Source organism: Sulfurospirillum diekertiae (assembly GCF_011769985.2).
GTDB classification, from domain to species: Bacteria; Campylobacterota; Campylobacteria; order Campylobacterales; family Sulfurospirillaceae; genus Sulfurospirillum; species Sulfurospirillum diekertiae.
In genome coordinates, this window is the sequence record NZ_CP039734.2 from 863,330 (window position 1) to 1,094,015 (window position 230,686).

229 protein-coding genes, 2 tRNA genes and 3 pseudogenes (2 of these 234 cut by a window edge) are annotated in these 230,686 nt (G+C 39.3%); 127 read left to right on the forward strand and 107 right to left on the reverse strand.

Annotated features, from left to right (window positions below):
• The 12 genes and pseudogenes from FA584_RS04410 to FA584_RS04465 all read left to right on the forward strand — a co-directional run.
• A pseudogene (locus tag FA584_RS04410) lies at positions 1-277 on the forward strand (4Fe-4S dicluster domain-containing protein) (its annotated part extends 200 nt beyond the left edge of the window); the annotation flags it as partial.
• Between the two features lies 1 nt (position 278).
• Complete coding sequence (gene nrfD / locus FA584_RS04415) at positions 279-1,241, forward strand: NrfD/PsrC family molybdoenzyme membrane anchor subunit (RefSeq protein WP_167750346.1); 963 nt, start codon at positions 279-281, stop codon at positions 1,239-1,241.
• Positions 1,242-1,271: 30 nt separating this feature from the next.
• Positions 1,272-3,965 (forward strand): cytochrome c biogenesis protein, encoded by a 2,694-nt coding sequence (locus FA584_RS04420; protein WP_167750347.1) that lies wholly within the window; start codon positions 1,272-1,274, stop codon positions 3,963-3,965.
• A gap of 74 nt (positions 3,966-4,039) precedes the next feature.
• Entirely contained in the window at positions 4,040-4,879 is an 840-nt protein-coding gene (locus FA584_RS04425) for an SEL1-like repeat protein (protein WP_167750348.1), read from the forward strand.
• Positions 4,880-4,901: 22 nt separating this feature from the next.
• Entirely contained in the window at positions 4,902-5,762 is an 861-nt protein-coding gene (locus FA584_RS04430) for a nitrous oxide reductase accessory protein NosL (RefSeq protein ID WP_167750349.1), read from the forward strand.
• A complete protein-coding gene (locus FA584_RS04435) occupies positions 5,759-5,947 on the forward strand; it encodes a hypothetical protein (RefSeq protein WP_167750350.1) in 189 nt (62 codons plus the stop codon). The genes FA584_RS04430 and FA584_RS04435 overlap by 4 nt, the downstream gene beginning before the upstream one ends.
• Positions 5,937-7,049 (forward strand): ABC transporter permease, encoded by a 1,113-nt coding sequence (locus tag FA584_RS04440; RefSeq protein WP_167750351.1) that lies wholly within the window; start codon positions 5,937-5,939, stop codon positions 7,047-7,049. The genes FA584_RS04435 and FA584_RS04440 overlap by 11 nt, the downstream gene beginning before the upstream one ends.
• Entirely contained in the window at positions 7,046-7,723 is a 678-nt protein-coding gene (locus FA584_RS04445; RefSeq protein WP_167750352.1) for an ABC transporter ATP-binding protein, read from the forward strand. Before FA584_RS04440 ends, FA584_RS04445 begins: the two co-directional genes overlap by 4 nt.
• Positions 7,720-8,673, forward strand: coding sequence for a hypothetical protein (locus tag FA584_RS04450; RefSeq protein WP_167750353.1), 954 nt, complete (start codon positions 7,720-7,722; stop codon positions 8,671-8,673). The genes FA584_RS04445 and FA584_RS04450 overlap by 4 nt, the downstream gene beginning before the upstream one ends.
• A complete protein-coding gene (locus FA584_RS04455) occupies positions 8,670-9,179 on the forward strand; it encodes a hypothetical protein (protein WP_167750354.1) in 510 nt (169 codons plus the stop codon). Before FA584_RS04450 ends, FA584_RS04455 begins: the two co-directional genes overlap by 4 nt.
• Before the next feature lie 171 nt (positions 9,180-9,350).
• On the forward strand, positions 9,351-10,181 hold the full coding sequence (locus tag FA584_RS04460; protein ID WP_167750355.1) for a phosphate/phosphite/phosphonate ABC transporter substrate-binding protein: 831 nt from the start codon (positions 9,351-9,353) through the stop codon (positions 10,179-10,181).
• Between the two features lie 117 nt (positions 10,182-10,298).
• Positions 10,299-12,626 (forward strand): EAL domain-containing protein, encoded by a 2,328-nt coding sequence (locus tag FA584_RS04465; protein ID WP_167750356.1) that lies wholly within the window; start codon positions 10,299-10,301, stop codon positions 12,624-12,626.
• A 31-nt stretch (positions 12,627-12,657) separates the two neighbouring features.
• On the opposite strand, the gene FA584_RS04470 is transcribed toward FA584_RS04465, so the two are convergent.
• Positions 12,658-13,329 carry a response regulator gene (locus tag FA584_RS04470; protein ID WP_167750357.1) on the reverse strand — a complete coding sequence of 224 codons (672 nt, stop codon included), beginning with the start codon at positions 13,327-13,329 and terminating at the stop codon, positions 12,658-12,660.
• Between the two features lie 170 nt (positions 13,330-13,499).
• The gene (locus FA584_RS04475; RefSeq protein WP_167750358.1) at positions 13,500-14,489 is read right to left on the reverse strand and encodes a sensor histidine kinase; all 990 of its coding nucleotides are present in this window, start codon (positions 14,487-14,489) and stop codon (positions 13,500-13,502) included.
• A 229-nt stretch (positions 14,490-14,718) separates the two neighbouring features.
• Between FA584_RS04475 and FA584_RS04480 the strand changes: the two genes are divergently transcribed.
• The 11 genes from FA584_RS04480 (at position 14,719) to FA584_RS04530 (ending at position 38,865) form a co-directional block, all read left to right on the forward strand.
• Complete coding sequence (locus tag FA584_RS04480; protein ID WP_167750359.1) at positions 14,719-16,125, forward strand: TolC family outer membrane protein; 1,407 nt, start codon at positions 14,719-14,721, stop codon at positions 16,123-16,125.
• Positions 16,126-16,136: 11 nt separating this feature from the next.
• Complete coding sequence (locus tag FA584_RS04485; RefSeq protein WP_228448125.1) at positions 16,137-18,335, forward strand: type I secretion system permease/ATPase; 2,199 nt, start codon at positions 16,137-16,139, stop codon at positions 18,333-18,335.
• Positions 18,332-19,666 carry an HlyD family type I secretion periplasmic adaptor subunit gene (locus FA584_RS04490; RefSeq protein WP_167750360.1) on the forward strand — a complete coding sequence of 445 codons (1,335 nt, stop codon included), beginning with the start codon at positions 18,332-18,334 and terminating at the stop codon, positions 19,664-19,666. Before FA584_RS04485 ends, FA584_RS04490 begins: the two co-directional genes overlap by 4 nt.
• Before the next feature lies 1 nt (position 19,667).
• Positions 19,668-20,249, forward strand: coding sequence for a response regulator transcription factor (locus tag FA584_RS04495; protein WP_167750361.1), 582 nt, complete (start codon positions 19,668-19,670; stop codon positions 20,247-20,249).
• 76 nt (positions 20,250-20,325) lie between these two features.
• Positions 20,326-29,088: a beta strand repeat-containing protein gene (locus tag FA584_RS04500; RefSeq protein ID WP_167750362.1), complete on the forward strand. Its 8,763-nt coding sequence runs from the start codon at positions 20,326-20,328 to the stop codon at positions 29,086-29,088.
• Positions 29,034-29,297, forward strand: coding sequence for a hypothetical protein (locus FA584_RS04505; RefSeq protein WP_167750363.1), 264 nt, complete (start codon positions 29,034-29,036; stop codon positions 29,295-29,297). Before FA584_RS04500 ends, FA584_RS04505 begins: the two co-directional genes overlap by 55 nt.
• 19 nt (positions 29,298-29,316) lie before the next feature.
• Positions 29,317-29,964, forward strand: a complete 648-nt coding sequence (locus FA584_RS04510; protein WP_167750364.1) for a transglutaminase-like cysteine peptidase — start codon at positions 29,317-29,319, stop codon at positions 29,962-29,964.
• On the forward strand, positions 29,964-31,919 hold the full coding sequence (locus FA584_RS04515) for a bifunctional diguanylate cyclase/phosphodiesterase (RefSeq protein ID WP_167750365.1): 1,956 nt from the start codon (positions 29,964-29,966) through the stop codon (positions 31,917-31,919). The genes FA584_RS04510 and FA584_RS04515 overlap by 1 nt, the downstream gene beginning before the upstream one ends.
• 211 nt (positions 31,920-32,130) lie before the next feature.
• Complete coding sequence (locus FA584_RS04520) at positions 32,131-35,490, forward strand: transglutaminase family protein (RefSeq protein WP_167750366.1); 3,360 nt, start codon at positions 32,131-32,133, stop codon at positions 35,488-35,490.
• Entirely contained in the window at positions 35,491-37,971 is a 2,481-nt protein-coding gene (locus tag FA584_RS04525) for a circularly permuted type 2 ATP-grasp protein (protein ID WP_167750367.1), read from the forward strand.
• Positions 37,972-37,974: 3 nt separating this feature from the next.
• Positions 37,975-38,865 carry a transglutaminase family protein gene (locus FA584_RS04530; protein WP_087438264.1) on the forward strand — a complete coding sequence of 297 codons (891 nt, stop codon included), beginning with the start codon at positions 37,975-37,977 and terminating at the stop codon, positions 38,863-38,865.
• Between the two features lie 67 nt (positions 38,866-38,932).
• Here FA584_RS04530 and FA584_RS04535 read toward each other — a convergent pair whose 3' ends face one another.
• The 7 genes from FA584_RS04535 to FA584_RS04565 form a co-directional block, all read right to left on the reverse strand.
• Positions 38,933-39,361: a hypothetical protein gene (locus tag FA584_RS04535; RefSeq protein WP_088437289.1), complete on the reverse strand. Its 429-nt coding sequence runs from the start codon at positions 39,359-39,361 to the stop codon at positions 38,933-38,935.
• 38 nt (positions 39,362-39,399) lie between these two features.
• Positions 39,400-40,353: a M14 family metallopeptidase gene (locus FA584_RS04540; protein WP_087438266.1), complete on the reverse strand. Its 954-nt coding sequence runs from the start codon at positions 40,351-40,353 to the stop codon at positions 39,400-39,402.
• Positions 40,350-41,303: a M14 family metallopeptidase gene (locus FA584_RS04545; RefSeq protein WP_087438267.1), complete on the reverse strand. Its 954-nt coding sequence runs from the start codon at positions 41,301-41,303 to the stop codon at positions 40,350-40,352. Before FA584_RS04545 ends, FA584_RS04540 begins: the two co-directional genes overlap by 4 nt.
• Positions 41,300-42,070 carry a transglutaminase family protein gene (locus FA584_RS04550; protein WP_087438268.1) on the reverse strand — a complete coding sequence of 257 codons (771 nt, stop codon included), beginning with the start codon at positions 42,068-42,070 and terminating at the stop codon, positions 41,300-41,302. The genes FA584_RS04545 and FA584_RS04550 overlap by 4 nt, the downstream gene beginning before the upstream one ends.
• On the reverse strand, positions 42,060-42,722 hold the full coding sequence (locus FA584_RS04555) for an alpha-E domain-containing protein (protein WP_087438269.1): 663 nt from the start codon (positions 42,720-42,722) through the stop codon (positions 42,060-42,062). Before FA584_RS04555 ends, FA584_RS04550 begins: the two co-directional genes overlap by 11 nt.
• Positions 42,719-44,092, reverse strand: coding sequence for a circularly permuted type 2 ATP-grasp protein (locus FA584_RS04560; RefSeq protein ID WP_087438270.1), 1,374 nt, complete (start codon positions 44,090-44,092; stop codon positions 42,719-42,721). Before FA584_RS04560 ends, FA584_RS04555 begins: the two co-directional genes overlap by 4 nt.
• Before the next feature lie 134 nt (positions 44,093-44,226).
• On the reverse strand, positions 44,227-45,582 hold the full coding sequence (locus FA584_RS04565; RefSeq protein ID WP_167750368.1) for a hypothetical protein: 1,356 nt from the start codon (positions 45,580-45,582) through the stop codon (positions 44,227-44,229).
• A gap of 200 nt (positions 45,583-45,782) precedes the next feature.
• Here FA584_RS04565 and FA584_RS04570 point away from each other — a divergent pair, with 200 nt between their 5' ends.
• The 3 genes from FA584_RS04570 to FA584_RS04580 all read left to right on the forward strand — a co-directional run bounded on the left by FA584_RS04570 (position 45,783) and on the right by FA584_RS04580 (position 47,620).
• A complete protein-coding gene (locus tag FA584_RS04570) occupies positions 45,783-46,256 on the forward strand; it encodes a bacteriohemerythrin (protein ID WP_167750369.1) in 474 nt (157 codons plus the stop codon).
• Positions 46,257-46,367: 111 nt separating this feature from the next.
• Positions 46,368-47,153: a threonine/serine exporter family protein gene (locus FA584_RS04575; RefSeq protein WP_096046309.1), complete on the forward strand. Its 786-nt coding sequence runs from the start codon at positions 46,368-46,370 to the stop codon at positions 47,151-47,153.
• Positions 47,153-47,620 carry a threonine/serine exporter family protein gene (locus tag FA584_RS04580; RefSeq protein WP_096046310.1) on the forward strand — a complete coding sequence of 156 codons (468 nt, stop codon included), beginning with the start codon at positions 47,153-47,155 and terminating at the stop codon, positions 47,618-47,620. Before FA584_RS04575 ends, FA584_RS04580 begins: the two co-directional genes overlap by 1 nt.
• Positions 47,621-47,714: 94 nt before the next feature.
• Here FA584_RS04580 and FA584_RS04585 read toward each other — a convergent pair whose 3' ends face one another.
• From FA584_RS04585 to FA584_RS04600, 4 genes are all read right to left on the reverse strand, one after another.
• A complete protein-coding gene (locus tag FA584_RS04585) occupies positions 47,715-49,700 on the reverse strand; it encodes a heavy metal translocating P-type ATPase (RefSeq protein WP_167750370.1) in 1,986 nt (661 codons plus the stop codon).
• Positions 49,687-50,064, reverse strand: coding sequence for an ArsR/SmtB family transcription factor (locus FA584_RS04590; protein ID WP_096046313.1), 378 nt, complete (start codon positions 50,062-50,064; stop codon positions 49,687-49,689). Before FA584_RS04590 ends, FA584_RS04585 begins: the two co-directional genes overlap by 14 nt.
• Before the next feature lie 173 nt (positions 50,065-50,237).
• Positions 50,238-51,293, reverse strand: a complete 1,056-nt coding sequence (locus tag FA584_RS04595) for a hypothetical protein (protein ID WP_096046314.1) — start codon at positions 51,291-51,293, stop codon at positions 50,238-50,240.
• A 200-nt stretch (positions 51,294-51,493) separates the two neighbouring features.
• Positions 51,494-51,967: a pyridoxamine 5'-phosphate oxidase family protein gene (locus FA584_RS04600; protein WP_096046315.1), complete on the reverse strand. Its 474-nt coding sequence runs from the start codon at positions 51,965-51,967 to the stop codon at positions 51,494-51,496.
• A gap of 148 nt (positions 51,968-52,115) precedes the next feature.
• On the opposite strand from FA584_RS04600, the gene FA584_RS04605 reads away from it, so the two are divergent.
• From FA584_RS04605 to FA584_RS04625, 5 genes are all read left to right on the forward strand, one after another.
• Positions 52,116-53,378, forward strand: a complete 1,263-nt coding sequence (locus FA584_RS04605) for a serine hydroxymethyltransferase (protein ID WP_096047801.1) — start codon at positions 52,116-52,118, stop codon at positions 53,376-53,378.
• 83 nt (positions 53,379-53,461) lie between these two features.
• The gene (locus FA584_RS04610) at positions 53,462-54,712 is read left to right on the forward strand and encodes a methylated-DNA--[protein]-cysteine S-methyltransferase (protein ID WP_096046316.1); all 1,251 of its coding nucleotides are present in this window, start codon (positions 53,462-53,464) and stop codon (positions 54,710-54,712) included.
• A 199-nt stretch (positions 54,713-54,911) separates the two neighbouring features.
• Positions 54,912-56,792 carry a methyl-accepting chemotaxis protein gene (locus FA584_RS04615; protein ID WP_096046317.1) on the forward strand — a complete coding sequence of 627 codons (1,881 nt, stop codon included), beginning with the start codon at positions 54,912-54,914 and terminating at the stop codon, positions 56,790-56,792.
• Between the two features lie 89 nt (positions 56,793-56,881).
• Complete coding sequence (thiE, locus tag FA584_RS04620; RefSeq protein ID WP_096046318.1) at positions 56,882-57,508, forward strand: thiamine phosphate synthase; 627 nt, start codon at positions 56,882-56,884, stop codon at positions 57,506-57,508.
• Between the two features lie 10 nt (positions 57,509-57,518).
• Positions 57,519-58,505: an acyltransferase family protein gene (locus FA584_RS04625; RefSeq protein WP_167750371.1), complete on the forward strand. Its 987-nt coding sequence runs from the start codon at positions 57,519-57,521 to the stop codon at positions 58,503-58,505.
• Positions 58,506-58,551: 46 nt separating this feature from the next.
• Here FA584_RS04625 and FA584_RS04630 read toward each other — a convergent pair whose 3' ends face one another.
• Together FA584_RS04630 and trhA are read right to left on the reverse strand one after the other, a co-directional pair.
• Positions 58,552-59,061 carry a ferritin-like domain-containing protein gene (locus tag FA584_RS04630; RefSeq protein ID WP_096046320.1) on the reverse strand — a complete coding sequence of 170 codons (510 nt, stop codon included), beginning with the start codon at positions 59,059-59,061 and terminating at the stop codon, positions 58,552-58,554.
• An 87-nt stretch (positions 59,062-59,148) separates the two neighbouring features.
• A complete protein-coding gene (trhA, locus tag FA584_RS04635) occupies positions 59,149-59,790 on the reverse strand; it encodes a PAQR family membrane homeostasis protein TrhA (RefSeq protein ID WP_096046321.1) in 642 nt (213 codons plus the stop codon).
• 123 nt (positions 59,791-59,913) lie between these two features.
• Between trhA and FA584_RS04640 the strand changes: the two genes are divergently transcribed.
• Complete coding sequence (locus tag FA584_RS04640; RefSeq protein WP_096046322.1) at positions 59,914-60,540, forward strand: LysE family translocator; 627 nt, start codon at positions 59,914-59,916, stop codon at positions 60,538-60,540.
• A gap of 119 nt (positions 60,541-60,659) precedes the next feature.
• Here FA584_RS04640 and FA584_RS04645 read toward each other — a convergent pair whose 3' ends face one another.
• Entirely contained in the window at positions 60,660-61,565 is a 906-nt protein-coding gene (locus FA584_RS04645) for a DMT family transporter (protein ID WP_096046323.1), read from the reverse strand.
• An 82-nt stretch (positions 61,566-61,647) separates the two neighbouring features.
• Between FA584_RS04645 and FA584_RS04650 the strand changes: the two genes are divergently transcribed.
• Positions 61,648-62,298 carry an arylesterase gene (locus FA584_RS04650; protein WP_096046324.1) on the forward strand — a complete coding sequence of 217 codons (651 nt, stop codon included), beginning with the start codon at positions 61,648-61,650 and terminating at the stop codon, positions 62,296-62,298.
• Here FA584_RS04650 and FA584_RS04655 read toward each other — a convergent pair.
• Entirely contained in the window at positions 62,281-62,532 is a 252-nt protein-coding gene (locus FA584_RS04655) for a hypothetical protein (protein WP_096047802.1), read from the reverse strand. The genes FA584_RS04650 and FA584_RS04655 overlap by 18 nt on opposite strands.
• 132 nt (positions 62,533-62,664) lie before the next feature.
• On the opposite strand from FA584_RS04655, the gene FA584_RS04660 reads away from it, so the two are divergent.
• The 6 genes from FA584_RS04660 (at position 62,665) to arsB (ending at position 67,919) form a co-directional block, all read left to right on the forward strand.
• Positions 62,665-64,482 (forward strand): putative nucleotidyltransferase substrate binding domain-containing protein, encoded by a 1,818-nt coding sequence (locus tag FA584_RS04660; protein ID WP_096046325.1) that lies wholly within the window; start codon positions 62,665-62,667, stop codon positions 64,480-64,482.
• 1 nt (position 64,483) lies between these two features.
• Entirely contained in the window at positions 64,484-65,095 is a 612-nt protein-coding gene (locus tag FA584_RS04665) for a 3'-5' exonuclease (protein WP_096046326.1), read from the forward strand.
• Between the two features lie 65 nt (positions 65,096-65,160).
• Positions 65,161-65,442: a nucleotidyltransferase family protein gene (locus FA584_RS04670; RefSeq protein WP_167750372.1), complete on the forward strand. Its 282-nt coding sequence runs from the start codon at positions 65,161-65,163 to the stop codon at positions 65,440-65,442.
• Positions 65,435-65,803, forward strand: a complete 369-nt coding sequence (locus FA584_RS04675; protein ID WP_096046328.1) for a HepT-like ribonuclease domain-containing protein — start codon at positions 65,435-65,437, stop codon at positions 65,801-65,803. The genes FA584_RS04670 and FA584_RS04675 overlap by 8 nt, the downstream gene beginning before the upstream one ends.
• The gene (locus FA584_RS04680; RefSeq protein ID WP_096046329.1) at positions 65,804-66,442 is read left to right on the forward strand and encodes a hypothetical protein; all 639 of its coding nucleotides are present in this window, start codon (positions 65,804-65,806) and stop codon (positions 66,440-66,442) included.
• Positions 66,443-66,863: 421 nt separating this feature from the next.
• Positions 66,864-67,919: an ACR3 family arsenite efflux transporter gene (arsB, locus tag FA584_RS04685; RefSeq protein WP_096046330.1), complete on the forward strand. Its 1,056-nt coding sequence runs from the start codon at positions 66,864-66,866 to the stop codon at positions 67,917-67,919.
• 54 nt (positions 67,920-67,973) lie between these two features.
• Here the strand turns inward: arsB and metE are convergent, their stop codons facing one another.
• Together metE and FA584_RS04695 are read right to left on the reverse strand one after the other, a co-directional pair.
• Complete coding sequence (metE, locus tag FA584_RS04690; RefSeq protein ID WP_167750373.1) at positions 67,974-70,172, reverse strand: 5-methyltetrahydropteroyltriglutamate--homocysteine S-methyltransferase; 2,199 nt, start codon at positions 70,170-70,172, stop codon at positions 67,974-67,976.
• Between the two features lie 57 nt (positions 70,173-70,229).
• Positions 70,230-70,628, reverse strand: coding sequence for a hypothetical protein (locus FA584_RS04695; protein WP_096046332.1), 399 nt, complete (start codon positions 70,626-70,628; stop codon positions 70,230-70,232).
• A 134-nt stretch (positions 70,629-70,762) separates the two neighbouring features.
• Between FA584_RS04695 and htpX the strand changes: the two genes are divergently transcribed.
• Entirely contained in the window at positions 70,763-71,614 is an 852-nt protein-coding gene (gene htpX / locus FA584_RS04700; protein ID WP_096046333.1) for a zinc metalloprotease HtpX, read from the forward strand.
• Between the two features lie 152 nt (positions 71,615-71,766).
• The gene (locus FA584_RS04705; RefSeq protein WP_096046334.1) at positions 71,767-72,141 is read left to right on the forward strand and encodes a cupin domain-containing protein; all 375 of its coding nucleotides are present in this window, start codon (positions 71,767-71,769) and stop codon (positions 72,139-72,141) included.
• Between the two features lie 25 nt (positions 72,142-72,166).
• Here FA584_RS04705 and FA584_RS04710 read toward each other — a convergent pair whose 3' ends face one another.
• Complete coding sequence (locus FA584_RS04710) at positions 72,167-72,703, reverse strand: RBBP9/YdeN family alpha/beta hydrolase (protein ID WP_096046335.1); 537 nt, start codon at positions 72,701-72,703, stop codon at positions 72,167-72,169.
• 99 nt (positions 72,704-72,802) lie between these two features.
• Between FA584_RS04710 and FA584_RS04715 the strand changes: the two genes are divergently transcribed.
• Complete coding sequence (locus FA584_RS04715; RefSeq protein ID WP_096046336.1) at positions 72,803-73,351, forward strand: isochorismatase family protein; 549 nt, start codon at positions 72,803-72,805, stop codon at positions 73,349-73,351.
• A 22-nt stretch (positions 73,352-73,373) separates the two neighbouring features.
• On the opposite strand, the gene FA584_RS04720 is transcribed toward FA584_RS04715, so the two are convergent.
• The 11 genes from FA584_RS04720 to folD all read right to left on the reverse strand — a co-directional run bounded on the left by FA584_RS04720 (position 73,374) and on the right by folD (position 82,112).
• The gene (locus FA584_RS04720; protein WP_096046337.1) at positions 73,374-74,216 is read right to left on the reverse strand and encodes a CheR family methyltransferase; all 843 of its coding nucleotides are present in this window, start codon (positions 74,214-74,216) and stop codon (positions 73,374-73,376) included.
• A complete protein-coding gene (locus FA584_RS04725) occupies positions 74,216-74,785 on the reverse strand; it encodes a CheB methylesterase domain-containing protein (RefSeq protein ID WP_096046338.1) in 570 nt (189 codons plus the stop codon). The genes FA584_RS04720 and FA584_RS04725 overlap by 1 nt, the downstream gene beginning before the upstream one ends.
• Before the next feature lie 96 nt (positions 74,786-74,881).
• Positions 74,882-76,333: a leucyl aminopeptidase gene (locus FA584_RS04730; protein WP_096046339.1), complete on the reverse strand. Its 1,452-nt coding sequence runs from the start codon at positions 76,331-76,333 to the stop codon at positions 74,882-74,884.
• Positions 76,299-77,012, reverse strand: coding sequence for a DedA family protein (locus FA584_RS04735; RefSeq protein ID WP_096046340.1), 714 nt, complete (start codon positions 77,010-77,012; stop codon positions 76,299-76,301). The genes FA584_RS04730 and FA584_RS04735 overlap by 35 nt, the downstream gene beginning before the upstream one ends.
• A gap of 4 nt (positions 77,013-77,016) precedes the next feature.
• The gene (gene trpB, locus FA584_RS04740; RefSeq protein WP_096046341.1) at positions 77,017-78,222 is read right to left on the reverse strand and encodes a tryptophan synthase subunit beta; all 1,206 of its coding nucleotides are present in this window, start codon (positions 78,220-78,222) and stop codon (positions 77,017-77,019) included.
• The gene (locus FA584_RS04745; RefSeq protein ID WP_096046342.1) at positions 78,222-78,779 is read right to left on the reverse strand and encodes an adenine phosphoribosyltransferase; all 558 of its coding nucleotides are present in this window, start codon (positions 78,777-78,779) and stop codon (positions 78,222-78,224) included. The genes trpB and FA584_RS04745 overlap by 1 nt, the downstream gene beginning before the upstream one ends.
• Positions 78,780-78,928: 149 nt before the next feature.
• The gene (locus FA584_RS04750) at positions 78,929-79,261 is read right to left on the reverse strand and encodes a hypothetical protein (protein WP_087438315.1); all 333 of its coding nucleotides are present in this window, start codon (positions 79,259-79,261) and stop codon (positions 78,929-78,931) included.
• Positions 79,262-79,263: 2 nt separating this feature from the next.
• Positions 79,264-79,692: a ribose 5-phosphate isomerase B gene (gene rpiB, locus FA584_RS04755; RefSeq protein ID WP_096046343.1), complete on the reverse strand. Its 429-nt coding sequence runs from the start codon at positions 79,690-79,692 to the stop codon at positions 79,264-79,266.
• 87 nt (positions 79,693-79,779) lie between these two features.
• The gene (locus FA584_RS04760) at positions 79,780-80,430 is read right to left on the reverse strand and encodes a site-2 protease family protein (protein ID WP_096046344.1); all 651 of its coding nucleotides are present in this window, start codon (positions 80,428-80,430) and stop codon (positions 79,780-79,782) included.
• On the reverse strand, positions 80,430-81,257 hold the full coding sequence (lepB, locus tag FA584_RS04765; protein ID WP_096046345.1) for a signal peptidase I: 828 nt from the start codon (positions 81,255-81,257) through the stop codon (positions 80,430-80,432). Before lepB ends, FA584_RS04760 begins: the two co-directional genes overlap by 1 nt.
• Before the next feature lie 12 nt (positions 81,258-81,269).
• Positions 81,270-82,112, reverse strand: coding sequence for a bifunctional methylenetetrahydrofolate dehydrogenase/methenyltetrahydrofolate cyclohydrolase FolD (gene folD / locus FA584_RS04770; protein ID WP_087438319.1), 843 nt, complete (start codon positions 82,110-82,112; stop codon positions 81,270-81,272).
• A 70-nt stretch (positions 82,113-82,182) separates the two neighbouring features.
• On the opposite strand from folD, the gene FA584_RS04775 reads away from it, so the two are divergent.
• From FA584_RS04775 to recG, 7 genes are read left to right on the forward strand one after another with little or no spacing between them, the layout of a single operon-like run.
• Complete coding sequence (locus tag FA584_RS04775) at positions 82,183-82,527, forward strand: cytochrome c (protein ID WP_167750374.1); 345 nt, start codon at positions 82,183-82,185, stop codon at positions 82,525-82,527.
• 55 nt (positions 82,528-82,582) lie between these two features.
• Complete coding sequence (gene hemL / locus FA584_RS04780) at positions 82,583-83,869, forward strand: glutamate-1-semialdehyde 2,1-aminomutase (protein ID WP_096046346.1); 1,287 nt, start codon at positions 82,583-82,585, stop codon at positions 83,867-83,869.
• The gene (locus tag FA584_RS04785; protein WP_167750375.1) at positions 83,866-84,162 is read left to right on the forward strand and encodes an AtpZ/AtpI family protein; all 297 of its coding nucleotides are present in this window, start codon (positions 83,866-83,868) and stop codon (positions 84,160-84,162) included. The genes hemL and FA584_RS04785 overlap by 4 nt, the downstream gene beginning before the upstream one ends.
• Entirely contained in the window at positions 84,140-84,646 is a 507-nt protein-coding gene (locus FA584_RS04790; RefSeq protein ID WP_228448596.1) for a hypothetical protein, read from the forward strand. Before FA584_RS04785 ends, FA584_RS04790 begins: the two co-directional genes overlap by 23 nt.
• On the forward strand, positions 84,630-85,679 hold the full coding sequence (locus tag FA584_RS04795; protein ID WP_087438323.1) for a dehypoxanthine futalosine cyclase: 1,050 nt from the start codon (positions 84,630-84,632) through the stop codon (positions 85,677-85,679). The genes FA584_RS04790 and FA584_RS04795 overlap by 17 nt, the downstream gene beginning before the upstream one ends.
• Before the next feature lie 44 nt (positions 85,680-85,723).
• Complete coding sequence (locus FA584_RS04800) at positions 85,724-86,974, forward strand: M16 family metallopeptidase (protein ID WP_369806285.1); 1,251 nt, start codon at positions 85,724-85,726, stop codon at positions 86,972-86,974.
• A complete protein-coding gene (gene recG, locus FA584_RS04805; protein ID WP_167750378.1) occupies positions 86,961-88,778 on the forward strand; it encodes an ATP-dependent DNA helicase RecG in 1,818 nt (605 codons plus the stop codon). Before FA584_RS04800 ends, recG begins: the two co-directional genes overlap by 14 nt.
• A 31-nt stretch (positions 88,779-88,809) precedes the next feature.
• Here the strand turns inward: recG and hpf are convergent.
• From hpf to fliW, 6 genes and pseudogenes are all read right to left on the reverse strand, one after another.
• Positions 88,810-89,323, reverse strand: a pseudogene (hpf, locus tag FA584_RS04810) (ribosome hibernation-promoting factor, HPF/YfiA family).
• A 90-nt stretch (positions 89,324-89,413) separates the two neighbouring features.
• Positions 89,414-89,851, reverse strand: coding sequence for a type II secretion system protein (locus FA584_RS04815; RefSeq protein ID WP_167750379.1), 438 nt, complete (start codon positions 89,849-89,851; stop codon positions 89,414-89,416).
• Positions 89,851-90,807: a type II secretion system protein gene (locus tag FA584_RS04820; protein ID WP_167750380.1), complete on the reverse strand. Its 957-nt coding sequence runs from the start codon at positions 90,805-90,807 to the stop codon at positions 89,851-89,853. Before FA584_RS04820 ends, FA584_RS04815 begins: the two co-directional genes overlap by 1 nt.
• Entirely contained in the window at positions 90,804-91,481 is a 678-nt protein-coding gene (locus tag FA584_RS04825) for a type IV pilus modification PilV family protein (RefSeq protein ID WP_167750381.1), read from the reverse strand. The genes FA584_RS04820 and FA584_RS04825 overlap by 4 nt, the downstream gene beginning before the upstream one ends.
• Entirely contained in the window at positions 91,481-95,578 is a 4,098-nt protein-coding gene (locus FA584_RS04830) for a Calx-beta domain-containing protein (protein ID WP_167750382.1), read from the reverse strand. Before FA584_RS04830 ends, FA584_RS04825 begins: the two co-directional genes overlap by 1 nt.
• A gap of 69 nt (positions 95,579-95,647) precedes the next feature.
• Positions 95,648-96,043, reverse strand: coding sequence for a flagellar assembly protein FliW (gene fliW, locus FA584_RS04835; RefSeq protein WP_167750383.1), 396 nt, complete (start codon positions 96,041-96,043; stop codon positions 95,648-95,650).
• Positions 96,044-96,209: 166 nt separating this feature from the next.
• Between fliW and FA584_RS04840 the strand changes: the two genes are divergently transcribed.
• Together FA584_RS04840 and lon are read left to right on the forward strand one after the other, a co-directional pair.
• Positions 96,210-96,857 (forward strand): outer membrane protein assembly factor BamD, encoded by a 648-nt coding sequence (locus tag FA584_RS04840; RefSeq protein ID WP_167750384.1) that lies wholly within the window; start codon positions 96,210-96,212, stop codon positions 96,855-96,857.
• A gap of 116 nt (positions 96,858-96,973) precedes the next feature.
• Positions 96,974-99,397 (forward strand): endopeptidase La, encoded by a 2,424-nt coding sequence (gene lon / locus FA584_RS04845; protein ID WP_167750385.1) that lies wholly within the window; start codon positions 96,974-96,976, stop codon positions 99,395-99,397.
• Between the two features lie 45 nt (positions 99,398-99,442).
• Here the strand turns inward: lon and rpsR are convergent, their stop codons facing one another.
• The 6 genes from rpsR to FA584_RS04875 form a co-directional block, all read right to left on the reverse strand.
• Entirely contained in the window at positions 99,443-99,709 is a 267-nt protein-coding gene (rpsR, locus tag FA584_RS04850) for a 30S ribosomal protein S18 (protein WP_012856656.1), read from the reverse strand.
• A gap of 106 nt (positions 99,710-99,815) precedes the next feature.
• Positions 99,816-100,325, reverse strand: a complete 510-nt coding sequence (locus tag FA584_RS04855) for a single-stranded DNA-binding protein (protein ID WP_087438333.1) — start codon at positions 100,323-100,325, stop codon at positions 99,816-99,818.
• A 13-nt stretch (positions 100,326-100,338) separates the two neighbouring features.
• Positions 100,339-100,746 carry a 30S ribosomal protein S6 gene (gene rpsF, locus FA584_RS04860; protein ID WP_088437302.1) on the reverse strand — a complete coding sequence of 136 codons (408 nt, stop codon included), beginning with the start codon at positions 100,744-100,746 and terminating at the stop codon, positions 100,339-100,341.
• 72 nt (positions 100,747-100,818) lie between these two features.
• Positions 100,819-101,805 carry a DNA polymerase III subunit delta gene (gene holA / locus FA584_RS04865; protein WP_096046358.1) on the reverse strand — a complete coding sequence of 329 codons (987 nt, stop codon included), beginning with the start codon at positions 101,803-101,805 and terminating at the stop codon, positions 100,819-100,821.
• Entirely contained in the window at positions 101,798-103,744 is a 1,947-nt protein-coding gene (locus FA584_RS04870) for an RNB domain-containing ribonuclease (protein ID WP_096046359.1), read from the reverse strand. The genes holA and FA584_RS04870 overlap by 8 nt, the downstream gene beginning before the upstream one ends.
• Entirely contained in the window at positions 103,741-104,553 is an 813-nt protein-coding gene (locus tag FA584_RS04875) for an HDOD domain-containing protein (protein ID WP_096046360.1), read from the reverse strand. Before FA584_RS04875 ends, FA584_RS04870 begins: the two co-directional genes overlap by 4 nt.
• A gap of 140 nt (positions 104,554-104,693) precedes the next feature.
• Between FA584_RS04875 and ilvC the strand changes: the two genes are divergently transcribed.
• From ilvC to FA584_RS04915, 8 genes are all read left to right on the forward strand, one after another.
• Positions 104,694-105,716, forward strand: coding sequence for a ketol-acid reductoisomerase (gene ilvC / locus FA584_RS04880; protein WP_096046361.1), 1,023 nt, complete (start codon positions 104,694-104,696; stop codon positions 105,714-105,716).
• A gap of 89 nt (positions 105,717-105,805) precedes the next feature.
• Positions 105,806-106,615 (forward strand): septum site-determining protein MinD, encoded by an 810-nt coding sequence (minD, locus tag FA584_RS04885; RefSeq protein ID WP_088437305.1) that lies wholly within the window; start codon positions 105,806-105,808, stop codon positions 106,613-106,615.
• The gene (gene minE, locus FA584_RS04890) at positions 106,612-106,851 is read left to right on the forward strand and encodes a cell division topological specificity factor MinE (RefSeq protein WP_096046362.1); all 240 of its coding nucleotides are present in this window, start codon (positions 106,612-106,614) and stop codon (positions 106,849-106,851) included. The genes minD and minE overlap by 4 nt, the downstream gene beginning before the upstream one ends.
• 8 nt (positions 106,852-106,859) lie before the next feature.
• Entirely contained in the window at positions 106,860-108,002 is a 1,143-nt protein-coding gene (locus FA584_RS04895) for a divergent polysaccharide deacetylase family protein (RefSeq protein WP_167750386.1), read from the forward strand.
• The gene (locus FA584_RS04900) at positions 108,002-108,772 is read left to right on the forward strand and encodes a DNA-processing protein DprA (RefSeq protein ID WP_096046364.1); all 771 of its coding nucleotides are present in this window, start codon (positions 108,002-108,004) and stop codon (positions 108,770-108,772) included. Before FA584_RS04895 ends, FA584_RS04900 begins: the two co-directional genes overlap by 1 nt.
• A gap of 9 nt (positions 108,773-108,781) precedes the next feature.
• Positions 108,782-109,585 carry a sulfite exporter TauE/SafE family protein gene (locus FA584_RS04905; RefSeq protein WP_096046365.1) on the forward strand — a complete coding sequence of 268 codons (804 nt, stop codon included), beginning with the start codon at positions 108,782-108,784 and terminating at the stop codon, positions 109,583-109,585.
• A 24-nt stretch (positions 109,586-109,609) separates the two neighbouring features.
• Positions 109,610-110,077 carry a YbaK/EbsC family protein gene (locus tag FA584_RS04910; RefSeq protein WP_096046366.1) on the forward strand — a complete coding sequence of 156 codons (468 nt, stop codon included), beginning with the start codon at positions 109,610-109,612 and terminating at the stop codon, positions 110,075-110,077.
• Between the two features lie 30 nt (positions 110,078-110,107).
• Positions 110,108-110,632: a hypothetical protein gene (locus FA584_RS04915; protein WP_167750387.1), complete on the forward strand. Its 525-nt coding sequence runs from the start codon at positions 110,108-110,110 to the stop codon at positions 110,630-110,632.
• Positions 110,633-110,653: 21 nt separating this feature from the next.
• On the opposite strand, the gene FA584_RS04920 is transcribed toward FA584_RS04915, so the two are convergent.
• A complete protein-coding gene (locus tag FA584_RS04920; RefSeq protein ID WP_167750388.1) occupies positions 110,654-111,844 on the reverse strand; it encodes an L-serine ammonia-lyase in 1,191 nt (396 codons plus the stop codon).
• 269 nt (positions 111,845-112,113) lie between these two features.
• Between FA584_RS04920 and ruvX the strand changes: the two genes are divergently transcribed.
• Genes ruvX through thiS form a run of 5 tightly spaced genes read left to right on the forward strand, consistent with a single transcriptional unit; the run spans position 112,114 to position 115,587 of the window.
• Positions 112,114-112,521 carry a Holliday junction resolvase RuvX gene (gene ruvX / locus FA584_RS04925; RefSeq protein WP_167750389.1) on the forward strand — a complete coding sequence of 136 codons (408 nt, stop codon included), beginning with the start codon at positions 112,114-112,116 and terminating at the stop codon, positions 112,519-112,521.
• Entirely contained in the window at positions 112,514-113,122 is a 609-nt protein-coding gene (locus FA584_RS04930) for a trimeric intracellular cation channel family protein (RefSeq protein ID WP_167750390.1), read from the forward strand. The genes ruvX and FA584_RS04930 overlap by 8 nt, the downstream gene beginning before the upstream one ends.
• 39 nt (positions 113,123-113,161) lie before the next feature.
• On the forward strand, positions 113,162-114,352 hold the full coding sequence (locus FA584_RS04935) for an aspartate aminotransferase family protein (protein ID WP_167750391.1): 1,191 nt from the start codon (positions 113,162-113,164) through the stop codon (positions 114,350-114,352).
• A gap of 9 nt (positions 114,353-114,361) precedes the next feature.
• Positions 114,362-115,387, forward strand: a complete 1,026-nt coding sequence (locus FA584_RS04940; protein WP_167750392.1) for an SAM-dependent methyltransferase — start codon at positions 114,362-114,364, stop codon at positions 115,385-115,387.
• Positions 115,387-115,587, forward strand: coding sequence for a sulfur carrier protein ThiS (gene thiS, locus FA584_RS04945; protein ID WP_167750393.1), 201 nt, complete (start codon positions 115,387-115,389; stop codon positions 115,585-115,587). The genes FA584_RS04940 and thiS overlap by 1 nt, the downstream gene beginning before the upstream one ends.
• On the opposite strand, the gene acpS is transcribed toward thiS, so the two are convergent.
• The 5 genes from acpS to FA584_RS04970 form a co-directional block, all read right to left on the reverse strand.
• The gene (gene acpS / locus FA584_RS04950) at positions 115,584-115,958 is read right to left on the reverse strand and encodes a holo-ACP synthase (RefSeq protein ID WP_167750394.1); all 375 of its coding nucleotides are present in this window, start codon (positions 115,956-115,958) and stop codon (positions 115,584-115,586) included. The genes thiS and acpS overlap by 4 nt on opposite strands.
• The gene (gene fliL / locus FA584_RS04955) at positions 115,955-116,494 is read right to left on the reverse strand and encodes a flagellar basal body-associated protein FliL (protein ID WP_167750395.1); all 540 of its coding nucleotides are present in this window, start codon (positions 116,492-116,494) and stop codon (positions 115,955-115,957) included. Before fliL ends, acpS begins: the two co-directional genes overlap by 4 nt.
• A gap of 63 nt (positions 116,495-116,557) precedes the next feature.
• Entirely contained in the window at positions 116,558-117,913 is a 1,356-nt protein-coding gene (radA, locus tag FA584_RS04960) for a DNA repair protein RadA (RefSeq protein WP_167750396.1), read from the reverse strand.
• On the reverse strand, positions 117,906-118,793 hold the full coding sequence (ftsY, locus tag FA584_RS04965) for a signal recognition particle-docking protein FtsY (RefSeq protein WP_167750397.1): 888 nt from the start codon (positions 118,791-118,793) through the stop codon (positions 117,906-117,908). Before ftsY ends, radA begins: the two co-directional genes overlap by 8 nt.
• Positions 118,793-119,341: a TlpA family protein disulfide reductase gene (locus tag FA584_RS04970; RefSeq protein ID WP_167750398.1), complete on the reverse strand. Its 549-nt coding sequence runs from the start codon at positions 119,339-119,341 to the stop codon at positions 118,793-118,795. Before FA584_RS04970 ends, ftsY begins: the two co-directional genes overlap by 1 nt.
• Before the next feature lie 64 nt (positions 119,342-119,405).
• On the opposite strand from FA584_RS04970, the gene FA584_RS04975 reads away from it, so the two are divergent.
• From FA584_RS04975 to FA584_RS05000, 6 genes are all read left to right on the forward strand, one after another.
• Entirely contained in the window at positions 119,406-120,065 is a 660-nt protein-coding gene (locus FA584_RS04975) for a 5-formyltetrahydrofolate cyclo-ligase (RefSeq protein ID WP_228448134.1), read from the forward strand.
• Entirely contained in the window at positions 119,971-121,527 is a 1,557-nt protein-coding gene (rny, locus tag FA584_RS04980) for a ribonuclease Y (RefSeq protein ID WP_167750400.1), read from the forward strand. The genes FA584_RS04975 and rny overlap by 95 nt, the downstream gene beginning before the upstream one ends.
• Positions 121,528-121,584: 57 nt before the next feature.
• The gene (locus FA584_RS04985; RefSeq protein ID WP_167750401.1) at positions 121,585-123,390 is read left to right on the forward strand and encodes an ABC transporter ATP-binding protein; all 1,806 of its coding nucleotides are present in this window, start codon (positions 121,585-121,587) and stop codon (positions 123,388-123,390) included.
• Positions 123,371-124,039, forward strand: coding sequence for a lipid-binding SYLF domain-containing protein (locus tag FA584_RS04990; RefSeq protein ID WP_096046382.1), 669 nt, complete (start codon positions 123,371-123,373; stop codon positions 124,037-124,039). The genes FA584_RS04985 and FA584_RS04990 overlap by 20 nt, the downstream gene beginning before the upstream one ends.
• 8 nt (positions 124,040-124,047) lie before the next feature.
• Positions 124,048-124,611, forward strand: coding sequence for a DedA family protein (locus tag FA584_RS04995; protein ID WP_096046383.1), 564 nt, complete (start codon positions 124,048-124,050; stop codon positions 124,609-124,611).
• Positions 124,612-124,853: 242 nt separating this feature from the next.
• A complete protein-coding gene (locus tag FA584_RS05000) occupies positions 124,854-125,513 on the forward strand; it encodes a LexA family transcriptional regulator (RefSeq protein WP_096046384.1) in 660 nt (219 codons plus the stop codon).
• Between the two features lie 9 nt (positions 125,514-125,522).
• Here the strand turns inward: FA584_RS05000 and FA584_RS05005 are convergent, their stop codons facing one another.
• The 4 genes from FA584_RS05005 to FA584_RS05020 all read right to left on the reverse strand — a co-directional run bounded on the left by FA584_RS05005 (position 125,523) and on the right by FA584_RS05020 (position 130,545).
• Positions 125,523-126,452: a bile acid:sodium symporter family protein gene (locus FA584_RS05005; protein WP_096046385.1), complete on the reverse strand. Its 930-nt coding sequence runs from the start codon at positions 126,450-126,452 to the stop codon at positions 125,523-125,525.
• A gap of 117 nt (positions 126,453-126,569) precedes the next feature.
• Positions 126,570-127,064: a peptidylprolyl isomerase gene (locus FA584_RS05010; protein ID WP_096046386.1), complete on the reverse strand. Its 495-nt coding sequence runs from the start codon at positions 127,062-127,064 to the stop codon at positions 126,570-126,572.
• Between the two features lie 62 nt (positions 127,065-127,126).
• The gene (locus FA584_RS05015) at positions 127,127-129,280 is read right to left on the reverse strand and encodes a hypothetical protein (RefSeq protein WP_096046387.1); all 2,154 of its coding nucleotides are present in this window, start codon (positions 129,278-129,280) and stop codon (positions 127,127-127,129) included.
• Positions 129,256-130,545, reverse strand: coding sequence for a hybrid sensor histidine kinase/response regulator (locus FA584_RS05020; protein WP_167750402.1), 1,290 nt, complete (start codon positions 130,543-130,545; stop codon positions 129,256-129,258). The genes FA584_RS05015 and FA584_RS05020 overlap by 25 nt, the downstream gene beginning before the upstream one ends.
• A gap of 126 nt (positions 130,546-130,671) precedes the next feature.
• Between FA584_RS05020 and FA584_RS05025 the strand changes: the two genes are divergently transcribed.
• Positions 130,672-131,367: a response regulator transcription factor gene (locus FA584_RS05025; protein ID WP_167750403.1), complete on the forward strand. Its 696-nt coding sequence runs from the start codon at positions 130,672-130,674 to the stop codon at positions 131,365-131,367.
• Here FA584_RS05025 and FA584_RS05030 read toward each other — a convergent pair.
• From FA584_RS05030 to FA584_RS05055, 6 genes are all read right to left on the reverse strand, one after another.
• The gene (locus FA584_RS05030) at positions 131,348-133,087 is read right to left on the reverse strand and encodes an EAL domain-containing response regulator (protein ID WP_228448597.1); all 1,740 of its coding nucleotides are present in this window, start codon (positions 133,085-133,087) and stop codon (positions 131,348-131,350) included. The two genes, FA584_RS05025 and FA584_RS05030, sit on opposite strands and share 20 nt — an antisense overlap.
• Positions 133,077-135,227: an ATP-binding protein gene (locus tag FA584_RS05035; RefSeq protein WP_167750404.1), complete on the reverse strand. Its 2,151-nt coding sequence runs from the start codon at positions 135,225-135,227 to the stop codon at positions 133,077-133,079. Before FA584_RS05035 ends, FA584_RS05030 begins: the two co-directional genes overlap by 11 nt.
• A 7-nt stretch (positions 135,228-135,234) precedes the next feature.
• Entirely contained in the window at positions 135,235-136,452 is a 1,218-nt protein-coding gene (locus tag FA584_RS05040) for a sensor histidine kinase (protein WP_167750405.1), read from the reverse strand.
• Positions 136,453-136,543: 91 nt separating this feature from the next.
• The gene (locus tag FA584_RS05045) at positions 136,544-137,596 is read right to left on the reverse strand and encodes an FIST signal transduction protein (RefSeq protein ID WP_167750406.1); all 1,053 of its coding nucleotides are present in this window, start codon (positions 137,594-137,596) and stop codon (positions 136,544-136,546) included.
• A gap of 82 nt (positions 137,597-137,678) precedes the next feature.
• Positions 137,679-138,158 carry a Cys-tRNA(Pro) deacylase gene (ybaK, locus tag FA584_RS05050; RefSeq protein WP_167750407.1) on the reverse strand — a complete coding sequence of 160 codons (480 nt, stop codon included), beginning with the start codon at positions 138,156-138,158 and terminating at the stop codon, positions 137,679-137,681.
• Positions 138,155-138,769 (reverse strand): hypothetical protein, encoded by a 615-nt coding sequence (locus FA584_RS05055; protein WP_167750408.1) that lies wholly within the window; start codon positions 138,767-138,769, stop codon positions 138,155-138,157. Before FA584_RS05055 ends, ybaK begins: the two co-directional genes overlap by 4 nt.
• A gap of 155 nt (positions 138,770-138,924) precedes the next feature.
• Here FA584_RS05055 and FA584_RS05060 point away from each other — a divergent pair, with 155 nt between their 5' ends.
• Positions 138,925-139,389 (forward strand): hypothetical protein, encoded by a 465-nt coding sequence (locus tag FA584_RS05060; protein WP_167750409.1) that lies wholly within the window; start codon positions 138,925-138,927, stop codon positions 139,387-139,389.
• A 76-nt stretch (positions 139,390-139,465) separates the two neighbouring features.
• Here FA584_RS05060 and FA584_RS05065 read toward each other — a convergent pair whose 3' ends face one another.
• From FA584_RS05065 to FA584_RS05085, 5 genes are all read right to left on the reverse strand, one after another.
• The gene (locus tag FA584_RS05065; protein ID WP_096046396.1) at positions 139,466-139,804 is read right to left on the reverse strand and encodes a hypothetical protein; all 339 of its coding nucleotides are present in this window, start codon (positions 139,802-139,804) and stop codon (positions 139,466-139,468) included.
• A 160-nt stretch (positions 139,805-139,964) separates the two neighbouring features.
• Positions 139,965-140,474: a thermonuclease family protein gene (locus FA584_RS05070; RefSeq protein WP_167750410.1), complete on the reverse strand. Its 510-nt coding sequence runs from the start codon at positions 140,472-140,474 to the stop codon at positions 139,965-139,967.
• A gap of 10 nt (positions 140,475-140,484) precedes the next feature.
• Positions 140,485-140,844, reverse strand: coding sequence for a hypothetical protein (locus tag FA584_RS05075; protein ID WP_167750411.1), 360 nt, complete (start codon positions 140,842-140,844; stop codon positions 140,485-140,487).
• Positions 140,845-141,120: 276 nt separating this feature from the next.
• Positions 141,121-141,195 (reverse strand) — tRNA-Gln (locus tag FA584_RS05080).
• A gap of 18 nt (positions 141,196-141,213) precedes the next feature.
• A tRNA-Met gene (locus FA584_RS05085) sits at positions 141,214-141,289 on the reverse strand.
• A 168-nt stretch (positions 141,290-141,457) separates the two neighbouring features.
• Between FA584_RS05085 and FA584_RS05090 the strand changes: the two genes are divergently transcribed.
• From FA584_RS05090 to FA584_RS05100, 3 genes are read left to right on the forward strand one after another with little or no spacing between them, the layout of a single operon-like run.
• Positions 141,458-142,480, forward strand: a complete 1,023-nt coding sequence (locus tag FA584_RS05090) for a bifunctional 3,4-dihydroxy-2-butanone 4-phosphate synthase/GTP cyclohydrolase II (protein ID WP_096046399.1) — start codon at positions 141,458-141,460, stop codon at positions 142,478-142,480.
• A 22-nt stretch (positions 142,481-142,502) separates the two neighbouring features.
• Positions 142,503-144,191 carry a monovalent cation:proton antiporter-2 (CPA2) family protein gene (locus tag FA584_RS05095; RefSeq protein WP_167750412.1) on the forward strand — a complete coding sequence of 563 codons (1,689 nt, stop codon included), beginning with the start codon at positions 142,503-142,505 and terminating at the stop codon, positions 144,189-144,191.
• 33 nt (positions 144,192-144,224) lie between these two features.
• Complete coding sequence (locus FA584_RS05100) at positions 144,225-144,722, forward strand: META domain-containing protein (RefSeq protein ID WP_167750413.1); 498 nt, start codon at positions 144,225-144,227, stop codon at positions 144,720-144,722.
• On the opposite strand, the gene FA584_RS05105 is transcribed toward FA584_RS05100, so the two are convergent.
• Genes FA584_RS05105 through FA584_RS05120 form a run of 4 tightly spaced genes read right to left on the reverse strand, consistent with a single transcriptional unit; the run spans position 144,713 to position 147,392 of the window.
• The gene (locus FA584_RS05105; protein ID WP_167750414.1) at positions 144,713-145,393 is read right to left on the reverse strand and encodes a HAMP domain-containing protein; all 681 of its coding nucleotides are present in this window, start codon (positions 145,391-145,393) and stop codon (positions 144,713-144,715) included. The two genes, FA584_RS05100 and FA584_RS05105, sit on opposite strands and share 10 nt — an antisense overlap.
• The gene (locus tag FA584_RS05110; RefSeq protein ID WP_191342084.1) at positions 145,380-146,144 is read right to left on the reverse strand and encodes a metallophosphoesterase; all 765 of its coding nucleotides are present in this window, start codon (positions 146,142-146,144) and stop codon (positions 145,380-145,382) included. Before FA584_RS05110 ends, FA584_RS05105 begins: the two co-directional genes overlap by 14 nt.
• A gap of 11 nt (positions 146,145-146,155) precedes the next feature.
• Complete coding sequence (locus tag FA584_RS05115) at positions 146,156-146,695, reverse strand: YceI family protein (protein WP_167750416.1); 540 nt, start codon at positions 146,693-146,695, stop codon at positions 146,156-146,158.
• Entirely contained in the window at positions 146,685-147,392 is a 708-nt protein-coding gene (locus FA584_RS05120) for a hypothetical protein (RefSeq protein WP_167750417.1), read from the reverse strand. The genes FA584_RS05115 and FA584_RS05120 overlap by 11 nt, the downstream gene beginning before the upstream one ends.
• A 46-nt stretch (positions 147,393-147,438) precedes the next feature.
• Between FA584_RS05120 and FA584_RS05125 the strand changes: the two genes are divergently transcribed.
• Both FA584_RS05125 and FA584_RS05130 read left to right on the forward strand, forming a co-directional pair.
• Positions 147,439-147,900, forward strand: coding sequence for a transposase family protein (locus FA584_RS05125; RefSeq protein ID WP_025343414.1), 462 nt, complete (start codon positions 147,439-147,441; stop codon positions 147,898-147,900).
• On the forward strand, positions 147,822-148,286 hold the full coding sequence (locus FA584_RS05130) for a transposase family protein (protein ID WP_084613060.1): 465 nt from the start codon (positions 147,822-147,824) through the stop codon (positions 148,284-148,286). The genes FA584_RS05125 and FA584_RS05130 overlap by 79 nt, the downstream gene beginning before the upstream one ends.
• Here the strand turns inward: FA584_RS05130 and FA584_RS05135 are convergent.
• Genes FA584_RS05135 through FA584_RS05150 form a run of 4 tightly spaced genes read right to left on the reverse strand, consistent with a single transcriptional unit; the run spans position 148,249 to position 151,861 of the window.
• Positions 148,249-148,605: a hypothetical protein gene (locus tag FA584_RS05135; RefSeq protein WP_167750418.1), complete on the reverse strand. Its 357-nt coding sequence runs from the start codon at positions 148,603-148,605 to the stop codon at positions 148,249-148,251. The two genes, FA584_RS05130 and FA584_RS05135, sit on opposite strands and share 38 nt — an antisense overlap.
• A complete protein-coding gene (locus FA584_RS05140) occupies positions 148,598-150,175 on the reverse strand; it encodes a heme-copper oxidase family protein (RefSeq protein WP_167750419.1) in 1,578 nt (525 codons plus the stop codon). Before FA584_RS05140 ends, FA584_RS05135 begins: the two co-directional genes overlap by 8 nt.
• A complete protein-coding gene (locus FA584_RS05145; RefSeq protein WP_228448142.1) occupies positions 150,159-150,785 on the reverse strand; it encodes an ABC transporter ATP-binding protein in 627 nt (208 codons plus the stop codon). Before FA584_RS05145 ends, FA584_RS05140 begins: the two co-directional genes overlap by 17 nt.
• The gene (locus FA584_RS05150; protein WP_228448144.1) at positions 150,782-151,861 is read right to left on the reverse strand and encodes an ABC transporter permease; all 1,080 of its coding nucleotides are present in this window, start codon (positions 151,859-151,861) and stop codon (positions 150,782-150,784) included. Before FA584_RS05150 ends, FA584_RS05145 begins: the two co-directional genes overlap by 4 nt.
• 266 nt (positions 151,862-152,127) lie before the next feature.
• On the opposite strand from FA584_RS05150, the gene FA584_RS05155 reads away from it, so the two are divergent.
• Together FA584_RS05155 and FA584_RS05160 are read left to right on the forward strand one after the other, a co-directional pair.
• Complete coding sequence (locus tag FA584_RS05155; protein ID WP_167750421.1) at positions 152,128-153,012, forward strand: 3'-5' exonuclease; 885 nt, start codon at positions 152,128-152,130, stop codon at positions 153,010-153,012.
• A gap of 232 nt (positions 153,013-153,244) precedes the next feature.
• Positions 153,245-153,715, forward strand: a complete 471-nt coding sequence (locus FA584_RS05160) for a hypothetical protein (RefSeq protein WP_167750422.1) — start codon at positions 153,245-153,247, stop codon at positions 153,713-153,715.
• Positions 153,716-153,738: 23 nt separating this feature from the next.
• On the opposite strand, the gene FA584_RS05165 is transcribed toward FA584_RS05160, so the two are convergent.
• Positions 153,739-154,476: an HAD family hydrolase gene (locus tag FA584_RS05165; protein ID WP_167750423.1), complete on the reverse strand. Its 738-nt coding sequence runs from the start codon at positions 154,474-154,476 to the stop codon at positions 153,739-153,741.
• 241 nt (positions 154,477-154,717) lie between these two features.
• Here FA584_RS05165 and ercA point away from each other — a divergent pair, with 241 nt between their 5' ends.
• Both ercA and FA584_RS05175 read left to right on the forward strand, forming a co-directional pair.
• Positions 154,718-155,869: an alcohol dehydrogenase-like regulatory protein ErcA gene (ercA, locus tag FA584_RS05170; RefSeq protein ID WP_167750424.1), complete on the forward strand. Its 1,152-nt coding sequence runs from the start codon at positions 154,718-154,720 to the stop codon at positions 155,867-155,869.
• Positions 155,859-157,622 carry a putative bifunctional diguanylate cyclase/phosphodiesterase gene (locus FA584_RS05175; protein WP_167750425.1) on the forward strand — a complete coding sequence of 588 codons (1,764 nt, stop codon included), beginning with the start codon at positions 155,859-155,861 and terminating at the stop codon, positions 157,620-157,622. The genes ercA and FA584_RS05175 overlap by 11 nt, the downstream gene beginning before the upstream one ends.
• A 23-nt stretch (positions 157,623-157,645) precedes the next feature.
• Here the strand turns inward: FA584_RS05175 and FA584_RS05180 are convergent, their stop codons facing one another.
• From FA584_RS05180 to FA584_RS05195, 4 genes are all read right to left on the reverse strand, one after another.
• On the reverse strand, positions 157,646-158,434 hold the full coding sequence (locus FA584_RS05180) for a methyltransferase domain-containing protein (RefSeq protein WP_167750426.1): 789 nt from the start codon (positions 158,432-158,434) through the stop codon (positions 157,646-157,648).
• Between the two features lie 62 nt (positions 158,435-158,496).
• Positions 158,497-158,937: a methyltransferase family protein gene (locus FA584_RS05185; RefSeq protein ID WP_167750427.1), complete on the reverse strand. Its 441-nt coding sequence runs from the start codon at positions 158,935-158,937 to the stop codon at positions 158,497-158,499.
• Between the two features lie 64 nt (positions 158,938-159,001).
• A complete protein-coding gene (locus FA584_RS05190) occupies positions 159,002-159,313 on the reverse strand; it encodes a DUF6172 family protein (RefSeq protein ID WP_167750428.1) in 312 nt (103 codons plus the stop codon).
• Positions 159,314-159,376: 63 nt separating this feature from the next.
• Positions 159,377-159,769: a thioredoxin fold domain-containing protein gene (locus FA584_RS05195; RefSeq protein WP_096046418.1), complete on the reverse strand. Its 393-nt coding sequence runs from the start codon at positions 159,767-159,769 to the stop codon at positions 159,377-159,379.
• 143 nt (positions 159,770-159,912) lie between these two features.
• On the opposite strand from FA584_RS05195, the gene def reads away from it, so the two are divergent.
• Together def and FA584_RS05205 are read left to right on the forward strand one after the other, a co-directional pair.
• On the forward strand, positions 159,913-160,440 hold the full coding sequence (def, locus tag FA584_RS05200) for a peptide deformylase (protein ID WP_167750429.1): 528 nt from the start codon (positions 159,913-159,915) through the stop codon (positions 160,438-160,440).
• A 25-nt stretch (positions 160,441-160,465) separates the two neighbouring features.
• On the forward strand, positions 160,466-160,840 hold the full coding sequence (locus FA584_RS05205; protein WP_087438392.1) for a YbgC/FadM family acyl-CoA thioesterase: 375 nt from the start codon (positions 160,466-160,468) through the stop codon (positions 160,838-160,840).
• Here the strand turns inward: FA584_RS05205 and FA584_RS05210 are convergent.
• From FA584_RS05210 to FA584_RS05245, 8 genes are all read right to left on the reverse strand, one after another.
• On the reverse strand, positions 160,837-162,012 hold the full coding sequence (locus tag FA584_RS05210) for an MFS transporter (RefSeq protein WP_167750430.1): 1,176 nt from the start codon (positions 162,010-162,012) through the stop codon (positions 160,837-160,839). The two genes, FA584_RS05205 and FA584_RS05210, sit on opposite strands and share 4 nt — an antisense overlap.
• 133 nt (positions 162,013-162,145) lie before the next feature.
• Positions 162,146-163,492, reverse strand: coding sequence for a type 1 periplasmic-binding domain-containing protein (locus FA584_RS05215; RefSeq protein ID WP_167750431.1), 1,347 nt, complete (start codon positions 163,490-163,492; stop codon positions 162,146-162,148).
• Positions 163,489-164,151 carry a uracil-DNA glycosylase gene (locus tag FA584_RS05220; protein ID WP_167750432.1) on the reverse strand — a complete coding sequence of 221 codons (663 nt, stop codon included), beginning with the start codon at positions 164,149-164,151 and terminating at the stop codon, positions 163,489-163,491. The genes FA584_RS05215 and FA584_RS05220 overlap by 4 nt, the downstream gene beginning before the upstream one ends.
• Before the next feature lie 35 nt (positions 164,152-164,186).
• Positions 164,187-165,182, reverse strand: a complete 996-nt coding sequence (locus FA584_RS05225) for a leucine-rich repeat domain-containing protein (protein ID WP_167750433.1) — start codon at positions 165,180-165,182, stop codon at positions 164,187-164,189.
• Positions 165,175-165,432: a hypothetical protein gene (locus FA584_RS05230; RefSeq protein WP_087438397.1), complete on the reverse strand. Its 258-nt coding sequence runs from the start codon at positions 165,430-165,432 to the stop codon at positions 165,175-165,177. Before FA584_RS05230 ends, FA584_RS05225 begins: the two co-directional genes overlap by 8 nt.
• 4 nt (positions 165,433-165,436) lie before the next feature.
• A complete protein-coding gene (nifV, locus tag FA584_RS05235) occupies positions 165,437-166,549 on the reverse strand; it encodes a homocitrate synthase (RefSeq protein ID WP_228448150.1) in 1,113 nt (370 codons plus the stop codon).
• Positions 166,550-166,656: 107 nt separating this feature from the next.
• Positions 166,657-168,087: a nitrogenase cofactor biosynthesis protein NifB gene (gene nifB, locus FA584_RS05240; RefSeq protein ID WP_167750435.1), complete on the reverse strand. Its 1,431-nt coding sequence runs from the start codon at positions 168,085-168,087 to the stop codon at positions 166,657-166,659.
• Between the two features lie 91 nt (positions 168,088-168,178).
• On the reverse strand, positions 168,179-169,270 hold the full coding sequence (locus tag FA584_RS05245) for an HD domain-containing phosphohydrolase (protein WP_167750436.1): 1,092 nt from the start codon (positions 169,268-169,270) through the stop codon (positions 168,179-168,181).
• A gap of 119 nt (positions 169,271-169,389) precedes the next feature.
• On the opposite strand from FA584_RS05245, the gene FA584_RS05250 reads away from it, so the two are divergent.
• From FA584_RS05250 to FA584_RS05265, 4 genes are all read left to right on the forward strand, one after another.
• Positions 169,390-170,058, forward strand: coding sequence for a response regulator transcription factor (locus FA584_RS05250; RefSeq protein WP_167750437.1), 669 nt, complete (start codon positions 169,390-169,392; stop codon positions 170,056-170,058).
• 95 nt (positions 170,059-170,153) lie between these two features.
• Positions 170,154-171,935 carry an EAL domain-containing protein gene (locus FA584_RS05255; protein WP_167750438.1) on the forward strand — a complete coding sequence of 594 codons (1,782 nt, stop codon included), beginning with the start codon at positions 170,154-170,156 and terminating at the stop codon, positions 171,933-171,935.
• Entirely contained in the window at positions 171,923-173,137 is a 1,215-nt protein-coding gene (locus tag FA584_RS05260) for a PAS domain-containing sensor histidine kinase (protein ID WP_167750702.1), read from the forward strand. The genes FA584_RS05255 and FA584_RS05260 overlap by 13 nt, the downstream gene beginning before the upstream one ends.
• Positions 173,134-173,553, forward strand: a complete 420-nt coding sequence (locus FA584_RS05265; RefSeq protein WP_096046430.1) for a response regulator — start codon at positions 173,134-173,136, stop codon at positions 173,551-173,553. Before FA584_RS05260 ends, FA584_RS05265 begins: the two co-directional genes overlap by 4 nt.
• On the opposite strand, the gene FA584_RS05270 is transcribed toward FA584_RS05265, so the two are convergent.
• From FA584_RS05270 to FA584_RS05280, 3 genes are read right to left on the reverse strand one after another with little or no spacing between them, the layout of a single operon-like run.
• Positions 173,518-174,753: an FprA family A-type flavoprotein gene (locus FA584_RS05270; protein WP_167750439.1), complete on the reverse strand. Its 1,236-nt coding sequence runs from the start codon at positions 174,751-174,753 to the stop codon at positions 173,518-173,520. The two genes, FA584_RS05265 and FA584_RS05270, sit on opposite strands and share 36 nt — an antisense overlap.
• Entirely contained in the window at positions 174,725-175,108 is a 384-nt protein-coding gene (locus tag FA584_RS05275) for a NifB/NifX family molybdenum-iron cluster-binding protein (RefSeq protein ID WP_096046432.1), read from the reverse strand. Before FA584_RS05275 ends, FA584_RS05270 begins: the two co-directional genes overlap by 29 nt.
• Positions 175,109-175,111: 3 nt before the next feature.
• Positions 175,112-175,489 (reverse strand): DUF362 domain-containing protein, encoded by a 378-nt coding sequence (locus tag FA584_RS05280; RefSeq protein ID WP_096046433.1) that lies wholly within the window; start codon positions 175,487-175,489, stop codon positions 175,112-175,114.
• A gap of 292 nt (positions 175,490-175,781) precedes the next feature.
• Between FA584_RS05280 and FA584_RS05285 the strand changes: the two genes are divergently transcribed.
• From FA584_RS05285 to FA584_RS05325, 9 genes are all read left to right on the forward strand, one after another.
• Positions 175,782-177,134, forward strand: coding sequence for a nitrogenase component 1 (locus FA584_RS05285; RefSeq protein ID WP_226372259.1), 1,353 nt, complete (start codon positions 175,782-175,784; stop codon positions 177,132-177,134).
• Between the two features lie 18 nt (positions 177,135-177,152).
• Positions 177,153-178,442, forward strand: a complete 1,290-nt coding sequence (gene nifN, locus FA584_RS05290; RefSeq protein WP_228448152.1) for a nitrogenase iron-molybdenum cofactor biosynthesis protein NifN — start codon at positions 177,153-177,155, stop codon at positions 178,440-178,442.
• Positions 178,443-178,705: 263 nt separating this feature from the next.
• Positions 178,706-180,286 carry a flavocytochrome c gene (locus FA584_RS05295; protein WP_096046434.1) on the forward strand — a complete coding sequence of 527 codons (1,581 nt, stop codon included), beginning with the start codon at positions 178,706-178,708 and terminating at the stop codon, positions 180,284-180,286.
• Positions 180,287-180,721 carry a cytochrome c3 family protein gene (locus tag FA584_RS05300; protein ID WP_096046435.1) on the forward strand — a complete coding sequence of 145 codons (435 nt, stop codon included), beginning with the start codon at positions 180,287-180,289 and terminating at the stop codon, positions 180,719-180,721.
• A complete protein-coding gene (locus FA584_RS05305) occupies positions 180,718-181,350 on the forward strand; it encodes a cytochrome c3 family protein (RefSeq protein WP_167750440.1) in 633 nt (210 codons plus the stop codon). Before FA584_RS05300 ends, FA584_RS05305 begins: the two co-directional genes overlap by 4 nt.
• A 98-nt stretch (positions 181,351-181,448) precedes the next feature.
• Positions 181,449-182,846 carry an OprD family outer membrane porin gene (locus tag FA584_RS05310; protein ID WP_167750441.1) on the forward strand — a complete coding sequence of 466 codons (1,398 nt, stop codon included), beginning with the start codon at positions 181,449-181,451 and terminating at the stop codon, positions 182,844-182,846.
• 162 nt (positions 182,847-183,008) lie between these two features.
• Positions 183,009-183,767 carry a winged helix-turn-helix domain-containing protein gene (locus tag FA584_RS05315; RefSeq protein ID WP_167750442.1) on the forward strand — a complete coding sequence of 253 codons (759 nt, stop codon included), beginning with the start codon at positions 183,009-183,011 and terminating at the stop codon, positions 183,765-183,767.
• A gap of 151 nt (positions 183,768-183,918) precedes the next feature.
• The gene (locus FA584_RS05320; protein ID WP_245394677.1) at positions 183,919-184,173 is read left to right on the forward strand and encodes a homocysteine S-methyltransferase family protein; all 255 of its coding nucleotides are present in this window, start codon (positions 183,919-183,921) and stop codon (positions 184,171-184,173) included.
• 212 nt (positions 184,174-184,385) lie between these two features.
• On the forward strand, positions 184,386-186,911 hold the full coding sequence (locus tag FA584_RS05325; protein ID WP_167750443.1) for a chemotaxis protein CheW: 2,526 nt from the start codon (positions 184,386-184,388) through the stop codon (positions 186,909-186,911).
• Here the strand turns inward: FA584_RS05325 and FA584_RS05330 are convergent.
• Positions 186,908-188,761 (reverse strand): mechanosensitive ion channel family protein, encoded by a 1,854-nt coding sequence (locus FA584_RS05330; RefSeq protein WP_191342085.1) that lies wholly within the window; start codon positions 188,759-188,761, stop codon positions 186,908-186,910. The two genes, FA584_RS05325 and FA584_RS05330, sit on opposite strands and share 4 nt — an antisense overlap.
• Positions 188,762-188,984: 223 nt before the next feature.
• On the opposite strand from FA584_RS05330, the gene FA584_RS05335 reads away from it, so the two are divergent.
• The 10 genes from FA584_RS05335 (at position 188,985) to FA584_RS05380 (ending at position 194,116) form a co-directional block, all read left to right on the forward strand.
• Positions 188,985-189,341 (forward strand): NifB/NifX family molybdenum-iron cluster-binding protein, encoded by a 357-nt coding sequence (locus tag FA584_RS05335; protein WP_096046442.1) that lies wholly within the window; start codon positions 188,985-188,987, stop codon positions 189,339-189,341.
• Positions 189,342-189,345: 4 nt separating this feature from the next.
• Complete coding sequence (locus FA584_RS05340; protein ID WP_096046443.1) at positions 189,346-189,777, forward strand: NifX-associated nitrogen fixation protein; 432 nt, start codon at positions 189,346-189,348, stop codon at positions 189,775-189,777.
• Between the two features lie 12 nt (positions 189,778-189,789).
• Positions 189,790-190,305: a flavodoxin gene (locus FA584_RS05345; protein WP_167750445.1), complete on the forward strand. Its 516-nt coding sequence runs from the start codon at positions 189,790-189,792 to the stop codon at positions 190,303-190,305.
• Positions 190,306-190,393: 88 nt separating this feature from the next.
• Positions 190,394-190,726 carry a nitrogenase-stabilizing/protective protein NifW gene (locus FA584_RS05350; RefSeq protein ID WP_087438418.1) on the forward strand — a complete coding sequence of 111 codons (333 nt, stop codon included), beginning with the start codon at positions 190,394-190,396 and terminating at the stop codon, positions 190,724-190,726.
• The gene (locus FA584_RS05355; protein WP_096046445.1) at positions 190,716-191,081 is read left to right on the forward strand and encodes a nitrogen fixation protein NifZ; all 366 of its coding nucleotides are present in this window, start codon (positions 190,716-190,718) and stop codon (positions 191,079-191,081) included. The genes FA584_RS05350 and FA584_RS05355 overlap by 11 nt, the downstream gene beginning before the upstream one ends.
• 68 nt (positions 191,082-191,149) lie before the next feature.
• Positions 191,150-191,488 (forward strand): hypothetical protein, encoded by a 339-nt coding sequence (locus tag FA584_RS05360; protein WP_087438420.1) that lies wholly within the window; start codon positions 191,150-191,152, stop codon positions 191,486-191,488.
• 10 nt (positions 191,489-191,498) lie between these two features.
• Positions 191,499-191,795, forward strand: a complete 297-nt coding sequence (locus FA584_RS05365) for a 2Fe-2S iron-sulfur cluster-binding protein (protein ID WP_087438421.1) — start codon at positions 191,499-191,501, stop codon at positions 191,793-191,795.
• Positions 191,796-191,993: 198 nt separating this feature from the next.
• Positions 191,994-193,220: an RNA polymerase factor sigma-54 gene (locus FA584_RS05370; protein ID WP_096046446.1), complete on the forward strand. Its 1,227-nt coding sequence runs from the start codon at positions 191,994-191,996 to the stop codon at positions 193,218-193,220.
• Positions 193,217-193,579, forward strand: coding sequence for a nitrogen fixation protein NifQ (locus FA584_RS05375; protein WP_167750446.1), 363 nt, complete (start codon positions 193,217-193,219; stop codon positions 193,577-193,579). Before FA584_RS05370 ends, FA584_RS05375 begins: the two co-directional genes overlap by 4 nt.
• A gap of 24 nt (positions 193,580-193,603) precedes the next feature.
• Positions 193,604-194,116, forward strand: a complete 513-nt coding sequence (locus FA584_RS05380; protein WP_167750447.1) for a GNAT family N-acetyltransferase — start codon at positions 193,604-193,606, stop codon at positions 194,114-194,116.
• A 47-nt stretch (positions 194,117-194,163) separates the two neighbouring features.
• Here the strand turns inward: FA584_RS05380 and FA584_RS05385 are convergent, their stop codons facing one another.
• Together FA584_RS05385 and FA584_RS05390 are read right to left on the reverse strand one after the other, a co-directional pair.
• Positions 194,164-194,574 (reverse strand): VOC family protein, encoded by a 411-nt coding sequence (locus FA584_RS05385; RefSeq protein WP_167750448.1) that lies wholly within the window; start codon positions 194,572-194,574, stop codon positions 194,164-194,166.
• A gap of 23 nt (positions 194,575-194,597) precedes the next feature.
• Complete coding sequence (locus FA584_RS05390) at positions 194,598-195,830, reverse strand: DUF711 family protein (protein WP_167750449.1); 1,233 nt, start codon at positions 195,828-195,830, stop codon at positions 194,598-194,600.
• A 133-nt stretch (positions 195,831-195,963) separates the two neighbouring features.
• Between FA584_RS05390 and blaOXA the strand changes: the two genes are divergently transcribed.
• Positions 195,964-196,734 carry a class D beta-lactamase gene (gene blaOXA / locus FA584_RS05395; protein WP_369805692.1) on the forward strand — a complete coding sequence of 257 codons (771 nt, stop codon included), beginning with the start codon at positions 195,964-195,966 and terminating at the stop codon, positions 196,732-196,734.
• A 24-nt stretch (positions 196,735-196,758) separates the two neighbouring features.
• On the opposite strand, the gene FA584_RS05400 is transcribed toward blaOXA, so the two are convergent.
• The 3 genes from FA584_RS05400 to FA584_RS05410 form a co-directional block, all read right to left on the reverse strand.
• The gene (locus FA584_RS05400; protein ID WP_167750450.1) at positions 196,759-199,035 is read right to left on the reverse strand and encodes a bifunctional diguanylate cyclase/phosphodiesterase; all 2,277 of its coding nucleotides are present in this window, start codon (positions 199,033-199,035) and stop codon (positions 196,759-196,761) included.
• A 107-nt stretch (positions 199,036-199,142) separates the two neighbouring features.
• Positions 199,143-200,216, reverse strand: a complete 1,074-nt coding sequence (locus FA584_RS05405) for an OmpA family protein (RefSeq protein WP_096046451.1) — start codon at positions 200,214-200,216, stop codon at positions 199,143-199,145.
• Positions 200,216-201,376 (reverse strand): MotA/TolQ/ExbB proton channel family protein, encoded by a 1,161-nt coding sequence (locus FA584_RS05410; RefSeq protein ID WP_167750451.1) that lies wholly within the window; start codon positions 201,374-201,376, stop codon positions 200,216-200,218. The genes FA584_RS05405 and FA584_RS05410 overlap by 1 nt, the downstream gene beginning before the upstream one ends.
• A gap of 216 nt (positions 201,377-201,592) precedes the next feature.
• Between FA584_RS05410 and FA584_RS05415 the strand changes: the two genes are divergently transcribed.
• Genes FA584_RS05415 through FA584_RS05430 form a run of 4 tightly spaced genes read left to right on the forward strand, consistent with a single transcriptional unit; the run spans position 201,593 to position 204,918 of the window.
• Positions 201,593-202,480, forward strand: coding sequence for a CHAD domain-containing protein (locus tag FA584_RS05415; RefSeq protein ID WP_167750452.1), 888 nt, complete (start codon positions 201,593-201,595; stop codon positions 202,478-202,480).
• A gap of 2 nt (positions 202,481-202,482) precedes the next feature.
• Positions 202,483-202,986 (forward strand): M48 metallopeptidase family protein, encoded by a 504-nt coding sequence (locus tag FA584_RS05420; RefSeq protein ID WP_096046454.1) that lies wholly within the window; start codon positions 202,483-202,485, stop codon positions 202,984-202,986.
• A 44-nt stretch (positions 202,987-203,030) separates the two neighbouring features.
• Complete coding sequence (locus FA584_RS05425) at positions 203,031-204,077, forward strand: DUF4917 family protein (protein ID WP_167750453.1); 1,047 nt, start codon at positions 203,031-203,033, stop codon at positions 204,075-204,077.
• Positions 204,078-204,111: 34 nt separating this feature from the next.
• Positions 204,112-204,918 (forward strand): PhzF family phenazine biosynthesis protein, encoded by an 807-nt coding sequence (locus tag FA584_RS05430; protein ID WP_191342086.1) that lies wholly within the window; start codon positions 204,112-204,114, stop codon positions 204,916-204,918.
• A 19-nt stretch (positions 204,919-204,937) separates the two neighbouring features.
• Here the strand turns inward: FA584_RS05430 and FA584_RS05435 are convergent, their stop codons facing one another.
• The gene (locus FA584_RS05435; RefSeq protein WP_167750454.1) at positions 204,938-205,834 is read right to left on the reverse strand and encodes an EamA family transporter; all 897 of its coding nucleotides are present in this window, start codon (positions 205,832-205,834) and stop codon (positions 204,938-204,940) included.
• Positions 205,835-205,985: 151 nt separating this feature from the next.
• Here FA584_RS05435 and FA584_RS05440 point away from each other — a divergent pair, with 151 nt between their 5' ends.
• On the forward strand, positions 205,986-206,867 hold the full coding sequence (locus FA584_RS05440; protein WP_167750455.1) for an AraC family transcriptional regulator: 882 nt from the start codon (positions 205,986-205,988) through the stop codon (positions 206,865-206,867).
• Between the two features lie 33 nt (positions 206,868-206,900).
• Here the strand turns inward: FA584_RS05440 and FA584_RS05445 are convergent, their stop codons facing one another.
• The 4 genes from FA584_RS05445 to FA584_RS05455 form a co-directional block, all read right to left on the reverse strand.
• Positions 206,901-207,815, reverse strand: coding sequence for an alpha/beta fold hydrolase (locus FA584_RS05445; protein WP_167750456.1), 915 nt, complete (start codon positions 207,813-207,815; stop codon positions 206,901-206,903).
• A gap of 99 nt (positions 207,816-207,914) precedes the next feature.
• On the reverse strand, positions 207,915-208,790 hold the full coding sequence (locus FA584_RS05450; protein WP_167750457.1) for a DMT family transporter: 876 nt from the start codon (positions 208,788-208,790) through the stop codon (positions 207,915-207,917).
• 53 nt (positions 208,791-208,843) lie between these two features.
• Entirely contained in the window at positions 208,844-209,026 is a 183-nt protein-coding gene (locus tag FA584_RS14430) for a cyclic nucleotide-binding domain-containing protein (RefSeq protein ID WP_228448598.1), read from the reverse strand.
• Positions 209,007-209,450: a Crp/Fnr family transcriptional regulator gene (locus FA584_RS05455; protein ID WP_228448599.1), complete on the reverse strand. Its 444-nt coding sequence runs from the start codon at positions 209,448-209,450 to the stop codon at positions 209,007-209,009. The genes FA584_RS14430 and FA584_RS05455 overlap by 20 nt, the downstream gene beginning before the upstream one ends.
• A gap of 139 nt (positions 209,451-209,589) precedes the next feature.
• On the opposite strand from FA584_RS05455, the gene FA584_RS05460 reads away from it, so the two are divergent.
• Positions 209,590-210,540 carry a DMT family transporter gene (locus tag FA584_RS05460; protein ID WP_167750458.1) on the forward strand — a complete coding sequence of 317 codons (951 nt, stop codon included), beginning with the start codon at positions 209,590-209,592 and terminating at the stop codon, positions 210,538-210,540.
• Positions 210,541-210,588: 48 nt separating this feature from the next.
• Positions 210,589-211,113, forward strand: coding sequence for a hypothetical protein (locus tag FA584_RS05465; protein WP_096046462.1), 525 nt, complete (start codon positions 210,589-210,591; stop codon positions 211,111-211,113).
• On the opposite strand, the gene FA584_RS05470 is transcribed toward FA584_RS05465, so the two are convergent.
• The 3 genes from FA584_RS05470 to pdxR form a co-directional block, all read right to left on the reverse strand.
• Positions 211,110-212,258, reverse strand: coding sequence for a GGDEF domain-containing protein (locus FA584_RS05470; RefSeq protein ID WP_167750459.1), 1,149 nt, complete (start codon positions 212,256-212,258; stop codon positions 211,110-211,112). The genes FA584_RS05465 and FA584_RS05470 overlap by 4 nt on opposite strands.
• A 112-nt stretch (positions 212,259-212,370) precedes the next feature.
• Positions 212,371-213,225 carry a D-amino-acid transaminase gene (locus FA584_RS05475; RefSeq protein ID WP_167750460.1) on the reverse strand — a complete coding sequence of 285 codons (855 nt, stop codon included), beginning with the start codon at positions 213,223-213,225 and terminating at the stop codon, positions 212,371-212,373.
• A 288-nt stretch (positions 213,226-213,513) separates the two neighbouring features.
• On the reverse strand, positions 213,514-214,911 hold the full coding sequence (gene pdxR / locus FA584_RS05480; protein WP_167750461.1) for a MocR-like pyridoxine biosynthesis transcription factor PdxR: 1,398 nt from the start codon (positions 214,909-214,911) through the stop codon (positions 213,514-213,516).
• A gap of 99 nt (positions 214,912-215,010) precedes the next feature.
• Here pdxR and FA584_RS05485 point away from each other — a divergent pair, with 99 nt between their 5' ends.
• Positions 215,011-215,610, forward strand: a complete 600-nt coding sequence (locus tag FA584_RS05485) for a pyridoxamine 5'-phosphate oxidase family protein (RefSeq protein ID WP_167750462.1) — start codon at positions 215,011-215,013, stop codon at positions 215,608-215,610.
• Positions 215,611-215,804: 194 nt separating this feature from the next.
• Here FA584_RS05485 and FA584_RS05490 read toward each other — a convergent pair whose 3' ends face one another.
• Complete coding sequence (locus FA584_RS05490; protein ID WP_167750463.1) at positions 215,805-216,281, reverse strand: GNAT family N-acetyltransferase; 477 nt, start codon at positions 216,279-216,281, stop codon at positions 215,805-215,807.
• A 64-nt stretch (positions 216,282-216,345) separates the two neighbouring features.
• Between FA584_RS05490 and FA584_RS05495 the strand changes: the two genes are divergently transcribed.
• The 3 genes from FA584_RS05495 to FA584_RS05505 all read left to right on the forward strand — a co-directional run bounded on the left by FA584_RS05495 (position 216,346) and on the right by FA584_RS05505 (position 218,714).
• The gene (locus tag FA584_RS05495; protein WP_191342087.1) at positions 216,346-217,485 is read left to right on the forward strand and encodes a sensor domain-containing diguanylate cyclase; all 1,140 of its coding nucleotides are present in this window, start codon (positions 216,346-216,348) and stop codon (positions 217,483-217,485) included.
• A gap of 336 nt (positions 217,486-217,821) precedes the next feature.
• Positions 217,822-218,214: a DUF4160 domain-containing protein gene (locus FA584_RS05500; protein ID WP_167750465.1), complete on the forward strand. Its 393-nt coding sequence runs from the start codon at positions 217,822-217,824 to the stop codon at positions 218,212-218,214.
• A gap of 182 nt (positions 218,215-218,396) precedes the next feature.
• Positions 218,397-218,714: a hypothetical protein gene (locus FA584_RS05505; RefSeq protein ID WP_191342088.1), complete on the forward strand. Its 318-nt coding sequence runs from the start codon at positions 218,397-218,399 to the stop codon at positions 218,712-218,714.
• Positions 218,715-218,925: 211 nt separating this feature from the next.
• On the opposite strand, the gene FA584_RS05510 is transcribed toward FA584_RS05505, so the two are convergent.
• From FA584_RS05510 to FA584_RS05520, 3 genes are read right to left on the reverse strand one after another with little or no spacing between them, the layout of a single operon-like run.
• Complete coding sequence (locus tag FA584_RS05510) at positions 218,926-221,067, reverse strand: methyl-accepting chemotaxis protein (protein WP_167750466.1); 2,142 nt, start codon at positions 221,065-221,067, stop codon at positions 218,926-218,928.
• A gap of 42 nt (positions 221,068-221,109) precedes the next feature.
• A complete protein-coding gene (locus FA584_RS05515) occupies positions 221,110-221,574 on the reverse strand; it encodes a transposase family protein (RefSeq protein WP_084613060.1) in 465 nt (154 codons plus the stop codon).
• Positions 221,496-221,957, reverse strand: coding sequence for a transposase family protein (locus tag FA584_RS05520; protein WP_025343414.1), 462 nt, complete (start codon positions 221,955-221,957; stop codon positions 221,496-221,498). Before FA584_RS05520 ends, FA584_RS05515 begins: the two co-directional genes overlap by 79 nt.
• A gap of 702 nt (positions 221,958-222,659) precedes the next feature.
• Here FA584_RS05520 and FA584_RS05525 point away from each other — a divergent pair.
• The gene (locus FA584_RS05525; protein ID WP_228448158.1) at positions 222,660-222,944 is read left to right on the forward strand and encodes a putative quinol monooxygenase; all 285 of its coding nucleotides are present in this window, start codon (positions 222,660-222,662) and stop codon (positions 222,942-222,944) included.
• Positions 222,945-223,045: 101 nt separating this feature from the next.
• On the opposite strand, the gene FA584_RS05530 is transcribed toward FA584_RS05525, so the two are convergent.
• Complete coding sequence (locus tag FA584_RS05530; RefSeq protein ID WP_167750468.1) at positions 223,046-223,510, reverse strand: hypothetical protein; 465 nt, start codon at positions 223,508-223,510, stop codon at positions 223,046-223,048.
• Positions 223,511-223,689: 179 nt separating this feature from the next.
• On the opposite strand from FA584_RS05530, the gene nifH reads away from it, so the two are divergent.
• From nifH to FA584_RS05570, 8 genes and pseudogenes are all read left to right on the forward strand, one after another.
• Complete coding sequence (gene nifH, locus FA584_RS05535; protein WP_087438453.1) at positions 223,690-224,601, forward strand: nitrogenase iron protein; 912 nt, start codon at positions 223,690-223,692, stop codon at positions 224,599-224,601.
• 115 nt (positions 224,602-224,716) lie between these two features.
• Positions 224,717-225,076, forward strand: a complete 360-nt coding sequence (locus tag FA584_RS05540) for a hypothetical protein (RefSeq protein ID WP_096046472.1) — start codon at positions 224,717-224,719, stop codon at positions 225,074-225,076.
• A 30-nt stretch (positions 225,077-225,106) separates the two neighbouring features.
• The gene (nifD, locus tag FA584_RS05545) at positions 225,107-226,561 is read left to right on the forward strand and encodes a nitrogenase molybdenum-iron protein alpha chain (protein WP_025344429.1); all 1,455 of its coding nucleotides are present in this window, start codon (positions 225,107-225,109) and stop codon (positions 226,559-226,561) included.
• A gap of 10 nt (positions 226,562-226,571) precedes the next feature.
• The gene (gene nifK, locus FA584_RS05550) at positions 226,572-228,125 is read left to right on the forward strand and encodes a nitrogenase molybdenum-iron protein subunit beta (protein WP_167750469.1); all 1,554 of its coding nucleotides are present in this window, start codon (positions 226,572-226,574) and stop codon (positions 228,123-228,125) included.
• A 151-nt stretch (positions 228,126-228,276) separates the two neighbouring features.
• The gene (locus FA584_RS05555) at positions 228,277-228,561 is read left to right on the forward strand and encodes a response regulator (RefSeq protein WP_167750470.1); all 285 of its coding nucleotides are present in this window, start codon (positions 228,277-228,279) and stop codon (positions 228,559-228,561) included.
• Positions 228,562-228,655: 94 nt separating this feature from the next.
• A complete protein-coding gene (gene istA / locus FA584_RS05560) occupies positions 228,656-229,771 on the forward strand; it encodes an IS21 family transposase (protein WP_167750471.1) in 1,116 nt (371 codons plus the stop codon).
• Positions 229,762-230,581: pseudogene (gene istB, locus FA584_RS05565) on the forward strand (IS21-like element helper ATPase IstB). Before istA ends, istB begins: the two are co-directional and overlap by 10 nt.
• A gap of 73 nt (positions 230,582-230,654) precedes the next feature.
• Positions 230,655-230,686: the start of a lipase family protein gene (locus FA584_RS05570; RefSeq protein ID WP_167750472.1), read on the forward strand. Its footprint extends 826 nt past the window's final position; only the first 32 of its 858 coding nucleotides appear in the window; the start codon lies at positions 230,655-230,657; its stop codon lies beyond the right edge, outside the window.

Genomic DNA, 230,686 nt, shown 5'->3' on the forward strand with positions numbered 1-230,686 from the left:
CTGCATTGTAGCGTGTCCGTATGATGTTCGTTTTATCAATGAAAAAACAAAAGCAGCGGAGAATTGTAATTTCTGCCTCAATACCAATTTGGCAAAAGGGCAAGCACCGGGCTGTGTGGAAGCTTGTAAATATAAAGCACTGGTATTTGGTGATTTAAACGATGAAAATGCGTACATCAACCAAATTTTACAGGTTAAAGATTCGGTACGTATGAAGCCGACGTATGGAACAAAACCGAGCTTGCGATACATACCTGTTGTAAAGGTGGGGGTGTGATATGAATGGAGCTATTAATTTTACACATGGATTTTCACATGGCGTTGAGTGGGGATGGCCCATCGCGGTGTATCTTCTCCTTGCGGGTATCTCAGGGGGTGCATTGATCGTTGCTTTGTTGGTACGTTTCTATAAAAAACAACATGAAGATACGCCACTGCTCAAAGCGGCTTCTTTAGTCTCCTTTGTGACGATTGCGTTTGGTATGGTCTTTTTGGTGGGTGATCTTGAAAAACCACTCTATTTTTGGAAAATTTTGATTCATTATAATTTCACATCGGTCATGTCCATTGGTGTTATGGCGATTTCGATCTATATTCCCTTAACACTCATTATGTGTCTTTATATGTTTGAGAAAGAAATTTCAGTGGTGCTGGCAAAGAAGAGCCAACTGGTAAGCTATTTTGCGATGATTATGGCTGTATTGACGCGATTTCGCCCTTTCATTGAAGTGTTAAGCGTCATTTTTGCAGTCGTTATTTGTGCTTATACCGGTTTTTTAATTTCAGTTTTGGTACGCTTTCCTATCTTAAATACAGCGATTTTACCAGCCCTTTTTGTGGTTTCTGGACTTTCTGCTGGAACGGCGTCAGCGAGTATGGTAGCTTCGTATCTATTCAAAGAAGATACGCACTCCTCTGATCTTAAAACACTCCATACGATTGAATGGCCTATTATGGCAGTTGAGATTATGTTGATTGCGATGTTATTTGTCTCTTTATTGGTGGGCAATGAGTTTCAACAAACGACCACGGTTGCCTTTAAAAGTGGTATCTATGCAACGTTGTTTTGGGTCGGTGTCATGGGAGTTGGTTTTGGACTTCCTCTTGTTCTCAACTTTGTTTTAGGCAAAAAAATTGCTTCGACACACATGGCGTTTTACCTTTCTGGGTTGGCAAGTGTTTTAGGTGTTTTGTGCCTTAGAATGTTTATTATTTACGCAGGACAAACGTTTGGCGTGTAAGATGTATCAATTTGATTTTAAAGGTTTAGCATGAAGTTCATCAGCATTTTAGGAAAACTCTTTTTTTCGTATAAGTTTATCCTCTTCATGTTATTTCTCTTAGGTTTGGGTGCGGGTGTTGCGACGTTTATTGAGAGTGTTTACGACACCCAAACCGCCAAAATATTAGTCTATGATGCTTCATGGTATGAAGCCGTGATGCTTTTGTTGACGCTTGCCCTTATAGGGATTATCTACAAAAATAAAATGTGGAAAAAGCTGGGTGCTTTTATCTTGCATCTTGCATTTGTTGCCATTCTCATTGGTGCAGGATTGACGCGTTATACGGGATATGAGGGCATTATTCACATCAGAGAGGGACTCAGTGAAAATGAGATGCTCAGTGTTAAAGCCTACTTACAAATTAAAACAGAGAAAGAATCCTTTGAATATCCGCTAGCCTTAGCGCAAATGGGCAATAATAGCTTTTCCTATCGTGAAATAATCGATGGGAAACCTTTACATGTAAACTACAAAAGCTATCATGCAGGCTCCAAAGGGGAACTTGGTACGCTGATGGTGGAAGTCACCTATGATAATAAAACAAAAACAGCCAAGATAGAAGGTGGAGCAGGGTGGATAGAACCTCCAACACTGCTTCATTTTGATAATGTTGAAATAGCGCTCGCTTGGGGTTCAAAAGTGGTCGAACTTCCTTTTGCCCTTAAATTGGTTAATTTTCAACTAGAGCGATATGCTGGCTCACAAAGTCCCTCTTCGTATGCCAGCGAGATTGAAGTGCACGATAAAGCAGAAGAGCGCACCTTGCCTTACCGCATTTTTATGAATCATCCTTTGCACTATAAAGGGTATACCTTTTTTCAATCTTCCTACGATACCGATGAAAAAGGAACGATTTTGGAAGTCAATAAAGACCCTGGCAAATGGCCAACGTATTTTGGGTATTTACTGCTTTGCGTAGGATTTATCGGTAACTTTTTTACCAAAGGAAGCCGATTTTTAAAATTGCGCTCTTTCCTTCAAAAAAGCGCTTTGACCCTTTTCTTACCGCTACTTCTTTGTTCATCTACTTTTTTAAAAGCAGATACCGCCGATTCGCTTGAGCAGTTTCGCAAAAACTCACGTGATCATGCCAATGGAGCGTTTAGTGCTTTATTGGTGCAAGATTATATGGGACGCATTAAGCCTATTAGCACCGAAGCGGTTGAAATTGTCAATAAAATAGCGGGCAAAAGCTCTCTTTTTGGACTCAGCCCTGAGCAGGTGATCTTAGGGATGAGCTCCAACGCCGTTCTTTGGCAAGAGCTTCCTATCATCAAACTCTCCAACGCTAACATTAAAAAAGCGCTCAATCTACCCCCTGAAACAGAGTATGTAAGTTTTGCTTCTATGTTTGATGCAGAAGGCTACTATAAACTGGCAAAACAGGTGGCAAGTGCCAATCAAAAAACGCAAAAAAGACGGGATACCTTTGATACCGATGTCATTAAATTTGATGAAAAACTCAATGTCGCTTACCTTACGTTAAAAGGTGTCTTTTTTAAATTTATTCCGATTCCCAATGATCCTGCGCATAAATGGATCGCTCCGAATGACGCCTTTGACCATCCGATGATTAGTAGTGACGTTAAAAGCATGCTGAATGACTACTTTGTAGCGCTTCAAGACGGTGTGACAAATAACCACTGGGAGAGTGCCAACATAGCACTTGCGAAGCTCAAAGAAAATCAACGCAGTACCAGTGGCGATATGTTGCCAAGCGATACACGCGTACAGGCTGAAGTGCTTTATAACCATATGGGGCTGTTCCAAAAACTTGTTGGATTTTACTTTGTGCTTGGCATTGGTGCATTCATGTTGGCTGTCTTTTCCATCTTTACATGTAAAAGTTATCCAAAGCTTGAAAAAGGTGTTCTATACCTCTTTTTGGCAGGATTTATCGTGCATACATTAGGGTTGGCATTGAGGTGGTATATCTCAGGACATGCCCCATGGAGTGACTCGTATGAGTCGATGGTCTATATCGGTTGGTCAGCAAGTTTTGCAGGTGTGATGGTCTTTCGCAAATCCATTCTCTCCCTCTCAGCAGCTGCCATACTCGCTGCCATCGTGATGCTGGTCGCACACATGAGTTTTGTCAACCCTCAAATCACCAATCTAGTTCCTGTTTTAAAATCGTATTGGCTGACGATTCATGTCTCGGTGATTACGGCAAGTTATGGCTTTTTGGGCATGGGTGCACTGCTTGGTTTAATGGCTTTAGTATTGATGCTCTTTAAAAATAAGAAAAATGCGTTACGCATTAACGAGCAGATCAGGCATATCGCCGCAATCAATGAAATTAGCCTTATCATCGGGCTTTCCATGCTTACGGTTGGAAACTTCTTTGGGGGAATTTGGGCAAATGAGTCATGGGGACGTTACTGGGGTTGGGATCCTAAAGAGACATGGGCATTTGTCTCTATCATTGTGTATGCCATGATCGTACATCTTCGTTTTATCCCAAAACTGAACTCCATCTATGTCTTTTCCATTGCGTCACTTTTGGGTTATACGTCCATCATTATGACTTATTTTGGGGTTAATTTTTACCTGACGGGTATGCACTCGTACGCCGCAACGGGTGAAAGTCCTGACGTTCCAAGTTTTGTTTATTATACGTTGATCATGCTTCTTAGTCTTTGTGCGTTAGCGTATAAAGGTAGAGATGTTAAGGGCATTTAGTTTTACATGTAAAGGATGCGTGATATGATCTTGTCAAAAATTGAAAATACAGCAGGGATTAAAAAGGAAGAAAAATGAAAAAAGAGCTACTGATCTTAATAGCGTGTGCCGTGATGGCTCAGGCAGGTTTTATCAAAGAAGGTATAGAAGCCAAAGAGAGTGGTGATCATCAAAAATTGGTTGAAATTTACGACAAAGCGTGCAATGAAGGCAAAGCTTCAGGGTGTTATAACCTTGCGGTACTTTATGCTGAAGGTACTGGCAATGTCACCAAAGATTTTACAAAAGCGGTTAAACTGTATGAAAAAGCGTGCGATGGCAACTTTGCTTCTGCTTGTTACAACCTAGCGCTCTTATATGCAGGTGGCACGGATGGTGTGAAGCAAGACTTCACAAAAGCAAGCGAACTGTATGAAAAATCGTGTGCGGATAATGAAGGATGTACCAATTTAGGACTCTTGTATGCCAATGGCGCGGGTGTCAAACAAAGCTATACCAAAGCGGCAGAACTGTACACCAAAGCGTGTAAGAATGAAGATTTGATGGGATGCAATAACCTAGGCTTCCTGTATGCTGGTGGAAAAGGGGTGACACAAGATTATAAAAAAGCAAGTGAATACTACCAAAAAACCTGCGATGGTAATGTGGCGGTAGGATGCGATAATCTAGGGCTTTTATACGCAGCAGGAAAAGGGGTTGCGCAAGATTATAAAAAATCAAGTGAATTATACGAAAAAGCCTGCAAGAGCGGTTACGATCAAAGCTGTAACAATCTTGGTATTTTATACGCAGAGGGTAAAGGGGTAAGCGTGGATAACGCAAAAGCCAAAGAGCTCTTTAAAGGTACCTGTGACAAAGGACTTCAAGTCGGTTGTGAAAATGCTCAACTCTTAGAGAAAATAACCAAAAAATAAGTTTACATGTAAGGAAGAACAGATGATGTTACGAGCGGTTTTCATTTTATCTATTTTACTCAATATTTCCTATGCGCAGATGTTTCAAACCGTTCCTGAAGTCAATGCAACCCTTATCCAATCTGGAAATGACAAATACGCGTGTCCGAATTGTGGGATGCATTTGGTCAAGTTTTACAAAACCAGTCACACCCACGCCAACCATCAGTATTGCTCCATTCACTGCCTTTATGAAGCGACCCAAGGGGTAATCCCCGAAGATGCCAAAGTGGTCGATACGATCACGCTAGAGCTCATTGATGTGAAAAAAGCGTTTTACGTTGTGGGGAGTAAAGTGCGAGGTACGATGACGCGCACGAGCAGTTACGCCTTTGGAAGCGAAAAAGACGCACAGACGTTTGCCACAGACAATGGCGGTAAAATCATGAATTTTGAGCAAGCGTATGCGGTTGCGGCAGAGGATTTTCCCAAAGATTTTGCCAAACCAACACCTTCCAAATTAGCGTCAAGTGCTAAAATCGAAGTACCTCAAGATGCCAAATGCCCCGTGTGTGGCATGTTTGTTGCCAAATACCCGCAATGGGTTGCGATGATTGAGGGTGAAAAAACGTACTATTTTGATGGCGTGAAAGATATGATGAAGTACTATTTTGCGCAAAAGATCAGTGCGGAGAAGCTTTTTGTGAGTGATTATTACAAGCTTTTAAAACTCGAAGCCACCAAAGCGTTTTACGTCCAAGGCTCGAATGTGTATGGACCAATGGGCAGTGAACTAATCCCTTTTGCCACGCAAGAAGAAGCGCTTGGTTTTGCACATGACCATGATGGTCAAAAGGTGCTTCCTTTTGAAGAAATTACCGAAATGATGGTCAAAAACCTATGAAATTTTTAGCAATGCTTGCCGCCTCTTTCTCCATCATTTATCTGGTGTTGGTGGTGCATGCATTGCATTATCCAAGTCAGCAAAAAGCCGAAGAGATTGAAGTACTCTCTTTACATGTAAAAGATACCAAAGCTTCTTTGAGCTTTCCAACACCTGCGTATCAAAGGTTTGTGTATGCCCAGTAAAAATTTTATAGAGTATGCGATTTTACTGCTCTTTAAAGACCGCAATGATCATCTTTTTAGCTTTTTGATCTTCTCTTTTATTGTCTTTATTTTAAGTTCGGTGCTCTTTATCTCTGATTCGCTGCAATACGATCTGATTCAAAGTATCAAATCACATCCGCAGATTGTGGTCGAAAACACCAGAGCGGGGCGTGCGTATGAGATGCACGATGGTTATGTCTATGATATTACGCAGATCACGGGAGTGAGCAACGTCGAGGGCGTTGTGGACGGGTACTATTATTTTGCGCAAAAACGGGTGTGGTTTCACGTCATTGGCGATGCTCATTTGGCTAAAGATGAGATGGTCATCGGGCAGGGCGTGCAAAAAGAGATGGCGGAGCTTTACTATAAAGATGTGTTTCATTTTCTCAACGAAGAGCGCATGATCGCCGTCAAAATCGATAAAATTGCTCCCAAAGGCACCAACATTATCTCCAATGATGCGATTTATCTCAATCCCAACACGGCGCGTGCTGTTTTGGGCATGGAGATGGATGAGTACTCAAAGCTCTATGTCACCGTTCCCAATCCAAATGAAGTGAGCGAAATCGCACTCAAAATTGTCGAGCTTTACCCCAGTGTCAAAGCCACTTCGCAAGCCGATGCCATCGGTGCCGTGCGCCATTTGTACTACTACAAAGGGGGCATTTTTATGATTCTCTACGTGATTGCAATGGTTTCGTTTTTCATTCTGCTTAAAAATCAGGTCGGGTTGGTTTATGGTGAGAAGAAAAAAGAGATTGCGATTTTGCGCAGTCTTGGTTTTTGCATTAAAGACATTATCGCGCTCAAATTCATTCAAAATGCCGTGGTTTCGATCAGTGCTTATCTTTTGGGTGTGGCGCTGGCGTATGTTTATGTTTTTGTCTTCAATGCGCCTTATCTGCGCAATATTTTTCTTGGAAGCGAGCTTGAAAACAGCGTCTTGCTCACCCCTGTGGTCGATCTGAATCTGCTCTTTTTGATCTTCCTTTTTGGCGTGATTCCGTTCTTGGCATTTGTCATTTTACCTGCATGGAAAATCGCCATCAGCGACATGAGTGAGGCGGTGAAATCATGAGTAACATTGTCATTAAAAACCTGCATAAACTCTATAACCTGGGCAAACCCAACGCCTTTTCAGCACTTAAAAATATCAACTTAAGCATCGACGATGGACAAATCGTCATCTTAAAAGGGGTGAGTGGCAGTGGTAAAAGTACGCTACTTTCACTCATCGGCGGGCTAAGTAAACCCAGCGAAGGGGAGATTTTGATTCATGAGCAGAACATCGCTAAGTTGCCTGACATCATGAGCTCTGCCTTTCGTCATAAAGAGATTGGTTTTATCTTTCAGTCGTTCAACCTTTTAGAAGGTCTCAGCGTTTATCAGAACATTTTAGCCCCTTTGTCGTTGACGTCTTTGAGTAAAGAGGCGATCCATGAGAGCATAAATCGTGCGATGAGCCTTGCCAATATTGAACACAAAAAAGATCAAAAAGTGGGCAGTCTCAGTGGTGGTGAGAGACAACGTTGTGCGATTGCACGCGCTGTTGTCATGAACCCTGAAATCATCTTAGCCGATGAGCCAACGGCGAATTTGGACAAAGAAAATTCACTCATGTTCATTGAGATTTTGAAAAAATTTAAAGCGCTTCATAAAACGGTCATCATCGCCACACACGATATTTTGTTTGACGACCTTGAGTGCATCGACAGATACGTGCATATGCGCGATGGTGAGCTGGTGGAATGAGTATCTTTTTATCCAATGAGATCATCGTTTTTTTACTGATCGAGCTTGTTCTCATTGTGTTAATGGCCATTTCGCAGGTGAACATTGTAAGTATTGTGCGCCATTGGGATTTTAACGCGACCACACCGTTACAATACGCGCTTGAGAAAAAGAACTATCTGGTCAATACAATTCTTTATTTTACTGTTACATGTAAAGTGATTTTATTCCTCTTTTTCATCCAATCGCTCAATGCTCTCTCAGGCATCGTGCCAGGTGCGATGTGCTCAGCAGGTGTTGTGGGCTCAAACCATTATGGCAATGCGCTTTTGCTGTTAAAATTACTGCTCATTTTTGGTTTTGGACTCTGGTTGATTGTCAATAAGCTGGACCTTTCTTCCATCACGTTTCCCTATTTAAAGCGCAAATACCTTCTGTTTACACTGCTGTTTGTCGGTGTTTTGGGAGAATTTGTACTGGAGCTTCTCTACTTTTCCAACATTCCTTTAACCGTTCCTGTCTTTTGCTGTTCGGTGGTGTTTCAAGCGCCCAGACTGCCTTTTGGTTATACGCAAACACTGTTAGTCCTTTTCTTTTACCTTCTCTTGGGTTCGATTTTACTTCTAAACTTTCTCAAACAGACGATGGCAAGCTTTACATGTAATCTGCTTTTTTTATTCATCGCGTATTACGCCATCACCTATTTTTTCGGGCTTTACATCTACGAAATGCCCAATCACAAATGTCCGTACTGCATGCTTCAAAAGGAGTATTACTACATCGGGTATCTCATTTGGGGTTCGCTCTTTTTGGGAATTTTCTTTGGGATTATGCCGTTTTTGATTGAGCGAATTACGAAAAAATCGTATGTGCATCTGCTCAAATACTCTTCTATTTGCCTCATCATTACTGCGATTGTGTGTAGTTTTTACGTGGTGCGTTACTACCTTATGACGGGTGTACTGCTATGATGAAATCTAGCTTTGCAACCTTGTTACTTTTAGGGGTTGTCGCACTGCTGATTGTAACGATGGACATTAGCGATACGCGTGTTCTAGTACGTCATGGCAATATGCAAAAAGAGCCTTTGGAAATTGTGTTAGATCAGTACCTTTGCTCGGAGAGTAAGCTTCCTATCAAAGAGCTGTTTAATTCCGCACAAGCGGTTTTACCCAATGGCGATACATACTTTTTTAATGACATTGGCAATGTTCTCCTGTGGCTAGAGCGCCAAAAAGATCACGAGAAAATTGTCGTGTGGGTCTATGCACAAGATACCAATCGCTACATTTTAGCGAAAAACGCATGGTACTCACGCGTGGAAATCACCCCGATGGGATATGGCTTTGGTGCGTATGAATACCGCCTTTACGGGCAATCGGACTACTACTTCAAAGAGGTACAACTCTTCGCACTGCGCGGTGAAACCTTGCTCAATCCTTTCATTAATGAACTTCTAACAAACAATAAACTCTAACACTATTCTCTTTACATGTAAAGCTGTTTTGGCAAATACACTTTCATGATTGCATTCAAATTTTTTTGTTACGGAACTAAACTGCCTATGAGATACATGTAATTAACGTGTGACATTTTAAGGATTTATTGGATAAAATCTATATAACAAATTCTATAGAATGGTTTTAGTATGTCTTTTATTCGCACTTTTTTGATTCTTTTTGTAACATTTAGTTTTAGTTCAGCTCAAGATTTGAGTAATGTACCTCTTCGTGTTGGGATTGCGCCTCACTCCTCTCCAAGGATTATCTTTGAATCGCATCAAGATTTAAAACTCTTTTTAGAAGCGTATTTTCATAGACCTGTTCAAATTATGACAGCCAAAAGTTTTAGTGAGTTTTCTAAAAAATGCAATCAAGGTGAGTCGTATGATATGATTTTGACGTCTCCTAATTTAGCACTTTTGGCGCAAAGACTCGCTTCGTATGTGCCTTTGATGACTTATACGAAAGGGCTTGAAACGATTATTTTAAGTCGTTCTCAAGATGTGCTTATCAAAGCGCCAAAACCTTTAAGAGTCGCAGGACAAGATCCTGTTTCTTTTGCAACTCTTTGTGCAGAAGAGTGGCTTGAGAGTCAAGGTTTGCATGAAGATCATGATCTAAATTATGTCTATTATATTAGTGCATCGGATAGTTTGGCAACTATTTTGGTGAGGGACGAAGTGGATTTGGCGATTATGTCTTTGCCTAATTATTTAAAGCTCACGGATGAACTTCGATCCCACGTCACGATTTTGTACCATAGCCCTGCACGACCAAGTAGAATTTTTCTAGCAAAAGAGTCTAATGGTGTGAGCGTAGAAGAGTGGGGCAAAGCTTTGAGTGCATTTTCGAAGAGCCCTGAGGGTTTAAAACATTTGGAAGCGACACAATTAGAGGCATTTAAAATGCTCACGCCTGATGCATTAGAAGATTTAAACGGTATTGCCAACAAAACATTAAAGAGATTGGATCATTAAAGACGCATGAAGGTATCTCTCTCTTGGAAATGGCTCGTTGCAAGCTTGTGTATTGAAAGCCTTATGCTTTCGGTATTGGTCTATAGAAATGTTCAACAGTTAAGTGAAAGCTTATTGGTGCAAACCAGCATGCGATTGGAAACGCAAAAAACACTTTTACAAAGCGCTTTAATCGCCCCTTGGTTACAGATGGACTATGCCACCATTCAGTCTGTTTTAGAAGAATCCCAACAGGTTCAAAGTATCAATTACCTCGTCGCACTTAACACTCAAGCTCAGCCTATTGCAAGTGTTGGTTGGTCTTTAGATCAAGAACTTCCACCTATCAACACGAAGCCTTTTGGTCAAAGCTCCCTTCTCAATGGACGTTATGATACAAGCATTGACATTGTCGTATCAGGTCAAAAATTGGGCTCGGTTCGTATTGGATTATCGACTCTTTTTTATTCTCAGGCGCGAGACTCAATGATCTTAAAAAGTATTGGCATTGCCCTCATTGAAATCTTTTTCTCGGCACTGTTACTGATTACCCTGAATCGATGGATTATTCGCAATTTAACAAAGTTAATGCAGAGTGCTAATGCAATCGCACAGGGTGATTACAGTAAAAGACTAGAACTTAGTGGAGACCAAGAGACAGCAGAACTTGCATGTGCCTTTAATGCGATGGCAAATACAATCCAAGAGAGGATTCATTCCCTTGAAGAAGTGCATCAGGAAGAAAAAAAACTTTCGGATAAATTGGAGCGTATTGCACACTATGATACATTAACCAATCTTCCTAATCGCGTTTTATTAGCGGATAGATTACAGCAAGCGATGGCGCAATCAAATCGCCATAATCGTTCATTAGCCATTATCTATCTTGACCTTGATGGGTTTAAAAGCATTAACGATACCTATGGACATCATATAGGCGATATTCTTCTCGTAACGCTTGCGGGGCGCATGGAGCAAATTTTGCGCGAAGGGGATACCTTATCGCGTATTGGTGGTGATGAGTTTGTGATCGTTCTCAACGATATAAAAGAAGTCAAACTATGTGAACTTATTTTGGAACGTTTATTACATGTAACCAATATGCCCGTTATCATCAATGATATTTCCGTACAAGTTTCGTCCAGTATTGGAGTAACCTTTTATCCACAAGATGGTGCCAGTGCCGATCAGTTAATGCGCCATGCCGATCAAGCGATGTATTTAGCAAAGCAGTCTGGTAAAAATAGTTATCGTTTCTTTGATTTGGATCAAAATGTCTCTTTGCAAGCACAACGTGATTATTTCTTTGACGTAGCCAATGCGCTTATTCATAAAGAATTTGTACTCTATTATCAGCCAAAAGTCAATATGAAAACAGGAAAAATTGTAGGTGTTGAGGCTCTCATACGGTGGGAGCATCCACAAAAAGGTTTGGTGATGCCACTCTCATTTTTACCCTTTTTGGAAAATCATTCTCTGAGTATTGAAATAGGCGAATGGGTGATTCACTCTGCATTATTACAAATAAGCCAATGGCAAAAAATCGGGCTCAATCTTCCCATTAGCATTAATATCAGCGCATATCAACTGCAACAAAATGATTTTATGACGCGTTTTAAAGCTATACTTGAAGCGCATCGTGATGTTGATCCTAGCCTCTTAGAAATCGAAATTTTAGAAACAAGTGCTGTTGAAGATATTGTTCATGTCTCTGCCATTATGCAAAGTTGCCATGCTTTAGGGGTGCATTTTGCATTGGATGACTTTGGGACAGGCTATTCTTCATTAACGTATTTAAAACGTTTACCGGCTAGAACACTTAAAATCGATCAAAGTTTTATTCACGATATGCTTGATGATCCTGATGATCTTGCCATTATTGAAGGGGTACTTGGTTTAGCAAGAGCCTTTCGAAAAGATGTTATTGCAGAAGGCGTTGAATCGATTGAACATGGTCTTTGTCTTTTGGCGTTAGGATGTGAGTTTGCCCAAGGATATGGAATTGCAGAGCCAATGCCTTCACAAGAATTTTTATTTTGGGTAGAGGAATGGAAACCAGATGTCCGTTGGATGGCTTGGCAAAATCGTGTGCCAAATTCAGACTCAATGCAATGGTTGTTCGCAGCAGTAGAGCACAATGCATGGGTTAAATCTCTTAAAAATTATATTCAAGAAGGCTATGGTAATCCTCCTCTTCTCAATGAGCATTTATGTCGTTTTGGTTTATGGTTTGATCGTGAAATGCGGGGAACGTACAATGAAGAAGTGTGGTTTAAAAAAATCGACTCTCTGCATCACAGACTCCATACCTTAGGCACAAAATTAGTCAATACTGTTTTGACGCAAAAAGAACATGCCATCACGTTGCATACAATGTCGCAGATCAATCGGATGAATAAGGCGATGATAGCACTATTGTATGAGCGAATCTATAGCGAAGAAAAAGTCAAAGAAAGGGTAGAATAAAAGCGGCAAGTTACATGGGCACAAAATGTAATTATTTATAGTCAATTTTTATTTGATAGCCAATGCCATTGATGTTTTCAAAAAAATCAGCTTCACAGATTTCTCTGATTCGATAGATCACCATTTGAAGTTTTTTGAGATTGATCTCATCGTGCCAAAGGGTCATGTAGAGTTGTTCGTAGCTTACACAACTATTTTTATGATCGCAAAGTGTCTGAATGAGTTTTAATGCATTGGACCCAAGTTTGATGATTTCACCACTTTTATACAATAAATTTGTTTCGTGATTAAAATAAAATCCCCCTACAATTTTACTGATTTTAGTTCCATTGAGATGATTTTGTTTGGCACTTAAGAGTGAAATAATTGCGACAATTTCTCTTTCATTGTAAGGTTTGATAATATAACCATCTGCTTTTGCATCCATCGCATAGCTTATCATCTCATCATCGGCATAGGCTGTCATAAAGACTATGGAACAGTTGCTAATATTTCGAATATCAATAGCGACTTCACAGCCACTTTTTGGACCTTTAATCATGATGTCCATTAAAACTAAATGAGGATTGTATTTGCGAATACTCTCTAAGGCATCTACTCCATTATCAACAATATCAACAACGCTCCAGCCCTTTTTCTCCAAAATCATTTTAAGATATTCTGCTGCGATTAATTCATCTTCAACAATCAATATTCTATACATGCGAGTTTCTCTTATATATTATTTTGTAGCATAATCCATGGTTATGAGAGATTTTGAGAGTACCTTTTAATTGCTTAACGTTTAAATCGACCAATTTTAGACCAAAATTTTGCGTATCTTTTTGATTGTATCCTATACCATTATCAAAATATGTTAATAAAATGTTGTTCTTATGACTGTTTAAACACAATAATTATTTTTGGATTTTTGATATCTTTAAATGCATATTTAAAACTGTTGGTTACCAATTCATTGACAATTAAGCCTATAGGAATGACTTCATTAAGGGAAAGCTCTATTTCTTGAGATTTAAAGACGATTTTGACACGGTCACTAATGGTGCTTTGGATATTTAAATATAATTTTTCTATAAAGCGCTTAGCATTCACTTTTTCAAGATCATTAGAGACGTAAAGCATTGAATGAACCATCGCCATGGCATCTATTCTATTTTTGCTTGCTTGAATAGCATTTTTAGTTTTTGCATCTTCTTTATCTGCTTGGATAGCAAGAATAGAAGAGACCAGATTTAAATTATTTTTGACTCTATGATGTATCTCATTGTAGAGTAAATCTTTTTTGTAATTGGAGTTAATAAGTCTTTTATAGGCATCAATACGAGTGGTTTCATAATAAATAGCAAAGACAAACACAATAGCTAAAATAGATAAAAAATTTAAAATAGCCTCATTATTGTATAAAAAAGTGCTCATAGCAAAAGCGTTTTGATCGTACATATGATAGAAAAAGAGTAGTAGAGCTAAAATAAGTAAAAATATGCCGCTAAAAATTAGTCCTCTTTTCCAACTAAAAAGAGAAAAAATACACAATATAAAAGGAAATATAAACCCAGGCGTATAATCATCAAAGTGAAAAATAAAGACAACGGCAATCGTTTCTATAGAGAGTACGGTTAATATAGTATACGAAGCAAGATCATATTTACCTTTTCGATAAAACATGAAAAAAGATAAAGCAACGAGCGCAAACATTATTATTGTTAATGGGATGATTTGGTAATTCTGATAGTAGGTATCCAAAATAATATGGGTAAGAAAGACCAAAAAGCATACGGCATGAATGACCAATATAATTTTTTTTCTTCTTCCCTCTGTTGCTCTTTTGATTTCGGCGCTAAATGGTGAATTTGATGCTTTCATAATTTAAATTTAGCAAGTTTTAACTTAAATCATACATAGTAAAGAATTTATAATATAATGTGACCAGAATGTGGTTTTTCCTTTATATAATTATTTGAAGAAAGTATATGGTGTCACAATTGTATCTGCTTCAGATGTACTTCAATGTACAGGCATTAAAGACTGGTTGATATGCAATAATTTTGTATATCAAGCAGTGTTGTACAAAAATAATATAATGGAGGTTGACATGTTAGGTAGTTCAAAAAAGAGACTTGTTCGTCTTATGGTAATTCCTTTTTGTTTTGCAGGAGCAAGTACGCTCAATGCTTTAACGCTTCAAGAAGGTGTTGATGAAGTTCTTGCAACACATCCTGTTGTTCAAGAGAGATTACATAATTATCAATCTACACTTGAGGATCTTCGTATCACTGAGTCACAATATCTTCCCTCTCTTGATTACGCAGGAGATTTTGAAAAAGCAAAGACAGAGAGCCCCTCAACAAATTTTGAGAGTCGTTCTTTATATAGTTATGAACATTCTTTGCAACTCACTCAAAATCTTTTTAATGGGTTTGGAACAATTTACGAAGCAGATTATCAAAAAGCACGTATTTTGGCAGCAGCAAATAATTACATTGAAAATGCCAATGATGTTGCTTATAGTTTTATCAATCTATACATTGCAACTCTTAAAGCGCGAGACACATTGGTGATTGCAAAAGAGAGTGTTGCTTTTCATGAAGAAATTTTTCGTAAAGTCAAAAAACTATTTGACTCAGGTTCAACAACACGTTCTGAGTTTGAGAAGATAGATACCTCTTTGTCTCTCGCAAAATCTAATTATATTGTTGCTCAAAACAACCTTGAAGATGCGCAGTTTAACCTTGAGCGTGTATTGGGTCGTTATGTCAAAGCAGAAGAGTTAGAAAAGATCTCTTTTTCAGGAACACTTCCTGCGAGTGAAGATGAAATGAAAGAGTTTGCTCGCCTGTACAATCCTTCTGTTTTAGTAAGTCACTATAATATAAAAGCAGCAGAGGCACAACGTTCAGCAGCGTATAAAAACTACTATCCAAAAATTGATGCGTATGCTCGAAAAAGCTGGGCAGATGATATTGGTGGACTTCCTGGCAAAGATGAAAGAAGCGCAGTTGGAATTAAGATTTCATATAATCTTTACCGTGGTGGCGCTGATGAAGCACAAATTGCAAAAAGTATGACACAAATTTCACGTGAGCAAGACAATAAACGTGATGTTGTTCGAAAACTTGATGAACAAGGCAGACTTTCATGGAGCGCTAAAACTTATATAACACAACAACTTGACTTCCTTCAAAAATATGCTAAAACGAGTGCTAAAACGCTTGAACTTTATCAACAAGAGTATGACTTAGGTCGTAGAACATTGCTCGATCTTCTCGTAGCACAAAATGACTATGTTTCCGCTCGTACACAAGTTATTAAAGCTCAAAATGATCTACTCTTTGCCAATTATCGTATTTTAGATGCGATGGGCACAATGGTACAAAACATTCTTGGTTCAAAAGCTCTAGATTATACAAAGCGTGTCAGACTCGATGTTGTGGATGGAAAATTAGACCATGACAGTAATCTTGGTACACTTCTTTTCGAAAAGCGTGATACAAACGAATAAAAGGTTATTTGATGATGGGGCCAAACGATAATGATAATGGTGGCGAGCAAAGGATAGAGGATCCTCAAGGATTGGCATTTTCAATCGATCCTTTGCTTCAATGCCTGGTACTTTTTACACAACTTTACCATAAGCCTTTTAGTGCTGAAGCATTGATGGCAGGCTTGCCTCTTTCTCCTAATGAAGAGACGCAAGGCTTGTACAATCTCAAGCAATCTAAAGGGCTTTTTGCGCGTGCAGCGAGCAGAGCTGGCTTGAAAAGCACACTTGTAGCGAAGAAAATTTCAGATATCTCTCCTTTGCAGTTGCCAATTATTTTACTACTTAAAAATTCTCAGGCATGCATTTTACACTCCTTCAATGAGGATCACACAACATGTAAAATTGTTTTACCGGGCATTGAAGCCATTGAAGAGGTTATTTCTACTGAAGCATTAACGTCAGAGTATACGGGTTTTGCTTTTCTAATCAAGAGACCTTTTGTTTATGATGAGCATGACTCATTGACACTTAATGTGAAAAATAACCATTGGTTTTGGGACACATTGAAACTTTCGACAGGGTTTTATCGGGATGTTTTATATGCTACAGTTTTGATTAATCTTTTTGTATTGATCAGCCCATTGTTTACGATGAGTGTTTATGATAGGGTTATTCCTAACAATGCAACGGAAACGCTTTGGGTATTTGCATCAGGTGTTTTAGTGGTCTATACGTTGGATACATTTTTGAAGTTTGCCAGAGCGATTTTGTTAGAACGTGCTGGTAAAAAAAGCGATGTTATCATGTCTTCTATTGTTTTTGAAAAAGTGCTCGACCTTCAAATGGCTTCGCATCCAAAATCAGTTGGTTCGTTTGCCAGTAACCTTAAAGATTTTGATATGATTCGCTCTTTTTTAACCAATGCAACATTGACAGTTCTTGTAGATATGCCTTTTGCTCTTCTTTTCTTATGTGTTATAGGCTATATTGGTGGTTGGATGGTCATTGTACCGCTTCTTATGATGATTGTTATTTTAGGATATACTTTTTTTATGCGTCATATGTTACGTGAAAGTATTGAGGAATCTCACAAAGCTGCTGCTGCTAAGAGTTCTATTTTGGTAGAGACCCTTCAAAACATTGAAACACTTAAAACACTAGGTGTCACAGGTCACATGCAGTGGGCATGGGAAGAAGCTACGGGAGAAATTGCTCAAAAAAGTTTGAGATCTCGTATGATTTCAACTTCTATTTCAACGATCACAGGCTTTTTAGTTCAATTAACCACTGTTTTACTTGTTATTGTGGGGGTTTATCTCATCGGACAACATGATTTGTCAATGGGAGGGCTTATTGGTATTATTATTATCTCTTCACGAACCGTTGCCCCTATGGGACAAGCTGCATCTTTAATCGCAAATTATTCAGATGCAAAATCTGCCTATGATGTGATCAACAACATCATTTCTCAACCCTCTGAGCGTCCCAATGGAAAGAAGTTTATCACACGTCCAGCTTTGCAAGGTGAGATAGAATTCCGTAATGTCACTTTTTCATACGATGCCAATGAGCATCAATCTTTGAAAAACGTCTCTTTCACTATCAAATCTAAAGAAAAAGTTGCCATTATTGGACGTATAGGTTCGGGTAAAAGCACGATTGCAAAACTTTTGCTTCATCTTTATGAGCCACAAAGCGGCTCAGTCTTTTTAGATGGCATTGATATTAATCAAATTGATCCTATTGATTTGCGCAAAAATATCTCTTATGTTTCCCAAGATATTAACCTTTTTAAGGGTAGTGCTAAAGACAATATTGTTTATCGTTCGTCTCGCGTTGGAGATGAGCAGATGTTACGTGCTTCCATGATTTCAGGAGCAGATGAATTTATTAAAAGACATCCTTTAGGGTATGAAATGCTTATTGGAGAGCGAGGAATGGGGCTTTCTGGAGGACAACGGCAAAGCATTGGTATTGCACGAGCTATTTTATTTGAATCTCCTATTGTTTTAATGGATGAACCAACCAATGCAATGGATCAGCTCAGTGAAGCACGACTGATTGTCAATCTAAAAAGTTATATTGAGGATAAAACAGCCATTTTTGTAACACAAAAAAATACTCTTTTAGAACTTGTTGATCGTATTATTGTTATGCACGAAGGACAAATTTATCTGGATGGTCCTAAAAACGAGGTTTTAGCAAAATTATCAGGAAAAAGTCTATGAGTAAAAAAATATTTTCATTTGATGCTCGTGACTATGCATTTATGCGCAGTCTTTCGGCTGCTGTTTTAGAAGAAAATCCTAAACAGTTTCGTTGGGTGATCTTTTTTTGGGTTTTTAGTGTGACACTCTTTTTAATCTGGGCTTCTTTTTCTCCGATTGATGAGATTGTTAGAGGCGAGGGTAAAGTTGTTCCTGGTGGTGAAAACCAAATGATTCAACATTTGGAAGGTGGTATTTTAGAGGATATTTTAGTCAAAGAGGGTGAAACGGTTAAAGTAGATCAAGTTTTGCTCAAAGTCAACAACCTTAAATCAGCTTCTACGTATGAAAGTATGGGCTATAAAGCGGCGCAACTTCGAGCAAAAATGGTGCGTCTGAAAGCTGAAATTACGAACACGGCGTTTATGCCTTCACCTGAGGATATGAAAGAAATTCCTGAACAGATTTTGCAGGAGAGAAATCTTTTTACGTCAAATCGTGAACGTCTTAATGCACAACTTTCAGGACTTAATGAGCAATATGTGCAAAAGAAAAATGATAAATTAGAAACTCAAGGACGAATTACAGAGCAAAAAAAAGCACTCTCTTATATTAAGGAAGAGGTTAGAATTTCTGCACCTTTGGTAGAGCAGGGCGTTAAATCAAAAGTAGATTTTTTAAAGCTTCAAAGAGAACTAAGCACGTTAGAAGAGCGTTGCAATGGAATGATCGCTTCTATGCCACGACTGGATGCAGCTATCTCTGAAATCGAAAATAAGATGCAAGAAGTGCGTTCTGAATTTACAACAAAAGCTCAATTAGAGCTCAATGACGCTCAAACGGAATTTAACCGTATTACCGCAGAGAGTGCTTCCTATGCAGACCAAGTGGTTCGAACAACAATCAAGTCACCTATTAATGGGGTTGTTCAAAAAATTTATGTCAATACCATTGGTGGTGTTATCAAACCAGGTGATAATCTGATAGAAATTGTTCCAACGGAAGATGGTCTTTTGGCGGAAGTTAAGGTAAAACCTTCAGATATCGCATTTTTATACCCTGGACAAGAAGCGATTGTCAAAGTAACCGCATATGATTTCGCCATTTACGGTTCACTCAAAGGTAAAGTAGTGACTATCAGCCCAGATTCTATGACGGACAAACGCGATAATACCTATTACATTGTGAGGGTTCAAACGGATAAAAAATATTTTGGAACAGAAGCAAAACCACTCAATATTACACCGGGTATGACACTCAATGTAGATATTATTACAGGTAAAAAAACAGTTATGCAATACATCTTAAAGCCGATTTTAAAAGCGAAACAATACATGTTTACGGAGCGATAAAATGACACTTTATATTATTTCAAAAAATACACTTTTACAAAAAAGATGGTCAACTATTTTATCTGTATTCCACCCTATTTGTAGAGAATCACTTCCTGCTACGTTAGGGAATGATTCTCTGGTTATGATTCATGATGATATTTTATGCCAACTAAATGAGGAACAAAAAAAAAGACTTTTTGCTTTACATGTAATGGTACTTTCTACAACGCCAACGTTTGAACAAGCGCGTTTAGTGTTAAGCTTGGGTGCTAAAGGGTATGGTAATACGATGATGCATGAGTCTTACTTAATCTCCGCATGCCAGGCAATACAAGAAGGCAATGTTTGGTTATCACCAGAATACATTAACTTGATGATTCAAGAACTCCCTATGATGCCTAAAAAAGCGACAAATCCACTTGAATACCTGAGCCATCGTGAGGCTGAAGTGGCTATTTTACTCTCACAAGGTGATTCTCACAAAGAGGTCGCTGAAAAATTAAATATTACTGTTCGTACGGTAAAAGCGCATGCGACGGCTATTTATTCTCAATTAAATATCAAGGATAGACTTGCCCTTGCTCTGTTACTTCGAAAGTAGTACCCAAGTACACTAGTATTGTCTTTTTATCTCTGTTAGAATTATTTTGTAAAAAAATTCTAGGAAAGGATAAATCATGGCACAAGTAATTGGATACGTTAAATCACTCCAAAATGGCATTTTTTTTGCAAAAGATGCACATGGAGAGATCAGAGAACTTAAAGCTGGTGATCAGGTATTTAAAGATGAGCTCGTTTATGGTGCTCCAAACAATCCTCAAAATGCACAAGTGATTATCGATGTAACGTTAACCGACGCTAAAGATATTACCCTCTCCGGAGCTGAACAGCTTTATACAGACATTTCAGTCCTTGGTGGTACATTTGACAAAGAGGATGCAGTTGTCTCAACAGATACGATAGAAAATGCATGGAAACTCAGCACAAATACTTCTACTCAAGATACAACAACTCCATTAGATGCAACCGCAGCAGGTGTTGAAGCACCCGCTGCTGGTTTTGTACCAACTGACACCGAACGTCCTAGCAATACACTCTTTTTTGATAGAACGGGTGGAATTGGTGATGTCCGAACCGTTCTTCATGACACTGTTAATGGTGGAACTGTTCAAAACATTACGGCAGTCGACAATCCAACTCTCAATGACCAACCAGTCGTAGCAAATGTGATGGGGACAGTCAATGAAGCGCTTAACGGACTCAATCAAATTTCTGGCCAGCTCGTAGCAACAGATCCTGATGTGGGTGATACCCATACATTCTTTGCCGTGAGTGGTACATTACTTCTTAATGGTCAACCAGCACCTGAAGGTATCGCATTTGTAATGAATCCAGATGGTACTTACTCGGTTACTGGCGACTTTAATGCTCTAGCCACAGGTGAAAAAGCAGTTGTTTCATTTCAATACTATGCTGTCGACAATGGTATAGAAGCAGGTGCACCTCATGCTTCGTTACCAGCAACCGTCACTTTAACGATAATCGGCACCAATGATCAACCAGTAGTCAGTGATGTGAGCATCACACAAGCAGAAGCACTTAATGGCGTGAATACGTTTGCAGGAACATTGAGTGTCAGTGATGATGATACAAGCGATACACATACGTTCCAAATGGTTGATAATAGTTTACATGTAAATGCAAATGTTGAATTATCACAACCAACACTTCTTCTCAATCCAGATGGTACTTACAGCATGAGTGGAGATTTTAATGCACTTGCCGCAGGTGAAACAGCAACCGTAACTTTCCAATACTATGCTGTAGATAGTAGTAGTAATCAAACTAATGGCGAGTCAAATACTTCTGAGGTTAAAACGGTTACCTTGACCATTACAGGAACGAACGATCAACCTGTTGTCAGTGATGTGAGCGTCACACAAGCAGAAGCACTTAATGGTGTGAATACGTTTGCAGGAACATTGAGTGTCAGTGATGATGATACAAGCGATACACATACGTTCCAAATGGTTGATAATAGTTTACATGTAAATGCAAATGTTGAATTAGCAACACCAACGCTTGTGCTCAATCCAGATGGTACTTACAGCATGAGTGGAGATTTTAATGCACTTGCCGCAGGTGAAACAGCAACCGTTACTTTCCAATACTATGCTGTAGATAGTAGTAGTAATCAAACCAATGGCGAGTCAAATACTTCTGAGGCTAAAACGGTTACCTTGACCATTACAGGAACGAACGATCAACCAGTAGTCAGTGATATTAATGTTAATGATAATGCAGGTAGTGGTATTGTTGGATACTATGATATGGTCAGTGGACAAGGGGTGAGCGCACAAGTGAATGGCATCATAACCGCTAATCTAACTGCTGCGCAACTCTTTACACTCAGTTCGGAAGAACTTTCAGGCATCAATACCCTTTATGTTCAAAATCCAAGTAATGGTGACTATGGCGCAGAATACATGAGTCAACTCAGTGCGATCGAAAACGCTGTAAATAATGGCATGACTTTAATTATTCATGATCGATATGTTGCTGGGGGTGAGCAAATTCTTCCAGGAGGAGAGTCTATTGTTTTCCACAGAACAGCAGGGAATGGTACCAATATTGACATAACAGACACTGAACTTGAAACAGGTCTTGGTGGAACGATCAATGATGCTTCTTTAGACAATGGAAGTTTGTCAAACCATGGATACGTTGATCTTAATAGTTTACCAGAAGGGGCAAAAGTTCTTATGACGGATGGCGATTCTACGCACGTTGTTACTTTTTCCTACCAATATGGTGCTGGTACAGTTATTTATTCTACTATTCCTTTAGACTTCTATTTATCAGGTAATGGTAATACTGTTTTAGATGCTAATATGCAAATTTATGCTGCAAATCTTCTTGAAGATTTTGTTAAAAATGGTGCTATCTATGAAACACATGATAACGGAGAAGCAACCCCTCATATTAATGATGGAAATAATGTCTTAACAGGTAATTTATCTGTTACGGATGATGATGTCTCTGATACGCATACATTCCGTGTAGTCGGTGATAGTGTTCAAGTGCTTGCTCCAACGGGATCAGGGGTAGACACCAATGATGTAACGGTTTCTATTACAAAAGGTGACAATGGCGTATGGCATTATAATATCAATGGAAACTTTACAGAACTTGCCGCAGGCGAAAAAGCAACCGTAACATTTCAATATGTTGCTGATGATGGACGTGGATTTAATGGTGCAGATGGCATCAATGAAAGTTCAATCAGTGCACCAAAAACCATTACACTTACCATTACGGGAACCAATGACCAGCCTATTGTCAGCGATGTTACGCATACGACACAAACAGAATCAATGAACGGAATCAATACCTTTGAAGGTACTTTAGTCGCAACCGATGATGATACCCACGATACGCATACTTTTCACGTAGTAGGTGGTGGAGATTTTGGTCCAGCTTTACATGTAGAATCTCCTGCAGAGATTGGAACGCCAGTTCTTCACCTTGATGAAGCCACTGGTCAATATACTGTTACTGGAGACTTTAATGCTTTAGCCGTCGGTGAAACAGCAACCGTAACTTTCCAATACTATGCGGTTGATGGTAGTAGTAATCAAGCGAATGGTGAGTCCAATACCTCTGAAATTAAGACAGTCACGATGACCATTACAGGAACAAATGATCAACCTGTCGTGAGTGATGTAACCACAACGGTAAGTGAAGCATCATTGGCGGAAGTTCATGGGAAAGAAGATTACCAATATGCAGGGCAACTCCATGTAACTGATGATGATCTGAGTGATACCCATACCTTTAGTATGGACAATAGTACCATCCACGTTAGTATTACAACTATCAATGATGGTGTACCTTCAACAATTACACTCAATGCATTGGAAGTCAAATTGTTAATGTTGACCAATCAATTAACAATAAGTCTTGACGCGAATACTGGGGAATATACAGTTTCTAGCTCTTTGTTTAATGCATTAGGTTCAAACCAAAGTATGAGTGTTTCATTTGATTACAGTGCAAACGATGGTAGGGGATTTACTGGATCTGATGGTCTTAATGAATCTTCTACAAGCACAGCAGAGACAGCAACACTGATCGTTAATGGTACTAATGATCAACCTGTCGCCTATGCAGATAGCATTTCACAATGGGAACCATTCTTAAGTAATACACCAAGTGAAGATGCTACATACAATGGCAAACTTCCTTATGCAAGTGATGAAGATATCTTCACGACACATATTGCCTATGCAGGCGTAGATGCTGATCAAAATGGAAAAGTAGATGTGAGTGTGGTTTCCCCATCAGGTGTCGTTGATGCATCGCAAACTATTGTTATTGTAAATGCAGATGGTACTTATAGTGTCAGTAACCCAACATTTAATGCACTGGCTTTTGGAGAAAAAGCGACAGTAACATTCTCTTATGTTGTCAATGATGGTTCTGGCGCTACAGATGAATCTGCTCAAAGTGCGCCAAAGAATGTTACACTCACCATTTATGGTACAAACGATCAGCCGATGGTGGACAATGTATTCATTACTGGAAATGAAGCAGATACTGGTCGTAATACCTTTGCGGGAACTTTACATGTAAACGATGAGGATATTAGCAACGGACATACCTTTGCAATTAAAGCAGGTTCCATTACATCCTCTAATCCTTTGGTTTCTGGACTTTCCGTAAACTTAACCAGTACAGGTGACTATACCGTAAGTGGCGATTTCAATAAACTAGCCGAGGGGGAGAGTGCAACCATTACTTTCCAATATCGTGCTGATGATCACTCTGGTTTTTCACTTCTTAATGAGTCTCGTTATTCAGATTATCAAACTGTAAAGATAACGGTTACAGGTACGAACGATACACCAGTAATTACTAATGCTACGGGTGCACTTGTTGGTACTGTTGTGGAAGCTGGAAATTACGATGACGGCTCTGCTTTTGCAGGTACACCATCTATTTCTGGACAACTTAGTGCAAGCGATGTTGACCATGGTGCAACGAAAACATGGAACATTGTGGGAACACCATCAACAACGTATGGCTCTATTGGCATTGATTCAACAGGAAAATGGACATATACACTTGACAATTCACTGAGTACAACACAAGCACTCAAAGAAGGTGAAACAGTTACGCAAACCTATACGGCTCGCGTGATGGATGATAAAGGTGCTTATGTTGACCAAACGATTACTATTACGTTAAAAGGTACTAATGATGCCCCTGTTATTTTGAAAACATCTAATATTACGGGCGATGCAACGGAAGCTGGAGTTGTAACTATTAATGGCGTAACGTCACCAGTAGCAGCCGTGATTGCAACAGGAACTCTTAGTGCATCGGATGTTGATCATGATGCAACACAAACATGGTCAGCTATTACGACATCAGCAGAAGGCACAAATTATGGTACATTTGCGATAACAACAGCGGGCTCTTGGACGTATATAGCAGGCGAAGCAGCAAATCAATTGGCTGAGGGGGAAACGAAAACAGAAACCTTTATGGCAACGGTTACAGATGATAAAGGAGCCATAGCTACACAAGCAGTAACAATCACCATTTATGGTACTAACGATGCGCCCGTCTTTGTTGTTGAAGGTAACCAACCAGCTTATAGCTTTAACTATAATGAAAATAGTACGACTGCAACGGTACTTGGTACAGTCCATGCGACGGACGTTGATAATGGAAGCAGCGTTTCCTATTCTATTCAGAGTGGTAATGATGCAGGCTATTTTGCGATCAACTCTACCACCGGGGCGATTACGCTGACAGAAGCAGGGACACATGCTTTCACCAATGATTTTGAAGCACTGAGCAATGTCCATAATCTTGTGGTGGGGGCGAGTGATGGAAGCGTTACAACTTCTATCAATGTTGTGCTCAACGAACAGAATGTTAATGATGCGCCAGATGCGGTAGATAACACATATAAAATTCATGGTTTAAGCGGTCAATATTATGCCTATCATGAAGGGGCTTTGTTAGATGGTTCTAACTTAGGTAGCATTGCACAAGTGGAAAATTTTATTGCTACTCATAATGCAGATGCAACCTTTACAGCGACTGCGATCAATTATGGCCTTCTTCCTGGTGGGGACTTAGGTGGTGATGGCAATTTGCAAAAATTCTTAGGGATCATCGATGCTCCATCTTTGTCTACGAATCCAGAAAACAGTTCTGACGCTATTATTAAACTTAGTGGTTCTATCGAATTAGCAGCAGGTAAGTATACGTTTAAAGTAACGGCGGATGATGGGTACAGCATTGTGATTGATGGTAATGTGGTCGCAAAATACGATGGCAACCAAGTTCCATCAACGAATTATGCCTCATTCAATATCGCTCAAGGTGGCGAGCATAGTATTAGCATTGTTTATTGGGATCAAGCAGGACAAGCTCAACTTAAAGTTGAACTCAGTAGTGATGGTCAACCTTATAGTGTACTTACAGGTAGTGCCAATGCTCTTGATACCTTAGTAACAAATGAAGACACGCCTCTTATCATTGCTTCAAGTACATTACTTGCCAACGATACTGACCAAGATGGTGATACCCTTAATATTATCAGTGTTACACAACCCGATGCAACACAAGGTACAGTTACGACGACAACAGACGGAAGTGGACATATTACTTCTATTCTCTTTACGCCAACGGCGAATTACAATGGAGATGCCACTTTTAAATATACTATTAGCGATGGACATGGCGGAACAGATACTGCTACCGTGACATTACATGTAAATCCAGTGAATGATGCTCCAACTCTCTCAGTTGATACAGGTAATGTAAACAATGGCAATGACATTGTTCTTGAGTCTGGGTTATCCACGGGTTCAAGTCCATTTGTGGATCATACACAAGCGAAAGGAACCTTCACTATTAGCGATCCTGATGGATTGAATGACATTACTTCTGTAACCGTTGGGAATAAAACATTTGTGGTAGACGCATGGAATACCGTTGGAGAGATTATCACTGATCATGGTACTGTAACGATTACGGGGTATGACAACGGTGTATTTAACTATACCTATACCTTAATATCGGCAAGTAGTGCAACGACTGATAGCTTTAATATTCGTGTTTCAGACGGACAAGAAAGTGCTAATAGTACTGTAACGATTGGTATTACCGATGATAAACCGATTGCTTACGACAATACTATTTCTCTTGCTGAAGGGACAACAACACACAGTGGAACAACCAATTTAGTCTTAACGCTTGATGTTTCAGGTTCGATGAACAGCAACGTTTCAGGTTCGAGCCAAACACGATTTGAAATTGCTCGTGACGCTTTGGTAAACATGATTAATCAATACAAAGAGCAAGGAACAACGGATGTTAATTTAACGTTATTTGGAGACAATGCCTTAAATGTTGGATGGATGTCAGCTTCTTCTGCGGTCACTTACTTAAATTCATTGTCAATGAATTCTTGGGACTACCTATACAGCAACTCTACCTATGTCAATGTAAATACAGGTAGTACGGATTATTATGATGCCATTAATGCTACAAAAGCAATTAGCTTTACTGGGCATACAGCAGATCAAACCATTGTTTATTTTCTATCAGATGGAGAGCCAAATGAAAATACCTCTTCTGTTGATCAAGATACTGATGCAACAATTAAAGCGTGGAAAACATTTATTACAGCCAATGCTGATGATTTACATGTTATTGCCATTGGTGGTAATGTAGGTGACCCCGTTTATTTAAATACGGTGCAGGTCTTAGATGGTAAAGCGTATACAGATAGTGCACACCATGTACAAGAGTACATTGAAGTGAGTAATGTGACAGGTTTATCGAGTACGTTATCAGGCACAGTTACTGTACCGCATGTTGAGTCTGGTAGTGTTATCACTGAAGCTGGTGTATTGAACTTAACAGATGTTGCTGGAGCTGATGGTTGGGCTAATCCTAAATTGGTTTCTGTCACGTATGATGGAGTAACTCATACATTTGATAGCACACATACAACCTTTACCATTACGACAAGTGCTGGAACGGTTACAATAGACAATCAAGGTAATTACAGCTTTACATCATTAACCAATGTTGCGCATGATGTAAGTTCAAGTATTACCTACACAGTTGCAGATAGTGATGGTTCCACGGCACAAGCGCATTTGACGGTTACAACACTTGATAGTGTCCCAACAGCTGTAGTAGATACCAATACTGCGACTGAAACTTATTTGCATGCAACAGGTGGTACCGTTAATCATGTTACCTATAGTACAGTGCCTGAAAGTTGGAGCACTACAACTACACCTCTAACTGATCTTGGAAAGAATAGTAATACAAATGGTTGGAGTGTAAGTAGTGGTGGTACAGTATCTGATACTTATACTATTGCTGCAAATGGCACTCATGCCACTACCGTTAGTTTTACAATGGGGACTACTAATGGAGGTGGTACAGCTACGCTATATAGTAGCACAGGCACACTCATTAGCACAGCAACTTTCACTAGCAATAGTGATTATCAAACGATTAACTTTAGTAATGCCATTACAAGCAGTGGTGACTACTATGTTAAATTTATGCGTACTAGTGGTACAAATGTTACTGTTAAAAATGTGACCTATAGCACCTATGCTCACACCTCAGAAACAATGACTCCAATTACGATTACAACGCCAGAAGTCGAATGGGTTGCTGCGCTAGCTGTTGGTAATGTTTTAGATAATGATACAAAAGGGACGGATGGTAACTTAAGTGTCACATCGGTAAGTATCAATGGTTCTGATGTAGCTGTTGTTGCTACAGGTGTTGATATCGCTGGACATAATGGTAGTTTACATATTGACGCATCTGGTGCATATACGTATACTCCAACGAATGCAGATATGACAAGTGCAGCACTCAGTACACCTGATGTCTTTACCTATACCATCAAAGATGCCGATGGTAGTACTTCATCTTCAACCTTAACCATTATGACGACAGACCATGATTACACGACAGGTACCAACAATATTATTGGTGGAACAGATGGTAATGATATGCTTACTGGAACGAATGGTAATGATGTCATTTATGGTAGTGCAGGAGATGACCACTTAGTTGGTGGAGCTGGTAATGACGCTCTTTACGGTGGTGCTGGCAATGATATTCTTGAAGGCGAAGATGGCAATGACTATCTTGATGGTGGTGCTGGAGCGGATAAACTTTACGGTGGAGCTGGTAATGATATATTGGTTTACGATGCGGCAGATACCGTCATCGATGGTGGTACGGGTACGGATACTTTACTCTTTACTGCCAATACCACTATTGATTTCAGTAAACTCGATAGTAGCAATGACCCAATTAAAAATATATCGAGGTGCTTGATCTTACACAACCGAATGTCAATGTCACTCTTAAAAATCTTTCATTGAATGATGTCCTTGATATGACAGAAACAGGTACTACCCATACACTAACGATTTTGGGAGATTCTGCGGATAAAGTAACGGTTGATAGTTCATTAACCAAAACATCTTCTACGGAAATAAGCAATGGGCATACATTTGATATTTACACCAATGCAAATGCAACGGACCCAACGGTTATTGTGAAGATCGAGCAAACTATTCAACATAGCTAAAAAAACGTTATAATAGGGCATGAAAACAAAAGTCCTTGCATTATGTTTTGGGGTGATGGTTCTTACCGTCACCCTTTTTAGTACTGCTGAATTCATACTTACCGGCATCTCTTTGGAGAAAGTCGAGAAAGAGTATGGAACATTCGCCAAAAGGCGTGTCTTAGCGCTTGTGGAAATGATGAACCGTGCCAAAGATGAGAGCGATCTTGAAAAACTTGAAAAAGTGAATGATTTTTTTAATGCGACTCCCTATCATAGTGACAAAGAAGTTTGGGGTGTGGATGACTACTGGGCAACACGGTTGGAGTTTATTGGAAAAGATAAAGGTGACTGTGAAGATTATGTTATCGCGAAGTATTTTACACTCAAAGAACTCGGTGTTCCACCTTCTAAAATGTATATGACGTATGCAAAATCGCTCAAATTTAACGTAGCGCATATGGTGCTTACCTACTATGCAACTCCAAAATCCATACCATTGGTTCTTGATAATTACAATTACAAAATACTTCCTGCGAATGAACGCAATGATCTTGTTCCGATCTACAGCTTTAGCGGAGATGATCTGTTCAATGCTAAGCAAGTTCAATTGGGTAAAATGCTTCCAGCGGCGGCAAAGCAGAAGCGTGCATGGGATGAACTCAAAATAGAGAAAAAGGAAAAATGATGACTCTTTTTAAACAGATGGCGGTAATGCTCAGTCTTTTTTTAAGCATAATCTTAGCCTGTGTCATGGTACTGAACTTCAAAACAGCTACAGCGTTTGTACAAGATCAACTCTATACCAATGCCCAAAATACGGCGCATTCTCTAGGGCTTTCTCTCTCCAAAATTGCAGATCCAAAAGATACTGCTACCATGGAGACGATGATCAATGCGATCTTTGATAGTGGCTACTATGAAAGAATTGCTTTGATAGGTGTAGAGGGGAACCCCATTTATGTGAAAGAAACCGATGTTTTACTAAGTGATGTGCCACAGTGGTTTATTCATGCCGTCACCATTAAAAACGCTTATGCAACGAGCGATATTATGATAGGGTGGAACAGGCTTGGTACGCTTGAAGTGAGTGGTCATATGGGTAATGCTTACAGACAACTGTATAAAACATTGATTGACCTCATTGAGACATTTGTGGGGATTGGTTTGGTCGTTTTAGGGGTACTGTATCTTTTGCTTACACTGAGCCTTCAATCTATTAAACAAATTCGAGACCAAGCGCGAGGCATCATTGAAAATCGTTTTATTATTGAACCAAAAATGCCTTTTACAACGGAGTTTCGCTCTGCTACCGTTGCTATGAATGCCATGGTTTCAAAAGTAAAAGATATTTTTGAGAGAGAAAATGAGACACTCATTCAATACCAAGAGCTACTTTACAAAGACACAGAGACAAAACTTTACAACCGTCATTATTTAGTCACCAAACTTCCTGAATACCTCCAAGGCGATACAAAGTTATCCCAAGGTTTACATGTAATGCTAAGCATTGATGAATTGGATCGCTTTAAAAAAGAGTATGGTTATGAAAATTATATAAAATTGATCAAGAATGTTGCAGAAGCATTAACAAATTGTGCGCGTTTGAGTGAACATACGTTATTTGTAAGACTCAATGAGAGTGATTTTTCCCTTTTGATGCCTTTTCGAGATGAAATTTTACTCAAAAAACATCTTGATGAGATGCTGTTAGAACTTCAACGCACGATTAGCACACAGGCATTAGACTACTTAGTGATAGGTATTGGTATTGGTTCATACAATGAACACGATACACTCAAATCACTGCTTTCAAAAGCCGATTTAACCGTCTCCCAAGCCAAACAAAATGGTAATTTTACATGTAAAATGGCATTACAACAGCAACACTCCTTAATCTTAAGTCGTGAGGAGTGGCGTCAAGAATTGGTCAATGGTCTAAACGAATCTCGTTTTGTTTTTGCGACACAAAATGTCATCCACTATGAAAGTACCACTTCGAGCATTGTTCATGAAGAAGTTTTCATCCGACTCAAAGGCAGTGATGGTTCTATATACTCTGCAGGCTATTTTTTACCGATGGCAACTATTTTAGGATTGGCAGATGAAATTGATCGTTATATGATTCAAAAAATGCTTCAGCGTTTTACATCACAAGAACTTCATACACCATTAGCACTCAACTTAAGCGCTGAATTTGTAGGGCATTATGCCAATATTCAATGGCTGAAAGAGCAGTTGGAAAAACTCTCTCCGACTGAACGTTCCATGGTGTGGTTTGAAACGAGTAATGCTGTTGCCCTTCATAATCTAGAGGCAATCGTTTCGATTAGCAGTCAACTCAAGATGTTAGGTTGCCGTTTTGGTATTGATAACTTTACCATTCCATCCGAAGGGGCGTATTATCTGCAAGCGATACGACCTGATTATATCAAGTGTACGGTTGTCTATCTCAAAGATATTATGCTAGATGCAACAACAGGAAAAAATCAAGAAAGTCTCAATAACATTGCACGAAGTCTTGGAATTTCGATTATTGCGACCAATATTGAAGAAGAACAAGACCTCTCTACCCTCAAATATTTAGGAATTGCTTATATGCAAGGAAGATTTATTGCACCGATTGCATTACTCGAAGAATAATCCAACTCAAAGGCCAATGTCACCACAAAACATAAAATTTTTAGGGTGACATTGGCTTTTCTGCAAGCCTTTACATGTAAAAAGATATGCGTTAAAGCTAACCTAAAGATTACTGCTTAATACATAGCCAAATACCCATCACAAACCTTTTACATCATGCTATAATATTTTTACATGTAAAGATTTTTACTTTCTGTTTTAAAGGATTATTATGTCACTTAAAGTTGTTCTCTCGCATAAAACAGAATACCACTACGACCGCTATGTAGCGCTCTCACCGCACATCATCCGTTTGCGTCCCGCCCCACACAGCAGGACACCCATCGAGGCGTACTCCCTTAAAATAAAACCAGAGAACCATTTTATCAACTGGCAACAAGACCCGTTTGGTAATTACCTTGCGCGCATTGTATTTCCAGAAAAAACGAAAGAGCTCTGCATTGATGTGGAGATTATTGCTGATCTTATTACGATCAATCCGTTTGATTTTTTTGTGGATGATTATGCGAAGGATTTCCCGTTTATCTATCAAAAAGAGCTTCAAAAAGAGTTGATCCCTTACCTTGAAGAGAGTGAAGATGGTGCGTTGTTGCGCGCTTTTGTGCGCTCATTGGACTGTAAAAAACGCCCGATTATTGACTTTTTAGTCTATCTTAATTCTACGATCAATCAGCATTTAAACTACACCATCAGGTTAGAGCCCGGTGTGCAAAGCTGCGAAGTGACGTTGGAGAAAAAACTGGGCAGTTGTCGTGATTTTGCGTGGCTGTTTGTGCAAGTGCTTCGTCATTTGGGGCTTGCGGCACGCTTTGTCTCTGGCTATCTCGTACAACTCAAAGCCGATGTGGCTTCCCTTGATGGTCCTAGTGGTCCTGAGGCAGACTTTACCGATCTTCACGCGTGGACAGAGGTGTATATTCCAGGCGCTGGCTGGGTTGGACTGGATGCCACGAGTGGACTTTTTGCAGGAGAGGGGCATATACCGCTTGCGTGTACCCCTTCCTTTGAGAGTGCCTACGCGATAGAAGGGCTGAGCGATAAATGTGAAACTGAATTTGTCTACGACAATACGGTCACGCGTATTTTTGAATCGCCACGTGTGACCAAACCGTACCGCGATGACCAATGGGATGCCATTTATAAACTGGGTTTTGAAGTCGATAAAGCCTTGGAAGAGAGCGATGTAAGGCTTTCTATGGGCGGCGAGCCGACGTTTGTTTCCATCGATGACATGGAAGGCGACGAATGGAACACCAAAGCCGATGGAGCGCACAAACGCACCCTTGCCGACACCCTTTCACGAAAACTCTTAAGCTCCTTTACCCAAGGTGGCATGCTTCATTACGCACAAGGCAAATGGTACCCAGGCGAGCCGCTTCCGAGGTGGCAAACCTCCATCATTTGGCGCAAAGATGGTAAGCCCATCTGGCACAATCCCGACCTACTTGCCGATATGAACGCTCAGTATAGCTACACCAACGACGATGCCAAACGCTTTTTAGCCAAACTGGCGCTCACGCTTGGTATCAGCGATCAAAACATCGTTGAAGCTTACGAAGACCCATTGTATTACATCATCAAAGAGTCTGAACTGCCCATCGACATTGACCCGATGAAGTCCGATTTGTCCGATTCGCTAGAGCGACAAACCATTGCCAAAGTGCTCTCAAAAGGGCTCAATAAGCCTGTGGGTTACGTGCTTCCACTCAATTTTGGAGCGACACAGTGGATGACTTCTGCGTGGGAGCTCAGACGAGGGTATTTGTTTCTCAGTGCGGGCAATTCTCCCCTTGGCTTGCGACTACCGTTGAGTTCTTTGGCTGAAAAACCGCACGCTGAGCTTGCACTTCGTTTTGAGCCAGACCTGTTTGCGAGCTATCCAAACCTTGGAGAGTATGCAGAAAATGCTAAAAAACGGTGTGAAAAAGCGGATGCAACCCTCTCAAAAAATCACACCTATAACACCTTTGTACGCACCGCCCTTTGCACGGAAGTACGAGACGGCAAGCTCTATATTTTCCTTCCACCGCTCAATCATTCGGAGGCTTTTTTAGACCTTATTGCGTGCATTGAAGCGGTAGCGGAATCGTTACATGTAAACGTTGTTTTGGAAGGTTACGAGCCTGCTCATGACCTTAGACTCGATCGCATCAAAGTCACGCCAGACCCGGGTGTCATCGAGGTGAACATCCAACCTGCCACCTCATGGAAGATGCTAAGCGATAACCTTTTCTTGCTCTACAACGATGCGCGTGAATCACGCCTTGGGACAGAAAAATTTATGCTAGATGGCAAACATACGGGCACAGGCGGGGGCAATCACGTCACCATTGGAGCACTTCGTCCCGAAGACAGTCCACTGCTTCGCAGGCCTGATCTGCTTCGCAGTCTTATCACCTTTTGGCAACACCATCCGGGGCTTTCGTACCTTTTCTCAGGCGCATTTATCGGCTCAACCTCGCAAGCTCCTCGTGTGGATGAGGGCAGGGTGGAAAATCTGTATGAGCTTGAGATCGCTTTTTCGCAGATTCCTGAGGGTGAAAGTGTTCCTTTTTGGCTGACCGATCGCCTTTTTCGACATATGCTGACCGACATTACGGGCAACACACACCGAAGCGAATTTTGCATCGACAAGCTTTACTCTCCCGATTCGTCTAGCGGACGACTGGGCATTTTGGAGCTAAGAGCGTTTGATATGCCACCGCACGCGCAAATGGCGTTGTTGCAGATGCTTTTGGTGCGCACACTGGTTGCTGTGTTTTGGAAAAAACCGTACAAACATAAACTTGTTCGTTGGGGTACACAGCTTCACGACAAGTTTTTACTGGAACATTACGTCAAAGAGGATTTACGTGATATTGTCGAATTTTTACAAGCAGAAGGTTATGCGTTTGAGCTTGGTTGGTTCGATCCTTTCTTTGAGTTTCGTTTTCCGCTTTACGGTATGAGTACGATTGAAAATATACATTTAGAACTTCGCGCCGCTATCGAGCCGTGGAATGTGTTGGGCGAAGAGAGCAGTTCGCAAGGAACAGCGCGTTATGTCGACTCTTCGCTAGAGCGCGTACAGGTCAAAGTGCAAAACTTTACACCAGAGCGCTACACGCTTACATGTAACGCCGTGGCGATTCCGCTTGCGCCTACAGGAAGGGAAGGGGAGTTTGTGGCAGGCGTGAAGTACAAAGCGTGGGAGCCGTACTCTGCGCTTCATCCAACCATTGGCGCCGACACCCCTTTGGTCTTTGATGTGGTCGATACATGGAACAAACGCTCGATTGGGGGTATGACCTATTTTGTCGCACATCCGGGCGGTCGCAATTACGATACGTTCCCTGTAAACAGCTATGAAGCGGAGTCTCGTCGCATCAACCGTTTTTGGGACTTTAACCATACCCAAGGCGAGGCGGAGTACCAAAGTAGTGCTGTGATACCCCATGTTATTGAGGGCAGTGAGCGAACCGTTGTGGTGCATAAACCAACAGCACTGAAACAGTTTGTGTTTCAAGAATTGCCGCTTAGCAGTGAGTTCCCTCACACGCTTGATCTTAGACGTAAATGGAATACCAAATAGATGAATTTTTTAGATAATTACAGCTCAGCTTCGCTGTTTGATGAGATGCTCGATGATCAATTACGGGTCAGGGAGCATTGGCAGCCGCTTCTTGAGCGCCTTGAAGCGATGAGCAGTGAAGAGCTAGAAAACAAACAAGCGGAAATTGCGTGGCATTTGGAAGACAATGGTGTCACGTACAACGTCTACAATGACCCAGAGGACAATGGCAATCGCCCGTGGAGTTTAGACCCGATTCCTTTTATTATCACCAAAGAAGAGTGGAAAGGGATCAAACAAGGGATCAAACAGCGTGCCAAACTGTTCAATCTCATTTTAAAAGACCTTTACGGTGAGCAGAAGCTTTTAAAGGAAAATATTATTCCCGCCGAAGTGATTTACGGGCACAAAGGATTTATTCCTGCTGTTCACACTTTGGGCTTGATGGAGGATTTTCAGCTCTATTTTTATGCACTCGACATGGCACGAGGGCCCGATGGTAAAATGTGGGTCATCAACGATCGCACCCAAGCTCCCTCAGGTTTGGGGTATGCGGTGGAAAATCGTCTGACGATGAACATTGTCTCCAAAGACCTCTATCCCGAACACGAGATCAAAAAGTTGCTTCCCTTCATCGATGAGTTTAAAAAGCTGTTGAAAAAACTCTCCAAAGGTGACATCTCTAAAGCGGCACTTCTCACCCCAGGCCCTCGCAATGAGACCTACTTCGAGCATGCCTATTTGAGCTCTTTTTTGGAGATCAACTTAGTTGAAGGCGATGATCTGCTCTCCAAAAACGGCGCTTTGTGGCTGAAGAGTTTGAGTGGACTTAAACCCATCAATACCCTTTTGAGGCGTTTGGATGACCGTTTCTGCGACCCGCTTGAGCTTCGCAGTGACTCAAAGCTAGGCGTTGCAGGCTTGGTCGATAGCCTAAGGCAAGGCAATCTTGCGATGATCAATCCCATCGGCAGTGCGATTGTGGAGAACATCGGGCTCAACCCTTTTATGGAGCGCATCTGCCATTACTTTCTCAATGAAGAGCTTTTACTCCCTCAAATTGCGACATGGTGGTGCGGACAAAGCCATGAGCTTGAGTATGTCTTAGAGCATTTTGAGAACCTTATTATCAAAAAAATTGATCGTACCGAAGCGATTCAGACGCATTTAGTCAAAAAACTCTCCAACGAGATGCGAACACAACTTAAAAATAGCATTATCAAAAATCCGCATCAGTACGTTGCGCAAGAAGAGATCAATTTTTCGACCACGCCCTTTTATGCCAATGGAAAAATCGAGCCGCGTAATGCTGTTGTGCGCGCCTATGCTTTGAAAAAAAGTGAAAACTATACGGTGATGAATGGAGGCTTGGTGCGGGTGTCTTCCTCCAAAGATGCCCTTTTAGTCTCCTCGCAAAAAGGTGGAACAAGTAAAGATTTGTGGATTTTAGGCGAAGATGAGACGATCGATATGAGCTCCATTTTTAATACATTGCCTTATGTCGATGTTTCGATTCACACGATGCCAACGCGCAAAGCCGAGAACCTTTTTTGGTTGGGGCGTTATTTGTGCCGCACCATCACGACCATTCGTCTCATTCGCTATGTGGTCAAAAAGATGACCAATTTTAGCCGCTATGAAGGGGCTTTGTCGTATGAGTCGCAACTGATTTTAGAAAAATCTTTGACGCACTTAACGATGACGTATCCAGGCTTTTTAGATGAAAAGATTGCGCAAAATCGCATGAGTGAAATCGAGTCGCTGATTAAAGACAAGAGTAAACAAGGCGGGCTTTCTTTTACGATGGAGATGCTCTTTAATGCCAATGTCTCGATCAAAAGTCTGCTTGCGATTGAGGCATGGAAACTCTTTGATAAGATGCAAAAAGAGTGGAGGGTCTTTATTCGTAAAATCAACTCTCCCACACAGACCATTTTAAGTGAACTCGATAAATTTTTACTCTACCTTGTCGCGTACAAAGAGTTGGTGGAAGAGAGTATGTACAAAGAGCAAGGCTTGATTTTGTATGACATCGGCTATAAGCTCGAATCGGCACTGCTAACGATCTCTAAAGCGCGCTCGATGCTCTGTGTCAAGCATGAAAAGTCAGCCAGTTATGACATCTTAGAGGGCATGCTCAACTCCTGTGAGAGTTTTAATGCGTACCGAACGCAGTATAAAAGCTCACTCCAGTTGGATAATGTGTTGGAGTTTTTGATTCTCAGCCCTCAGTTTCCAAAGTCGATTGCTTATTTGACAAATGAACTTTTGGAAGATTTAAAAGCACTTCCGAAGAGTAAAAAGTACCTCAGTAGCTACGAAGAGCCTATTTTTCAAGCGTTTTCATCGCTGAAACTCACCACCGTTGCAACCTTGATGCAGATCGAAGAGGGCGGAACTGTTTACACGGTGCTCGATGAATTCTTAGCCACGCTTACGACGCATTTTTCGCTCTGTTCGATGGAGCTTTCCAAAACCTATTTTTCACACTACGATGAGTAAGCCATGATGTACGAAATCTACCACAAAACCGCCTTCAAATACGAAAGTCTTGTCACTTTTAGCCATAACATTGCCCGTCTCAAACCTAAAGACACACCGTTTCAACGCGTGGTGGATTTTACGATGGAGATCACGCCCAAACCATATGAACTCAGCGAGTTCGATGATGTCTTTGGCAATCACACGACGCACCTTTTAATTCGTGAAGCGCATGAGTCGTTATCCGTCATTGGCAGGTCACGCGTTGAACTCGATGGCGATGCGATGCGTTTACATGTAAACACACTGCGTGCTCAAAGTACCACGTATGAGGCGTCGCTTGGCTTGTTGCAAGCGTTTGATCTTTTTGATCTGACGGCAAAGCCTTTTATGTTTGACTCAGAGCTGATTCCCAAAGCCTCACGTGGCATTGTTGAGTATGCGAAGCGTTCCTTTTTACCACAGCGCAATCTTGTGGATGCCGCACAAGAGTTTATGAACCGCATCTTTCAGGACTTTGCGTTTGTTGCAGGTTTTAGCGATATTACGACGCCGATTGAAGAGATTTTTGAGGCGAAAAAGGGTGTTTGTCAGGACTTTGCACAGTTTGCCATCGCCGCCCTTCGCTCCATTGGCCTGCCGGCTAAATACATGAGCGGCTACATCGAAACACTACCAGCCCCTGGCAAGCCCAAACTTTTTGGTGCCGATGCGTCGCACGCATGGTTTGCCTTGTACATCCCACGTCTTGGCTGGATGGAGTTTGACCCAACCAACAACATCATCCCCGAAGATCAGCACATACTCCTTGGAAGCGGCAGAGATTACAACGATGTCGCACCCCTTAAAGGCGTCGTTTTAAGCAGCGGACAGAGCGAACTTTCCATCGAAGTGAATGTGCAAAAAGTGTTTTAAAATCTTTACATGTAAAAAAGAATAGACAAGAATTGGAATACTCAATAAAAATTGAGCTCCAATTTTTTTATTCTTCTGTTTTAAGTTTTTGCAAACCTGCAAAATATTTTTTTGTCGGTATAAAAAAGATTATAAAGATTACACTATAAAATATAGTATTGTAAACAATCCCAATTAGATTAAATCTTGGTAGTATATTTATAATCCACATTGAAGTGATTAAGATTGCAAATACAATGATTGAATATTTTGAACTTTCTTTAGGCTTTTTGACATCAATATTTTTAGCGATATAAGAAATTGAATATTTGACACCTAGGAAGAAAAAAATGATATAGACAATATCCTTTAAAATTATTAATAAGCCTTTATCTAATGATTGACCTAGAAATTTATTGACAAAATATCCAGCCAGTAATCCAAAAAATGGAATGACAATTGAAGTTGTCAATATATGCGTAAACACAATACTGATAACAGATTTTTCTTTTTTCATACTGACTCCTGAATACAAACTTTATTTACATGTAAAGTTTAAAGATTATTTTGTGCGGATTCGACTTTGACGATGCGATAGGCAATCGCGTTTTGGAAAATGAGTGCATAGTCGTATTTGCAGGAGATGATGCCATCACACGGTGAGATGATCGTTTGAATGAGTGTACCATCCAGTGAGTTGAAAATGCGTGCTAAGGGTTGACCATGTACGACAGAGTCACCAATGTTAGCAAGCGTATCAAAGAGTCCTGCAGCGGTACATTTAATTGCTTCAATATCATTTTGCATCACAATATTGCCGTGTGAACCTTCAAAGGTTGAAAAGTCAATCAGCTCTTTTTTCACTAAAAAGCGTACAATCGCATCAAAGACTTTGTTGGCTTCATGCTTGCGCAAAGTTCCTTTTTTCCCTGAAACGAGCGAAAATGCTTTGGCATTCCAGACTTGCCAGTTGTAAGTTAAAGAGACCGTGTCATTGGGGCTCTCTTCTTTGACATGAATAAAATCAAGCCCAAAAGCTCGTGCATCATCCACATAGTTCAAGCTTGACTGTAATATCTTGACATAAGGAATACACTCGGAATGATCCTTCCTCGCTTCCAGTAAAATCGCGTAGTCATAGTTATTGGTTTTTTCAAATAATCGTGCAGCAATGCGTTGGGTGGTTTCGCCTTTTTCGTAACCTGGAAACATTACATCAATATCGGTGTTATCCAGTGGCCAAAAATTCTTCCCCATATTAAAGGAGTAGGGGTTGACTGTGGGCACAACAAGAATTTCACCTTTAACAAAAGCGGCATTGGCGAGTTCTTGTTGACGTAAAAAACGTACCAACTGTGATGCAACCCAAAGCTGATCAATGGCATTGCCCATCATAGGGCCTACAATAACGCAACTGGGTACTGTGCCCTCTCTTCCAAAACGGAAGCCTTTGACTTTGAGAGGATTGCGACTTAAAGAACTTATCTCAAATAAAACTTCTTCTTTCATAGGGTAGTATCCTCTTTTGGGTCTTCAAGTATACGTGCAAGAAGTGAGCCTTCATACACAACAGGGTATTCACGAATGGTAAATAATAGCCCATTACACGGGCTAATAATCGTCTCTTCAATCGTTCCAGAGAGTGGGTCTATAATCTCGCCGAGTTTTTCGCCTTTGAGAACGGTGACATTGTGTTCTAAAATAGGGATGAAAATACCCGGTTTTGAAGCGTTGACAAAAAAGACTTCAGAATGTAGGTTTGAAACCATCGTTTTAGTCGTTGGAAGCACAGGTCTATCGATGATACCCACATGTGCCAATAGGTTTAAAATACCTTTGGTTAGGCTTTGTCCGTACTCTTTGGTGATGCGCATTCCTACACCCATCTCTACAACGAGTGTTTTAGTTCCAAGTGAATTCATTGCATGGGCAAAGGTAGATTCTAAAACAGTGACAGCATCGTACACCCAAATAAACTCAATGTCGAGTTTTTCTGCTAAGGGGATAAGTTCATCGGCGGTTGAGCGACTAATGCGCACTTGAGGAAGTTCGCGTAAAAAGATGTTGCTCGCATGAATATCGATGGCAAAATCACTGCCTCTAACCGTATCAACAATGGCACTCGCCACTTGCGCAGGCAAAAAATCAGAGGTATTCCCTGGAAAATTACGATTGAGATCGACATCGTAAAAAGGAAAACCTCTCGTGATACTGTCGATGCCCATAGGGTTCATGGAAGGGTAAATGTCCACAATGCCTTTAATGCAATGTTTATTGGTATTGAGCCATTTTGCAAGCAGATAACAGACGTATTGTCCTTCGATCTCATCGCCATGAATACCTGTGACAATAGAGATGCGTTTGGTTGACGTGCTAATGTCTTCCGGCGCAAAACGGTTACGTCTAAGCGTTAAGGTTTCATTGACCGGCAAGTTAACATTAAAGATCTCTTCAATCATTGCTCATCCTTACCAATTCTGCCTGTAATCTCTAAGATATGCTGACGTTTACCAATGTAACTGCCTCGATGGGTTTGGCACTCAGAAAAATCACGTCCATGGGCGATCTTAATATAAGGTTCATCATTAATCAGTGTGCCATTGAGTGGGTCAAACCCTCTCCAGTCTCCATCAACAAACGCTTCAACCCATGTATGGGTTTTGTTGATACCATCGATAAAGCCGTTGACAAAGCGTGCAGGTATATGACTTTGTCGTAAGAGCGCAATTAAAAGATGACTAAAATCTTGACTCAATCCCTCTTTATAGAGTAAAAAAGTCTCCAGTCCTTTGGCTTTACTGATCTCAATGGGTTTAAACTGCTCAAAAAGTGTTTGAGTTAAGAAATACGCTTTTCGAAAATCCGTTACAGGGAGTTTGAGTGAACGGGAAAAATCGTGCAAAACCATGCTAAATGGAGCAAGTGTAGAGTACGGAAGATAAAGCTCTACTGGCTCATTATCATGATAAACATAAGGTAAAAGTTCAATCTCACCTTCCATGCTCGCTTTAAGCGCACGATGAGGTTTTCCGATAAACCCATAGACCAACTGGTTACCAAAACCATCTCGTGTCTTTTGATAGGGAATCGTATCATTTAAAGTGAGCTTCCAATCAATAAGCTGTTGTATCGCATTGGTGTGAGGCACTATGCGTAGACAAAAATGATGGTTGCGTACTGGCTCATCAAATGTGAGCGTAAAATCATAAGAAAAATTAACTTTCATGCGTTGTTGTCAATGCCCCAAATACTGAATTTATCGTTTGTAATGTTTTATATCGATTGCTTGAAGAGAGCGCCACACGTTTATGGTTTGGACGCACTTTTTCGGCAATGCTGTTGAGTTTTTCAACATCCAGTAACGCCGCTTCAATGCTATCGTAAAGGCGAATATTTAAATCCATACGTTCCACTACTTTTCCCAGCTGAATCAACGGTGCTTCTTTGGCTTCCACCAGTGAAAGCTCAAAATTACCCCAAATAGAATCAAGCTCTTTTAAGGTTCCCTCTAGCCAATACAGTGAAACGGTACGCTCTTCTTTGGCTTTTTGATACGCCAAATAAAGAGCATTAATACGACTAAACATACGGTTCGAGAGGTGAGATCGCGTCAAAATAGCATTTTCACGTGCACTATTGACTGTATCGCACAGGCTTGCATACTCCAAATCAAAAACAGTTTTGCGCAAAAACATTTGCGCTGAGTCATAGCTCATTTCAATGCCAAGTTTCTCATAAAACGTTTTGGCTTCATCAAAATTTTCATCTAAAATTTTATCAAATAACTCAATGATTAAGCGAGTCATACTCTCAGCTCTTTGGATATAACGACCCATCCAATAAAGATGTTCAGCGCTTTGTGGTGCAATAAGAATCATCGGTTATCCTTTAAAATCCACGTATCTTTAAAACCGCCACCTTGAGAAGAGTTGACAATGTAACTGGTTGGATCCATAGCAAAACGCGTGAGCCCTCCTGGCCAGACAAAAATATCTTCGCCGTAAATTGAAAACATACGAAGATCGGCTTTTCGCGGTGAAAAAGATCCATTGTCATCTAAGCATTCGATGTCATAAAACTCAATGACCTCTTGTGCAATGAAACGTCTTGGTTCTGCAATAATAGCATCTTTTAATTTTTGACGCTCATTTTTGGAAAGGTTGCATCCAAAAACAACGCCATATCCACCCGCTTCGGCAACATCTTTGATGACTAACGTACGCATATTTTGCAAGATATGGTTACGATCTTTCTCGAAAAATGCCAAATAAGTAGGGGCATTTTGCAAGATCGGTTCTTCATTCATATAGTATTTAATCATCGCAGGCACAAAGTAGTAGATACCTTTATCATCCGCGATGCCATTTCCGATGCTGTTCATGAGGGCAACATTGCCTGCACGATACGCTTGCGTAATGTTAGGCACACCAATTAAAGAGTCTGGATGAAACTCAACAGGATCAAGCGCTTCATCATCAAGTCTTCGATAAATAGCGCCTACACGTGCTTTTTTACCATTATAGGTTTTAAGATACACTTTATCTTTTTCCACTACCAAATCTTCACCATTGGCTAGAATAGCTCCGCTGGCTTTGGCAAGGTAAGAGTGTTCATAAAATGCAGAATTATAACGACCCGGTGTTAAAATGACATTAATACCACCCGTGTTGACATAGTTCATCGCTTTCTCAAGCTTTTTAGGATAATCCTGTACCCCTTGAATCGGCAGTTTTTCAAAAAATTCTGGAAAGACTTTACGTGTCAGCATACGAAGTGAAAGTGGGTAACTCACACCACTGGGAACTCTGAGGTTATCTTCGAGAACAACCCAGCCATCGCCAACGCTATTTTTGACAAGGTCTATGCCGCTGATGTGTACGCGAATGTTCTTTGCCACAGGGGTGTTGGCAAAAGCGGGTAAATAAGCTTTAGATGAAAAGACAAATTCGCTAGGGATGATGCCATCTTTAAGAATTTTTTGCGCTCCATAAATGTCTTCCAAGAAGAGATTGAGAGCATGAATGCGTTGCTGTATACCTTTTTCAAGGTAGGTAAACTCTTCGTGCGAGACAATACGTGGAATAATGTCAAAGGGAAACTTACGCTCTATAAAAGCGTTGTTTTTGAAAAGGTTGAAGTTGATTGCTTCGGTGTTCATGTACGTGAGCAACTCTTGGACGCGGTTCTTATCGATTGTATTTAAGATGCTTTTAAAGGCATCATAAAGGGGACTTTCTGATTCAATCATAACGATGGCCCTTACCCTTTCACTTAAATTGTGATAGACACAGTTTAGCACAAAATTAAGCACAGAAAGAGGAAAAGGGAGGACTTTTTTGATTATTTTTTAAACAATAACAAAAGTGTGACAAAAGCACTATTTTATCCATGCCAAACATAGGCAAAAATAAGTCCTTCGATTAAAAAGATCGTGCAAAAAAGGAGATTCCATTTCAAAGAGACTTCCATTGGCGTGACGTTTAAAAATTTAGCGGTCATGAGTGACATTCCTGCAAACGGTGAAATGATAAACGAGATAGATGCCGATAACGTCAAAATGAGCGCAATGGAAACAGGCGAGAGTGGAAGCGAAACGGCGAGTAAGATTTTACCAAACATCACCGCAAGCACCAAAGGATGGATGCCACACACGGCGATGAGTATAAATACAAGCGGAATAATAAGGATGGAAAAGATGCCAAGATGGTTGACGCTTCCTTGCAAGAGGGGTTGAATGTGGCTTAAAATACCGCTATGATCCACCGCACCTGCAAACAGTCCCACCGCAATAAAAAAGACTGAAAAATCGGTTGCCTGTGTGATGCCACCTTTCCAATAGAGACTCAAAACGTTCTTGAGTTCTGCATTTTTGAAAAAAGAGACGATCCAAATTGTTGAGACCAGAAGTCCAGAAAGTAAAATTCTCCCTGTTGCTGAACCGATAGAAAAGGCTTCAAAAAAAGAGATAAGCAGCAAAAGAAAGATAACGACAAGAAGAATATGCGCTGTTTGTTTTGGGGCATTTTTTGCAATGCATGAGCTTGTAGGCAGAGGTTCCGTGAGTATGGGTTTATTTAACCCTGAAAAATGCTCAAGCAGATACGATGTGAGTAAGCCAATGATACTCAAAAGAAGTCCCGGTAAAAAAAGTTCCGACCACGAAACATGGGTCACTTGCATCACCAAAAGCATGATCACCGCCCCAGGAGCCCAAAAAAGCACAAGTGCATACCCTCGCATAATGGCGGTTGCAAAAAAGCGTTGGTGGTCACGTACATTGTTTTTAAGTGCTTTATTAAATAAGGAAACCATCACTGGCACGGTTCCAAAAAGCAAAAAACTGGAAAAAAGGTTGGTGACAAGCATGGCAAAAAGGTAGAGTGAACTCTCTTTCTTGAAAAGCTTTTTGAGCCAATACTCAATCGTGTCGCTGTAATGCCCAACTTCAATGGGAATGGCAAAAAGTTGCATCACTACGATGATAGCGATAATGTTGGTCATCGAAGTGAATGAGCTCATCCAAAGAGAAAAAGGCAGTTTATAATAAACAAGTATGCCAATGCCTAAGGCAAAAAAGATCAGGGTAATGGTACGAAACCCTTTGCGTTGCATGAAAAGCCCCAGCACAAACAAAAGCGCTGTAAAAGATGTTAAAAGCTCTAAATTAACCGGCATAAAAAGTTTGATGACATGTAAAAGCGTAATGACCAAAAGAGCCATTTTACAGATGGTTTTCATCTACATTCCAAAATTAAAATGCGTTATTGTAGCGAAAGGAAGGTTAGAAATGTGAAAAGCGTCGGAAGAGAAACTCTTTACATGTAAAGTTAAAAAACAAAATAAAAACAGCTCCATCTTTCATAATAAATCTCCCTTTTTCCCCTCTAAGTTTATGTTATAATCTCCCATCATTAGAATTCAATTTCAAAGGAATAGCAATGGGATATTGGAGATGGGACGCATCTTTTTCGGTTGGTATTGCAGTTATTGATAATCAGCACAAACAAATGATTGAGTATATTAATGAACTGGGTACGATTTCGATTTATCACGACAAAGCAAAAATTCGTGCAGTGCTTGTGGCGTTGAAGGATTATACTGTTTCTCATCTTGCATTTGAAGAGAGTTTGATGGAAGAGGCGGGGTATCGCAAACTAGAAGCGCATAAGCAGATTCATCTTTCGTTTATTGAGCGCATTCATTTCTTTCAAGAACGTTATGAAAACGGTGAAGATATTGCACAACAGCTGATGTTAGATCTTCAAATGTGGCTCATCAACCATATTCAACACGAGGATACGGACTATAAAGAGGCTGTTCAAGCGATGCTGCACAAAAGAGAAATTTCGCCTATGGAAGAGCATATTAAAGATGGATGGCTCGCAACACTTCGAGATAAATTTTTTAAATAGCGTTTGCGTTCACGGTTAAATTTTTAACACTCAAAACGTTTTACATGTAAAGCTAAAAAGATTCATTCTCTTAAGTTTTAACCTAATTTTAACTATGATGCTTTCCAGAGAATGTTAAAAGGATTTCCCACGATTTCAAAGGAAGAACAAACCAGGATCACTACGGTTGTTGTCAGAGTTGCTGCAATGCTTCTTGAATACGGAGCAGAAAGCCGTTTGATAGAGCAACTTTCCTCTCGTTTGGGTGTAGCACTTGGGTGTACGTCTATTGAGATTTCGCTGATTCCCTCTGCTATTGTCCTCACAACACTCATTGGTGACTCTTCGGTTACGACCACAAGACGTGCGCATGAGCAACCGATTAATATGTCCATTGTACATCAAATCGTCACGATCTGCATTGCAGCGGAGCAAAACCCTCGTGATATTATGATGGTGGAGACAAAGCTTGCCAACATTCATTCCAATCCGTATCCTGCATGGGTGATTATTCCGATGATTGGGCTTTCATGTGCGGCATTTAGCCATTTACAAGGTGCGGATTGGGCGGGAGTTTGCATCACTTTTTTAGCCGCTTCGGTGGGAATGATCGTACGCAGAGAACTCTCCTCTCGCAACTACTCTTTGCTGATTGTTTTCGCGTTTACCGCTTTTGTCTGTACCATGGTCGCCAGTCTCTCTTTTTACCATGGTTTCAGTAGCACAGGCAGTATCGTTCTCTCTTCCAGTGTATTATTGCTCGTTCCAGGGTTTCCCTACATCAACTCGATGCTAGATGCGTTTAAAGGCTATATTAGCATGGGCTGGGGGCGTTGGACGCAAGCGACGCTTTTGACGCTGATGTCTTCCCTTGGTATTATGCTTGCCATGGGACTTTTGGATATTAAAGGATGGTAATGATGCTTTGGGTGACGCTTTTACTCAATTCTTTGTGGGCGGCGATTCCTGCTGTGGGCTTTGGAATGATTTTTAATGTTCCGCGCTCTGCATTGCCATTGTGTGCCGTGGGTGGCGCATTTACGTATGGCTTCAGAGAAGTATTGATGTACAACCATCTTTCCATCGAACTTTCAACGTTTATTGCCGCGACGGCTATCGGGATTATCGGTGTTTTTTGGTCACGCAGATACGCCATGCCTCGCCCCGTTTACACCGTGCCTTCCATTATTCCTATTATCCCAGGTACGTATGCATATGAAATGATGATAAGCCTTGTTTCGATGAATTCCGATGGCGTGACCGATGCTTTGCTCTCTAGTTTTATCCAAAATGGCTTGCATGCCGTGAGTATTTTATTTGCGATTGCGTTTGGCTTGGTACTTCCTTCGATGTATTACACGAAACGTCAAAAGCCGATTATTTAGTGGTTTTGATGTTTACATGTAAAGATTTTAGATGCCAATTTCTTTACATGTAAAACGAAAAAACGCTCCTCATTGTGAAGAGCGTTTTGAAAGATTATTTATGTGTTAAAACGCGTGTGGCATTGAGTACAGCGATGAGCGCAACACCGACATCACCAAAGACAGCTTCCCACATCGTTGCAATTCCCATCGCTCCCATAATCAAAATAACCCCTTTAACACCCAGTGCAAAGATGATGTTTTGCCAAACGATGGCATGGGTTTTGTGCGCGATTTTTAAGGCAGTGGCGACTTTGCTGATCTCATCGGTCATAATGACCACATCCGCCGCTTCAATGGCAGCATCTGAGCCTACGCCACCCATTGCAATGCCGATGTCCGAGCGTGCAAGGACTGGTGCATCATTGATGCCATCACCGACAAAGACAGTTTTACCTTTGCCACTTTTTCGTACCATCAGTTCTTCAAGCTTTTCAACTTTTTGATGCGGTAAAAGCTCCGCCTCAACGTGAGTGATGCCTAGCTCTTTGGCAACTTTATCAGCAGCTGCTTTATTATCACCAGTGAGCATCACAATGTCTTTGATACCAAGGGCTTTAAGGGCTAAAATAGCTTGTTTACTGTCTGTTTTGGGCTCATCCGCAATGGTAAGATAACCCGATAAAATACCTTCAACGACGATATAAACAACGGTATCTGGAGTGTCAAGTGTCTCGTGTGCAATGCCTTGCTCTTTGAGCAGTTTATCATTTCCCGCAAGAACAATTTTGCCATCAATGGATGCTTTGACGCCATAGCCTGCAAGTTCTTCATACGATGACACAACTGCTTCTAAAGGCTCAGTGTATGCCCGTTTGATGGAAAGTGCAATAGGATGGTTCGAGTGCATCTCCGACAGTGCGGCAAGATGGAGTATCTCCGCTTCTTGAAGCCCTTTGAGTGCCGTGATGGAAGTGACACTAAAAATGCCTTTAGTGAGCGTTCCTGGTTTATCGAAAACGACCGTATCAACGCCATTGAGGGCTTCTAAAAAGTTACCGCCTTTGACCAAAATGCCATTTTTGGATGCACCACCAATACCTCCAAAAAAGCTTAAAGGTATGGAAACAACCAATGCGCACGGGCAAGAGACAACCAAGAAAACTAAGGAGCGTCTAAACCAGTCGCTGAGAAGCGCGTCTTGTATCAACAGTGGTGGTACGAACGCGAGGAGGGCAGCAGAGATGACGACAAGCGGTGTATAGTACTTGGCAAACGTGGTGATAAACTGCTCTGTTTTAGCTTTTTTTGAGCTCGCATTTTGCACAAGGTCTAAGATTTTTGAGACGGTGGATTCGGAGAAAAGTTTAGTCGTTTCAACAACAATCACCCCCGTTTTGTTGATGCTTCCAGAGAGCACTTCATTTCCTAATGCAACCTCTTTGGGTAAAGATTCTCCCGTAAGCGCGGAGGTATCGAGTGTTGAACGACCCTCTAAAATGATGCCATCCAGTGGAATTTTCTCTCCCGGTCTGACGATAATGCGACTTCCTAAGGCAACATCACTCGGGTTTACTTTTTGCTCGCCAGTGTCACTTTGAAGGTTTGCAAAATCGGGTCTAATGTCCATGAGTTTGGTGATGGATTTGCGTGAGCGATCCACGGCTAAGTCTTGAAAAAACTCTCCAACACGGAAGAAAAGCATGACCGCAACACCCTCAGGGTACTGACCAATACTAAACGCCCCGACGGTTGCAAGACCCATCAAAAAGTTTTCATCAAAAAGATGCCCTTTAAAAAGGTTGGTGACTGCCATGTAGAGAATCTCGCCACCGACGAGAAAAAAGCTGATCAGATAGGTCCAAAACATCAGTGGATTGCGCTCGTCCATCAAAACAGCAGAGATAAACAATACTGTACCGATGCAAAATGTAATGAACTGCCATGATTTGAACATTTCCATCAAACTCGAATCGTCAAATCCTTCGTGATGGTGGTCATGACCATGATCATGTAATTGTGGTTCGATGGGGGCGCATCTGCTACAACAACTTCCCGTTGTCGCATCGCAGGTTTGGGGTGCTTTTTCACTGAAGTGCATACTCAAATCCTCGTGGTTCTAAAATGTGTTCTAAGCCTTGGTTAAAAATGGTTTTGATGTGTTCGTCATCAAGCGAATAAAAGACGACTTTTCCTTCTTTACGGTGCTTGACAAGACGTGCTTGACGAAGGACGCGTAGCTGGTGAGAGATAGCAGACTGCGTCATATGTAAAAGTTCTGCAATGTCGCAAACACACATCTCTGCTTCAAATAGCGCTGAGATGATCTTCACGCGCGTCGTATCGCCAAAGACTTTAAAGAGCTCGGCAAGGTCGTAAAGCTTCTCCTCTTGAGGCATCTTTTTTCTAACCATTTCGATGACGTTTTCATGCACAATGTCGCAACTGCAAAATTCATCGCTCATCGGTTCCTCCTCTTGAAATTATGTACAAATGTTCATATGAACAATTACTCATATATTAAAACAATTCAAATGAGAGAAAGCTTAAAATGATAGACAAACTCAAAAAGTTTTACATGTAAAGATAAAAAGAGGAAAAAGGTCAAAAGATTTGCCCCTTTTCCCTTTTTTAGGATTTAGGAAAGCAATTCTAGTTCATATTTTTGGATTAATTCTTTCCTGTATTCAGGGGTCCATTTTTCTGATTGATAGATTCGCTCAGAATCAGGAATTGTTATATCCCATATTTTTATAAGATTTTCGTAATCTGCTTTATGAAGAGTTTCTTTGAAAGGTGTGTAATCTCCAAGAATTTGTATTTGCGTTGCAATGTTTAACAATTTTTTAAATGCTTTGTCATCTGTTGCATATATAAATTCTTTTGTTTTTTGTTTTGGTATCCAATTACGTATAAATGAATTCATAATATATAAATCCCATGTCATATTGAAAATTTGCTGCTTTTTTTGTTCAGGTAAGTTGGTAGCTTTGTACTTCATCATTTTTTTTAACGGAGTTTTACTAAAAAAAATAATGGCATAAACAAAGCAAACTAAAGATTGTCTAAAATCCTTGAGCATCCAATATTTAAATTTTTTCAATTTTTCGTATGAACTTATTTTTTCTTGGTTAATCGCTATACAAACAAGTACAATCAAGTATATAGAATCCCATTCTGTAAGCCTATTGTATTTAATAAGATTATTTTTTAAGACTTCTTTATCGATATTTGGATGTTCTGCTAAAGGATACTCATTTGAGTTACCAATGGCATATGCCATTAGTGCATCATTTTTTGTATTATCTATTCTATAAAAAAGCATTAAATCATCGACGACTTCATTTGCATTGTCTTTAATGTAATTTATTTTTTCATATGCAGCAAGGCTAGGTTCTATCTCAATATCACATAATTGGCAAAAGACAAGTAAGGCGACAGCATCGCGTGTTTCTTTTGTAGGAGATTTTTTATGGCTATTGAGTAAATATTGATAGATATTGGTATCTAAATAAAGTATGTATTGAATTCTATTAATACGATTATTGTATAAAATATCTGGAATACTTTCAAGCGTATAAATAGCATTATGGTCTTCTACATTAAAAGCATGGATAATCCAATCTCGATTTAAAAGTTTTTCAAGGATTTGAATAGTAGTTTTTGGAAGAGTAACATAAAGTTCATGATTCATTAATCATCCATATAGTACAAATTGTGGTAAAGTATAACAAAGATTTCATTTAAATTGAATGCCAAAATAATGTTTACATGTAAGGATTCATGCGACAAATTTACATAGGTATCTTTTCTCTTCCTCTACGACTGTAGCGCTCTTTTTGTGTAAAAATGTTGAGAGCAATTTTGTGTGTATACCCTCAAATATATTAGGATTTACAGATAGTATCTTCCGATGCACTCATTTATATTTATTCGAATAACAGCAGTACCATTCACCATGTTTTCAGGTAGTTCTTTATCCATCAAATGCGGTGTAAATTTTTTCACAATTTTCGACAGTGCTTCTTTCTTTTCGTCCAAATTATCTACAATTTTTGCCTCTCCTTGTGCGATAATACTGTTAAACGCTGTATTGACATCACAAGGGTTCTCGACATTCTTATCCAATAATGTGATCATCTCATCTATCTCAAAACAGACGTATGGATTGGATGTGAGAATGTCTATTTTTTGACCTTTGGGTAATCCATGCAGATAGATTTTGTGTTCACTATAGACAAAGTGCATGGGGATAACGTAAGGGTAACCATCGTGCCTGACGCATCCTAGCCTGCCAACGTTTGCTCTTTCAAATAATGCTCTGATCTGCTCAAATGATAATAGATGTGTTTTGGTTCTATGTCTCATACGCTCTCCTTTTTTGCATCATTGTAATGGAATCATCACAATACAACAATCCAAAAATTGCTCTGATGAAAATAAGTTGGCAATTTTTGGATTGAGTGAAAGGATATTTATGGCTAAACTGTCTTCAATTAACTCCAAAGGAGATCAGATGAGTTTTATCACTAATGATCGTTTAGCCTCAGCCGATGACGCCGTTTTTAAAATTTTACAACATGAGTTTACGAGGCAAGCCACGCATCTTGAGATGATTGCGAGTGAGAATTTTACCTCGCGTGCGGTGATGGAAGCCACAGGAAGTATTTTTACCAATAAATACGCTGAAGGTTACCCACACAAGCGGTATTATGATGGTTGTGAATGTGCCGATGAGATTGAGCAGCTTGCCATTGATAGACTCTGCGCAATTTTTGGATGCAACTATGCCAATGTGCAACCGCATTCAGGTAGCCAAGCCAATGGTGCGGTGTATGCGGCACTTTTAAACGCGAATGATAAATTATTGGGTATGGATTTACAGCAAGGTGGTCACTTAACGCACGGTGCGAAGGTGAGTTTTTCGGGTAAAAATTATCAATCGTTTAGCTATGGTGTCGATGCGAATGGTTATATTGATTATACCAAAGTTCTGGAAATTGCGAAGATTGTCAAGCCTAAGATGATTGTTTGCGGTGCTTCGGCGTATGCGCGTGAGCTTGATTTTGCTAAGTTTCGAGAGATTGCGGACGCGGTGGGTGCGATATTATTTGCCGACATCGCGCACGTTGCGGGTCTGGTGGCTGCGGGTGAGCATAAAAGCCCTTTTCCGCATGCGCATATCGTCACTTCAACGACGCACAAAACATTGCGCGGTCCTAGGGGTGGTGTCATTATGACCAATGATGAAGCGCTTGCAAAAAAGATCAATGCCGCTATTTTTCCAGGCATTCAAGGCGGTCCTTTGTTGCATGTTATCGCGGCAAAAGCGGTGGCGTTTGGTGAAGTGTTAAAGCCAGAGTGGAAAGCGTATGCCAAGCAGGTCAAACGCAATGCCAGCGTTTTGGGTGAAGTTTTGCTTGAAAGGGGTTTTAATTTGGTCAGTGGTGGAACCGATAACCATCTGATTTTGGTATCATTACTGAATAAAGAGTATTCAGGCGAAGAGGCGAGCACCGCTTTGGAAAATGCTGGTATAACCGTGAATAAAAACAGTGTTCCAAACGATACTCGAAGTGCGAAATTGACCTCAGGTATTCGCATCGGATCTGCGGCTTTAACGACGCTTGGGTTGAGAGAAAAAGAGTTTGAACTGATCGCGCATCGCATTTGCGATGTGTTGGAAAATATTCACGATTTATCTTTACATGTAAAGATAAAAAAAGAGTTGGTGGCGCTTTTGCAAAACTTCCAAGTGTATGAAAGCGCGACCTATTAAAACCTAGTGTTAACGTAGCCTTTAGAGCTTTGCTTTAAAGGCGTGTCAAGAACGCTTATAAAAAAATGACGAAGGAGGGTGTGATGAGAGAGATGGAAGTGTTGCATACCCATTATCAACTGATTGAAAAAGCGATCAAGTACATTGACGCGCATTTTAAAGAACAGCCCTCCATCGATGTGATTGCCAGCAGTATTGGCATGAGCAAGTACCATTTTATCCGCGTGTTTAAAGAGTATGTGGGTGTGACACCCAAACAGTTTTTACACTCGGTGACGCTCAATTACGCCAAAGAGCACATCAAAGAGTCCAAGTCCATTTTAGACAGCACACTGGACATTGGGCTCTCGAGTGTCAGCAGGCTGCATGAGCTTTTTATCAATCTAATCGGCGTGACGCCCAAAGAGTGGCGTGAAAAGGGTAAGGATGTCATCATTACGTATGGTTTTGGCATCACGCCGTTTGGGGAAGCATTGATCGCTTATACCGACAAGGGCATTTGCTATTTAGGGTTTATCGACCAAAACAAAGAGGCGATTTTTACACGGTTTCAAGAGCTGTGGGAAAATGCCAATCTGATCCATGATGATCTTAAAGCACAGACCTATCTGGAAAATATCTTCATCAACAATAAAAAATACAATCTCTTGGTCAAAGGAACGAACCTTCAGATCAATGTCTGGAAAGCGCTTTTAAACCTTCCTAATGGGGCAGTCACGACCTATCAAGATGTTGCCAACTTCATCGACCAACCCAATGCAGTGCGCGCCGTTGCCAGTGCCATTGGAAAAAACCACATTGGCTATCTCATTCCCTGTCACCGTGTCATTGCCAAAAGTGGTGCGATGAGTGGGTACAGTTGGGGCATTGAGCGTAAAAAAATCCTCCTAGCCTATGAATCTGCTTACAAGCCGAATGCTACAGCGTTTAAAATAGCGACACTAGAAGATATACCCAGTATTGACCAGTTTCTGCATGCTACGTTTCCAAAGAGTGCGCACAATCAGGCGAAAATCGTCTCCGAGATGATACACAACGCAACGACTCACTCGCTTTTTCTTGCCCTAAATGAGACAAAAATAGTAGGAGTGCTACCTGTCCTCACCCATGTATCGGTTGTATCAGGGGAAAAAGTAGCGATGTTTGAAGCGGTGATCGTGGATGAAGCTGACAGCGACCATGCTATTGAAAAGGAATTACTTGAATATGCGCTCACTTCGTGTACAAAAACAGGATGCAAAAGGGTGGTACTCTTAAGCGAAAATTCCTCTATACCGTATGAAGAATTAGGATTTGAACACTCTGCTAAAGGGCTTTTTCAAATACGATTTTAAATCTATCCACATAGTGTAACGCAGAGTTGAGTGCGTATTTGTCTCTTTTAATATCTCTTGCATTCTCCCAAAAATAGATCCATATCAAAAATAGTGCTTAAAGTATGACTCAATCTTATGGGCAAAAAGTGAGCAACGCTGCATTAGAGCAAAGTATTTTTTTATATATAATGTCTCACAGCTTTTTAAGGGGGAACACATGTCATTTAAAGGGAAAGTCATTGGAGCACTCTGTGTTCTAATGTTTTTAAGTTTGAGTATCTTTAGTATGATTAGCTATTTTGATACGAAAAAAAACAGTGTAATACAGATTGAAACTACGCTTCACATGGCTTCACAATCGTTATCTGATTATATTGATCTATGGATCAGCACCAAGAAAAATGGCGTTGAGAGTACGGCGCGTTTTATGCAAGACATCGACTTGATGACGCCCAATGATCTGATCGCAAAGTTACAAGAGACTACTAAAGTGTTGGGGGCAATGGACTCTTATGTTGGACTAGAAGATGGCAGTATGACGATGGGTTCTGGTTCTAAACTGCCTGCGGGGTACGACCCACGTGTGAGACCATGGTATACAAAAGCCAAGCAAACCGGAAAGTTGGGTATTACCGACGTTTATATTGATGCTACCACCAACAAACCTATTGTTACGGTGATGGCTCCGATTTTGAGAGAAAAAGTATTGATCGGTGTTTTGGGGGTTGATATCAGTTTAGATGCTCTGGTGAAAGCCATTGGTAATGTTAATTTCCGTGGAGGGTATGGCGTTTTACAAGACAGCCAAGGGCTGATCATTGCCCATCCTGATGCTAAGCTTTTAGGGAAAGCGTTTAGCACGATTGCGCCCAGCGTATCTGAACAATTTGGCACCAATAAAGAAGGGCTTATCTACTATTCGTATCAAGGTGATGAGAAAATTTTTTCCTTTAATACCTCTCTTGAGTCATCGTGGAAAATGGGCATTATTTATGATAAAAATATTGCTTATAGTTTTTTAAATCAGCAGATGAGTGAACTATTCATTGCAGGGGTAGTGATGCTTGCTTTCTCTATAGGGATTATGGTTGTATTGATTAAAGTATTGCTTCGTCCTTTGGATCGGCTCAACAGTGTAGTTGAAGAGCTCTCAAGCAATGAGGGTGATCTTCGCCATAGGTTGAGTACCACTTCCAATGATGAATTTGCGCGTGTTTCAGGCAATATCAATAAGTTCATCGAGAAGCTTCACGAAATTGTGAAAAAATCGAAAACTATCAGCCATGAAAATGCTTCAATCTCAGAAGAGCTTTCACGAACGGCTTCTGAAGTGGTGCGCAATGTCGACAGTGAATCAAAAATCATGGAAAACACGAAAGAGGATGGAATCGCTTTAGTAAAAAGTCTTGAAACCTCTGTAACGAAAGCTCAAAGTTCACAAGAAGCACTCAGCCACACGCAACATGATATTGCAGAAGTGAAAACTAAAGTGGAACAACTCGAAGTAACCATGCAAGCCACGGCAGCCAAAGAGCAAAATTTGGCAGAACGTCTTAGTCATGTCAGCCAGAATGCTAATGAGGTCAAGGATGTCTTGAGTATTATTCGTGATATTGCGGATCAAACCAATCTATTAGCCCTCAATGCTGCCATTGAAGCAGCTCGCGCTGGGGAACATGGACGAGGATTTGCCGTGGTTGCCGATGAAGTGCGAAAATTGGCAGAGCGTACACAAAAAAGTTTAGTAGAAATTGATGCAACGATTAATGTGGTGGTTCAGTCTATTATGGATGCTAACACGGACATCGCTCAAAATGTTCAGGAAGTGCAAGCTCTTGCGACCATTACAGCTGAATTGCAAGAGGGTATGAATAATGTTTCAAAGATTATTCATGCGACGATTGATGAGAGTCATTATACCGTCAATGACTTTGTGTCCACCTCAACAAAAATTAAAAAAATTGTCGATGAAATGGGACAAATTACGATGATTTCAAAGGAAAATGTTGGAAGTATCGACAATGTTTCTAAAGCGTCAGAACATTTACATGTCATGACGGAAAATCTCAATAATGAACTGAGTAAATTCAAGTCATAAGATATTCAAAGTGCTCAAGTAAAGCAACATTACTTGGGCACTTTAAGCTTTTAGTCTGTACAATCTTCGCAAAAATACAAAGAGTACCCATGTTAGAAAAAGAACAACTCAGAGGACTTTATGTCCTGACCGATGCAACACTCACCCCAGCAGAGAGCATGCTTGAACAAGTCGAACGCGTTTTAAAATCGGGCGTTAAAGTCATCCAATACCGTGATAAATATGCCAGTGATGAAGAGGCAGAAAAACAGTGTATCAGACTTCAAGCGTTGTGCGATGTGTATGAAGCGATTTTTATCATCGATGATCGTTTAGAAATTGCCTATAGAATCAATGCCGATGGGTTACATGTTGGCGAGGATGATGTCAGTTACGAAGAAGCACGCGCACTGCTTGGAGACGATAAAATCATTGGTGTTTCGTGCTATGGTGACTTAGAACGTGCCAAAAAATACGCCAGCCTTGGAGCAGACTACGTTGCCTTTGGCGCATTTTTTCCTTCACCCACCAAACCTCACGCTACAATGGTAGCACCTGAAATCCTTCAAAGGGCAAAAGAACAGTTGAGTGTGCCTATTTGTGCGATTGGGGGAATTAATGCGGAAAATATTGAACAGCTTTCATGCTACGATATTGCAATGTACTCACTTATTAGTGCGGTGTACAAAGACGATGCTATCGAGGAAAATTTAGAAAAATTACAAGCGAAAATTTAGAGGAGCGGGCATGGTTTTAGAAAAGTTTGATGTCTCCATCACCAATGCAAGTAAAGGAATGGCACTGATGCTGATTTTGTGGCATCATCTTTTCTATGAAAAACCCGAAATGGGTCTGATCGTTTTTCAAGCAGCACTTTTAGCCAAAGTGTGTGTGGGTATTTACGTGGTGCTCAGTGGTTATGGCTTGTCAGAATCTGTTAAAAAAAGAGGGCTTGAGCTGGGCGCTTTTTACAAACGTAGAATGCTCAAGCTTTACATGAATTATTGGCTGATAGCGCTTCTTTTTGTGCCCATTGGTGTATGGTTTATGGACAGATCACTCTCGAGCGTTTACGGAGAGCATGTATTTCAAGGCTTTTTACTTCAGATGCTCGGTGTTCATATGTTTACGTGGGTTGGCTATGGTTATAACGCGACATGGTGGTTTATGAGCCTTATTATCGTGCTGTATGCTATTTTTCCGCTGGTTTATACACTGATTAAAAAATTTCCTCTTAGCTTTTTAGCGTTCAGTGCATGGCTGATGTTTGTACCAATTCCCTTGGTCAATGACTGGATATTTCCTTTTGCGGTGGGGGTTTATCTTTCGCAAAAAGATGGGTTTGTCAAACTTTTGGTTTGGCTTGACAAGCAAGGCAAAGCTCGCTTTATAACGCTTCTCATTTTAACCATAGCGGTTGCATGGTACAGACAAAATGGTTGGTTGTTTGATAGCACCAGGGCCGATGCTTTCTTTGCAATTTTGCTAATTCTTTGGACGACAGAGTTGGTTGTTTTTTCTTCTATTGCCAAAAAAGCGTTTGAGTTTGTGGGCATTCATTCCTTTAATATCTTCTTGTTTCATACGTTTATTTACTACTATTATTTCCCTGATTTTATCTATAGCTTCAAATATCCGGTGCTCATTTTTGCAGTGCTTTTAGGAATTTGTTTGGTGATTTCAGTGGGGATCGAAAAGTTTAAGGAAGAGATTGGATTTGATAAATTAATTTAAAAAAACGATTTAGAGATGTCTTTTGACATCTCTTTACATGTAAAGATTATAACGTTGCTTTTTGAACAAATTTATCGCTTAAATGGTTAAATTCGGCACTTTCTACCCAGCTTTCAGGTGCACTGACATATTCAACTAAATTTTCTAAAAGTACAAGATGCGATCGCTCTTCTTCTGCAATGCGTAAAAATGCTTTTTTTTGTTCGCCATCTTCTAACATCAAAGCTTTTTCAGTATAAAACTTGTAACTGCTGTCTTCAGAGCGTAAAGCACTTTTGTAAAACTCTATTTGATCTTGTGTAAAACGAGGGGAAGTGTTCTCTTTTCGCATTTTTTGAAAGATGTTTTGCGTATGTTTAAAAATATCCACAGTAGGTTGTGTTGGTATCACTTGATTTTTATTCATTTTGTCAAAGACAACATAGTGTTTTGCCTCTTCATCTGCCAGCATCGTGAGGATTGCTTTTACGCCTACATTATCTGTTTTAGACGCAAGTTCTCGGTAGTATCGCTCACCATCTTTTTCGACATTCATTGCATATTCATAGATATTCATTGCACACCCCTTTTTGGTTTATTGTTAAGATAAGTCCCTCGTTATTTTATAGAGAATAAATGATAAAGAGTCGATAAAGAATTGCAATTAATCCAAGATAAGAAATAAAACTGCGAAGAAATGAAGCACACTTCCTCCTAAAACAAAAAAATGCCAAATTGCGTGGTTGAGGTAAAGTTTTCGCCACACGTAAAAAATAACACCTACCGTGTATGTAAGACCACCTGCTGCTAGGAGGGAAAGGGTGAGTGTATCAAGATTGGCAACGAGTGTCTTAACCGCACCCACAACCATCCACCCCATGAGAACATAGAGAACCAAAGAGGGACGACGAAAACGCTGAGGGAAAAAAATATTAAGGCTGACACCCAGTGCGGCAATACCCCAGGCAATACCAAAAAGTATCCAACCCGTCTCACCTTTAATGCCGAGTAAACAGATCGGTGTGTAAGTTCCTGCAATAAGAATGTAAATGGCACAATGATCGATTTGTTGTAAAATAGATTTTGTCTTAGGACTGCAAATAGCGTGGTAGAGCGTTGAAGCACCGTACATGACTATTAAGGAGAGTCCAAAAACAAGCGCACTTGCAATTTTTGCGCCATCGCCACTTTGAGCGGCAAACACACACATAATGCTTAAAGCACTGACACTGAGTAGCAATCCAATGCCGTGTATGGTACTGTGCCAAATCTCTTCAATCAAAGAGTAGGAATGTGTATTGTCCATATGTCCTCCTTTATCATTTATGGTTTATTATACTCCGAAATAGTCAATAAATTTTCGGGAGTATCGTCTAAGGCATTTGGCGGTATCATACACTTTTATTTTTACATGTAAAAGGAGAGAGTGATGCTCGATTTTCAAACGATTGTCATGTTTGTAGGTGCTTCAACGCTTTTAGCGCTTGCTCCAGGACCGGATATACTTTTTGTCTTAACGCAATCAATGACCAAAGGAAGTCGCTCTGGCATCGTAATTGCACTGGGACTTTGCAGTGGGCTTGTGTTTCACACAACAGCCGTAGCACTGGGTGTTGCTGTTATCTTTCAAACGTCCATTATTGCTTTTAGCCTTCTCAAATTTGTAGGAGCTACGTATCTGTTATACCTAGCATTTATGGCGTTTAAAGATGCCAGCAAGAGTAAACTGGAGTCCGATAAAAGTTCACTCAGTCTTAAAGCGCTTTATAAACGCGGCATCTTTATGAACATCACCAACCCTAAAGTTTCTATCTTTTTCTTAGCATTTTTGCCACAGTTTACGAACGCTGAACTCGGCAATGTAACAGGGCAAATCTTCACACTTGGTGCGCTTTTTATGCTTTGCGCCTTTGTTGTTTTTACGTTGGTGTCGCTTTTGGCTGGTCGTGTGGGTGATTGGTTCAGTAAAACCAAAAATGGCGAGAAAATTTTAAACCGTATCGCAGGTACGATCTTCGCAGGCTTAGCGATTAAATTAGCGCTCTCATCACGATGAAAAAATCTCAACTTTTAGCGGTTATTTTAGCGCTTATTGCAGGGGTTTTACTGATTGAAATTGTTTTGCAAAGTCTCTTAGGTTCGTAAAATAGTGAATTAGGCTTTTACATGTAAAGCCTAATTGAGTTTCTCTTTTGCCCGAAAGCGTGGGAGCTGAGAGATAATAATACCCCCAAAAATAACAAAGCTTGCCATCATCTCTGTTTGACTTAAGACTTCGCCCAAGAAGAAGTAGGCAAGAAGAACGGTAAATACGGGGATAAGATTGACAAAGACTGAGGCGCGTGAAGCTTCAATGCGACTGAGAGCTAGGTTAAACATGCCATACCCTCCAAGGGTTACTACGATGCCAAGGTAACACAACCAGCCCAACGCTTCCCAAGAGAGATTGAGTGGCACACCCCATGATTCCCACAGCGCCAAAGGGAAGAAAAAAAGTGTTCCCACAAAGGCTTGAATTGCGGTTAAGAAGAGGGCAGAGAAGCGTTGGCTAAGGTAACGTACTGAGATGGCGTACCATGTTCCACAGATCATCGCACAAAATTCTAAGAAGTTTCCTAAAAGCGGATTGGTCGCGTGTTCACTGCTTTGGGCTCCAAGGCTCAGCCAAACAGCTCCTGCAACGGCTAAAGCAGAGCCTATCACCACACGTTTACTGAGGTACTCTTTGAGCACAAAACTTGCTGCAATCGCTGTCATCAGAGGCATCATCGAGGTGATCATACCTGCTTGCGAAGCGGTAGTGAGTTGTAACGCTTTGGCTTCAAAAATGAAGTAAAGGCAGGGTTCAAAAAAGGTCAGAAGTAAAATGTACTTGATATCTTTTTTCGTAAATTCAAACGTAGAAAACTGTTTGATAAAGTAGACGAAGCAGAGACTCGCAATGGACATACGACCAAACATCGCACTCATGGGTCCCAAAACACCAAGAACGGCTTTGAGGGCGATAAAAGAGCTTGCCCATGTCAGCATGGCGATGAGTAAAAATACGATCCCAATTAAATCAATGCGTTCTTGCTTCATTATGTAATCTCTCTCTTAAAAAATGTGTGCCATTGTACCGCCTCTTTGCTAAAAACAGCGATATTTTGAGTACAATGAGTTTATGGAACTATTCAGCTTACGCAACATCATTCTTATCATTCTGATCATCATCGGCATCAACTACTATAAAAGTAGACAAGAAGTTGATGTGCAAAGTCTCGCTTTGCCACTGGATACCAAAGTGCTTGCTTTTGGCGACAGTCTAACCTTTGGCTATGGAGCACCAAGCGAAAAAAGCTACCCTTCTGACTTAGTCGATCTTTTACATGTAACGGTCATCAACGAAGGGGTCAATGGAGAACTCAGTGAACAAGGTTTGGCTCGTTTAGCAGGTGTTCTTGAACGCCACAAACCAGACATTTTAGTTTTATGCCATGGTGGCAATGATATTTTACGTAAAATTGATGTGGCTCAAACGAAACATAATCTCAATGAAATGGTCAAGTTAGCCAAAGAACAGGGCATTTATGTCCTCTTGGTCGGTGTGCCAACGTTTGGTATTTTAAATTTTGATGTGCCACCGTTTTACTATGAGGTGGCGAAAGAGAATAACATTGAGATTGAAGATAGCAGTCTTAAAAAAATCTTTGACAACGAAACCACGCTTAAGTCTGACAAGGTTCACCCAAATGCCGATGGCTACGAATTGATGGCTAAAAGCATCGCTCGAATGCTGAGTGAAAACTACCACCCATCAGCGAAAGCGTTTTAAAATTCCTTTTAAATACTCCTCCGCCAAGGTTGCGATCTCCTCTTCACTGAGGGTAATCGGTTCTGTTTGAGAAGGGATATTGTTGAGTAGAACTGCCATTTGCGTGCAGGTTTTAAAAAGCTCTTCAGGACTCATGGAAACCATGACATGTAAAACGTCATTGGGAAGATTTCGAGGTTCTAGTTGGTGCAGTGCCGTAAGCTTGGCTAAAAAAGTTTCAATGGTAGGATGCAAACGTTTTTCCTTATTTTTTTTTGTGCAATTATGCCACATTCTTTGTTTATCTGCTTCATTAATCTTACCATGTAAGCATATTTTGGCTCGCTCCACGTTACAATCAAAGTTACTCTCATAAAGGGGCTTGGCATGAGTATGTACGATCTTGAGGCGTTTTTGCGCTCTATTCATCCGTTTCAACTGCTTTCCAAAACCGAGATTGCTAAAGCCATCAGTGCGATGAATATCGCTTACTATAAAAAAGAAACCTTGTTGCTTTCACCTTCAAAACCCGCTGAATTTTTATACATTATCATTAAAGGCGAAGTAGGGGAGTTTCATGAAGAGGAACTGCTGAAGGTGTACAGCAAATCCAACTCATTTGATGCCGATGCACTGATTTATTCCAAAAGTGAGAGCAGTTTTAAAGTTTTGGAAGAGCTCATTTGCTATGAGCTGAAAAAAGTCGATTTTCTCGCTTTACTTGACTCCAACGCAGCATTTAAAGCCTACTTCATCCAAGACCTTGCTAACAAAATCCAATCCGCTAAAGCCAAAGAGTACACGACAGAACTCTCAGGATTTATGATGGCGCGCGTGCAAGACAGCTACTTGCATGAGCCGACTATCGTAGAAAAAGAGTGCTCCATTATCGATGCCCTTGCTCAGATGGAGGCGACAAAGAGTAGTTGTATCATCGTTCGAAATGGCGAGGAGTATGAGTATGGCATCGTGACCGACAGCATTGTTCGTCGTCATGTACTTTTTGAGGAGTACGATAAACATGCCGCTATTGGTCCCATTGCTCTACATCCCATTATTACTATCGAAGCGGATGACTACCTTTTTAACGCACTTCTTTCTTTTACAAAACATTCCATTAAGCGCCTTATTGTCACACGCGATGGCGAAATTATCGGCATATTGGAGCAACTGGATCTGCTCAGCTATTTTGCCAACCACACCTATTTGGTCGCCGTTCAAATCCGTAAAGCGACCACGATTGAAGAGCTTAAACAAGCCAGTTTTGATCTGATTAGCATCGTGAAAAAGTTACATGTAAAAGGAACCAAGGTTGATTATATCGCCAAGCTGATCTCTGAGATCAACGAGAAGATTTATGAAAAGCTCTATGGCATGATCGTCCCACCTGAGCTTGCCCAAAAAGCGTGTTTGGTTGTGATGGGGAGTGAAGGGCGCAAAGAGCAGCTCCTTAAAACTGACCAAGACAATGCGTTGATTATTGACGATAATGTCAATGAAAGCCTTTATATTCCCTACATGCGGCGTTTTACTGAAACACTTATCGATTTTGGATTTCCGCGCTGTGAGGGTAACATCATGGTTTCCAATCCGTATTGGTGCAAACACTGGAGTGCTTACCAAAAGGAGATCATGCGTTGGTTTGATGCCCCAAGCATGGAAGATGTCATGAATCTCGCGATTTTTTTCGATGCAATTCCTGTGGCGGGTGAAGTGTCGATGTTGCATAAACTCAAAAATGAAATCTTTGAACATGTCGAAGAGCAGAGTCCTTTTTTAGCCAATTTTGCGAAAGCGGCAACGGCATTTGAAACGCCCATTGGTATGTTTACCAATCTGATTGCTCAAAATCATAAAATTGATGTCAAAAAAGGAGGAATTTTCCCCATCGTTCAAGGTGTGCGTGCCCTTGCATTAGAGCATAAAATCGAAGTGACCGACACGCTTACGCGCATAAAGAAACTTGCAAAGTTAGACGTCATAGACAATGATTTTGCAGGCGCACTCATCGAAGCGTTTGATACTCTTTTGAACTTGCGCCTGAAAGAGCGTTTGAGTTTGGGTGAAGAAAAAGGGCTAGATAACTTCGTGAACATCGAAAATCTCAACCAATTAGAGCTAGAACTGCTCAAAGACAGCTTCAAAATCGTCAATAAATTTAAGAAGTTTTTGACGTACCATTTTAAACTTTCTATGGTGAGCTAATATGTTTGCCTCTTTCTTTGCCAAACGAAATGCCAAAAAACTCAAGGATGAGCAGTATCGTTTTTTATTTGATGAAGCGCCCGTTGATGAGGTGGTAGTGTTTGACACCGAAACGACAGGGCTTAGTCCTAAAAAAGATGAGATTCTCTCTATTGGCGCGGTGAAAATCAAGGGCAATAAAATCTTGATGTCCGAAAAGTTTGAGCTCTTCATCAAACCCAGTCGTGAGATCAATGAAAAAAGTATTAAGATTCACCAAATTCGCAATGTCGATTTAGAACATGGCATCGCTCCACACGAGGCAATCGTGCAGTTTTTGCACTTCATTGGTTCACGCCCACTGGTCGGCTATTACCTTGAGTTTGACATCAAGATGATGAACACTTATGTTAAACCGTGGCTTGGCATCAACCTTCCAAATCCGCAAATCGAAGTCTCAGGACTCTACCACGATAAAAAGATCAAATTCATCCCCGATGGCGTCATCGACCTGCGCTTTGATGTGATGATGAACGATCTTGGATTGCCTATTTTTGGAAAGCATGACGCACTGAACGATGCGGTAATGACGGCGATGATGTATATTAAACTGCAAAATATTGGGAAGATTTAGGTGGCTTTTTTGCTTTACATGTAAAGGTTATGTTATAATTTTTCAAATTCACGAAAGGATAAACGATGGGTTATTTAGAAGTATTAAGCACCTTGGCACAACTCAAAACCAAATACAACATCCCAGAACTTTACCTTTTCGGCTCTTTTGCTAAGCACCAAGATAATGAGAACAGCGACGTTGACATCGCTGTCAAACTCGAAAAAGCAGATGCATTTTTACTTGTACGCATCATCATGCAAGAAGCGCAAGAAAAACTTCACAGAAACGTGGATATCGTGCAACTGCGAGAGCGCATGAATCCTCTACTAAAAAAAGTTATTCTTGAAGAGGGCGTACGTGTCTGAGCAAGAACTTGTGCAAAGCATTCTCGAACAGATGATTCTCTCGTGCGAAAGAGTTGAAAAACGTTTTTCCACTATCCAAACGATTAATGATTTTTTAGACACCGAAGAAGGCATCGAAAAGCTTGATGCCATTTGTATGCAACTCATTGCTTTAGGCGAAAGTGTCAAAAACCTCGATAAGATCACACACAAAACGTTACTTCTCCGCTACCCACAAATCGTTTGGAGCGAAGTAGCTGGCATGCGCGACATCATCAGCCATCACTATTTTGATCTCAACGCTGAGATCGTTTTTGAGGTGTGTCAAAATCACATTAAACCGCTTAAAAATACACTGCAAATGATTCAAAAGGAATTTTGAATGGAAAGTACATCATTAAGTTGTGGAATTATTATGCCTATTTCGGCAATGGATGGATACCTAGCAAAACACTGGGAAGAAATTCAAGCAATTTATATTGATGTTGCACAAAAATGTGGTCTTAGTAATGCAAAGCTTGTCAGCGAAGAGAAATCATCAGGTGTGATTCATACCAATATCATTAAAAATTTATTTGAAAATGATATTGTCATCTGTGATGTAAGTGGTAAAAATCCTAATGTTATGTTTGAACTTGGTCTGCGTATTGCCTTTGATAAACCTGTTATTGTTACAAAGGACGATGAAACAAAAATTAGTTTTGATATAGCACCTTTAAAATACCTTGAATACCCTAAAACACAACATCATGGTGGAATAGAAAAATTTAAAATAGATCTTACTGAGTGCTTACAAGCGACATTAGAAAAAAGCCCTTCCTATCTTCAAAGTTTTGGTATCAATTACAGCCGTGTTGATAATAGTGAAGCTTTTTTACAGAAATTGAGCAGTATTGAAAAGGATGTTCGTTTAACAAAAATCTTGACACTTCAGAATCAATCTAACCTTTCAAATCTAAATGATTTAATTCCTTTTGACCCAGTTGCGAGACTCAATAGAAAATTAGGAATAAAATCCTAATTTATATTTTAAATAATAAAAGGCCAGTGTTAAACTTTTAACTTTTTAGTACATAATACTTTGCTTTCTTCATCATTTGCCTGTTTTATATGTTCTGAGTCTTTACATGTAAAGCTATTTATGAGTCTCACCTATTCACAAAAGTTAAAAGTTTGGCTCTCCAATCCTGAGTTGCTCTCTATGAAATCCTTGCAAAAATGCTTTATCTACGCACTCATTTCTTTCACATGAGAACGAAGTAAATAAATTTTGGTTATGCTATTTTCATGTTGCGATCTTGATGTAAAATAGAGTAATGAGATATTTGAAATAAAGTAATTTTGCAATAAGTATACTGATTTTATAGGGTTACATTAACCTATTTTTGGGTCAATTACAAGCAACTTAAATCAATATATATTGATATATAAAGGATGTTTCCATGCAAAATAAATCGACAAAACCCGCTTCAGGTATGGGCTTTTTTGAGCGTTACCTTACGGTATGGGTGGCTTTGTGTATTATTGCGGGTGTGGCCATCGGTCAGTTTTTTCCTATCATTCCTCAGACGCTCAGTCGTTTTGAATATGCACATGTCTCCATTCCTATTGCCATTCTCATTTGGCTGATGATCTACCCAATGATGCTCAAAATTGACTTTGCGAGTATTTTGGACGCGGGTAAAAAACCTAAAGGCTTGTGTATTACATGCACGGTAAATTGGTTGATTAAACCTTTTACGATGTATCTTATCGCAGCTTTCTTTTTTAAAGTGCTCTTTGTAAACTTTTTACCTGAAAATCTTGCCAATGAATACTTGGCGGGTGCTATTTTACTCGGAGCGGCACCTTGTACGGCGATGGTGTTTGTATGGAGCCATCTGACCAAAGGCGATCCTGCGTACACGTTGATTCAAGTGGCGGTAAATGACCTGATTTTGCTGATTGCGTTTACGCCTATTGTGGCTTTTTTACTAGGCGTTAGTAATGTCTTTGTGCCGTATGACACGTTGTTTTTATCGGTTGTTTTATTTGTAGTCATCCCCTTGTTAAGCGGTTATCTTTCACGTCGTTATATCATCAAGCACAAAGGTCTTGGTTACTTTGAAAATGTGTTTATTAAAAAATTTAACAACACCACCATTCTTGGGCTTTTGCTCACACTCATCATTATTTTTACGTTTCAAGGCGACATTATTCTCAACAATCCTTTACATGTAATTCTTATTGCTATTCCCCTCACCCTTCAAACCTTTTTTATTTTTTACATTTCCTATGGTTGGGCACGCGTCTGGAAGCTTCCTCATAACATTGCTGCACCTGCTGGAATGATTGGGGCGAGTAACTTTTTTGAACTTTCCGTAGCTGTAGCGATCACACTTTTTGGTTTGCAATCAGGTGCAACGCTGGCAACAGTCGTAGGCGTACTTGTGGAAGTTCCTGTCATGTTGGCGCTCGTGCGCATTGCGAACAACACAAAGCATTGGTTTGAAAAGTAGCAAGTAGAGAGACACAGGGTAACCACGAGAGGAAAATTCCCCTCGTGGTTATTTTTAGCGTGCTAACTGCACGGCTTTTATCATGTTGGTTAAAGCGGCTTTAGTTTCACTCCAACCTCTGGTTTTTAAACCGCAATCAGGGTTGATCCAGAGTTGCTCTTTAGGCAAAACTTGCAAGCATGCTTTGATCTGCTCGCTCATTTCTTCCACACTCGGTACACGTGGCGAATGGATGTCATACACGCCCGGTCCAATTTGGGCTCTGTAGTTTGCTTTTTGAAAGACTTTGAGCAGTTTATTGCCACTGCGTGACGTCTCGATGGTGATGACATCGGCGTCCATACGTTCTATCGTGTCGATGATGTCATTGAAGTTGCTGTAACACATGTGCGTATGAATCTGTGTTTGATCCCATGCAATCCCTATCGAAGCTTTGAAACTCTCAACCGCCCATTTTTCATACGCTTTGATCTTTTCCTCACGTAAAGGATAACCCTCTTTAAATGCCGCTTCATCGACTTGGATGATTTGGATGTCGTGACGTTGCAGTTCATCGACCTCTTCAGAGATCGCATTGGCGACTTCAAAAGCTACTTCACTTTTCGGGATGTCATTGCGTACAAATGACCAGTTGAGGATGGTCACAGGGCCTGTAAGCATGCCTTTCATTGGTTTCTCAGTCAAGCTTTGGGCATACACTGTCCAGTCAACACTAAGGGGCTGTTTGCGACGAACGCTTCCGTATAAAAGCGGTGGCTTGACACAACGGCTCCCGTAACTTTGAACCCAACCATTTTCACTAAAGGCAAACCCCTCTAAGAGTTCGCCAAAATACTCGACCATGTCATTGCGTTCAAACTCACCATGTACTAAAACATCCAGTCCAAGTTCTTCTTGAAACTCAACGCATGCTTTGATGGACTCTTTTAAGGAGCTTTCGTACTGTTCGCGTGAAATCTCGCCTTTTTTGTATGCATTACGCACCGCTCTGGTCTCTTTAGTTTGAGGAAATGAGCCGATGGTCGTAGTAGGAAAAAGCGGCAAATTCAGCGCTTTTTGTTGTAAGGCAAAACGGGTAGCGTAAGGTGACCTGGTGTAGGCAATGCCACTAGTTTGAAGTGGTGGTACTTTTTGGGTGCATGCACTTATTGTTGGTTTTTCTTTCTTCTCCCAAAGTGTATTGAGCTGCTCTAACTCTACTAGTTTTTCAAGGGCAAAGCTGAGACGACTTTTGACTTCAGGAGCTAATTTTTCTTCAAACTTGGTTGAAAAAGGTACATGTAAAAGCGAGCATGAGGTGGAAAGGATGATATGGTTGTCATCGATTTTTTCGCTGATTTTCTCTAACAATTCATACGTTTTGAAAGCATTGCTTTTCCAAACATTGCGCCCATCAATCATGCCAGCAATCAGTATTTTATTGTTTACATGTAAAAGGGCGTCAAGGTTCTCTTCGCCGTACACAAAATCAAGTCCTATCGCCCAAATAGGGCAATTTCCTAAGATTTCCACCGCTTCATTAGCACGATCAAAATAGGTGACAACCGCGATTTTAAGATTGGGACTCACCACACCTAAACGCTCATACGCTATTTTTAAAAGGCTGAGGAATTTTGGCTCTAACGTTTTGGCAAAAAGTGGTTCATCAAACTGCACAACGATGTTTTCACCTAAACTTGAAATGGCATAAAGCACTTTAACATAGGCTGTCACCACAGCATCAAAAAGGCTGTAAAGATCACTTCCATCGACAGCGTTGGAAAGGAAAAGAAAGGTAAGTGGTCCTACAAGATTTATTTTTGGATGAACTCCTTGCGCTTTGGCTTCTATAAACTCTTCTGCGATTTTAGAAATGTTCACGTGGGAAAAGTTCATATTCGCATGTAGTTCTGGGACAATGTAGTGGTAGTTGGTGTTAAACCATTTGGTCATCTCCATTGCGGCATGGTCATCATCACCCCGTGCCATGGCGAAATAGCAATCTATTTTGTCGTCGATATTTTCAAAGCGCGGAGGAATGGCTCCCAGCATAACGGTCGTGTCGAGCATAATGTCGTAGAGACTAAAATCATTGCATGAAATAAAGTCGATGTGATGCTCTTTTTGGTAGTTCCAATGGCGATTTTTGAGCGTTTTAGCAACGGATTTGACCGCTTCAAAATCAGTTTTACCCGCCCAATAGGCTTCTAAAGCAAATTTGAGCTCACGTTTTTCCCCAATGCGTGGGAAGCCTGTAACGTAGGTTTGTGACATAGTTTTAAGTCCTTAATATCTTTTACACATCAAAAAAGGAGTGCTTTTTTGAGAAAATTAAGCCAGCTTATATGCGTGGCAAAGCTCGGTATTTAGTGGTTGATATAAAGGAAATTGTGGTGGGTGGATACCGGTTCGGCGGAAGCTAAAGAAGCGAGAGTGGCAGTTGCATTGACGTCTTTTTTTGGCACGTTTGATGGCAGAGTGGGCGCGCTTTGCAAACAGTCGACTACATTTGCAAAGCCTTGGTCGATACGATGAGACAAATCCAAGCAGGGCAGGGCTAAGAGGTGGCGGATCGTCCTCAACGGCTTCTTGGTCACACGTATCGGCAAAGAGGTGTGTGGTATGTAGCAAGCGTGCGTGTTGGCGTTTGGTTTTGTATTCAATGGTTGAAGCTTGAATCGAAGCGAGCTTAAAGTAGCCCTTTTTGCCAAAGCCCAGAGGCAGTCTCACGTGATGTGCGTCCTTAAAGTTGATGGCGGCATTATAGCACAATAGACTTCTTGCATAATCTAATAGTTTACATGTAAAAACTATTTACCAAAGTGAGGTAAAATGGAGTTATCAATTTTTAAAGGAGAAGCTCTATGGAAGTGGTAAAAACCGTTGTATTATTGACCTTGATGACACTGTTGTTTGTGTGGGTTGGTGGCATGATGGGCGGAATGCAAGGGATGATGATCGCATTGATACTCGCGGGTGTCATGAACTTTGTGAGCTATTTTTACTCCGATACATTGGTGCTTCGTCACTACAATGCCGTGCCTGTTACGCGCCAAGAAGCACGTGGGCTTTATAACATCGTTGAGCGATTAAGTCAAAAAGCTGCTCTGCCATTACCTCAAATTTATATCATTCCCGATTCCATTCCCAATGCCTTTGCGACAGGGCGCAATCCCTCTCATGCCGTAGTGGCAGTAACCGAAGGGCTTTTACAGCTTTTGGACGATGAGGAAGTGGAAGCCGTTTTGGCGCATGAAATGAGCCACGTCAGGCATTATGATATTTTGGTGGGAACCATTGCGGCAACGATTGCAGGAGCCATTGGCGTGATCGCCAATATGATGCAATTTGGCGCGATGTTTGGAGGAGACCGCGAAAATCGTCCCAATCCGATTGTGATGATTGCCCTTGCCATCATTTTACCGCTTGCCGCGGCGGTCATTCAGATGGCGATTAGCCGTAACCGTGAATATATGGCCGATGAAGGCTCAGCTCGTTTAACGGCGCATCCTGAGTGGTTGCAAAGCGCACTCGCCAAACTTTCAAACTATAATGCACAAGGGATGGTACATGAAGCCACACCTGAAAGTGCGCATATGTTTATCATCAACCCTTTTTCCGGAAAAGATATTTCATTTGCATCACTCTTTTCAACGCACCCTTCGACAGAAGATCGCATTGCGCGACTCGAAGAGCTCAAATTTGAGCTAAAATAACAAACGGATTACACGTTGGTAAGAAGTTTTTCTGCCTCGAACGAGGCAAGCTTCAGTGCCACAGCGGCTTAGCGTAGCTTTTTGGGCTTTGCTCAAAAAGCGTGAAAAGAGCTTGGCAAGAGCTCTATAATTTTACATGTAAAGGATTTTAGATGAAACGCTCTTTAAATGAAATTCCAAGTACGCCGCTTCAAGCAGGTGAGGGTGCGAGTATGCAAATGCTGATTGCACCGAGTGTTGAAACGAACTTTGCGATGCGCAAATTTGTTATTAAAAAAGATGGACATATGCCTTTTCACACCAATACGGTTGAACATGAGCAGTATGTTCTCAAAGGTAAAGCGCGTGTTCGTTTGGGCGATGAGAGTTTTATCGCGGTTAAAGATGACATTATCTTTGTGCCAGCAGGAGTTCCTCATTCATACCATGTGATTGGTGATGAAGATTATGAATTTTTATGCCTTGTGCCTAATAGCGATGATAAAATTGAGATGGTCAATGCCGGCGGTCAAGGTTGCGGTTGTTAATACAATAAGCCTCTTTTGAGGCTTATTAGGCACGACGTAATTGCTCTAAAAATGTCAAACCTTCTTTCCAAAGACCGAGGTTACTGGCGGTATTAATATGCCCTTTCTCACCTACATTGACTAAGGAACTTCCCCACGCATCTGCCATTTGCTTCGAATATGTCAAGCTTGCATAAGGGTCATTGCTACTTGCAACAATAATACTTGGAAACGGGAAGGGTTGAAGCGGTGTATGCTCAAAACCTTCTGCAATGGTTGGGAAAGTTGGTTCTTTTGGGTCGGGTGGCGCTACGATCAAGGCTCCTTTTATAGGTGAATGATGTGCCATTGACGCCCAGTGTGCAACAACTAAACACCCAATGCTGTGGGAAACAATGATAACATCTTTACCTGCATTTTTAACGGCTATTTCGACATTTTTGACCCATTCATCACAGACAGGATGATCCCAATCGTTTTGCTCGATGCGTTTAAAATCGGGATGGTTTTTTTCCCAATGTGTTTGCCAGTGCGTTTCACCTGATCCTTGATAGCCTGGTAATATCAGCACGGATGTTGCCATAAATCCCCCATTTTGATCAAAATAAAAATTTATTGTAATCTAGCATGACTTAATTAAGAGTGAGTAGGTTATGATAATACCTAAAAGTAAGGAGGATTCATGCGCCTTGATTCAAAACAGACGGCTATGCTGCTGGTGGATGTTCAAGAACGTCTTTTTGTCCATATTCACAATCACGAACAGATTGAAAAGCATCTTCTTGTCCTTCTACAAGGGCTTAAAACCTTAGAAATTCCCATTTTATGCAATCAACAATACACGAAAGGTCTTGGTCAAACCATCTCTTCGGTGCACTCCCTTCTGGGTAAAATGACGATTTATGAAAAGTGTACGTTTAGTTGTTATCAAAACAGTGAAGTTACAGAGGCATTGGAAGCTTTACATGTAAAGTGTATGATCGTGGCAGGCGTTGAGAGTCATGTGTGTGTTTTGCAAAGCGTGTGTGATCTTTTAGATGCAGGGTTTGAAGTGATCGTATGTGCGGATGCTATGGGCTCACGAAAAGAGTATGACCACAACATTGCACTGCGTCGTATGGAACAAGAAGGGGCAAGCCTTGCTACTACGGAGTCCCTTCTTTTTGAGTTATTGCAAAGTGCCCATCATCCGCAGTTTAAAGAGATTAGTGCCCTTGTAAAAACATTGTAAATCGTTTTACATGTAAAGAAGTTTAGGACTTCTTTACATAGTAAGAGAGACGATTGTCCGTATGTTTGGTAAAATAGTTATTTTCAGGAATGATGTCCGCATGTCCTAAAAAGAGCTTACCTTCTGGCTTAAGAAGCGTGGCAAAGCGCTCAATGGTTTTAAGGCGAAAGTCATCATCAAAGTAGATGAGCATATTGCGGGAAAAGATAATGTCATACTTTCCTAATGCGAGAAATTCATGCTCAAAAATATTGACTTTCGTAAATGAAACAGAGGTGAAATATTCCCGTTTAACACGATAATAACGCTCTTCTGGGGTAAAAAACTTCTCTTTAAGCCGAGTCTCCAATTTGTGCAAAGAGCGTTCTGAAAAGAGTCCTTTTTGGGCTTTGTCAATCGCTTCCGAGTTGATGTCAATACCCATAATACTGAATTCTCTAGGTTCCCGTCTACGTTCTTGCAACATCATGGAAAGGGAGTAAACCTCTTCACCTGAAGCGCAAGGAGCACAGAGAATTTTGACATTGGGAATGGCAAGTGCAAAGGTAACAGCCATATCCAGTTGCGCCTCTTCACGGTAAAAATAGGTTTCATTAACCGTAACAAGATCAATCAAATCTTGTCTGAGCGCTTTGTCGTGTTGTAGGGTTTCAAAGAGTTTGCGAAAACTATAGATCTCTTTACGTTCACAAAAGAGGCGAAGCTTGGTTTCGATAACACTGTTCTTCGCAAACAGATCCACACCAATCTCACGTTTAATGTAGTGTAAAAGGTCTTGAAGCCCAAAAGTATTGAACTCTTGATGCACTGCAACTTCATTTTTCTGTACGATTTCAGGTTCTTTTTTTCTATTCCAAAACCACATTAGGACTCTCCAAATTTTTTGATGGTTTGTATAATGTCATCAAGTGCGAGTGCAACAATATTGGGGTTGATTTCTACCGCACGCTTTGGCATACCAAAAACGATAGCACTTTTTTCACTCTCAGCAATACACGTTGCACCATTTTTCTGAAGTTCACTGAGCCCATTGGCGCCATCGTGCCCAATGCCTGTCAGCAAAACAGCTAAGATTTCGGTATCTTTGATTTGTGCAACACTGGAGGAAAAAAGGGTGTCAATACTTGGATTATAAGGGGTTTCTCCCTCTTTGACAGGTTCAATACTGGGTGCGAAATCACCCCGAATCAGATGACAATTTTGAGGACAAATATAGATATTGGATTGCTTGAGTGGCATTCTTTGATCAATCGCATGCACGGGCAGGCTCAGCTCATTTTGAAATTGACTGATAAAGCTTGGAATAAAGGTTGCATTCATATGCTGCGCAATCACAATCGCACCCGTATAGGTTGTTGAGATTGCAGAGAGAATTTTTTTAAGGTGACCAGGGCCTCCCGTGGAGGCTCCGATCAAAACAATTTTTAGTTTCATTAGGCTCCGAGTCTATTAGAATTCCTACAGAACTCTTTTGGTAACGGCTTTTACTCAAAGCCAGCAAACTTATATTAAGCCATAAAGGCACTTTGACTATTTTTTATTTTCTTCAAATATCCAGTAAAGATTCATTCGAATGCCAGCACCCGTTGCACCAAATTGGTTATAGCCCCATGCTTTTTCAGTATAAGCTGGCCCTGCAATATCTAAGTGAAGCCATTTGTCTTTATTCTCTTCTTCGATGAAATTATCTAAAAAGAGTCCAGCGGTAATAGCGCCACCGTAACGGCTAGAGCTGATGTTCGACATATCGGCAACGGAGCTTTTTAGAAGTTTTTTGAGGTACTTGTTAAACGGAAGTGCACCACTGAGCTCTCCACTAGCGGTTGCCGCTTTCAGCATAGAGTGTTTGAGTTCACTGCTGTGTCCCATAATACCGGTAGTGTATTCACCTAGCGCAACAACGCATGCACCTGTGAGTGTTGCCATATCGACCAAAAGATCAGGTTTAAGCTCTTGTGCATAACACAGACAATCTGCTAAAACCAAGCGACCTTCTGCATCCGTATTGCGTACTTCGATGGTTTTACCGTTCTTTGCGACCAAAACATCATCGGGTTTATAGGCATTGCCCCCAATCATATTCTCCGTTGCACCAATAATGGCATGGATTTCATAGGGAAGCTCAAGAGTCGCAGCTGCTTTTAAGATCGACATAGCCGCGGCTGCACCACTTTTATCTGCTTTCATGGTGACCATGTGCTCGCTTGGTTTTAAGCTAAGTCCACCGCTATCGTACGTGAGACCTTTTCCCACATACACAAGGCGTTTTTTGGCATTTTCAGGCTTATAGGTGAGGTGAATCAAGCGAGGAGGATGTACGCTGGCGCGATTGACAGCAAGAAAGGCATTCATCCCTTGGTCTTTTAAAAATACCTCGTCCATCACTTTACATGTAACGTTTGGAATCGAGGTTAAGGTTTGCGCCACTTTTGCGAGTGCAATCGGTGTCATATCTTCAGGAGTTGCATTGACGATCTCTTTCGCAAAATTGGTTGCTTCTGCAACAGCAGTCGCTGCGCGAAGGGCTTTATTTGCTGTTTCCATTGAAACATCGGTACGGCTATAATCGTCCAAACAGATCGTTATTTTTTCAATTTTAGAAGACTCTTTTTTGCTTTTATACGTATCAAATGAATAGTTACCTAAAATGAAGCCTTCAACAAGTGCTTTAATATTCATGCCAGGACATTCGTGAGAGTATGTACCAATGGCAAGTGTTTTGACATTGGTTTTTTTAAGTGCACCCAGTGTATTGGAAGCCGCTAAACGAATTTCATCGGCATCAAGAGAATCGCACCCGACATACAGTGTTTTGCTTGTTGGTATGAAGAGAGTCTCTTCACTCTCACCTTTAAATCCTAAAAAGTGTAACGTTTCTTGATCGCTAATCCAGGAATGCGTTAAATCTTTATTGATCACAAAGACGATTTTAACGTCTGTTGCTGCCTCAGTTAATTTTTGATTGAGTAGTTCTATTTGCATGTTTATCCTTAAATGTCTTATCAGTTACTTTATGAAAATAATAGGAGATGCCACCTGCAACAATGGCGGCTATTGGAATAGCAAAATACCAGTGTGCTTTTGCCCAATGAATGACAATGAGAATTTCTTGACCAAAATACCATGTGGGAATAATTGTAAAAGATGCCCAAAACCATGCGGAAATAAGATTGATCAACGCAAACATTTTGCCACTATAACGTGTCAAACCTATGGAAATAGGAATAACGGTACGTAATCCATAGAGGTAACGTTGTGCAAAGATAATAGGCCAGCCATGTTTTTTCAAAAGAACATGGGCAAGGGCGAGTTTTCGACGTTGACTCCTAAGTTTTTTATGAACCAATTTTTTATTAAAACGACCAATGTAAAAATAGACTTGATCTCCCGCAAAGCCGCCAAGTCCTGCCACGAAGATGGCAATAAAAAGGTGCATATCGCCTGTATGAGTCAATAAACCTGCCATGACAAGCCCAATTTCACCCTCCAACATTCCCCAAAAGAAGAGAATGATGTAGCCATACTCTTTTAAGAGATAGATAAATTTATTTTCCAATCCACATACAGGTGCTAAGTAGAGGACATATCCAAGCGTTGAGAGTACGATTGTCATAAAGAGAGCAAATAGTTTTCCAGAATGTTTATTCATAAATTCATTCATTGGCTTATCCAATATTCAAAATGGATTTTGCTTGCATCATGTCTTTATCGCCACGTCCTGAAAGATTGACAATAATGACTCTATTTTTGATCTCGTCTTTAGGAATTTTCTTCAAATATGCCACAGCATGTGCACTCTCAAAAGCAGGAATAATACCTTCTTTACGACTCAACCAGACAAAGGCATCGAGTGCTTCTTGATCGGTAATATGATCGTATTTTGCCGCACCTAACTCTTTAAGATACGCATGTTCAGGTCCAATGCCAGGGTAATCGAGTCCTGCTGAAATAGAGTGAGCTTCGAGTATCTGTCCATCATCATCTTGGAGAAGATAACTCATCTGTCCATGCAGTACTCCAGGGCTTCCTTTTGCGAGGGAACAGCCATGTTTATCCGTATCAATGCCAAGACCACCTGCTTCGATACCGACACAGGTCACCCCTTCTTCGCCTAAGAAATGGCTAAAAATACCCATTGCGTTGCTACCACCACCAATACAGGCAACAACCATGTCAGGAAGGCGTTTTTCTTTGACCAAAATTTGCGCTTTTGCTTCATAACCGATGATGGCTTGAAAATCACGTACCATCATAGGATATGGATGAGGGCCTGCAACGGTTCCGATAATGTAAAAAGTATCTCGAGCATGAGTGACCCAGTAACGAATCGCCTCATTCATCGCATCCTTAAGTGTTTTACTACCACTTTTAACGGCGTGTACTTTTGCGCCTAAAAGCTTCATACGAAAAACATTGAGCTCTTGTCTCTCAACATCTTTTTCTCCCATAAACACTTCGCATTCAAGTCCCAAAAGTGCCGCGACGGTTGCTGTTGCAACACCATGTTGCCCCGCACCGGTTTCTGCAATGACACGTTTTTTACCCATTTTTTTAGCGATTAAGCCTTGTACAATGGTATTATTGATCTTATGTGCACCTGTATGGTTAAGGTCTTCACGTTTGAGATAAACTTTAGCACCTAACTCTTGAGAAATATTTTTCGCGAAATAAAGTGATGAAGGGCGTCCTACATAATCTTTCATGTAGTGATCCACTTCAGTCCAAAAATTTTCATTAAAGCGAAGGTTCTGGTACTCTTTTTCAAGTTCTAACAGAACAGGCATCAGTGTTTCAGGAACAAAGCGTCCACCAAAAATACCAAAATGGCCATTGTGATCAGGGTCGAATTTTGAAGCTCTAGGAATATACATTAAAATACCTCTAATACAGAATAGACAGAAGTTGTTTTTTTGATATCAAGATCCCCTTGTAAAAAAGTAAGGTTGATCACAAAGCACGCTTCAACACATTCTTCTCCTGCTTTATTAATAAGATTGACTGCAGCTGTGGCTGTGCCGCCTGTTGCAATTAAGTCGTCGATTAGGAGTACTCTTGGTTTTGATGTGGTTATAGCTGAAAATGCGTCGATGTGTATACAAACTTCATCAACGCCATACTCCAATGAGTATTTTTCGCTGATCGTTGTGTAGGGAAGTTTGCCCGGTTTTCGAATAGGGACAAAACGTGTTTTAAGACGTGCTGCTAATGCAGCCCCAAAGATAAATCCACGGCTTTCGATACCAGCAATATAATCAATTTTCATAGTCGAATAACGATCAACCAAATGGTCTATCAAGAGTGTAAATGCTTTAGCATCGCCTAGGAGAGTGGTAATATCCTTAAATTTGATGCCAGGTTTTGGGAAATCTTCAATTTCTCGAACAGAATTTAAAAGATAAATTTTATCAGCTTCACTTAAATGATTCATAGAAAACCTTTTTCATTTGAATATGCCTTCTAAGCAAAACTTAAAAAGCTACGTTATTTAGCCACTTGGGCGCTAAAGTTTGCCTCTTGAGGGGCAGAAAAATATTTACATGTAAAAGGAGAAAGAAAAAGAGTAACTTTTTAAACGAATTATAAAAGTGCCTCGATCTTTCCTTCAAGCTCTTTAATGTGCTGGCGGAGTTTGTCTCCTTCCATGCGGTACTGACTGTTGCGTGTACGAAGTGATTTTAGGTCATTTTTGACTTTTTTAAGTTCATCACTTAAAATATCAATATTGCCTAAAGAGCGTTGCAATTGCACTTGGTATTTGCGGATAACCACTTCGGCATCATTGAGGGTTTGTTTAACGACAATGTTACTGCGCTTTTCTTTACGTAAAAGCGTTTTGAAGTAAAACACCATAATCAATAAGTACATGCAAGCGGAAAAAAGTACCGTTGCGATAACCCAGTCAAGTGCCATAGTCATAACTCTATTTTCTTAACACGATCAGCGTGTCTGCCACCTTCAAATGAGGTAGCACACCATGCTTTGAGCATGGATTCAATAACACCTAGCCCAACAATACGTTGACCAAAACAGAGTACATTCGCATCATTGTGTGCGCGTGCCATTTCTGCTGTATACGCATCATGACAAAGCGCTGCACGAATACCAATATGCTTATTGGCGGCCAAGCTCATACCGATACCTGAGCCACAGATAAGAATTCCCTGTGTTGTACTGTTATTGAGAACTTCAAGGCAAAGTGCATGAGCATAATCAGGATAATCAACACGTTGATCGTTAAACGGTCCAAGATCAATGACTTCATGACCCATATGGTTTAACAGTGCAATGACATCGGGTTTGATGGCAATGCCTGCATGATCGGTTGCGATAAAAAACTTCAAGGAAATGTCCTTTAACTAGGTAATAGAAATGATTATATCACAAGGATTATTAGAAATTCCAAAAACAGACTCCCCATAGGAAGCCTGTTAATATAACCATCCAATTACGTAGCGAATGGGTAGAAAAAAGTAGTGTGACAGGGGTGTTGCAATGAAAACAATCAGAATGATCATGCCATAACGCTCTAATGATTCATAAAAGCGCACGAGCGCGTTCCATCCAAAGATGATACCAAGATAGGTGAGGGCGTGTGAACCATCTAAGGGTGGAATGGGATAGAGATTGAAAAGCCCTAAAACAACGTTGTAAATCAGTGACTGGATTAAAAAAAAGATGACAAAAACTTCAATAAAGTTGCTTGCATTTCTTAGATCAGGTAAAAAACTCAACATGCCTGCGCACAGAAGGGCTAGCGTGAAGTTGTAAGCAATACCTGCTAAAGAGACATAAATAGCCGCTTTATAGCCACCATTTCTAATGACGGTGGGTATATAAATCGGTACAGGTTTTGCCCAACCGAACATAAAAGGAGCACCACTAAAAAAGAGGACAGCTGGAACAATGATCGTTCCTACAAGATCAACGTGAACGATGGGGTTGATGCTCAAACGACCTTGGTATTTAGCCGTAGTGTCACCATAACGATATGCGACATATCCATGCATAATCTCATGGCCAATGATCGCTACCATAAGAGCTAAAACGGTAGCACTGATCTCAATAATTTTAACTTCCATTAGAAAAAGTTCTCATCGTATTGCATGGATTCGACAAAGCGACCAATGCGGTTCCATCTGATTTTATAGTCATCATCCCATGAAAAATAGATAAACCAAGGCTTTCCGACAATGAGGCTATAAGGGACACTTCCCCAAAAACGGCTATCGTTAGAGTGGTCGCGGTTATCGCCCATCATAAAATAGTTATCTTTTTCTACTTTGGCATAAAAAGCGTTAAATCCATAGCCAGAAATACTTGGAAGTTCCTGTACTTGAGCAGGTTTCATGAAAAGTTGATTTGCCCCTAAGTGCAGTACCATTTGTTGAAAGAGATCAACGGAGTCATCATAGTGAATGCCATGAAATTTTTCAATATAAGGGTTATTGACCCAAAGTTTACCGGCAATCGTTTTGATTTTTTCAGCAGGATAGTTGGCTTTAATATATTCATCTCCCTCGCTGAAGTGAATGTAGAGATTTTTCTCTTGGAAAAGAATTTCATCCCCTTCTGTTGCGACACAACGTTTAACATAATGAACTTTGATATCTTTGGGATAGCGAAAAACGACAATATCCCCACGCTCAGGTCTATTTCCTTCAATGAGATGTCCATTGCCTTTAAAATCAGGCAAAACAGGAATTTCAAGCCAAGGAAGATGCGGTGTTGGAATACCATAAACAAATTTTTTCACAAAAAGATGATCACCAATCAAAAGGGTTTTAATCATCGAACCACTAGGAATAACAAAGGCTTGTGCGACAAAAAAGATAACAAATAAAACAATAATAAGTGTACCTGTCCAGCTATTGGAAAAGTGGTAAAAACGGTTGAGTAAATTTTTCATAGTTTTCCTAAATTATAAACGCTGTTCGGCAGCTTTAATGGTATTTTCGAGTAACATGGCAATCGTCATGGGGCCAACTCCTCCTGGAACGGGAGTAATGTAACTGCATTTTGGAGCAACATTGGCAAAGTCAACATCACCCACAAGGCGTCCTTCTTCAGTTTTGTTGATACCAATATCAATCACCATGGCACCCTCTTTAATCATGTCGGCAGTAATGAGATTTCGTTTACCTACGCCTACAATGACTAGGTCAGCTTTTTGGGTATGTGCTTTAAGATCTTTGGTGAAAATATGGCAAATATCAACCGTTGCGCCTGCATTTAAAAGCAGATTCATCATCGGTTTTCCAACAATATTACTAGCACCCACAACACACGCATCAAGTCCTTTCGGATCGATATTGTAGTGTGCTAAAAGACGCATAACACCCAGTGGTGTGCAAGGTACAAAGCTGTCGAGTCCTGCGACTAAACGACCCACATTGAAGGGATGAAAGCCATCGACATCTTTTTTAGGATCAATCGCCTCAATAATTTTTGTGGTATCAATGTGTTTTGGGAGAGGAAGTTGAACAAGGACTCCATCAATATTTGGGTTGTTGTTAATCATCGTAATGGTTTCTAAAATTTTTTCTTGTGAAATAGTAGTTGGCATTTTATGAATAATCGAATAAACACCCGCTGCATCACACGCTTTTTCTTTCATTTTGACATAGGTTTGGCTCGCCGCATCATCACCGACTAAAATGACGGCAAGACCGGGAGTAATGCCTTTAAGATTAAGGGCATCGCTCTGTGTTTTGAGCTCTATTTTGATTTGATCTGACAGTGCTTTCCCATCGAGGATCTGCATTCAAACATCCTTTTAGTTCATTTTTGATACTATACCAAATTACGAATAAAGAGAGGATAAAGTAGTTTTGATGCGGTTTTTGCTTACATGTAACGTGTTCCTATTTTTGTCTATAACACCACTTTTGAGTGAGGATTTTATCTCTAAAATGGAGTATGCGAAGATGCTCTATTCTAACCCTAGAGGCATTGGCTGTAACAAATGTCATGGTGAAAAAGCTGAAGGTGCTATTATCTCAAAATACATCTCAAGAGGTAAAGAAGTGACCCTCTCTGCACCTGCGATTACCAGCGTTTCTAAAGAACGCTTTTTTCAAGCTTTGACGTCTCAACATAGAGTCATGCCGACTTATTTTTTAACATGGCAGGAGATTGATAGTTTGTATTATTACGTCTCAAGTGAAGTGAAAAAGTAGTTTGTATAGAAACTTTCTGTAAAATTTTAAAAAATAATCAATGAGGATCATGAAAATGCACTATGATAAAAGCATTAAAGCATATGAAAAAGCTCAAAATGTCATTCCTGGTGGTGTAGATTCTCCTGTACGCGCGTTTAAAAGCGTAGGAGGAACACCTCTGTTTATCAAAAAAGGCGAGGGTGCGTATCTTTTTGATGTCGATCACAATCGTTATGTCGATTACGTCCAAAGTTGGGGACCCCTTATCTTTGGGCATGCTAATAAAACCATCGAAAAAGCGGTCATTAAAGCGGTTAAAAAAGGGCTCAGTTTTGGAGCACCTACGAAAGCAGAAACAAAACTTGCAAGCCTCATCTGCTCGCTCTTTCCTGAAATTGATAAAGTTCGTTTTGTCAGTAGTGGAACAGAGGCGGTTATGAGTGCGATTAGACTCGCGCGAGGCTTTACATGTAAAGATGATATTATCAAATTTGAGGGTTGCTACCATGGGCACAGTGACTCCCTTTTAGTACAAGCAGGCAGTGGCGCTGTGACCTTTGGAACGCCTAGTTCTCCAGGTGTTCCCGCCGATCTTACGAAACATACGCTTTTAGCCAAATACAATGATATTAAAAGTGTCAAAGAGTGTTTTAAAAACTCTAAAAACATTGCCTGTATTATTATCGAACCACTGGCCGGCAATATGGGTTTTGTTCCTGCTGATGCAAAATTTTTGGAAGAGTTAAGAGTTTTATGTGATAAACATGGAACACTGCTTATTTTTGATGAGGTCATGAGCGGTTTTAGAGCAAGCCTCAAAGGGGCACAAGGAATTTATTCAACCGTACCCGATTTGGTAACGTTTGGAAAAGTCATTGGTGGCGGTATGCCCGTGGGTGCCTTTGGTGGACGTGCTGAAATCATGGATAAACTCTCTCCTGATGGTCCAGTCTACCAAGCAGGAACACTGAGTGGAAATCCTGTGGCGATGGCAGCAGGACTCGCTTCATTAGAGCAAATTATGGATGATGAAGCGTTGTATATTAGACTTGAAAAAAAGGCTAAGAGACTGGTGGAGGGACTTAAAGAAGCTGCTCAGGTATCGGGTATTTCGCTTCAAGTTTCAGCCATTGGTTCCATGTTTGGCTTTTTCTTTAATGACAAACCCGTGAAAAATTTTGAGGATGCTCTTAAAAGTAATACTACATGTTTTGCTGCCTTTCATCAAGGTATGCTACGTGAGGGTTTTTACTTTGCGTGCTCTCAGTTTGAAACAGGTTTTATCTCTGATGCTATAAGTGATGAGATGATTGAAGAGACCATTGAGGCAGCGATTAAAGTATTTGAAGAGATTGCATGAGTGAAAAACCAAAATACGGCAAACTGATCGAAGGGGCTGAACAGCTCTCATTAGGCATTTCCATTGTGGTAGCAGTGCTCATTGGTATTGGTGTTGGTATGTTAATGAGCAATGTGTTTAACACCCCATGGCTTTTATGGGTTGGTGTTTTTTGGGGAGTGGGTGGCGCTATTTTAAATGTCTACAAAGCTTACAAAAAAAATGTCGCTTCTTTAGATGAACTCAAAGATGATGTACGTTATAAAAAATACCAACAACCTAAAGATGATGATGAAGATGACGACGACAAGTAGGCTTTTGCGCTTTTATCTTTTAGGAGATGTACTGGTCATTCTTCTTTCGTTGATTCAAGGAGGCGAGTGGCTTTTAAACACGCAAATCGCCTTTGTCTGCTCACTGCTGATTACTTTGGCATCGTTTCGCTCGTACCATACGTTTGTGACACGTCGTGTTGATGCTGGGCTAATTCCTGATGATAAATTTGATAAATACTATGAGGACGATCAAGAAGAAGATGATGAAAAAGAAAATGTTACTCCAAGAGTCGCTAAAGTAGGCTTTAAACAGAGTTTTCAAAATCTTGCTTTAAGCTATAAAAGTGCACTTTCACTGTATCGTATCCTTTCGTATGGTGTACTGTTTTTAGCCGTACTTTTTTTAATTCGCCATGATAATTTGGATGCAATAGCTTTTTTTGTGGGCTTAAGTGTGGTTCCACTCTCAAGCTTTTTATCTGTTTTGTTTGTTAAAAAGGGATTGAATGAAACGAATGAGTAATGAAGAGGCCTTACGTCTAATTCGTGAGGTAGATCTTAATACATTAGGTGAGATGGCGTTGAAGCGCAAAATGGAGCTTCACCCTGAAAATTTGACAACATTTGTTGTCGATCGCAACATCAATTATACGAATGTCTGTTGGGTTGATTGTAAATTTTGTGCCTTTTACCGTCATCATAAAGAAGATGAAGCGTATGTACTCTCCTTTGAAGAGATTGGTCAGAAAATCGAAGAGTTGATTGAAATCGGTGGAACGCAAATCCTGTTTCAAGGAGGTGTACATCCTAAGCTTAAAATTGAATGGTATGAAGAGTTGGTGGAGTGGATTAGTACCAATTATCCTAGTATCACGATTCATGGATTCTCAGCTATTGAGATTGATTACATCGCTAAAATCTCGAAGATCAGTTACCAAGAAGTGCTCTTACGTCTTCAGAAAAAAGGGCTTTATAGCATTCCCGGAGCTGGAGCAGAGATACTCAGTGACCGTGTTCGTGATATTATCGCACCTAAGAAATTAGGGAGCGAAGAGTGGCTTGGCGTACACAGAGCCGCTCATAAAATCGGTATGAGATCAACTGCAACGATGATGTTTGGAACGCTGGAAAGCGATGAAGAGATCATCGAGCATTGGGAAAAAATTAGAGAGCTGCAAGATGAAACAGGTGGTTTTCGAGCCTTCATCATGTGGAGTTTTCAAAGTGATCATACCAAGCTTAAAGAAGAACATCCTGAGATTAAAAAGCAGTCCTCAAATCGCTATCTCAGGCTTCTAGCCGTGAGTCGTTTGTACCTTGATAATTTTAAAAATATTCAAAGTTCATGGGTAACACAAGGCAGTTACATTGGTCAGCTTGCTCTGCTGTTTGGAGCGAATGATCTAGGCAGTACGATGATGGAAGAGAACGTCGTCAAAGCAGCAGGTGCAGCTAATCGCATGAATCAAACGGAGATGATTAAGCTCATCAAAGATATTGGGTCTATCCCTGCCAAACGTGATACATCGTACACGATTTTGGAGAAGTTCGCATGAAAAAACTATTTTTTACAATCATGATTTTGTTACAAGGAGTATTAGTGAGTCAAGAGATTAGTCAAATCAATGTTAATGGTGTTGAAATTCCTATCGTATTTGAAAAGGATGCTTCACTCCCTCTCGCTTCAGTACAACTTGTCGTTAAAAATGCAGGTAGCATGGAAGATGGTACGAATGAAGGTATTGCCAAGTTTTTAGCAGGAATGTTGGGTGAAGGCACCAAAGAGATGGGAGCAACGGCGTTTGCAGAAGAGCTTGAGTTTCGTGCTATTTCATTAGATGCTCATGCGGGTGTTGAAACAATGGTCTTTGAAGCTTCAGCACTTAAAGAACAGTTTCCCTATGCTTTGGAAATGATGAAAAAACTTCTCAAAAGTCCAAATTTTAGTAAAGAGAGCTTTGATAAAATCAAGCTTCTTACCCTTGGAATGCTCTCTAACAAAGAGAGTGATTTTGACTACATCGCCAATCTCAATCTTCAAAAACTCATTTTTGAAAACACCCCCTTTGCTCATGCGTACAGCGGTGATGTTAAAAGTATTAAGGCGCTCAAACTCAAAGATGTTGAAAACTTTTACAAAGAACGCATTAACCTAGAGAGCTTGATTATCGTTGCGGGTGGTGATATTGAACTGGACGAGCTTAAAAAAATGCTTTTACCCGTATTGGCTGAAATCAAGCATGGAAAACGAACGACGACACCATACTTTGATGCTAATAAAAATGCTAAAGAGCTGATTGTTCATAAAGAGAGTGAACAAGCTTACATTTACTTTGGAGCACCTTTTTATATGAAAAGTGGTGACCCTGAAACCTATAAAGCTAAAGTTGCAAGTTTCATCTTAGGTGAGAGTGGTTTTGGAAGTCGTTTAATGGAAGAGATACGTGTTAAACGTGGACTTGCGTATTCAAGCTACAGCCGAACCAGTGTAGGAAAATCAAGCAGTAGTTTTACAGGACACCTTCAAACCAAAAATGAGAACTTGGACGAGGCTAAAAAGCTTGTTGGCGAAGAGATTAAACGCTTTGTAGATCAAGGGGCAACGGAAGAAGAGTTAGCACAAGCGAAACGCTTTTTACTTGGTTCTGAGCCACTTCGCAATGAAACGCTCTCACAACGACTTTCTCGTGCTTTCTTTGAGTATTATAGTGGATTTGAGTTAGGGTATTCTAAAAAACAGCTTGAAAAAATTGAAAAGTTAAGTCTGGAAGATCTTAATAGTTTCATTAAAAAACACGATGAAATCACAGCCCTTAGTTTTTCGGTAGTCACAAAACGTGAAAAACCTTGAATGTGACCCAATAGATCAAGAACGCTTCAAAAAAATAGGAGTAGCGACGCTGTTAGATTTGGCACTACTCCTGCCTTCTTCGTATGAAAATACAACCCTTTCTCCCACGCCTCTGATTGAGCAGATCAATACATTACATGTAAAGGTACTTTCATTCAGGCAAAGTCCTAAAGTCTTGCAAATTGTCTTTTTTTGTGAAGCATGGCAAACCAACCTTGATGGTGTGATTTTTGCCGCAAAACCGTACCATAAAGCACTCTTTAAAGTGGGGAATGAGCTTTATATTAACGGAAAAATCAGTTACAACGCAGGGCGTTTGCAGATGGTGCAACCCAAAACTGTGACGATCATTAACACTCTGTTTCCAAAGTATAAAACAACACTTCAAAATAAAACAGTCATAGAGCTCATGCAACGGTATTTGAGCATTGAATCTTTAATGCATGAGGGTTTACATGTAAACGAAGCTCAAATACTGTTAAGCTTACACAGACCCAGCGCCAAAGAGGCAAGTGCCATAGGTAGCTTTGGGTACTCAGAATCCATTCTTAAAGTGCTTAAATATGTCGAAATTCATAACTACCTCAAAAAACTCTCTGGTAAAAAGGTAAGTTTTCCCTCTTGCGCAAAACTAGATGGAGATGAGCAGCCTTTTATCGCCTCACTTCCTTTTACATTAACTACCGATCAGCAAAAGGTCATTGGTGAGATCAAACGTGATTTTTTAAGTGAAAATGCTGCCAAGCGTGTCATTATGGGTGATGTTGGGTGTGGCAAAACGATGGTGATTTTGGCTTCAGTCATGATGAGCTACCCCAAAAAAGCCATTTTGATGGCACCTACCACCGTGCTTGCCAACCAATTATATGAGGAGGCAGTGAAGTTTTTACCTTTACATGTAAAGACGCTTTTGATCACGCAAGAGGCGGATAGTCAAGAGAATTTGGCTGATTTTGACTTCATCATCGGCACGCATGCGCTTTTGTACCGCGAGCTTCCTGAATGTGCGTTGGTTATGGTCGATGAACAACATCGCTTTGGTACCAAACAACGCGCGTTGCTTTCAGTTTTGGTTTCCAAACAGGCATGGCATCCGCACTATTTGCAATTCTCGGCGACACCGATTCCAAGAACCTTGAATATGATTCAGTCCTCTTTGGTGGATTTTTCATTTATTAAAATGCTTCCTTTTCCCAAAGATATTACGACCAAAGTGATCGCTAAAAAAGATTTTAAAGCATTGGTAGAACATCTCAAAAATGAAATTGCACAGCAGCATCAATGCATTATCGTTTATCCGCTGGTCGAAGAGAGTGAAATGGTCAATTACCAGTCGATTGATGAAGGGCGTGGCTTTTGGGAGAAAAATTTTGAGGGTGTTTATGTTACGTATGGCAAAGATAAAAATAAAGAAGAGATCCTCAAAACCTTTAAAGAAGAGGGCAATCTGCTCATCTCAACCACGGTTGTGGAGGTTGGCATCTCCCTTCCAAGGCTTTCCACGATCGTTATTGTTGGCGCGGAACGTTTGGGGCTTGCGAGTTTACATCAACTTCGTGGACGCGTGAGTCGCAATGGTTTAAAAGGGTACTGCTATCTTTACACCAATCTAGCCAAAAGTGAAAGGCTAGAGAAGTTTTCTCAAACGTTGGATGGCTTTGAGATCGCAGAACTTGATTTGGCATACCGTCAAGGTGGAGATGTCGTTGGCGGTGTGATTCAAAGTGGAAAAAAACTGGTTTGGTTTGAAATGGCAAATGATGAGGAAATTTTAAAAGAGGCAAAAGCAAGACTTGAAATATAGGCAAGAAGGCAAAGCCTTCTTGCGGTTGGTATTAATATAACCCGAATCTTCCATCGGTTTTTTTATACATCACGCGGAATTTATCTTCCATGTCGTGGAAAACGATAAACTGCTTGTCACTTGCTTTGAGCTCGTTCATAGCATCTTCGACTTCGACAGGTTTGTAGCTATCAAGGCGAATTGGCACGATCTCATCGTCGCTTCCTTCACTGTTTTCTTCGGTAACAACAAGTTCATCAGCTTTATAATTGGTAATTTTATCATGGTGACGACGTAAAACTTTTTTTAGCTCTCTCGATGGCGAGATCAACAGCGGCATAGACATCTTTGTCTTTTTGTTGAATAACAACCGTGTTTTTATGTGCCATATTAATAGCAAACTCAACACTAAAGCCTTTTTTGCCATTTTTTTCATCTGCTGAGATCACAGTACGCACAGAGATAATATCCAAATTGTATTTGCCGATAGCATCAACGGCTCCATCAACATACGCCTTGATTGGCTCCGTCAAATCAAATTGTTTACCTACAATACTCGTGTTCATCTTGTCTCCTTTTCCTTCCCTCTTTCAAGGGTTTGTAGAGTCAGTATAACAAATAAAACCTTAAATGAAAAGGAGATTTTAGGGCTGATTTTAGGGTTTTTGAATGGTGCGACGATGCAAGCGAATAGGTTCTGTGGAGATGTTGTGATCTTCAACAATAGTGTCAATTATCACAGTAATATTAGAGTCAGAAGTAACAACTGCATTACTCAATATATTGCATCCAGCAGGAAGACCGCTTCCCATATAATTTATGGTGATATTAATATCAAAAAGAGGTGCAGCTGTGGTTGGATATTGTGAGATAATAGAATTGATACAATTGCTTGTCGCATTGATATCATGCCCACTAATTGCCAAAAGCGCAAACTCAGTGCCACTTTGTACCAAGAGCTCCGCTTGTTCTCTTAGGTACAAATCCGTGGTTTGTTTGGTGGAAAAGCTTGAAAAAGAGAGCGATAATGCTGCAATGGAAGCTACCAGTACCATGAAAATGATTGCAGTAATGAGTGTAAATCCTCTACGCATTAGTAAATTACCTTTTCTTTACAAGCACTAAAGTCGAAGCTACCACTTTGGTTATTGTCATGAATGCAAAGCTTGATACGCACAACATCGCCATCTTGACGAATACGAAAAGTGCTGACATGTTCGGCTAAGATTGTTTGTGATCCATTTTGATAGGTTTCACCTTGCCATGGTTGATAATTATATTGGAGGAACAACGTAAAGTCAGTTGCACTGTTGCTACCTGGCATAATCGCATAAGCGGTATGTGAAAGATAGTATTGTTCAAATAGATCGCCAGAACCATCAGTGTCAAGATCGGCTAAGCCATTAGGAACACTTAAAATATCTCGATTTGTCGTACAATCATTATTTTTACATGTAACGTTGTTTTCGTATTTGGAACTAGGTGGGTAATAATCTGCAAATGTACCTATTTTGCTACCTTTAAAAATGAGAGTAGGGAAGTTTGTACCGGGTGTTCCATCCATAGAAACGGCATTATTGGTGAGTGCTTTTATTGTATTATTTGCAAAATCGAGTCTGCTACCAGGTGTTTTTAATGTTCTTATGGTAACACTGCCATTTGTTTCATTACTATCCATATCGATGAGCCCACTCCATCCAGGCACAACAGACGTACCATTGTGTTCACCCAAAAAACTTTCATTACTTATACCGATCCATTCGATAATAGTATGATCACCTGCGGCAGTAGGGTTAGCATTGGGTAATGAAACCCATGTTCCTCCATCATCTGTAGTTACGCGTACACTGTCTTTGATACGATACTGCAATCGTTTTGCGATTTGCTCTAAAGTAATTTCCGTTTGGCTTTGAAGGTAGTTGATAGCGCGTGTTCGTAGATAGTTGGTATATAAACTAGCGACAATCTCTGCTCCAATGCTTGCAACGATTCCAAAAACAACGATGACCATCACCAGTTCTATCATAGTAAAAGCGGAGCGTTGTTTCATTTGTAAGGCCTTGAAGGAAGAAGTGTCGATTCACCAATATTACATGTAAAGGCGCGTAACGTAATGTTTTGATCGCCTCCTGTAACTTGTACAGAAATGGTTTTAATATTAGTAATAGCATTTGCGTTAGCAAAATCAAATACAAAATTATTAAGAGGGGTGTTGCTATAGGTTGCGGTATCTCTTGCATAGGTAATGATAGGTTTCAGCGTCAGTGCAAACACATAATCAAGTCCTTTGCCTGCATTTTCCAAAGTAGCAGAAATGTTTGTATCTTGTCCGTTAAAACGATCAACATCATTACCACCTGTAGTGTTTGTATCTGTAGCAGATCTAGCCGCTAAGGCTATAGAGGTGTCAAACAATTTTCGTCGATAGTTGGCATTAACATGACCGACTCTTTGATCGGTTGTCCCTGTACGATTTAAATCGCCATTTCCATTAAGAGTATCAAGCACATAAGAGCGTTGAGCGGTTGCACTATAACTATTATCATCCCATTCATAGGTCAGAATATCACCAATTTTTGCTTTTGCTGCAAGAATCGCTTCTTGTTGCATCGCAAAGGCGTTGTTATTTTGTACTTGCGTTAAGATAAGGGGTAAGCTCATCACCGCAATGCCCATAATGACGATAGCAAAAACAAGCTCAATCATCGACATAGCAGAGCGCATTACCATTCCATCCTACGATTTGTTCGCACAGAAGAGTTAACATCGACCGTTTTACCAAGGTTCCCTTGGCCAGCCCAGTCACCAGAACGTATAAATTCAACATTAAAGTCATTGGTCGTAGCTGCGGTATTGGAAGAATTATAAAGTAAGCACCATGATGAAGGTGTCATCTGAATACGATCTGTATAGGGAGCCACTGCATTTTTAAGCGTATTGGTCTCAATGCCGTTAGCAATAGCTCCTGAGGCTGTTTCATCAAGGTTATTTATCAAGGTTGTTCCTACTGAAGAAAACTTTGTTACATTTCCATCATTGTTTACATGTAAAGGATTTTGATACCAAGTAAGCGATGTTGGACTTTGTACTCCAATGATATTGAAATCAGTCTTAATACAATTTTTACAATAAATCTCATAGCGAATAGTAGTATCGATGTTAGTAGGTCCTCGATAGTCAGTTGAATAAACACGACCATAGTAAAAAGTTGTATTTTGATCTATTGTCCTATTAAAATCAATTCCTGACGTTCCATTACTATCAATAACATTGGTAATATTGAAATCATTTTTTGCAATTTTAAATGGTTCGTCTGCTGTAGTAATAGTGCGTGTAAAATTAAATAATGATGTTAAATTAGATGCTGTACCATTAGTAAAATTACCTTCGGTTGAGCTAAAAGGTGCTTGTGCAAGTGTTGCATTGTTTTCTAAATGGGATGTGGCATTAGTGTCGTCAAAATAATGAATACGATTTTGAGTAGTTGAAGTTGATAAATTTTTATTATTGATAAGGGCAAGAGTGTAGTCAATGTTTCGTGCATAGCACTTGGCTGTGTAATTAGTTGCAGTTGTTATAGCGTCATTTAAAACAGCCGTTGTTGTTAAAAGAGCCTTAGCACTCATATTATTATCATTTGATATATACGTAAAATTGCCGTCATTAAAATTTTTTAGTGCTAATTGATTATTAAATTGTTTTGGACTAAATGTAAATTGTTGTACTTTTTCAATAAGACATCCCACTTTGCCATTTCCATCAGGCTCTGATGCAGTGCTTTCCGCTAAACAATCACTATTTGAATTTTGATCTATTGTTGTCCAATTGTTGTCAGAAACGGTTACGTTTACATCCCCTACATTATTATAAGTAAAAGTACCATAAGTGGCTATTCCATTAGTGAATGTCATAGGATTAAGTGCATTTTGCGCTGCTGGAAGATTGCATCCTGCAGGGATGATTAGATCTAAAAGTGCTTTTAAGCTAGTAGTATTTGTAGTTATTGCTTGTGTATAGCCATTTACAGCAGTGTTGTTTGTAACAGCATTTACAGTAAGTGTATAATTTGCTCCTCCAACTAAATGTGCAGCGTTGGTGGTCATTACGTAAGTAGCTGGTCGAATGGCAAAGCTATCACGTGAACAGACATATTTTGTTGTACCGCTATCATTGTATGCTACTTTAAAAGCAACATTTTTATAGGCAGTTGAGTAGTTAAGTGATAGTGTTTTTGAACTTTCACTGGTAAAAGAGATAGTTTGAGCAGTTGTCAAGGGTGATGCAGCATCGCATTTAGCTTGTTTTTGAGCATCTGTATCTGCTACTAAATAGTTCGGCTCTGATATTAAGCTTAAATTAACATCACCAGTGTAGCTTTTTAGAGTGGTATAATCAGTATTGAGTACCAAGAGTTTAACATTAAAATCTTGCCCTGCAATCTGTGTGTAAAGTGCATTATCGCTAGTTGTACCATCTTTTGAGTTTGTGCTACCTGAAAAATTTTGATTGACAACATTAAAAACACCTAGTGGAGCGCTAACCGTTATTAAAGAATTAAAATCTTTACATACGCCAATATTGACTGGTGATTCATCTCCTATTCGAAGTCCCATACTAGAGTTTTCGTAAGAGACTTTGTAGACATTGGCAATGGTGATGTCTCCTGATGTTTGTAATTTTTCTTTAAAGGAAATATACGCTTTATTGTTAGGATCATTGGTAACATTTGGCGTTAAATCACCACCATTGGTACCATTTGCACCTGTGCCAATATTCCATACAGAAGTATTTGTATCAGAGTAAAATGTTGCTATATCGCTATCATTGGCATCTGTTTTACTGGTATAGGCACTTTCACCTACATTTTGAATTTGAGTGCTTTCAGGTTTATATGCAAGATTGGTATCATCATGCTCCATCGTGATTTGAACTTTTTGTGCAGTTTCTAAGTTGCCATCACTAGCATCTTTTTTCATGTTGGCTATCCATGTTTTAATAGTAATAATATCGCCAACTTTTGCACTTGTTAATGTTGCATTTCCGTCCGCATTATAATAAGCCTCTACGTAGCAGACACGTGGTTCATAAAGCTCGGTGGTAAAGGCAACAACGCTAGGAAAATAAGTATCTTGAGTAGATGTTAATGTAATAGTTGCACTAGTTGTGCCATTACCGATAATTTGAGGATGTGATGTATTTCCATCTACGCCAATATTGTGGTTTTGGATATCAATACCTTCCGTATTGGAATAATTAGGATTTGCATTAAAACCACTCATTGTTGAATAAAAAGCATTTGTATCATTAATTGCCGTACTATTGACGTAAAGCTTATCTCCAGCGATATTTTTATCTCCCTCTCCTACAAAAAGCGAAAGAGTAGAATTTATGCTACCACTAGTTGGTGTTAAAAATCCTGTAGGTGTGATGTTTACAGTATTGAACCCATAGGCATTTGCCACTCTTTTGTAACCGTCGTAAACAGAGATATTTTTTAAAGAAGAATTACTATCTTCGTAGACAACGACTAATACCCACGCTCCAAAATTACCTAGACCACTACTATCGGTTCCTGTATTGGCTTTAATATTAGCACCTGTAATCCAACCATTGACCGTGGCACCTGTTTGCCCAATCAATGAAGGTAAGGCAGCAAACGTATCATAGGTATAACCATAAGTACCATTAGCATAGAGGTCGATTACTTCAGGAATACTGGATATTGTCCCCATATTTGGGATAGTTACATAAATAGGGTCTTTTAAAATTGTTGTTACTGAGGTTGAATTATACGTATTAAGATATCCTTGAGAATAAATCCCTGCCCATTTGATTGTTGCCGTTGTTGGTATGTTAAGTTGAGCTTGAGATGAGTTATTATAATTTCGGGTTATCCCATCAACATCGATATATTGTAGATTTAAATCAGAGTTGGTTAGGTTTCCAGTATAATCATAACAGACACCATTATTTTGAACACATAAAACCGTATTGCCAATAACTTGTAATCCACCTTTAATATTTCGAGTTGTTACAGGATTACGAATGGCAAATTCACGTTCACCTATGGTAACGGTTGGGTTGTCATCATTTAAAATAGTACCTGTTGCCGTTGTTCTTGAAATTGTTGCTCCAGAAGCATTAGACAAAGTAACAGTAAAAGTTTCATCAGGTTCAATCACTGTATCACCAAGAATAGGAACTGAAATGGTCTGAGTGGTTGTACCAACTGAGGTAAAAGTCAATGTCCCACTTGTAGTAATATAGTCACTTCCAGCGGTTGCTGTTCCGTTAGCAGTTGTATAATTGACACTTGCATTAGCACTTGGCGATAGCGTTACAGTAAAATTCATATATGAAGTTCCACTGTTACCTTCTGCCAAAGATGCATCAGCAATAGAAAGTGTGGGCAATGAAAAAGTTCCATTTAGGCTGTACCCTGTAGTACTTGAATTACTTCGAGTTAATTGTAGTGTATAGGTGCCAGCAGATACGGCAATATTTCCTGTTGTAGAGTTTCCTTTTGTAACCGTGCCAGACGTCCATGTAGCTGTGGAAGAACACGTTCCTGTAGGAAATAAAGAAGCTGTTAAACTTCTTGTTCCAGAACCAGAACTAGTATTGTTTATAGTTAAGTTTAGTGTCCCAGGTTGAGAAACATTGATTGTATAATAATCGGCAGTAAAACTGTTATTACTATGACTATACGTTGTTGCAGTTGTATTCCAAGTTCCTTGTAAGGGGCCAGTACATGCTCCCCAACTTATCACATGAAAAAAAATGATTAAAAAGATGAATAAGAATAAGCTATTTTTTTTCATAACAACACCTCTAAAATATCTTTACATGTAAAGGTAGAAAATACACACAAGTGTCGTGCACTACGCTATTTACTCAGCTTTTTCTTTATTTAAGTATTGTGAAATACTTTCCATTAAACCAAACTCAGGGTAGAGGTTTACATCTAAAACGACTTGAGCGACACTGCCGTTATCAACATTAAAGACAAGGGGTGCGATAAAATTGATGGTTGATGTTTCGATAGGTGTGGCAATAATCATAATATTTAAAATAAGAATGTTTGTTTTTTCATTAATATCAAGCAAAGCTCTAAAATACTCAGGGATTTCAAATTCATAAGAGCGGATCATAAAAGGATTGATGAGTGTAAAGACAGTTGGGTCGGATTTAGAGATAAATTTGACAAAAAAATCATCAAATTTTTCGAGTTCTACTTCTTTGATGGATTCAAATCCTGGGATCGGCGCTTTAACAGAGAAGATCATACTATTCCTTTTGCAAAATAATTATTTTATCTATTGTATCATTTTGTACGTTAAATGCGACAAGAACTCTGAAAGAAATCGTCTAAAATGGGAAATTATCTATTTTTATTTTAAGATAACAAAAAAGAAGATACAATAGGTTTTTTTAACACAAAGGATAGAGTAAATGAAGATAATAAATGTTCTTATTGTGGCGTCATTGGTAGCTTTAATCAGTGGTTGTGCTTCTAAAGATAAAGAGGTTTTTAATATGCCAGCAACCTATTGGTATGAAGAGATCGCCAAAGAAATTAAAGCTCAAGATTTGGAAAAAGCAGACTCACGATATACATCTTTAGCCAGTGAGCACATCGAATCCCCACTGCTTCCAGATGCAATGATGATGCTTGCCAATGCGCATATTCAAGATGAAGAGTATGTTTTAGCCAATTTTTACCTTGATGAGTATTTGAAACGTTATGGTAGTAAAGCCAACGCCGATCATGTTCGCTACATGAAAATCAAAGCAAACTATGAGGCATTCCCCAATCCAAATAGAAATCAGCAACTTCTTTTAGATACGATTGTTCAAACCAAAGATTTTATAGCAAAATATCCTAACTCAAAATTCCGCCCTTTAGCGGAAACGATTTTAGCAAGATTGGAAATGGGTGAGTATTTCTTAAATGAAAATATCAAAGATCTTTATAATCGTGTTGATAAGCCAGATGCAGCGCAATTATACGATGAAAAACTCAAAAAATCTTCTTTGGGTGACGCAAAAATTATAGAACCAAGTGTTCCTTGGTATCGTTCTTGGTTTGAGAAAAAGTAGCCACAAAAACTTTTTATTTACTTCTTTACTATACAATCTAATTACGGCATAAGAGCTTGACTCTTATGCTCTTACATGTAAAATAACTAAAAACACACTATGACGGAGATTGAGAGATGAAACTCAGTGATTATACCGCCTTTCCCGCGGACATTCCTATTGTCGTCGAAGACAATTTGTTTTTATACCCTTTTATGATTTCACCCCTTTTCTTAACGGATGATGAAAATATTCGTGCCGCGAATGACGCTTTAGAACATAACTCATTAGTGATGGTATGTACGGCAAAAGCTGGAAATGAGCATGGACGTGATTTTAATGCGATTTATCCAGCCGGTGTTATTGGCTCTATTATGCGTAAAGTGGATCTGCCTGATGGAAGAGTCAAAATACTTTTTCAAGGTATGCAAAAAGGAAAAATTTTAAAAGAGCTCTCTTCTACACCCCTTCGTGCAACGATTGATTTGATTCATACGCACCGTACAGAAGCGATGAAAGTAGAAGCGACATTAGCCGTTTTGAGGGAAAAAATTGCACTTTTAGGAACATTGGGCGGACAATTTCCTCCTGATCTAATCAAAACGATTGAAGATAACAACGACATTCATCGCATTACAGATTTGATTGCAAGTAGTATGAAGCTCAAAAAAGAGCAAGCCTATAAACTTTTTGTTGAAGAAGATGATGAAAGTAGATTACTCCAACTTATCGACTATGTCATTGAAGAGATTGAATCAAGCAGACTTAAAAAAGAGATTAAAACCAAGGTTCATTCGCAAATCGAGAAGGTCAATAAAGAGTATTTTCTGAAAGAACAGCTCAAGCAGATTCAAAAAGAGCTTGGAACGGACAATCAACGCGAAGAAGAGATCGAAGAGTATCGCAAAAAGCTTGAAACTAAAAAAGAGTATATGGAAGAAGATGCGTATAAAGAGATTAAAAAGCAAATTGATAAACTCTCCCGTATGCACCCTGATTCGGCTGATGCGAGTTTAATTCAAAGTTATCTTGACTGGGTGATTGAAATTCCTTTTGGTAAGGCAACCAAAAAGAACTTAGATGTTTTGGAAGTTAAATCACAGCTTGATAAAGACCATTATTCTCTGGAAAAACCAAAAGAACGTATTGAAGAGTTTTTTGCAGTGAGAGAGCTTCTTGCTAAACGAGGGCTTGCTGATAAATCAGCCAATGGCGCAATTTTATGTTTTGCAGGCCCTCCGGGTGTGGGTAAAACTTCTTTGGCAAACTCTATTGCCAAAGCACTTAAACGTAAACTTGTACGTATTGCTTTGGGTGGACTAGAGGATGTCAATGAGCTAAGAGGTCATAGACGAACCTATATTGGCGCAATGCCTGGACGTATTGTGCAAGGTATCATAGAAGCTGGAGAGATGAATCCGGTTGTGGTGCTTGATGAGATTGATAAAGTCGCACGAAGTTTTAGGGGCGATCCTACGGCGGTACTTTTAGAAGTGCTTGATCCTGAGCAAAATAACAAATTTAGAGACTATTATCTCAATTTCAATATTGACCTGAGCAAAGTCATTTTTATTGCTACCGCCAACGAAGTAGGCTCAATTCCTGCTCCACTGCGTGATCGTATGGAGTTTATCTTTGTAAACTCTTATACCCCACAAGAGAAGTATGAGATCGCGAAGAAGTATCTTATTCCTCAAGAACTCAAAAAGCATGGTTTGAAAAACAGTGAAGTGAATATCTCCAAACCTACCTTGCAGTTGATTATTGCCAACTATACGCGCGAATCAGGGGTTAGAAATTTACGTCGTAGAATCGCAGATATTTTACGAAAAGTAGCGAAACAGCTTTTGATGGATTCTAATTTAGAAAAAGTAAGTATTACCAATACAAATCTGAAAGAGTTCTTGCCAAAAACTGTTTTTGAAATCGATGAAGTCGATAAAGAAAATAGTGTTGGTATTGTCAATGGTCTTGCTTGGACAAGTGTCGGTGGCGACGTCCTTAAAGTCGAAGCGATTCGTATCCAAGGAAAAGGCGGCATTCAAATTACAGGCTCACTCGGCGATGTCATGAAAGAGTCTGCCAAAATTGCGCTTAGCGTGGTGAAAGTCTTGATTGACAATGGCAAAATTGATGTGCCGCTTTCTATCATTCCAACAACAGGGCTTGATAAAGAAGACAGTGCAAGAAAGGTCGAACCAAGTGATGTTTACAGACGTTATGACCTTCACATTCACGTTCCAGAGGGTGCTACACCCAAAGATGGTCCAAGTGCAGGTGTAACGATGGCAACGGCAATTGCTTCTATTTTGTGCGATAAAAAAGTCAAAAGTGACCTTGCAATGACTGGAGAGCTGACTTTGACAGGAAAGGTTTTACCGATTGGTGGATTGAAAGAGAAGCTGATTGCCGCATACAAAGCGAAGATTAAAACGGCGCTCATTCCTAAGAAAAACTATGAAAAAGATCTTGATGAAATTCCTGATGAAGTGAAAGAAAAGATGAAAATTATCCCAGTATCTCGTGTTGAAGAGGTGTTGGAGTATGCGTTAGTGAAGTAGAAAGAAGAAGCTAGATGGGAGACCATCTAGCTTTACATGTAAAGACTATTGTTGAAGTTGTTCGAAAGGAACAGCCACAACTTTTTGAGTGTCGATGATGTAAGGAATAACTGCTGTAGCACGAGCGCGTTTGATCGCTAGTTCTACCATCTCTTGATGTCTTTTGCAGTTACCTGTTAAACGACGTGGCATAATTTTATATCTCTCTGAAAGAGAATGTCTCAAAATTTTTGCGTCTTTATAATCAATGTATTCTACTTTTGCTTCACAGTATTTGCAATATTTGCGTGCAAATTTTCTTTTCTCTGCCATTTTTTATCCTTTACTTATTTTTATAACGACTCTTAGGCAAAGCCTAATTGTCACTAAAGCTTGCCTTCTTCAAGGCAGATATTTTTACATAGAAATGTAAAAATCGCTAAAACGGTATCTCGTCATCGTTAATATCGATGTCCGGAATTTCATGACCACTATATTCAGGAGTAGATTGTCTTGGATAGGCAGCTGGTTTTTGCTGGTTTGCATTATTGTAACCGACATTTGGCGTTGCCATAGGCTCACCACCATAACTACCACCTTCTGCACCACCACTCTCTTGTCCACCACGTGAATCCATCATTTGAAGTGTTTCAACGGTAATAGAGTGCTTAGAGCGCTTTACTCCTTGTTGATCAGTCCATTGATCGAGCTTTAAACGGCCCTCCACCAATACTTTTTTGCCACGGCTTAAGTATTGATTGGCGATTTCTGCAGTACGTCCAAAAAAGGTGATGTCGATAAAGCAAACCTCTTCACCCTGGCTTCCATCTTGCTTTTTGAAGCGACGATTGGTCGCAAGTCCAGTGGTACAAACTGCACCACCATTGGGTAAATAGCGAAGTTCACAATCACGTGTGAGGTTACCAAGCATAATTACTCTATTGAACATCATGGCTCCTTAATTAAGCTTCAGTTGTAACAGTGTCTTCTACGATCTCTTTAGATTCAACAACTGGTGCTGCTGGTGCATCACTCTTTTTAGTGATTTTATCAACTTGTTTGTTCCAGAATCTAAGTTCTTTTTGATTTTCAAATTTAACAGTCATAAAGCGGATAAACTCTTCAGTAATTCTGATAAGTCTTTCAACTTCAGCAATAGCTGGTGTTGGGGCAGTAAAGTAAAATACTACGTAAGATCCACGCTCAAATTTATCAATTTGATACGCAAGTTTGCGTGTACCCATCTCAAGTGTTGCAGCAATAACTGCACCATTTTTCTCTAAAATTTCTTTTAGAAAACTTAGTTTTGCTTGTAGTTCTTCTACGGTTAATGTAGGTTTTACTACAACAAGCAACTCATAATGTCGCATCGTTTCTCCTTCTGGATTTCACCCAAATAGTGTGTATTTGAGTAAGGATTTTTAGAATAGGTGGGGATTATACTACAAATAACTTTGAAGTTTTATTAAGCTTGAAAGTAAGTAACTGGTCTTTTCAACATTACCTATCTTCTTAAGACGGTATTCAGCATCAATCAATAGGTTGGAAAGCTTATGATACGTTGCAAGATCAATCTTTATAGAGTGTTGGGATCGTTGTGCGGCAAGTTGGGGAGGAAGAGGGTATCCAAGAATAGCTTTCGCATCAAATGTACCATACAATTTAATATAGGCGTGAAATAAAAAAAGCTGTGAAACCTGTGCTTGAATGGCGTTAATAATGCGAATTTCCTCAACACCATCACCTTCAACAAGGCGTTCAAATTCCTCTTTGATATCTTTTTTCTCAAGTAATTTCGTGATAAAAGCGTCCATTGAAACGCTACCAAGTCCATAAACATGCGTGTTGATATCGTTGATACCAATTTCTTTATTCAACACCAAAAGCTTTTCGCATTCATTGACACACAATGAAAGATCTTCGGTGTGAATCATATAGAGTTGTTGTAATGCGTAGCGATCAATGGAGAGCCCCACTGTATTAGCATGATTTTGAAGTAACTGAATAGCTTCATTAAAGTCTGCTTTAAAGAGACGTACAAAAACACCATCATTTTGTTTATCAAAAAGTTTGGTCAGAGGAGTCGCTTTTTTATCTTCACCAAAATATTGATAGATAAAATAACTTGAATCATTTTTCGTACACAGTCCAACCAGTGTTTCAACTTCTTTTGTCGGAAGTGTTTTATCGGTTTTAACTATAAGAATGTTACGGTCACCAAAAAGGGAAGATTGCGCAAGAAAATTTTTAGCAGAGGTAAAGTTATACTCATCAAAATACATCATCACTTTTTCGTCACTCCCCGCCTTTAAAAGAGCCAAAAGTTGTTGGGTTAGTACATTGTTTTGATAGGCACATGCTCCATACAAAAGAGTTGACTTGGGGGCTTTTTGTGCTTTTAAAAGTCCTTCAAATTCTCTTCTATACATCAAAACTCCTCGTGACTCTGGCATATATGCGTGCCGTAGCTATATTGCTTTCGACAATTTTAACTTCAATGCGTTGCAGTAAATGTACATCGTTGTCAAGCAAAAAGATGCGCGCACCTTTGAGGTCATCATTTAACTTTGCAATCGGATTTTGTTCGGTTTCGACGACAATCGCTTTGAAATTATCGCCTACATGTAAAGCCATATAGCGTGCAAATTTACGATCCATATAATCCCATGCCACTTTATCACTCTCTCGCTCTAGTGCGCTTATTTGCTCACATAGGGGCGCAATATCTTTGAGCAAAAAGGTCAGTTTCTTTTCATCCTTTGAGAGTTTTGCTTTTAAAAGACGGTGCAGTGTTAAGTCGCTGTAACGACGAATCGGAGAAGTAAAGTGGGTATAGATGTCAAACCCAAGTCCAAAATGCCCTTTATTTTCAGGTTCGTAAATGGCCTTTTTTTGGCTTTTAATGATGAGTTTGTCAACCTCTTCACGAAGTCCTAGTGCATCTGCTTTCGCTTGAATCCCTTGAATCATTTTGGGCAGATCAGCACTAAGCTTTGCATTGATACCAATGAGTGCAAGGTCATTTAAAAGCATCTCCATACGCTCATAGGAAGGGCTTTCATGGGTTCTAAACATGCCAAAGCCTATCTTCTTTGCAGCTGCTTTATTGGCAAGGAGCATACAGTCTTCAATGAGCCCATGTGAAGGGGTCTCTTCTTCTATAGTAGTTGAAACGAGATTTTGCTGTTCATCCACTCTCATGCGAACTTCTGAAGAGCGAAATGAAAAGGCGTTTTCAAGTCTTATATCACGTAATTTTTGTGTAAGTGTATGTAACGGTAAAAGATACTTTAAGATCGTTTGATCGGCAGCGTCCGCATCGTTGGTTTTACCTTGCAAGAAAAGGTCTATTTTCTCGTATGTATAGCGCTTTGTTGAGTGAATAATACTCTCGAATAGTTCTTCTTTTAGGGGTTTACATGTAATTGGATCGAGAGCAATTTTAAAGGTGTACGCAAGACGATCCACATTGGGTTTTAAAGAGCAGATATTTTCACTTAAAGCACGAGGAAGCATGGGAATGGACTTGTGCGGAAAGTAGATCGAAAAACCACGTTCAATGGCTTCTTTGTCGATGGCACCCATGGCATAAACATATTCGCTGACATCGGCAATAGCCACATAAAGTGTGTGTTGATCCACATCAAAATAGATGGCATCATCAAAGTCTTTGGCATCGACGGGGTCGATGGTACAAAAGGGCAAAGCGGTGAGATCAACACGGTTGGGATAGTAGGCTTTATCCACAAAATCACCATGACTTTTAGCTTCGGTTTCAGCTTCTTTGGTAAAAAACTCTTTTTTATCAAACAGAGCTAAAGAGATTTTTTCATCGACCAGTGGATCATCAAGTGTTCCTAAGATTTCTTCGATGGCATTGGTGATATTATCGATTTTTAAAATGCTTCCAAGCGGAAGTTGCTTGAGTGATTTTTGGCTGGCAGTGATCTCAAATATAGATTCATTTTTGACATTAACACCAACCACTTTGCCTTTGCTCATTTTGGTGTAAACAATGCTTTTCGCAAAAGCGCGTTGGGCGATGTAGACCACAACAGCCTTCGCTCGACCACCTCGTTTATTGGTGATACGTTTGGCAATCACCAAATCGCCACGCATGGCACCATGCAATCCCGAAGCTTCAATAATAAGGTCTTTGGAACGCGTGGGTTCTAGTGAACTTAAATAGCCTGTTCCACTAAAAGAAACGTCCATTTTTCCCACAATATGGGAAGGTTCAAGGATGTAAAGATCATTTTTTGCGATAAGAGCCCGCAGTTGGATGAGTGTTTGAAAATGAGGCAGAAAAGGAGCTGGCACATCTTTTTGTGCCACCCCCTCTTTAAGGCTGAGAAGAAAGTTTTTCACTGTTTAAATTGCTCTACGGTTTGTAAAAATGGTTCTGGCGTTAATCCGTATGCGTCAAACATTTTAAGGGAACGATGGATGGAAATATCGTCAAGCTGTCCGAAGATATTAATACTGTTTCTTACGACACTCAATGCCGCTGAAAAAGCCCTGATATGTTCTTGTGCTTTGGCTGGGTCGTTTGAAAATTTGATGGATTCTACGAGTTCACTCTCTAAATTCCACTGTTCAAAAATTTTCGCAGTAATCTCTTCATTGCAAAAACCTACATACTCTTTTTCAAGGGCAGAGAGTTCATCGGGTGTTTTGATTGTAGAAAGAGCCGTTTTAAACGCAGCATCTTTCCCTTGTTCTATGAGTTCATGTGCAATGATGATTTTGCCAACTTCCATCATAAAAGAGGCAGGTTGAAGGACATCAAGCATCGCTTTATTGACTTTTGAGTACCACTTAAACATGAAGGTGCTTTGCAGTGTGCTAATTTCCAAAAAGGTTGCGTTGGTTAGGTGGTATGGGGCAAGATCGATTTTGATATTTTGTTTAATAGCACTTGAAAGTGCAAAACCGCGCACGGTTGCCATGCCAAAAAGTGATACCGCATGCGCAATATTTTTGATTTCCCTGCTAAAGCCATAAAGAGGTGAATTTGATGATTTTAAGATATTGGCAGTCAGCATTGGATCGCTCTCAACCACTTTGACAAGATCGGCTAATGAGCTGTTTTTATCGACACATATACGCTGTATTTTTAAAACAGTATCATCCAGTGGCGGAAGCGCTTTAACTTTTTTTAAAATATTTTCGTCCATAAGTGATTCCTAGTGATTTGTTTATCTCCAAATTCTATCTCGTGTTGGTTTATAGTTTCCTTTTGTGCTTTTACATGTAAAGTTTTTAAGTAACTATTCTGTAAAATACGGCATTTAATATTACATGTAAGGATTGACAAATGGCAATAACCGTCTTTTATGACAAAGATTGTGATTTAAGTGTTATTCGCTCTAAGAAAGTAGCGATGATCGGTTTTGGTTCTCAAGGACACGCACATGCAGAAAATCTTCGTGATAGTGGCGTAGAAGTCGTTGTAGGTCTTAGAAAAGAGGGTAGTTCATGGGCAAAAGCGGAAGCAAAAGGTTTTCGTGTAATGAGCGTTGGTGAAGCAACCAAATACGCAGATGTTGTCATGATTTTATTGCCAGATGAGTTACAAGGCGATGTCTTTGCCGCAGAAATTAAACCCAATTTAAGTGCAGGTAAAGCGATTGCCTTTGGTCATGGTTTTAACATTCACTACGGTCAAATCATTACACCTAAAGGAATCGACTGTATTATGATCGCTCCTAAAGCACCAGGACATACGGTAAGAAGTGAATTTGTAAACGGTGGTGGTATTCCTGATCTTATCGCTGTTGATCAAGATGCAACTGGCAATGCAAAAGCCATTGCTCTTAGTTATGCATCTGGTATTGGTGGTGGTAGAACGGGTATTATTGAGACAACCTTTAAGGACGAAACTGAGACAGATCTTTTCGGTGAGCAAGCGGTTCTCTGTGGTGGTGTTACATCACTCGTAGAGGCGGGTTTCCAAACATTGGTCGAAGCAGGTTATGAGCCTGAAATGGCATATTTTGAGTGTTTACATGAACTTAAACTCATTGTCGATTTGATGTACCAAGGTGGTATTGCCGATATGCGTTACTCTATCTCTAATACAGCAGAGTACGGTGATTATGTGAGTGGAAAGCGTGTTATCAATGCTGAATCAAAAGCTGCGATGAAAGAGATTTTGGCTGAGATTCAAGATGGTCGTTTTGCAAAAGATTTTATTTTAGAGAGAAAAGCAGGATACACTCGTATGAATGCTGAGCGTTCTATGACTGAGAGAAGCCTTTTGAATAAAACAGGCGAAAAACTTCGTTCTATGATGCCTTGGATTACATCTAAAAAAATCATCAATAAAGACAAAAACTAATCCATTATTTTACCAGTAAAAACTGGTGCATTTTGATGTCATAGGAGCTTTGCTTCTGTGACATTATGAATTTAAAAAAAAGAGGTTATATGGGCATTGTTATCACCGTGACGTCTGGTAAGGGTGGTGTTGGTAAATCAACCACCACAGCAAACCTAGCCGTTGGACTTGCAAATTTAGGCAAAAAAGTTGTTGCGATTGACTTTGACATAGGTTTGAGAAACCTTGATATGATTTTGGGTCTTGAAAACCGCATCGTTTATGATGTGGTTGATGTCATGGAAGGTCGTTGTAATCTTGCGCAAGCTTTGATTAACGATAAAAAGTCTAAAACACTCTATTTTTTACCTGCGAGTCAAACCAAAGATAAAGATATTTTGAATAAAGATAAAGTCAAAGCGTTGATTGAAAATCTCAAAGAGAGTTTTGACATCGTGATGATCGACTCACCAGCAGGTATTGAAAGTGGATTTGAACACTCTATTTTCCTAGCAGATCGTGCACTCATTGTCTCAACACCTGATGTCAGCTCTGTACGTGATGCGGATCGTGTCATTGGAATCATTGATGCCAAAAGTGAACGTGCCAAAAATGGTATGGAAGTTGAAAAACACATCATTATTAACCGTATCAAACCTGAGATGGTGGATGCTGGCAATATGTTGAGTGTAGAAGATGTTTTAAGCATTTTAGCACTGCCTCTTATTGGTATTGTTCCTGATGATGAGGACATTATTACTTCTACCAACACAGGCTCACCTATCGTCAATAAAGACAAATCCCTCTCAGCCGAAGCCTATCGCCGAATTGCTCGACGTATTTTAGGTGAAGAGGTTGAGTTCTTAGATATCCGAGCTAAGAAAGGACTTATGGCAACCCTTAAAGGAATTTTCAAATGAGTTTGTTTGATAGTTTCTTTGGACGCAATAAACCTACAGCAGATGTGGCAAAAAACCGCCTAAAAATTATGCTTGCTCATGAGAGAGCCAGTTGTAAATTGCCGTATATGGACGATTTACGCAATGATCTTATTGCGGTTATTCGCAAGTATACTAACGTAGAAGATGTAAAGATTACCTCTCAAACGAATCAAAATATTGAGTTATTAGAAGTTGAAGTCATTCTTGGAAAGTAAGTTTATTCATGGTAAAAAAAATTAACGAAAATAAAAATACACAAGAGGGCACACCTCTTCGTGAGATAAAGTCGGGTCAACTCAGAAAATACAGTTTGCTTATAATGCTTGTTTTAACACTTATGTTAACGGCTTTTGGTGTCTATATCTATATGACAACCTCGTACGAACATTATTATAAAACAGCTCAAAAAGAGCATGAGACATCCAGCGAAGAGTTAATGCATAAGATGAAGCAGATGTTGGATGATGAAAAAGCGCGACAGTCTGAACTGCCTACGCCACCAAACCCTGTTGAAACAAATGTTACAGAACAAAATCAAACGCAAATGCAGCAACCAACTGAAAAATCTGTTGATAGTAATGAAACAAATGCTACCATGGTTGCTCATGAAAATGAAAGTAAAAGGCAAGAACTCTCTGAAGTTCATGATTATGAACGTAGCCTCAAAGAGAGTGGCAAACCTGCACGCCCTAATGAAGTCATTCGCAAGAAATATCCTGAGGGAACAACACCAAGACTTGCCATTATCATTGATGATGTCTCTTTTGCTTGGCAAACACGTTCCATTAAAGAGATTCCTTACAAAGTGACACCTTCCTTTTTCCCACCAACAAAAGGACACCCAGATACGGTGCGCTTGTCTCATGATTTTGAGTTCAGAATGATTCACCTTCCAATGGAATCAAAAAACTACTCTTCACCTGAGCCTGACACTTTGAATGCTGTTGATTCTACTGAGGTTATTGAAAAGCGAATTAAACGTATTAAAGAGTGGTTCCCTGAAATTATTTATTACAATAATCACACGGGTGGATCTTTTACGGCAGATTATAACGCTATGGATCGTTTGGTTAAAGTGATGAAAGAAAATGGTCTTATTTTTGTTGATAGTCGAACCGCTGGAAATTCGAAAGCGCCTGAAATTACCAAAAAGTACAACATGTTTCTTTTCTCCCGCGATGTCTTTTTAGATAATTCTCTCGATAAAAATTTGATTCGCACACAATTAAAAGAAGCCGTTGCTAAAGCAAAAAAACATGGCTATGCGATTGCTATTGGGCATCCACATAAAAATACTCTAGAGGTATTAAAAGAGTCTCAAGATCTTTTAGAAGGTGTGGACATGGTTTATCTCAAGGATTTATAATGATCCAAACCATAGACTTTCATATCCCCGAATTGGAGTGTATGAAGGTCTATCCCAAACTGCTTTATTATCTTGGTAATTCGAATCTTCTGACGCGCCCTAAAATCTCTATTGTCGGCACACGACACCCCATAACATACACAAAAATATTGACAGCAGAATTGGCTCACAAACTCTCTTTGGCAGGGGTCTGTATTGTCAGTGGTGGCGCACAAGGGGTTGATGGTATTTCCCATCAGTCAGCGGGCATTTCCAATACCATCATGGTGGCAGGAACAGGGCTTGATATTCGCTATCCCTCTTTACATGTAAAGCTGATTGAAGGCATTGAAAAAGAGGGGTTGGTACTGAGCCAATTTGAAGCAGGACAGCCTTCTCTTAAATGGAATTTTCCATTGCGTAACGAATTGGTAGTTGCTTTGGGCGAAGCACTGATTGTGACACAAGCTGATCTGAAAAGTGGAACGATGCACAGCATTGAATTTGCGCTCAAAATGCAAAAGCCGATCTATGTACTGCCGCATCGTTTAGGGGAGAGTGAAGGTACTAACTGGCTTCTCTCCAAGGGATTAGCCACACCACTGTATGACATCGATGCGTTTGTTGCCCATTTTGGTCATGTGGATATACCTAGCAAAGATGATTTTTTGATCTACTGTGACACACATCCTCTTTACCTTGAAGCAGTGGCAACATTTCCACAAAAAGTATTTGAATATGAATGTTTGGGTAAAATTGCAGTTGAAAATGGACGCATTAAATGCGTATAAAGGAAACAGATGGGTTTTGAGTGGATTATTGCTTTTTTAGTCTTGGGATTAGTCGTTGGCTTTATGGCGGGATTACTTGGTATTGGTGGTGGTGGAATAATGGTACCCGTCTTAACAAGCATTTTTCTCGCACAAGGTGTTCCCGTTGAACAAGTTGTCCACATGGCACTTGGAACCTCAATGGCTTCTATTGTTTTCACATCCTTTGCGAGCATGAGGGCACACCACAAAAAAGGTGCGGTGATGTGGAATGTCGTGAAATACATGGCAGGAGGTGTCGTCATTGGTACATTTGCGGCAACCTTTTTAGCGACTTATATGAAATCAGTGCAACTTGCCATCTTCTTTGCGATCTTTATGGCCTATGTTTCCATTCAAATGGCGATCGATAAAAAACCCAAACCGAGTCGTGAGCTTTCAACGCCACCATCGCTTTTTGGGGTAGGTTCATTGATTGGCATTGTCTCTGCGTTGGTTTCTATCGGTGGAGGTTCTCTTACCGTGCCGTATCTTGTTTGGCAAAATGTGGATCTTAAAAAAGCAATAGCCACATCTGCTGCCATTGGGTTTCCTTTGTCTATTGCAGGCACTGCTGGCTATATTGTCAATGGACTGATGCACGCAGAAGGAGGTGCTGATATGATGTTAGGGTTTGTGTATCTCCCTGGCGTTGTCCTTATCTCCATTGTGAGCTATTTTACGGCTCCTTTAGGTGCTAAAATGGCGCATACACTTCCTGTGGGCAAGCTCAAAAAAATTTTTGCATTGCTTTTAATGACACTCAGCATTAAAATGCTGACATCAGTCCTTTAGTTCTTTACATGTAAAAGCGTTAAGATGGCGATAGAAAAAGTTAAAGCTTATTTTAAAACGTTTGATATGGAAGAGCAAGTGATTGAGTTTGCAGTTTCCAGCGCAACCGTTGAACTTGCCGCTGCTGCATTAGCATGCGCACCAGAGCGCATTGCTAAAAGCCTTACTTTTTATGGGGAAGAGAGTGCTATACTGATTGTAACAGCAGGTGATGCTAAAGTCGATAATCAAAAGTTTAAAGAGCATTTTAACATGAAAGCTAAAATGTTGAAAGTAGAAGATGTAGAGCCACTTATCGGACATGCCATTGGTGGTGTCTGTCCGTTTGGGGTCAATACTCATGTGCATATCTATTTGGACATTTCGCTCAAGCGCTTTGATGTGGTCTACCCAGCAGCAGGAAGTGCCAATAGCGCGATTGCTTTAGATTTAAAGTCATTAGAGGTTCATTCTAAAGCGTTAGGTTGGGTAGATGTTTGTAAAAACTGGTAAGACTCGTTTACATGTAAAGAGGAATATATAATGCAAAAAGTTTTTTTAACGATATTTTTGATTCCATCATTACTTGTGTGTGCAAGCAATCTTTTTGACGAAAACCAGCCTCTTGTGGCTGTAAGTAGCTGTATGGAACGTATTGAAATTAAAAATAGCCATACTCCTGTTGATCTGTTTAAATCAAGCGCTAAATGTATTGAGGAAGAAAAATACCCGCAAGCTGTTGAGCTTTACTTGGTGGCTACAGCGTATGGTTATTTTGATAGCGCACGTGTGGTGGACAAAAGCACACGTCAATCCTTAGATACGCTCAAAACTGAAATTTTTGGACCACTGGATGCTACCAAACGTAATCAGTTTGCAGAAGCTTTGCGTGCAAGGTTGGATGATATGAAATCAAGCTGTAATTTCCTTGAAAAGCTAGGAAAGCCAACTTATTATCCAAAATATTTGGTCGAAAATGGTGTGACGCGTGGCGATGGACTCATTCTTAATTACGATGCGAAGGCCTTGTGGGATGATACACGGTTTGAGTATTTGAAATGCCCGTAAATTATCTTTACATGTAACACTTTAAAGATAGTGTTTCGCCAGACCTCCGAGCGAGGTCTCTTTGTAGTTGGTGTTCATATCTTTGCCTGTTTCGACCATCGTTTGAATAATCTCATCAAAACTGACTTTATGTGTTCCATCGGTATAGGAAGTATATTCTGCCGCATCAACGGCACGAATCGCCGCTACGGCATTGCGCTCAATACAAGGCACTTGTACGTAGCCTGCTATGGGGTCGCACGTCATACCAAGATGGTGTTCTAGTCCCATCTCTGCCGCGTAATCAATCTGCTGTAAATTGCCTCCAAAAAGATACGATGCCATGCCTGCTGCCATTGAACACGCGACACCCACTTCACCTTGACAGCCCACTTCTGCGCCTGAAATGGAGCCATTAAATTTCACGATATTGCCCAAAAGTCCCGCCACAGCAAGGGCTCGTAAACAGTCGGTTTGATCTAACGTATAAAGCTCTTTGAGGTAACGAAGTACGGCAGGAACAACGCCACAGGCACCACATGTTGGGGCTGTGACGACAATATTGCCTGAAGCATTCTCTTCACTGGTGGCGAGGGCATAGGCGAAAATGATGCCATGAGTACGTTTTTCTTCTTTGCGCGCTTTAGCAAAAAACATGGGAGCTTTTCTGGGGTATTGAAGAATTCCAGGTAAAACACCTGATTGTTTTAGCCCTCGATCAATCGTGGTTTGCATACTTTGCCACACTTCAGCAAGATACTCCCAGATTGTTTCACCTTCGTAGGCTTCGACATATTGCCAAAGCTCTTTGTGCTCTTTTTCGCACCATTTTATAATCTCATTAAATGTTGTGAGTGGATAAATGGAAGGCTCAGCAATAGGATTTTCTCCTGCTTCTTTGAGCGCACTACCACCTACACTGTAAACTTCCCAAGAGCCAAGCAGTTCTTGTTGTTCATTAAACGCTTCAAAAAACATGCCATTGGAGTGAAAGGGTTTGGTGATGTCGGGACGAAAGAGTATTTCAATACCAGAAGAGGCTAAAGCTTGGCGGAGTGCATCATCGGTTAAGTGACCACGTCCCGTTGCCGCAAGCGAGCCAAAAAGAGTGGCACGGTATAAAGAAGCATTGGGAAAGCGTTTTTTGAAAAGTGTACCTGCGTTAAAAGGTCCCATCGTGTGGCTGGAAGAGGGTCCATGCCCAATACAGTAAAATGACCTAAGTGATTGCATGAGAGACACCTTTTGCGACGAAAAATTGTGGTGGATTATAGCATAGAATATGCTTTACATGTAAAGGCACAAAGAGCGCTTTAAATCAATCTTCGGTAGAATAAATTTATATGAGACTCCTTGCAAAATTCATTTTGCAAGAAGAAAAAGCAGCGAAGGTGCGTGGGCTTTCTACCGAAGAAAACGCAGTGTTAACGTAGTCTTTAGAGTTTTGCTTTAAAGACGTGTAAAGAGTTCTGCAAGAACTCTATTGAACTAAAGAGTACTATTTGAAAAAAACAGCAAGTATTGATATTGGGCTGAAGCGTATTGGTGTGGCACTTAGTTTGGCTGAAGGCATTGTGTCTCCGCAAGAGGCGATACTGCGCAAAAATCGTGACCAAGCCGCACGCGATGTCGATGCTTTTTTAAACGAATGGAGCATTGAACTTTTGGTCGTGGGACTTCCCAAAGGTGGCAGTAGCAGTGAAGAGATGGAGCGGCGCATCAAACACTTTGTGAGTTTGTTGGCATTTAGCGGCGAAGTGGTCTTTCAAGATGAGTACGGCTCAAGCAATGAAGCCAAAGAGATGATGCAAGGCATTACCCGTCAAAAGCGCGATGGCAGAATTGATTCCATGGCGGCAAAAGTGATTTTAGAACGCTATTTTGATACTCTAAAGGCGCGTCATGGTTGAGCTTGAGGTTGCAGAAATTATCGGAACAGTCGCTTTCGCACTGAGCGGTTTTTACGTGGCGGTGAAAGAAAAATTGGATCTTTTGGGTATTTTTATCGCTTCATTTCTAACAGCACTCGGTGGTGGACTGGTACGCGATATGTTGGCAAGCCGCTCTCCTTACACCTTTACCCATCTGATGCCTTCTATTTTAGTAATTGCAGTCATTGGGCTGAGTATTTTGTTTCAATTACATAAAAAAGATGAGATTGAGAAGACATTTTATTTTATCATTAGCGATACGTTAGGATTGGTTTCATTTTCTATTTCAGGGGCATTGATTGCGTTACAAGTAGAGTTTAACTTCTTTGGCGTTGTTTTAATGGCACTGATAACAGCCGTAGGCGGAGGTGTCATTCGAGATATTTTACTGAACCGTGTGCCTCTTTTGTTAACCAGTGAATTTTACGGTACGGTTTCACTTTTGGTGGGAGCGATTTTATTTGTGTTTGCGCAGTTTGATATTAGTGGATATGTGCCTTTGATGGCAGTCTTTGCTTTTGGAGCAGCACTTCGATTGTTAGCGTATTACAAACAGTGGAATTTACCCAAAATTGGGTAAGGTTTTTTTCGCTATAATAGTGCTTTTTTAGAGGAGTACATGATGGATTTTGAAACAATGGATAAAGAGTATGTGTTGCAAACGTATGCGAGAAACTATGTCAATTTTAAACACGGTATCAACGCAACACTTTTTGATGATAAAGGAAGAGATTATATCGACTTTACGAGCGGTATTGGTGTGGTGAGTGTGGGGCATGGCAATCAAAGACTTGCGGATGCAATCAGTGATCAAGCACGCAATCTGATACATACCTCCAATCTCTATTTGATTGAACCCCAAGCAAAGTTAGCGAAAAAAATCAATGAACTCACAGGCTTTGATGTAGGAGTATTTTTTGGTAACTCAGGTGCTGAAGCCAATGAAGGCGCCATTAAACTGGCACGTAAATACGGCGAGAAAAAATTTGCCAATAAAAAATTCAAAGTGCTAACCTTGGAACACTCATTTCATGGTAGAACGATTACGACGGTTAAGGCTACCGGACAAGAAAAATTTCATCAAACGGCTTTTGCGCCGTATCCTGAAGGATTTGCGTATACCAAAGAGATCGCGGATCTTTATAACTCTATCGATGATGAGACCGTTGCTGTCATGATAGAACTTGTTCAAGGGGAGGGTGGCGTTAAGGCATTCCCTAAAAAAGAGATTCAGGATTTGGCAAAGTTTTTGAAAGAAAAAGAGATTTTGCTCATTATTGACGAAGTCCAAAGTGGTGTTTTTAGAAGTGGCGAGTTCTTAGCAACATCGCTTTATGAGATCGAGCCAGACATCATCACACTTGCCAAAGGTTTAGCAGGTGGTGTACCTATTGGTGCGGTTATTAGCAAACACAAAGATATCTTTGAAGCAGGCGATCATGGTAGTACCTTTGGTGGCAATTTCCTCTCAACACGTGCAGGACTAGAAGCATTGGCCATTTTAGAAGAGTACAAGCAAAGTGGTATGCTGGATGAAGCACTCATCTATTTTGATGGAAAACTAAAAGCGACACAAGCAGCATTCCCCACACTGTTTGAAAGTGTTGAAGGTCTTGGTCTTATGCGTGGTCTTAAGTGTCCAAGTAGTGATATTTTGGCAAGTATCATCAAAAAAACATTTGAAAATGGCTTATTAGTATTGAAAGCTGGTAAAAATACGTTACGTTTTTTACCACCACTTACCATCTCGAAAGAGGAGATTGATGAAGGCTTTAAACGCTTAGAGAGTGCGTGTAAAACGCTTTTATAAAAGAGATACGTGAAATTTAGCGCTTATATGCAAGAGTGGCTCTATGGTAATGAGGGCTACTACCGCAATGTGCGAACCATCGGAAAAGAGGGTGATTTTTACACCGCTGTGAGTACGAGTATGTTTTTTGGTGGCTCCATTGCCAAACGACTGATTTCAACCATTGAAAGTGGTTTTTTAACTTCATCTTGCACTGTCGTTGAAATTGGTGCACATAAAGGCTATCTCCTAGCCGATATGATTCAGTTTATTTATACCCTCAATCCCGAATTGCTCCAAACCCTCACATTTGTCATTGTTGAGCCTTTTTCTGCCAACCAAGCAATGCAAAAAAACTACTTTGAAGAGGCTTTTGGAGATGCTGTAAAAGTTTTACATGTAAAGCGTTTGGAAGCGTTTACATGTAAAGAAGCATTCTTTGTGGCGAATGAGATTTTTGACGCTTTTCCCTGTGAATTGATCAAAGAAGATCAGATGCTTTTTATTGAAAAAGACCAAGCTTTTTTTGAGACAATGGACAGTGAAACGAAAGCCAAAGCAAAAGAGTATGGTATGAGCAAAGGCGAACTTTGCTTGGAGTATGAGCCTTTTGCAGATGCGATGAACCAGTGTTGTGAACGTTTTGAGTTTGTAACCTTTGATTATGGCGATAAAGAAGCACGTGGTGATTTTTCACTACGCGTTTACGCTAACCATCAGGTCTATCCATTTTTTGCACTCACCGATTTAGTGGAAGAAAAGCTTCGTGAAAAAAGTGATTTTAATGGCTTCTTTGCTAAGGCGGATATTACGTACGATGTCAATTTCAGCCACCTTTTCTATGCTTTTGAAAAAAATGGCATTCATGTTCATGACTACGCGACACAGATGAAAGCCTTAGTTGATTTTGGTTTGGTGGAGCTTTTAGAACTTTTTGCTCAAAATGTTTCAGAAAAGCAGTATGAACGGGAAATGAACAAAATTAAAACATTGATTGACCCTTCCTTTATGGGAGAACGATTTAAAATGGCGTGTTTTCGTAAAGGAGAAGCTTAATGCAGTTGATTGTGAATGGTGAAAGAAAAGAGAGCGAAGCAAAGAGCATTAAAGCACTTTTGGATGAACTTGGAATTGAAAGTAAAGTAATGGCGGCAGCTGTCAATATGAATGTTGTCAAAAAAGAACTCTGGGAGAGTTATGTGCTTGTGGAAAACGATAAAGTCGAGTTTTTACAGTTTGTAGGTGGCGGCGCTTAGTGCCAAAGCTGTCGGTTGCTTTTCTTGCCTTCAATCACCACTACAGCAATAGCAAAACCATTGTCATGCGTGATGGAGAGTGAAAGATCGGTAATCTCATAATCTTCAATTAAATGACGTGAAAGTGTAAACGAGGGTGCATTTTTGGAATCTTTTGAAAGCTTGATGTCAAAGAAACCACATTTTTCGCTAATACCAATACCTAAAGCTTTAGAAACGGCTTCTTTTGCCGCATAAAACCCAGCAATCGTGGTATCACTGTTAGCTAAAGCAATTTCTTCAGGAGTTAAAAATTTAGCGAACGCCTTGTCACCAAAGCGCTCTTTGAGTTTGGTTATTCGCTCAATCTCAACAATATCGATGCCGATCATTGAACCACAAAATCTGTAAAGTAGATATTTTTGACTTGTCCATCAGAGAGATTTTCATTGATTTTATCAAGGACTTCATCTTTGAGTTTATCTTTTCCCTTCAATGTGCTAATCTCTTCAAATGTTTTAGAAGAAAATGTGCGGATGATAATATCACGAATCAAAGATTTTTTATGGTCCATCTCAGGTTGTAATTTTGGATCGCTAAGCTCCAAATCAATGGAAACTTTTAAAAAGCGATTGCCACTTTCGCTGAGTAAGTTAACAATGAACTGTGCCATCGGGTACATGGGACCAATGGCTAAATGATCAGTTGATTTTTTACTGGTAGTTTTTTTCTTCTCTGTTTTGACATCTTGTTGCGAGGTTGTTGTTGCAGCGGCTTCTTCATGGCTACTGCCTAAAAGCAAAAAAGCTGCAGCGCCTCCACCAATGAGAATTACTACTAATAAGACAATGACAATGATCAGAACCATATTGCCTTTTGGTTTTTTTTCAACAGTAACATCGCCATCTTCGGGTTTTTTGCCAGCCATTCTTCTATCCTTTTTTACATGTAAAACACAATTTACTATATATCGTGTTATTTCGTAAAAAATTTACATCCATTCGATTAATTTCGAAACTTCATCAATATTATAACACTTGATCCCCTCAATCTTCTCTAATGGGAGAGAAGGAACGACCGCTTTTTCAAACTGTTGAGATTTTGCTTCTTTAAGCCTAAGATCAAGGTTAAAGATATCTCTGACATCACCAATTAAAGAGACTTCGCCGATAAAAATGGTATCTTTGCTAATAGGTCGGTTGCGGTAGGAACTAATGATCGCTGCAATAATGGCAAGATCAGCCGATGTTTCACTAATTTTAATCCCTCCAGCGATGTTAATATAGACATCGTACTGATTAAAGGGGAGGTCAAGTTTACGCTCCAAAAGGGCGAGAAGCATTGTAAGGCGGTTGAGTTCATACCCTGTTGCGCTGCGCTTGGGGTTGGGGTAACCGCTATCGCTTACCAGTGCTTGCACTTCTAACACGATAGGACGGCTTCCTTCCATTAAGACAGTGATGGCGGAACCTGCTTGTGCTTTTCCCCTTGTAAAAAACTTTTTGGAGATATCTTTAGCACTAACAAGTCCTACTTTAGTCATCTCAAAGATGCCTACTTCACTGGTTGTTCCAAAACGATTTTTAAAACCGCGAAGCAGACGAAGTTCACGTGAAGAGTCGCCCTCAAAATAAAGTACCGTATCAACCATGTGTTCTAACACACGTGGGCCTGCAATCGAGCCTTCTTTCGTAATGTGACCGATGATAAAAATAGCGATATTCTTATCTTTTCCATAACGCATCAGTTCAAACGTGATCTCACGAACTTGAGAGACACTTCCTGGTGCTGAAGCTACTTTTTCGCTGTAAATCGTTTGAATAGAGTCAATAATCAAAACTTCAAAAGAGTGTGTATCGAGCTCTTTAAAAATCGTATCGAGTCTAATTTCAGAAAGAAGGTAAAGATTGGGATAGTTGCTGTCTACTCGGTTTGCACGCAGTTTGATCTGGCTTGAAGACTCTTCTCCGCTTACGTAGAGAACTTTTTTTCCCTCTTTTGCAAGGTTGCCTGCAATTTTAAGAAGCAGGGTTGATTTTCCAACACCGGGGCTTCCGCCAATAAGTGTTAAACTTCCTTGAACGATACCACCGCCTAGTACCAAATCCAGTTCTTTGTCTCCTGAACTGTAACGCTCAACTTGTTCAAAGCTGACTTCAGTGATGGGAATAGCGTTACTTTGGGAATGGGTTGCTGGTTTGGAATTGATCTCTTTGAGCACTTCAATTTGTTTATCACTCAGCTCAATATATTCATCCCACGCACCACAATTAGGGCATTTTCCAAGCCATTTAGCACTTTGGTGTCCGCATGCTTGGCATTCAAATAGAATCTGTTTTTTAGCCATTGGTATTGGTGAAAATAGAGTCTAAAATGGTATCAATATAATCATCCGCATTAAAAGGAATCAGATCATCTTTCCCCTCACCCACACCTACGTAGATGATAGGAAGCTCTAATGCTTTTGCAATGCCAAAGAGTGAACCACCTTTTGCAGTTCCATCAAGTTTGGTAATAATGATAGCATCAATACGAATCATTTCATGAAAGGCTTTTGCTTGGTTAATAGCAGAGCTACCTTGTGTTCCATCTAAAATAAGAATTTTACGGTGTGGTGCACCCGTAAGCGCTTTATCGCAGATACGAACAATTTTTTTCAGCTCATTGGCGAGATTGACTTGGTTGTGCAGACGACCTGCGGTGTCGATGATGACATGATCAAGTTTTCTTGCCACGGCAGAACTGATAGTGTCATAGGCTACAGCGGAAGGATCATGCCCTTGTTGTGTGTAAATGATACCTACATCAATCTTCTCAGCCCAGCTTTTGAGTTGTTCAATCGCAGCGGCTCTAAAGGTGTCAGCTGCGCCTAAAAGTACACTTTGGTTCTCTTTTTTATAGTTATGAGCTAGTTTGGCAATGGTTGTGGTTTTGCCTGCTCCGTTAACACCAATGATGAGCTCAACAAAAGGCTTTTGCAAAGTTTTAACAGAAGAAGTGGTGTCATACTTAAAATAGGCTTTGAGTACACGCTTGACATCTTCACGTGCGATGGTTTGGGCGGGAGGAAGATAGTAAATAATTTCTTCAACCAATTCATAAGGAATATCCGACTCAATTAATATCTCTTCTAAAAGCGTTTTGTCAATTTTCTCAACTTTTTCAGGCAATATTTCTTTGATGGTTCCGAGTGTTTTAGCAAGCCCTTTTTTAATAAAGCTAAACATTAAAGTACTTTTTTGATATCAGCGTCAATCATCTCTTCAGGAATAGCTCCTACATAATGCGTAGAGTATTTGCCTTCTTTGTCATACAAAAACATCAGTGGAATATTTTTGACACCACCTACACTTTGTGCTAATTTGAAGTTTTCAAGTCCGTTGGTAATAATGTAATGAATATTGTTATATTTCATAAAATTGCTGATCTCTTCATTGGATTTATTTTCTTCTAAAAGAACACTAATGATGACAAAATTATCTTTATATTTTTCTTGTAGGTTGTTAAGGTGAGGAATTTCAGCTTTGCAAGGAGGACACCACGTTGCAAAAAAGTTGACTAAAACAACTTTGTTTTCATAGCCTGAAAAGCTAAAGCCTTTTTCAAGTGGTGTAACAACAATCTCTTTTCCTGAAACATCTTGAAGAATAATTTTTTCATTTTTAACCTCTTCTTGCACTTTTTCAGACTTTGCTTCGGTTTTTTTCTTATCAGAAGAACAGCCATTAAAAAAGAGCATTGAGGACGCGATAAACAGAGCAAACCAAAACTTCATTCATATCCTTTTTTTATATTATAAAGGATATTATTGTAGTCAAACAAGCCTTAAAGTGACAACAATGCAAAAAATTAAGTTTGAAACAAAATCAGAATTTCGCGCTTATGCCAAAGCAAAACTCTGCGCAGTTCGCAATAGTTATAAGCGTGATAAAATAGTGGAAAAAAATATTTTGAGCCTCTTTAGTCACCTTAAAATTCGCTCTGTTTTACTCTATGCCCCACTGCCGATTGAGTCCAATATAAACGGCGTTATCGCTACATGTAGACGAAGAAAATATAAGGTCTATGTTCCGTTTATGGAAGGCGTCAGTTTCAAGATGGTAAAATGGAGATTGCCTTTAAGTAGAAAAAAATTTAACATTGAAGAGCCTAAAAACTCTTTTGCTGTTAAACCAAAAATTGATTTTGCGATAGTGCCCGTCATAGGGGTTGATGGGGCATTCAAAAGAATTGGTTTTGGAAAAGGGATGTATGATCGATTTTTTGAGTCTCTTGTACCAAAACCTCCAATAGCATTTGTTCAAAAGGAGTTTTGTATGACGCAAAGCCTTTTATCAGAAGAACATGATATTGCAGCAGATATTTATTTAACCCCTTATCAAACTATTATCAAAAGAGGGAAAAATGGTCTTAGAGTCATTAGCGGTCGGCGGAGCTGCCGTAGTAAGCGGCGTTGCAGGATTTTTCATCGCAAAAAAGATGGAAGCAGCAAATTATGAGATACATGTTGCCCAAGCAAGGACTAAAGCGAAAGCAATTGAACACGAAGCGGAGTTAATCCTTAGTAGTAGCAATATTAAAGTGAAAGAAGCCGAATTAGAGGCTAAACGCAAGTACGAAGACCGAACGATTACGCTTAAAAAAGAACACTCTGAAAAGATGCTTGATCTTGAGAAAAAAGAGCGTAGTTATAAAGATGAATTCAAAAAAATCACAAAAGAACGTGAAGATTTACAACTTTTACAAGCCAATGCAAACTCTTTATTTGAAGAGGGAAATCAACTAAAAGAAGAGTATAACGTTAAAGTCAATGAAGCACTTGTGGTATTGGAACGCTCATCTGGTTTGACTCAAAATGAAGCCAAAGAGATTGTTTTAGCCAAAGTTGAAGAGCAGTCTCGCGCTGAGATCGCCCATACCGTAAGACGCCTTGAAGAAGAAGCCAAACAAGATATTAAACGTCGCGTGAACTATATTTTAGCGCAAGCAACAACCCGTTTTGCAGGCGAGTTTGCGGCGGAACGTTTGATTAATGTTGTCAACATTAAAGATGACGAACTCAAAGGTCGTATTATTGGTAAAGAAGGTCGCAATATCAAAACCCTTGAGATGCTTTTAGGCGTGGATATTATCATTGATGATACGCCTAATGCGATTATCTTAAGCAGTTTTAACCTCTATCGTCGTGCCATCGCTACCAAAGTTATCGAGCTTTTAGTCCAAGATGGCAGAATTCAGCCTGCACGTATTGAAGGTATTTATGAAAAAGTCAAAGATGAATTTGATCAAAGTCTAACGGAAGAGGGCGAGAATATCGTTATCGACCTTGGCTTGACCAAAGTACATCCAGAGCTTGTGAAACTCATTGGTCGCCTTAAATTTAGAGCCAGTTACGGTCAAAATGCCCTTGGTCACTCGCTTGAAGTGGCACACTTGGCTGGTATTATCGCGGCTGAAACAGGTGGCGATGTCCTTCTCGCACGTCGTGCAGGCATACTCCATGATATCGGTAAAGCCTTAACCCATGAAACCGCAGGGAGTCATGTCGATTTGGGTGCAGAGATTTGCCGTCGTTATAAAGAGCATGATGTGGTCATCAATGCGATTTTCGCGCACCATGGACATGAAGAACCAACGTCCGTTGAATCAGCGGCAGTCTGTGCAGCCGATACCCTTTCCGCTGCACGACCAGGGGCAAGACGAGAAGTGCTTGAAAGCTTCTTAAAGCGTGTCCAAGATATTGAAGATATCGCTAAAAATAAACCAGGAATCAAACAAGTGTATGCGATTAATGCGGGTCGTGAAATTCGTGTTATTGCCAATGCTAAACTGATTAATGATGATGAAGCTGTATTGCTTGCAAAAGAGATTGCGCAAGAGATTGAGAGCAAAGTTCAATATCCTGGTGAGATTAAAGTTAACGTCATTCGAGAAATTCGCGCTATTGATTTCGCGCGCTAAAAGCTTTTACATGTAAAGGTCTTGCCTTTACATGTAATCCTGATGTATGGAACGTTAATGCAGACACTTTACACCTTCAAAACCCTTTTTCATGAACTTAAACACTATAAAAAAGAGCTCATTTTTGCCAATATCATTGCTTTTTTAGCGGTTGTTGTCAATACTCCCGTACCTCTTTTGATGCCAATGATAATTGATGAAGTTCTTCTTGGAAAAAAAGGGTTTGTAACACAGAGTATTGATACTCTTTTGGGGCATGTTAATCCTGCTTATGTTTACATCGTTTCTGTGTTGTTTTGTGTTGTGCTACTTCGTTTTTTCTTCTTTTTACTGAATTATTGGCAGACTAAAATTTTCACCATTATCTCCAAAAATATTGCATTTAAAATACGTGAAGTAGTTTTGAGACATTTAAGCCATGTGGCAATGAATCAATTTGAATTTTTTGGCTCAGGCAAAGCTGCCTCTTTGTTGGTGACCGATATTGAAACTATTGATAATTTTTTAGGGTCATTTGTTAGCCGATTAATTATTTCAGTGTTGACTATTTTGGGGGTGGGGGCTGTACTATTAATGATCCATTGGCAATTGGGACTTTTTATTTTAGTGCTCAATCCTGTGGTCATTCTTTTTACAACCAAACTTGCTAAAAAAGTGGCTAAGCTCAAAAAAGAGCAGAACCAAGCATTTGAGCTTTTCCAAGACACCCTTTCAGAAACACTCGACATGTTTGTGCAAATTCGCGCTACGAACAAAGAAAAACTCTTTTTTGGTCAAGTGGAAGAGCAAGCTAAGAACATTAAAGAGCGTTCCATTGTTTTTGGATATAAAAGCGATGGTGCCAATCGTCTTTCGTTTCTCATCTTTCTTTCAGGCTTTGAGCTCTTTCGTGCAGCGAGTATTTTTGTTGTTGCCTATTCTGACCTTAGTATCGGTGCAATGCTTTCCATCTTTGGTTATCTTTGGGTGATGATGGCGCCTATACAGGATATTTTAAATATCCAATATTCGTATCATAATGCACGTAAAGCATTGGATCGTATCAATGAAATTTTGGCTCTCAAAACGGAAGAGAGAGGTTTACATGTAAAGAATCCTTTTTGGGAAAATCGCACCAATGCCATTGAAGTGAAAAATGTCAGCTTTAGCTATGATGGAGGCAAAAAGATTCTTGAAGAGATTAACCTTTTTATTCCTAAAGGCTCAAAAATCGCTATAATAGGGGCAAGTGGAAGTGGTAAAACGACACTGGCACATTTACTGGTTGGACTTTACCCTTTGGAAGAAGGAGATATTTTATTTGATGGTATTTCCGTAAAAGAGATTGGACTCGATGTTGTTCGTGAACATCTTTTTTTAGTCTTACAAAATCCACAACTTTTTAATGCTTCTATGGCTCAAAATTTAATGATTGATGATAAAATAGATAAAGCGTTAGTTCAAAAAGCACTTCAAATAGCACAGCTTGATCATTTTGTTGATGAGCTTCCCGATGGTTTACAAACACAAATCGGAAAACATGGTATTAAGCTCTCTGGTGGGCAGAGACAACGTTTGTCCATTGCCCGAATGGTACTTCAAAATCCCAACGTGGTTATTTTAGATGAGTCCACATCAGCGCTGGATGTTCATACGGAGGCAAAGTTGTTTAATGCACTTGAAAACTATCTTGAAGGTAAAACAACCATTATCATTGCACATAGACTGAGTACCATTAAAAAGGCTGATTTTATCTATGTGATGGATAAAGGAAAAATTGTCGAGTCGGGAACGCAAGAAGAACTGATGCGACAAGAGGGTGCTTTTTTTGACTATGTGACACAAAATAGAAGGAGTAAACAGGATGAAAAAACTATGGTTTAGTTTAATAGTGGGACTAGTGATTTCCACAACACTGTATGGTTCAGCAGAGGAAAAATTACTGGATTCGTCCAATGCACTTAAAAACATGATGCGTGATTCTAAGATTAGAATTCCTCAAAAAGTTTTGGATAAGGCTCAAGCGATTGCCATTTTTCCAGGTACAATAGAAATTAGTATCTTCCTTGGCGGAAAAACAGGCAATGGTGTTATGGTTGTCCGTCGAAGCGACGGCTCATGGAGCTATCCATTTTTTGTGAAACTTGGTGGAGCGGGACTTGGTTTTCAACTGGGTGTTGAGAAAAAAGATATCTTGATGATCTTTGAAAGTACCGATAGTGTTCAAAAGTTGATGAACAATAAAATCACACTGGGTGTTGATGCTTCTGTTGCTGCAGGTCCTGCGGGAGATAGTGCAGGAAGAGGAAGTGAACCAGACTTTAAATCAGAGGTCTATTCTTATACCAAAACACAAGGTGCTTTTGTGGGTGTTTCGTTCGATGGCTCGGTTATGAATCATGACTACGATGAAAACATTGAGTTGTATGGCAATAACATAACGCCGGCTCAAATTATTGAGTCTGATGGATTGCTTTCATCGTATGCGATTGAGGATTTTCTCAAAGCAGTACGAAAGCTTACGAGCTATTAAGGATTTGAGTGGAAGATATTCTTAGCTCTCTTACAACCTATGGATACATTATCCTTTTTTTATATTCTTTTGGAGGAGGTATGCTTGCGATTATTGCCGCAGGTGTACTTTCATATGCTGGAAAGATGGATCTTACAACTTCAATCGTCGTAGCAGCATTTGCAAACGTTATAGGCAGTTCTTTTTTGTTTTATATGGGACGTTATAATAAAAAAGCACTGATGCCGTACATTAAAGATCACCGAAGAAAATTGGCGCTGAGTCATATTTTGATGAAAAAATATGGTGATAAGATCATCTTTATTCAAAAATTCATCTATGGGCTGAAAACATTAGTTCCAATGACTATAGGGGTAACCAAATATCCACAAACTAAATTTCATATCATCAATACGATCTCTGCTATTCTTTGGGCAGTGATTTTAGGTATAGGAAGTTATAAAATTGGAGATATTTTGATGCGTATTGCCACCTATTTTTCGGAAAATACGTTACTTGCTCCACTGATATTACTCTCTATTATTGGAATAATTTGGTTTTACTTCCAATATGCCACTAAAAAGAAACATTAGTTCTTTTTACTCTTAAAGAGACTTCATAAAGATGAAGTCTCTTTTTTAAAATATCTTATTGCTTAAAACAAGCATTTTTTGCTCAAAACGGTTCATAAATTCATTGTAAACTTTACGGGAGTGACTGATGGTACAGATTAAACTTTTCATGGAAGGCTCCTCAGTTATTAAATTTTCATTATTGTAATAAAATTTGAAAATATGTTATAATAATATTTCAAAATGAAATGTTGGAGGATAAAATGCCAGATATTTTAGCTGTTTTGCATAAAGTTAAAGATATTCTCTCTCAAGAGTTGGGTGAGCGCAAAGTATTTGACAAAGATGTGGCTGAAGCCCTTGGGATCAATCAGCTGACGCTTGCTACCATGAAAAATCGTGCCAAGATTCCGTATAAAGAGATTTTGGAATTTTGTGCCAAACGTAAAATTTCGATTAACTGGCTTTTATTTGATCAAGTGGTAGAGAGTTTACAAGCAGAAACGGATAAATTTGCGAGTGTACACTATTTTAGAGATATTTATGCTTCAGCCGGTGGTGGAGCGCTCAATGAAGACGAAGAGGGTGAGATGATGTACCTTGATGAAGAGATTGTACACAAGCTTGGCGGTATTGGTATGATAAAACATATCCAAGCGATCAATGTTTTGGGTGATTCGATGGAACCTACATTGTATACGGGTGATGTTGTCTTTATCAACAAAGAGTACACCAACGCTTTAAAATCAGGTATTTATGTTGTCTCAACTCCTGTGGGTCTATTTATCAAACGTTTGCAACTCCACGCCAATGGAACGGTATCTCTTGTCTCTGACAATGAGGCGTATGCTCCAGAGGTTATCAATGCTGAGGATGTTCAGGTGATTGGCAAAGTGGTTGGAAAATTATCGGCTAATATATAAGAACGCATTTTAGCTTTTTGATGTGTCATATGTCTCTTTTTGTTGTGACCAAAAGCCTGCTAAAATAGCACCAGAGATATTGTGCCAAATACTAAAAACAGCACCGGGAAGTGCGCTGAGCGGTGTAAAATATTTGAGTGCTAAAGCAACCGCTAAGCCAGAGTTTTGCATGCCGACATCAATCGCAATCGTTTTGCAGATCGTAGGATTGAAACCAAACCATTTTGCTCCCATATATCCACTCAGCAGTCCTGCACTGTTATGAAGAATGATACCAACGATGGTCAAAAATCCAATCGATGCGATAGCATTTTGATTGAGTGCAACGACAATGGAAATGACAAAAACAATGGTAATCATTGAAAACATTGCAAAGTAGGATTCATAACGTTTAATCGTTGCATGCAAAAAATAATTTAGGGTAACACCGAGAATTACAGGTATTGCAACAATTTGTAAAATGCTCACAAGCATATCGAATGTGGGGACTGGCACGCTTTGACCGACGTATAAAAGGGTTAAAAGAGGTGTGATCAAAACAGACAAAAGAGTAGATGTCATCGTGATAGTAATGGAAAGGGCAACATCTCCTTTGGCTAAATAAACGATAACATTCGCCGCAGTTCCTCCTGAAACGACACCAACAAGTATCATTCCTACAAAAAGTTCCGTTGATAAATGAAGCATTTTAGAGATTAAAAGTGCTGCAAGCGGCATACAGACAAACTTTAAAATTACGGCTACAAAAATAGTTTTAGGTTGCTTTAGAATACGAGCAAAATCATCTAAATGTAAGGTGATTCCCATAAAAAACATAATCGTTGCTAACAGAGGCGTAATGCTTCCTTTATGGGGTATGAAAAATTCAGGTTTTATATAAGCAAAGCAAGAGAATAGGATAGCCCAAAAAGGGAAGAGAGAATTAATGCGCCCAATCATAATCTATTCCTTCATAAAAATAAACAATGTTATAGCAAAAGTAGGGGGAATATATCTCCTCAAACGGTTGCAAGAGAATTACATGTAAAGAGAAAATCTCTTTACATGTAAAAGTTTTTAGAGTTTATCTTTGATTTCGATAGTGATCATTTTATCATTTTGAGTAATGCTGTCAAGCACTTTGAAACTCTCTTTATCCTCTTTAGCAATTGCACCAAAAACAGTGTGAACGCCATCTAAGTGAGGACAATCTACGAAGCAGATGAAAAATTGACTGCCACCTGTATTGGGCCCTGCGTGTGCCATAGAGAGAGAACCTCGTTTGTGTTTACTTTTCTGTCCTTTACATTCGCAAGCGATGTTCCAACCAGGACCGCCCGTTCCACGACCAAGGGGACAACCACCTTGTGCCATGAAGTTTTTAATGACGCGGTGGAAGATCAATCCATCGTAGAATTTGTCATTTGCGAGTGTTGCAAAGTTTGCAACCGCTATGGGTGTCTCTTCTGGATTGAGCTTAATGACAATATCGCCTTTTTCGGTTTTGATAATGGCGTATTGAAAAGCTGCCAATTGCTCTTTCGTGTAGTCATATGTTTTGAGTGCGCTCATAGTTAAAGCCTTTATTATTAAGTTTAAGTGGAGATTATAACAAGCCGTTCCTATAAGCTATATTAACTTTTGTGGATGAGTGGTTTCTTGATTAAGAAGCTCAAGACACTTTTAGGATAGGTTGGATTTTCCAAAGGAGGCGATGAGAGGGGGATGCTTTGTAAGAGTTCTAGCTTATCATAGGCTTTGACGAATTCCACTAAGGGTTTGTCGATTGGAAAAAATTGTAAATAATTTGACAATGATTTTTCCCAATCTATGGCAGTATTCATCTCTTTTGCCGCTTCTTTAAATTGCGAGATGTAGAGCTTTTTCATAATATTGGCAATATTTTGTTTGCAAATGGAGAGGTTCATATAAGGCTCAATATTGGTAAAAACTTTAGCATAAGCTTTTGTCTCAATGAGCGCATATTGTTCTAATCCAAAGGTATTTTTCATCTCTTCCAGTGTTTGAACGAGGGCATAATGACTCTGTAATTGAAACTGATCTTGTGTTTTGACTGCCTGAAAAAGCATGTTATGTTCAATCTGGTGTTCAAGAATAATCAAAGCTTTTGAAACCTCTTTAAGCCGAATGGCTTGATTTTGGTAGGGCCTGAATTGATATAATAGATCAGCTAAAATGAGGGATTGTTTGTAATTTTTTTCTTCCAAATAGTGAAGTGTTTCTTGTTGCAATCGTTCACCGACTTGGAGGACTTTTTGGTATAAAGAGGTAGACTCTAAAAAGCTATTTTGTGCTACCAATCGGAAATAGAAGGTGAAATTTTTCTCTTTAACCGAATTTTCTGCCATCGTAAAAGTGCCAGAACGTTTGAGCATATTTTCGATGATGGCTTTTTTCTCTTCGACTTCCTCAAAGGCTTTTAAACTCTCCTTGGCTGCTTCTTTATTTAAAAGAGGTTCTCGTGCTAAGAGTATTTGTGCTTTTTGGAGACTTTTATTCCAAAGCGCTTCCAACTGAGCAAATAAAGAGCTTTTTCTCAGTGCTGGTTTTAAGGTTGCTAAAGAGTATGCAGGTGCATAACTCATACTTCTGATATAGCGTTGTAGTGACATTAAATCAGGTTGTAACGATTCTATTTCCGCAAATTCAAGCTTACATTTTGGGTGAAATAAAAAAGGCTCAGCAATATTCTGTGCTTGCTCAATCTCTCCTCGAGAGAGAAGATTCATGATGGTCTCTTTTTCTTCCAGCCAATACTCATAGATTTTTTTGGTTTCACGATGCGACATTAAAAAAATATTTTTTTGAAAAATAAGGCATGCTTCTTTGATCTGCCTGAGTTTAATATAGGTAATGAATTGTTCTTCGTGCTCTCTGTGATTAAAGAAAAGAATTTCACCTGTTTTAAATCCCATAATAAAATAGTTTTGGGTTCTGCAAAGAGTGGTAACCCCGTAGTAGGGTAATTTAACTTGGTATAAAATATCAAGCGTTTTGACATAAACTGCAAAGAGTAGGGTCTCTCTTGTTCCAATATAGACAAATTTTTTACTGTGTGAGAGCACCATGACAGAGGGCCAGATATTTTGATCTAGCAACATCTCTTGAAGAACTTTACCCTTGAAAAGATCGATTTTAATCATTTTTCCATTGCGTGTGATAGCAAGCAGCGTTTGATCATCGGCAAAGATCATCATTTCGATGACGCTGCCAATTTTCTGCTTAAAGACAATCTTAAAGCTATTGGTCTTGTAAACAACCAACTCATGTGAAAAAGAGGCGTAAGCAGATAGATGATACTCTTCAGAAAGTGCTACGGCACTAATGGAATCGCTTGCGACAGGGAGATTGGCTTGGATCGTACCATCTTCTGGGTTAAGAATATAACTACGTCCGCGTTCATTGCCGGTAATGAGTAAAAGATCATTTTCGCTAAAAGCAGCTTTGGTTACGACATCATGCTGATTGTAATGAAAGGTACTCAGGGGAACGATTTTGGATTGCGTATCAATCACATATTCTGTCCCTTGTTGTGCAAAAGAGATATAGGCAAGATTTTTACCAACGGTAAAAGGTCGTTTGTAGTAGTCAAAAAGATCATGTTGTGGTAGAACTGAAAGTGGCGCATTTTTAATTACTTTGAGTTCATTGAGGTCTATTTTATGCAAATGGCATTGGTTATCAATGACTTGTAATGTCGATTCATTCGCGATACTGGCAGCGGAAATCGCTGTATGAAACGTTATCTCTCTTGAACTTGGCAGCATAATTCAAAATCCTCTTGTTTGACGATGCAAATGATGTAGCGATTAGGTTCATATTGACTGATTTTGACAAGCACTTCAAGCAGATGCCCAATGGATCGAATAACACCTTTAAACGTGATATCACCATCATAAGGCCAATTATTTTTAATAGCTTCAATACTATTAAAATAATCCATCTCTTCAAAATTGACTAATTCTGAAAGATGAAGTGTGTGCGTTGTCAGTTTTCCCAGTAATGTTTCATCAACATGATTATTGACAATTTCTTCAAAACGTGTATTGTGGTTTTCAAAATGAAGATCGTCCAAAAGGAGAGCTGAAGCAAAAGGAATCTGTTTTAAGAGGTCATTTTCTTTAACATTGATTGCACGTTCAATATTTTCTTTAGTCGTTTCTTCATTGTGTTTATAAAGTTCCGTAAGATCTTGTGCAATACTAATTAATTTTATAAATTCACCCTTAGCATCTAAGATGGGAACAATGGTTTTATAATTGTACAGAGGTGTTAATGCACGTGTTTGATTGATAATCAGACCTTGCCATGTTTTCTTAGCCAAGAGACAAGACCAAATATCTTTATAGATTTCTTTGCTCATGGAAGGATGGTAGAGAACATCATATTTTTGCCCAATAATCTCTTCTTTACTGTAGCCAGTTGCTTTACAGAAATTCTCATTAACATCGGTAATAATGCCATTTTTATCTGTCAATGAAACAATGGTTGCTTTATCGAGAGCCTCTTGATAGGCTCTGAGCAGAGAGTCTTTCAAATCAATAGATTGTGATTGAATATGCGCTATTTTTTTAAGTTTTTGGTTGGTAATTTCGAGTTCGTTTTTATAGTGTTTGAGTTCTTGTTCATCATGAATATGCTTAACAATGCTATGTAAAACTCTAAAAATTTGTTCACTTTGGAGAGGTTTTGTGATGAAATTATCGACATTAAGATTGATGAGTTTGATAAGATGGTCACTCTCATTATGAGCAGAGGTAACAAGAATAGGCAGTGAGGGATAGAGCCTTTTGATGTTTTCAATCATCTCTATACCATTCATCAGGGGCATTTTGATATCGGTAATGACAAAGTCATAATGCGTGAGAGAGAGTTTTTGTAGTCCTTCTTCACCATTGGAGGCTAAATCAACTTGTGTAAAAATATCACTGAGGAAAAGACATACTTCTTCACGAAGAGCAAGGTCATCTTCGACATATAATATTTTTAGTTCTTTACTCCAAGCAATCAGCTGATCAATTTGGTTTTCCATTACGGCTCTCCATACGGATTTTATGACTCTATTATATACTTTTGAGCGTTGTATTTGAGTTGTTTTTTGCTATACTTATCTTAATTACAGGCGATTAACAGACAATTTACTCATTGAGGAAAAAAAATGAGCGAACCGTTATCTTTACTTCTCGTGGAAGATGATATTTCTTTGAAAGAAGAACTGAGCATTTTTTTGTCAGATTTCTTTGATACGATAGATGCTTTTGGCTCTGCTGAAGAAGCGTATGAGCACTATTTAACTTCTATCTACGATCTGATTATAACCGACATTGAGCTTCCCAATCAAAATGGTCTTAGTTTAGTTGAAAAAATTAAGAAAAAAAATCCTTCGCAACTTGTGATCGTCATCTCAGCTTATAAAGAGGTGGATTATTTTCTTAAAAGTATTGATCTAGGTATTTTTTGTTTTTTAACAAAGCCTTTTGATTCTCAGCTTTTGATCAATACGATGATCAAGGTCACCAATCAACTGCACCGACAATACACAAAAAATGATGCTCCTAGCGTTGTGATATTAGACAAAGGTATTAGCTTTGATTTGAAAACAAAATGTTTACATGTAAAGGGCACTTTACAAGAACTTACGACTAAAGAGGAACTTTTACTCGCTCTTCTAGTCAAAAATGCCAATACATTTGTGCGCAATGAACAGCTTTGTCAAGAAATATGGCAAAGTGATGAGGTTAATAATTCGACACTACGCGCCCTTGTAAAACGTGTACGCGATAAATTAGGGTATGAAGCGTGTATTGTCAATCTTAAAAACAGAGGTTATAAACTTACTGCTCATGGTTTATAGGCAATTTTAGAGGTGCATTGAAAAAATAACCTTGAGAATATTCAACCCCTAAGTGTTTGACCATCTCAAATTCTTCTTTGGTGGATACAAATTCTGCAATGACAGGCATATTCAATTTTTTTGCCATGGTGCTAATAGATTCTACAATATCTTGATTTCGAGTGATTGTATCGATATTTTTAATAAACTGACCATCAATTTTTAAAAAATCCACACCTAATTTTTCTAAACGGTTAAAGTTTGAGCGATCACTTCCAAAATCATCCAGTGCCAAAAGGTAGCCCATACTTTTAAGTATATGTAAATTCTCTAAAGGGATATGGTTTGCATCACTGATAATAATGTCTTCTAAAATTTCAAATGTTACTAAAGATGGTTCTATATTGTAGCTTTTTTGTTTTGCCTGTAAAAAATCAATGAAGTTTGAATTGAGCAGGTCTTCATTGGTAATATTGAGTGAAAATGCCACGTTTTGTCCAGAGAACGTTTTGTAGGACTTGTTAATCATGAGACGTGTAAGATTACTCATCAAGCCACTACGTCGTGCCGCTTCTAAAAAATGAGCAGGTGAGATAATCTCACCATCATCTTCAATACGTGCTAAACACTCATATTTGACGATTTCACCGGTTGCATTATCAATAATAGGCTGAAAATAAGGAATAATACGATCTTCTTCCATCGCTATACGAAATTTTTGAATCCATTCCGTTTCTATTTTGGTTTGTTTTAAAAAAGCATCATGCGTATTGTAAATGTTATATTGGTTTGGAATACCACGCATTCTCGCTTCGCGAAGTGCTATACGTGCATTAGGAAGTAGCAATGCAGGGTTTGTTGCCGTAGCAATGCCGCATGAGAGTGTAATGTACACAGGCTGCTCTTCATATTCACCAATAGGAGTTTCTCTGAAAAAGGCTTGGATTTGAATGGCAACAAATTCGGGGTTGATGATTTGTGGATCAAAAATAATGACAAATTCATCCGAGTTGTAACGGTAGAGATGTACTTCTTTAGAGAGATTGTATTGTAAATATTCGCCCACTTTAAAGAGTGCTTCATCGGCGAAGTCTGTACTATAGGTTTGATTGATAAAGCTAAAATTGTCAATGTTATAGAGCATAATAGTTAAGGCATGGTCTTGTACAAAAGTATCTAAAAAGTTGTAAAGTACCGTGGCATTTTGAAGTTTGGTGATTTTGTCAATCGTTAAAAATTCATGAACGGTTTGAGAATTTTCTGCCAGCAATAAGGATTGCTCTTCGAGTTTTTCTTGTAATTTAGTCTGGTTTTTAGCTTTTTCTTGACGCTCTTTAACCAATGAAGCAACTTTGTAAATGGTTTCCACAAGTTGATTGAAGTCGATTGGTTTTAAAATATAGCCATTCACATTGTTGCGAATACTCTCTAAAAAATATTCGGTTTCATTGTGTGCAGAAACAACAATAATAGGTTGTTTGGGGTTGATAATTTGAATATTTTTAATCAGATCCATTCCGTTCATTTGAGGCATATTGAGATCAGTGATGACGATGTCATAGAAGTTTTCAGATTTTTTGTAGAGTAATAAGGCTTCATTTCCATCACTTGCCTCGTGGATTTCTCCAAAAAGATCATGTAAAAGGGCAATAGTGTTTTCTCGCAATACAACATCATCTTCCACATATAAAATGCGTAAAGATGAGGTCAAGGTCAAAAGATCTTTAAGGCTAATTGTCACTGTATTCTCCAGATATTTTAATGATAAATTTTGCACCTTTCAACGTATTTGTGACTTGTAAAGAGCCATGACAATGCTCTTCAATAATTGCTTTTGACATATAAAGTCCTAATCCTGTACCATTTTTTTGAGCTTTAGTTGAAAAATAAGGATCAAATATTTTACGGATATTTTCATCCGGAATTCCCCCAGCGTTATCTTCAATTTCAATGATAAAAAATGAATTTTCCTCATAAGTATTAATCCATATCGTACCATCTTTTAACTTCTTTTCAAAAATGGCATCTTGTGCATTTTGGATAATATTGATCAAAACTTGCATAATTTGTGTCTCATAAGTGATAATTTCGCGAGTTGAACTATTCTTTACATGTAATGCTATCTGGTGTACTTCCAGGCTTTTGCCAATAATTTTAATTGCTTTCTCAATAATAATGGGAAGAGAGCTTTTCTCGCAATGTTGATTTGGTTTAAAAAAGTTTCTAAAATCATCGACAGTATTGGTTAAGAATTGGACATAACTTTCGATTTTACCAATGGCTGTATTTAAAAATACATCTTGCTCTTCTCGTCCTTCTTCTGTTGTTAAATCAAATTTATTAAGGCTTTGTTTGAGTCTAATGCTGGCAGTGACAGTGGAAATAGCACCTAAAGGTTGACGCCATTGATGGGCTATCATACTGATCATTTCACCCATTTGTGCTAAGCGTGATTGATAAATGAGCATTTTTTGTGTCTCCATATTTTCGATGACACCTTCTTTGATCTTGCGTTCCATTGAATTATATAACCCTTGCAATTCTTGACTCATTGCCATAAAATTTTCCAACAGAATATTGATTTCCACAATATTGGAGTATTCTATCTGAGTTGTGACAAGTTTATCTTTAAATTGTTTTGTTGCTTCAATGAGATCGTGCAATGGTGCTAGAATTTGGTGTGAAAATTTATCGGCTCGTGCTAGAAATATGTAAAGAAAAATGAGATAAAACAGCGCCATTAAACCTAGTGCGATATATCCGATAAAATTGGTTTTTGCTTTAAGTCTTGTGGTCGTTGCAAGCAATGAATCTTGGTCAAGTAAGAGGACCACTTTCCAATGTGTTTCGGGGATGGCATTTTGTGTGATGAGAAAATCAGCATGCTGATCATGAAATTCTATCATAGGACTGTTCTCTTGTAAAATGCGGCCAAGCGACATGGCCAAAAGGTTGGTCTTATTGGTAAAAAGGTTTAAATTATCAGCTTTATGCTCTGTTGGCATTGGTGTTGACGATTGCATGCCAAGATACGGTTTTAAAGCCTCATTCATCCCTAAAATATTACCATTTTCATCAACCAGCATTGTCATAGAAGTATAGGGGAGTTTGAGAGAGAGAATATTGCTGATAAGTTGGTCAATCGTCACATCAATACCGACAACACCTTCAAGAAAGTCTTCTTTATATACAGGCGCAATGGCACTGATCATCCATCCCTTTCCTGCGGGATCCAAGTAAGTGTTTGTCCAGACTACTTTTTTTTGCGGGTTATGTTTTTCGTCGGCAAGGTAGTAAAAATTATAGGTAGGAATATCTATATCGTGAGCATATTGTCCTAGTGCATCAGGCATAAAAGGACAAAGCCTGTTCATGGAGTCATAACTGTTAAAATAGACTTGGGCGATGTTGGTATTTGTTTGCAAGACGGCATTGTAAAAAACATCAAGTTTTTCAGTTGCAATGGCCTTTTCTAAACGGTTAGGAGTCTCTTTTTGTATGTTGGAATAAAAGAGAGTACAGGAATCTTCATGTTTTTTGGTATTGGTAATAACTCCAGTTTTGGTAAGGCTGTATGTATGGTCTTGGGTGTTTACATGTAAAGGTTCATAGGAAGCGAAAAAGTTTTCGTGCTCTTTTTGAAAGAGAAGTGTAATATTTGAAATCATTTTAAATTCATTATTGATAATGGTCGCTGAGCGTTTACTGATCTCTTTAATCTGTGCTTTTGTCTCTTCAATCAGTGCATTTTTATTTGTTTCATTAACGTAAGCATTGCTCCAAAAATAAGCCAAAAGGAGCATCATTTCAATAAGGAGTAAAGGGAAAATAATTGATTTAAGATATTCTTTTTTGATAAGTTTGGAAAGAGTATTTTGCATTATAGAATTAACCTTCTTTGAGCTTAATGGTAAATTGGGCACCTGTTGGCGTATTGGTTGCTAGTATTTGACCTCCACAATGCTCTTCGATGATCGTTTTTGACATATAGAGTCCCAACCCTGTTCCATTTTTTTCTTGTTTCGTAGAAAAATATGGCTCAAAAATATGAGGTAGAACCGTTGCCGGTATGCCTCCTGCATTATCGGTAATAGAGATGGTTTGCCATGCGTCTTCCGTACCAATGGTAATCTGTATATTTGGGTTTATGATCTCTCTTTCTTTGATAACATCTTCCGCATTTTTGAGAATGTTGAGTATTACTTGGGTGACTTCATTGGCATAGGTAAAAATTTCAGTGGTAGCATGTGTTTGAATATTGATCGTAATGCCATTAATTTCAAGCGCTTTTCCGATGATTTCCAGTGTTCGGTTGATAAGCTGAGAGAGCGTAATGCTCTCTTTTTGTTTATTGGGTTTGAAAAAGTTACGAAAATCATCAATGGTTCGTGTGAGAAATTGCACATAAGATTCGATTTTACTCATCGCTTCTTCTAAAAAAGCTTTGCTGGCTTCTTGCCCTTCAATCGTTGAATAGTCAAAACGATTCAGCATGATTTTCAGTTTAATAGACGCTGCAACTGTTGAAATAGAACCCAGTGGTTGCCTCCATTGGTGGGCAATCATACTGATCATCTCTCCCATTTGTGCTAAGCGGGACTGTTGCAAGATGTGTTTGTCTTTTTCTCTATTTTTAGCGACTTCTTCTTCAATGCGTCGCTCTAGCGTTTGATTGATCTCTATGAGTTCCAGATGGTTCTTACAGGCGCAAACAGCGTTTTCAAGTTTTGCTTGAAATAAGGAGATAATCTCTTGAATCAGATCCATTTCAGCTTTGGTTGCATCAAAAATGAAGACAATCCAATCGTCCATAATCTTTACATGTAAAAGGTATTTGCCATTGGTTTCATTAAAAGTAATGGTGTCATACTGAGTAAGCGATGAAGGTAGCACTAAAAGGTCTTGAAACGCTTTTTTACCATAGAAACAGATTTGCTTGTGTTTTTGTGTATGTTTGTCATATTCCCAGTAAATTGAAGCCAATGCTCCAGTCTTGCGTGAAAATACTTTTAAAAAATGCTCCATCATCTCTGTGAGTTGAAGCGAAGTACCGATGGCGCTGACACATTCAAAGGTAATTAAAAGTTGTTCATTAAGCTGTTGCATAAAATACTCCTAAGAGACAAGGTATTCATAAATGTGAGAGGCAAGAATAAAATACCATAAAGATCCTAATACACACAATGTATGACAGTATTTAAAGTGTACCCACGACACAGGTATTATTGTAAAATTCGATGCACTCTTGATCGGCATTGGCAATTTCACCAAGACTGAGGATGCCCCAAATCATTGTTTTAGATGGATAGGCATTGGCAATGGCTTTGATCTCTTTTGAGAAATCTTTATCTAAAAATAAAAAACGAGAAATACAATCGACGAGTAACACGGATTGAATCGACTCATCAGGGATCTCACAACGTGAAAGTAAAGCGGCATCGTGTGCGGCGCTGATAATCTCCTCTTTTTCTCCTTTAAGAATAGACAAAACAGAATTTGAGTCAAGCTTCCCCACTAAAACAATATTTTTTCCATTGGTTGTGACAGGTTCTCTGACAATAAAATCTTTCTTATACCGCACAATTCCCAGTGGGTATCGTTGTGAAATTTGAAAAAAAGGAGTCGTATCAAAATCTAAGCCCCCGTCTTTTTCTATGGCTTCTTTATAGACATCAAAGGCATCTTTAAAGTTGATTTTTTCTAAGATATTGTCATGGCTATTGGTTGCGATGAAAGGTCCAACGAGAGGTTTCCACCCATGTTTGACACCCAGTCCAATGGTACTGACAGATGAAAGGATGATGGCATTATTGAGGTAATAGCGTTGCATGTCAAAGATAACGGGTTCTTGTATCAGGTTTGATTTCCCTGCCCCACCACCAATTAATTTTGTATTTTTGGGAATCAGCGAGTAAAATTCTTCCAAAAACTCATCTATTCGTGCTGAAAATCCATCAAGAATCGCAAAAATAGAGCAGATATTTTGAGGAGGATCGAATCTCGAAAGATCACTAATATCAATGATTTGCATGGTTGTCGTAGGGAGGAGCTTTGCTACAATAATGCCTTCAGCAAAACTTTTTCCATTAAAAATAACTCTTGGGAAAATAGCACCACATACCTCGACATCTGCCATTTTTTGGATTTCCAAAAAGGGTGTTTCTTCTGCTATTAGTAAAAGATAAGAGCCTTTTTTAAGCACCCTTGGCAAATCTTCAACTCGCTTAATAAAGGAGATACTTTCAAACATTCTTTTCTCCCAATGTTTTGTTGAAAGCATTGTATATGACAAGTGTGATAAATGCGTTGCAAAATCTTTACATGTAAAAAATTTACAGCTTTATTAAAGGCTCACAGATGGCTTTAGATGCTTGTATAAGAATAGTCGGCGCTAGGTAAAGTTGCACACCTCGAAGCCCTGCGCTGACATAAACTTTCTCGTGCGTGGTGATCGATGTGTCGATAAACGTTGGATAGGCTTTTTTCATCGCAAGGGGTGAACAGCCACCACGAATGTATCCTGTAAGTCCTAATAGCTCTTTAACCGCAACGAGTTCACAGCGTTTTACACCAGCCACTTTGGCTAAGGCTTTGAGGTCAATCTCCTCAGCGGCAGGAATACATGCTACAATAATATGTTTTGCGTCATCTCTCGCAACCAGTGTTTTAAACACACACGCCGCATCTACCCCAAGTGCATGTGCTGCATGTGTCGCACTCAAATCTTCTTCATCCACTTCATACGAAGTCATCTCATACGGTAGTTTGAGCGTATCCAAAAAACGCGCCGCATTGGTTTTTTTTAGGCTCATTTTTCAACTTTTCTATAATTTGTTTTGACACCGAAAAGATCGGACTCAATATTTTTATCATCTTTGAGTACAAAGGTAATGCTTGTGTTGGTAAGTGGGTTTATAATACGAATGTTAGAATGATCAATCTTGTAATGTACGATGGTAGTTGCACCCATCATTTGGACTTTATCCTTAAAAAATTCTATATCGCCTGTGGGAGGAAAAACATTTTTGCCTTGTGGTTTCCATTTCCCAATGAGAGGATTAGGTGCTTCATACAGTATCATTGCTACAACGACAGAGCCAAGAAGTACACAGGCTACAGTGATGACAATTTTAGGGTGATGTTTGGGATTCCAGTCTCGCTCTTTCATACATTGGCTCATTTTTTTCAAAACAGATTCGCGCGAGATATTTTGTTTAGGGGCCGAACGAGGTTCTTTATAGGTATTTTGACGCTCAGATGTGTTCTCTTCCTCTTCTAATTGACGAAAAAATTCATCTTCTTCCTCTTGATTTAAAGGGTCTTTTAAAACACGTTTTTTCTTTTTAAGCAGTTTATCGGGATCCATATAATCAAGTGTCTCGTCCTCTTTAACTTCAAAAAATTTCATAAATTTAGAAAACATTATGTACCTTATGTGTTAGTTTTTTTGATTAAAAATTATAGCACTAGAACCTTTTAAGGACGATGAGAGAGCTAAAAAAGCTTACATGTAAAATAAAATAAGACCATTTTTAACATGCTATAATGATGAGAGTCTAATCAATAATAAGGTGTTGAATGTTTGATGATAAGAAAATCCAAAAAAAAGATAAATCGAGACAATTACAATCTTTAAAACCAAAAACATTGCGTAGGGCAAGGGTATCAAGACCTCGTAAACGTACTCCTCAAAAGCAGGTTCTCAAAAGTCATTTTTTCGTGTTTAAACTTTTTCTAGGGAGCATTATGGCTGTTGTAATGATACTGGCTCTTAAATATATTATCGAGCCACTTATCAGTCCAAACCCGTTGCTTGGAAAATGGAGAACACAGACAGCTTTAGGCATTATGGAAATTGAGTTTGATCGAAAGAGTATGTCCTCTTTTGGTACAAAAAATCCTGTAAGTTATGATGTTGAAGAGAACAAAGTCATTGTATTTGATGACACGATTAAAGTAGGAAATGCTTATAAAATTATTGATCAGAATACGATTTCTACCGAAGCTGGCGGTTATAAAACAGTGTATAAAAGGGTGAAGTAATTTTTTTTATAGTCTTCTTGTTCTTATCCAAAGCGATCAATGTGTCAGTGGCTCAAACCTTAATAACACAAGCGTGTTAAAGAGGTCGTATCACAACGTTAAAGGGCATGTTGTTATGTTTTTGGCTTGATGCTCCATGTATTGTAAAGCTATTTTGCATCTCATCAAACTTATATTCTTGATAACGCTGTGAAAATCCTGTATGGTACTGGTGAGAATCTAGCTCTCCTATAGTAATAGTATCCACAAATTCTGGATTATTCATATAAAACGTCACTGTTGCAATCATGGATTCTACAAGGTCATGATTGATATAATAATTTACAGAAAACTTCTCTTTTCCCACGCCGGAATCATAAGCTATTTCGTTTTTATCTAAAAATGCTTTCATCATTGCAGTTGCTTCATCGCCCATTCAATCCCTCTGATCATTCAAATTTATACAATTTTATACTGTCTAATTCGTATTCTATCTTAAAGATTATGGTTAAGGCAATAGGTATATATTCACTTGTACAACAGGCGAATATATAGCCTAAAATAGGTCAATGCGTCATGGATCTTACGGTTTACTATTATCGGCACAATTTATTCATAACATCATAATTAATTGCCCAAAGACCTTTTTTCTCTTCCTTCGCATTTTTCAAAGCTTTTTCAAGCTCACCAGGATAGGCAGCTTTTTTATTAATACAGGCAAAACCATCTTCAATCATTTGTAATGAGTAATCAACACTATTTTTATTTACGGTTGCGAGTATTCGTCCCGCTTGATCTTTTTTGTCTGACTCAACAATAACCTTGTCACCTTTTTTAAAAAACTTAGAAGCATAGTCGCTTGCCAACTTTCCTAATTCTTGGATATCTTTTGCAGGAACACCTAGTTTTTTAGCATCTCTATTTAGCTTTGCATTACTAAATTTTTCCGGTACATCGATGTAGAGGATTCTAACGGTTTCCTCAGATTGCCCTAACACCATATGTAGTGTAGAACTATCAGAAATTTTAGTAACAACGCCAGCACTCTCTATGGCAAGAAGCGGAAATGTTGCGAGTAGAGATACTATGATGAGTTTTTTATACATATTTATACCTTTATTTTTGTTCTTTGTGTGTATTGGCATTTTCGATAGCTTTTTGTGTCTCTTGTTGCATTTCTAATAATTCACTACTGACGGTTTTTTGAATCGTTGAGAGTGCATCAGATACATTGTTTATTTGGCTGAAATCCATTCCTCTCAGTATGTAAACAAGCATACCAATCATAGCTAAATACCATAGAAAATTAGGGATACCAAAGGTGTGATTTTTCTCTTTTTTATCCGTTTTGCTTATAAATTGTCCTAATTCTCTATAGATGTTATTTTGGGGTTCATCTTCACTGTTTTGAGACTGAGCATTTTTTTGTGAGTATTGACCTAGCAGATCAAGGGTATTGTTCTCTTTATGAAACATCTAAAACGCTTTTTTTCTTTAGTTCTGGACATTGACTCAATAAACGATCATTCATATTTCTGATTTCGTAGTAGATTTGGTTTCATTCTAAAACCATTGGTGAATTATAGCACTTTGGTATCAATCTTTTAATTTACTATTTAAATAGATAGATATAATACATTATAACAATGTGGTGAAAATTGAGGAATAGGTAACATTAAACCCAAAAGAGTTCATAGATAAGATTTTATGAATATTGAAAGTGTTTGTGAAGTTTGATTTTAGAAAGAACGGTGGATGGGGATACAGGATTCGAACCTGTGAATGTCACGACCAAAACGTGATGCCTTACCGCTTGGCGAATCCCCAAGAAGATTTAGAAATAACTGGTTGCGGGAGCCGGACTTGAACCAGCGACCTTCGGGTTATGAGCCCGACGAGCTACCAACTGCTCTATCCCGCGATATTTTCTCTAAAGGGAATCGAACCCTGATAACTGGATGAAACCAGCTTCTCTTAGCGCTTGGCGATATTCAACCAAGTCGTTAATTGAGGTGAAATTATAGTCATTTTTAATTTGTTTGTCAAGGGTAATTTACTATAATCATTTAAAATCAATTTTGGAGCGAAAATGCCGATACAAAGAGTCAAACAAGCGATAGAAGATATCAAGCATGGCAAGATGGTAATGATGGTGGATGATGAAGATAGGGAAAACGAGGGTGACCTTGTTTTTGCAGCAACATTTTCGACTCCTGATAAAGTCAACTTTATGGCTTCGGAAGCCAAAGGTTTGATCTGTGCACCTGTTACAGAAGAGATCGCTAATCGTTTGAATCTTAATCCAATGGTGAAGAACAATGACTCTCAGCACGAAACTGCCTTTACGGTTTCCGTGGATGCTCGTGTGTGTACGACGGGAATTTCTGCGTATGAGCGCGACATTACGATCAAAATTCTTGCGGATGCGCTCAGCCAACCTTCCGAGCTTGTTAAACCAGGTCATATCTTCCCACTCATAGCGCGTAAAGGTGGAACACTGGTTCGTACGGGGCATACAGAGGGTTCGGTTGATCTGTGCCGTTTAGCAGGTCTTTATGAAGTTGCTGTTATTTGTGAAGTGATGAAAGAAGATGGTCACATGGCACGCCGTGATGATCTAGATATTTTTTGTAAAAAACATGATATGAATATTGTTTACATTTCAGATATTGTGGCGTATCGTATGCAATCAGAGTCATTGGTGCGAGAAGTATTTTCGTCCAATGCTCAGTTTTTTGGGGCACAAACTCGTAAAATTGATATGGTTGATCATGAAGGAAACCATCATATCGTTTATGCTTTTGGTGAAATTGGAAAGACGAGTGCAGTGAAGTTTCACCATATTTTGCCAGACAATGAGCTTTTTGCTAATGAAAAAAAATACCAAGGTATTTTAAAAGCGATTGAGTATCTTAAAAAGAACAATGGTGTTTTCATTTTTGTCGATAGCGAATACACCACCAACCCAGAACTTCGAGAGTTTGGTATTGGAGCGCAAATTCTTAAAAAATTGGGCATTGAAAATATTGATCTTATTTCGATTACGTCACGTAAAGATTATGTTGGCTTGTCAGGTTTTGGGCTCAATATCAATCAAGAGATCGTTCTTTAATCTTTACATGTAAAGGGGTCCCATGGATTTTTTTCTTCTTTCAGCACTAGTACTTTTAGCGGTAACGGCTATTATGGTGACCATCTCCAAACATATGGGGCTTGGTTCTATCTTAGGCTTGCTGATTGCGGGAATTATCGTGGGGCCTCATACCCCTGGACCTATTGTTACCAGTGAAGTCGAAAATTTACGCCATTTTACGGAATTTGGTGTGGTGATGTTGCTTTTTATCATTGGTCTTGAAATGCAGCCTGCCAAATTATGGTCTATGCGTAAAGAGGTCTTTGGTTTAGGTTCGCTTCAAGTCATCGTTTCAGGTGTGATTCTTGGGTTTTACATGAGCTTTTTTGTCGATCGTTTGAGTGTAGCAATGCTGTTAGGCTTTACCTTGGCACTATCTTCGACAGCATTTGTCATGCAGATTTTGCAAGAAAAAGGTAAAGTTAATACAGAGCATGGCAAAAACGCTTTTGCAATTCTCCTCCTTCAAGATTTAGCCGTTGTACCTCTTTTAGCTGTACTTCCTTTGCTCTCAATGCAACCAAAAACAACCAATGTTTCATGGTTTGAATCTTTAGCAACCGTGGTTGTTATGTTTGGACTTTTAATTGTTTTTGGGCGCTATATCATTCCTAAAGCGCTGGATAAAGTGGCTAAACAGCGTAATAAAGATGCTTTTTTACTGCTTACGTTGCTGAGTGTTGTCCTTTCAGCGTACTTGATGGATCATGCAGGGCTGTCGATGGCACTGGGTGCTTTTTTAATGGGTATGTTTCTCTCTACCTCACGTTACAGTTTTCAAATCGAATCGAGCCTTGAGCCTTTTAAAGGTATTTTGATGAGCCTTTTCTTTATTGCGGTGGGTATGTCAATCGATTTTAAAGCTATTATGAGTGCCCCTTGGGTTTTTAGCGAACATATTGTGGTTATTTTAGTGCTTAAAGCGTTGATTATCTTTGTGTTGATGCTTGCTTTTGGAGCAACGAAAAGTGGTGCGATTAAACTAGCTTTTTTACTCAATCAAAGCGGTGAGTTTGGCTTTGTTCTCTTTGGTGCGGCAAAGGCATTGGGGATTATTGACGACCAGCTTTTTGTTGTCGGCATTGGTGTCATTTCAATTAGTATGCTTTTTACTCCAGTCCTGTATAGCTTTGGGTGTTCGTTAGCGAACAAACTAGCGAAGGTTTCTCAGTTTTCATACTTTGAAAATGCGAGTATGGAGCAAAAAGTAGTTGTTGCGGGTTATGGAAGCACGGGCAAAGTGATTGCCAAGATGCTTAAAAGTAGTGGCATTCCGTTTATGGTGTTTGATATCAATGCCAACGAAGTAGCGCTTGGTCGTAAAGAAGGGTTCCCAGTTTTTTTTGGGGACATTACAGACTTAAAACTGCTCAATACCATTAAGCTAGATCAAGCTTCAATGATCATTGTCTCGATTGATCATAGTCTTAATGCGATTAAAGTCGTTAAGCATATTAAAGATAACTATCCGCACATCAAGATTTTAGCACGAGCACTGGATATCAAAGCAATGGACAAGATGCTTTTTGCAGGAGCCAGTTGGGTAATAGCTGAAACGTTAGAAAGTAGCATTCGCACGGGCTCAGAAGCACTCAGTCAACTGGGTGTCCAACCAGATGAAATCACTACTTTGTTAGAGTCATTACGTAAAAATGAGTACGAACTTATCCGCGAGATTACCAAAGCATAAGTCACTTTACATGTAAAAGGAGAAAGAGAAAAAATGAGTCGTTTATCTATTGTTTTATCAACACTTATGAGTAGTATCATCATCCTTGGATGTACCCCATCGACACCCAATTCACCCTCAATCAGCGCCGAAACCAATCAAACGAAGAGTGCGGATAATGCTTCTGAAACAACGGCTGTACAAAGAGTACAAGAGGTGTATTGGAAGTTGATTGGTGTTGAGGGTAAAGCTGTCATGGAAGATCCTAATGGACGAGAGGCGTATATCATTTTGAAATTAGAAGACAATCGTCTGCAAGGTTTTGGTGGATGCAATATTTTGCTAGGAAGCTATGAGTTGAATGAAAGCGATCATACCGTACATTTTTTACGTGTTGCTTCAACCATGATGGCCTGTTCACGAATAGCGGATGAATCTGAATTTTTAAAAGCATTAGAGAAAGTCGATCATTATAAAATCGATGAAGGTGTCCTTCTTCTTCAAAAAGCGGATAAAACTGTCGCCACATTTGAAGCGTCTTATCAGCCTTGAGAAGCGTGTAAACAGGAGGCTCTTTGTAAATCTAAAAGGTTTTTTTCGTGCGATGGAAAGCTTTTTAAAACATGACTCGCTTTCATAAAATCATATTCTGCAAGAAACAGTAATGCTTCCATCTTCTTTTGTAACGTTGTAATCTCTTCAAGTTGTGTGGACAAAATTGTTTGGTACTCATTGCATGTGCGCACTTTCCGCAATGCTATTTCAATTTCTCCTCGCATAATGGTTAAAGGCGTACGCAGTTCATGCGATGTTTGGGTATTGAACTCTTTGATGCTTATAAAAGAGTTTTCCAAGCGCTCTAGCATGGCATTAAAGGCAATGGCAAGCTGATTGATCTCATCATCACTACAGCGTGTTTTAATGCGTTTAGAGAGCTCTTTTGCGCTTATCATCTGGATGTTCTTCAGCATCTCTTTGAGCGGTTTAAAATACCTGCTCATTAAGAAATAGCCCCCAAAACTTGACAATATCACAATAAAGGGCGTCAATAACCACTGTGTTCTTAAAAAGTGTTCAATGGCTTCATGTATCTGAATAACACCCGAGTTATTTTCCCTTAGGTTGTGCTCAACATTGATAAAAAGCGCATAGTTAAAGCTGACTAAAACAACGGTTTGAATAAGAAGGTACCATAAAATCAATTTGAATTTAATGCTCAACATGTGCGTCCTTGGTAAGCCGTATAATCACAATTTCACTAGGAACGCGAAAGCGAAAGTTCAATCCCCAACTACCATACCCCGTAGTGACAAAAATCTGTGTTTTGCCATAACGATGTAAGCCTTGCAGGTAAGGCTGAAAAAGCCTAACAATATACCCAAAAGGATAAATCTGTCCACCGTGCGTATGACCACTCAGTTGTAAGTCAATAGAGGCATTTTGAGTCAAGCGAATATCTTTGGGTTGATGTGCCAATAAGATAGCAGGTACATCGGGATTGAGGTTTGTAAAAAGCTCTTTTTCATGGCGTTTGATGCCAAAGTAGTGACTAAAAGCATCGCTCAAACCTACAAATTGCAGGCGATCATCGCCTCTGCAAAAAGTGAGAACACGATTGTCTAAACGGGTAAAGCCCAGTGCTTCAATCTCTTTGGAGAGGACTTTACATGTAAAAAGAAGATCGTGATTGCCACTGACAAAATAGACAGGATGCTTGATCTTTTTTAAAATATCCAGATGCGCTCGTATCTTAGAAGGAAAAGTATCGAATAGATCGCCCGTGAGAGCGACCATTGTGATACTCAGTGCATTGATTTTTGCAACTAAGTTTTCAAGCGCATGAAGCGGTGTTTTAGCGTTTACATGTAAATCGCTCAGATGCACCATTGTAAAATTTTCAAAAGAAGGCGGCAGCTTTTCGATACCAATCGTCATACTTTTAAAATTCAGTTTTTCATACGCTTTTTCAAACATCATCGCATCTTTTAATTTTTTGCCAACGTAAGGTCATAAGAGATGGCAACTTCATCACGCACACTTAAGAAGAGAAGGGTTGGAGGCTCAATACCAAAGTCGCTCATTTTGATGTTAAAGCCACCTTTGAGATTTAAATGATCATTTTGATCGGCGATATCCGCTTTGGTGTCGATCTCTTTGACCTGTTTATTGAGGGTGAGTGTTCCAAAAAGATGGTAGCCATCCGCCTCTTTTTTGACCTCTTTAAGTTTGAAAGTCGTGCTTGGTTGTGCTTTTACATGTAAAGCTTCGTACATGTGTTCATCACGTTTATCATTTTCACTTTTAAGATTTAAAAGATCGAGGGAAATATCGCCTTTGAGGGACTCAACGGCATCGTCCATACTGAGCTTTGCCACAACTTGAGAGCTTTTAGGGTTGATATTGCTATCACCTAAAATTTCCGTTTGTGCTCCAATAGTGCCTTCTTTGAAACTAAGCTCTTTAGCATACATGCTACCACAAAGTAGAGAAGCGCTTATCAGTGAAAACGCGATTTTATTGAACATTGTTAATCCTTTTTTGAGAAGTTTGATAGATAAAGCTATAGATTTCTGCGCACAAAAGTAAGCAGATAAATATAACGCCAACATAGGTGTAGCCGCCAAGTGCGCTAAGGAGCCCACCACCGCCTGCGATCCAGCCTGTTAAGACCATGATCATTCCTAAAAGCCGTAAATTTCCTAACTTTGAGAGTCGTTTGAGAATGACAAAGTTATAGTACGAAATCACAAAAGGGTACACCATGCTCAAAAGCACCGCTTCGCGCGAGGCATAGAGCATGTAACTTAGGGCAAACAAAGAGACAATGATAAACGAATGATGCTCTTTGAGGGTATCACGAAGCAGATACGCTGCGCCCATTCCCACTAAATGAAATACCAAAATGATGTGCCATGTTTGGGCTCTCCAGATAGACATGTCAGGACTGCGTGAAAGCGTTTCAAAAAGATTAGCATCTAAAAATGCCCAAATCGCCATCGATAAAACCGCATAAACACTCAAACTCTGCGACTCAATCTCGACCCTATGCTCTGGCAAACGGTGAATAAAAAAGCTACATGTAAAGGCAACCAAAGAGAGTGCAATGGCGAGATTGCCTCGTAAAAGTGGTGCATAAGTAAAAAGTGCTGTCGAAATGGCATAGGTAACACCAAGGGCGATGGCGATTTCCGTATAGCGACCTTTGGTAAATTTAATAGACATCTTGCAAAACTCAAATAAAAGGCACTAAAAATGCTTGGCAAGAGGCATGAAAAAATATGAACAAATGCAAAAGCATAAACCCAAAGATTTTAAGCGCCATATTGGCGTTAATGAAGAGACATTTAACGCAATGATAGAGGTGTTTAGGCAATACGATGAGAATCGTAAAAAAGGATTAGGTGTAGGAGGGAGGAGATCTCTTTCACCAGAAAATAAAGTACTTTTGATGCTTGGCTATTATCGTGAGTATCGCACCCTTGAACATATTGGATTTGATTATGGTGTGAGTGAATCAACGGCTTCAAGGATTGTATGTGAAGTAGAAGAAGTGTTGATTAAGTCTGGTAGATTTTCATTGCCAAGCAAGAGAGAACTCTATAAAAGTGATGTTGCCCTCTCTTTTGTTGTCATTGATGCGACAGAAACGCCTTGTCAAAGACCCAAAAAAAGCAAAGAGAGTACTACTCAGGTAAGCAAAAGCGTCATACCCTTAAAGGACAGATTGTGATTGATAAAGAGGAGAGGATTATGTGTGTGCATACCGCTAAAGGTACGACACATGATTTTAGACTGTTTCAAGAATCTAATCTCCCCTTGATGCCCAAGACCTGTGTTTATGTTGATTTGGGATATCTGGGTATTGCCAAAGAACATAGCCATTGTCAAATTCCCCATAAAGCCTCCAAACTTCATCCTTTGAGTGAGGAGCAAAAAGAGGAAAACAGACAAAAAGCAAGTGCTAGAATATGTGTTGAACATGTGAATGCTAAAATCAAAACATTTCAGATACTCACCCAAAAATACAGAAACAGAAGAAAACGATTCAATCTACGCTTTAATTTGATATGTGGATTAATCAACTTTGACCGTGGTTTTGCTGTGGAATACAAATGAGTTTTGCAAGATGTCTAATAAGTAACGGTGCGCTCATACCAAGGCTAACGCCAAGAGCTCCCAAAACCACAAGGTTTAACGAAGGGTAAAAAAGTGAACAAAATGCTTGAAGCCCCACAAAAAAGATGATCTTCTTTTGATCGGAATTGAGCCAACCAAACGAGCGGTACACCAGTAAACTTCCCAGCACACCCCCTAAAGGAAGGGTAAAGAAGGCTTGAATGTTGGAGTGAAACACTTCGATAATTCCCGTTTGCGCGATAAGTAAGTAGTAGCAAAACTCACTCGCAACAAAGAGTGTAAAGAGGACATTAAACATAAAGACTCCTTTCAAATTTTGCTTGAAAAATGACATAAATGGACGCAAATGCAAGGTCGTAAACAGCGATCAGCATCGCTTCAACGCCTAGTTGATGGGAAAGGTAAAGCGATAAAAACATCGCAGAAACAGCAATGCGGTTAAAGGCACTTAGTTTGGCAAGCATGTGCGCATAGGGTGGTTGCGTTAATCCAAAAAGGTGAAGAATCCCCGTCGTTGTCATAAATGCAAAGACGACGTACTCATACTTTCCCTCAAAACCAAAGCCTAAAAGTGGATAGAGTGTGTCAGCAAAGATAAACAAAAAGATACCGCCCAGTGCATCGGAGAGAAAACCTGTTAAATGATACAGTCTTAAAGCATCGAATTTTTCAATTCTTAGTCCTAATTGTGGGTAGAAAAAACCAGTCGTGACCAAAATAATAAACAGTCCACAGAGCATCCTGATTGTCCACAAAAGGCTAATATCTGCTTGAATAAAGCCTGCTTCCATCATACCCGCCATGGAAAGAGCGATGAGCATAAGAGCAAAACCCAGTGTGTAAAAGAGCACAAAAGAGCGTTGGTTGAGCTTTTTAAGATAGGGTGAAACCACCGCCATTGCCATGAAGAAGACTCCCACACCCATAGCGATGTGCGCATGCGCAACAATGAGGTCATTGCGGTGGAACAACCATCGAAGCGTTGGTATAAACAAGATGTTTCCCTCAACATCCACAAACAAAAAGGAGTAGATCGAAATGACTAAGAAAGGGTTGTTTTTAAAGGTGATGTTGGCATCTTTAAGCCATTTGAGCAGGAGAGGAACATAACAAAAGGTCAGGTACTGAAAAAACCATTCTTGGTTGTAGCTAAGCTCGCCTATCAAAATGCGATGCGCGACAGAGCCGATGTAGCCCACAAGAGGAATGATCCACATAGCGTGGTATTTTGCGACAAACGTCTCTTTGGCATGCAGTTTAATCAGCAAGTAAAAAATAGGAATCAGTGTAAAACTCATCCCCAGCGTGTTATCACCATGCGGTCCTTGAATCGTCTTTTCCACTTGTCCGATGATGGGATTCATCAACACTAAAAGGGCGATGGGAGAAGCGATGACAAGGTATAAAGAGACTTTGATCCATAACGGTATGACCTTGTAGACTTTGATGTAGTCATACAGCGCTAAGATGTAAAAAAGTCCTGAAAAGGCGAGAATAAAGTTAAGCTCATAGGCAAAGTCGTAAAAAACCAGTCCACGATGCACACCCATCAAAAGACTTAGCGTCATAAAGACTAAGAAAATACACCAAAGCGTAAAGTAGATTTTCAGTTTTTCAAGCCCTTTTTCACTGTGAATATGCTCCTTTTCCATTAAAACAAATGGCAAAAAGGAGAGCATCAACGGTACAAAACCATAGAGCATCAACGAGACATGCACGCTTCTCGCATTGGGAGCCGTAATGATGGAAGAGGGCAGAAAATAACCCAATAGGTTGAGTGAATACTCAAATCCAAATGCCAAACCGAGCACTAAAAAAAGTGAGCTTACGGCAAAGGCTTTTTGTATAAAACTAGAGAATTTTTCCATCTTTTACCTCGATAATTTTGTCTGCATAATCCGATACATGGCGATCATGTGTCGCAATGATGATCGTTGTGCCACTTTTGGAGAGTGTTTTAAAAAGTTCATAGATTGTCTGTGAATTGCGTGAGTCTAGGTTGCCTGTGGGTTCATCGGCAAAGATGATTTTGGGCGTATTCACAAGAGCTCGCACGATGGCGGCACGCTGGCGTTGACCGCCAGAAATCTCATCGGGGTATTTATTTTTGATTGCTTCAATACCACATTGTTTAAAGAGCGTATCCATGTAGCTGCTTTTTTTATGAATAGCGGCGAGTTTGATGTTTTCCAAAATCGTTAAATAGCCGATGAGGTAGTGAAACTGAAAGATAAACCCCACCTCTTTTTGACGAAACGCATCAATGTCTTTAATAAGCGTGTACGCCTTGCCTTCAAAAAAGAGCTCACCATGGCTTGGACGAAGTAAAGAAGAGAGAATGGAAAGAAGCGTCGATTTACCACTACCACTTTCCCCCACAATGGCGATAAATTCACCTTTTTTGGCCTCAAAATTGACATTATCAAGCGCTAAATCATTTTTATAGTAATGGGTAATGCCACCCGCTTGAAGAATCATAGTGCACCCCTTTGAATAAGGATGATCGGGTCGATCTTTGAAGCACTATATGCTGGCAACAGTGCGCCTAAAAGCGCCATAAAAAGCGAGAAGCCAAAGACGCTTAAAATCGTCTCTAGGCTTAGCTCACCATTGACATAGCCTTGAAATTTCTCGATGTGTGCGATCATAAACAGAAGCACTTTGGAAAGCAGAAGTGCCGAGATGAAGCCAACACAAGTGATAATAAACGTCTCACCCACGACCATTGTCATAATGAAATTAGACGACTTCCCAATGGCTCTTAAAATGCCAAATTCACTGCGACGTTCATTGATCGTGATGCTAATGAGGCTCGCAATGCCAAGCAATCCCATTAAAAATGCCACTGCGCTGATAACATTTGCGGAGGTTTCGATGATCTTAAATTGATTGTAATTGTCCACAAACTCGTGTGTGGTTTTTGCTTCGATGTCTGGGGTTAGCGCGTTGATATGCTCTATCAATTCTTCGACATCTGTCTCTTTATTGATGCTCACCAGTAAGATAGACGCTTCTTTGTTAAAGATGGCACTGGCGTCTTCACGGTTTAAGACGGCTCCACCATCTTCAAAGCCGACACCGTTTTCAAAGATGCCTGAAACGTTGAAGGTTTTGTTGGAGATCGAGACGGATTTGGGTGAATGAAGGCGTGCATTGATGTTTTTACCCAAAATGACTTCGCCCTTTTTGGGGTAAGCACCTTCTGTGAGCGCATAGGTTTTAAAACGATTTTCACTCACACCGTAAATCGCAGCGATAGGGAGTTCGTTGATAGGGCTTGCCCCTAGAATGATCGCATACACATCATTAACGCCTGCAATGTTTTGAATCTTATCGCTAAGCGAAGCGTTCACATCGCTGAAAAAGGTATCGGCGATTTTGGCTTGCGTGACGATGATGTCGCCTTCGGTTTTAAGCATCGTAGAGTACATGCCGATGATGCCCCGTGAAATCGAGGTTATCATAAAGATAGCCGTGATCGCAACGGTGATGCTCGTATAAATCAAAAAGGTTTTAAAGCGGTTGCGATTCAGCGCTTTAACGAAAAGTGACATCAATAGAATTTCCTTACGAGTTATAATTTAATGACAATTTTAGATGAATAAGATGAATTGAGTATGAATTTATATAAGACTTCTTGCAGAACTCTTGACACGTTTTAAAAGTAAAGCTTTAAAAACTACGTTAACACTGTGTTTTCTTCGGCAGAAAGCCCTTGCACCTTTGGTGCTTAGACTTTTTGCAAAAAGTCTCTTACATGTAAAAGAGTTAAAAGCTAGTTTGACGTACAATGAAACCCATATAACGATGAAGGTGCGCCATGAAGATTATTGTATTAGATACCGAAACGACAGGCATGCTTGAAAAAGACCGCATCTGCCAGCTCAGTTATTTAGTGATGAATGAAGAGTTTGAGATAGAGGAAATTCATAACGACCTTTGCACACCACCCCTTCCGATCTCGTTCGAAGCGATGGCGATTCACCACATTACCCCTGAAATGGTTGAAGGTGAGCCAACGTGCGTGCAAACCAAAGCTTATAAAAGACTGTGTGAACTCAACATACCAATCAACATCATCGTCATTCAAAATGCTGCGTTTGATCTTGGTATGCTTGCCAAAGAGGGCTTTAGCTCACAGATGAATCTCATCGACACCTTTCGCATTTTACGTGCCTACTATCCGCTTGAGGGCTCATTTAGCTTACAGTTTAAACGCTACCAATGGGGACTCTACAAAGAAGAAGAGGAGTTGGCTCAAAAGCTTAGCATTACCATCAAGGCACATGACGCACTGGGAGATGTTATCGTACTCAAACACCTCTTTGAACGCCTGTGTGAAGAACACTCCATACCCAAAATGATTCTTCTCTGCTCCGAGCCTATCATCTTAAGTTACATTCCTTATGGAAAAAACAAAGGCAAAAAGTTTGTCGATGTTGCAAAAACCGATCGCCAAGACCTCCACTACATGCTAAACGCCAACGGACTAGACGCCGATGTCAAAGCCTCTATACTCCACGCCCTAGATGCTACAAAAGAGAACGTCACTCTAACCATCAGCTTCGGTAAATACGCAGGCAAAACGCCCGAGGAAGTTTTAGAGCTTGATCGTAACTATCTTGTATGGATGGTGACTAAGATGGATAACCTGAATGCAGAACTCAAAGAGGCGATCGAGAAAGTTTTAGTGTCGTATCCGTAGAGTTTATATGAAAATAATAGTGAGTTTATAAAAATTTGAGAGGGTGCAAGGGGTAGACTTTGAAAATAAGGAGTGGAAAAAAAGTTTAAAGATTAACTCAACTCTTTTTTATGTCTAGGCTATTTTCGATAAACTTTGAATAATGACCCTTTATTTTCATTGATTATTTTTAACCTTATAGTTTTTTTTCATAGTGTGATATAATTTTTTTAATACGCTTATAGGGGGCATAATGGCAGAAGATAAAGATTTGAATAATAGTTTAAAAATAGAGCAAGAAAAATATTATTACAACTTAAATATTGAATCTTTTAAAGCATTACTTGAAAGTGGTAAAAATGCTATGAGGGCTCCAATGCTAATAAATTCAGGTGCTTCTATTGCAATGCTGACATTTATAACAAAACTTATGGCGGATGAAAATATATCACTAGCAAAAGATTTGTCTCTTTATCTTGCTTTATACGTAATCGGAGTATTTTGTGCTGCAGTATCTTATGGTATAACATACTTTACTCAGCTCTATAATTATAAAGTTGTTGAAAAGCTTACAGGTAAAATAAAAGTTTATGATAGAAAATCTCAAACTATCGGAAAGCGTATTAACATAATTAGCATGATTTTAGTATTTGCTTCTTTTACTTTATTTGCTTATTCAAGTTTAAAATTTTATTGCTTCATTCAATCATACCAAATAAGTTAGGAAAGAAGAAAAAGGGGTCAGGATTAAATTTTTAACTTTTTTCCCAACTCTTCCTTTACATGTAAAAGCAACGTCTCAAAATCTTCAAAATACCCAAGTGAGCGTTTACGCAGTTCTGCTTCATCATTTTTTGCGTATGTATCGAAGATCGTTATAACTTCGATGCCTGCATTATGTGCTGCTTCAACTCCTACCAAAGAGTCCTCAACAACTAAGCACTCATGAGGTTCTGCTTTAAGTTCTTGCATGATGACGTAGTGCACTTCAGGGTGGGGTTTTATTTTACGCACGACTTCTCGCCCTAAGATCAGGGAAAATGTTTTTTCAAAATCTACTTTTTGTCTCATGGCATTATTTTCATGAATGTAGATATTTAGATTATTTTGACTGGTGGTGCTGGCGATGACGAGCTGATAGCCTTGCTCCTTAAGGTAGTGCAATAGCGTATGTGCATTTGGTTTGAAGTCGATGACATTTTTGAGATAGTGCTGAGCAATGGCATAGCGCATGGCGCGGATCTCTTCTTTGGACAAGGTGGCATTGTAAGTTTGTGCTAAAAAGTTGCAGTATGCTAGGTACGCATCTTGGGTATGGCTAAACGTGCGTAAAAGTTCATCGCGTCGTTGTTGGATGTTTTCTTCAGGTAAAGTCTCTCCGCCAAGACGCGCTATAAGCTCTTTATCGACAGCGTTCCAGATGCCAACCGAATCAATGAGCGTGCCATCCATATCGAAGATGATGACTTTTTTTTGATGAAACATAAGAATCCTTGAGGCGTTTTTATTGTTAAATTTTTGCCCATTGAGAGTCATTGTATATTTTTATGAAGAAAACGTCAAATCTTAGCGTCATCAAGATGAAAAAACAGTTTACATGTAAAGATTTTAGTGACGTTTTAAGCGTCGATAGCGAAGGGTTGTTTGGTGAAATTACGTAGAGCTTTTCTTTAAGTTTGGTTGTGTTAGCATGAATGCAATGTTCCTTTATGGGAGGATCAAAAGAATGATTAAACATATTGAGCTATCCTTGCGAAAATGCGTTGCTCCCGAGTTTGTGTTTGGCGTAGATGCTCGAAAAATGGCGGGAAAATATGCCAAAAATTTAGGTATAAAAAAGGTTTTAATCGTTACCGATCCTGGAGTCATTCGCGCTGGTTGGGTTGAAGATGTTACGAAAGCATTGGAAGCGGAAAATATTTACTCGATACTCTTTGATGATGTCGTCCCCAATCCAAGAGATACCAATGTTTTAGCCGGTGTGAAGCTTTACCGTGAGCATAAATGCGATGGTATTGTGACCATTGGTGGTGGAAGTCCGATGGATTGCGCTAAAGGTATTGGCATTGTTGTTGCCAATATGGGCGACGTTTTAGCGTATGAAGGTGTCGATAAAATTCTCTACCCTTTGCCTCCCCTTATTTGTATTCCCACAACCGCAGGAACGGCAGCGGATGTTTCTCAATTTGCGATTATTAACGATATTAAACGGCATGTGAAGATTGCGATTATTAGTAAGTCTATCGTGCCGGATGTTTCATTGATTGACCCAGAAACAACGATGAGCATGGATAAAGAACTCACGATCAACACTGGACTTGATGCGATGACCCATGCTGTTGAAGCGTATGTCTCCAATGCCAACTCGGCGATTACGGATTTATATGCTTTGGAAGCTATTTCGCTTTTAGCAAAAAATTTACCCCGTGTCGTTGAACAGCCTTTTGATATACAAGCGCGCGCTTCGGTGATGATGGCAAGTCTGCTTGCCGGTCTTGCTTTTTCCAATGCTTCGCTGGGTGTGATCCACGCGATAGCGCACTCTTTAGGAGGATGGCTTGATTTACCGCATGGGCTGTGCAATGCTATTTTACTGGAGCATGCGGTGGCATATAATTTTCCTCATGCGAAAGAGCGCTATCAAACGATTGCCTCCTATAAGGATATGAAAGGTACTCCTAATTGCGATGAAATCGTACAGGATATCCGTGAGTTTAAGCTCTCACTCGGATTGACACAACGTTTAGGTGCGCTAGGTGTTACCAAAGAGATCATTCCCCATCTTGCTTCGATGGCACTGCAAGATGCGTGCATTGTGACCAATCCCATTATGCCAAGCCAGCATGATGTTGAAGAGATTTTGATCCATGCCTTATGAGAACAGTGACGACTTACGCACTAAAATTATTGGCTTAGGGGAGAGTTCTGTTCGTAAAAGCTACTATCCACAGCTTCAAGATAGAATCGTAGAACTGGAGCGTTTTCATGGTCTTTTGGATCGTTCACGCGAGTTAATTTTTTTAGTCGATGCAGAGAGTTTACGCATTATCGATACTAATGCCATTGTCTGTTCAACCTTTGAAGCATCCAAAGAGAGTTTAATGGGAAGTGAGCTTGTGCAGTGGTTTCCTCCTCATGTCATGGATGCTTTGAATGCTTTGTCTCAAGAGTGTGAACATTGTTCTATCGTTGAGACGATCATTGAAAATTCTTCGGGCGCAGTTCCCATGGAATTTGTACTGCAATATGTCAACTTTAGTGCGCAAAATTATTATGTCATTTTGGGTAAAGATATTTCTGAGCGCAAGCATGCAGAGTCTAAGATTCATACCTTAGCTTTTTATGACTCTCTAACTCACCTTCCCAATCGCCAGCTGCTTCATGATCGTATGGCAATGGCTCTGGCTAAAAGCCAACGGCATCACAAAGTAGGTGCACTTTTGATGATAGATCTTGACAATTTTAAAGCGTTAAATGACACCAAAGGTCATCACATTGGGGATGAACTCTTAATTCAGGTGGCAAGTAGGCTTCAAAGTGTTCTTCGCGATGGTGATACGTTAGCGCGTATGAGCGGTGATGAGTTTATTATTTTACTAGAAGGACTTCATGCCGAAGAAGACAAAGCAGCCTTGGAGGCTGAAAAGTTTGCGACACGCATCAAATATCTCCTAAATGAGCCCTACAATCTTTTAGGCTATGAACATACGTGCTCTTCGAGTATTGGTATTGCGCTGTTTAACGCTAAACCAAAAAGTAAAGAGACATTACTAAAGCAAGCCGATATTGCCATGTATCAAGCTAAAAAACTAGGGCGGAATCGTATCTGTTTTTATGACCCTGTGATGCAAGAGAATATTGAGCAAAAAACAACGATGGAGCATGAACTAAGAATTGCGCTTACTCAAGATGAGTTGACGCTTTTTTACCAACCCCAAGTCAACTTAAAGGGTGAAATAGTGGGTGTTGAAGCACTGGTGCGGTGGAATCATCCTCAAAAAGGGCTCGTCCCTCCCAATGCGTTTATTCCATTAGCGGAAGAGACTGGGCTGATTATTCCTGTGGGAATTTGGGTGCTCAATAAAGCATGCGAACAACTTAGCCAATGGATAAAAATGTATCCAGATCGACATTTACATGTATCGATTAATGTGAGCGTCAAACAGTTTCAAGAGGCCTCTTTTTACGACACGGTTGCTGAGGTTGTTGCAAAAAGTGGCGTAGAGACGGGGAAGGTAAAATTGGAGTTAACCGAGAGTTTAATTGTCGAGAATGTAAGTGAAACGATTGTGAAGATAGAGTCACTCCGTTCCCTTGGCATCGGCTTTTCACTCGATGATTTTGGTACAGGCTACTCTTCGCTTTCTTATTTGAAGCGCTTACCCTTAGATGAACTCAAAATCGACCAATCCTTTGTCCGTGACATTGGCAATGACAACAATGATGCGATGATTGTCAAGACCATTATAGAGATGGCGCACAACTTTGACTTGGATGTGATTGCCGAAGGTGTTGAGGATCAAGAACAATTTAATTTTTTAGAAGAAAATGGCTGTACGTTGTTCCAAGGGTATTTTTTTGGAAAACCAATGCCTGCTAAAGAGATAGAACGCCTCTTTTTAGATACGTAACGCATTACATGTAAAAAAATCCTCTAACAGACAAGGCTAAATTCTTTTAAAAGAGCACATTTTGAGAAGAGCACCACACCTTTAATCGATTTATTTTCAGAGACGATGCGATTGTCTACCATGATGTCATGTAAAATGGCGTCTATTTTCTCTTCTTGTGGAAAGATTTGGCGGTTTAAGAGTTGTTTATAGGCATAGTTCTTGGCCTCTTCATAGGTATAAGCGCGTTTCCATGTTGTTGGAAAATAGTGTACATTGTACGCGATAGAGGCTTTTTCTAAAGTGTGTAGAAACTCTTTAACTTCTACACTTCGATTGGAATAGTGTTCGGGTGCGTTATGGGCTAAGAGTAAGAGATCAAGTAAAGTATTGTTTTCATATCTTTTCCATCCCACAAAGATACCAAGAGACTTTGTTGCCTGAAGCATACAGTCAATGTCATAGGTAGAGCTGATCGCAGGTGTCATCGATGCAAGGACAATGTCAAAAGTTTGTGCACGTGAAAAGGTACTCCAGCTGTCATGTTGAAGGGTAATGAAAGCACCTACATCGCATTCTACACTTTTGTCATGGACGATTTTGAGCATATCATAAGAGATATCAAGTGCTGTGATATGAGCCTTTTTCTGTGCTAAAGGAATTGAAAAAGCACCCGTACCGCACCCAATGTCTAAGAGCGAATAATTTTCAAAAGAGATTCCATGACTCTCGATCCATTCAATAATATAATGAGCATCTTTGTTGATGGAAGCATCGTCTTGCTGGGGGTATTGCTTTGAAAAAGAGTTCCAAAGTGCTATATTTGAGCTCATGAAAAATCCTTAAAATCATTATATATTTAAAAATATAACGAAATTTACTTTAATGTCAAGACCTATAAAACAAACGGAATAATTCTTTTTGTCTTTTGCCTATAATTTTGATACTCACAAGACTGCTTTATCCACAACATCTCCTCTTTTTGTGCTTTCAAAAATAACGTTACAACTAAAAGCATATAGATAAAAAGACTGAGAATTGCAGGCTGAGACACCACAATCCCCAGCATCATCAAAAGGACTGAAAAATACATGGGATGCCTGATGTAGCGGTAGGCTCCTGTGGTAATGAGTGAGGCGTTTTCTTTGATTTCGGGTGTGATGTTGAAATTGCCAAGTGGGTTGTGTCTTACCGTATAAAGTCCAAAGCCACAGCCTAGCAAAAAGATGAATAAAGCAAAGTTACTGGGTATGTGCAAGCCATGTTCTATCAGTAAGATTGCGATGAAAATGAATTGTAACGATACTAAGAGGTAAGAGTAGGTTTGGCTCTTCATTTTAACTCTTTGCATAAACATTTTAAAGCCCCAATTTTAGGTATTGAGGCTTTACATGTAAAGATTATTTTTTCTCTTCTACGACTTTAGCAGGCGTGGCAGGTTTTTTAGCAGGTACAGCGATGATTTCGACATAACACTCGCTCCATTTTGCACTGTGCGCTTTGTCGATTTCTTCACTAAGATCGGCTTGGTGAACGGCTTCTGCATTTTCGCTTGTTTCACCAAAACGGCACTCAAAGTCCCAAAAATGGAAGCCCTCAGGTGCTTTTTTCGCACGTTCACGTTTAATATATTTACGAATTTCATGTTTGATGGCATCTACAAGTCGGTCACTGTTTTTATTCTCAACTTGGAGGTGAAATATCTTTTTCAAGGCTTGCCTTTTAGATTTTATTTAAGTGTGACATTGTACTTCATTTCACCTTTGAGCGCGAATTTATTTAAATTCTGTTTTGTAGGCTTCATCAAGAATGGCCATAAAGGCAGGAGGATCCATATAACCTGTGTACCCTTCAAGAATGGTGTGGCGAGTGGGGGAGAGAATAGCATTGGCAGGGGTATATTTGGTATGCAAATCATCGGGCAAAGCAGGATCCATCTGATCAATAACAACCAAAACATATTTCTGGTCAATCTTGTTACGGTAGGTAGGATTATTGAAAACCTCTTTCGTCATTTGCTTGCAGTACGGGCAATTTTCACTCACAATATTGACAAGAATAAGCTTTTTTTCTTTAATCGCTTTGGCACTCTCTTCTTCTAAAAAACTGGCATGCAGTGTTGCCATACTGAACAATACGACACACAATACTCTAAGAAATGCGTACATGTTTTAACCTTTGTAATGAAAGATAATAAAATCAAAACTCTAACACAAGCTTGATAAAAGCACATTGAACTAGGGAAATAGGTATAGTTAAAGTGTTGATATGTTAAATTACACGCTATTTTAATGCCAAGGAATACACAATCATGGCAAATATTCGTGAAATTTACCAATTAGGCTCTCCTGTTATCCGAAATATGGCCGCAAGAGTTGAGGATGTCTCTTCCCCTCAGATTCAAACACTCATTGATGATATGATCGTTACATGTAAAGACTCCCAAGGGGTGGGTATTGCAGCTCTTCAAGTGAATTGCTCTTTGGCGATTGTGATTATTGCCTCTGAACCGAGTGAGCGTTACCCTTCTGCGCCTCAGATGGAGCCAACCGCACTGATCAATCCCAAAATTATCTCACATTCCCACAAGATGCTTAAAGACTGGGAAGGGTGTCTTAGTCTTCCAGGAATCAGGGCGCAAGTGCCCCGTTACAGCGAAATCGAGGTTGCTTACACCGACAGAGACGGAAATGAACACAAGGTCATCTACAGCGACTTTGTTGCACGTGTCTTTCAGCATGAATACGACCATCTCATCGGTAAAGTCTTTATTGATAGAGTAGAATCAACCTATGACATTGTGATGGAAAAAGAGTATCAACGTATCCTTGCACAGTAAACTATAAAACAGAAGGAGTAGGATTTTGAAAACACGCATTTACTATGATGATACCGACGCAGGCGGTGTGGTTTATCATGCCAATTACCTTAAATTTTGTGAGCGTTCCCGTAGTGATCTTTTTTATGAACATGGAAGAAGTCCTGCCGTGAATGGTGGGCATTTTGTGGTACGTCATCTTGAAGCAGATTTCTTAAAATCCGCCAAATTGGGTGATCTTATTGAGGTCAAAAATGAACTGATTGAGCTTAAAAACGCTTCATTGATTTTGAAGCAAGAAGTCTGGAAAGACGATGTAAAACTTTTTGCTATGACTTCCACACTTGCGTATGTCAAAGAGGGGAAGCCCTGCAAAATTGATGATGAGACAAAAGCCTTTTTTAGAGACCTTTTACTTTAAGGTCGTTGTTCCTTTTCGCTCAACATACCTTTGGCATAAAAAAGAATAAATGCTAAGGCAAAAGCTCCAAGCGTGACGATGCGAAAAAGAGTTTGTGCATCGTAATGATCCCAGATATAACCAGCCATCGTTAAAGAAATAAAGGTTGCCGTTCCCACACATCCATAATAAATACCATATGCTGAAGCTTTAAGCTCTTTGGGTGTGGTATCGGATATGATGGCTTTTGCTAAGGCATTAAAACCGCCTGCAAAAAATCCATAACACCCAAATCCGATCCATGCACCTATGGGACTTTGCCATGTCATAAACCATGAGGACAATCCAAAAGAGGCATACATGAAACTCAGCATCATGGGTTTACCTACGCGATCCGCCAGTTTTCCAATGGGAATTGCAAAGAGAGACTGTGCGAAATTATAAAGCGTATATGCCAAAGGTATCATCATGAGGGCAAGCCCATTATCGCCTGATTTTAAGACCATAAACGAGTAATTCATAGCGATAAGGCTAAACGCTACTTGAAAGATAACTAGCGTATAAAATTGTTTTGAAAGCGAAAAAGGTCTAAATGAGCGAAAAGGAATCGGCGGAGTCCTGACATCCGATACAAACACAATCAAAATCAGCAGAGCCAACATACCAGGAACAAAACTAAGTGCAAATACAAGTCTAAATGTTGTTTCACTCTCTCCATAGAAATGCAAAAATAAGAATGCGGATAATGATCCTGCAATGGCACCAGCACTATCCATCATTTTATGAAAACCAAAGATAAAACCACTTCTTTGCGCTGGTGAAAATGCCGAAATTAAGGCATCTCTTGGTGCGCTTCTGACCCCTTTACCAAAACGATCGCCCACACGGACAATACCAACCATCAGTGCGCTACTGGCAAAATAGGCTAAAGGCTTAATAAGATTTGAAAATCCATACCCTACGATTGTGAGCATTTTTCGATGCCCTAATTTGTCGGATAAAAATCCTGAAATAGCAATCAAAAGAGCAACGCCAAGTTCTGCAAATCCTTCGATCATGCCAATATTAGATTTTGTAGTATGTAAAAATCGTTCCAAAAAAAGCGGTAAGAGAGGAAGGATCATCTCAATTGCAAAATCAGTAAAAAAACTGTTCACACCTAACGCGATAATGTTTTTATTGATGTTTTCCATTACAGTGTTCCAAATTTAATGGCGAATTTTATATAAAAAACGGTAGATACTACACTTTAAAAAAGAAGGATTTCCTGTATAACTTTTAATGAGAAGCTGCTACTTTATTGTGTAACAGCTTCTTCACTAACGTCTAATTTGCTCGGATGAACTCATTGCGACCGGGTTGGTACAATGAGGTGTTGTATACCACTTGGTTACCAGAGATATTCTCTTTAAAGGTTCGTGATATCTTTCCATCAAAGAATTGTTGGCAGAGATAATCGGCTCCAACAGAGGTTGAGTAGTTGACCCAATCATAAACAATGTCATGTCCAAATAAAGCATTGATCTCTTCAAGTGAAGGAGGTGCTTTTTGGATGGAGTTGGCAATATACATTTGGTCACGATCTTCATACTGTGTTAGAGAAAGCAGTAAAGGGTTATAGTTGATCTGTGTTGAGAGTAACATGTATGGATTAATACCATTGGCACGAAGCTGTGAAGCGATGAGGCTGGATGTAACCAATGGTGTATTGAGATAAAGTGATGCGTTATTTAAAGAGCTATTCCCTTTAAAGAGTTGTTTATAGTTCATTTTAGAATTTTCGACGCGCTTCTCATAAAAGACATGATTGCTGTTTTTCTTAATGAGTCCATTGAGTTGATAGCTTAGGCTACTTCCATCCTCAAATGTTCCAACACGATCATTTGCTTTTGTTGCCAAGAGGGCGATTTGTTGGTCATAATCGATACCACCAAAGATGATATTAGAGCCAGCACTTCGTACATTGGAGCGATTGAGTGTAGGAATAAAGACAAGGGTATCTTGTACATTGTTCGCAATGATTTGTGCACCATCTGCTGTTACAGGAGCAATGATGTAGTGGTATCCACCTGCTTTAATGTCAGAGAGTGCTTTAGCAATTGAATCTTCTCTTTCATCCCCTGTATTGAAAACATTGAGATCAAAATAGTAGTTTTTATACAATAAATATGCAATGACGGAGTTCACTGAAGTAATAGCATATTTTTTAATGGTTTTCTGAGGGACTAAAACAGCAATTTTGATGATAGTGCTGTCATCATTCAGCGGCTTTGGCATAGAGGCGGCAGGAACAGGTACTAAGGTTGATACAGAGGTATCTGTTTCTTGTGAAGAGGAGGTTGCTTCTTCTGTGCTTATAGGCTGTTTTGGTTGTTCAACGGTTGTACTCGGTGTCGGTGTCGCCATCGCAATTGTGGTTGATGTAATCGTATTGTCAATCGTCACAGGGGCTGAAGAGGACTGTGTCTCGGTATTTTTTAAATTGCTAGAGGGGGTTGTTGCTTTGGCAAGCGGTTTTTCAGAGCCCGGATACGTTGAAGTATTTTTTTGATTAGGAGCTTTTTTCATACTCGTTGATACATTGTAGGTACTGGGTGTGTAAGGCTCTGGGGCTTGGGTTGTACAGCCTGCAAAGATGAATAAACTGAGGGATAATGTCAACCAAAATCTCATAACATGCTCCTTATTTTTAGCATATCTGCAAAAACCTCTTTTTTAGCGCTGGGGTTTCGCAGTAAAAAACTTGGGTGGAACGTTGGAATCAATTTGGCTTCACCAAAATTGAGCACGGTGCCACGTATTTTATCAATGGGTGTATCATACTCTCCTGTGAGATGATGAAAACTGGTCGATCCAAGTGCAACAATAATTTGTGGTCGAATGGTTTGAATCTGTTGCATTACATGCGGTTTGCAACAAGCAACTTCTTCAGGTGTTGGAACACGATTATCGGGTGTTTTACACTTCAAAATCGTGGTGACATAGACATCTTCTTTGGGGATCAAAAGAACTTTTTCGATCATGTTTGCGAGCAATTCGCCGCTTTTACCCGTAAAGAGCATTCCTGTTTCATCTTCGCTAACGCCTGGGTTATCGCCTATAAACATCACTTTAGCTTTCAGATTACCTGCACCAAAAATGACATTTTTACGACTCTTTGCAAGTGCACAAAGATGACATCCTGCGACACTACTTTTTAACTCTTCTAAATTCTGTGACAGGGCAGGTTGTGTGCTCAACGAGAGCGGTCGATACTCTTGGAAGAATTCAAATCCAAGAGCTCTGTACTGGTATAAAAGTTTTAAAAGTCGTATCTTTTCAATGTGAGTCATTCTTATATGGTAGCCTAGCGGGAGTTAAAATATCCTTATTCGATGTCACAATACTCTAAAGTTGGGAGGTCTGGCTTTTGCAAATTGTGGTTATTGGCAATAAAAAGATTTTTGAGGTTTGTCAGCTTTTGAATGGATTCTGGAAGGCTTTCTAGGAGGTTTTCTTCGACATCTAATTCATAAAGGTGCAATAGATTTCCAATGCATTCAGGGAGGTTTTTGAGACGGTTAGCACTCAAATCCAAAGAGGTGAGTTTGGAGAGTTTGCACAGTGTGTTTGGTACACTCTCTAAGAGGTTGTTTGCCAAAGAGAGAATTTGTAAATCTTCTAATTTTGAAATATCAAAGTCAATGGAGGTGAGATGGTTGGAGGCAAGGTTGAGTTTGACCAGCATATCGTGCGCCTCTAATGAAGGAAGATTTTGCAAAAGATTGCCTTCTAAAATAAGGGTTTCAAGCTCTTTGATTTCACCAAGAGATTTAGGCAATGTGGTGAGTTTATTAAATGAAAGATCGAGATAATAGAGCGATTGCATCGAGCCAAAGACTTCGGGGAGAGACTCAAAATAATTGGTATCCAAGCTTACATGTAAAAGTTTTTTGAGGTTTTTAAAAGCAGCATCTAAATGGCTTAAACGGTTGACAGCAAGAGTGAGCCTCGTAAGCTTGGAGAGCGCATAAAAACTTTGTGGCAGTGTCGTCAGTTGATTTCCATTGAGGTTTAAAATGACTAAAGAGCTTAGTTCTCCAAAGTTTTCGGGGAGACTTTGTAAAAGGTTGTTTTCGCACTGCAAATTACGAAGATTTTTAAGGGTGCAAATGCTTTGTGGAAGCTCTGTAAGCCTATTGCCTGAAATTTTAAGTATGCTAAGATTTTGAAGGGCATAAATGCTTTCAGGTAGACTTTTGAGCTTTTTCCGACTGAGATCAAGTGTAGTGATGCTTTCAAGTTTTGAGAGTTCACGAGGCAAGGTGTGTTCCAATCCTTGGGATTTTATCCAATGTGCAAAATCGCGAATACTCTCACTCATCACTCTCTCCTTGCTCAAATCTACTATTTTTTTGATCAATTAAAAAGGCAATCTCTTCGTAATCAATTTCACCGAATTCTACCATATTAAAGAGTGCCATTAAAGGTCTACGACAACAGGTTTGATTACACCCAGTGACAAGTTTTTTGGCTTTTTTATAGGGGAGGGTAGTAGATTTAAAAATATCAATAGCTTCCTGAATGGTTTTTTGACCGCATTCACAGATGATTTTAGAGGCATATTCTTCCATTAATTTATCCAGCTTTTGAAGCGATATAGAGCGCTCTTAGCTCCTTTTTGTTGAGAACTTTTTTACGATTGGTGACCATTTCACGCACTTGTGGAAGCATTTTATTGATGACTTCATTTTCGGGTTCATACCCCATCGCACGAAGATGAAAGAGAAGTGTTGAACTGCCTGAATGTTTTCCAATAGGATAACTTCGTGTCATTCCGACACTTTGAGGTGAAAAGGCTTCATAAGCTTTATCGTGCTTAATCATGCCATTGACATGAATGCCCGATTCATGTGAAAAGATATTTTTACCGACAATCGGCATCGTAGCAGAGATACTTTGGTTGGACGCTTTTTCAACCAACTGCACGACATGTTTTAGTGCATCGGGGTTAATCACACGCTCTTCGCCAAAAAGATGAGCCAGGCTCATTAGAACCTGCTCAAAGCTCGCATTTCCAGCGCGTTCACCGAGTCCAATGACGGTTGTATTGACACTGAGCGCTCCTGCTTCGAGTCCACTGATGGCATTAGCGGTTGCCATACCAAAGTCATTGTGCGTGTGCATTTCTATCTCTAAAAGATTGAGGCCTGTGAGGTAGGAAATATGCTCGTAAATTTGATGAGGACGCATAATGCCCACCGTGTCACAGTAACGGAAACGATTGGCTCCTAGACTGGCTCCTAACTCCATGACCTCTTTCAAAAAGCCTCTATCTGCTCTAGAGCTATCTTCGCCCCCAATGCAGGCAAAAATACCCTCAGATTTGCTTACATGTAAAACCTCTTCAAGGTTTTTTAAAAGGCGTGCTTTATCGCCTCCAAATTTTGCTTCAATGAGAATGTCTGATACAGGAATAGAGAGATCAACTGCTTTAAGTCCACAAGAGAGTGATGCTTCTAAATCACTCATCGTGGCACGATTCCAACTCATAATGCGAAGCGGAAGATCAAGGGCAAGGATTTCTTTGATATCCGCTTGCTCTTTTGCACCCATCGCTGGAATACCCACTTCAAGCTCATCGGCACCTGCAAGGTAAAGTGCCGATGCGATGGCGATTTTTTCATCGGTGTTAAAGGCAACGTAAGGTGCTTGTTCACCATCTCTAAGTGTGGTATCGTTGATAATCATCATTTTTTCCTTCATTCATAAGCACCAAGGGTGCGTGGGCTTTCTGCCGAAGAAAACTAAGCGTTAGCGTAGCTTTTAGAGCTTTGCCCTAAAAGCGTGTCACTTAATTAAGAAGCAGCAAAAAAGTGCTTACGCACACCTTTTAGAACAGAAAGCTCAATAGGCTCATCCGCAAAACTCTCATCACATGTGAGGTGAATACTCTCTAACTCTTTTTGTGGACATTCGCCAATTTTTTGGGTTAAGAGAAGATGACAATCTGAGAGGGCATTTTTGATCTCTTCGATAGGGTAGGTTCCATTGCAGTTCTCTTTTCCCATACAGTAAGAATTTTCAACTTTACGGTGCATAATAAATTTAATCGCTTTATCGCCTGCTTCGTAGATCAAAAACTCTTTCGCACTCCCAAAGTGGTCGTTAATAAGTCCATTTCCACGCGTGGTAACGGCTACAAGCATTGTATCGCCAGTAGAGCTAAGCTCATCTTTATTTGTCGCGTCTTCTTGAGTAATTTTACCATTGGCAGCTCGGAGTGCTCTTCTCCATGTTTCGATATTCTCATGGGTTTTCATACGTTGGTTAAGGTTGTAATGGTGAGAAAGCTCTGCAAAACTTTTGTCAGCAAAACTCTCTTTGAAAAATTCATCACTACGATCTTCACCGAGTAAACCAACCGCGTCAGCTCTGCATTGGCGACAATGGCGCATCAATTTGACATTGATATCACAGGCTTCTTGTGCTTTCATAAGTTGTTTATGCGTAGCACTTGGAACGCCATCGAGTCCAAATTTAGTACCGTATTCTGGTTTTGAGATGATTGGCATAACGTTTTGAATAAAAACACCCAACTCTTTGACTTTTTTAGCAACGAGAGGAAGATGCTCATCGTTGATGCCTGGAATTAAGACTGAGTTCACTTTGACAAGAATGCCTCGCTCAACGAGCATTTGAATACCAAGAAGCTGTTTTTCAAGCAATAATTTTGCACCTTCTACACCACGGTGTTTTTTATGTTCGTAAAAAACCCATGGGTAGATTTTAGAACCAATTTCACCGCTCTCATCAACAGAGTTAAGCGTTACGGTAACATGCTCAATGTTGTATTTAGCAATCTCATCAATATGTTTGTGAATCATCAAACCATTCGTTGAAAGACAGAGTTTGATATCAGGCGCATATTTCTTAAGCAGGGCAAATGTCTCGAACGTTTGCTTAGGATTGGCAAGTCCATCGCCGGGTCCTGCAATGCCCACGACGCTGAGTTGTTGAATAAGTCCGCCTACATGTAAGACTTTTTTCACCGCCTCTTCGGGGCTTAGTTTATAGCTCGTAACACCGGGACGACTTTCATTTGAACAGTCGTACTTACGGTTACAGTAGTTGCATTGGATATTACATGCAGGAGCTACTGCAACATGGATACGCGCATAATGTTGGTGGGCATCTTGGCTATAACAAGGGTGGTTGTTAATCTTTTGCATGATGCTAGCATGAAGTTCATTTTGTGTGTTGGTGGATGATGTGCAAGAACAACTCATGTGCGATCCTTTAGAATTTCTTTACTCTAAAGTTTGCACAAACTGTTCCTTGGAAAATAAAGAGCGAGTCTTTAAATTTAAGAAGGTTTTCCTAATCTCGTAGTTCTAAATAAATAGCACGAATTCTTTCAATATTTTCACTAAAAAGGTCAATTAATATAGGGTCAAAGTGTGTTCCTCTGTTTTTTTTGAGAAATTCATATGCCTCTTCAAAACTCCAAGCGGGTTTATAGGTGCGCACAGAAATAAGTGCATCAAACACATCGGCGATAGCAACAATTCTTCCAAAAATAGAAATTTCTTCACCTTTTTTACCCAATGGATAGCCAGTTCCATCCCATTTTTCATGATGTTCCAGTGCAATGAGTGCGGCAGTTTTAAGGTATTCGTTTTCGCTGTCAAATAAAAGGTCATAACCTATTTGAGTGTGTGTCTTTACAATGTCAAATTCTTCTTGATCGAGTCTATCAGGTTTAAGCAAGATAGTATCGGTAATGCCGATTTTTCCTGCATCGTGCATGGGAGCAGCGAGTTCAATTTTATAAATATCATCTTGATTTAAACCCATCTTGTCGGCTAAGAGTGCACTGTAGAGCCCTACGCGTTTGGTGTGTTTGGATGTTTCTTGGTCTTTAAATTCTGCAACAGAAGCGAGTTTATTGATAATCTTAGTTTGGGTATCACGTAGTTTGTCATATAAAATGGCATTTTCAATGGCTGAAGCGGCGTAGTTAGAGATAAGAAGTAACAGCTCAGCATCAACGTTGGTAAAAAAACCTTCTTTTTTATTGAGCGCTTGAAAGACGCCAATGGTGTTTTCTTGATTGTCAAGTAAGGGAACAGCGAGAATAGTGTGTGTCAAATAGCCTGTGGCTTTATCGACATCAGGATTAAAACGGTAGTCATTGTAAGCATCCACAACAATTTGTGTCTCTTTTGAAAGGGCAGAATACCCTGCAACACCTTTTTGGGTACTAATATGAATGGGATGAACTTCATGTGCCACTTTTGACCAGAGTTCTTCTTTCTCTTTATTGTAGACAAAAATAGAACAACGATCTGCTTGTAAGATGTCCCGTGCAAAATTTGCCATAGACTCCAAAACATCGTTCAAACTTTTGGTTTTGTTAATGACTTTACCAAACTCCAATAAAATGGCAAGCTGTTTTTCCGCTGAATTCATGGTTTTCTCTTACGTGGAAGGATATAACCGTATTATAACCAAGTTTTCATATTCTTGTAGGCAAAATTATGAGCTTTATGTATAATACAAAATCAGAAAAGTTTGGAGTAAGAATTCAAATGCAAAAAAAAATTAAAGTTCTTTTAATCGAAGACAATTATGAAGAAGCGACTCAAGTTGCCCAATATTTGGAGAGTGTGGGTTTTGAATTGGATATTTCAGAAACGGCGGTTGATGGGCTTTTAAAGCTTTCGGCACAGCATTATGATCTTCTACTTCTCGACCTTAGCCTGCCTGATTTCAGCGGTTTCGAGGTGATTAAACAGATCAATAATCGAACAAGTATTCCTATTATTGTATTAAGTGCCCATTCTGATTTAGAAGCGAAAGTACAAGCCTTTCGTTTTGGGGTAGATGACTATTTATGCAAACCGTTTATGCTTGAAGAGTTAGAAGTGCGTATGTGGGCAATTTTGAGACGCTGTTCTATGATTAAACTGGAATACAATAAAAATAATCTTGCCATTGATTACAATAGTCAAACAATCTTGCTCAATCAAAAACCACTCTCACTTACCGCAATTGAGTATAAAATACTTTCTTTCCTCATAGAAAACAAAAATAGAGTGGTTTATCGCAATGTTTTAGCGATTCATCTCTCCTCTTTAAGCTCTCCACAATCTCTAAATTACCATATTCAAAATATTCGTAAAAAGCTTGATGATGACCCAAAAAAGCCAAAATACATTATGACAGAGTATGGAACAGGCTATCGTTTAGTATTATAAGCCTCCCATTTCCTAATAATCCTCATACAAAACTGATAATAAACCATTTCTTTGGTGTATAATCAAAAAATTGATCCAAGATGATGAGGAAAATGATGGAAGCATCAGCAATGGAGGACCTAAGATCTCGTTGTAAAAATTTGAAGATTTTATATGTTGAAGACGATGAAGTTACTAGAAAATACACTCATTCTATTTTAAGTGAATTTTTTGATTGCATTGATGTTTCGAGTGATGGAAAAAATGCTTATGATATGTTCTTTGATGCTGAAATTGCCATACCTCAATTGGGTATTTCACAAGAACCTCAAATACAAAAATACGACCTTTTAATTACAGATCTAAAAATACCTAGATTAGATGGTATTTCTTTAATTACTAAAATTCGTAAATTTTGTAAAGAGACGGCTATTATTGTTACATCAGCCCATAATGATGTGGAATTTTTGATTGAAACAATTCGTTTGGGTGTCGATGGTTATATTTTAAAACCTATTGAACTCGATCAGTTTTTTGATTCCTTAAGCTCTACTGTGGAAAAAATTCTTCTCAAAGCACAATATCGTGCTTATACGAATGATTTAAAGAACACAATAGTATTGCAGAAAAGTGCCCTTGAAGAACAGCTGCATACAGATGCACTCACAAAGCTTCCTAATAAATACACTTTGGATCGTATTTTAGAACAGATACAGCCCTCAGAAGTTCCCACATTATTTTTAATCAATATTGATAATTTTACAAATTACAATAAGCTCTATGGCATTGAAGCAGGCAATCAAATTTTAAAAGAGTTTTCACACCATTTTAAAGAGGTCGCAACATCCCTTTGTTACGATGTTTTTCGTATCTCTTCTAATGAATTTGCAATGCTTCGTTTGAGCACACAGCTTGATCCTGAAAAAATCTATGAAGATATTGCCCAAACACTGGGCATTTTAAATGGTATCGAGATAAAAGTCGAAGGACTTATTGAAAAAATATTGGTTCATATCTCCATGGGTGTAACGTTCGATCAAGAAAATCTTTTTAAAAAAGCGTTTACGGCTCTTGATTTTGCCAAACAAACCAATAAAGCTTTTGTTGTTTATACCAGCAATTTAGATGAGACGGAATCGTTAGCCAATGATTTTTATTGGCAAGATGTCATTGCTGATACGCTCAATAAAGACAATATTGTTCCTTTCTTTCAGCCTATTTGCGACAAAGAGAGGGAGATTATTAAATATGAAGCGCTGATTCGTATCAAAACAAAGGATAAATTTGATCAAGATCAGTATGTTTCACCCTATTATTTTTTAGACATTTCATGTCGAACGAAACAATATGATAGTCTTAGTTACAGAATGATCGAAAAAGTATTTGCGATGATGGTGTTATATCCAGAGATGACATTTTCGATTAACCTTAGTTTCCGAGACATGCTTAACAAAGAAATACGTGACTTTATGCGATCTAAAATTCTTGAGTTTAAAAACGAAAGCAGAGCGGTTCATCTCGTTTTTGAAGTGGTTGAAAGTGAAAAGGTAACGGACTATACGACCATTATAAATTTTTTACACTATATTAAGTACGATGATGCACCGATTGCTATTGATGACTTTGGTACAGGCTATTCCAATTTTTCACATTTATTGGAATTAAATCCAGTCTATCTCAAAATTGACGGTAGTTTGGTTCAAAATCTTGATAAAGATGTGAAGTCATTGAAGCTTGTTAAGGGCATTGTTTCGTTTGCACATGCTTTACATGTAAAGACGATTGCTGAATACGTGCATAAAAAAGAGATCTTTGATCTTTTGGTGGAAATGGGCGTAGATGAGTTTCAAGGGTATTTTATTGGCGAGCCATGTTTGGAGCTACAATGTTCTCACTAACACCATTCACGATCCTTTTATTTTTAGCCTTAGTCCTTTTTGTTGGATTTATGTGGAGTTATTTACGTTTAAAGCAGCATCAAAAATTTAAGCAGTTGATTGATTTTGCGATTGAAGGATTGGTGGTTTCTCATAAGGGATGTATTGTCGAGATTAATGAGCAAGCTTTAAAGCTATTTGGAGGCGAGAGCAAAGAGGAGATGATTGGTAAGTCGATGGTCGATTTTGTAGCTGCTACATCCAAAAAGCTGATACGCGAAAAATCTATGAAAAATACGGGTATCTATGAATGTATGCTTCTACGCAAAGATGGAAGCTCTTTTCCCGCATTAGTGAAAGGCTCCATCGTTCGTAGTGTTGGAAAAACCATGCGAATTTCTGCTGTTATCGATCTCAGTGAGCTTAAAGAAACACAGTATGCACTCCAAACGCTCAATAGAACTTTAGAAAATCAAGTGCAAGAACAAATTGAAAAAAATCGTCAGCAAGAGATGATGCTTTTCCAGCAATCTCGTCATGCGCAAATGGGTGAAATGATTAGTATGATTGCACATCAATGGCGACAACCTCTCAATGTCCTCTCTTTGCTAGCCCAAAATATTGCTTTCAAATATAAACTTCAAAAACTTGATGATACCATCATGGATGAGTTTAAAGAGGACTCTATGCGTCAGATTTTGCAGATGTCAAAAACCATTGATGATTTTAGGGATTTTTTTAAACCCGATAAATCTCAGAAAGTTTTTGATGTTAAACAACAGCTTGCACATACGGTTGAAATGGTGAAACCTATTGTTTCAGCACATGGTATTGAGCTCTCTTTTGTCGCCGAAGAAGGTTTACATGTAAAGAGTTTTCCCAATGAGTTTGGTCAGTCGATCATCAACATCTTTAACAATGCTAAAGACGTTCTTTTAGAGAGTTGCGGTGATCATACAAAGCAGATTATTGTTGAGGCAAAAAGAGAGAAATCTGACACGATTATTGTTTCAATAGAAGACAATGGTGGCGGTATTGATACGCTTGTGATGCCTTACATTTTTGAACCTTATTTCTCCACAAAAGGTTCACAAAATGGGACGGGGCTTGGACTTTATATGACTAAAATTATTGTTGAAGAGCATATGAATGGACGTATTCGTGTGGCAAATACTGCCTCAGGTGCGCGATTTGAAATTATATTGCAGGGATTGGTATCATGAAGTTGAATGATCTGAAAGAGGTTCGTCCTTTGATTGTGGAAGATGAACACAATGTTTTAGACTCTTTATTCTCCGTTTTTAATACGGTGTTTGATGAATTTTATACGGCTCGAAATGGTGAAGAGGGATTGTATCGGTTTTATAAAGATGCTCCTGATATTATTATTACGGACCTACAAATGCCTTTTATGAGTGGATTTCGTATGCTCAATCGCATTCGCATTGAAAATCCAACAATTCCAATCATTATTACATCAGCATATAGTAGTCAAGATCAACGTGAACAAGCTGAAAAATTAGGCGTGAATGGTTATTTGGTAAAGCCCTATGATATGGATATGTTATTTGCAAAAATTGATGAATGCTGTTGTAACTCTACTTTAGGTAAGATCGATCTCGACCAATTTTCCGTTTAAAATCTCAGCAAATTCGACCCCAAACTGGTAACATTCTTCAAGTTCGGATTGACTTGGAATCAGTTTTATTTTAAGCGGTGTAAGTGGTGGCACACGAAGTTTAAGTGACTTAAGACGAGCTAGAATATGGTCGACCGCTTCGCCACTCCATCCGTACGATCCAAACGCTCCGGCACATTTACCTTGTTTTTCTAAAAACATCAAACACGAAAGCAAGTCCCAAACAGGTTTAGGGGCATCGGCATTGATGGTGGGTGTGCCGATTAAAAAGCCGTCACTCTCTTCTAAAATCGCTATCATATTTTGTGATTCGATAGAGGCAAGATCATACATATTGGCGACCACACCTTCTATACTTTCACACCCCTCAAAAATGGCTTGTGCCATCTCTTGGGTATTTTTATAACTGGTAAGGTAAAAAATAGAGAGTATTTTTTTGCCACTACCTTTATTCGTGTCAACTTTATGGCTCCATTGTTTATACGCATCAATATATTGATATGGATTTTCGCGTAATATTGGACCATGAAGAGGTGCAATCAGTTCAATTTTAAAACGTTCGTAGAGTTTTAGTGCACTTCTGACATAGCTTTGAAATGGGCGCATAATATGGTCATAGTAGTATTGAAATGCGTATGAAAAGTCACCTACTTTATTGTTGAAAAGGCGTTTATCATAATAGTGTGAACCAAAAACATCCCCACTAAAAAGTAGCTTGTCTTCCTGTACGTAACTGCTCATGGTCTCTGGCCAATGCAGATAGGGTGTCGTGAGAAACGTAATGGTCTTGCCTCCAAGATGAAGCTGTTTATTGGTCCAAATTGTTTCAAAATTGATCTCTTCGCTGTTGGTAAGCGCTTTAAGCATCGTTGTGGCTTGAGGGGAAATAAGCACTTTGGCGTGCGGTGCTCTTCGGATGAGTTCTGGCAGCGCCCCTGAGTGATCAGGCTCAATGTGATGGATAATGACATATTTGATTTCATCATAGGAACACAGTGCTTCTACATGGCGGAAGAAATCATCTTGAAACTCTTTTTTAACGGTATCAACAATAATGACACCCTCAGCAGTTTTAATGAGATACGCATTATAACTAGAACCATTCGCGGTTCGCATGACGATGTCAAACGTTCGAATATCGGGATCAAATACACCTATAAAATAGATGTCCTTAGCTATGGTTATGGGGTGATGGTGCATGGAGAAACCTTTGCATCCAAAGAGGCGGATTGCTATTTTTTAATGTGAGTAGGGTGTTTAACAGGGTATCAATGCGCTCATTTTCTTTCTCAGACTTCAGTACAAAGATACCAGAGCCTTTCACCATTAAAGAAGCGCGCGGTCCAATATGTGAAGCGCACAAAATGTTAGCATCTTCTAAGCATTCAATTTTATAAGCTAGTTTATCACCTTCTTCAGTGAGTTCATTGGGTGATTCGAGTGCTCTTAAAAAAACAAACGACTCTTCTTGAAGCTCATAGAGATAAAAGCATTTGCACCAGCCAAAATGGTCATTGACATGGATGTTGTCCGTGGATGCAAATGCTATTTTCATCGTTTATTCCGCTACTGGAGTGTGTGCTTGGCGATTAGCAATCGAGATCGCTTCACGGTAAGGTTTAGGAGAAACTTCTGGGAACATGATGCCATTTTTCTTATGCTCACGAATGTTGTAGATGCCACTCTCATGACCCGCAACATAATAGGCATTGTATTCAGCAGTGTAGGGCATATCCCATACAATTGCACCTTCGGTTGGACAGGCATCTGCACATTTTGGCATCGTGCCATCAGAACATTCAATGCATTTTTCTGGTTTAACATAAGTGTTGTCACCATTGACCGGTGAGTCGCTTGCACTGACAATAGCGGTTGCGGGACACTCGTCAATACAACTGTCACAATTGATACAAAGTTCTGTAATTTTTACTGCCATGGTAAATCCTTTTGATGGGAATGGATTAGTAACTCTAAAAAACCTTGCTTGAATGTACCCACGATGTGAAAAGGGCTTGATCGCATCGTGGGTGTTGAGTAAGGGTTTTTAAAGGTACACACCCCTTTTTATGCAAGAGCTGTTCCGTTAAAGATTTTTTTTAAATACAACACGAAGTTTTTTTCTTTATGTGGTATTTTTTTGTTTAGAAACTGCATTAAGAGTTTTGTTTCAGGGCTACTGTAAAAAGGTGCAATGTAAAAACTCTAAATGGAATGGATTGTGCAAATCTATGACTATGGTAAATAGAAAACTGATCAAGGATTTGTTAAACGAGAGTGCTTGTTCTCATAACAAAACCAAAAAAGCGAGCTGTGATAAACCGAAACCTGGAGCGACGAGCGGAGGGTGTGCGTTTGAGGGAGCGCAAATATCACTCTTTCCTTATGCGGATGCTGTGCATTTGGTGCATGGCCCCGACACTTGTCTTGGCGCTTCATGGGAAACCAGAGCAACGCTTACAAGCTATGAAGGTGAAAACAACACACCACTGGGCTATTGCACGAATGTCAGCACCCAAGACATCATTTTTGGTGGTGACAAAAAGCTTTCAGATGCTCTCTCTTACATCGTAGAGCATAAAAAACCTAAGGCGATTTTTGTCTATGAAACGTGTGTCACAGCGATGATCGGGGATAATATTGACTTTACATGTAAAACCGCAGAAGAGCTGTTTCACATTCCCATCGTGCCTGTGCACGCCCCTGGTTTTGTGGGCAGTAAAAACTTAGGATCACGCCTTGCCGGTGAAGCGGTGTTGGACGCTCTTGTAGGTACGCGTGAGCCTGAAGAGATTCATCCTTTTGGCATTAACTTGATCGGTGATTATAATGTAACGGGCGATATGTGGCAATATAAGCCTCTTTTGGAGCGTATTGGCATCAAAGTTGTTTCCTCTCTTTCAGGGGATGGCAGAATAGAGCAGATCCAAACGGCGCACACGGCAAAGCTCAATGTCATTGTCTGTGCAAAGTCGTTGGTGACGTTGTGTCGTAAAATGCAAGAGCGCTACAACATCCCTTATGTGAGCGTCTCTTTTTATGGTAAACGTGATACCTCCAATGCGATTCGCTCCATCGTCAATGCGTTTGGCGATGCGGAATTGATCGCGAAAGCGGAAACGATCATTGCTGAAGAAGAGGCGAAATTGGAAACGCGTTTGAAGCTGTACCATCCGATGCTCAAAGGCAAAAAAGCGATTTTAAACACAGGCGGAAACAAGTCATGGTCGATCGCCTCAGCACTTCAAGACATTGGCATCGAAGTGGTCGCCACCTGTGTGCAAAAAGCTACGGAAGAGGATGTAGCGATAGCGAGTGAATATGTGCCTATTTTATTTAAAGCACCCGGTGTCGATCAGCCTCGTTTGATTGATGAGCATAAAGTCGACATTTTACTTGCGGGTGGGCGTAGTCTTTACACGGCGATTAAAAAGCGCATTGCCTTTGTCGATGTCAATCAAGAGAAAAAAGTGAGTTACGGTGCATACGGTGGGCTTGAAAACCTCGCCATTGATGTCTGTGCTGCCCTTTCAAACCCTGTCTTTAAACTGGTTGGAAAACAAGCGCCGTGGGACGCGGCATAAATAAATGAGGAGGAAAACATGAGCTTTATTAACCCCAAAGAGATGAAAACAACCACGATGAAGCCTTTACATGTAAACCCTCTTAAGCTCTCACAACCGATGGGTGCGACACTTGCCTTTTTGGGCATTAAAAACTGTATGCCTCTGATGCATGGGGCGCAAGGGTGTGCTTCCTTTACCAAGGTACTCTTTACACGACATTTTAACGACCCGATCGCCATTCAAACTACTGCTGTTAATGATATAACCGCCGTCATTGATGGAGGCGATAAAGGCATCTCCGAAGCGGTGGAAAACATCACCAAAAAAGTAACGCCTGATTTGGTCGGACTTTTTACGACAGGCATGACAGAAACCAAAGGCGATGATATCAAGGGTGCAACGCTTCTTTTAAAAGAGAAGCAAAAAATGGTATATGTGCATACGCCCGATTTTGAAGGTGGGCTTGAGAGCGGTTGGAGCTTGAGTATCCAAAACATTATTACTCAGCTCATTGAGCCAACCACCCATGTTCGAAAAGATAAAGTCCTTTTTGTCCCCAATGTCAACTTTAGTCCCATTGAAGTTGAAAAACTCAAAGAAGCACTCGAACTTCTGGACTTGGAAGTCTATGCGCTTCCTGATCTTAGCGATTCCCTTGATGGTCATTTAGGTGTCAAACAAGGTGCACTCAGCAGTGGAGGTATTAGCGTTTCAGACATTGAAAAACTGGGTGATGCGGGTGCTGTCATCACCATAGGACGTTCGGTTAAAAAATGCGGGGAACTTTTTTATGAGAAATTTCCTCAAAGTACGCATTTGCATTTTGATAGCCTTATGGGCTTAGAAGCAAGTGATGAGTTTTATGCCAAACTGTTTGAATTCTTGGAATGTAAAAGTGTGCCCAGTGTGGTCAAACGTTGGCGTGCTCGCTTGCAAGATGTGCTCTTAGATACGCATTTTACCTTGGGAAAAGCAAAAATTCTTATCGCCGATGAACCTGATAGTGCTTATGCCATCTCTAAAGCTTTAAAAGAAGCGGGTGGTTCGTGTGAGGCATATATTGCACAACGCAGTGAGGTGCAAGAAGCCTTTACATGTAAAGTTTCCATTGGCGATTTGGAAGAGGTGGAAAAAGCCCTTCCTGCTATGGATCTGCTCATTACCAACTACCATGGTGAGCGTCTAGCCCATAAACACCACAAAGAACTGCTCATTCGAGGTTTCCCCAATTATGAGCAAGTCGGTATTGGACTACGCCATAACATATTATATGAAGGCAGTTGTGCTTTTTTATGCGAAGTAACCAATCTATTAGTCCATCATTAATAAACTTCAATACTTTCAATAGGGCACATTTTGTGCCCAACTCATAATTTCCTTTATCCTTTTTTACTCTATTAAACTTCTTTTCGCAATCAATTTAGAAGTAATTTGGAGTTTTTTATACCTTTTTTGATTCATATTGTGAAAGAATCAATACTTTTTTCGTCAAAAGCAATGATATTTCACATATCTCACATTAAATCTCACATTTAGTTATTAAAATTAAGTTAGAAATAAAAAACACTATTTCAAAAAGGAGTAATACAATGAGTAAAGAGACGATGTCAAGAAGAGACGCTCTAAAGTTGGGCGTAGTTGGGGCAGGTGCAGCCATGTTAAGTGCAGCCAATGCAATGGCAGCAGCACCAACTGAAAAAGATGTCAAATTTGATGAAGAGTACGATGTTATCATCATTGGTTCTGGTTTTGCGGGTCTCGCAGCAGCAGCTAAATCAGCAGAACGTGGTTATAAAGTATTGATTCTTGAAAAAATGGGTCGTGTTGGTGGTAATTCAGCTATTAATGGTGGTGCGTTTGCCGTTCCAATGAATAGAGATCAAAAACAATTTGGTATTGAAGATTCTAAAGCGCTTTTTATTAAAGATGCTTTAAAAGCAGGACTTGGTATTAACCACGTAGAAATGCTAGAGCTAATTGCAGATCGTGCGCAAGAGACATTTGACTTTGCCGTAAAATGTGGTGCAAAATTCCAAACAGGTAAAAAACCAACATGGTTTGGTGGTCATTCAGTGCCTAGAACTATTGTTACTGAAAATATGAGTGGCTCAGGCATTATTCAACCAATGGCAGCATTTGTCGAAAAACTTCCCGGTTGTAAAATGGTAACACGCGCAAAAATGGATGATTTTGTGATGAGTAATGATGGTACAACGGTTATCGGTGTAACTGCACGTATTAATTACCGTTTTGATAATAAACTTCACAATGATGACATTGAAAACAAGACAGGTGAGAAAAAAGCTTATCGCGCTAAAAAAGGTGTTGTTTTAGCAAGTGGAGGTTTTTCTATGGATAGAGACTTTAGACAACTTCAAGACCCACGTATGACACCCGATATGGATGCAACAAACCATGATGGTGCAACGGCTGGAGCACTTTTAAAAGCTTTCCAAATTGGAGCACTTCCTGTACATATTAGTTGGATTCAAGAAGGACCATGGGCAAGTCCAGATGAGAGAGGTTTTGGTGTAGCACCACTCTTAACACAACAAGGTTTATTCAAATTTGGTGTTGCAGTTGATGTTAGAAATGGTAAACGATTCATGAATGAGATGGCTGATCGTAAAACACGAGCGGATGCTGAGTATGTTATCTTAAGGGAAGCGCCAAAAATGTATCCGGTAGCCATTGGTACGTACAATACATTTGAAGAGCAAATTTATGCAGCGATCGATAAAGGTCTACAAGGTGGCGTTATGAAGAAATTCGATACGCTTGACGCTCTTGCTGCAAACTATAAAATTCCAGCAGATGCACTTAAGGCAACGATTAAAAAATATAATGAAGATGTCAAAAATAGTGTTGAGGATGAGTTTAAAAAACCAACACTTAAAGGTGACTCTCTGAAAGAACTTAAAGGTGGTGATCCTATCGATATGAAAGGACCATTTTACGCAATTCGTTTATGTCCAAAACCTCACCATACCATGGGCGGCTTAAAAATTAATACAAAAGCTCAAGTCATTTCAGCCAATACGAACAAACCGATCCCAGGTTTCTTTGCAGCGGGCGAAGTAACGGGAGGGACACACGGTGCAAGTCGTCTAGGTAGCTGTGCAATTGCTGACTGCTTAGTATGTGGTATGGTCGCAGGAGAAAATATATAAATGCGTAAGAAAAGAACTCTTTGTGTCTTAGGGTTCTTTTTCATTTTCAGTGTCATGTCTCTTTTTGGTGTGGATACAAATACGTCATCGCCCAAAATCAATATGACACCTGAACTTAAAAAAGAGTTTCCCATTAAGGCTCATCATGAAAAGCTGTCTCTTAGCTGTACGGATTGTCATGAAGGTCAGGGTGATGACCCAAAAGATTTGAAATTGATTGGGGATAAAGGGTGCTTGTCATGTCATAAAACAAAACAATTTTTGGCAGATAGGCTAAAGTTTATGGATGCATTACATACCAATCCACATAATTCTATTCATGATGGACCAAAACTTTATTGTGATGAGTGTCACAATGAGCATAAGCCATCTGAAAATATGTGCTTGTCTTGCCATAGTAATGATGTTAAAATTTGGATGAGGCCGACACCATGATCAAAAAAATATTTCTCATCATCAAAAATAACATTCTGCTAATGGGCTTAGTAGGCATTTTGATCGGGCTACTCAGTTCATGGATTCTTTATGAGGGACTGCATCGAACCAGTGATGATCGTTTTTGTATCGTGTGCCATGAAATGAAACCAATGGTTGCTGCCTATCATAATGATGTGCATGGTGGAAATGGTAAAGTAGGCATTAAAGTATCGTGTGTTACGTGCCATTTACCTCATGACAATGTGATTGCCTATATTGCAACAAAAGCTCGAAACGGCGTTGTCGAAGGAGCGATTCACTTCTTTGGTAATCCTGATGCAATTAATTGGCAGGCAAACCGTGCCAATCGTCAACATTTTGTTCGTGATGAAGCGTGTTATGGTTGTCATACCAACTATAAAACCAATGAAGCGATCAGTGTAAAAGGACGTGAAATGCACGAGCATTATGCCAGCCTCAAAGGAACAGATAAAGAGATAAGCTGTGCTTCTTGCCACGTTGAAATTGGGCACAAAGGGCTTAGAAGCATGCTTAATTACTATAAGCCTGAGTATGAATACTACAAAGGCAAGTTAGATACAAAAAAAGATGAGGCTGAGAAAAAATTAGCCGAAGAGATGAAATAAGCATTATAAAGAGAAGCCCCATTGGTTTTGCGGTAAACGAATGGGGCAGATAGTGTTTTACATGTAAAGCACAAAAATGGGCAAAAAAAGGAGAAAAGATGAAACTTACTAAATTAAGTATGGTTGCAATTGCCATTTTAGGACTTGGTAGTCATGTTTATGCGGCAGATACACTGGCAGATGCTTTCAAAAATGGTAAAGTAAATGGCACGTTAAAAGCGTGGTATTGGGATCGAAATGATGATGGTAACTTCTATCCAAAAGCTGATCATCAAAATATTTTGAATGTTGGTGTAGAGCTTGGTTATGTAACCGATACTTTATATGGTTTAAGACTTGGTTTTACATACCAAGGTAGTTCTACTCCATTTGCAACAGATGATGCAAAAAAACTTTTCAATAAAGAAGAATCTGGTCAAGGTTCAGTCCTCTCTGAAGCGTATTTGGGTTACCAAATTGGAAAAACAGATGTGAAAGTTGGACGACAATACATTACAACGCCTCTTATTTCAGGTAATCCAACACGTTTCTTTAGAGAGTCTTTTGAGGGTGCGACAATTACCAATATGGATTTACCTCAAACAACACTTTATGCAAACTATGTGGGTAAATTCCAAGGTAGAACAGGTGATGTCTTTAATGGTAATTTTTTAACACCTACTGGGGCTAATAATTATTCTTATGATGCGCCAGAATTTACAAAACAAATTATTATAGCTGGAGCTGGCCCAACTGCATTTGGATTTGATGGTGCTTATTCATTGGGGGCTATTAACAAATCTGTTTCAAATCTTACATTATCCGCACAATTTGCTCAAGCACATGATGTGGTTATGAGTGGTGTTAATGGTAAAGGTCCTTATGGTGCTTCTTTTGCTAGTGCAACAGATGATATTTCATTTTATTACTCAGAAGCAAATTATGTTCTTCCTATGAGTAATTATAAGCTTCTCTTCGATGCAAACTACAGAGGTTCACGTGCAGGTAGTGGACTTGATGTGGCACATATAGATGGTAATATGTTGGGACTTCGTGCTGGTTTCTCTGAGCTTTATGGCTTTGGTGGAACTATTGCATATACAACTGTAAGTAATGGAGATGATGCACTTCTTGGTCTTGGTAATGGACCATCATGTTATACTATGCTTTCCATTCGAGGACCTTTGGTATTTAATAGCTTTGCAGGTATGGATACCTATAGATTTGGTGCAACCTATAATTTCTCACAAGTGGGTATTATAGGACTTACCTCTGAATTAGCGTATGTGACGGCAAAACAAGATACTCAATCTACAGCAACTATTTCAACTGCAACCAATGCGAAAGCAGAGATTGAAGGCTATTCAGCAAGGCTTACTTATGCAGTTCCTGCACTTAAAGGGTTAACAACTGAAGTCACTTATGTATCCTTTGACAAAGATTATTTTGTTTCTGGTGCAAAAATAAAATCTTATGATACTGACGAATTATGGTTTAACGTAAATTATAAGTTTTAGTCTATTGAGTGATTCCAAGTAATTTGGAATCATTCAAATTTTTGTTTGAAAAACCTAGTACGCTAATCATTCTTGGTATAATAAATTAATTATAGTATTAAAGAATATCATTAGAAATAGTGTTATTGCAAAATCATAACTAATACAACGAAAAGGAGAAAAGTGAAAGTTCTTTTTCTTGAACCAGATCGGGAGTTAGCAGATCATGTTGACGTTTACCTCAATGGATTACGTTTAAAAATGAATATGAAGAAAATACAATCTGAAGAAGAGATCATGCAAGAAGGCTCTTCTTTACTAGACTATTCTCTTTTTATTCTCAACCTCAAAAATCCTACCGACCCTTCTATGATGAAATTTATCAGGCAAAGAGGAAGTGACGCTCCTATTTTACTCATTTTAGACAAAGTGGCTAATTCTCGTATGCTACAAACCCTTTATTATCTCTCATACGATGATGTTATTATCAAAGATTTTTCTCCTGATGAGATCGCTTTTAGGATTTACAAATTGTGTCATATTTGGAATGATGATACTTTTTGTTTAGCAAAAGACGTTTGTTTTGATTTTAAAAATGCTCTCTTTATTTATAAAGAAGATAAGATTTTTTTAGGTAGGAAAGAAGCACTGTTCCTCAAATATTTACTAGCCAAATCTCCACATATCGTTTCATCAGACGAAATCGTATGTTATGTTTACCATAATGAAGTGATTAGCCAAGAGCGCATTAGATCACTTGTGCGACAGTTGCGCGCTAAACTCTTGCCATTTCATCTCATCGAAACGGTTAAAGGTGAGGGATATAGAATAGTCAATACAAAAATAGAAGAAGAAATGGACAGTACAAGTAGTACGATCATAAAATTTTGCCTACCTTTATTGCCCGTTTTTGCAGATTCGTGTTTGTATGCTGCTTTATAGTCATGCAATGATCAAATTAGGATAGTCTATGAACCCTATTCGTGAAATATTAGCAAAGCAAAAAGTGCTTATTATTGATGGTGCCTTTGGTACAGAATGAGAGCGTAAAGGCTATGATATCAACGATTCTCTTTGGTCCGCTAAGTTTTTAATGGAAAACCCAGAGGCCATTGGTGAAGTTCATAAAGACTATCTTGAAGCGGGTTCTTCTAAACCTATCATCGTATACCCCAATGGTGGGGCGACCTACAATGCACTCACTAAAACATGGGACGGACTCTCTAAAAGTGCATCCTATGGAAAAATGGCGCATATCTGGTATAAAAAGGGTGCAAGCATCATCGGTGGATGTTGTCAAACAACGCCTTTTGATATTGCGCAAATTGCACAATGGGTAAGATACTAATCCTTCTTTAAAATAATGCTGTGAAGTGAATTATTTTCAGTTCACAGCGCTTCCTGAAAACTTTTTTATCTTTACATGTAAAGTATATTTTCTACGGAACACTTCTTGTATAGTGTTTAAAAAAGTGACTTTTTTAGTCGTAATAGTGATAAAAATCTTTTGCATTGTGGTATCAAGCATCCTCTTCCTATTTAAAAAAAAGGTCTATCATCATGTCAGAGCAAAGCCGTACATCTCGTTATAATGCCTATATCCCTGAAGTTGTTGCATATCAAAAAGCATTGGACCAGCTCTCTGAACGGTGGAATTTACTCTCTCTTTTGGGACAAATGAGTAATATTGGTATGGACATATCAGAGACGAGACAGGCCTTTAGTAATCTGTCAGAGCAACTGTTACAAAGACTTTCCGAAGAGACTGTCAAAAAACTTGCAACAGAACTTGGTGCAAAAGCACAAGTCGCAATAGATATTTTAATTCGTAATCTTTTTGAGCGTACAGCAGATATTGGTTTTTTAGCGATGGATACGATCATTTGTGACTTTGCTCGCATGAACAACGAGGAACAGAAAGTCTCTTTATCCGCACTGCAAAACCGTTTTCTTGAGTATATTGAAAAGTACAGTGTTTATAATGATGTTTTGCTCTTTTCGCTTGATGGTACGCTTATCGCTTCTACTAAAGATGAAAAAATAGGGAAGCAGGTAGAGAGTTCATTGATCTATGAAGCAATACACACATCCAAAGAGTATGTTGAGAGTTTTGGTGTTTTCCCATTAGTAAGTGAAAAAGAGAGTTTACTGTACAGTTATCGTGTGTGTGATGAGAATGGTACACCCCTTGCGGTGCTCTGTTTAGTCTTTAAATTTCAAGATGAGATGCGCGTTATTATCTCCAACCTTATCGAAAATGAGACATGGGCTGATATGCTTGTCTTAGATGAAAATCAGTGTACGATTTACAGTAGTGACCCCTTTCATTATACTCTTGGAGCTCCCCAAAAAACGGCACTTAAAAACTTTGATATCGTTCCTTTTGCTGGAAGTGAGTATGTGGCAAAAACACAATCAACCAAAGGGTATCAAGGTTTTTATGGGCTAGGTTGGATGGGACATGCGCTCATGCCTCTCTCTTTTGCCTTTAATCAAAAACATGAACATGTCCCTTTTACAGAAGAACAGATAAAAATTATAAAAAATTCTTCACTATTTTCTGAAGAGTTTACAAGCATTCCGACAAAAGCTGAGGCGATTCAACGACGTCTTGATCTGACCATTTGGAATGGAAATGTGCAAATTGCCAATCAAAAAAGTGGCGATAACTCTTTTTCAAAATCACTCTTAAATGAAATTTCTCGTACAGGTGCACAAACCAAAAAGACATTTGAAGAATCCATCAGTAACCTTAACTGGACGGTTGTTGCTTCATTTATCAATCATGCGGCATTTAATGCAAAACTTGCCATTGATATTATGGATCGAAACCTTTATGAGCGTGCCAATGACTGTAGATGGTGGGCTTTAAGTCCTGTATTTATCAAAGCATTTAGCGCAAAATATAAAGAGTGTACGACAATCCGAAAAGAATTTGGGCATGAAATCACCGAAGTTTTGGGAGCTATTAATTCACTGTATACAGTCTATAGCAATCTCTTTTTATTTGATACTCAAGGGTGTGTTATCGCTGTCAGTCAAGAAAAGTATGCTCATTTAATTGGTAAGCGCATAGGGGCACATTATATCGCGCAAACATTAGCGCTCAAAAGTTCCAAAGAGTATGTGGTCAGTCCTTTTGAAAAAACGGAACTCTATGATGGAAAATACACCTACATCTATAGTGCGCCCATTTTTATTGAAGGGGCAAAAGAGGCGCAAGGGGGTATTGGCATTGTTTTTGATGCAGAAGTTCAATTTGAAGCTATGCTTAAAGATGTGGTAGGGGAAGATGAACGTTCCTTTGCTCTTTTCTTAGAAAGTAAAACCAACAATGTTATTGCTTCAACCAATCCTGCTATTTGCATTGGAGAGCGATGTACTTTTTGTGATTCAATGGAAAATATGGTTCTGATTAAAAATGAGTATTATATTATTGGAAAAGGTAAATCTCAAGGCTATAGAGAGTTTAAATGCAGCGACGGTTACTGTAATGACGTAACCGCAATTGTCTGCATCAAGATAGCAAACCAAGATGCGTGTGTGGAGGATATTTCAAAACAGACTAAAAAGCAGTACCTCTATCCCAAAATTGGTGCATCGGAAAAAACGGTTGAGCTTTCTACTTTCTGGATGAACGGCAATCTCTTTGCTATCGAGAGTCAGCAGATATACGCTGCTCTTGAAGGTCAAGATGTTACACAAGTGATCGGGTGCGATGAAATTTATGTTGGGATGATTACGTGGAATAACAAAACGATTCCTGTGGCTTCTTTAGCGAAGTATTTTCATCACAATATTGCGTATAACAAAGAGATACACCACATTGTTGTGCTTAAAGGAAGCGACGAAAAGCCTTTTGGTTTGGTGATAGACATGGTGCAAGACAGCCCAGAAGTTCCTGTGCGTTGTGTGGATGAGACAAGCCAAGCGATGATGGGTCAACAGACCCTCACGAAAGCTATCGTTAAGGCAGATGCGGGTCAAGAGAAAGCAGAGATGCTTTCCATTCTTGATCCTCTCAAAATAGAAAAATATTTACTGATGGAAAAAACAATTTCCAACAGTGAAATGAGAGTCAATTAATCTTTTATCATTGCTTCTTTATCTTTTGTTTCAATAGAGGACAAAAGCGATAAATGAACATTTTCATCAATACTTTTAAGATGTAAATCGTGCTGTGGGAAAGGAATCTCAATACCATTGGCATACAGTGTGTTGTAGATAATAATCAGAAATCTTGAAATAGTTTTGCTCGGTGCTAAAATTTCTTCACCATGAATCCATACTTGCAGTGCAAAATCAACACTACTGCTACCCATTCCCGTCATAATAACATTAGTGTATTTATCACGGGTAGAAAGAATATCTGGATAGCCACTCTTTGCAACCGCTTCTATAATCACAGCAATCACATGTTCTGGTTTTGTGCCATAGGCAACACCAAAAGGAATATCGAAACGTTTGAGTTTATCGTGCATCGTCCAGTTAATCACATTGCCTTCAATGAAATTACGATTGGGAACGATAACATCGATATTACCGTTAGTATTGAGTGTGGTTGAACGCATGCGAATATCGGAGACATGACCGCGTAAGGTATCGGACAACTCAACAAAATCTCCAATTTTGATGCTTCGCTCAAACATTAAGATAATGCCAGAAACAAAGTTTGAGACAATATTTTGCAGACCAAAACCAATACCCACTGAAAGTGCTCCAGCAACCAGTGCAATAGAGGAGAGGTCAATGCCCATGACGTTCAGTGCCACAAAAAAAGCTGTGATGACAATAACGTAGTAGCCGATATTGGATAAAATTGTGCGTGTCGCTAGGTTGATAGACTTACTATTATGTGTCATCCTTTTAATGCTGGTTTTATAAAAACCTCCACCAAAAATACCAATGAGAAAAACAAATAAGGCTAAGATCATTTTCAACATACTAATAGGTGAACCATTCACTGTAAAAATGGGTTCACTCATAATATTCCAAGACATTTTCAGGATATTTTTGAACTCTTGTACGGTTGAGCCTTTAAGGGTATCTATTGTGCCAAAATAATTTTTTTCCATATTATGCAGTAAAGTGGCAATGGACTCTTGGATAACCTTTGCATTTTCTAGACTAGAAACCGCATCAAGAATATTTTTTTCTAAAACAAATACTTTTTTGTTTTTAGATTTTAAGGCATCTGAAAATTCTGAAAATAATGAAGTGATCGTTGCTCTGACTGCTTTATTGTAGGCATCTTCTTTGGTATTGATTGCCGCAGTTGAAATACCTTTGTCGTGCGTATCCCCTAAGAGTTCAAAACGCTCTTTTTTAACTAAAAAATTATCAATCGTTGCACGTAATTTCAAAGCTTCATCTTGCGCCATGACGGTTTTTTTAGGCAGATTTTCAGAATCAAAGGTAATGCTTTTTAGCGATTCATTCAACATTTTATCGATGGAGAGTATCTCATTGACCATCATTTCATTTTGGTCTTTATACTCTAGAAATGACTTTGTGTACAGAGCACTTTGAAGCTCCAGTGTACGCTCTGAGGAATTGTTGTTCTCTAAACTTTTTATTTCTTTGGTTAAGGATTTTATTTTGGTGTCAATCGATTGAATTTTTTTCGTCAGAGAATCTTTTTTAAGCGTATCATCAATGTAACGATTAAAAAGAGCGTTATATTCATCAACATTTGTAGGTACACTTAAGGTAATATTGGTAACGGTTGAGGGGATGGTATTGATCAATTTTTCAAGCAATACTTTTTGTAAAGCAATTTCATCATTTGATACTTTTGACTCTTTGATCGTTTTTAAGAGGTTAATATAGACGGATTTATCTGCATTAATTAAAGAGGAATTTTGGTCATCTGCAAGAGCATTATATGAGATGAACAAAAGTAAAAGTATGAACGATTTTAGGACACGCATAACCATTTGATTCTCCAACATTGAATAGGCATTTTAAAAGCTAATTATACCTTCTCTGTATTTAAAACACATTTGCAATACATTAATACATTATTCATAAGGTTTTGATAGGTAAACTCTCACAAATGTGAAGATATAAACTCCTTTTCTTGCTCTTTTAATATAATCATTTCCAACGGAACACTTCTTGTAAATGTATGAATAACGTTTAGCATAGGAGGATAAAAAGATGGTCAAGGTAGCGTTTTTTACAAACGATCTCAAAAACATTGATGCCCATTTTGGTTCAGGAGAGCAATTTGCCGTGTACGACGTAGGTGCTGAGGGTTTTTCACTCTCTAGCGTTGTTCAAACAGGTGAAGAGCGAACGGAAGGCAGAGTCGAGATGTTACAACATGAGAACATTGACATTATGTACTGCATCGAAATTGGACCTGCAGCGGCTGCCAAAGTCGTCAACGGTAAAATCTTTCCTATCAAATACAAAGAAGTAGTGAGCATTGAAACAGAGCTGAATAAACTTCAAACCATGATAGCAACGAATCCTCCACCGTTTATCAAAAAAATCTTAGAAGCGAGAGGATAAGGCTATGAATGAACTTGAAAAGTTGTTCATAGAGACTCTAACATCTCAGATGAGAGCACTTGACCAATTTGGTACTTGGGCAAAAAAAAGCGATGAAGAAGTTTTGAGTGAAAAATATATTAAGAGTAAAGATGCACTGAAAAATATTCCTATTATTGCGGATATTGATGAGATGCAAATCCAAGATATTCGTCTGATTTTTCAATCAATTGCGCTTGCTTTTGAGCTTAAAACAAACATTATGTGTTCTGTGGTCATGGAAATGAGCCACGAAGGATTCGGGCGTGCGGTTGTTATAGCTGAAAAAATTGTTGTCACCAATAAGTTTTTCAAAGATGCCCATCGTTACAGTTTTAGAACGTATGAAGATCTCGTTAAAGAAGGTGGCAAAATGTTAAAAGATGCTATCGAAATTTACGAAACCTATAAAAAATAATCAGGATAGAACATGGCAAAGGTTGGTATATTTTACGCAAGTGCGGGCGGTAATACAACATTGGTAGCGGAGGCTTTAAAAGAAGCCTATGAGCTTGAAGATGATGATTGTATTTTAATGGAAGATGATTTTGACAGTGTTGAGCAATTTGACAATTATGATGCACTTTTTATTGGTTCTTCAACATGGGGTCAAGGCGATGTGCATTTTAGTTGGGTTGATCCACTCTTTGAAATCACTTCTGAAAACATTAGTTTTACAGGTAAAAAAGTTGCATTTTTTGGTGCAGGTGATAGCAAAACACACGGTGAACATTTTTGTTCAGCTCTTGGCAAATTCAATCAAATCTTTACCAAAGCAGGAGCAAATGTCATCGGTTTTGTTGACAAAGAAGGGTATACCTATACGGCATCTTTAGCTGAAGTTGGCGATAAACTCTGTGGTTTAGCGATTGATAATATTAACGAAGAAGATAAAACAAGTGAACGTATTGAAAATTGGATAGAACAGTTAAAAGGCGAATTATAAAAGCGTGAATAAGCTTTACATGTAAACATGAGGTCAAGCTTCTTGTTTTGTGTTAAAGCATCTATAAAAATAGTGAAAAGGATAAAAAATGAAAACGTTGGATCAATATTACAAACTAAAAGATGCAGAAGATTTTTTTGAGTTTTTTGGTGTTGAGTACGATAAGCACATCGTTGAAGTCAAGCGTTTTCATATTATGAAAGAGTATGGAACCCTTATTAAAAAAGGGTTTGAGAATTTTAATGGTAATGAAAAATACCTGATGGATTTTCTAAAGTTTGCTTTGATTCGTGTTTATATGGATTACAAACATGGACATGCTCCTAGTGCGGCCGAAGTCTGGGGAATGTTGGAAGACGGCAAAGCCAAAGGGTGTTTAGCATGTGCTATATCATCGGAAGGAGGAAACTGTGCCTGCTAATGATGAAATTGTTTTGCATGATAGTGTGACCGCAAAACTTTCGGGGAAAGATGAGCCAAAAGCGAAATTTTTTCTGGGGCAAAAAGTACAACTTTTGGAAGATGTTAAGAATGATGGAACCTATCCTTATCTTAAAATCGGTGAGGTGATGATTAAAAAAGGCTCAGTGGGGTACATTCGTACTATTGGTGAGTTTTTACAAGTCATTCGTGTGTACGAAGTTCATTTTTTAGATGCAGAGGCGGTTGTTGAGGTCATTGGATGTCGGGAACATGAGCTTGAAGCACTTGAGCCTTATCGTGATCTTGAAGCCGAAGAAGTTGAATGGATGATGAATCACTATAACCAAAGTTAATCATAAGAGTCATAAAAAAAGTTCTGAAAGAAAACGAATAAAACAAATCTTAGTAAGGAGGAAAAGTCATGGCGAAAGTAATCTTTATGCATTTTGATAAAGAAAAAGATGGTATCTACGATGCCAAAATAGGCGAACCAGTGGTGCGTTTAGCAAAAGAGAAGGGGATTCCTATCACTTTTGATCCTAAAGACCATTCAACATGTTTGATAAATGTTGAGAATATTAGCGAAGAAGAGCCTACCAGTTACATGGAAGACGAAGAGCTTGATGAGCTTGTAAAACTTGGCGCTATTAGCCAAGAAGATGCTGATATTTGCCAACAGTTCACAGTTAGCCCAAAAGTGCGCATCGCTTCAATGATGATGATCAAGGGCGATGTTTTAATTAAACCATTTAAAAAGTAAAGGATCACGTATGACAACAAGAGTAGAAATTATCAATGATTTTTTAGCAATTAATGTAAAACCGGGCGCAACGATTCAAGATGTTGTTGAAGCAAGTGGTAGTGCGCTTCCTTTTGGTTGCCGTGATGGTCAATGTGGCACATGTGCTGTTGAGATCGTTCAAGGTATGGAGTTTTTGTCTCCAAAAAATGAAAAAGAAGTTAAAGTGCTTAAAGAGATCTGCTTTGGCACCTGTACTCCAAACACTCGTCTTGCATGTCAGATGAAAATCGACAAGCCAAACGGCGTTGTAAGAATTAAATACTAAGATTGTTCTAAGAGTTCTTGAAGAACTCTAACGTAGTGTTCACAGTAATACTTTGCACACTACGTTATCTCTCCTGTACCTTTTCATCCAAATTCATATCTACATTGTTATGGTGTTTCTGAAAAATACAAACTATATGCGTAAAAATTAAGCAGCAATAACTTCTAAAAACACCAGAGCTTTGGGCATAATTTACGCATGAGAAGTATCAACCTAGAATTCAAACAAAAGCAGAGTCTAAACCTCTCTTTAAAACTTTGGCTCCCACTGTTACAGCTTCCTCTTCAAGAGTTAAGTACGCACCTTGAAACATTGTCGTACGAAAACCCTTTTTTAGAGGTTAAGCGCCCCTTTGAACAAAACCTAGGTTCTAGCCATGGTATCGTCGAAGAGTTGGTACTGGGTAGTGAGTCTTTGCATGAAAAAATCATTGAGCAGATTGTACCACCCCTTTTCCCAACACCTATTTCTCAAAAAGTCGCCCATGAAATACTGTGTGACATTACCGATGAGGGCTATTTTGATGGCGATATGGAAAAAATTGCACAGACGTGTGGTGTGTATACAGAATATGTTGAGCGTATTCGTCAGCGTTTTTCCAAACTTGAGCCATATGGTGTTGGTGCGCTAGATAGCAAAGAATCGTTTGTTTTTCAATTAGATGCTCTCAGCGATGACATTGACGATGAACTATATAATCTAGTTCTCAAGATGATCGATCAGATGGCCAAGGTCGATAAATTTTCAAGGCATGGGCGTTTTGAAGAAGCCAAAGCGGTCATTAAAAAATTTGCGAATCCGCCCGCTTTAGAGTATCAATCAACACCTAAACAGATTATTCCCGATTTTTTTGTTGAAGTAGATGATGATATTAAACTACGTATCAACAACGACTATTATCCTGATATTCTCATCACCGACCCGTTTTCAAGTAAGAGTGAGAACATCAAAGAGAAGCTCAAAGAGGCGCGTGACATCGTCAATCTTTTGGAACTTCGCAAAACAACGCTATATAAGATCGTTCTTTTAGTGGTAGAGAGGCAGCTCTCTTTCTTTGTCGGTGGTGAATTAAAACCACTCAATATGAGTACACTTGCCGATGAGCTCTCGTTTGCAGAGTCCACCATCTCACGAGCCATCTCAAATAAATACATTGAGTCTAAGCAGGGAATTTTTCCACTTAAATCGTTCTTTACCAATGCGGTCTCATCCAAAGAGCTTTCATCTTCGGAAATAAAGAATTTTATCAATCAACTGATAGAATACGAAGATAAAAGTGAGCCGCTCACCGATGATGATTTATTGGAGCGCATTGAAAAACGTTTTAACATTAAGATGGTGAGACGCACCATCACCAAATACCGCAAATTGATGAACGTAGCATCATCTAAAGAGCGCAAGAAAATCTATAAGGTACAAGCATGAATACAACTACACATGAGAGCAGTGATAGCAGATACAGCAAACTTGAGATGCTCAAACTTGAGCGCGAAGTGATGGTTTTTTTACAAGGCTATGCCAAAAATCGCTATTCAAAGTATGTCATAGCACCGCATATTGCCGCTATGTCTTTGCAGATGAATCATCTCTATGAAGCAATGGGGTTTAAAAATCGTGTGCAGATGGGAAAATACATGAGATGCCATTTCCCAAAACTGGCTGAAATTAAACCTGTCGACAAATTGTGGAAGAAATTTCTCTACGATTCCATCAACAGAGTGGCACCTTTTTGCTTTACATGTAAAGACAATTCGAACTGCTTTGCATGCCAGTTGGCAGGATAAAGCATCTTTAAAAAGGTCAAAACAATGATTCGGTTTGCCGACGAAAATGATTTGGAAGCCATTTTAACAATTTACAATGATGCGATTTTAAATACTACTGCTGTTTATACCTATGTGGCAAAAACATTAGAAGAACGACAACAGTGGTTCCACAAAAAGAACGAAGAAGGCTATCCTCTGTGGGTGTATGAGCACGATGGGAACGTTGTTGGCTATGCAACCTATGGTTCTTTTAGGAGCAGTCCTGCTTACAAATATACGATTGAGCATTCGGTGTACGTTCACAAAGATTTTCGCAAGCACGGCTTTGGAAGGGCTTTGCTTCAAACCATCATCGACGATGCCAATGCCAAAGGGTACGCCACCATCGTTGCAGGCATTGATGCGTCTAATACCAAGAGCATTCATCTGCACGAAAAATTAGGCTTTGTGCTTTCGGGGATTGTCCACAAAGTAGGGTACAAATTTGGTCAATGGCTTGATTTAGCCTTTTACGAACTTCAACTGGATGGCCCCAAAAATCCTACGGAAGGGTGAGTTTAGACTTTACATGTAAAGCCTTATTCCAGAGCAAAATGCATTTATTATGCGTGTGTTTCTATTGTAAAAAAAGGGTTGTGCGCGATTTCCCATAAATGACCGTCAGGGTCTTTAAAATAGCCGCTGTATCCGCCCCAGAATACTTTTTGAGGTTGTTTGGTAGGGGTCGCACCTGCTTTGATGGCTTCTTGAAAGAGTGCATCCACTTCAGCTTCACTGCCAAGCATATGCGCAAGAGTAACACCATGAAAGGTACTTTCATCAAATGCGACGTTGGCATCTTCTGCGAGTGCTTTTTTCTCATAGAGCGCAAGCCATGTTCCGTTGAGCGTAAAGAATGCAATGTTCTCTTCATAAGGCTCAAGCCTAGGAAATCCCAGCCCTTTTTGGTAAAACGCAATAGACTTCGCCATATCGCTGACCCCTAAGGTAATCATACTCATGTAGGGTTTCATTGTTTTCCTTTACATGTAAAGATTTAGAGGACTTTTAAAACCATGCTATTGCACAAATCATCGCTTTCAAACTGTGTCCTATCACCCGCTTTGAGATTGGGGACGGGAAAGAGTCTGACGGTGAGGGGTTTATTGAGTCTAAAGGCAAGTGTTCCTGTATCGGCGCAGATAGCGGCAATTTTTTCCACCGATGTGTCTCCTTCGATGGGTACGGTATCGAGCCCGATGCCACACACTGCGGAGTATTGAAGCAAAGCTCTGATGTCAAATTCATGGCGTGTGGTCGCATCGGCTAAGCCTTGATCTTCTACAACGGCGAGCATCAATCCTGAAAAACCGATGAGCTCACATCCCTTTTGCGCCTTAAAGACTTTGGTTAACAGGGCAGAAGCTTCAAGCGTTCCTGCGGCACCAAAGAAAGGCACGCCCAAAAGTTTATAGACATCGACCATCGAAGCGCAGTTTTTTGACGGTGCAGCGGAGGTATCGATGCCCGCAAAGTTGGTTTTGTAAGGATGCGCATAAGCATGGGTAATGTCAAGAATTTCAGTAATGTGGTACTGTAACGCATCACGCATAATGGCATAGGATTTTTGCATTTTAAGATTATGATTTTTTTCTTTTTTGAGACTTTTGAGTGCTTCTACAAGGAGGTCAGGCGTTTCAAGTCCAAGAGCAAAGCAGTTTTCATCATGGCTGTTATGGTAAGACGCTGGAAAATAGGGAATGTGTGACTTACAGTTATAGTTAATCGTAAAGTTAAAGTTGCCTTCGCCTCGTGGAGTAATGTGACCGATCTCTTCTACCGCTTTGGCACAACACAGTGTTAAGTCACGATCAACGATGCCGAGTTCATCGACACTAATATTCACACACGCGTTGCAAATATCGCCAAAGGCTTTGATCATCTCAGGTAAAAGAGCGATCTCTTCTTCTGTTTTAGCTTCACCGATAGCAAATCGAATACGGATTTTTGGCATAGATGGACTTTTGAGTACCGTAGCAAGGGCTTGCATGTCTTTGAGAACAGCATGATATGAAGAGGTATGAAGATACTCTCCAAAAGGATTGGTCACAATGCGAATGGATTGAACATGGTAACCATGCGTTTTAAATTCATGTGCTAAATCGCCACCAAAGCTCGCTGCTTTAAAAATCGCTTCTTCCCAAGTGCTTTTTTCTTTGTCTAATGTCACAAAGGAGGTAATGGTGCGAATTTTACATAAATCTTTATTTTTGAGGCTTTCTTTTACCATCGATCTTCCTTGAGCGATTTACAAAATGATAGCTAAATCATTTTGAGATGTAAAGGTGTAAAATTGTATTAAATGCTTATTTTATAGGCTGTAAAAGGATATAATTTAAAAGAGTTCATTGAAAAGGGTGCCAATGTTTTTGAAAGTAATATTTGTGCTTGGATTGTTTTGTTCGTTATATGCGGAAGATGCAATGATTGCTAAACTTTTTGATGATGAAACTATAACAGGGACAATGCTCATCGAGTCATTAGACGGTACAGAACACTCTGTGTACAACGATGAGCGCGCCAACATGCCTCTGCTTCCCGCTTCGACGTTTAAAATTCCCAATACACTCATAGCGCTTCAAGAAGGTGTGGTTAACGCAGACTCGATCATTGTTTGGGACAAAGTAGAACGAAGTGTGAGAGCATGGAATCAAGACCAAACACTCAAATCTGCCTTTAAAAGTTCGTGTGTCTGGTGCTATCAGTCTTTTGCACGTAAGATCGGGTTGGAAAAGTACAATGAGTATCTACAGAAGCTTCACTATGGCAATGAAACAACAGGGCATAATGTTGAGCGTTTTTGGCTCGATGGAGAGCTCCGCATTAGCGCTTATGAGCAGATAGCCTTTTTGAAAAAGCTTTACAAAAATGCTTTACCGTTTCAGCAAGAACATATGGATTTACTCAAAAGTATCATGATCGACGAGCAGGGTGAAAATTATATCATTCGAGCGAAAACAGGTTGGGCAGTACCAAAAGATGCAGAGCACCATGGCTGGTATGTAGGGTATGTAGAGAGTCCAAAAGGAGTTTATTTCTTTGCGACCAATCTTGTCATTGAATCAACCGATGAGCTTCCTCTTCGTAAACTTATGACGGTACAAGCACTAAAAAATAAGGGTATTGTTGAGTGAATTATCTTTACATGTAAAAATAATTTACGAGCTCATGTGTGGGTGATTTTGCTCAAAAAATTCTTTGAGCGCATCATATCTTAAAGGTTTTGCATAAAAGTAGCCTTGAAACCTGTCACAATCTAAGCTTTTTAGCATGGCTTCTTGCTCTTGCGTTTCCACTCCTTCCGCTAAAATATATAAGTCTAAATTTTTACCAATCATAATGATGTTTTGAACCATTTTCTCAGCTGTAATATCATTTAAAATTGTATCCACAAAGCTTTTGTCGATTTTTAACTCATCAATAGGCAACTTGCGTAAGATACTTAAAGAAGAATAGCCCGTACCAAAATCGTCCATCGAAATATGCAATCCCATACCGCGTATTTTTTGCAAAAGTGGCAAAATGTAGTCAATATCTTCAATAAACAAACTCTCCGTAATTTCAAGGCACAATGAAATAGATGCTAGCTTTGCACGATCTATCTCTTTAGTCAGTTTTTCTAAAAAATGGATTTCCATAAATTGTTTGATGGAAATATTGACAGAAGTTTGAAAAGATGTGCCGAGTTCCATTTGTAATGCTTTCATCTCTTTGAGGGTTGTACTCATAATAAAATGTCCAAGTTGAGGCATAAGTCCGGATGCTTCGGCGATAGGGATGAATTGATCTGGAGGAACTAGTCCCAGCTCTTCACTTTGCCACCTTATAAGTGCTTCAACACCATAAATAACGCCATGCTTATCTACTTGTGGCTGGTACACCATATAGAGTTCATTATTTGTTAGAGCTTTGTGCAGGGCTTGTTCAACATTGACACGGTTAAGGTAGCCTTCTTGCATGGAGGGCAGAAAAAGATGAACGCTATTTCGCTGTTTTTTAGCTTCATACATGGCAATATCGGAAGCCCGTAAAAGCATATCTAAGGTCGTGCCATGTTCTGGGTACTTGGCAATACCGACACTCACGCCAATAACAAAGTTAAATTGTTTGATATGATAGGGCTTTAACAACTCTTTTGTCATATTTTGTATATGTGAAAGAAGCTTAGTGTCGTCATCTATCAAATAAGAACTCAAAATAATAAATTCATCACCACCTTGTCGAATCACAACACTCTCTTTTTGAACAAGACTTAAGAGACGTTTTGAAAATTCAATCAGAACCATATCCCCAAAATAATGACCAAAACTGTCATTGATATTTTTAAAATGGTCCATATCGATATAATAGAGATTAAAAGGTCGAGCTCTATGATCCATCCAATCTTGAATGTATTGTTGTAAATAATTACGGTTGGGTAGTTGCGTGAGTGTATCGTGGGTGGCTTGGAACGTCAAATCTGCTCTTCGTTTGTTCTCTGCATTTGCAACCATTTTGAAGAGTAAAAATAAAATCATATGTATGACGATAAAGATAAGCCCATAAATAATCAAATTTTGAATGAAATCATACATAATTTGAGAATGATCTACCTCTGAGAGTATCCATAGTTCGTAACGAGGTTCATATTTAAGAGCGATTTGTATACGTCTTCCCTCAATTGAAGAAGTTTCAACCGTATAAATTTCACTTTTTTGTTCCATCTCTTCAATCGAAATGTTGTATTTTTGGCTAATATCGTTAAATAGAGTTTGCAAAAAATGATTGGGAAGAGGTGCTTCGTAAAGATTCTTAGATATTTCATGGTTAGAGGATTGAAATTGGACAAAGTGATCACGATCTCGAATGAGGGTCACAGTATTGTAATCACCCAAGGAAAGATTTTCGGTATAAATCTTAAAAGCGCCTTCTATTCCAATGCCTGCTGTCATGACGCCAATAGGTTGCTCCAATTCATCATAAGCTGTTTTGCGAATGGGAATGCCCCAACGCCCGCTCCCCGCAATAAAATAGGTTCTTCCTAGTACCATCTTTTTCTGGGTGAGTGTATAATCGAAGGAGTCTCGTGTAACCGCTTCCGTTCTTAAATTGGGACGTTTTGATTTATCAAAATTAGAGCTGGTATAGAGATACGTACCTTCAACATCGGTAAAGCCAAAAGAGACAACCGAAGGATTAAGAGCACGTAGGTCATCAAAAATACGTGTATTGTGCTCTTTAGCAATTTCATTTCCTAAAATATTGAGCATCATCTCTTGGGTTAGGAAAAGAGAGTCGGTTGCATTGGAAACAAGCTTGACCAGATTGATTTGATCCGTCTCGTATTTTTGATGGATACTGTTCAGTTGAATGTACGAAACAATGCCTAAAAAGAGAAGCGCACTTGCTAAAAGGATATAAAAAATAGTCCAAATATTTTTTTGAAGAGTAGCCAAAAGAAACTCCTTTTGTCACAATGATTAATCATAACATAATTTCTTGGTCATGTAATAAAAGATGGAATAAAGTGCCAAAAATAAAGAAGGCATTTTGCCTTCTTTATTTATTCTTTACGTTTTAAAAAGGTTTCGATCTCTTCAATGGCTTTTTTATTTGAGAGGTTAAATTTGATTTCAATGCGCCTTGAAGCTTCTTTGTCTTCAACCCCATTTTTAAAGATACGATCACTGTAAGCTCGTCCATTGGCGCTGAGGTATTTTTGAAGAAGTGCCGTACGTTTTTCATCGAGAGAATAGATAAACGCCATAACCGAATAGGCTCTCTTTTGCGAAAGATCAAGGTTGTGCATGTAAGACCCATCAGAGTCAGTGTGCCCTTCAATGACGATATGGTCGATATTTTCACGTATCGTAGCATCATTTAACAGTACATCAAGGTAGGGTTGCAGTGTCTCTGTCAGTTGTTTTTTCGCTTCAGGTTTAAGCTCATACGAACCGACGTCAAAGAGTACGGAAGCAGGCAGACGAATTGCACCACTGTTGGGGTCAATGTTGATTTTTTTGCCCAGTTTTTCTTTAAGTTCTTGTATCACTTTGATGCGAATACCCGTGAGGTTTTTGATACGAGATTTTGTTAAATTTAGATCTTCAACTAACTGTTGATGCGCAGCAGTGCTCTCCAGCAATTTTGCACTTAACAAAGCAAGCTCACCCTCTTTTAGCTTAAGCGTTTGGGTCGTTGTCCCAAGTTCCATTTGGCTTGCAACAAGTTCACCTTTCACTTCATCACGAGCAAGCTCTGTGTCAAGCAAGAGTTTTTTGAGGCTTTCAATTTCTCTGTCGCTGAGTTGGAGTTTTGCAGTGCTTACATTGAGATCATTCTCTTTTTGAGCAAGTAACTCTTGTGCGATTTGCAACGAAGCACTTGTGACATTCATGTCAGAACGTAGCCTTAAAAAATCTTGCTTTTTCTGTATCAACTCTTCTTGGCTAAGCTGCAAAACTCTTTTTTGCTCTTCAAGATCGTTTTTGATCCCTTTAAGATCGGTTTGTACATAGACATATTTGACAACAATCGCGCCAATAAGCAAAATAAAAACAAACAACAGTCCTGCCATGAGGTCAGCGTATGAAACCCAAAAGTTTTGGTCTGAGCTTTGAGATCGGTTGTAACGCATTATTTTAACGCATCCATTTTTTGGATAATCTCTTCGGTTTCCGCATCGATGATCTTCAAGCTCTCTTTGAGTGATTCAACTTCTTCATTCGAAGGTGCTTCATTGTGTGCAACACTCGTTGCTTTAAGGACTCGAAGCATCTCTTGGTTGGTTGCTATCATCTCTTCATTGCTCTCTGCCATCTTTACATGTAACGTAGTTGTGTTCTCGTTGAATTGGTTGAGTTTGGTGAGCATATCTTCATAAACATGTACCAAGTCGCGCTGTTTTTCCTGCGATTTTGCAAGCATTTCCATGCCGTCTTTGATGTGCTCAGCACCTCTTTTGACCGCTGCCGCTTCTAGTGTGAGCATTTCATCAAAGAGCTCAAATTTCGCTTCAATATTTTTACCTAGACGCTCAAAAAAGTCGTTGGAACTAAGGTGTTCAAACATTCTTCCAATGCGATCAAAATGTTGAAGATTTTCTTGCAAATACGCATGTTCTATCTCTTCTTTTGACCAAAACAGTGATGCGGTTGACTCTTGAATAAGGGCAACTTCTTTATCAAAACGGCTGAGTCCTCGTTTTTCAAAGAAGATCCACCAAAGTGAGAGTAAGATACCATAGATGGAGACGTAAAACGCTGTGCCAACACCACTTAAAAGAAGGGTTATCTCATTTTCCAAAGCGCCTGCTGTTTGCGAAGAAAAATTAGGCAGGGTTAACGCGATAGAGATAAACGTACCTAAAATACCCATCGTTGGGAAGATAGAAGCCGCAACAGAAGCGTAGTTGTCATTGCGAATGCGTTTGGCATAGGCATCGATGAAATTCTCAAAAGATGCATTGGACTTGACGCTACTACCGATAGGCATGAGGTTTTTGGAAACATACTCGTGAAGTTCAGTTTGAAACTCTTTAGCATAGCGAAGAAATGTACAAGCACCCAGTTCACCATTGTGTTTGGCAAAAATGAGTGAAACAATGTAGATAAATCCGATAAGAATAATACTATGGATACCTACTTTAAAATGAAGAATGTCTAAAAAACCCAGTAAAAAATAGATATATGCTAACGTTGGAAGTAAAATGAGCTTCAGATAGACAAAAGCACAGCTACGTTGGGGTGTTTCGAGTGATGCGAGATTTTGGAGTGTTTCGTTCATGTCTTCGTTCATAAAAAGCCTTTGTAAAGTATCTATAATTTCTTTATGGACTATTATAACGCTTCTTTTTATACAGATGCTTAACAAGCGCTTCAAATTGCTTATAATTAACGTGAGATTAATATTAAAAGACTACAATTTATCATACTAAAAACTCTGTGGTGAGAGAGATACCGCACTGTGTATCACTTTTCAAATGCCTTTCCTTAACCTCTTTAAGGTTCATTCATGTCCTCCAAAAAAGATTTTTTAGAACGTCATAGCATTAAGCAGTTGCTTAAAACGACACTTCATGGTACTATTGAAAATATTGCGACGCATTTAAAGGCTTTTTTACAAACCAAAGACCCTGAAAGCTTGCATCAGTACCGTGTTTACATTCGCACAGCACGCTCTATTTGCTTGGAATTTAGCGAGTTTATGGATGAAAAACGTCAATTTGTCCTTGATAAAACGCTCAAAGTTCTCCAGCAAGAGACCAACGAAATGCGTGATCTTGACGTTTTTATAGAGTCGCTTGATGCCTATAAGCAAAAAGTTGACGATCAGTATTGGGATGATGTTGAACATCTCCAAACACAACTTTTGGCAGAAAAGGAGTTGGCGTATCGTAGTTTTGAAACAAAATTTACGCCCAAGCTTCAAGCCAAGATCATTGAAGAGTTAACCGAATTACAGAATGATGAAAAGCTCTGCCTTCCTAAATCCGAAGAAAAACTGTTCCGCCATATCAAAGCCATCATCGAAAAGCGTCTCAAAAAGATTGCTAAACTCTCCAAAAAGCTTGATATAAAATCTTCCAATGAAAAATTTCATAAACTAAGACTCCACTACAAAAAACTCCGTTATACCTGTGATGCTTTATCTTTCAAACAGTTTGCTAAAAGTTTTAAGCCAATTCAAAATGCTTTTGGTAAAGTGCAAGACAAAAATACCCAAATCGAGCGTATCAAACGTTATAATAGCGCCAACAGTGTGGCACTCCAAAAGGTCATTGCGCTTTTAGAAGAAGAAATTGACAATGATAAGCGTGTCTGCATCGAAAAATCGACTAAGGATATCCTCCAAACTATGCACGAAAAATTTGAAAAAATCTTTACATGTAAAGAGTCTTAATTGTGCCAGATTTAGAATACATCGCTCATTATCCTGAACATCTCAAAGATCAGATTCGCCATCTTATTCAAGTAGAAAAATTAGGAGCGTACCTACTTTCCAAGTACCCAACCACGCACAATCTGACAAGTGACAAGGCGCTGTATGCTTATGTGATGGAGATACGAACAGAGTTCCTTCGCAAAAGTGAGCCCATCACCAAAGTGCTCTACGATGGCAAGATCAACGACATCAACGACGCGCTTGGCTTGCACCGTGTTACCATCAAAAACCATGGAGGACGCCTTAGAAGTAAAAGCGAAATCCGAGTGGCAACCCTATTTAAAAACACCCCAGAGCCTTTTTTAAAAATGATTTGTGTACACGAACTCGCCCATCTCAAAGAGAAAGAGCACAACAAAGCCTTTTACGCCCTGTGCGAAAAAATGGAGCCGAGTTATCATCAGTTGGAGTTTGACGTCAGGCTTTATTTGACGCATTTGGATTTGTTTGGGAAGTTGTATTAGGTTTTACATGTAAAAATAATAGAGAGAAGAAAGGAGTATCTAATATGGAGCTGAAACTTGAAACTTATGATGAAGTTATAGCACATTTAACTAAAAGCAAAAGAACAAAGCACCTACTTTTAGGTAATGGTTTTAGTATGGCATATGATGCAAATATATTCTCATATAATGCTCTGCACCAATTTATTGACAAACTTGACAATGACCTTCTTTCTAAGCTTTTTGAAATTATTAATACAAAAAACTTCGAACTAGTAATGAAACAATTAGATAATTTTAGTGAATTAGTTGATATCTTTGGTTCTGATGAAGCCTTAAAGAATAAAGTCAAAGAAGCGAGTGCTAAGTTAAAGAATAGCCTAATTAATGCAATTGAAGATTTACACCCAGAGCATGTATTTAAAATCTCTGAAGAAAAAAGTGATATTTGCGCTGCATTTTTAAATAGCTATTTGGAAAAAGATGGAAAGATTTTTACAACAAATTATGATGTTTTACTTTATTGGGTTTTGATGAGAAATAGAGATAATATTCCTAATGCAATTGATGGTTTTGGAAGAGAGAAAGAAGAAGATATTGACTATGTGGATGATATAGAATATTCAGAACTACGTTGGGGAAAACATAAAGAAAAGCAAACAATTTATTATTTGCATGGTGCATTACCATTATTTGATACTGGCGTAAATATTATTAAAGAAGAATATGATTCTGAACATTACATTATGGAAAAAATAAAAAATAGATTGGAACAGAAAGAATATCCTGTTTTTGTAACTGCTGGAACTAGTGAACAAAAATTAGAACATATTTTGCACAATTATTACTTATCCTATTGCTATGAAAGCCTTTCTAAAATTGAAGGGTCATTAATTACATTTGGTTTTAATTTTGGTGAATATGATGAGCATATAATCAAAGCAATCAATATTGCCGCAAAAAATGGTAAAAAGGTATCAGATAAATTGTGGAGTGTTTATATCGGTGTTTATTCAGAAAGTGATCAAAAACATATTGAAAGAATTAAATCAAAATTTAAGTGTAAAGTACATATATTTGATGCAAAAACAGTACATGTCTGGAATATGTAATTACATCTTACAACTAAAAATATAGGACACAATAATGAAATTCTCCAAATTTCCCATCTACATCGTAGATGCCTTTACCAAAGAACTTTTCAAAGGTAATCAAGCCGCTGTTATGCCGCTAGATAGTTGGTTGTCTGAAAGTATGATGCAAAGCATTGCGTCTGAAAACAATCTTTCTGAAACGGCTTTTTTTGTTAAAAATAATGAAGGTATTTATGAAATCCGTTGGTTCTCACCGCTGAAAGAGATCGACTTTTGCGGTCATGCGACTTTGGCGAGTGCGTATGTTATTTTTAACTATCTTGGCGAAAAAGGCACTATCAAATTTTGGGCGAAAGCGGTCAATACTATTGAGGTGAATTTGCGTGACAATGGACTGATTGAAATGAGTTTCCCCAATCGTGCGCCTGAGCGTGTTAGCGAAGTTCCCGAAGCGTTAAAAACAGGGCTTTTCATAACGCCACTTGAATTTCACAAAAACCAACAAGCGTACTTTGCGGTGTATGCAAGTGAGGACGATGTTAAAAAGGTCGTACCTGATCTTGAAAAGCTCAAAACCCTTGCCCCTCTTGACGTGGTGGTGACCGCTCCTAGTGTGGAGTATGACTTTGCATCGCGCTACTTTTGGCCTGCGAACGGTGGCGTGGAAGACCCCGTGACGGGTTCTATCCACGCAGGGTTGGCGCCTTTTTGGGCGAAGCGTTTGGGTAAAACTGAACTTGTAGCTTTGCAGGCTTCTCAACGTACGGGTGTGCTAAATTGTCGTGTCACGGAAGAGCGTATTTTTATCTCGGGCGCGTGCAAAGCGTATTTGGAAGGCAGTATTAGTATTCCATTTTAGCTTTACATGTAAAGAGACATCATCCGATGTCTCTGGTTTTCTCAAACACTCTTTTGAACTTAAAATTACTACCAAACGTATTGATAATAAGCCCTAAGATAATCAAAAAACAAGCGCTAATCTTTAAGCTTCCGATTGGCTCGTTGAACACAAAGTAAGAACCAAGAAGCCCAAATATAGGCACTAAAAGTGACAGAGGTGCGACGCTTGATGCTGGGTATTTGTGCAGGAGTGAGTTCCAAACCCAGTAGCCCATGAGGGTTGTAGGGTACACTTGAAAGAGAATGGAAAAGATGGCTTTGCCATCAAGATTTTCGAAAAAGTTTACAAACACACTATCGCCTTGCGTAAGGTACGCCAACAAAAAAAGAGGAATCGGCGAGAAGATACTCGCATAAATTAAAAACGCAAAGACCTCTTTAGTTCCTGTTTTTTTAACAATGATATTAGCGATACTCCACGAGATAGCACCTACAAGTACCAGAGAAAGTCCTAAGTAAGTGACCGTGCCATCGGTAATGCTGATGATAAAAGCAATACCCACAAGCGCTGTGACAAATCCTAACTTTTTATGCAGTTGGATTTTTTCATGTAAAACAATAGAACCTAAGATGACCGTAAAAAAAGCACTCAGTTGTAACACCAAAGAAGCAACGCCCGCTGATATGCCAAAGTAAATGCCCAAAGAGACCATACCCCACAGTCCAACGCCAAAGATGAGCCCATAACTTGCAATATGCACCATTGAGACATTGGGCTTTTTGATAAAAAAAATGAGCGGTATGGCACAAAGCAAAAAGCGAAGCCCTGCGAGCATAAAGGGATTTAAGGAGAGGAGTCCTAGCTTGATGATGGAAAAATTAATCCCCCATACAAATGTAATGAAAACCGCCAGTAAGAAGTCTTTTTTTTGCATGAAATGCTCCCAATAATTTAGTATGGGTGAAATCATATCCGTAAAAAAAAATTAATTCTTCACTAGTGTTGCTCTAAAAGTTATCTATTTGTGCTCATAAAATTATTATATTTTGCTAAAATTCTTACATGTAACGTGAAAGGATGCGCAAATGCGACGAAAAGAGACCAATCTAACGCATAGTAAATTAGCCAATGATCTGCTCAATTACATCAATAATCATATTGAAACGCAGATCAATATTGACGAGTTGGCGGCTGAGTTTGGGTTGAGCAAATTTCACTTTCACCGCATTTTTAAAGAGCAAACGGGTAGCAACATCTACGAAACGATTCGCTCTGTCAGATTGCAAAAAGCGTCCAATCTACTCATCACAAACAAATACTCAACCATCACGCAAATCGCCAATATGTGTGGGTATAGCTCCCAAACTTCATTTATTCGGGTGTTTAAAGAGCGCTTTTCCCAAACCCCAAAACTGTGGCGCAATGGCGGCTACAAAGCGTACTCCAATGCCATTTTAAGTGGCACATGTAATGCCTTACTCACCCATACCGACTTTTCACATTTGGAAGCCAAAATAGTCAAAACAAAACCCAAAAGTGTTTACTACATCAGGCAAAAAGGTTACAACCGTCAAGCGGTACAAATATGGCAAAAGATGATGGCTTGGGTTTATACCAACGAGATAGAGCAGTACGAGCAGATCGCCATCTACCATGACAATCCCATCATTACACCACTTCACGAATGTTCTTACGTAGCGTGCATTGCGCCCATGGATGGCAAAAAATTGAAAAATACGAGCTTACCTATTTTTGAGATGTACGATGGACTTTGCGCAACGTTTGAGGTAGAGGGGCAATACAACGATATGCTTAAACTCATTCAATGGGTTTACCACGAATGGCTTCCTGAGAGCGGATATGAAGCGATCACGATTCCCTCATACACTATCTTTGAAAAGAATCATTTTTTAAGTGATGATGGACTTTTTAAGTGTACGTACTATCTGCCGGTGAAGTATGTTTAGCGTTTACATGTAAAGAGACATCAAGTGATGTCTCTACTTTATTTTTTTCTCTTCCAAAAATTTCAACAACGCTTCTACTACAACCTTTGGTTTCTCTTCCGGTACAAAATGCCCGCAATTTTCTACCCCAAAGCCTTGAACGTCGCAGGCGTATTTTTGCCAGCCTTCTAAGACATTCCAGATATTGCCAACCACGCCATTGGCTCCCCAAAGAACGAGGAGAGGTGTTTTGATGGTAAAAGGTCTGTCGATTTTATCGTGTTCTAGGTCAATGGTATTTGATGCTCTATAATCTTCGCTAATGCCATGCACGGTTGCCGGATTACTGTAATGGCGAATGTACTCTTGCAAGACATCTTCAGGAAAGTTTTTTTGCGCCTCAGGTGTGGCTTTTTTGAGGAGATTGTTGCGGATGAAATACTCAGGATCAGCTCCCAAAAAACGCTCAGGAAAGTCATATGCTTGGATGTAGAAAAACCAGTGCCAGTATTTGGTTGCAAACTCACGATTGGTCTGTTCGTACATGTCGAGCGTTGGGAGTATGTCCATCATCGAGCAGGTGAGTACTTTTTCAGGATGGTCAAGCATGAGGCGGTGACATACTCGCGCACCTCGATCGTGCCCCACAATGTGAAACTTTGAAAAGCCTAGTTTTTGCATCACGCTCACTTGGTCTTGTGCCATCACACGTTTAGAGTAGTTAGAGTGATCAGGCAAGCCTTTGGGTTTGGAGCTATTGCCATAGCCTCTAAGGTCAGTGGCAACAACGGTATATTTTTTGGCAAGCTCAGGGGCAATGTCTCGCCAGATGAGGTAACTTTCAGGATGCCCATGCAGCAGTAAAATGACCTCTTCACCCTTACCACCGATGAGGGTGTTGATCTGTACATTATCACCCACGTCGATCATTTTTCGCTCAAACCCTTTGAAATAATCCGTTATAGCCATTGCACCTCTCCGTCATTGTAATATGTGATATTTTATCACATGATGAGAATTTCTGCTTTAAAATCTTTACATGTAACGCTAAAGAGATACTTTTGTGTTTCATTTTAACAATAAAAATGTTGCAATGGTAGAAATGGCAATGCCAACACACACTTCCGCTGAAAGTGTTGCACCTTCAAAAAAATAAAGGAGTAACGCGATGCTTGCAGGGCTAAGATAGATATACGCCATAACTTTTTTAGGACCAATAAGAACTGTACCTCGTTGGTACAAATATGCTGTGATAAACGTAGCGATTACTGAGAGGTAGAGCAAATAACCTAGGTCTTTTATACTAAGGTTCTGCCATTCTAATGGAATGTTCCACAACACTTTGGCACCTAAAAGCCAAAACGTACCACTTAAAAGTGTCATCAAAACAAGCACACTCATATCATCCTCTTTTTTGTGGACAATCTTCATAAAAATGGAGTAAAGCGCCATGCTCACAACAGCACCCAAAAAGATGAATTCACCTTGCCCGAGTGAAAAACGTAAAAGGAGCTGTATGTCACCTTTGAAAACGACGATGAGTGTACCGATGATACCGCAGATGTAGATAAAGAGTTGCTTTAAAGGGATGCGATCACGAAAGAAAAAGATACATAAAGTTGCGGTGACAAGGGGAACAAGCGTGTAAAGTGTACCGGTACTTAGCGCATCGGTGTACTCTAATGCCTTGAAAAATAGAAGAAAATAGAGCACATAAAAAAAGCTAATAAGCATAGCCCTTGGAAATGTTGAAAAAATGAGAGCGCGTTTTTTCGCATAAAAAAGAACAAACGGTGCAAGGACAAAAGTTGCAATCGTAAAACGAAGCAAGGTGAGTGAAATAGGGTGAACAATACCTGCAAGTTTTTTGGAGAGGATGAAGGAACCTGCGACCAAAAATGTCGCAAGAAGTACCATCACATGAGCTTTGAATTCGTTTGACATTAAAATCCTTTGATAAATCTAGAACGTTATCGTAGCGGATTTTATGGGGATTGTCATTTACATAGGTTGAGGCTTTTACGAATGCGGCTTAGTTGTGTGGGAGTGATGCCAAGATGACTTGCGATGTGATGTTGCGAAACTCTTTTTTCAATGTCAGGAAATTTTTCGAGAAAGTTTTGATAGCGTATGGTCGCATTGTCAATGATGAGGGAAATCTCATTTTTTTTCTTTTTCAATGATCCAATTTTGCTCAAGGTAGCGGATATAAAAGTTTTTAAAAGCATCGTGCGTATCAATAAGATGACGATAGCCTTCATAATTAATTTCGATGATGGTACTTGGCTCTAATGCCTGAATGCACAAATAGGAATTTTCACCACTTAAAAGCGAAACAACTGAGGCAGAAAAGTAGTTTTCCATAAAGAGATTTTTGGTGTAGATCGTGCTTTGCTCATGAAGATAATACGTGCGCAACAATCCTTTGCAAATAAAATAGATCGCATGTGCTGCTGGTGTGTAGTTGTCTTGAAGTAACGTCCCTTTTGGTATGCACTTGAGTTTGAGATGGGGTTTAAGGAGTTCGAATGCATCATCACTAATGGGCGAATAACGGTTTAGAATTTCATAAAACTGTTCATAATAGCGTGCCTCATTCTCCATTTAGTCTCCTTTATGAAACAATTCTATCATAATCAATTTTAGGTTACATGTAAAGTGCAAAAGCCTATTTTTCAACCACTGCTTTGGCGTAAGTATGGGTATAATGGTGTTCTAGTTATAGAATTTTTAGGAAAGATATATGGCAGCATTGATCGCTCTTGGTTTGGTATCGGGTCTTTTTTTTAGCTCTACTTTTGTGCTCAATCGTTTGATGAGTTTAGAAGGAGGGCATTGGGTCTGGTCAGCATCACTGCGTTATGTTTTTATGATACTGTTTTTACTCATCGTCATTCGCCTTTTTCAGGGGCGTAAAACAGTTGTAGCGCTTTTGAAACTTTATGTGGAACATTGGCTTTTTTGGACGGTGGCGGGAAGTATCGGCTTTGGGTGTTTTTACGCTCTTTTGTGTTTTAGTGCCGATTATGCACCGGGTTGGGTCATTGCGGCAACTTGGCAGTTGACCATTATCGCTTCATTGTTTGTTTTGATGTTTTTTGGTAGGGTATTTCCTAAGCGCATTTGGGTCTTTTCAACGATTGTTGTGGTAGGAGTTGGTCTTATCAACACGTCTCATATCACGACCTTTCACTTTGTGGAGTTTGCAAAAGGTGCTTTTCCTGTATTGATTGCGGCGTTTTGCTATCCGTTTGGTAATCAGCTTGTTTGGGAGTCCAAACATGGGCATAAACATTTTCCTAAAATTGACTCACCTTTGTTGGAGAATGCTTTTAACAAAGTCTTACTCCTCTCTTTAGGTTCGTTGCCTTTTTGGATTGTCTTGGTTCTTTTTATTGATCCACCGATGCCTTCAATGGGGCAAGTGCTCAATACTTCTTTAGTGGCACTTCTTTCAGGTTTAGTGGCGACCACACTTTTTTTATTGGCACGTCATCAGGCGCATACGTCCAGCGAACTTGCCGCTGTCGATGCAACCCAATCCAGTGAGGTGATCTTTGCTCTTTTAGGCGAGATGCTTTTTTTAGGTACAGCGCTACCCAATGCACAAGCATGGCTAGGTATCATTTTAGTTTTTATTGGGCTTGGATTTTTTATCTATTTTCAGGAAAAAGAGTGTGCTATTCACGATTGATTCATAATAATGCGTTACAATACTACAAAATATAGAAGGATTTGAGGAATGAAAACGCTTAAAAAAGCATGTTTGATTTTAGGTTTAGCTTTAGGGGCGTGTGTGTATGCTGAGACTCCTAAGATGGCGTTGCCATTTAACATTACTCCTGAGATGTATGCAACGTTTATGGCTCAAAATTTAGCACCTAGTTTACCGCATACTTTTACGCAAAAAGATCTATCGCTTGTTGTGACAAATGTCCATGCTGAGCAAAATAAAGTCTTTTTTCACTCAAAAACGACTCAGTACAAACAAATTCTCGCCGAGTTAAATAAATACCATACCTTGCCAGATGATTTGAAAAAGCAATGTAAAGACTTTTCCAAAATTGCGATGGTCGATAAAGGGGTTGAATACTATTTAAGTGTTGAAGAAAATGAGAAAAAATTTGTTGTGAAATATGATAAAGAAGCATGTTCTGAAAGCTTCGATCCCGCACAAAAAATCTTCATCGGTGGATACAACCGTTATGGTTATGACATCAACGGTGCGAGCAAAAAAGACAATTTTGCTAAACAATCTTTACATTAACGAACACAATTACGACCCGCATCTTTTGCTTCATAGAGTTTTGCATCGGCTTTGATGTAAAGCTCATCAAGCCTTTTAATTTCAGGGGTATACATCGCTAAACCAATGCTGACAGTGAAATTGAGAATTTTGCCTTCATCATAAGGTATTTCAAGGCTGCTCAGCTCTTTGTTCAAGGTTTCCATCTTAGCTCTGGCTTGCTCTTCGTTTACATGTAAAAGTAAAAAGGCAAACTCTTCACCACCAATACGAGCCATAATGTCTGTGTCGCGCAAACTTTTTAAACAGTGCTTGGCAAGCGCTTTTAATACAGCATCGCCTATAGGGTGTCCTAAGGTATCGTTAATACTCTTAAACTGATCCACATCAAGAACCGCAAAGCAGATAGAACCGTTGTAACGTACAGCGCGTGTAAACTCTTGTTCGGCTACTTCGAGAAAATACCGACGGTTATGGAGACCTGTTAAGGTATCGGTTTGGGCGAGGTATTGCAGTTCTTTTTCTAATTCAATACGTTGTCCTATCTCTTCTTTGAGATTCATTTGCTCTAAAAAAAGTGCTTTGTGGCTTTTCATAGACTCTTGTTGATAACGTGAACGATGATACTCAACCCAACTACTAATAAATGCAACGGTCATATAAGTAACACTAAAACGCACTTGAAAAGGAATGCTATACGTCGTATGAATTTCGGGGACAATGCCAAACAGTCCAATGATCATGCCTAAAAGCACACAACTGTACAAAAAACCAAGACGATTGCCAAATAAAAATATGGTTCCAATAGGATAAACATATGCCCAAAGAATACGTGAGTTGTCTGTATCGGTAGCATTGAAAATCATATAGAGAATTAAAAAAGCATAAAGTAAGTTGGAAATATGATAGATTAAAGATGTCTCTTTCATCTTAGGAATAAAGACTAACGATCCGATAAGATGTGTGGAAAAGAGAATCACCAAAAAAGACAATGTAAAATTGTGGATATAAGCATTGTAAGCGCTCGTTCCTAGTGCTACTGGTGCCATCAAAAGGGTAATCCAAACATAATGATTGAGTCTTGAAAGTTCCGTTTTGTCCTGACATGATGATTTGGCAACGATAATATCAACAAAATACTGAATGTTTTTGGCAAGTGTAATCATAATAGTTGTTATTCCTTAAAGTGTACATTCTAAAATGCAGGAAAGAAGGCTCCTTTTTACATGTAAAGCAAAATGAGGGCAATAGAAAAGTTTTATTGCCCTTGATATTGTTTTACGCGTTAGCTTCTTTAAGAGCGGCTTCGACATACAATGCACGAAGTTTTTTAACCATTTCACCAGGTTTTCCGCTACCGATAGGCTTACCATCAATCTCAATGATCGGAAGAAGGAAAACGGTTGCACTTGCCATAAACGCTTCATCGGCATTGAGTGCTTCTTCAATGCTAAAGAGACGCTCTTCGACTTTGATACCATGGGTATGCGTGATTTCCATCAACACTTTACGACGAATACTTGGCAAAATAGCATGAGAAAGTGGACGTGTGATAATCACGCCATTTTTAATGATAAATGCCGCAGAAGACGTTCCTTCTGTGACAAAACCATCTTCAACCATCCAACCCTCATATGCGCCTTTTTGGTGGACTTCTTCTTTTGCCAAGACTTGACCTAAGAGTGAAATAGACTTGATGTCACGTCTTTTCCACCTAATGTCCGCACAACTGACAACCTTCACACCAATTTCTGCAAGAGGATGGTTGATAACCTCTTTTTTAAAGGTAAACGCCATAAACGTTGTTGGGGTATTTTCAGGGAAATAAAATTCACGAGGTGCAACACCACGTGTGACTTGCATATAAATACCACCTTCGACGATGTCATTCTTTGCAATCAACGTATCTAAGATGGTAATAATCTCTGTTTTACAAAAAGGTGCTTTAAGACCAATTTTGCTCATACTTCCTTCAAAACGCTCAAAGAAAGGCGCTTTGTCAATCACTTTACCATTGATAACAGGTACCACTTCGTAGATACCATCACCAAAAAGGTAACCACGATCAAAAATAGATACTTTCGCATCTTCCTCTTTACAAAAATCTCCGTTTAAAAAAACAATACTGCTCATTACAGACTCCAAAAAAAATAATACGATATTGTATCAAAAGGTTTCTTAGCCATCTGTGCAATAAGTAGGCAGAAGTTTCTTTTTTACATGTAAAGCGTTGAAAAAGAAGTTTGGGTGATTTTCTATTTTGGTTTTAAAGATCAAAGAGATATTATTTTGACAGGCATTGGAGTTTGGGTTGAATTGGCTTTACATGTAAAAGTTAAAACTCAAGCCCTGACCCCTAAACTTCTAGTGCTTGCTAAACTCTTACATGTAAGAATTTTTGTATCAAAAAAAGTTAAGAACTTAATTTTGATCTTTTTTTTCTAGTGTGTTCATCCATACTTCTTTTAAAAGTGCGACTCCTTCGCGGATTTCTGTTTCGCTCAATCCTCCAAATCCCATGCGGATAGCTTCCCAATCGTTTCCGTAATAATCACTCGCAAGATAGAGTTTTATGCCTTTTTCTAAAGCGTTTTGTCTTAAAACATTTAAATTAATTGTGTGCGTGGGGCGCATCAAAATGGCTAGTCCTCCGCCTTCGCTGATGATTTCAATCATTGAGCCAAACGTCTTTTGCAGGGTTTCTTTCATCACGTCGTGTTTTTTGCGATTGAGCGTGCGAATTTTGCGCAAGTGCCTCTCCCAATGTCCACCCGCCATAAAAAGTTCTAAAGTTTTTTGCGTTGAAAGCGACACGGAACAGCGTTGGTGACGGGTAAGAAATAACATTTTATACTTATCAAGATACCGATGTGGAAGGACTAGATAACTGACACGAAGGGCAGGGGAGAGCGACTTGGAAAAGGTTCCGACATAAATGACTCTATCGTCCTTATCTAAGCCTTGGAGCGATGGAATCGGGCGATTTTGATACCGCAGTTCGCTGTCGTAATCATCTTCAATGATGATGCCTCCTATTTGTTTTGACCAATTCAGAAGTCGTATGCGGTTACGAATGGGCATGCTCACTCCCGTTGGGTATTGATGCGAGGGCGTGATGTAAACCAGATTTGAAGGCGATACTTCAAGCTCATCGATGACTAAACCATCTTGATCGACATGAATGGGCACCGTGGTATAACCATAATCATTAAAGAGAGAACGGACAATCGGAAAACCCGGATGTTCAATCGCAATATGGCTACATTGTTTTTTTAAAAGCGTCGCTAAAATGTGCATCGAATCGGCAAAACCGCCACAAATAATGACATGTCCAGCATCGCAGTTTACGCCACGCGACTGCATCAAATAGCGTGCTATCTCTTCACGAAGGCCGATTTCACCTTGTCTATCGCCGTACGCTCCAAAATCAAGCTCCGCTCCCATCGCTTTGATAAAAAGCCGCTTCCAGAGTTTTAAGGGAAACGCATCAGGCGTCAGTCTTGCGGGAATAAAATCATAACGTATCGAAGGCGATGTTTTTGTGTTGAGCATGTAAATTGTTTTGATTGGCGGGTCTTGTTCTAAAGGCATATCGGCAACAAAATACCCACTTTGGGGCGCACTTTCGATATATCCTTCCGTGTAAAGTTGTTTGTACGCCAACTCAGCCGTGTTTTTACTAATGGAATATTGCGAAGCGACGTTTCTAATTGAGGGGAGTTTGTCGCCATATTTTAGCGTCGTTACAATCTCTTTTTTCATGGCTTCGTAGAGTTGCAAATAGAGCGGCTTATTGCTTTCTTTGTCTAAAACATACATAACTGTCCCCTAAAATTTTTAACAAACTGGCTCTTGTAACCAGTACAGTTTGGGATTATAATACCAAATATTTTATGAAAAAGTATAAGGATTGAAACGATGCGACGAGCAGAATTTGAAGTAAACGACCCAAAACTCTTAGAAGAACTCTTATCGAGCTGTGAGTATGGAACGCTGTGTTTGATTGATGGTGATGAGCCTTACAGTGTACCACTGAATTTTGTATGGCATGATGGGTGCATCTGCTTTCATGGTTCAAAAGAAGGACGTAAGATGGACACAATGGCAAAAAATACAAACGCAAGTTTTAGTGTGGTGAAGCCTCTGTCTTTAATTCCTTCGTATTTTAGCAATACCCGCTCCGCTTGTCCTGCCACGCAACTGTTTATCTCTGCGCATTTTTCAGGTCATGTGGAAAGTATAGACGATGCGCAACAAAAGTGCGATGTTCTGAATGCGCTCATGCAAAAATTGCAACCAGATGGAAAATACGATGTGATTGAAGTCGAAAATCCCATGTATAAAAAAGCTATAGAGACGATAGGTATTGTTCAATTAAGTCCAAAATCTATCTCATTAAAAATCAAAGCAGGGCAAAATTTGAATGCAGAACGCAAGGCGTTGTTGATCGAAAAATTGCGTGAACGTGGAGAAGCTCTTGATATACTGAGTATTGAGCTTATAGGACAGATGAGTTAAAAAGAGGCTTTACATGTAAAGCCTCTTTGGTTATTTAGGCATTGGCTTCTTTGAGCGCTGCTTACACGCACGAGAGAAAAGGGGTCGGAGCTAAACTTTTAACTTTTGCCAATTTGTTAAAGTATAGGTCATAAGAATAAAGGTGAGAATGGGGATTGTTCCTATGAGCTTATAGTTTTATTGAAGTAAAAGAGCTACTTAAAATTCAAGAGGTAGACTAACCTCTCTCCTCTATTTGTCAAAATAGTTTTTTCGTATTTGAGTCCAAGCTTTTCTAAGCATTTGATAGAAGCAACATTTTCAGGATACACTGTTGCAATCGCTCTGTTTTTAAATAAAGAATTTTTGATTGATTCAATTTGAGCTTTACCAATTTCACTTGCATAGCCTAGTCCCCAAAATCTTTTTGCTAAGATAAAACCGAATTCATAGTCATCTTCTTGCAAATAAGAACACGGTAGAACACCTGCTAAACCAATGATTGCTTTTGTACTATTGTTTTCTAAAACTTTTAAGCCTATTTGTTTGACATACTCATATATATTTTGTTCTGAAATATGATCTTTTCCAAAAGTATATTTGATGACATCTTTATCACTAAAAATAAGTTCATATAACGTTTGGCTATCTTCTCGATTGATGTCTCGTAGTCTTAATCTTTCTGTTTTCATTTGGATTCTTTGTATATTTTTTGAAAGGATATTTTATAAAAAAATATCTTATAAACAACGATTGTTGAAAAGTCAAATCCTGAGCATTTTTGTTTTGTGTGTTCTTTTCATACCGATGCAAACAGATGGTGAAGAAAAGAGTCCATTTCCCCTTCGCTTGACATTTTTTATGTATAATAATTCCATGAAAAAGACATATACGCATCAAACCATCAATGACGCTGATTTTACATTAAATCATATTCTGGATATTTCAAATCAAGGCTTTTGGGATTGGAATATCACTACAGGGCATGTTTATCGTAGTATTGGTTGGTTTCATATGTTAGGATATGACTATGATACATGCAAAAATGATGTTTTTACATGGGAAGATATTATTCATCAAGATGACTATCCTCATGTTATGGCTCATTTTGAAGCATATGTTACGGGTAAAAGTGATGTATACCAAATCATATATCGATGTCGAAAATGCGATGGTTCATACTTATGGATAGAAGACAGTGGAAAAATTGTGCAAAGAAAAGAAGATGGCAGTGTCCTTCGCATGATTGGTGCGCATACGAACATCCATGAAGCTAAACATTTAAGAGATAGTTTGATTCAAAAAAATAAACTTTTAGCCAATGATAATGCTCAACTTGAAATGCTCGTTAAAGAGCGAACAAAAGAGCTCAATGAAATCAATGAAAAACTTAATTTACAGATAGAAGAAGCCCATTATAACGCCTCTCATGATGTTCTAACATCTTTATTGAACAGACGAGAATTTGAACGACTCTTGGATAAAGAGATTGATCGGGCTAGACGGTATATGTACCCGCTGAGTATAGTGCTCATGGATATTGATAATTTTAAAACGATTAATGATCAATATGGTCACAAGAAAGGTGATCAGGCATTGATGGATATGAGTGCTTTTGTAAAAAAGATGATTCGAAGTAGTGACGTGTTGGCAAGGTGGGGTGGTGAAGAGTTTATGATCATTTTTCCCGAAAGTAATCTTGCCACAACCGTAGAAAAAGTGGAATTGATTCGAAAAGAAATTGTTCAAAATCTCTTTGCAGAAAATCTCAATATGACATGTAGTTTTGGAGTAACCACCTATCAAAGTGAAGATACCAAAGATAGCATCTTTTTACGATGTGATCAATTACTCTATATGGCAAAAAATGCCAATAAAAATAACGTGCAATCTTAATAAATCTTTTACATGTAAAAACTTGAAAACGATATATTTTGTTTGTAAAGAGATAATGTTTTTGACAGGTGTTGGAGTTTGCGTCAAATCGGCTTAGCGTACAAAAAAGTTAAAAGTTTAGCCCTGACCCCTAAAACTCATACCTTTTAAAAATAATCAATTTATTGATGACATGACAAATGCTGTTTTAACTGTGATGCATCATTAGTAGTAGAATGTGACGAGGCTACTGGAAAATTAGAAAATTCAATCTTTACATGTAAAGTGAAAAATTTAAAAAGTAGCCTGTCCCCTTTTTCTTTCTAAATTTTTTAACGTTATCTAGCAAGGAAAAATATGAATACTGAAGATTTTTTTCTTCAACTGTGTGATGGAATTTATCGTGCAGAAGAAAGAGCGCAAAAAGAACGAAAACGTGAATTATTTGGTAATCAATTTGTTCCAGAATTTCTCGTGATGCGGCAAGACAAAGTACGTGTTGAAATTCGTAAAGAAAATGTCAGCCACAATGCTCCGCATCTTCATATAGTTCACTCTGATAAAATTGATGTTTCAATTAGTCTTATTGATTTTTCAATTCTTGCTGGCAAGATTGACAGTAAAACAAAAAAGCATTTCTTGAGCCTTCTTGTACCAAAACAAAAACAGTTGAATGCAATATGGCAAGAGTTAAATGAAAAAGACAATTCAGTTGGAGCCGAAAAGCTAATTAGTAATCTCAGGTTCTAATTATGCTAAAAGGACAAAGGTGACAGGCTACTTTTACGGAACTAGACAATAAATCTTTTACATGTAAATAAAAGTAGCCTGTCACTTTTATTTCTTTAGAGTAGAAAAGTTAAAAGTTTAGCCCTTACCCCTATGGTATGATATATGTTGAATAAATAGTTAGGTGCACAAGGAGAGAGAGTATGTTGTCCGTATATAATCTTTTTAATTCAAGTGGTGAGTGGATAGCTTTCCGAATTGGTAAAAACCTTTTCAATTCTGAGGCAGAATGGGTTGGGTGGTTTCCTTGGGGCGATGACGATGCCGTAACAACAGATGGCGATTACTTAGGAACAGTCTGCAACGGAAATCGTTTTTATTATTTCTCAAACAAGCCTTATCGTGGGTACGCAGGGTATCCCGGTTATCCAGGGTACCCTGGTTATCCGGGCTATCCAGGGTTTGCAGGCTATTCTTCGTTACCTTCTGGCGCTAGTGATGCAAAGTTTCCCAAAAAGTGAGTAAAGAGATAAAGGTGGAAACTGTCCTCATTTACGCATTTATCGAGGTTACTCTTAAAGAATTAGACAATAAATCTTTTACATGTAAAGTGAAAAATTTAAAAAGTAGCTAGCGCCGAATGACACATGGCTCAAACGCTTTTTTCAACAAAACTGATGGATTACGTGGCATGAAAATCAAGTGATTAAAGCCCTAAAATAGGGCTTTAACTTATGTTCTAAATTTATTGAGGATGGCGTTGAGTTGTGTGGTGAGTTCATTGAGGTGCTCACTCGCCCCTGCGATTTCTTCCACACTTCTGGTATTTTGCGTTGCTAACGTATTGATCTCTTCGATTTTGGAAACGATGGTATCGATTTTTTCACCTGTTTGAATGTAGTCATTGACCGTTTTTTCATTGAGTTTGGTTGCAACATTCATCATAGAAACAGTGTTATCCAGTTTGCTTTCCACATCCCCCGCGAGCGCGTTTAATTCTTGGATTTGTGTTGAATTAACATTCATTCTCTCTGAGCTGTCCGTGATAGCTTGAACAATGACATTAATGGTTGCGTTGATTTCAACCAAACTTTTTTGGGTGCGCTCTGCTAAGGTGCGTACTTCATCGGCAACGACTGCAAAGCCTCTTCCATGCTCTCCCGCACGTGCAGCTTCGATGGCAGCATTGAGTGCTAGAAGGTTTGTTTGATCAGCAATATCGCTGATGACGGTAAGAACATTTTTAACTTGGTCGGCATCAGAGCTAAGTTGTTGGATTTTTTGTGCAAGTTCTTGCTCTGTTTGCGCGCTCTCTTGAACACGCTGTCCCAGTTTTTGAAGGAACTTACGAGCACTTTGGAGTTCATTATTTGCCTTAACAATCTCTTCTTTTGAAGCTTTTGCTTCATTGACGGAAGAGACAATTTCTTGTTTGGTCTCGCTTGACATGTGTGTGGCTTGAGAAATGATGATTGAAGAGTCTTCCACGCGTTTACCCACTTGCAGGGTTGTCGCTGAGAGCTCATGCGCAATCGATGCATTTTCAGAACTGGTGTCTTTTGCTAATTTGATGGTTGAGTGAACTTTATCGATAAATTGGTTAATCTCATGGGAAGCATCACCAATTTCATCGTGACATTTAATGGCTAATTTTTTGGTTAAATCACCATCACCCGTTGCCAAATCATGGGCAGTTTCTTTAAGGTTTAAAAGAGGTTTGGCAATAATACTGGTGGTAAGAAAATAGATTGCAATAATAGCCAGTAAAGCAACGATAAAACCAACGACAACTTGCAACGAAGCATTACTGTAAAGTCGATCGCTCATATCTTTATCAAGCGTCAAAGCTTTAGCCAATATAATTTCCTGTGGTACTTGAATCAGAACCGCCCAAGGTTTACCTGTCTGTCCAAGCTTGATTGGCGCAACCGCTTCTATCATGCCACTATCATTGTTGATACGAACTAACGCTTTACCTGCTTGAATAGCTTCATAAATCTTTTCCCACCCTTTAGGCATCACTTGTTTAAAATGACCCCCGATCATAGCAGGATTCTCGCTTTGGGCTACCAACAGACCATTGTCTGCAATGATGGATACCTGTCCATGAGCTTCAAACAATTCTGCATCAACTTTTTCGGCAATTTTCTGAACAAAATCTAAGTTATAATCCGCCCCTGCAACGCCGTAAAATTTACCATTGACGTTAATAGGCACAGACATCGTTGCGAGGAATACTTGCTTACCTTGTACGATATAAGGTAATGGTCCAAGCACACTTTCTTTATTCTGCTCACGTGGGGTAATATACCAGCCTCCTTTAAGAACACCGTTAGGATGCTTGTCGTAGGTGTCGTACTCTACTAAAGGTTGAACGGCAATTTTGCCTTTATTATCACGCGTCCAATAGGGGGTAAAGCGTCCGGTAGTTGGATTGTTGCCGTCTTTGTCTACACGGAAGTTGTCATCAAATCCATCGATCGCATTTGGCTCCCAACAGGAGTAGGTACCATTAAAGCTTGTGTTACTTTTCAATACATTGAGAAGCACAGCATTGAGCTGATCGCGGCCAATGTCCAGAGCGCCTTTACCATCTTTATGTTTAAGTTTACTCACTTCAAAGGTGTTAGCCATCGTACGAGCAGCATCCAAAGCCAACTCCAATTCGGACTGAATGGTACCACTTTGCTCGCCGGCTAAATTTTGCAGTCTCTCCATATTGAGTTCAGTCAACAAAGAAGAAACCTCCTTGGAAACCACATCTTGTGTGCTTTTAGATGAATACAACCCATACCCCACCAATAGGATAACGGCTGAAATCAGGCAAAGCCCAGCTATCACAACAATCTTAGTTTGAATTGATTTAAATATCATCGTAAACCCCCCCCCTTTTTTTTATTAGACATCTTGCAAAACTCATTTGTATTCCACAGCAAAACCACGGTCAAAGTTGATTAATCCACATATCAAATTAAAGCGTAGATTGAATCGTTTTCTTCTGTTTCTGTATTTTTGGGTGAGTATCTGAAATGTTTTGATTTTAGCATTCACATGTTCAACACATATTCTAGCACTTGCTTTTTGTCTGTTTTCCTCTTTTTGCTCCTCACTCAAAGGATGAAGTTTGGAGGCTTTATGGGGAATTTGACAATGGCTATGTTCTTTGGCAATACCCAGATATCCCAAATCAACATAAACACAGGTCTTGGGCATCAAGGGGAGATTAGATTCTTGAAACAGTCTAAAATCATGTGTCGTACCTTTAGCGGTATGCACACACATAATCCTCTCCTCTTTATCAATCACAATCTGTCCTTTAAGGGTATGACGCTTTTGCTTACCTGAGTAGTACTCTCTTTGCTTTTTTTGGGTCTTTGACAAGGCGTTTCTGTCGCATCAATGACAACAAAAGAGAGGGCAACATCACTTTTATAGAGTTCTCTCTTGCTTGGCAATGAAAATCTACCAGACTTAATCAACACTTCTTCTACTTCACATACAATCCTTGAAGCCGTTGATTCACTCACACCATAATCAAATCCAATATGTTCAAGGGTGCGATACTCACGATAATAGCCAAGCATCAAAAGTACTTTATTTTCTGGTGAAAGAGATCTCCTCCCTCCTACACCTAATCCTTTTTTACGATTCTCATCGTATTGCCTAAACACCTCTATCATTGCGTTAAATGTCTCTTCATTAACGCCAATATGGCGCTTAAAATCTTTGGGTTTATGCTTTTGCATTTGTTCATATTTTTTCATGCCTCTTGCCAAGCATTTTTAGTGCCTTTTATTTGAGTTTTGCAAGATGTCTATTTAATTTTATATAAAAATATGCAATTAGTTAAACTATCTTAGATGAAAATTGATTCAAAGTCAATTTGCTATATAGATATTGTGCTTTTTGCTGCCACCTTTTGTATGGATATGTTTGGTTTATGAAATTAGCTAAGAATAAAAGTTGAAAGTTTGACCTCCTAAAATTTAAATGATACGCTACATAATGATTGAGTCTAAAAATTTCCTCTTCATTCTGTGAAAGTGACTTAGCAACAATGAGATCAACAAAATGTTGAATTTTTTTAGCCAATAAAATCATGTCGACTCCTTTTGTTTAATTCTACATCATGTGTGTTACAAAGGCGTTGTAAGGAGAAAAGATAAAGCACAAAAATTACTAGATGGAACATTATGCGTCAGTGAGTCGTATACATAGGGATAAATGGGGAGGAGGCTACTTTAAGGGAACCAGACTGTCAATCTTTTACATGTAAAAAAAAGTAGCCTATCTTTCAATATCTTATTTTTAAAGATGAAAGCGATATTATTTTTGTCGGGTGTTGGAGTTTGTGTTAAATAGGCTTAGGGTAGAAAAGTTAAAAAATTAGCCCTGATTCCTAAAGTCATGAAATTGGACAGGTAAACCTGCCAGTGAGCTTAACCGTTATATGTTTCAGGAGTTCGGTGTTGGAAAAGATTACATTGCAGGGATTTATAGTCGTACCTGATTCGGATCTTGAGGTTGTAAATCGTGAGCTTATTACTCATAAGAATCTCACATTAAAAGAGGCTGGTTGCTTAACTTTTACTGTAACACCTGATGCAGTTAATCCTAATAAATTTAATGTCTACGAAGAGTTCGTGAATCAAGCTGCTTTTGATAATCACCAAGCCAGAGTTAAATCATCTAAATGGGGCGAAGTAACTAAAAACGTAGAAAGATACTACCAAATAAGTACTGGCAAATAAATGTATAACAAGTTGTTCAAACGGACTCCTTAAACCTGTCATCTTTTTTGTGTCAAAAGATAAAAGGGACACTTTATTTACTATTTCCTTTATTTAACCCCTTAACCCCTAAGCATAACTCCCAAAAAGATAGCGACAACTCCCAAAACAATATTAAGAGGCAATAAAACATTGGGGAGCAATCGCACCTGTTCTTTGGCACTTGCAAAATCACCCCGATCAAAAAGCGTTTGTGCATGTGTGCGTTTGATGTACATATAGACATAATTGAGCGTCATAATTGTCCAAAGACTCTCTTTTATATGAACCACCACTCCTGATAAGCCTGTGCCTTTAAGAATGATAAACCCGCAAAGAACAATCAAGACAATAAAAGGCATGACAAGGTTAAACAACCGACCTACGATGTGTAATGTTTTGCCAAGCTTTATTTTTGGCTCTTCAATACTTTGAATTACAGGATGAACAGCAAATTTAATCGCAATCATACCTCCGACCCAAATCACGGCTGAGATGATATGTAAAAATAGGATAATCGTTTTGTAATGCTCAAAAAGTGCCTGCATCTTTTCTCCTTTTCCATATTATATAGCGATTGATTATACCCCACTATTCACCTTTGAACATTGACATTTTACATGTAAATATTTCGCTTTATATTTTTTATTTTTTTCAAAAGTATTTTTCTACGGAACACTATATGCAAAAGTGTGTGGTGAAATAAAAACTCACAAAGGAGAACAAAATGGCTGAACTCAGACAAATTGCTTTTTATGGCAAAGGCGGAATTGGTAAATCTACCACTTCACAAAATACACTCGCGGCAATGGCGCACTACTTCGGTAAAAAAATTCTTATCGTTGGATGTGATCCTAAGGCAGACTCTACACGACTTATTTTGCATGAAAAAGCACAATGCACTATTATGCAACTAGCAAGTGAGGCAGGTACTGTTGAAGACCTAGAGCTTGAAGATGTATGTAAACCAGGTGCTGCTGAGTTTGATCCAGATAACACAGATATTACAGAAGGTTTTATCATGTGTGCAGAATCAGGTGGACCAGAGCCAGGCGTTGGTTGTGCAGGTCGTGGTGTTATTACAGCGATTAACTTCCTTGAGGAAGAGGGTGCTTATGATCAAGATTTAGATTTCGTCTCTTACGACGTTCTTGGTGACGTTGTTTGTGGTGGATTTGCGATGCCAATTCGTGAAGGTAAAGCACAAGAGATCTACATCGTTATGTCAGGCGAAATGATGGCAATGTATGCGGCAAACAACATCTCTAAAGGTATTTTGAAATACGCAAACACTGGTGGTGTACGTCTAGCAGGTCTTATCTGTAATGCACGTATGACAGACCGTGAATACGATCTTGCAAAACATCTTGCAGAGCAAATCGGAACGCACTTGATTCACTTCGTACCAAGAAGTAACCACGTACAACGTGCTGAGCTTCGTCGTATGACCGTTGTTGAGTTTGCTGATAAAACAGACCAAGCATTTGAGTACAAAGAACTTGCAAGAAAAATCATTGCTAATGATCTTAAAGTGATCCCTAAACCACTTGAGATGGATGATCTTGAAGCATTGTTAATGGAATTTGGTTTGGAAGAAGAAGTCGAAGCAGACGCTATCGGTAAAAAAGCAACAGCATAATAACCGAAGAAAACTCTGCCAACGTCGTTGGCAAGCTTTAGCGCCCCAGTGGCAAACGTAGTCAAAAGAGCTTTGCCCTTTTGACGTTATAAAAAAATAAAAAGAGGAGCACACCATGTTTATATGCGGATACCACTTCCCAGCATCTTTGGGAAATAAAATTAGTCATGAGCAAGTCGTAGAGAGAGTCACAGCAGAAGTTGGCGATCTTTCAGATGTTAGTTACGCAGTCCTTACCAGTGAAAACCGTGATGGTATCAAACAAGAAGACCTACGTGTTGAAAAAGGTTCATTCCTTTTCACAGCATTGGCTGATTACTATAAAAAATCAGACATTGAAGGCGAATATAAAATGATTTTTTATACCAACAAGTATCAAATGAGTGAAGTTTCTAAAGCAGTCGATGGTGGTAAAACAGCAGACGTTTGTAAAAAACTTGACGATATGCTTCTCTACAGGGTCAAAGTCGCGTAAGCGTACTTTTTAAATAGAAAGGAAAATAGCATGACAACAGAAACATTGCTAAGCCAACAAGAAGCCGCAATTGCGGAAGTGCTTGCTGCTTACCCTGAAAAGGCGAAAAAAAGTAGAGAAAAACACCTTGGCGTTGATATGCCAGAGGGTGTTAAAGGTGCTTGTGATTCAACCAAGAGTAACAAACAAACCGTTCCAGGCGTTATGAGTCAACGTGGTTGTGCTTATGCAGGAAGTAAAGGTGTTGTTTGGGGCCCAGTGAAAGATATGATTCATATCTCTCATGGACCGGTTGGTTGTGGTCAATATAGCCGCGCAGGTAGAAGAAACTATTACATTGGTACAACAGGCGTTGATACCTATGTAACGATGAACTTCACAACCGACTATAATGAAAAAGACATCGTTTTCGGTGGCGATAAAAAGCTTAAAGCGGCACTCGCAGAAATTGATGCACTTTTCCCACTCAATAACGGTATTTCCATTCAAAGTGAATGCCCCATCGGTTTGATTGGTGATGATATTCAAGCAGTAGCCAAAGGCTACAAAAAAGAGTCTGGCAAGCCTACGGTTGCGGTTTCTTGTGAAGGTTTCCGTGGTGTTTCACAAAGTTTGGGTCACCATATTGCGAACGATATGATTCGTGATGAGGTACTTCCAGATAACTCTTATAAAAAAGATTTTGTATCAACTCCGTATGATGTTGCCATCATCGGTGACTATAACATCGGAGGGGACGCTTGGAGTTCAAGAATTTTACTTGAAGAGATGGGTCTTCGTGTTATCGCTCAATGGAGTGGTGATGCTACTTATAAAGAGTTAACGATCGCTCCAAAAGCGAAAATAAACCTTCTTCACTGCTACCGAAGTATGAACTATGTTGTTCGTCACATGGAGCAAGAATTTGGTGTGCCTTGGATGGAGTATAACTTCTTTGGTCCAAGCAAAACAACAGAGAGCTTACGCAAAATTGCAGCGTTCTTTGATGAGACAATTCAAGCTAAAACAGAAGCGGTTATCGCTAAATATACTGAAATGACCGATAAAGTCATTGCAAAGTATCGCCCTAAATTAGAAGGCAAAACCGTCATGTTATATGTCGGTGGATTACGTCCTCGCCACGTTATTGGTGCTTACGAAGATTTGGGAATGAAAATTATCGGTACAGGTTATGAGTTCGGACATGGTGATGACTATAAACGTACCAAAGATGAGCTTAGTGGCTCAACCTTGATCTATGACGATACCAACGAGTACGAATTAGAGCAATTTGTCAAAAGACTGAAACCTGATCTTGTAGCAAGCGGTGTAAAAGAGAAGTACGTTTTCCAAAAAATGGGATTACCATTTAGACAAATGCACTCTTGGGATTATAGTGGTCCGTATCATGGATACGATGCCTTTGCAATTTTTGCAAAAGACATGGATTTGGCGTTGAACTCCCCAGTATGGGCTCACACCAAAGCACCATGGGAATCTAACTAAGGAGAGCACAATGCAAGACGTAGAAAACATAGTAAATGGGCAAAAGCTCTTTTTAAAACCAGAGTATCAAGAAGTTTTCAAAAACAAAAAGCAATTTGAAAGTAACGCAGGTTCAACAAACCCTGATAAAGTCATTGAAATTGCTAAGTGGACAACCACATGGGAATACCGTGAGAAAAACTTAGCACGTGAGCACATCACGATCAACCCAGCCAAAGCATGTCAACCTTTGGGCGCTGTTATGGCAGCTCTTGGGTTTGAAAATACCATGCCGTATGTTCATGGTAGTCACGGTTGTGTGGCGTACTTTAGAAGCTACTTTACACGTCACTTTAAAGAGCCAACACCGTGTGTTTCTGACTCCATGAGTGAGAGTGCGGCGGTATTTGGTGGTCTTTCAAATATGAAAGAGGGTTTACGTAACTGTAAAGCGCTTTACAAACCAGATATGATCGCCGTTTCTACGACATGTATGGCAGAAGTTATCGGTGATGACTTGAACGCGTTTGTCATCGGTGCTCGTAAAGATGCTGAGGGTGAGTTAGATAACACACCAATCCCAGCAGCCCATACACCTTCCTTTGTTGGTAGCCACGTCACAGGTTATGACAATATGATGAACGCGATTCTTCAAGAGCTTAACATGGTTGAAGAGGGCGTTGAAGTTGAAAAAGATGCTGAACGTATCAACATCATCCCTGGGTTTGAGCCATACCTTGGTAGCCTTAAAGAAGTGAAAAAAATCGCTTCTATGTTCAGTGACAAAATCGTTATGATCGGTGATCATGAAGACCAATGGAATACACCAGCAGGTGAGTACAAACTTTATGCAGGTGGCACACCTTTAGCGGTTGCTAAAACAGCGAGCACTGCAAAAGCAACTATCTCTCTTCAAAGATACTCTACACAGGCTACTGCGAAGATGATTAAAAATGATTGGAAACAAACCTACGCTACATGTAACCCCATCGGTTTAGGTGGCACAGATGAGTTTGTTATGAAACTCAGTGAACTTACCGGTAAACCTGTTCCTGCAGAGCTTACAAAACTTCGCGGTCAACTGGTCGATGCAATGCAAGATAGCTACCCGTATATGCACGGTAAAAAATTCGCTATCTGGGGTGATCCTGATTTCTTACTTGGTGTGGTTTCATTCTTGGTTGAAATGGGAGCGATTCCAGTTCATGTTCTTTGCCATAATGCGCCTCGTAAAAACTGGGAAAAAGAGATGCAAGCAATCTTAGAAAAATGTACATTCAAAGAAGAGTGTCACATTTGGGGTGGTAAAGACTTGTGGCATTTAAGAAGCCTTCTCTTTACAGAGCCTGTTGATTTCATGATCGGTAACGTTTATGGTAAAGAGTTGTACAGAGATACAAAAATACCATTGATTCGTATCGGTTTCCCAATCTTTGATAGACATCACCTCCACAGATACTCTATCAGTGGATATGAGGGTGCACTCAACCTTTTAACTTGGATTACCAACTCCGTCTTAGACGCATTGGATGAAGAGACAAAAGAGATCGCAAAAACAGATTTCTTCTTCGACTCAATTCGATAAGTTGAGAGCTTCGGCTCTCTTCTTTTTTAGTTTCGATACGTCTTTATACCCTAAATCATCTCCTCTTTACAATTAATACAAATTTCACTGTAAATATATATAATGAGTATATAAATTTGACACGAGTGAGAAAGTATCTATGCTTAAGGTTATGATAATCGAAGATGAGCCTCTTATCGCCTTGAATCTTACAAAGATTTTAGAAAAAAAAGGCTTTGAAGTCACAGGACATGCGGGTAATTTTGAAGATGCTCACACTCTTTTTGCGACCAATATACCTGACATTATCCTCAGCGACATCAAACTTGAAAATGATGAATCAGGGATAGACGTCATTCAAAACTTGAAGAGGATGAGTGACTTTTGTGTCATATACCTTACCTCTTATGGTGATGATGCGATGATTGTCAGACGAAGTGCTAAACTCGTCAGTTGAAAATGTAATTTAAGAGTTGCATTTTGATTTAAAACCTTAAGAAACCAAGTTAGATTGGTTAAACTCCATTTTCAGATTTACGGAAAGGAGTTTGGTGTTAAAAAAAGGTGAAATTAAAATGATAAAGAAGTTTTTAGCTGAGGGATTGAGCAAGAGTGCCATTGCACGAAAGCTTGGTATTTCACGAGATACCGTAAGGCGTTATGCCAATCTTCCTGATGATTATGTTCCCCATATCAATCGACCTCCCATGATTAATAGTGTTGATCCCTATTTACCGCATATTGCAAAAATGCTAGAGATGTCAGAGCAAACGAAAAGTGAAATCCCATTAACGGTTATTTATGAAGAGATCAAGAAGCTTGGATACGATGGAAGTTTACGCTGGCTACAACAAGTCATTGGGCGTTATGAGCTTAGAGCTCGGGCAAAGAGTGATGAACCTATTATTCGCTTTGAAACCAAACCTGCCCAGCAGATGCAAGTGGATTGGATAGAGTTTCCAAAGGATAATTTATCGGCATTTGTGGCAACGATGGGTTATAGTAGAGCTTCGTATGTTGAGTATGTCAATAATGAAAAAATAGAGACGCTTATTGGGTGTCACATGAATGCCTTTAACTACTTTGGAGGTGTTCCAATGGAATGTTTATATGACAATATGCGAACCGTCATTTTAGGACGTAATAGCTATGGTCGAGGTAAACATAAACTCAACCCACTCTTTGAAGACTTTGCCAAACATTGTAGATTTAGCATTAAAGTCTGCAAACCTTACCGTGCTAAGACCAAACGAAAAGTAGAAAGATTTAACCACTATCTACGCTATAACTTTCATAATGGACTGCGTGTAAAACTTGGAATGAAAAACTATGCACTGACCTTGGAAAATGCCAATGCAGAAGTGCTGAAGTGGCTAGATACAACAGCCAATCGTCGTATTCATAAAACGACATTGCAAGTACCCTTTGAATTGTTGGCACAGGAGCAGCTGCAACTGCATCCAATGCCTAAAGCCTATCAAGGAATCCACCCCAAAGCTTTGATTGAAAGTGTAGCTAAAAAATATTCTCCAATCAATTCATATCATGACATCGATAAACTCTATATTCCTAATCGTGATATTCAATGTTACGATGAGTTCATCCCAATGGTTGCTAATATCGTTCTGCCTATTAGTATTTACAGTGGGAGTGTATTATGGAATTGATCTCATCTATTGAAGAGCTCTGTAAAGAGCTGAGTCTCTCCACGATTGGGAGCCAATACCATGATATAGCAACTTTGGCAGCGAAAGAGAACTGGCAGTATGTTCAGTTCCTTGAGGAGTTGCTACGCAATGAAGCTGATAGCAGATTGGGGCGTTCTACAAATACCTTAACAAAGCTTGCAGGATTTCCTGCTATTAAAACCCTAGAGCAATTTGATTATACTTTCTCCGTAGGCGTGAACCGTAAACAGATTGAAGAGTTATCCAATCTAATATTTGTAAAAAAACATGAAAACATCATCCTCTTAGGGGAAAGTGGCGTGGGTAAAACCCATCTTGCTATTGCGCTTGCGTATAAAGCCGTACAGCATCGCTACAAGGTTAGGTTTACGACTATTAGCGAGCTTTTAAGCAATGCCAACAAAGCCAAAAAAGAGAAGAAATACGATAGCTTCCTCAAAGCAATCACAAGCCCATCGGTATTGGTCATTGATGAGATTGGATACTTTAATATGAGTAAAGAAGAAGCCAATCACTTTTTTCAGATTATCTCGAAACGTTATGAAAAAAAGTTCTACCATCTTTACATCAAATTTAGTATTCAGTCAATGGGTTCAAGTATTTGCAGGGGATAAAATAGTTACAACGGCTATATTAGATCGCGTGTTACATCACTCACATATCATAAATATTCAAGGAGACAGTTACCGACTTAAAGAGAAGAAACAAACAGGAGTTTTACACTCAGAAATTTATAAGTTTGAAGCTAAATCTTCAAACCAAGGCAGTCAAAATCAAGAGGTGGTTTAAGTTTCAATTCGCAACTTTTTTACATTAAAAACTGACGACTTCTGCGCTTCGCTTGACATCTCAGGGCTATGTTGTGGTCGCAACCGATTATTATTTAGGGTATGC

Coding starts and splice junctions, on each gene's coding strand:
- nrfD (WP_167750346.1), top strand. CDS start 279: ATGAATGGAGCTATTAATTTTACACATGGATTTTCACATGGCGTTGAG.
- FA584_RS04420 (WP_167750347.1), top strand. CDS start 1,272: ATGAAGTTCATCAGCATTTTAGGAAAACTCTTTTTTTCGTATAAGTTT.
- FA584_RS04425 (WP_167750348.1), top strand. CDS start 4,040: ATGAAAAAAGAGCTACTGATCTTAATAGCGTGTGCCGTGATGGCTCAG.
- FA584_RS04430 (WP_167750349.1), top strand. CDS start 4,902: ATGATGTTACGAGCGGTTTTCATTTTATCTATTTTACTCAATATTTCC.
- FA584_RS04435 (WP_167750350.1), top strand. CDS start 5,759: ATGAAATTTTTAGCAATGCTTGCCGCCTCTTTCTCCATCATTTATCTG.
- FA584_RS04440 (WP_167750351.1), top strand. CDS start 5,937: ATGCCCAGTAAAAATTTTATAGAGTATGCGATTTTACTGCTCTTTAAA.
- FA584_RS04445 (WP_167750352.1), top strand. CDS start 7,046: ATGAGTAACATTGTCATTAAAAACCTGCATAAACTCTATAACCTGGGC.
- FA584_RS04450 (WP_167750353.1), top strand. CDS start 7,720: ATGAGTATCTTTTTATCCAATGAGATCATCGTTTTTTTACTGATCGAG.
- FA584_RS04455 (WP_167750354.1), top strand. CDS start 8,670: ATGATGAAATCTAGCTTTGCAACCTTGTTACTTTTAGGGGTTGTCGCA.
- FA584_RS04460 (WP_167750355.1), top strand. CDS start 9,351: ATGTCTTTTATTCGCACTTTTTTGATTCTTTTTGTAACATTTAGTTTT.
- FA584_RS04470 (WP_167750357.1), bottom strand. CDS start 13,329: ATGTATAGAATATTGATTGTTGAAGATGAATTAATCGCAGCAGAATAT.
- FA584_RS04475 (WP_167750358.1), bottom strand. CDS start 14,489: ATGAAAGCATCAAATTCACCATTTAGCGCCGAAATCAAAAGAGCAACA.
- FA584_RS04480 (WP_167750359.1), top strand. CDS start 14,719: ATGTTAGGTAGTTCAAAAAAGAGACTTGTTCGTCTTATGGTAATTCCT.
- FA584_RS04485 (WP_228448125.1), top strand. CDS start 16,137: ATGATGGGGCCAAACGATAATGATAATGGTGGCGAGCAAAGGATAGAG.
- FA584_RS04490 (WP_167750360.1), top strand. CDS start 18,332: ATGAGTAAAAAAATATTTTCATTTGATGCTCGTGACTATGCATTTATG.
- FA584_RS04495 (WP_167750361.1), top strand. CDS start 19,668: ATGACACTTTATATTATTTCAAAAAATACACTTTTACAAAAAAGATGG.
- FA584_RS04500 (WP_167750362.1), top strand. CDS start 20,326: ATGGCACAAGTAATTGGATACGTTAAATCACTCCAAAATGGCATTTTT.
- FA584_RS04510 (WP_167750364.1), top strand. CDS start 29,317: ATGAAAACAAAAGTCCTTGCATTATGTTTTGGGGTGATGGTTCTTACC.
- FA584_RS04515 (WP_167750365.1), top strand. CDS start 29,964: ATGACTCTTTTTAAACAGATGGCGGTAATGCTCAGTCTTTTTTTAAGC.
- FA584_RS04520 (WP_167750366.1), top strand. CDS start 32,131: ATGTCACTTAAAGTTGTTCTCTCGCATAAAACAGAATACCACTACGAC.
- FA584_RS04525 (WP_167750367.1), top strand. CDS start 35,491: ATGAATTTTTTAGATAATTACAGCTCAGCTTCGCTGTTTGATGAGATG.
- FA584_RS04530 (WP_087438264.1), top strand. CDS start 37,975: ATGATGTACGAAATCTACCACAAAACCGCCTTCAAATACGAAAGTCTT.
- FA584_RS04535 (WP_088437289.1), bottom strand. CDS start 39,361: ATGAAAAAAGAAAAATCTGTTATCAGTATTGTGTTTACGCATATATTG.
- FA584_RS04540 (WP_087438266.1), bottom strand. CDS start 40,353: ATGAAAGAAGAAGTTTTATTTGAGATAAGTTCTTTAAGTCGCAATCCT.
- FA584_RS04545 (WP_087438267.1), bottom strand. CDS start 41,303: ATGATTGAAGAGATCTTTAATGTTAACTTGCCGGTCAATGAAACCTTA.
- FA584_RS04550 (WP_087438268.1), bottom strand. CDS start 42,070: ATGAAAGTTAATTTTTCTTATGATTTTACGCTCACATTTGATGAGCCA.
- FA584_RS04555 (WP_087438269.1), bottom strand. CDS start 42,722: ATGATTCTTATTGCACCACAAAGCGCTGAACATCTTTATTGGATGGGT.
- FA584_RS04560 (WP_087438270.1), bottom strand. CDS start 44,092: ATGATTGAATCAGAAAGTCCCCTTTATGATGCCTTTAAAAGCATCTTA.
- FA584_RS04565 (WP_167750368.1), bottom strand. CDS start 45,582: ATGAAAACCATCTGTAAAATGGCTCTTTTGGTCATTACGCTTTTACAT.
- FA584_RS04570 (WP_167750369.1), top strand. CDS start 45,783: ATGGGATATTGGAGATGGGACGCATCTTTTTCGGTTGGTATTGCAGTT.
- FA584_RS04575 (WP_096046309.1), top strand. CDS start 46,368: ATGTTAAAAGGATTTCCCACGATTTCAAAGGAAGAACAAACCAGGATC.
- FA584_RS04580 (WP_096046310.1), top strand. CDS start 47,153: ATGATGCTTTGGGTGACGCTTTTACTCAATTCTTTGTGGGCGGCGATT.
- FA584_RS04585 (WP_167750370.1), bottom strand. CDS start 49,700: ATGCACTTCAGTGAAAAAGCACCCCAAACCTGCGATGCGACAACGGGA.
- FA584_RS04590 (WP_096046313.1), bottom strand. CDS start 50,064: ATGAGCGATGAATTTTGCAGTTGCGACATTGTGCATGAAAACGTCATC.
- FA584_RS04595 (WP_096046314.1), bottom strand. CDS start 51,293: ATGAATCATGAACTTTATGTTACTCTTCCAAAAACTACTATTCAAATC.
- FA584_RS04600 (WP_096046315.1), bottom strand. CDS start 51,967: ATGAGACATAGAACCAAAACACATCTATTATCATTTGAGCAGATCAGA.
- FA584_RS04605 (WP_096047801.1), top strand. CDS start 52,116: ATGAGTTTTATCACTAATGATCGTTTAGCCTCAGCCGATGACGCCGTT.
- FA584_RS04610 (WP_096046316.1), top strand. CDS start 53,462: ATGAGAGAGATGGAAGTGTTGCATACCCATTATCAACTGATTGAAAAA.
- FA584_RS04615 (WP_096046317.1), top strand. CDS start 54,912: ATGTCATTTAAAGGGAAAGTCATTGGAGCACTCTGTGTTCTAATGTTT.
- thiE (WP_096046318.1), top strand. CDS start 56,882: ATGTTAGAAAAAGAACAACTCAGAGGACTTTATGTCCTGACCGATGCA.
- FA584_RS04625 (WP_167750371.1), top strand. CDS start 57,519: ATGGTTTTAGAAAAGTTTGATGTCTCCATCACCAATGCAAGTAAAGGA.
- FA584_RS04630 (WP_096046320.1), bottom strand. CDS start 59,061: ATGAATATCTATGAATATGCAATGAATGTCGAAAAAGATGGTGAGCGA.
- trhA (WP_096046321.1), bottom strand. CDS start 59,790: ATGGACAATACACATTCCTACTCTTTGATTGAAGAGATTTGGCACAGT.
- FA584_RS04640 (WP_096046322.1), top strand. CDS start 59,914: ATGCTCGATTTTCAAACGATTGTCATGTTTGTAGGTGCTTCAACGCTT.
- FA584_RS04645 (WP_096046323.1), bottom strand. CDS start 61,565: ATGAAGCAAGAACGCATTGATTTAATTGGGATCGTATTTTTACTCATC.
- FA584_RS04650 (WP_096046324.1), top strand. CDS start 61,648: ATGGAACTATTCAGCTTACGCAACATCATTCTTATCATTCTGATCATC.
- FA584_RS04660 (WP_096046325.1), top strand. CDS start 62,665: ATGAGTATGTACGATCTTGAGGCGTTTTTGCGCTCTATTCATCCGTTT.
- FA584_RS04665 (WP_096046326.1), top strand. CDS start 64,484: ATGTTTGCCTCTTTCTTTGCCAAACGAAATGCCAAAAAACTCAAGGAT.
- FA584_RS04670 (WP_167750372.1), top strand. CDS start 65,161: ATGGGTTATTTAGAAGTATTAAGCACCTTGGCACAACTCAAAACCAAA.
- FA584_RS04680 (WP_096046329.1), top strand. CDS start 65,804: ATGGAAAGTACATCATTAAGTTGTGGAATTATTATGCCTATTTCGGCA.
- arsB (WP_096046330.1), top strand. CDS start 66,864: ATGCAAAATAAATCGACAAAACCCGCTTCAGGTATGGGCTTTTTTGAG.
- metE (WP_167750373.1), bottom strand. CDS start 70,172: ATGTCACAAACCTACGTTACAGGCTTCCCACGCATTGGGGAAAAACGT.
- htpX (WP_096046333.1), top strand. CDS start 70,763: ATGGAAGTGGTAAAAACCGTTGTATTATTGACCTTGATGACACTGTTG.
- FA584_RS04705 (WP_096046334.1), top strand. CDS start 71,767: ATGAAACGCTCTTTAAATGAAATTCCAAGTACGCCGCTTCAAGCAGGT.
- FA584_RS04710 (WP_096046335.1), bottom strand. CDS start 72,703: ATGGCAACATCCGTGCTGATATTACCAGGCTATCAAGGATCAGGTGAA.
- FA584_RS04715 (WP_096046336.1), top strand. CDS start 72,803: ATGCGCCTTGATTCAAAACAGACGGCTATGCTGCTGGTGGATGTTCAA.
- FA584_RS04720 (WP_096046337.1), bottom strand. CDS start 74,216: ATGTGGTTTTGGAATAGAAAAAAAGAACCTGAAATCGTACAGAAAAAT.
- FA584_RS04725 (WP_096046338.1), bottom strand. CDS start 74,785: ATGAAACTAAAAATTGTTTTGATCGGAGCCTCCACGGGAGGCCCTGGT.
- FA584_RS04730 (WP_096046339.1), bottom strand. CDS start 76,333: ATGCAAATAGAACTACTCAATCAAAAATTAACTGAGGCAGCAACAGAC.
- FA584_RS04735 (WP_096046340.1), bottom strand. CDS start 77,012: ATGAATGAATTTATGAATAAACATTCTGGAAAACTATTTGCTCTCTTT.
- trpB (WP_096046341.1), bottom strand. CDS start 78,222: ATGTATATTCCTAGAGCTTCAAAATTCGACCCTGATCACAATGGCCAT.
- FA584_RS04745 (WP_096046342.1), bottom strand. CDS start 78,779: ATGAATCATTTAAGTGAAGCTGATAAAATTTATCTTTTAAATTCTGTT.
- FA584_RS04750 (WP_087438315.1), bottom strand. CDS start 79,261: ATGGCACTTGACTGGGTTATCGCAACGGTACTTTTTTCCGCTTGCATG.
- FA584_RS04760 (WP_096046344.1), bottom strand. CDS start 80,430: ATGGAAGTTAAAATTATTGAGATCAGTGCTACCGTTTTAGCTCTTATG.
- lepB (WP_096046345.1), bottom strand. CDS start 81,257: ATGAAAAATTTACTCAACCGTTTTTACCACTTTTCCAATAGCTGGACA.
- folD (WP_087438319.1), bottom strand. CDS start 82,112: ATGCAGATCCTCGATGGGAAAGCACTGTCAGATCAAATCAAAATAGAG.
- FA584_RS04775 (WP_167750374.1), top strand. CDS start 82,183: ATGCGGTTTTTGCTTACATGTAACGTGTTCCTATTTTTGTCTATAACA.
- hemL (WP_096046346.1), top strand. CDS start 82,583: ATGCACTATGATAAAAGCATTAAAGCATATGAAAAAGCTCAAAATGTC.
- FA584_RS04785 (WP_167750375.1), top strand. CDS start 83,866: ATGAGTGAAAAACCAAAATACGGCAAACTGATCGAAGGGGCTGAACAG.
- FA584_RS04790 (WP_228448596.1), top strand. CDS start 84,140: ATGAAGATGACGACGACAAGTAGGCTTTTGCGCTTTTATCTTTTAGGA.
- FA584_RS04795 (WP_087438323.1), top strand. CDS start 84,630: ATGAAACGAATGAGTAATGAAGAGGCCTTACGTCTAATTCGTGAGGTA.
- FA584_RS04815 (WP_167750379.1), bottom strand. CDS start 89,851: ATGCGTAGAGGATTTACACTCATTACTGCAATCATTTTCATGGTACTG.
- FA584_RS04820 (WP_167750380.1), bottom strand. CDS start 90,807: ATGAAACAACGCTCCGCTTTTACTATGATAGAACTGGTGATGGTCATC.
- FA584_RS04825 (WP_167750381.1), bottom strand. CDS start 91,481: ATGCGCTCTGCTATGTCGATGATTGAGCTTGTTTTTGCTATCGTCATT.
- FA584_RS04830 (WP_167750382.1), bottom strand. CDS start 95,578: ATGAAAAAAAATAGCTTATTCTTATTCATCTTTTTAATCATTTTTTTT.
- fliW (WP_167750383.1), bottom strand. CDS start 96,043: ATGATCTTCTCTGTTAAAGCGCCGATCCCAGGATTTGAATCCATCAAA.
- FA584_RS04840 (WP_167750384.1), top strand. CDS start 96,210: ATGAAGATAATAAATGTTCTTATTGTGGCGTCATTGGTAGCTTTAATC.
- lon (WP_167750385.1), top strand. CDS start 96,974: ATGAAACTCAGTGATTATACCGCCTTTCCCGCGGACATTCCTATTGTC.
- rpsR (WP_012856656.1), bottom strand. CDS start 99,709: ATGGCAGAGAAAAGAAAATTTGCACGCAAATATTGCAAATACTGTGAA.
- FA584_RS04855 (WP_087438333.1), bottom strand. CDS start 100,325: ATGTTCAATAGAGTAATTATGCTTGGTAACCTCACACGTGATTGTGAA.
- rpsF (WP_088437302.1), bottom strand. CDS start 100,746: ATGCGACATTATGAGTTGCTTGTTGTAGTAAAACCTACATTAACCGTA.
- holA (WP_096046358.1), bottom strand. CDS start 101,805: ATGTATAGAAGAGAATTTGAAGGACTTTTAAAAGCACAAAAAGCCCCC.
- FA584_RS04875 (WP_096046360.1), bottom strand. CDS start 104,553: ATGGACGAAAATATTTTAAAAAAAGTTAAAGCGCTTCCGCCACTGGAT.
- ilvC (WP_096046361.1), top strand. CDS start 104,694: ATGGCAATAACCGTCTTTTATGACAAAGATTGTGATTTAAGTGTTATT.
- minD (WP_088437305.1), top strand. CDS start 105,806: ATGGGCATTGTTATCACCGTGACGTCTGGTAAGGGTGGTGTTGGTAAA.
- minE (WP_096046362.1), top strand. CDS start 106,612: ATGAGTTTGTTTGATAGTTTCTTTGGACGCAATAAACCTACAGCAGAT.
- FA584_RS04895 (WP_167750386.1), top strand. CDS start 106,860: ATGGTAAAAAAAATTAACGAAAATAAAAATACACAAGAGGGCACACCT.
- FA584_RS04900 (WP_096046364.1), top strand. CDS start 108,002: ATGATCCAAACCATAGACTTTCATATCCCCGAATTGGAGTGTATGAAG.
- FA584_RS04905 (WP_096046365.1), top strand. CDS start 108,782: ATGGGTTTTGAGTGGATTATTGCTTTTTTAGTCTTGGGATTAGTCGTT.
- FA584_RS04910 (WP_096046366.1), top strand. CDS start 109,610: ATGGCGATAGAAAAAGTTAAAGCTTATTTTAAAACGTTTGATATGGAA.
- FA584_RS04915 (WP_167750387.1), top strand. CDS start 110,108: ATGCAAAAAGTTTTTTTAACGATATTTTTGATTCCATCATTACTTGTG.
- FA584_RS04920 (WP_167750388.1), bottom strand. CDS start 111,844: ATGCAATCACTTAGGTCATTTTACTGTATTGGGCATGGACCCTCTTCC.
- FA584_RS04930 (WP_167750390.1), top strand. CDS start 112,514: ATGGTTGAGCTTGAGGTTGCAGAAATTATCGGAACAGTCGCTTTCGCA.
- FA584_RS04935 (WP_167750391.1), top strand. CDS start 113,162: ATGATGGATTTTGAAACAATGGATAAAGAGTATGTGTTGCAAACGTAT.
- thiS (WP_167750393.1), top strand. CDS start 115,387: ATGCAGTTGATTGTGAATGGTGAAAGAAAAGAGAGCGAAGCAAAGAGC.
- acpS (WP_167750394.1), bottom strand. CDS start 115,958: ATGATCGGCATCGATATTGTTGAGATTGAGCGAATAACCAAACTCAAA.
- fliL (WP_167750395.1), bottom strand. CDS start 116,494: ATGGCTGGCAAAAAACCCGAAGATGGCGATGTTACTGTTGAAAAAAAA.
- radA (WP_167750396.1), bottom strand. CDS start 117,913: ATGGCTAAAAAACAGATTCTATTTGAATGCCAAGCATGCGGACACCAA.
- ftsY (WP_167750397.1), bottom strand. CDS start 118,793: ATGTTTAGCTTTATTAAAAAAGGGCTTGCTAAAACACTCGGAACCATC.
- FA584_RS04970 (WP_167750398.1), bottom strand. CDS start 119,341: ATGAAGTTTTGGTTTGCTCTGTTTATCGCGTCCTCAATGCTCTTTTTT.
- FA584_RS04975 (WP_228448134.1), top strand. CDS start 119,406: ATGCAAAAAATTAAGTTTGAAACAAAATCAGAATTTCGCGCTTATGCC.
- rny (WP_167750400.1), top strand. CDS start 119,971: ATGGTCTTAGAGTCATTAGCGGTCGGCGGAGCTGCCGTAGTAAGCGGC.
- FA584_RS04985 (WP_167750401.1), top strand. CDS start 121,585: ATGCAGACACTTTACACCTTCAAAACCCTTTTTCATGAACTTAAACAC.
- FA584_RS04990 (WP_096046382.1), top strand. CDS start 123,371: ATGAAAAAACTATGGTTTAGTTTAATAGTGGGACTAGTGATTTCCACA.
- FA584_RS05000 (WP_096046384.1), top strand. CDS start 124,854: ATGCCAGATATTTTAGCTGTTTTGCATAAAGTTAAAGATATTCTCTCT.
- FA584_RS05005 (WP_096046385.1), bottom strand. CDS start 126,452: ATGATTGGGCGCATTAATTCTCTCTTCCCTTTTTGGGCTATCCTATTC.
- FA584_RS05010 (WP_096046386.1), bottom strand. CDS start 127,064: ATGAGCGCACTCAAAACATATGACTACACGAAAGAGCAATTGGCAGCT.
- FA584_RS05015 (WP_096046387.1), bottom strand. CDS start 129,280: ATGCTGCCAAGTTCAAGAGAGATAACGTTTCATACAGCGATTTCCGCT.
- FA584_RS05020 (WP_167750402.1), bottom strand. CDS start 130,545: ATGGAAAACCAAATTGATCAGCTGATTGCTTGGAGTAAAGAACTAAAA.
- FA584_RS05025 (WP_167750403.1), top strand. CDS start 130,672: ATGAGCGAACCGTTATCTTTACTTCTCGTGGAAGATGATATTTCTTTG.
- FA584_RS05035 (WP_167750404.1), bottom strand. CDS start 135,227: ATGCAAAATACTCTTTCCAAACTTATCAAAAAAGAATATCTTAAATCA.
- FA584_RS05040 (WP_167750405.1), bottom strand. CDS start 136,452: ATGCAACAGCTTAATGAACAACTTTTAATTACCTTTGAATGTGTCAGC.
- FA584_RS05045 (WP_167750406.1), bottom strand. CDS start 137,596: ATGTTTGAAAGTATCTCCTTTATTAAGCGAGTTGAAGATTTGCCAAGG.
- ybaK (WP_167750407.1), bottom strand. CDS start 138,158: ATGAGCCTAAAAAAAACCAATGCGGCGCGTTTTTTGGATACGCTCAAA.
- FA584_RS05055 (WP_167750408.1), bottom strand. CDS start 138,769: ATGTTTTCTAAATTTATGAAATTTTTTGAAGTTAAAGAGGACGAGACA.
- FA584_RS05060 (WP_167750409.1), top strand. CDS start 138,925: ATGTTTGATGATAAGAAAATCCAAAAAAAAGATAAATCGAGACAATTA.
- FA584_RS05065 (WP_096046396.1), bottom strand. CDS start 139,804: ATGGGCGATGAAGCAACTGCAATGATGAAAGCATTTTTAGATAAAAAC.
- FA584_RS05070 (WP_167750410.1), bottom strand. CDS start 140,474: ATGTATAAAAAACTCATCATAGTATCTCTACTCGCAACATTTCCGCTT.
- FA584_RS05075 (WP_167750411.1), bottom strand. CDS start 140,844: ATGTTTCATAAAGAGAACAATACCCTTGATCTGCTAGGTCAATACTCA.
- FA584_RS05090 (WP_096046399.1), top strand. CDS start 141,458: ATGCCGATACAAAGAGTCAAACAAGCGATAGAAGATATCAAGCATGGC.
- FA584_RS05095 (WP_167750412.1), top strand. CDS start 142,503: ATGGATTTTTTTCTTCTTTCAGCACTAGTACTTTTAGCGGTAACGGCT.
- FA584_RS05100 (WP_167750413.1), top strand. CDS start 144,225: ATGAGTCGTTTATCTATTGTTTTATCAACACTTATGAGTAGTATCATC.
- FA584_RS05105 (WP_167750414.1), bottom strand. CDS start 145,393: ATGTTGAGCATTAAATTCAAATTGATTTTATGGTACCTTCTTATTCAA.
- FA584_RS05110 (WP_191342084.1), bottom strand. CDS start 146,144: ATGTTTGAAAAAGCGTATGAAAAACTGAATTTTAAAAGTATGACGATT.
- FA584_RS05115 (WP_167750416.1), bottom strand. CDS start 146,695: ATGTTCAATAAAATCGCGTTTTCACTGATAAGCGCTTCTCTACTTTGT.
- FA584_RS05120 (WP_167750417.1), bottom strand. CDS start 147,392: ATGTCTATTAAATTTACCAAAGGTCGCTATACGGAAATCGCCATCGCC.
- FA584_RS05125 (WP_025343414.1), top strand. CDS start 147,439: ATGAAAAAATATGAACAAATGCAAAAGCATAAACCCAAAGATTTTAAG.
- FA584_RS05135 (WP_167750418.1), bottom strand. CDS start 148,605: ATGTTTAATGTCCTCTTTACACTCTTTGTTGCGAGTGAGTTTTGCTAC.
- FA584_RS05140 (WP_167750419.1), bottom strand. CDS start 150,175: ATGGAAAAATTCTCTAGTTTTATACAAAAAGCCTTTGCCGTAAGCTCA.
- FA584_RS05145 (WP_228448142.1), bottom strand. CDS start 150,785: ATGATTCTTCAAGCGGGTGGCATTACCCATTACTATAAAAATGATTTA.
- FA584_RS05150 (WP_228448144.1), bottom strand. CDS start 151,861: ATGTCACTTTTCGTTAAAGCGCTGAATCGCAACCGCTTTAAAACCTTT.
- FA584_RS05155 (WP_167750421.1), top strand. CDS start 152,128: ATGAAGATTATTGTATTAGATACCGAAACGACAGGCATGCTTGAAAAA.
- FA584_RS05160 (WP_167750422.1), top strand. CDS start 153,245: ATGGCAGAAGATAAAGATTTGAATAATAGTTTAAAAATAGAGCAAGAA.
- FA584_RS05165 (WP_167750423.1), bottom strand. CDS start 154,476: ATGTTTCATCAAAAAAAAGTCATCATCTTCGATATGGATGGCACGCTC.
- ercA (WP_167750424.1), top strand. CDS start 154,718: ATGATTAAACATATTGAGCTATCCTTGCGAAAATGCGTTGCTCCCGAG.
- FA584_RS05175 (WP_167750425.1), top strand. CDS start 155,859: ATGCCTTATGAGAACAGTGACGACTTACGCACTAAAATTATTGGCTTA.
- FA584_RS05180 (WP_167750426.1), bottom strand. CDS start 158,434: ATGAGCTCAAATATAGCACTTTGGAACTCTTTTTCAAAGCAATACCCC.
- FA584_RS05185 (WP_167750427.1), bottom strand. CDS start 158,937: ATGAAGAGCCAAACCTACTCTTACCTCTTAGTATCGTTACAATTCATT.
- FA584_RS05195 (WP_096046418.1), bottom strand. CDS start 159,769: ATGTACGCATTTCTTAGAGTATTGTGTGTCGTATTGTTCAGTATGGCA.
- def (WP_167750429.1), top strand. CDS start 159,913: ATGGCAAATATTCGTGAAATTTACCAATTAGGCTCTCCTGTTATCCGA.
- FA584_RS05210 (WP_167750430.1), bottom strand. CDS start 162,012: ATGGAAAACATCAATAAAAACATTATCGCGTTAGGTGTGAACAGTTTT.
- FA584_RS05215 (WP_167750431.1), bottom strand. CDS start 163,492: ATGAGATTTTGGTTGACATTATCCCTCAGTTTATTCATCTTTGCAGGC.
- FA584_RS05220 (WP_167750432.1), bottom strand. CDS start 164,151: ATGACTCACATTGAAAAGATACGACTTTTAAAACTTTTATACCAGTAC.
- FA584_RS05225 (WP_167750433.1), bottom strand. CDS start 165,182: ATGAGTGAGAGTATTCGCGATTTTGCACATTGGATAAAATCCCAAGGA.
- FA584_RS05230 (WP_087438397.1), bottom strand. CDS start 165,432: ATGGAAGAATATGCCTCTAAAATCATCTGTGAATGCGGTCAAAAAACC.
- nifV (WP_228448150.1), bottom strand. CDS start 166,549: ATGATTATCAACGATACCACACTTAGAGATGGTGAACAAGCACCTTAC.
- nifB (WP_167750435.1), bottom strand. CDS start 168,087: ATGAGTTGTTCTTGCACATCATCCACCAACACACAAAATGAACTTCAT.
- FA584_RS05245 (WP_167750436.1), bottom strand. CDS start 169,270: ATGAATTCAGCGGAAAAACAGCTTGCCATTTTATTGGAGTTTGGTAAA.
- FA584_RS05250 (WP_167750437.1), top strand. CDS start 169,390: ATGCAAAAAAAAATTAAAGTTCTTTTAATCGAAGACAATTATGAAGAA.
- FA584_RS05255 (WP_167750438.1), top strand. CDS start 170,154: ATGGAAGCATCAGCAATGGAGGACCTAAGATCTCGTTGTAAAAATTTG.
- FA584_RS05260 (WP_167750702.1), top strand. CDS start 171,923: ATGTTCTCACTAACACCATTCACGATCCTTTTATTTTTAGCCTTAGTC.
- FA584_RS05265 (WP_096046430.1), top strand. CDS start 173,134: ATGAAGTTGAATGATCTGAAAGAGGTTCGTCCTTTGATTGTGGAAGAT.
- FA584_RS05270 (WP_167750439.1), bottom strand. CDS start 174,753: ATGCACCATCACCCCATAACCATAGCTAAGGACATCTATTTTATAGGT.
- FA584_RS05275 (WP_096046432.1), bottom strand. CDS start 175,108: ATGAAAATAGCATTTGCATCCACGGACAACATCCATGTCAATGACCAT.
- FA584_RS05280 (WP_096046433.1), bottom strand. CDS start 175,489: ATGGCAGTAAAAATTACAGAACTTTGTATCAATTGTGACAGTTGTATT.
- FA584_RS05285 (WP_226372259.1), top strand. CDS start 175,782: ATGACTATGGTAAATAGAAAACTGATCAAGGATTTGTTAAACGAGAGT.
- nifN (WP_228448152.1), top strand. CDS start 177,153: ATGAGCTTTATTAACCCCAAAGAGATGAAAACAACCACGATGAAGCCT.
- FA584_RS05295 (WP_096046434.1), top strand. CDS start 178,706: ATGAGTAAAGAGACGATGTCAAGAAGAGACGCTCTAAAGTTGGGCGTA.
- FA584_RS05300 (WP_096046435.1), top strand. CDS start 180,287: ATGCGTAAGAAAAGAACTCTTTGTGTCTTAGGGTTCTTTTTCATTTTC.
- FA584_RS05305 (WP_167750440.1), top strand. CDS start 180,718: ATGATCAAAAAAATATTTCTCATCATCAAAAATAACATTCTGCTAATG.
- FA584_RS05310 (WP_167750441.1), top strand. CDS start 181,449: ATGAAACTTACTAAATTAAGTATGGTTGCAATTGCCATTTTAGGACTT.
- FA584_RS05320 (WP_245394677.1), top strand. CDS start 183,919: ATGGAAAACCCAGAGGCCATTGGTGAAGTTCATAAAGACTATCTTGAA.
- FA584_RS05325 (WP_167750443.1), top strand. CDS start 184,386: ATGTCAGAGCAAAGCCGTACATCTCGTTATAATGCCTATATCCCTGAA.
- FA584_RS05330 (WP_191342085.1), bottom strand. CDS start 188,761: ATGGTTATGCGTGTCCTAAAATCGTTCATACTTTTACTTTTGTTCATC.
- FA584_RS05335 (WP_096046442.1), top strand. CDS start 188,985: ATGGTCAAGGTAGCGTTTTTTACAAACGATCTCAAAAACATTGATGCC.
- FA584_RS05340 (WP_096046443.1), top strand. CDS start 189,346: ATGAATGAACTTGAAAAGTTGTTCATAGAGACTCTAACATCTCAGATG.
- FA584_RS05345 (WP_167750445.1), top strand. CDS start 189,790: ATGGCAAAGGTTGGTATATTTTACGCAAGTGCGGGCGGTAATACAACA.
- FA584_RS05350 (WP_087438418.1), top strand. CDS start 190,394: ATGAAAACGTTGGATCAATATTACAAACTAAAAGATGCAGAAGATTTT.
- FA584_RS05360 (WP_087438420.1), top strand. CDS start 191,150: ATGGCGAAAGTAATCTTTATGCATTTTGATAAAGAAAAAGATGGTATC.
- FA584_RS05365 (WP_087438421.1), top strand. CDS start 191,499: ATGACAACAAGAGTAGAAATTATCAATGATTTTTTAGCAATTAATGTA.
- FA584_RS05370 (WP_096046446.1), top strand. CDS start 191,994: ATGAGAAGTATCAACCTAGAATTCAAACAAAAGCAGAGTCTAAACCTC.
- FA584_RS05375 (WP_167750446.1), top strand. CDS start 193,217: ATGAATACAACTACACATGAGAGCAGTGATAGCAGATACAGCAAACTT.
- FA584_RS05380 (WP_167750447.1), top strand. CDS start 193,604: ATGATTCGGTTTGCCGACGAAAATGATTTGGAAGCCATTTTAACAATT.
- FA584_RS05385 (WP_167750448.1), bottom strand. CDS start 194,574: ATGAAACCCTACATGAGTATGATTACCTTAGGGGTCAGCGATATGGCG.
- FA584_RS05390 (WP_167750449.1), bottom strand. CDS start 195,830: ATGGTAAAAGAAAGCCTCAAAAATAAAGATTTATGTAAAATTCGCACC.
- blaOXA (WP_369805692.1), top strand. CDS start 195,964: ATGTTTTTGAAAGTAATATTTGTGCTTGGATTGTTTTGTTCGTTATAT.
- FA584_RS05405 (WP_096046451.1), bottom strand. CDS start 200,216: ATGCGTTACAACCGATCTCAAAGCTCAGACCAAAACTTTTGGGTTTCA.
- FA584_RS05410 (WP_167750451.1), bottom strand. CDS start 201,376: ATGAACGAAGACATGAACGAAACACTCCAAAATCTCGCATCACTCGAA.
- FA584_RS05415 (WP_167750452.1), top strand. CDS start 201,593: ATGTCCTCCAAAAAAGATTTTTTAGAACGTCATAGCATTAAGCAGTTG.
- FA584_RS05425 (WP_167750453.1), top strand. CDS start 203,031: ATGGAGCTGAAACTTGAAACTTATGATGAAGTTATAGCACATTTAACT.
- FA584_RS05430 (WP_191342086.1), top strand. CDS start 204,112: ATGAAATTCTCCAAATTTCCCATCTACATCGTAGATGCCTTTACCAAA.
- FA584_RS05435 (WP_167750454.1), bottom strand. CDS start 205,834: ATGCAAAAAAAAGACTTCTTACTGGCGGTTTTCATTACATTTGTATGG.
- FA584_RS05440 (WP_167750455.1), top strand. CDS start 205,986: ATGCGACGAAAAGAGACCAATCTAACGCATAGTAAATTAGCCAATGAT.
- FA584_RS05445 (WP_167750456.1), bottom strand. CDS start 207,815: ATGGCTATAACGGATTATTTCAAAGGGTTTGAGCGAAAAATGATCGAC.
- FA584_RS05450 (WP_167750457.1), bottom strand. CDS start 208,790: ATGTCAAACGAATTCAAAGCTCATGTGATGGTACTTCTTGCGACATTT.
- FA584_RS05455 (WP_228448599.1), bottom strand. CDS start 209,450: ATGGAGAATGAGGCACGCTATTATGAACAGTTTTATGAAATTCTAAAC.
- FA584_RS05460 (WP_167750458.1), top strand. CDS start 209,590: ATGGCAGCATTGATCGCTCTTGGTTTGGTATCGGGTCTTTTTTTTAGC.
- FA584_RS05465 (WP_096046462.1), top strand. CDS start 210,589: ATGAAAACGCTTAAAAAAGCATGTTTGATTTTAGGTTTAGCTTTAGGG.
- FA584_RS05470 (WP_167750459.1), bottom strand. CDS start 212,258: ATGATTACACTTGCCAAAAACATTCAGTATTTTGTTGATATTATCGTT.
- FA584_RS05475 (WP_167750460.1), bottom strand. CDS start 213,225: ATGAGCAGTATTGTTTTTTTAAACGGAGATTTTTGTAAAGAGGAAGAT.
- pdxR (WP_167750461.1), bottom strand. CDS start 214,911: ATGTATGTTTTAGACAAAGAAAGCAATAAGCCGCTCTATTTGCAACTC.
- FA584_RS05485 (WP_167750462.1), top strand. CDS start 215,011: ATGCGACGAGCAGAATTTGAAGTAAACGACCCAAAACTCTTAGAAGAA.
- FA584_RS05490 (WP_167750463.1), bottom strand. CDS start 216,281: ATGAAAACAGAAAGATTAAGACTACGAGACATCAATCGAGAAGATAGC.
- FA584_RS05500 (WP_167750465.1), top strand. CDS start 217,822: ATGAATACTGAAGATTTTTTTCTTCAACTGTGTGATGGAATTTATCGT.
- FA584_RS05505 (WP_191342088.1), top strand. CDS start 218,397: ATGTTGTCCGTATATAATCTTTTTAATTCAAGTGGTGAGTGGATAGCT.
- FA584_RS05510 (WP_167750466.1), bottom strand. CDS start 221,067: ATGATATTTAAATCAATTCAAACTAAGATTGTTGTGATAGCTGGGCTT.
- FA584_RS05520 (WP_025343414.1), bottom strand. CDS start 221,957: ATGAAAAAATATGAACAAATGCAAAAGCATAAACCCAAAGATTTTAAG.
- FA584_RS05530 (WP_167750468.1), bottom strand. CDS start 223,510: ATGCAGGCACTTTTTGAGCATTACAAAACGATTATCCTATTTTTACAT.
- nifH (WP_087438453.1), top strand. CDS start 223,690: ATGGCTGAACTCAGACAAATTGCTTTTTATGGCAAAGGCGGAATTGGT.
- FA584_RS05540 (WP_096046472.1), top strand. CDS start 224,717: ATGTTTATATGCGGATACCACTTCCCAGCATCTTTGGGAAATAAAATT.
- nifD (WP_025344429.1), top strand. CDS start 225,107: ATGACAACAGAAACATTGCTAAGCCAACAAGAAGCCGCAATTGCGGAA.
- nifK (WP_167750469.1), top strand. CDS start 226,572: ATGCAAGACGTAGAAAACATAGTAAATGGGCAAAAGCTCTTTTTAAAA.
- FA584_RS05555 (WP_167750470.1), top strand. CDS start 228,277: ATGATAATCGAAGATGAGCCTCTTATCGCCTTGAATCTTACAAAGATT.